Source organism: Pedobacter chitinilyticus, assembly GCF_003313385.1.
Taxonomy (GTDB): Bacteria; Bacteroidota; Bacteroidia; order Sphingobacteriales; family Sphingobacteriaceae; genus Pedobacter; species Pedobacter chitinilyticus.
This window is the reverse complement of sequence record NZ_QMHN01000003.1, coordinates 230,685-461,370: the sequence shown is the minus strand read 5'-3', so window position 1 is coordinate 461,370 and position 230,686 is coordinate 230,685. Positions and strand designations below refer to the sequence as shown.

Annotated in this window: 213 protein-coding genes and 1 riboswitch (2 of these 214 only partly in view); of the genes, 94 read left to right on the top strand and 119 right to left on the bottom strand. The window is 38.8% G+C overall.

The window, feature by feature from the left end:
- Positions 1 to 417, top strand: the 3' portion of a protein-coding gene (locus tag DUT70_RS12255; RefSeq protein WP_113647620.1) for a DUF2911 domain-containing protein. Its footprint begins 153 nt before the window's first position; the window shows 417 of its 570 coding nt (coding positions 154–570); the start codon falls outside the window, past its left edge; it ends in the stop codon at positions 415 to 417.
- 31 nt (positions 418 to 448) lie between these two features.
- Here DUT70_RS12255 and DUT70_RS12250 read toward each other — a convergent pair whose 3' ends face one another.
- From DUT70_RS12250 to DUT70_RS12235, 4 genes are all read right to left on the bottom strand, one after another.
- Entirely contained in the window at positions 449 to 949 is a 501-nt protein-coding gene (locus DUT70_RS12250; protein WP_113647619.1) for an anti-sigma factor family protein, read from the bottom strand.
- Entirely contained in the window at positions 946 to 1,527 is a 582-nt protein-coding gene (locus DUT70_RS12245; protein ID WP_113647745.1) for an RNA polymerase sigma factor, read from the bottom strand. The genes DUT70_RS12250 and DUT70_RS12245 overlap by 4 nt, the downstream gene beginning before the upstream one ends.
- A gap of 154 nt (positions 1,528 to 1,681) precedes the next feature.
- Complete coding sequence (locus DUT70_RS12240) at positions 1,682 to 2,008, bottom strand: DMT family transporter (RefSeq protein ID WP_113647618.1); 327 nt, start codon at positions 2,006 to 2,008, stop codon at positions 1,682 to 1,684.
- Positions 2,009 to 2,232: 224 nt separating this feature from the next.
- Positions 2,233 to 2,820, bottom strand: a complete 588-nt coding sequence (locus DUT70_RS12235; RefSeq protein WP_205529790.1) for a Crp/Fnr family transcriptional regulator — start codon at positions 2,818 to 2,820, stop codon at positions 2,233 to 2,235.
- A gap of 105 nt (positions 2,821 to 2,925) precedes the next feature.
- On the opposite strand from DUT70_RS12235, the gene DUT70_RS12230 reads away from it, so the two are divergent.
- Complete coding sequence (locus tag DUT70_RS12230; RefSeq protein WP_113647617.1) at positions 2,926 to 3,285, top strand: DUF6249 domain-containing protein; 360 nt, start codon at positions 2,926 to 2,928, stop codon at positions 3,283 to 3,285.
- Between the two features lie 84 nt (positions 3,286 to 3,369).
- On the opposite strand, the gene DUT70_RS12225 is transcribed toward DUT70_RS12230, so the two are convergent.
- The 4 genes from DUT70_RS12225 to DUT70_RS12210 all read right to left on the bottom strand — a co-directional run bounded on the left by DUT70_RS12225 (position 3,370) and on the right by DUT70_RS12210 (position 6,696).
- A complete protein-coding gene (locus tag DUT70_RS12225) occupies positions 3,370 to 4,419 on the bottom strand; it encodes a DNA topoisomerase IB (protein ID WP_113647616.1) in 1,050 nt (349 codons plus the stop codon).
- Positions 4,420 to 4,466: 47 nt separating this feature from the next.
- On the bottom strand, positions 4,467 to 4,895 hold the full coding sequence (locus DUT70_RS12220) for a hotdog fold thioesterase (protein WP_113647615.1): 429 nt from the start codon (positions 4,893 to 4,895) through the stop codon (positions 4,467 to 4,469).
- 108 nt (positions 4,896 to 5,003) lie between these two features.
- Complete coding sequence (locus DUT70_RS12215) at positions 5,004 to 5,507, bottom strand: DinB family protein (RefSeq protein WP_113647614.1); 504 nt, start codon at positions 5,505 to 5,507, stop codon at positions 5,004 to 5,006.
- Positions 5,467 to 6,696 carry a sensor histidine kinase gene (locus DUT70_RS12210; RefSeq protein ID WP_113647613.1) on the bottom strand — a complete coding sequence of 410 codons (1,230 nt, stop codon included), beginning with the start codon at positions 6,694 to 6,696 and terminating at the stop codon, positions 5,467 to 5,469. Before DUT70_RS12210 ends, DUT70_RS12215 begins: the two co-directional genes overlap by 41 nt.
- Before the next feature lie 310 nt (positions 6,697 to 7,006).
- Here DUT70_RS12210 and gltX point away from each other — a divergent pair, with 310 nt between their 5' ends.
- The gene (gene gltX, locus DUT70_RS12205; RefSeq protein WP_113647612.1) at positions 7,007 to 8,515 is read left to right on the top strand and encodes a glutamate--tRNA ligase; all 1,509 of its coding nucleotides are present in this window, start codon (positions 7,007 to 7,009) and stop codon (positions 8,513 to 8,515) included.
- Between the two features lie 62 nt (positions 8,516 to 8,577).
- Here gltX and DUT70_RS12200 read toward each other — a convergent pair whose 3' ends face one another.
- Entirely contained in the window at positions 8,578 to 9,192 is a 615-nt protein-coding gene (locus tag DUT70_RS12200) for a hypothetical protein (RefSeq protein WP_128353356.1), read from the bottom strand.
- A gap of 119 nt (positions 9,193 to 9,311) precedes the next feature.
- On the opposite strand from DUT70_RS12200, the gene DUT70_RS12195 reads away from it, so the two are divergent.
- From DUT70_RS12195 to DUT70_RS12150, 10 genes are all read left to right on the top strand, one after another.
- Positions 9,312 to 10,805 (top strand): sensor histidine kinase, encoded by a 1,494-nt coding sequence (locus DUT70_RS12195; protein ID WP_113647610.1) that lies wholly within the window; start codon positions 9,312 to 9,314, stop codon positions 10,803 to 10,805.
- A complete protein-coding gene (locus DUT70_RS12190) occupies positions 10,793 to 11,491 on the top strand; it encodes a response regulator transcription factor (protein ID WP_113647609.1) in 699 nt (232 codons plus the stop codon). The genes DUT70_RS12195 and DUT70_RS12190 overlap by 13 nt, the downstream gene beginning before the upstream one ends.
- A gap of 55 nt (positions 11,492 to 11,546) precedes the next feature.
- Positions 11,547 to 12,392 (top strand): KPN_02809 family neutral zinc metallopeptidase, encoded by an 846-nt coding sequence (ypfJ, locus tag DUT70_RS12185; protein WP_113647608.1) that lies wholly within the window; start codon positions 11,547 to 11,549, stop codon positions 12,390 to 12,392.
- Between the two features lie 71 nt (positions 12,393 to 12,463).
- Positions 12,464 to 13,588 (top strand): ATP-binding response regulator, encoded by a 1,125-nt coding sequence (locus DUT70_RS12180; protein ID WP_113647607.1) that lies wholly within the window; start codon positions 12,464 to 12,466, stop codon positions 13,586 to 13,588.
- A gap of 16 nt (positions 13,589 to 13,604) precedes the next feature.
- Positions 13,605 to 17,195, top strand: coding sequence for a response regulator (locus tag DUT70_RS12175; RefSeq protein WP_113647606.1), 3,591 nt, complete (start codon positions 13,605 to 13,607; stop codon positions 17,193 to 17,195).
- 9 nt (positions 17,196 to 17,204) lie between these two features.
- Positions 17,205 to 17,579 carry a response regulator gene (locus DUT70_RS12170; RefSeq protein WP_113647605.1) on the top strand — a complete coding sequence of 125 codons (375 nt, stop codon included), beginning with the start codon at positions 17,205 to 17,207 and terminating at the stop codon, positions 17,577 to 17,579.
- Positions 17,579 to 18,406, top strand: coding sequence for a CheR family methyltransferase (locus tag DUT70_RS12165; RefSeq protein WP_113647604.1), 828 nt, complete (start codon positions 17,579 to 17,581; stop codon positions 18,404 to 18,406). Before DUT70_RS12170 ends, DUT70_RS12165 begins: the two co-directional genes overlap by 1 nt.
- Positions 18,403 to 18,975 carry a chemotaxis protein CheB gene (locus DUT70_RS12160; RefSeq protein ID WP_113647603.1) on the top strand — a complete coding sequence of 191 codons (573 nt, stop codon included), beginning with the start codon at positions 18,403 to 18,405 and terminating at the stop codon, positions 18,973 to 18,975. Before DUT70_RS12165 ends, DUT70_RS12160 begins: the two co-directional genes overlap by 4 nt.
- A gap of 5 nt (positions 18,976 to 18,980) precedes the next feature.
- The gene (locus tag DUT70_RS12155) at positions 18,981 to 19,343 is read left to right on the top strand and encodes a response regulator (protein ID WP_113647602.1); all 363 of its coding nucleotides are present in this window, start codon (positions 18,981 to 18,983) and stop codon (positions 19,341 to 19,343) included.
- Between the two features lie 112 nt (positions 19,344 to 19,455).
- Entirely contained in the window at positions 19,456 to 22,134 is a 2,679-nt protein-coding gene (locus tag DUT70_RS12150; RefSeq protein ID WP_113647601.1) for a T9SS type A sorting domain-containing protein, read from the top strand.
- Positions 22,135 to 22,219: 85 nt separating this feature from the next.
- Here DUT70_RS12150 and DUT70_RS12145 read toward each other — a convergent pair whose 3' ends face one another.
- Together DUT70_RS12145 and DUT70_RS12140 are read right to left on the bottom strand one after the other, a co-directional pair.
- Positions 22,220 to 24,661 carry a TonB-dependent receptor domain-containing protein gene (locus DUT70_RS12145; RefSeq protein ID WP_113647600.1) on the bottom strand — a complete coding sequence of 814 codons (2,442 nt, stop codon included), beginning with the start codon at positions 24,659 to 24,661 and terminating at the stop codon, positions 22,220 to 22,222.
- A 253-nt stretch (positions 24,662 to 24,914) separates the two neighbouring features.
- Complete coding sequence (locus DUT70_RS12140; protein ID WP_113647599.1) at positions 24,915 to 26,591, bottom strand: dipeptidyl-peptidase 3 family protein; 1,677 nt, start codon at positions 26,589 to 26,591, stop codon at positions 24,915 to 24,917.
- A gap of 128 nt (positions 26,592 to 26,719) precedes the next feature.
- Between DUT70_RS12140 and DUT70_RS12135 the strand changes: the two genes are divergently transcribed.
- Positions 26,720 to 27,544 (top strand): N-acetylmuramoyl-L-alanine amidase, encoded by an 825-nt coding sequence (locus DUT70_RS12135; protein ID WP_113647598.1) that lies wholly within the window; start codon positions 26,720 to 26,722, stop codon positions 27,542 to 27,544.
- 174 nt (positions 27,545 to 27,718) lie between these two features.
- Here the strand turns inward: DUT70_RS12135 and DUT70_RS12130 are convergent, their stop codons facing one another.
- The 12 genes from DUT70_RS12130 to DUT70_RS12075 form a co-directional block, all read right to left on the bottom strand.
- Complete coding sequence (locus tag DUT70_RS12130; RefSeq protein ID WP_113647597.1) at positions 27,719 to 28,105, bottom strand: HU family DNA-binding protein; 387 nt, start codon at positions 28,103 to 28,105, stop codon at positions 27,719 to 27,721.
- A gap of 57 nt (positions 28,106 to 28,162) precedes the next feature.
- Entirely contained in the window at positions 28,163 to 28,654 is a 492-nt protein-coding gene (locus DUT70_RS12125) for a hypothetical protein (RefSeq protein WP_113647596.1), read from the bottom strand.
- A 79-nt stretch (positions 28,655 to 28,733) separates the two neighbouring features.
- The gene (locus DUT70_RS12120; protein WP_113647595.1) at positions 28,734 to 30,116 is read right to left on the bottom strand and encodes a hypothetical protein; all 1,383 of its coding nucleotides are present in this window, start codon (positions 30,114 to 30,116) and stop codon (positions 28,734 to 28,736) included.
- 240 nt (positions 30,117 to 30,356) lie between these two features.
- Positions 30,357 to 30,605, bottom strand: a complete 249-nt coding sequence (locus DUT70_RS12115; RefSeq protein WP_113647594.1) for a DUF6952 family protein — start codon at positions 30,603 to 30,605, stop codon at positions 30,357 to 30,359.
- A 2-nt stretch (positions 30,606 to 30,607) separates the two neighbouring features.
- A complete protein-coding gene (locus DUT70_RS12110) occupies positions 30,608 to 30,916 on the bottom strand; it encodes a thioredoxin family protein (protein WP_113647593.1) in 309 nt (102 codons plus the stop codon).
- A gap of 180 nt (positions 30,917 to 31,096) precedes the next feature.
- Entirely contained in the window at positions 31,097 to 31,729 is a 633-nt protein-coding gene (locus DUT70_RS12105; RefSeq protein WP_113647592.1) for a peroxiredoxin, read from the bottom strand.
- A gap of 193 nt (positions 31,730 to 31,922) precedes the next feature.
- Complete coding sequence (locus DUT70_RS12100) at positions 31,923 to 33,476, bottom strand: T9SS type A sorting domain-containing protein (protein WP_113647591.1); 1,554 nt, start codon at positions 33,474 to 33,476, stop codon at positions 31,923 to 31,925.
- Positions 33,477 to 33,700: 224 nt separating this feature from the next.
- A complete protein-coding gene (locus DUT70_RS12095; RefSeq protein WP_113647590.1) occupies positions 33,701 to 34,597 on the bottom strand; it encodes a DUF4886 domain-containing protein in 897 nt (298 codons plus the stop codon).
- 296 nt (positions 34,598 to 34,893) lie between these two features.
- On the bottom strand, positions 34,894 to 37,320 hold the full coding sequence (locus DUT70_RS12090) for a S9 family peptidase (RefSeq protein WP_240432096.1): 2,427 nt from the start codon (positions 37,318 to 37,320) through the stop codon (positions 34,894 to 34,896).
- A gap of 12 nt (positions 37,321 to 37,332) precedes the next feature.
- Positions 37,333 to 39,060 carry a M14 family metallopeptidase gene (locus DUT70_RS12085; protein ID WP_113647589.1) on the bottom strand — a complete coding sequence of 576 codons (1,728 nt, stop codon included), beginning with the start codon at positions 39,058 to 39,060 and terminating at the stop codon, positions 37,333 to 37,335.
- 19 nt (positions 39,061 to 39,079) lie between these two features.
- Positions 39,080 to 40,726 carry a M14 family metallopeptidase gene (locus DUT70_RS12080; RefSeq protein WP_113647588.1) on the bottom strand — a complete coding sequence of 549 codons (1,647 nt, stop codon included), beginning with the start codon at positions 40,724 to 40,726 and terminating at the stop codon, positions 39,080 to 39,082.
- Positions 40,727 to 40,819: 93 nt separating this feature from the next.
- Positions 40,820 to 42,019, bottom strand: a complete 1,200-nt coding sequence (locus DUT70_RS12075; RefSeq protein ID WP_113647587.1) for an FAD-dependent oxidoreductase — start codon at positions 42,017 to 42,019, stop codon at positions 40,820 to 40,822.
- A 104-nt stretch (positions 42,020 to 42,123) separates the two neighbouring features.
- On the opposite strand from DUT70_RS12075, the gene DUT70_RS12070 reads away from it, so the two are divergent.
- Positions 42,124 to 43,521, top strand: coding sequence for an aldehyde dehydrogenase family protein (locus DUT70_RS12070; RefSeq protein WP_113647586.1), 1,398 nt, complete (start codon positions 42,124 to 42,126; stop codon positions 43,519 to 43,521).
- A gap of 19 nt (positions 43,522 to 43,540) precedes the next feature.
- Positions 43,541 to 44,008, top strand: coding sequence for a DUF6265 family protein (locus DUT70_RS12065; RefSeq protein ID WP_113647585.1), 468 nt, complete (start codon positions 43,541 to 43,543; stop codon positions 44,006 to 44,008).
- On the opposite strand, the gene ygiD is transcribed toward DUT70_RS12065, so the two are convergent.
- The 3 genes from ygiD to DUT70_RS12050 form a co-directional block, all read right to left on the bottom strand.
- Entirely contained in the window at positions 44,009 to 44,833 is an 825-nt protein-coding gene (gene ygiD / locus DUT70_RS12060) for a 4,5-DOPA-extradiol-dioxygenase (RefSeq protein ID WP_113647742.1), read from the bottom strand. It lies immediately after the preceding gene.
- 75 nt (positions 44,834 to 44,908) lie between these two features.
- Complete coding sequence (locus DUT70_RS12055; protein WP_113647584.1) at positions 44,909 to 45,481, bottom strand: YceI family protein; 573 nt, start codon at positions 45,479 to 45,481, stop codon at positions 44,909 to 44,911.
- Positions 45,482 to 45,559: 78 nt separating this feature from the next.
- On the bottom strand, positions 45,560 to 46,117 hold the full coding sequence (locus DUT70_RS12050) for a helix-turn-helix domain-containing protein (protein ID WP_113647583.1): 558 nt from the start codon (positions 46,115 to 46,117) through the stop codon (positions 45,560 to 45,562).
- A 111-nt stretch (positions 46,118 to 46,228) separates the two neighbouring features.
- On the opposite strand from DUT70_RS12050, the gene DUT70_RS12045 reads away from it, so the two are divergent.
- The 4 genes from DUT70_RS12045 (at position 46,229) to DUT70_RS12030 (ending at position 50,018) form a co-directional block, all read left to right on the top strand.
- Complete coding sequence (locus DUT70_RS12045; protein ID WP_113647582.1) at positions 46,229 to 46,930, top strand: peptidylprolyl isomerase; 702 nt, start codon at positions 46,229 to 46,231, stop codon at positions 46,928 to 46,930.
- 1 nt (position 46,931) lies between these two features.
- Positions 46,932 to 47,699, top strand: coding sequence for an exodeoxyribonuclease III (locus DUT70_RS12040; protein ID WP_113647581.1), 768 nt, complete (start codon positions 46,932 to 46,934; stop codon positions 47,697 to 47,699).
- 71 nt (positions 47,700 to 47,770) lie between these two features.
- Positions 47,771 to 49,009: an imidazolonepropionase gene (gene hutI, locus DUT70_RS12035; RefSeq protein ID WP_113647580.1), complete on the top strand. Its 1,239-nt coding sequence runs from the start codon at positions 47,771 to 47,773 to the stop codon at positions 49,007 to 49,009.
- Positions 49,002 to 50,018 carry a formimidoylglutamase gene (locus tag DUT70_RS12030; protein ID WP_113647579.1) on the top strand — a complete coding sequence of 339 codons (1,017 nt, stop codon included), beginning with the start codon at positions 49,002 to 49,004 and terminating at the stop codon, positions 50,016 to 50,018. Before hutI ends, DUT70_RS12030 begins: the two co-directional genes overlap by 8 nt.
- Here DUT70_RS12030 and DUT70_RS21185 read toward each other — a convergent pair.
- The 9 genes from DUT70_RS21185 to DUT70_RS11990 form a co-directional block, all read right to left on the bottom strand.
- Positions 49,975 to 50,136 carry a hypothetical protein gene (locus DUT70_RS21185; RefSeq protein WP_162926619.1) on the bottom strand — a complete coding sequence of 54 codons (162 nt, stop codon included), beginning with the start codon at positions 50,134 to 50,136 and terminating at the stop codon, positions 49,975 to 49,977. The two genes, DUT70_RS12030 and DUT70_RS21185, sit on opposite strands and share 44 nt — an antisense overlap.
- 15 nt (positions 50,137 to 50,151) lie before the next feature.
- On the bottom strand, positions 50,152 to 50,718 hold the full coding sequence (locus DUT70_RS12025) for a 5-formyltetrahydrofolate cyclo-ligase (protein WP_113647578.1): 567 nt from the start codon (positions 50,716 to 50,718) through the stop codon (positions 50,152 to 50,154).
- Positions 50,719 to 50,877: 159 nt separating this feature from the next.
- A complete protein-coding gene (gene efp / locus DUT70_RS12020; protein WP_113647577.1) occupies positions 50,878 to 51,438 on the bottom strand; it encodes an elongation factor P in 561 nt (186 codons plus the stop codon).
- A 126-nt stretch (positions 51,439 to 51,564) separates the two neighbouring features.
- Entirely contained in the window at positions 51,565 to 52,125 is a 561-nt protein-coding gene (efp, locus tag DUT70_RS12015; RefSeq protein ID WP_113647576.1) for an elongation factor P, read from the bottom strand.
- Between the two features lie 154 nt (positions 52,126 to 52,279).
- Positions 52,280 to 52,897 (bottom strand): ABC transporter ATP-binding protein, encoded by a 618-nt coding sequence (locus DUT70_RS12010; protein WP_113647575.1) that lies wholly within the window; start codon positions 52,895 to 52,897, stop codon positions 52,280 to 52,282.
- 6 nt (positions 52,898 to 52,903) lie between these two features.
- Entirely contained in the window at positions 52,904 to 53,689 is a 786-nt protein-coding gene (gene lpxA / locus DUT70_RS12005) for an acyl-ACP--UDP-N-acetylglucosamine O-acyltransferase (RefSeq protein ID WP_113647574.1), read from the bottom strand.
- A complete protein-coding gene (locus DUT70_RS12000) occupies positions 53,686 to 55,098 on the bottom strand; it encodes a bifunctional UDP-3-O-[3-hydroxymyristoyl] N-acetylglucosamine deacetylase/3-hydroxyacyl-ACP dehydratase (RefSeq protein WP_113647573.1) in 1,413 nt (470 codons plus the stop codon). Before DUT70_RS12000 ends, lpxA begins: the two co-directional genes overlap by 4 nt.
- A complete protein-coding gene (lpxD, locus tag DUT70_RS11995; protein ID WP_113647572.1) occupies positions 55,098 to 56,171 on the bottom strand; it encodes a UDP-3-O-(3-hydroxymyristoyl)glucosamine N-acyltransferase in 1,074 nt (357 codons plus the stop codon). The genes DUT70_RS12000 and lpxD overlap by 1 nt, the downstream gene beginning before the upstream one ends.
- Positions 56,172 to 56,273: 102 nt before the next feature.
- Positions 56,274 to 57,497 (bottom strand): HD domain-containing protein, encoded by a 1,224-nt coding sequence (locus DUT70_RS11990; RefSeq protein ID WP_113647571.1) that lies wholly within the window; start codon positions 57,495 to 57,497, stop codon positions 56,274 to 56,276.
- A gap of 165 nt (positions 57,498 to 57,662) precedes the next feature.
- On the opposite strand from DUT70_RS11990, the gene porX reads away from it, so the two are divergent.
- Both porX and tsaE read left to right on the top strand, forming a co-directional pair.
- Positions 57,663 to 59,216 (top strand): T9SS response regulator signal transducer PorX, encoded by a 1,554-nt coding sequence (gene porX / locus DUT70_RS11985; RefSeq protein ID WP_113647570.1) that lies wholly within the window; start codon positions 57,663 to 57,665, stop codon positions 59,214 to 59,216.
- Positions 59,217 to 59,639, top strand: a complete 423-nt coding sequence (gene tsaE / locus DUT70_RS11980; RefSeq protein ID WP_113647569.1) for a tRNA (adenosine(37)-N6)-threonylcarbamoyltransferase complex ATPase subunit type 1 TsaE — start codon at positions 59,217 to 59,219, stop codon at positions 59,637 to 59,639.
- 2 nt (positions 59,640 to 59,641) lie between these two features.
- Here the strand turns inward: tsaE and DUT70_RS11975 are convergent, their stop codons facing one another.
- Entirely contained in the window at positions 59,642 to 61,507 is a 1,866-nt protein-coding gene (locus tag DUT70_RS11975) for a hypothetical protein (protein WP_113647568.1), read from the bottom strand.
- Positions 61,508 to 61,678: 171 nt separating this feature from the next.
- Here DUT70_RS11975 and DUT70_RS11970 point away from each other — a divergent pair, with 171 nt between their 5' ends.
- Both DUT70_RS11970 and DUT70_RS11965 read left to right on the top strand, forming a co-directional pair.
- Positions 61,679 to 62,905 carry an alanine dehydrogenase gene (locus DUT70_RS11970; protein ID WP_113647567.1) on the top strand — a complete coding sequence of 409 codons (1,227 nt, stop codon included), beginning with the start codon at positions 61,679 to 61,681 and terminating at the stop codon, positions 62,903 to 62,905.
- A 3-nt stretch (positions 62,906 to 62,908) separates the two neighbouring features.
- Positions 62,909 to 63,595: a M15 family metallopeptidase gene (locus tag DUT70_RS11965; RefSeq protein WP_113647566.1), complete on the top strand. Its 687-nt coding sequence runs from the start codon at positions 62,909 to 62,911 to the stop codon at positions 63,593 to 63,595.
- Here the strand turns inward: DUT70_RS11965 and DUT70_RS11960 are convergent, their stop codons facing one another.
- The 4 genes from DUT70_RS11960 to DUT70_RS11945 all read right to left on the bottom strand — a co-directional run bounded on the left by DUT70_RS11960 (position 63,596) and on the right by DUT70_RS11945 (position 67,732).
- Entirely contained in the window at positions 63,596 to 64,117 is a 522-nt protein-coding gene (locus DUT70_RS11960; RefSeq protein WP_113647565.1) for a phosphoglycerate mutase family protein, read from the bottom strand.
- 35 nt (positions 64,118 to 64,152) lie between these two features.
- Entirely contained in the window at positions 64,153 to 65,208 is a 1,056-nt protein-coding gene (locus tag DUT70_RS11955) for an aminotransferase class I/II-fold pyridoxal phosphate-dependent enzyme (protein ID WP_113647564.1), read from the bottom strand.
- Between the two features lies 1 nt (position 65,209).
- Positions 65,210 to 66,229 carry a glycosyl hydrolase family 18 protein gene (locus DUT70_RS11950; protein ID WP_113647563.1) on the bottom strand — a complete coding sequence of 340 codons (1,020 nt, stop codon included), beginning with the start codon at positions 66,227 to 66,229 and terminating at the stop codon, positions 65,210 to 65,212.
- 174 nt (positions 66,230 to 66,403) lie between these two features.
- Entirely contained in the window at positions 66,404 to 67,732 is a 1,329-nt protein-coding gene (locus tag DUT70_RS11945) for a D-alanyl-D-alanine carboxypeptidase/D-alanyl-D-alanine-endopeptidase (protein WP_113647562.1), read from the bottom strand.
- A gap of 108 nt (positions 67,733 to 67,840) precedes the next feature.
- Here DUT70_RS11945 and DUT70_RS11940 point away from each other — a divergent pair, with 108 nt between their 5' ends.
- From DUT70_RS11940 to DUT70_RS11925, 4 genes are all read left to right on the top strand, one after another.
- Positions 67,841 to 69,181 carry an aspartyl protease family protein gene (locus tag DUT70_RS11940; protein ID WP_113647561.1) on the top strand — a complete coding sequence of 447 codons (1,341 nt, stop codon included), beginning with the start codon at positions 67,841 to 67,843 and terminating at the stop codon, positions 69,179 to 69,181.
- 10 nt (positions 69,182 to 69,191) lie between these two features.
- Complete coding sequence (locus tag DUT70_RS11935; protein WP_113647560.1) at positions 69,192 to 70,058, top strand: phosphodiester glycosidase family protein; 867 nt, start codon at positions 69,192 to 69,194, stop codon at positions 70,056 to 70,058.
- A gap of 33 nt (positions 70,059 to 70,091) precedes the next feature.
- Positions 70,092 to 71,033, top strand: coding sequence for a hypothetical protein (locus DUT70_RS11930; RefSeq protein ID WP_113647559.1), 942 nt, complete (start codon positions 70,092 to 70,094; stop codon positions 71,031 to 71,033).
- An 88-nt stretch (positions 71,034 to 71,121) separates the two neighbouring features.
- A complete protein-coding gene (locus DUT70_RS11925) occupies positions 71,122 to 71,313 on the top strand; it encodes a cold-shock protein (RefSeq protein WP_113647558.1) in 192 nt (63 codons plus the stop codon).
- Between the two features lie 73 nt (positions 71,314 to 71,386).
- Here DUT70_RS11925 and DUT70_RS11920 read toward each other — a convergent pair whose 3' ends face one another.
- A complete protein-coding gene (locus DUT70_RS11920) occupies positions 71,387 to 72,172 on the bottom strand; it encodes a glycerophosphodiester phosphodiesterase (protein WP_113647557.1) in 786 nt (261 codons plus the stop codon).
- Between the two features lie 201 nt (positions 72,173 to 72,373).
- Between DUT70_RS11920 and DUT70_RS11915 the strand changes: the two genes are divergently transcribed.
- The 3 genes from DUT70_RS11915 (at position 72,374) to DUT70_RS11905 (ending at position 77,789) form a co-directional block, all read left to right on the top strand.
- On the top strand, positions 72,374 to 75,688 hold the full coding sequence (locus DUT70_RS11915) for a DUF4175 family protein (protein WP_113647556.1): 3,315 nt from the start codon (positions 72,374 to 72,376) through the stop codon (positions 75,686 to 75,688).
- Between the two features lie 66 nt (positions 75,689 to 75,754).
- Positions 75,755 to 76,174, top strand: coding sequence for an rRNA maturation RNase YbeY (gene ybeY / locus DUT70_RS11910; protein WP_113647555.1), 420 nt, complete (start codon positions 75,755 to 75,757; stop codon positions 76,172 to 76,174).
- A gap of 172 nt (positions 76,175 to 76,346) precedes the next feature.
- The gene (locus tag DUT70_RS11905; RefSeq protein WP_113647554.1) at positions 76,347 to 77,789 is read left to right on the top strand and encodes a serine hydrolase domain-containing protein; all 1,443 of its coding nucleotides are present in this window, start codon (positions 76,347 to 76,349) and stop codon (positions 77,787 to 77,789) included.
- Positions 77,790 to 77,891: 102 nt separating this feature from the next.
- Here DUT70_RS11905 and DUT70_RS11900 read toward each other — a convergent pair whose 3' ends face one another.
- Both DUT70_RS11900 and DUT70_RS11895 read right to left on the bottom strand, forming a co-directional pair.
- Positions 77,892 to 78,512, bottom strand: coding sequence for a PepSY-associated TM helix domain-containing protein (locus DUT70_RS11900; RefSeq protein WP_113647553.1), 621 nt, complete (start codon positions 78,510 to 78,512; stop codon positions 77,892 to 77,894).
- Between the two features lie 7 nt (positions 78,513 to 78,519).
- A complete protein-coding gene (locus DUT70_RS11895; protein ID WP_113647552.1) occupies positions 78,520 to 80,037 on the bottom strand; it encodes a DUF2271 domain-containing protein in 1,518 nt (505 codons plus the stop codon).
- A gap of 270 nt (positions 80,038 to 80,307) precedes the next feature.
- On the opposite strand from DUT70_RS11895, the gene DUT70_RS11890 reads away from it, so the two are divergent.
- The 5 genes from DUT70_RS11890 (at position 80,308) to DUT70_RS11870 (ending at position 87,630) form a co-directional block, all read left to right on the top strand.
- Positions 80,308 to 80,940: a GIN domain-containing protein gene (locus DUT70_RS11890; protein ID WP_113647551.1), complete on the top strand. Its 633-nt coding sequence runs from the start codon at positions 80,308 to 80,310 to the stop codon at positions 80,938 to 80,940.
- Positions 80,941 to 81,110: 170 nt separating this feature from the next.
- Positions 81,111 to 81,797, top strand: coding sequence for an MCP four helix bundle domain-containing protein (locus DUT70_RS11885; RefSeq protein ID WP_128353355.1), 687 nt, complete (start codon positions 81,111 to 81,113; stop codon positions 81,795 to 81,797).
- 194 nt (positions 81,798 to 81,991) lie between these two features.
- Positions 81,992 to 83,848, top strand: a complete 1,857-nt coding sequence (locus tag DUT70_RS11880) for an ABC-F family ATP-binding cassette domain-containing protein (RefSeq protein WP_113647549.1) — start codon at positions 81,992 to 81,994, stop codon at positions 83,846 to 83,848.
- A gap of 82 nt (positions 83,849 to 83,930) precedes the next feature.
- Positions 83,931 to 85,793, top strand: coding sequence for a tRNA uridine-5-carboxymethylaminomethyl(34) synthesis enzyme MnmG (gene mnmG, locus DUT70_RS11875; protein WP_113647548.1), 1,863 nt, complete (start codon positions 83,931 to 83,933; stop codon positions 85,791 to 85,793).
- A gap of 121 nt (positions 85,794 to 85,914) precedes the next feature.
- On the top strand, positions 85,915 to 87,630 hold the full coding sequence (locus tag DUT70_RS11870) for an Ig-like domain-containing domain (protein WP_113647547.1): 1,716 nt from the start codon (positions 85,915 to 85,917) through the stop codon (positions 87,628 to 87,630).
- On the opposite strand, the gene DUT70_RS11865 is transcribed toward DUT70_RS11870, so the two are convergent.
- Entirely contained in the window at positions 87,627 to 88,139 is a 513-nt protein-coding gene (locus DUT70_RS11865) for a gamma carbonic anhydrase family protein (RefSeq protein WP_113647546.1), read from the bottom strand. The genes DUT70_RS11870 and DUT70_RS11865 overlap by 4 nt on opposite strands.
- 78 nt (positions 88,140 to 88,217) lie before the next feature.
- On the bottom strand, positions 88,218 to 89,804 hold the full coding sequence (nadB, locus tag DUT70_RS11860) for an L-aspartate oxidase (protein ID WP_113647545.1): 1,587 nt from the start codon (positions 89,802 to 89,804) through the stop codon (positions 88,218 to 88,220).
- A 467-nt stretch (positions 89,805 to 90,271) separates the two neighbouring features.
- Between nadB and nadA the strand changes: the two genes are divergently transcribed.
- The 4 genes from nadA (at position 90,272) to DUT70_RS11840 (ending at position 95,181) form a co-directional block, all read left to right on the top strand.
- Positions 90,272 to 91,264, top strand: a complete 993-nt coding sequence (gene nadA / locus DUT70_RS11855) for a quinolinate synthase NadA (RefSeq protein WP_113647544.1) — start codon at positions 90,272 to 90,274, stop codon at positions 91,262 to 91,264.
- A 2-nt stretch (positions 91,265 to 91,266) separates the two neighbouring features.
- The gene (locus DUT70_RS11850) at positions 91,267 to 92,832 is read left to right on the top strand and encodes a S41 family peptidase (RefSeq protein ID WP_113647543.1); all 1,566 of its coding nucleotides are present in this window, start codon (positions 91,267 to 91,269) and stop codon (positions 92,830 to 92,832) included.
- Complete coding sequence (gene thiL, locus DUT70_RS11845; protein WP_113647542.1) at positions 92,819 to 93,859, top strand: thiamine-phosphate kinase; 1,041 nt, start codon at positions 92,819 to 92,821, stop codon at positions 93,857 to 93,859. Before DUT70_RS11850 ends, thiL begins: the two co-directional genes overlap by 14 nt.
- A 74-nt stretch (positions 93,860 to 93,933) precedes the next feature.
- Positions 93,934 to 95,181 (top strand): glycosyltransferase family protein, encoded by a 1,248-nt coding sequence (locus DUT70_RS11840; RefSeq protein WP_113647541.1) that lies wholly within the window; start codon positions 93,934 to 93,936, stop codon positions 95,179 to 95,181.
- Here the strand turns inward: DUT70_RS11840 and DUT70_RS11835 are convergent.
- Positions 95,176 to 96,459, bottom strand: a complete 1,284-nt coding sequence (locus DUT70_RS11835; RefSeq protein ID WP_113647540.1) for a DNA recombination protein RmuC — start codon at positions 96,457 to 96,459, stop codon at positions 95,176 to 95,178. The two genes, DUT70_RS11840 and DUT70_RS11835, sit on opposite strands and share 6 nt — an antisense overlap.
- A gap of 78 nt (positions 96,460 to 96,537) precedes the next feature.
- On the opposite strand from DUT70_RS11835, the gene purU reads away from it, so the two are divergent.
- Together purU and DUT70_RS11825 are read left to right on the top strand one after the other, a co-directional pair.
- Positions 96,538 to 97,377, top strand: coding sequence for a formyltetrahydrofolate deformylase (gene purU, locus DUT70_RS11830; protein ID WP_113647539.1), 840 nt, complete (start codon positions 96,538 to 96,540; stop codon positions 97,375 to 97,377).
- 17 nt (positions 97,378 to 97,394) lie between these two features.
- The gene (locus DUT70_RS11825) at positions 97,395 to 98,027 is read left to right on the top strand and encodes a hypothetical protein (protein WP_128353354.1); all 633 of its coding nucleotides are present in this window, start codon (positions 97,395 to 97,397) and stop codon (positions 98,025 to 98,027) included.
- Between the two features lie 83 nt (positions 98,028 to 98,110).
- Here DUT70_RS11825 and DUT70_RS11820 read toward each other — a convergent pair whose 3' ends face one another.
- The gene (locus tag DUT70_RS11820; RefSeq protein ID WP_113647537.1) at positions 98,111 to 99,250 is read right to left on the bottom strand and encodes an NAD(P)/FAD-dependent oxidoreductase; all 1,140 of its coding nucleotides are present in this window, start codon (positions 99,248 to 99,250) and stop codon (positions 98,111 to 98,113) included.
- Positions 99,251 to 99,336: 86 nt separating this feature from the next.
- Between DUT70_RS11820 and DUT70_RS11815 the strand changes: the two genes are divergently transcribed.
- Positions 99,337 to 100,032, top strand: coding sequence for a zinc metallopeptidase (locus DUT70_RS11815; protein WP_113647536.1), 696 nt, complete (start codon positions 99,337 to 99,339; stop codon positions 100,030 to 100,032).
- Positions 100,033 to 100,101: 69 nt separating this feature from the next.
- On the opposite strand, the gene DUT70_RS11810 is transcribed toward DUT70_RS11815, so the two are convergent.
- The 4 genes from DUT70_RS11810 to dusB form a co-directional block, all read right to left on the bottom strand.
- A complete protein-coding gene (locus DUT70_RS11810) occupies positions 100,102 to 100,533 on the bottom strand; it encodes a VOC family protein (RefSeq protein ID WP_240432094.1) in 432 nt (143 codons plus the stop codon).
- 87 nt (positions 100,534 to 100,620) lie between these two features.
- Positions 100,621 to 101,427 carry an AraC family transcriptional regulator gene (locus DUT70_RS11805; protein ID WP_113647535.1) on the bottom strand — a complete coding sequence of 269 codons (807 nt, stop codon included), beginning with the start codon at positions 101,425 to 101,427 and terminating at the stop codon, positions 100,621 to 100,623.
- Between the two features lie 51 nt (positions 101,428 to 101,478).
- Positions 101,479 to 101,865 (bottom strand): Co2+/Mg2+ efflux protein ApaG, encoded by a 387-nt coding sequence (gene apaG, locus DUT70_RS11800; protein ID WP_113647534.1) that lies wholly within the window; start codon positions 101,863 to 101,865, stop codon positions 101,479 to 101,481.
- Positions 101,866 to 101,899: 34 nt separating this feature from the next.
- Positions 101,900 to 102,907: a tRNA dihydrouridine synthase DusB gene (dusB, locus tag DUT70_RS11795; RefSeq protein WP_113647533.1), complete on the bottom strand. Its 1,008-nt coding sequence runs from the start codon at positions 102,905 to 102,907 to the stop codon at positions 101,900 to 101,902.
- A gap of 101 nt (positions 102,908 to 103,008) precedes the next feature.
- Between dusB and DUT70_RS11790 the strand changes: the two genes are divergently transcribed.
- Both DUT70_RS11790 and DUT70_RS11785 read left to right on the top strand, forming a co-directional pair.
- A complete protein-coding gene (locus DUT70_RS11790) occupies positions 103,009 to 103,905 on the top strand; it encodes a CPBP family intramembrane glutamic endopeptidase (protein ID WP_240432093.1) in 897 nt (298 codons plus the stop codon).
- Positions 103,906 to 103,911: 6 nt separating this feature from the next.
- Complete coding sequence (locus DUT70_RS11785) at positions 103,912 to 104,721, top strand: phosphatidate cytidylyltransferase (RefSeq protein ID WP_113647531.1); 810 nt, start codon at positions 103,912 to 103,914, stop codon at positions 104,719 to 104,721.
- On the opposite strand, the gene DUT70_RS11780 is transcribed toward DUT70_RS11785, so the two are convergent.
- From DUT70_RS11780 to metE, 3 genes are all read right to left on the bottom strand, one after another.
- The gene (locus tag DUT70_RS11780) at positions 104,718 to 104,969 is read right to left on the bottom strand and encodes a hypothetical protein (RefSeq protein ID WP_113647530.1); all 252 of its coding nucleotides are present in this window, start codon (positions 104,967 to 104,969) and stop codon (positions 104,718 to 104,720) included. The genes DUT70_RS11785 and DUT70_RS11780 overlap by 4 nt on opposite strands.
- 164 nt (positions 104,970 to 105,133) lie before the next feature.
- Positions 105,134 to 105,520 carry an acyl-CoA thioesterase gene (locus DUT70_RS11775; RefSeq protein ID WP_113647529.1) on the bottom strand — a complete coding sequence of 129 codons (387 nt, stop codon included), beginning with the start codon at positions 105,518 to 105,520 and terminating at the stop codon, positions 105,134 to 105,136.
- Positions 105,521 to 105,584: 64 nt separating this feature from the next.
- Positions 105,585 to 107,888, bottom strand: a complete 2,304-nt coding sequence (metE, locus tag DUT70_RS11770; protein WP_113647528.1) for a 5-methyltetrahydropteroyltriglutamate--homocysteine S-methyltransferase — start codon at positions 107,886 to 107,888, stop codon at positions 105,585 to 105,587.
- A gap of 154 nt (positions 107,889 to 108,042) precedes the next feature.
- A riboswitch (cobalamin riboswitch) is annotated at positions 108,043 to 108,246 on the bottom strand.
- A gap of 254 nt (positions 108,247 to 108,500) precedes the next feature.
- Between metE and DUT70_RS11765 the strand changes: the two genes are divergently transcribed.
- Both DUT70_RS11765 and DUT70_RS11760 read left to right on the top strand, forming a co-directional pair.
- Positions 108,501 to 111,185: a M14 family metallopeptidase gene (locus DUT70_RS11765; RefSeq protein ID WP_113647527.1), complete on the top strand. Its 2,685-nt coding sequence runs from the start codon at positions 108,501 to 108,503 to the stop codon at positions 111,183 to 111,185.
- 276 nt (positions 111,186 to 111,461) lie between these two features.
- On the top strand, positions 111,462 to 112,178 hold the full coding sequence (locus DUT70_RS11760) for a DsbA family oxidoreductase (protein ID WP_113647526.1): 717 nt from the start codon (positions 111,462 to 111,464) through the stop codon (positions 112,176 to 112,178).
- 175 nt (positions 112,179 to 112,353) lie between these two features.
- On the opposite strand, the gene DUT70_RS11755 is transcribed toward DUT70_RS11760, so the two are convergent.
- The 3 genes from DUT70_RS11755 to DUT70_RS11745 all read right to left on the bottom strand — a co-directional run bounded on the left by DUT70_RS11755 (position 112,354) and on the right by DUT70_RS11745 (position 115,662).
- Positions 112,354 to 114,558: a carboxy terminal-processing peptidase gene (locus DUT70_RS11755; RefSeq protein WP_240432092.1), complete on the bottom strand. Its 2,205-nt coding sequence runs from the start codon at positions 114,556 to 114,558 to the stop codon at positions 112,354 to 112,356.
- 130 nt (positions 114,559 to 114,688) lie between these two features.
- Positions 114,689 to 114,907 carry a response regulator transcription factor gene (locus tag DUT70_RS11750; RefSeq protein ID WP_113647524.1) on the bottom strand — a complete coding sequence of 73 codons (219 nt, stop codon included), beginning with the start codon at positions 114,905 to 114,907 and terminating at the stop codon, positions 114,689 to 114,691.
- A 68-nt stretch (positions 114,908 to 114,975) separates the two neighbouring features.
- On the bottom strand, positions 114,976 to 115,662 hold the full coding sequence (locus DUT70_RS11745; RefSeq protein ID WP_113647523.1) for a tetratricopeptide repeat protein: 687 nt from the start codon (positions 115,660 to 115,662) through the stop codon (positions 114,976 to 114,978).
- A 212-nt stretch (positions 115,663 to 115,874) separates the two neighbouring features.
- Here DUT70_RS11745 and DUT70_RS11740 point away from each other — a divergent pair, with 212 nt between their 5' ends.
- Entirely contained in the window at positions 115,875 to 116,198 is a 324-nt protein-coding gene (locus tag DUT70_RS11740) for a YbjQ family protein (protein ID WP_113647522.1), read from the top strand.
- 158 nt (positions 116,199 to 116,356) lie between these two features.
- Here the strand turns inward: DUT70_RS11740 and ffh are convergent, their stop codons facing one another.
- The 8 genes from ffh to ruvX form a co-directional block, all read right to left on the bottom strand.
- Complete coding sequence (gene ffh, locus DUT70_RS11735) at positions 116,357 to 117,691, bottom strand: signal recognition particle protein (RefSeq protein ID WP_113647521.1); 1,335 nt, start codon at positions 117,689 to 117,691, stop codon at positions 116,357 to 116,359.
- A gap of 308 nt (positions 117,692 to 117,999) precedes the next feature.
- Positions 118,000 to 118,992 (bottom strand): DUF3078 domain-containing protein, encoded by a 993-nt coding sequence (locus DUT70_RS11730; RefSeq protein WP_113647520.1) that lies wholly within the window; start codon positions 118,990 to 118,992, stop codon positions 118,000 to 118,002.
- Positions 118,993 to 119,064: 72 nt separating this feature from the next.
- Positions 119,065 to 119,391 (bottom strand): hypothetical protein, encoded by a 327-nt coding sequence (locus DUT70_RS11725; RefSeq protein WP_113647519.1) that lies wholly within the window; start codon positions 119,389 to 119,391, stop codon positions 119,065 to 119,067.
- Positions 119,391 to 120,140, bottom strand: a complete 750-nt coding sequence (locus DUT70_RS11720) for a hypothetical protein (protein ID WP_113647518.1) — start codon at positions 120,138 to 120,140, stop codon at positions 119,391 to 119,393. The genes DUT70_RS11725 and DUT70_RS11720 overlap by 1 nt, the downstream gene beginning before the upstream one ends.
- A 50-nt stretch (positions 120,141 to 120,190) precedes the next feature.
- Complete coding sequence (locus DUT70_RS11715) at positions 120,191 to 121,036, bottom strand: glucosaminidase domain-containing protein (RefSeq protein WP_113647517.1); 846 nt, start codon at positions 121,034 to 121,036, stop codon at positions 120,191 to 120,193.
- A 6-nt stretch (positions 121,037 to 121,042) separates the two neighbouring features.
- Positions 121,043 to 121,711: a glucosaminidase domain and LysM peptidoglycan-binding domain-containing protein gene (locus tag DUT70_RS11710; RefSeq protein WP_113647516.1), complete on the bottom strand. Its 669-nt coding sequence runs from the start codon at positions 121,709 to 121,711 to the stop codon at positions 121,043 to 121,045.
- 64 nt (positions 121,712 to 121,775) lie between these two features.
- Entirely contained in the window at positions 121,776 to 122,405 is a 630-nt protein-coding gene (locus DUT70_RS11705; protein ID WP_113647515.1) for an O-methyltransferase, read from the bottom strand.
- A gap of 5 nt (positions 122,406 to 122,410) precedes the next feature.
- Positions 122,411 to 122,827, bottom strand: a complete 417-nt coding sequence (ruvX, locus tag DUT70_RS11700; protein WP_113647514.1) for a Holliday junction resolvase RuvX — start codon at positions 122,825 to 122,827, stop codon at positions 122,411 to 122,413.
- A gap of 384 nt (positions 122,828 to 123,211) precedes the next feature.
- On the opposite strand from ruvX, the gene DUT70_RS11695 reads away from it, so the two are divergent.
- From DUT70_RS11695 to DUT70_RS11685, 3 genes are all read left to right on the top strand, one after another.
- Positions 123,212 to 123,763: an RNA polymerase sigma factor gene (locus DUT70_RS11695; protein WP_113647513.1), complete on the top strand. Its 552-nt coding sequence runs from the start codon at positions 123,212 to 123,214 to the stop codon at positions 123,761 to 123,763.
- Positions 123,760 to 124,293 carry a hypothetical protein gene (locus tag DUT70_RS11690; protein ID WP_113647512.1) on the top strand — a complete coding sequence of 178 codons (534 nt, stop codon included), beginning with the start codon at positions 123,760 to 123,762 and terminating at the stop codon, positions 124,291 to 124,293. Before DUT70_RS11695 ends, DUT70_RS11690 begins: the two co-directional genes overlap by 4 nt.
- A 75-nt stretch (positions 124,294 to 124,368) precedes the next feature.
- Positions 124,369 to 125,742 carry a hypothetical protein gene (locus DUT70_RS11685; protein ID WP_113647511.1) on the top strand — a complete coding sequence of 458 codons (1,374 nt, stop codon included), beginning with the start codon at positions 124,369 to 124,371 and terminating at the stop codon, positions 125,740 to 125,742.
- A 397-nt stretch (positions 125,743 to 126,139) separates the two neighbouring features.
- Here DUT70_RS11685 and DUT70_RS11680 read toward each other — a convergent pair whose 3' ends face one another.
- Genes DUT70_RS11680 through DUT70_RS11630 form a run of 11 tightly spaced genes read right to left on the bottom strand, consistent with a single transcriptional unit; the run spans position 126,140 to position 141,342 of the window.
- Positions 126,140 to 127,315 (bottom strand): AGE family epimerase/isomerase, encoded by a 1,176-nt coding sequence (locus tag DUT70_RS11680; protein WP_113647510.1) that lies wholly within the window; start codon positions 127,313 to 127,315, stop codon positions 126,140 to 126,142.
- A 1-nt stretch (position 127,316) separates the two neighbouring features.
- The gene (locus DUT70_RS11675) at positions 127,317 to 128,249 is read right to left on the bottom strand and encodes a DUF4434 domain-containing protein (protein ID WP_113647509.1); all 933 of its coding nucleotides are present in this window, start codon (positions 128,247 to 128,249) and stop codon (positions 127,317 to 127,319) included.
- Positions 128,250 to 128,304: 55 nt separating this feature from the next.
- Entirely contained in the window at positions 128,305 to 128,985 is a 681-nt protein-coding gene (locus DUT70_RS11670; RefSeq protein ID WP_240432091.1) for a GDSL-type esterase/lipase family protein, read from the bottom strand.
- A 2-nt stretch (positions 128,986 to 128,987) separates the two neighbouring features.
- Positions 128,988 to 129,665 (bottom strand): GDSL-type esterase/lipase family protein, encoded by a 678-nt coding sequence (locus DUT70_RS11665; protein ID WP_113647508.1) that lies wholly within the window; start codon positions 129,663 to 129,665, stop codon positions 128,988 to 128,990.
- 1 nt (position 129,666) lies between these two features.
- Complete coding sequence (locus tag DUT70_RS11660) at positions 129,667 to 130,977, bottom strand: MFS transporter (RefSeq protein ID WP_240432090.1); 1,311 nt, start codon at positions 130,975 to 130,977, stop codon at positions 129,667 to 129,669.
- A gap of 18 nt (positions 130,978 to 130,995) precedes the next feature.
- Complete coding sequence (locus DUT70_RS11655) at positions 130,996 to 132,381, bottom strand: DUF5009 domain-containing protein (RefSeq protein ID WP_113647506.1); 1,386 nt, start codon at positions 132,379 to 132,381, stop codon at positions 130,996 to 130,998.
- Positions 132,382 to 132,415: 34 nt separating this feature from the next.
- Entirely contained in the window at positions 132,416 to 133,327 is a 912-nt protein-coding gene (locus tag DUT70_RS11650) for a DUF5017 domain-containing protein (protein WP_113647505.1), read from the bottom strand.
- A 25-nt stretch (positions 133,328 to 133,352) separates the two neighbouring features.
- Complete coding sequence (locus DUT70_RS11645) at positions 133,353 to 135,167, bottom strand: RagB/SusD family nutrient uptake outer membrane protein (protein ID WP_240432089.1); 1,815 nt, start codon at positions 135,165 to 135,167, stop codon at positions 133,353 to 133,355.
- A 19-nt stretch (positions 135,168 to 135,186) separates the two neighbouring features.
- Complete coding sequence (locus DUT70_RS11640; RefSeq protein WP_113647503.1) at positions 135,187 to 138,366, bottom strand: SusC/RagA family TonB-linked outer membrane protein; 3,180 nt, start codon at positions 138,364 to 138,366, stop codon at positions 135,187 to 135,189.
- Between the two features lie 9 nt (positions 138,367 to 138,375).
- A complete protein-coding gene (locus tag DUT70_RS11635; RefSeq protein WP_113647502.1) occupies positions 138,376 to 140,259 on the bottom strand; it encodes an FAD-dependent oxidoreductase in 1,884 nt (627 codons plus the stop codon).
- 6 nt (positions 140,260 to 140,265) lie between these two features.
- Positions 140,266 to 141,342: a phosphodiester glycosidase family protein gene (locus DUT70_RS11630; protein ID WP_113647501.1), complete on the bottom strand. Its 1,077-nt coding sequence runs from the start codon at positions 141,340 to 141,342 to the stop codon at positions 140,266 to 140,268.
- A gap of 113 nt (positions 141,343 to 141,455) precedes the next feature.
- Between DUT70_RS11630 and DUT70_RS11625 the strand changes: the two genes are divergently transcribed.
- Entirely contained in the window at positions 141,456 to 142,670 is a 1,215-nt protein-coding gene (locus DUT70_RS11625) for an ROK family transcriptional regulator (RefSeq protein ID WP_113647500.1), read from the top strand.
- Here the strand turns inward: DUT70_RS11625 and DUT70_RS11620 are convergent.
- The 8 genes from DUT70_RS11620 to DUT70_RS11585 form a co-directional block, all read right to left on the bottom strand.
- The gene (locus DUT70_RS11620) at positions 142,667 to 144,517 is read right to left on the bottom strand and encodes a family 20 glycosylhydrolase (RefSeq protein ID WP_113647499.1); all 1,851 of its coding nucleotides are present in this window, start codon (positions 144,515 to 144,517) and stop codon (positions 142,667 to 142,669) included. The genes DUT70_RS11625 and DUT70_RS11620 overlap by 4 nt on opposite strands.
- Positions 144,518 to 144,521: 4 nt before the next feature.
- Positions 144,522 to 145,319: an alpha/beta hydrolase gene (locus tag DUT70_RS11615; protein ID WP_113647498.1), complete on the bottom strand. Its 798-nt coding sequence runs from the start codon at positions 145,317 to 145,319 to the stop codon at positions 144,522 to 144,524.
- 2 nt (positions 145,320 to 145,321) lie between these two features.
- Complete coding sequence (locus DUT70_RS11610; RefSeq protein WP_113647497.1) at positions 145,322 to 146,512, bottom strand: copper amine oxidase; 1,191 nt, start codon at positions 146,510 to 146,512, stop codon at positions 145,322 to 145,324.
- 177 nt (positions 146,513 to 146,689) lie between these two features.
- Positions 146,690 to 147,154, bottom strand: a complete 465-nt coding sequence (locus DUT70_RS11605) for a DUF4920 domain-containing protein (protein WP_113647496.1) — start codon at positions 147,152 to 147,154, stop codon at positions 146,690 to 146,692.
- Between the two features lie 148 nt (positions 147,155 to 147,302).
- Complete coding sequence (gene radA, locus DUT70_RS11600; RefSeq protein WP_113647495.1) at positions 147,303 to 148,679, bottom strand: DNA repair protein RadA; 1,377 nt, start codon at positions 148,677 to 148,679, stop codon at positions 147,303 to 147,305.
- A 138-nt stretch (positions 148,680 to 148,817) separates the two neighbouring features.
- The gene (locus DUT70_RS11595) at positions 148,818 to 150,365 is read right to left on the bottom strand and encodes an Rne/Rng family ribonuclease (protein ID WP_113647494.1); all 1,548 of its coding nucleotides are present in this window, start codon (positions 150,363 to 150,365) and stop codon (positions 148,818 to 148,820) included.
- Between the two features lie 239 nt (positions 150,366 to 150,604).
- The gene (locus tag DUT70_RS11590; protein ID WP_113647493.1) at positions 150,605 to 151,453 is read right to left on the bottom strand and encodes a tetratricopeptide repeat protein; all 849 of its coding nucleotides are present in this window, start codon (positions 151,451 to 151,453) and stop codon (positions 150,605 to 150,607) included.
- Positions 151,454 to 151,465: 12 nt separating this feature from the next.
- A complete protein-coding gene (locus tag DUT70_RS11585; RefSeq protein WP_113647492.1) occupies positions 151,466 to 151,768 on the bottom strand; it encodes an HU family DNA-binding protein in 303 nt (100 codons plus the stop codon).
- Between the two features lie 174 nt (positions 151,769 to 151,942).
- Here DUT70_RS11585 and mutY point away from each other — a divergent pair, with 174 nt between their 5' ends.
- Both mutY and DUT70_RS11575 read left to right on the top strand, forming a co-directional pair.
- Entirely contained in the window at positions 151,943 to 152,989 is a 1,047-nt protein-coding gene (mutY, locus tag DUT70_RS11580; RefSeq protein ID WP_113647491.1) for an A/G-specific adenine glycosylase, read from the top strand.
- Positions 152,990 to 153,001: 12 nt separating this feature from the next.
- On the top strand, positions 153,002 to 153,439 hold the full coding sequence (locus DUT70_RS11575) for a single-stranded DNA-binding protein (RefSeq protein ID WP_113647490.1): 438 nt from the start codon (positions 153,002 to 153,004) through the stop codon (positions 153,437 to 153,439).
- A 72-nt stretch (positions 153,440 to 153,511) separates the two neighbouring features.
- Here DUT70_RS11575 and glmS read toward each other — a convergent pair whose 3' ends face one another.
- The 3 genes from glmS to DUT70_RS11560 all read right to left on the bottom strand — a co-directional run bounded on the left by glmS (position 153,512) and on the right by DUT70_RS11560 (position 157,724).
- Positions 153,512 to 155,350: a glutamine--fructose-6-phosphate transaminase (isomerizing) gene (glmS, locus tag DUT70_RS11570; RefSeq protein WP_113647489.1), complete on the bottom strand. Its 1,839-nt coding sequence runs from the start codon at positions 155,348 to 155,350 to the stop codon at positions 153,512 to 153,514.
- Positions 155,351 to 155,432: 82 nt separating this feature from the next.
- Complete coding sequence (locus DUT70_RS11565; RefSeq protein ID WP_113647488.1) at positions 155,433 to 156,875, bottom strand: DUF4270 family protein; 1,443 nt, start codon at positions 156,873 to 156,875, stop codon at positions 155,433 to 155,435.
- A 24-nt stretch (positions 156,876 to 156,899) separates the two neighbouring features.
- Positions 156,900 to 157,724: a glycogen/starch synthase gene (locus tag DUT70_RS11560; RefSeq protein ID WP_113647739.1), complete on the bottom strand. Its 825-nt coding sequence runs from the start codon at positions 157,722 to 157,724 to the stop codon at positions 156,900 to 156,902.
- Positions 157,725 to 157,836: 112 nt separating this feature from the next.
- Between DUT70_RS11560 and panC the strand changes: the two genes are divergently transcribed.
- The gene (panC, locus tag DUT70_RS11555; RefSeq protein ID WP_240432088.1) at positions 157,837 to 158,721 is read left to right on the top strand and encodes a pantoate--beta-alanine ligase; all 885 of its coding nucleotides are present in this window, start codon (positions 157,837 to 157,839) and stop codon (positions 158,719 to 158,721) included.
- A gap of 72 nt (positions 158,722 to 158,793) precedes the next feature.
- Complete coding sequence (panD, locus tag DUT70_RS11550; RefSeq protein WP_113647487.1) at positions 158,794 to 159,144, top strand: aspartate 1-decarboxylase; 351 nt, start codon at positions 158,794 to 158,796, stop codon at positions 159,142 to 159,144.
- Between the two features lie 6 nt (positions 159,145 to 159,150).
- Here panD and DUT70_RS11545 read toward each other — a convergent pair whose 3' ends face one another.
- Positions 159,151 to 161,529: an outer membrane beta-barrel protein gene (locus DUT70_RS11545; RefSeq protein WP_113647486.1), complete on the bottom strand. Its 2,379-nt coding sequence runs from the start codon at positions 161,527 to 161,529 to the stop codon at positions 159,151 to 159,153.
- Positions 161,530 to 161,637: 108 nt separating this feature from the next.
- Positions 161,638 to 162,711, bottom strand: a complete 1,074-nt coding sequence (locus tag DUT70_RS11540) for a helix-turn-helix domain-containing protein (protein ID WP_113647485.1) — start codon at positions 162,709 to 162,711, stop codon at positions 161,638 to 161,640.
- A 180-nt stretch (positions 162,712 to 162,891) separates the two neighbouring features.
- On the opposite strand from DUT70_RS11540, the gene DUT70_RS11535 reads away from it, so the two are divergent.
- Positions 162,892 to 164,031, top strand: coding sequence for an acyl-CoA dehydrogenase (locus DUT70_RS11535; RefSeq protein ID WP_113647484.1), 1,140 nt, complete (start codon positions 162,892 to 162,894; stop codon positions 164,029 to 164,031).
- 106 nt (positions 164,032 to 164,137) lie between these two features.
- On the opposite strand, the gene DUT70_RS11530 is transcribed toward DUT70_RS11535, so the two are convergent.
- Positions 164,138 to 164,485: a phage holin family protein gene (locus tag DUT70_RS11530; RefSeq protein WP_113647737.1), complete on the bottom strand. Its 348-nt coding sequence runs from the start codon at positions 164,483 to 164,485 to the stop codon at positions 164,138 to 164,140.
- Between the two features lie 17 nt (positions 164,486 to 164,502).
- Between DUT70_RS11530 and DUT70_RS11525 the strand changes: the two genes are divergently transcribed.
- The 6 genes from DUT70_RS11525 (at position 164,503) to infB (ending at position 172,549) form a co-directional block, all read left to right on the top strand.
- Positions 164,503 to 164,922, top strand: coding sequence for a hypothetical protein (locus DUT70_RS11525; RefSeq protein WP_113647483.1), 420 nt, complete (start codon positions 164,503 to 164,505; stop codon positions 164,920 to 164,922).
- Positions 164,923 to 164,998: 76 nt separating this feature from the next.
- A complete protein-coding gene (locus tag DUT70_RS21330; protein ID WP_205529788.1) occupies positions 164,999 to 166,297 on the top strand; it encodes a hypothetical protein in 1,299 nt (432 codons plus the stop codon).
- A 62-nt stretch (positions 166,298 to 166,359) separates the two neighbouring features.
- Positions 166,360 to 167,622, top strand: coding sequence for an MFS transporter (locus tag DUT70_RS11515; RefSeq protein ID WP_113647482.1), 1,263 nt, complete (start codon positions 166,360 to 166,362; stop codon positions 167,620 to 167,622).
- A gap of 140 nt (positions 167,623 to 167,762) precedes the next feature.
- Entirely contained in the window at positions 167,763 to 168,227 is a 465-nt protein-coding gene (gene rimP / locus DUT70_RS11510) for a ribosome assembly cofactor RimP (protein ID WP_113647481.1), read from the top strand.
- A gap of 2 nt (positions 168,228 to 168,229) precedes the next feature.
- Complete coding sequence (nusA, locus tag DUT70_RS11505; protein WP_113647480.1) at positions 168,230 to 169,465, top strand: transcription termination factor NusA; 1,236 nt, start codon at positions 168,230 to 168,232, stop codon at positions 169,463 to 169,465.
- 69 nt (positions 169,466 to 169,534) lie between these two features.
- Positions 169,535 to 172,549 carry a translation initiation factor IF-2 gene (infB, locus tag DUT70_RS11500; protein ID WP_113647479.1) on the top strand — a complete coding sequence of 1,005 codons (3,015 nt, stop codon included), beginning with the start codon at positions 169,535 to 169,537 and terminating at the stop codon, positions 172,547 to 172,549.
- Between the two features lie 74 nt (positions 172,550 to 172,623).
- On the opposite strand, the gene DUT70_RS11495 is transcribed toward infB, so the two are convergent.
- Positions 172,624 to 172,857, bottom strand: a complete 234-nt coding sequence (locus tag DUT70_RS11495; protein ID WP_113647478.1) for a helix-turn-helix transcriptional regulator — start codon at positions 172,855 to 172,857, stop codon at positions 172,624 to 172,626.
- Between the two features lie 106 nt (positions 172,858 to 172,963).
- Here DUT70_RS11495 and DUT70_RS11490 point away from each other — a divergent pair, with 106 nt between their 5' ends.
- Entirely contained in the window at positions 172,964 to 174,460 is a 1,497-nt protein-coding gene (locus DUT70_RS11490) for an MAC/perforin domain-containing protein (protein ID WP_162926617.1), read from the top strand.
- Between the two features lie 178 nt (positions 174,461 to 174,638).
- Here the strand turns inward: DUT70_RS11490 and DUT70_RS11485 are convergent, their stop codons facing one another.
- A complete protein-coding gene (locus DUT70_RS11485) occupies positions 174,639 to 175,601 on the bottom strand; it encodes an SGNH/GDSL hydrolase family protein (RefSeq protein ID WP_113647476.1) in 963 nt (320 codons plus the stop codon).
- Between the two features lie 256 nt (positions 175,602 to 175,857).
- On the opposite strand from DUT70_RS11485, the gene DUT70_RS11480 reads away from it, so the two are divergent.
- The 3 genes from DUT70_RS11480 to DUT70_RS11470 all read left to right on the top strand — a co-directional run bounded on the left by DUT70_RS11480 (position 175,858) and on the right by DUT70_RS11470 (position 178,591).
- Entirely contained in the window at positions 175,858 to 176,931 is a 1,074-nt protein-coding gene (locus DUT70_RS11480) for an acyltransferase family protein (protein ID WP_162926616.1), read from the top strand.
- A 98-nt stretch (positions 176,932 to 177,029) separates the two neighbouring features.
- Complete coding sequence (locus tag DUT70_RS11475; protein WP_128353353.1) at positions 177,030 to 177,800, top strand: hypothetical protein; 771 nt, start codon at positions 177,030 to 177,032, stop codon at positions 177,798 to 177,800.
- Positions 177,801 to 177,829: 29 nt separating this feature from the next.
- On the top strand, positions 177,830 to 178,591 hold the full coding sequence (locus tag DUT70_RS11470; RefSeq protein ID WP_162926615.1) for a glycosyltransferase family 2 protein: 762 nt from the start codon (positions 177,830 to 177,832) through the stop codon (positions 178,589 to 178,591).
- Between the two features lie 20 nt (positions 178,592 to 178,611).
- On the opposite strand, the gene DUT70_RS11465 is transcribed toward DUT70_RS11470, so the two are convergent.
- Positions 178,612 to 179,616: a glycosyltransferase family 2 protein gene (locus DUT70_RS11465; protein WP_113647472.1), complete on the bottom strand. Its 1,005-nt coding sequence runs from the start codon at positions 179,614 to 179,616 to the stop codon at positions 178,612 to 178,614.
- 7 nt (positions 179,617 to 179,623) lie between these two features.
- The gene (locus DUT70_RS11460) at positions 179,624 to 180,796 is read right to left on the bottom strand and encodes a glycosyltransferase family 4 protein (protein ID WP_162926614.1); all 1,173 of its coding nucleotides are present in this window, start codon (positions 180,794 to 180,796) and stop codon (positions 179,624 to 179,626) included.
- Between the two features lie 141 nt (positions 180,797 to 180,937).
- On the opposite strand from DUT70_RS11460, the gene DUT70_RS11455 reads away from it, so the two are divergent.
- Positions 180,938 to 181,888, top strand: coding sequence for a glycosyltransferase family 2 protein (locus tag DUT70_RS11455; RefSeq protein WP_162926613.1), 951 nt, complete (start codon positions 180,938 to 180,940; stop codon positions 181,886 to 181,888).
- On the opposite strand, the gene DUT70_RS11450 is transcribed toward DUT70_RS11455, so the two are convergent.
- Together DUT70_RS11450 and DUT70_RS11445 are read right to left on the bottom strand one after the other, a co-directional pair.
- Positions 181,866 to 182,810 carry a glycosyltransferase family 2 protein gene (locus DUT70_RS11450; RefSeq protein WP_113647469.1) on the bottom strand — a complete coding sequence of 315 codons (945 nt, stop codon included), beginning with the start codon at positions 182,808 to 182,810 and terminating at the stop codon, positions 181,866 to 181,868. The genes DUT70_RS11455 and DUT70_RS11450 overlap by 23 nt on opposite strands.
- The gene (locus tag DUT70_RS11445; protein ID WP_113647468.1) at positions 182,800 to 184,638 is read right to left on the bottom strand and encodes an ABC transporter ATP-binding protein; all 1,839 of its coding nucleotides are present in this window, start codon (positions 184,636 to 184,638) and stop codon (positions 182,800 to 182,802) included. Before DUT70_RS11445 ends, DUT70_RS11450 begins: the two co-directional genes overlap by 11 nt.
- 52 nt (positions 184,639 to 184,690) lie before the next feature.
- On the opposite strand from DUT70_RS11445, the gene meaB reads away from it, so the two are divergent.
- From meaB to recG, 5 genes are all read left to right on the top strand, one after another.
- Positions 184,691 to 185,650: a methylmalonyl Co-A mutase-associated GTPase MeaB gene (gene meaB, locus DUT70_RS11440; protein WP_240432087.1), complete on the top strand. Its 960-nt coding sequence runs from the start codon at positions 184,691 to 184,693 to the stop codon at positions 185,648 to 185,650.
- A gap of 279 nt (positions 185,651 to 185,929) precedes the next feature.
- Complete coding sequence (locus tag DUT70_RS11435; RefSeq protein ID WP_113647466.1) at positions 185,930 to 187,261, top strand: OmpA family protein; 1,332 nt, start codon at positions 185,930 to 185,932, stop codon at positions 187,259 to 187,261.
- Positions 187,262 to 187,525: 264 nt separating this feature from the next.
- A complete protein-coding gene (locus DUT70_RS11430; RefSeq protein WP_113647465.1) occupies positions 187,526 to 187,906 on the top strand; it encodes a Rid family detoxifying hydrolase in 381 nt (126 codons plus the stop codon).
- 2 nt (positions 187,907 to 187,908) lie between these two features.
- Positions 187,909 to 188,817 (top strand): EamA family transporter, encoded by a 909-nt coding sequence (locus DUT70_RS11425; RefSeq protein ID WP_113647464.1) that lies wholly within the window; start codon positions 187,909 to 187,911, stop codon positions 188,815 to 188,817.
- A 3-nt stretch (positions 188,818 to 188,820) separates the two neighbouring features.
- Complete coding sequence (gene recG, locus DUT70_RS11420; protein WP_113647463.1) at positions 188,821 to 190,929, top strand: ATP-dependent DNA helicase RecG; 2,109 nt, start codon at positions 188,821 to 188,823, stop codon at positions 190,927 to 190,929.
- Positions 190,930 to 190,986: 57 nt separating this feature from the next.
- Here the strand turns inward: recG and DUT70_RS11415 are convergent, their stop codons facing one another.
- The 3 genes from DUT70_RS11415 to DUT70_RS11405 form a co-directional block, all read right to left on the bottom strand.
- Positions 190,987 to 192,189: a DUF763 domain-containing protein gene (locus tag DUT70_RS11415; protein WP_113647462.1), complete on the bottom strand. Its 1,203-nt coding sequence runs from the start codon at positions 192,187 to 192,189 to the stop codon at positions 190,987 to 190,989.
- Positions 192,190 to 192,304: 115 nt separating this feature from the next.
- A complete protein-coding gene (locus DUT70_RS11410) occupies positions 192,305 to 192,838 on the bottom strand; it encodes a GNAT family N-acetyltransferase (protein ID WP_113647461.1) in 534 nt (177 codons plus the stop codon).
- 11 nt (positions 192,839 to 192,849) lie between these two features.
- Entirely contained in the window at positions 192,850 to 194,085 is a 1,236-nt protein-coding gene (locus DUT70_RS11405; RefSeq protein WP_113647460.1) for a serine hydrolase domain-containing protein, read from the bottom strand.
- Positions 194,086 to 194,508: 423 nt separating this feature from the next.
- On the opposite strand from DUT70_RS11405, the gene fumC reads away from it, so the two are divergent.
- The 4 genes from fumC to DUT70_RS11385 all read left to right on the top strand — a co-directional run bounded on the left by fumC (position 194,509) and on the right by DUT70_RS11385 (position 197,863).
- The gene (fumC, locus tag DUT70_RS11400) at positions 194,509 to 195,906 is read left to right on the top strand and encodes a class II fumarate hydratase (RefSeq protein ID WP_113647459.1); all 1,398 of its coding nucleotides are present in this window, start codon (positions 194,509 to 194,511) and stop codon (positions 195,904 to 195,906) included.
- Between the two features lie 39 nt (positions 195,907 to 195,945).
- Positions 195,946 to 196,455: a fumarate hydratase gene (locus DUT70_RS11395; RefSeq protein ID WP_113647458.1), complete on the top strand. Its 510-nt coding sequence runs from the start codon at positions 195,946 to 195,948 to the stop codon at positions 196,453 to 196,455.
- 81 nt (positions 196,456 to 196,536) lie between these two features.
- A complete protein-coding gene (locus tag DUT70_RS11390; protein WP_113647457.1) occupies positions 196,537 to 197,328 on the top strand; it encodes a S1/P1 nuclease in 792 nt (263 codons plus the stop codon).
- Between the two features lie 97 nt (positions 197,329 to 197,425).
- The gene (locus DUT70_RS11385) at positions 197,426 to 197,863 is read left to right on the top strand and encodes a low molecular weight protein-tyrosine-phosphatase (protein WP_113647456.1); all 438 of its coding nucleotides are present in this window, start codon (positions 197,426 to 197,428) and stop codon (positions 197,861 to 197,863) included.
- Here the strand turns inward: DUT70_RS11385 and DUT70_RS11380 are convergent.
- Complete coding sequence (locus tag DUT70_RS11380; protein ID WP_113647455.1) at positions 197,852 to 198,526, bottom strand: hypothetical protein; 675 nt, start codon at positions 198,524 to 198,526, stop codon at positions 197,852 to 197,854. The two genes, DUT70_RS11385 and DUT70_RS11380, sit on opposite strands and share 12 nt — an antisense overlap.
- A 93-nt stretch (positions 198,527 to 198,619) precedes the next feature.
- On the opposite strand from DUT70_RS11380, the gene DUT70_RS11375 reads away from it, so the two are divergent.
- Positions 198,620 to 199,165, top strand: coding sequence for a DUF1543 domain-containing protein (locus DUT70_RS11375; protein ID WP_113647454.1), 546 nt, complete (start codon positions 198,620 to 198,622; stop codon positions 199,163 to 199,165).
- Positions 199,166 to 199,183: 18 nt separating this feature from the next.
- Here DUT70_RS11375 and DUT70_RS11370 read toward each other — a convergent pair whose 3' ends face one another.
- On the bottom strand, positions 199,184 to 199,477 hold the full coding sequence (locus DUT70_RS11370; RefSeq protein WP_113647453.1) for a hypothetical protein: 294 nt from the start codon (positions 199,475 to 199,477) through the stop codon (positions 199,184 to 199,186).
- Between the two features lie 352 nt (positions 199,478 to 199,829).
- On the opposite strand from DUT70_RS11370, the gene namA reads away from it, so the two are divergent.
- From namA to DUT70_RS11345, 4 genes are all read left to right on the top strand, one after another.
- The gene (gene namA, locus DUT70_RS11360; protein ID WP_113647451.1) at positions 199,830 to 200,891 is read left to right on the top strand and encodes an NADPH dehydrogenase NamA; all 1,062 of its coding nucleotides are present in this window, start codon (positions 199,830 to 199,832) and stop codon (positions 200,889 to 200,891) included.
- An 88-nt stretch (positions 200,892 to 200,979) separates the two neighbouring features.
- Entirely contained in the window at positions 200,980 to 201,804 is an 825-nt protein-coding gene (locus DUT70_RS11355) for an OmpA family protein (RefSeq protein WP_113647450.1), read from the top strand.
- Positions 201,805 to 202,004: 200 nt separating this feature from the next.
- Complete coding sequence (locus tag DUT70_RS11350; protein ID WP_113647449.1) at positions 202,005 to 202,310, top strand: YbaB/EbfC family nucleoid-associated protein; 306 nt, start codon at positions 202,005 to 202,007, stop codon at positions 202,308 to 202,310.
- Between the two features lie 10 nt (positions 202,311 to 202,320).
- On the top strand, positions 202,321 to 202,998 hold the full coding sequence (locus DUT70_RS11345; protein WP_113647448.1) for a metal-dependent hydrolase: 678 nt from the start codon (positions 202,321 to 202,323) through the stop codon (positions 202,996 to 202,998).
- A gap of 53 nt (positions 202,999 to 203,051) precedes the next feature.
- Here DUT70_RS11345 and DUT70_RS11340 read toward each other — a convergent pair whose 3' ends face one another.
- The 3 genes from DUT70_RS11340 to polA form a co-directional block, all read right to left on the bottom strand.
- Positions 203,052 to 203,387: a hypothetical protein gene (locus DUT70_RS11340; RefSeq protein ID WP_113647447.1), complete on the bottom strand. Its 336-nt coding sequence runs from the start codon at positions 203,385 to 203,387 to the stop codon at positions 203,052 to 203,054.
- A 49-nt stretch (positions 203,388 to 203,436) separates the two neighbouring features.
- Entirely contained in the window at positions 203,437 to 204,300 is an 864-nt protein-coding gene (locus DUT70_RS11335) for an energy transducer TonB (RefSeq protein ID WP_113647446.1), read from the bottom strand.
- Between the two features lie 80 nt (positions 204,301 to 204,380).
- Positions 204,381 to 207,188: a DNA polymerase I gene (gene polA, locus DUT70_RS11330; protein ID WP_113647445.1), complete on the bottom strand. Its 2,808-nt coding sequence runs from the start codon at positions 207,186 to 207,188 to the stop codon at positions 204,381 to 204,383.
- A 135-nt stretch (positions 207,189 to 207,323) separates the two neighbouring features.
- On the opposite strand from polA, the gene DUT70_RS11325 reads away from it, so the two are divergent.
- Both DUT70_RS11325 and DUT70_RS11320 read left to right on the top strand, forming a co-directional pair.
- Complete coding sequence (locus DUT70_RS11325; protein WP_113647444.1) at positions 207,324 to 208,091, top strand: hypothetical protein; 768 nt, start codon at positions 207,324 to 207,326, stop codon at positions 208,089 to 208,091.
- A 216-nt stretch (positions 208,092 to 208,307) separates the two neighbouring features.
- A complete protein-coding gene (locus tag DUT70_RS11320; RefSeq protein WP_113647443.1) occupies positions 208,308 to 208,988 on the top strand; it encodes a hypothetical protein in 681 nt (226 codons plus the stop codon).
- A 1-nt stretch (position 208,989) separates the two neighbouring features.
- On the opposite strand, the gene DUT70_RS11315 is transcribed toward DUT70_RS11320, so the two are convergent.
- The 4 genes from DUT70_RS11315 to trmB form a co-directional block, all read right to left on the bottom strand.
- Positions 208,990 to 209,271, bottom strand: coding sequence for a SelT/SelW/SelH family protein (locus DUT70_RS11315; protein ID WP_113647442.1), 282 nt, complete (start codon positions 209,269 to 209,271; stop codon positions 208,990 to 208,992).
- A 137-nt stretch (positions 209,272 to 209,408) separates the two neighbouring features.
- Positions 209,409 to 209,750, bottom strand: coding sequence for a carboxymuconolactone decarboxylase family protein (locus DUT70_RS11310; protein WP_113647441.1), 342 nt, complete (start codon positions 209,748 to 209,750; stop codon positions 209,409 to 209,411).
- A gap of 82 nt (positions 209,751 to 209,832) precedes the next feature.
- Positions 209,833 to 210,180: an MGMT family protein gene (locus DUT70_RS11305; protein WP_394342351.1), complete on the bottom strand. Its 348-nt coding sequence runs from the start codon at positions 210,178 to 210,180 to the stop codon at positions 209,833 to 209,835.
- Between the two features lie 88 nt (positions 210,181 to 210,268).
- The gene (trmB, locus tag DUT70_RS11300; protein ID WP_113647440.1) at positions 210,269 to 210,919 is read right to left on the bottom strand and encodes a tRNA (guanosine(46)-N7)-methyltransferase TrmB; all 651 of its coding nucleotides are present in this window, start codon (positions 210,917 to 210,919) and stop codon (positions 210,269 to 210,271) included.
- Between the two features lie 230 nt (positions 210,920 to 211,149).
- Here trmB and DUT70_RS11295 point away from each other — a divergent pair, with 230 nt between their 5' ends.
- Positions 211,150 to 213,468: a TonB-dependent receptor gene (locus DUT70_RS11295; protein WP_113647439.1), complete on the top strand. Its 2,319-nt coding sequence runs from the start codon at positions 211,150 to 211,152 to the stop codon at positions 213,466 to 213,468.
- A gap of 11 nt (positions 213,469 to 213,479) precedes the next feature.
- Complete coding sequence (locus DUT70_RS11290; protein ID WP_113647438.1) at positions 213,480 to 214,286, top strand: DUF4249 domain-containing protein; 807 nt, start codon at positions 213,480 to 213,482, stop codon at positions 214,284 to 214,286.
- A gap of 15 nt (positions 214,287 to 214,301) precedes the next feature.
- Here DUT70_RS11290 and DUT70_RS11285 read toward each other — a convergent pair whose 3' ends face one another.
- Positions 214,302 to 214,883 (bottom strand): hypothetical protein, encoded by a 582-nt coding sequence (locus tag DUT70_RS11285; protein ID WP_113647437.1) that lies wholly within the window; start codon positions 214,881 to 214,883, stop codon positions 214,302 to 214,304.
- Positions 214,874 to 215,152, bottom strand: a complete 279-nt coding sequence (locus DUT70_RS11280; protein WP_113647436.1) for a hypothetical protein — start codon at positions 215,150 to 215,152, stop codon at positions 214,874 to 214,876. Before DUT70_RS11280 ends, DUT70_RS11285 begins: the two co-directional genes overlap by 10 nt.
- Before the next feature lie 207 nt (positions 215,153 to 215,359).
- On the opposite strand from DUT70_RS11280, the gene DUT70_RS11275 reads away from it, so the two are divergent.
- Positions 215,360 to 216,292 (top strand): hydrogen peroxide-inducible genes activator, encoded by a 933-nt coding sequence (locus DUT70_RS11275; protein WP_113647435.1) that lies wholly within the window; start codon positions 215,360 to 215,362, stop codon positions 216,290 to 216,292.
- 10 nt (positions 216,293 to 216,302) lie between these two features.
- On the opposite strand, the gene DUT70_RS11270 is transcribed toward DUT70_RS11275, so the two are convergent.
- The gene (locus tag DUT70_RS11270) at positions 216,303 to 217,217 is read right to left on the bottom strand and encodes a hypothetical protein (protein ID WP_128353352.1); all 915 of its coding nucleotides are present in this window, start codon (positions 217,215 to 217,217) and stop codon (positions 216,303 to 216,305) included.
- Positions 217,218 to 217,402: 185 nt separating this feature from the next.
- Here DUT70_RS11270 and DUT70_RS11265 point away from each other — a divergent pair, with 185 nt between their 5' ends.
- From DUT70_RS11265 to DUT70_RS11245, 5 genes are all read left to right on the top strand, one after another.
- Positions 217,403 to 218,029, top strand: a complete 627-nt coding sequence (locus tag DUT70_RS11265; protein ID WP_113647433.1) for a response regulator transcription factor — start codon at positions 217,403 to 217,405, stop codon at positions 218,027 to 218,029.
- 78 nt (positions 218,030 to 218,107) lie between these two features.
- A complete protein-coding gene (locus DUT70_RS11260) occupies positions 218,108 to 218,464 on the top strand; it encodes a VOC family protein (RefSeq protein ID WP_113647432.1) in 357 nt (118 codons plus the stop codon).
- Positions 218,465 to 218,479: 15 nt separating this feature from the next.
- A complete protein-coding gene (locus tag DUT70_RS11255; protein ID WP_113647431.1) occupies positions 218,480 to 219,376 on the top strand; it encodes a helix-turn-helix domain-containing protein in 897 nt (298 codons plus the stop codon).
- A gap of 298 nt (positions 219,377 to 219,674) precedes the next feature.
- On the top strand, positions 219,675 to 222,860 hold the full coding sequence (locus tag DUT70_RS11250) for a SusC/RagA family TonB-linked outer membrane protein (protein ID WP_113647430.1): 3,186 nt from the start codon (positions 219,675 to 219,677) through the stop codon (positions 222,858 to 222,860).
- Between the two features lie 16 nt (positions 222,861 to 222,876).
- Positions 222,877 to 224,343 (top strand): RagB/SusD family nutrient uptake outer membrane protein, encoded by a 1,467-nt coding sequence (locus DUT70_RS11245; RefSeq protein ID WP_113647735.1) that lies wholly within the window; start codon positions 222,877 to 222,879, stop codon positions 224,341 to 224,343.
- Positions 224,344 to 224,402: 59 nt separating this feature from the next.
- Here the strand turns inward: DUT70_RS11245 and DUT70_RS11240 are convergent, their stop codons facing one another.
- From DUT70_RS11240 to DUT70_RS11215, 6 genes are all read right to left on the bottom strand, one after another.
- Positions 224,403 to 224,777 (bottom strand): DUF2784 domain-containing protein, encoded by a 375-nt coding sequence (locus DUT70_RS11240; RefSeq protein WP_113647429.1) that lies wholly within the window; start codon positions 224,775 to 224,777, stop codon positions 224,403 to 224,405.
- On the bottom strand, positions 224,774 to 225,223 hold the full coding sequence (locus tag DUT70_RS11235; protein ID WP_113647428.1) for a hypothetical protein: 450 nt from the start codon (positions 225,221 to 225,223) through the stop codon (positions 224,774 to 224,776). Before DUT70_RS11235 ends, DUT70_RS11240 begins: the two co-directional genes overlap by 4 nt.
- Before the next feature lie 67 nt (positions 225,224 to 225,290).
- Entirely contained in the window at positions 225,291 to 225,860 is a 570-nt protein-coding gene (locus DUT70_RS11230) for a hypothetical protein (protein ID WP_113647427.1), read from the bottom strand.
- A 268-nt stretch (positions 225,861 to 226,128) separates the two neighbouring features.
- Positions 226,129 to 226,743, bottom strand: coding sequence for a superoxide dismutase (locus DUT70_RS11225; protein WP_113647426.1), 615 nt, complete (start codon positions 226,741 to 226,743; stop codon positions 226,129 to 226,131).
- Between the two features lie 85 nt (positions 226,744 to 226,828).
- The gene (locus tag DUT70_RS11220; protein ID WP_113647425.1) at positions 226,829 to 227,302 is read right to left on the bottom strand and encodes a nucleoside deaminase; all 474 of its coding nucleotides are present in this window, start codon (positions 227,300 to 227,302) and stop codon (positions 226,829 to 226,831) included.
- A gap of 114 nt (positions 227,303 to 227,416) precedes the next feature.
- Entirely contained in the window at positions 227,417 to 227,752 is a 336-nt protein-coding gene (locus tag DUT70_RS11215) for a tRNA-binding protein (protein ID WP_113647424.1), read from the bottom strand.
- Between the two features lie 82 nt (positions 227,753 to 227,834).
- On the opposite strand from DUT70_RS11215, the gene DUT70_RS11210 reads away from it, so the two are divergent.
- Positions 227,835 to 229,022: a class I SAM-dependent rRNA methyltransferase gene (locus tag DUT70_RS11210; RefSeq protein WP_113647423.1), complete on the top strand. Its 1,188-nt coding sequence runs from the start codon at positions 227,835 to 227,837 to the stop codon at positions 229,020 to 229,022.
- Between the two features lie 65 nt (positions 229,023 to 229,087).
- Complete coding sequence (locus DUT70_RS11205) at positions 229,088 to 229,987, top strand: bestrophin family protein (RefSeq protein ID WP_113647422.1); 900 nt, start codon at positions 229,088 to 229,090, stop codon at positions 229,985 to 229,987.
- 164 nt (positions 229,988 to 230,151) lie between these two features.
- On the opposite strand, the gene DUT70_RS11200 is transcribed toward DUT70_RS11205, so the two are convergent.
- Together DUT70_RS11200 and DUT70_RS11195 are read right to left on the bottom strand one after the other, a co-directional pair.
- Positions 230,152 to 230,403 (bottom strand): DUF6814 family protein, encoded by a 252-nt coding sequence (locus tag DUT70_RS11200; RefSeq protein WP_113647421.1) that lies wholly within the window; start codon positions 230,401 to 230,403, stop codon positions 230,152 to 230,154.
- Between the two features lie 3 nt (positions 230,404 to 230,406).
- Positions 230,407 to 230,686 carry the 3' portion of an MFS transporter gene (locus tag DUT70_RS11195; protein WP_113647420.1) on the bottom strand. Its footprint extends 1,250 nt past the window's final position, so only the last 280 of its 1,530 coding nucleotides appear in the window; its start codon lies off the right edge, out of view — the gene reads right to left on this strand; it ends in the stop codon at positions 230,407 to 230,409.

Genomic DNA, 230,686 nt, shown 5'->3' with positions numbered 1-230,686 from the left:
ATAGAACCTGTAATGCGGGTGCTATATTCTCGTCCACAGAAAAAAGGGCGAGAGATTTTTGGCGTATTAGAGCAATTCGACAAAGTTTGGCGTTTAGGGGCTAATGAAAATACAGAGATTCAGTTTTTTAAAGCCGTAACCATTGCCGGCAAAAAAATTAAAGCTGGCAGGTATAGCCTTTTTGCAATTCCTAGTAAGGATAAATGGACCATTATCATCAATAAGCAAAATGATAAATGGGGTGCCTTTTCTTATGATGAACAAAAAGATGTGCTGAGAACGGACGTAGTGGTGAACAAAATCGAGAAAAGCGTTGAAGCATTCTCCATTACTTTTATTGATGCGCCAGAGGGTGCAAACTTGGTAATGGCTTGGGACAACACACAAGTTTTTTTACCTATAGGGTTTAAGAAATAAGTTATTTAATCAACAAATAAAAAAGGGAGAATTAAAGTTCTCCCTTTTTTTGTGCTTTTCTATTTCCTTTTCTAATGAAACTATCTAAATAAATCAGCAACAGTACAGCGTTGATAAAAAAGAAGCTTCTCAATACCGTTGGACTAACGAGCTGTTCAATTTCCCTGTCCAAGCCAAACGCTGGCAGTTTTACTTGGCCAAAATCTGCTGTTGCGAAAGCATAGCCTACAACACCCAATAGGATCATCGCAAAAAAACCACCAATAGCATAAATAATACGGTGATCTACTTTGGTTTTTAAAGCTACGGGCACCATTTCATGCTGCACCTGGTCCATCACCTTGCGTGTAAAAGCCATCGAAGGTTCATCTATTTCTACATGAGTGGCCAGCTGCTTGTTAATTTCCAACAGCTGCGTGTAAAGCAGTCGCAATTCCGCATCTGTTGCCAATTTTGCTTCTATCTCTACTTTTTCTTTATCGTTACAAAAGCCATCAATGTAGTTCCAAAGTTGTTCTTCTTGCTTTGTCATATCAACTCCTTTACTTCTTCTTTTAACAAAAACTGTAATTTTTCTTTTAATCTATGTCTCGCCCTATGCAATTTTACCTTAACAGTGTTTGGGTCCATTGCCAGCGCCTGCCCTATTTCTTCCAAACTTTGCTCGCCTTTATAAAACAAGGTAATAATTGCGGCATCATCTGGCAGCAACATTTCTATCGCTTCGTTCAAATATCTATATGTCGATTTCTTCTCTACAGCATCGGCATCAAAAGAACTATCCTTATTGGCCAATTCCAAAACATGTTCTTCATCATCAATGGAGCTCGAATTTAATTTCTTCTTCCGCAGATAAGTCATTGCCGTAGTATAGGTAATGGTGTACAGCCAAGTAGAGAATTTTGAGGTTTGCTTGAAAGTTCCGAGGGCCTTATAAGCTTTTATGAAACAATCTTGTGCAATTTCCTCCGCATCCTCCCTATTTTTGGCAAAGCGCAGTGCAAGGGTAAAAACAAAACGTTGATGACGCTTTACCAACAAGGCATAATTGCCCGTATCGCCAACCAAAATGGAGTTGATAAGGTCTAAATCTGTTTCTACTTGTTGCATAGTCAACCTTATGACGCGAGGTTTTCACATCAGGTTACAGCAAATTACATCTTTTTTGGCTAATTGTAGATTTGGTTATTGATTGAAATTGGTTAATCGGTTAACTGTTTGGGACACCGATTAACCAATTTGACGATTTAAACGATTAAACAAATTAATGTGAGACGGCTTTCAAACCAATAATGGAACCTACTAAGGTGATGATAAAGAAGATCCGCCAAAAGCTCGCAGGATCCTTAAAAAAGAAAATTCCCATTAATACCGTACCAACGGCACCAATACCCGTCCAAACGGCATAAGCAGTGCCAATAGGCAATGTTTGGGTAGCCTTAATGAGTAATAGCATACTAATGGTTAACGACACCAAGAAGCCAGCAAACCACCAAGCCGCTTCAGCACCGCTGGTTTCTTTCACCTTTCCTAAACAGGAAGCGAAGGCTACTTCAAATAAGCCTGCGACAATAAGATATATCCAATTCATGATTTTCTAATTTCCTACAAAAATCCATCGTTTAGCGTTCATTTTTTTTAACAAATGATAAAAAATCAAACAATAAACAGGTTTTTTCTACTGACAGCCCTTCGCCATGAGGGAGTTGAGGGAGGATTTTCATCACAATAAATAACGTCAATGACATTTAACCGCCACTAGAAATACTTAGAGATTCCTCCTATCGTTGGAATGACAAACATAAAAAGCAAAAACTACTTTATGGCGGCTCTGATTCTGCTCAGCGATACTTGTGTAATGCCCAAATATGAAGCAATGTAGCCCAACTGCACCCGTTTTAATATTGCTGGCGAATTGACCAGTAAATCCTGGTAACGCTCTGTTGCCGTTTTAAACTGTAAGTCCATGAAACGCTGCTCCGCCTTCAGCAATTCGTATTCGGCAAATTTCCTGCCCCAGTTGGCAATATGAATATGTTGACGGTATAGCTCTTGCAGGTCTTTACTCGAAATGCGATAAAGCACTGCATTTTCAAGCAGTTCTATGCTCTCGTAACCAGGTTGATCCTTAAAAAAGCTCAAATAAGAAAGCATGACATCGCCTTCTTGTCCAAACCAAATGGTGGTTTGTCCGCGCTGGTTTTCGCAAAATGCCCGAGCAAGGCCTCCTTCTATAAAGTAAACATGATGTCCAATTTTTCCAGCAGAGATAATGAGCTTACCCTTTGCCACTTCTATACGTTGCAAGCGCGACAAAAGTAGCTCCTTCTCCACCGCTGGCAGAGGTAAAATCGAGTCAATTTGATTGGAGATGGTATTCAACGTGGTTACTTTATACGCCAATTTAATTTTTTTTGCCGAGAGTGTAACCTATTTTTTTTTGCTGTTGTCATAAACCACAGAACACGGTTCGCAACAATTGAATGTTTAACAAAAAATGATAATACCATGATAGGAGAATTAGTACCGATAGTATTGTTTGCTGGTGCATTTGCATTGGTTTTTGGCATCAGATACTTTCTAAATAAAGAAAAGATGGCCATGATAGAAAGAGGATTTGATCCAGGGGCTCGAAAATCGACACCAAAACCCTTTTTAAGTTTAAAATTTGGCTTGCTGATGGTGGGCGTGGGTTTAGGGTTATTGGTAGCATTATTTACGGTTAGGGGAGTTTTTGGTTCCGAAATGACCAATGGTGAAGAAGGACAAGCCGTAGCCCTTTATTTTGGAAGTATCTTCATTTTTGGAGGATTAGGCTTGATTACGTCTTACGTGATTGAGAAAAAGTGGCTTGACCAACAACCATAAAGCTTTTATTAAATCATCCTCTTTGAAAGTGCTATGAATTAAACTTACGAAGTTTTGAAAACTTCGTAAGTTTTTTATTTGGGGCTATTTTTTCTTCCGTTTAACCGCTTTAAGAAATTGGATGAGTACTGTTTCATCATTTTTCAAAGCCTTTTTCTCGTCTTTTTCGTCTAAAGCAATTCGTTTCAGGTAACGCTGCAAATCTCCTGCCTCAAAGGCTTCTAATAAAATTGGATAAACATAAGCACTCTTACAAACCGCCCTTGTATTTCCAAGTTTAGCTGCTACACAATCCAAGGCGGTTACTACCAGTTTTTTAGCGGAAACTTCTGGATTTTGGTTGGTGCAAATGGCCAATTGCCGCATCGCTTCCAATGTTCCGCCCCATGTTCTAAAATCTTTTGCGGTAAAATCGTCTTCGGTTATTTCTCTGATGTATTGATTGATCATTCCAGAATCTACGGCCTTTCTTTGATCATCTTCCGTGTAAAACTGAAATAGATCTTGTCCTGGAATATCCTTACAACGCTTCACTAGCTTAATTAGTCGTTTATCTGTTAAACGTACTTCTTGCTTCACACCTTTCTTTCCTACAAAACACAAGAAAGTTCCGTTATTTTTTTGCTTAACATGCTTATCCTTCAAGGTACTTAAGCCATAGCTATTGTAGCTTCTTTCATAAGCCACTGTTCCTATTCTTATCAAAGTATCTTGCAATACAGCCACACAAATCGCTAGTACCTTTCTATCATCCAGATTTTTTCTTCGCAAATCTTTTTCTACCTGTTTACGCGCTTTCGGTAAAGCCTTTCCAAACTCTAAGAGCCTAAAATATTTTTGATCCGAACGTCTGTTTACCCAATCTGGGTGATAACGATATTGCTTCCTACCTGCTACGTCAGTGCCAATGGCTTGCAGATAGCCATTCTTTCTTGGCGAAATCCAAACCTCTGTCCACGCAGGAGGCAACACGAGCTTTTGAATACGTTCTAAAGTAATGCTATCGGTTATTTTATGGCCTTTATCATCTTCATAATTGAATTTTCCAGGCTTTCCCTTCCGATAGATCCCTCCTTTTTCGGGGCTTACAAAAACTAAATGGCTATCATTGATGACATCGACGGTGCTTACCATAATTACAATTTATGGCAACAACAAAAAGGGAGATGAAATAGTTTGAGTTAGGCTTGGGGCTTGGGCAAAATAGCGACGGTTAGACGGCTTACACAATTCATTTTTCCTTTATCCGTATATAGTTTTATTTCCCACAGATGGGTTTTCCCGCCGATATGTAGGGGCTTACAAACTCCTTTTACAAAACCAGAACTTACTGGTCTAATATGGTTGGCATTGACTTCCAAACCTACGGCAATCTGTTTATTGGGATCAATACACATATAAGAAGCAATACTTCCCAAGGTTTCAGCCAACACCACAGACGCACCTCCATGCAAAATGCCCGCAGGTTGATGGGTACGTTCATCAACAGGCATGGTAGCAACCAGATAATCTTCGCCAACTTCCGTAAACTCTATCCCCAACAATGCGCCTATATGATTTTTAGGACGACTATTCAACATTTCGGGTGTAAATTCTTTAAACCAAATCATGTGTTTAAGTTAAACGTCAAAAATAAACTCAAAAGTCAGTTGTACAAGTTAAGATTGTGATTTTATAATTTCCAGCATTACAACCTTTAAACCTTACAACAACATCCTTTACAAATATCTCTCTACAATCACCTTTTGATGGTGCATGACATGCCCAGCGAGAATAAAAACCAATGCTCTTACCGAAATCTCATTGCCATTGGCATTACCAAACCTGTTCAATTCCTCTTCGTTAAGAGATTTTAGTAAAAACAGGTTTGACTTCCTTAACGAAACAAATTCCTCGCATAAACTTTCTAGACTGCGATCTTTAAAGTGAGCGTTGATCACATATTGATCCTCATCAAAGCCAGGAATAGCTGCTTTCTCTCCCCTTGCAAAACAGGTTAAGCGGAAAACCATAATGCGCTCGGTATCTATAATATGGCCAAACATTTCTTTAATGGTCCATTTGCCTGGCGCATAAGCATAGTCGGCCTTATCGGCATTGCTTGTCACAAATTGTGCAAAGGCTTCGGCTTGTGTGCTTAGGATTTCCAGCACATCTCCATCAACAAGATTGATATATCCGCTATACCATTGGGGATAATCCTCGGTTTGTGGTCGGTTCATATGTAATACTACTTTTTAAAACAATTCTGAAGGTTGTTCCCTTTCCAAGCTCGGAGTCTTTCACAAAGATTTGTCCTTTGTGATAATTCTCCACAATTCTCTTAGTTAAGGTTAAACCCAAACCCCAACCTCTTTTTCTAGTGGTGTAACCTGGCTGAAATACGGTATCAAATTTAGAGCGGGGAATACCCTTTCCAGTATCTGTGACATCAATCAACACTTCTTCTTTTGCTAGGTTTTCGATGATGTTGATGGTAATTGTGCCATCATTATCTATGGCATTTACCGCATTTTTGAGTAGATTCTCTATCACCCAATCAAACAACGGCGCTGATAACATTGCCCTTACCTGGGTGTCTCCAGTAATTACAAAATTGATTTTATCTGAAGCACGAACCCTAAAATACTGTACAAAATTATTGATGATGATGTAAACGACATGGTCTTCCAATATGGGCATTGAGCCAATTTTAGAGAACCGATCCGCAATGATTTCTAACCGCTGAATATCATTTTCCATCTCAGCCACCAGCGGATCTTCTTCGGCATCGAACCGGGTTTTAATCAATTCTACCCAAGCCATTAGTGATGATATCGGTGTCCCTAATTGATGGGCCGTTTCTTTGGCCATCCCCACAAACTCCTGATCTCGCTCTGCTTTTCTTGCAGCACTAAAACCCACATAAGCGGTAATTAAGAAAAGTGCAATTACGCCCAATTGGATGTAAGGGAAATACCTTAACTGTGTCAAAATGTTCGAATCTTTATAGTAGGCAATAAGCTCCTCTTCATTAATACCCTTCATTTTGGCCGGCTTATGCTGCTCCTTCATTTTCTGTAGCTGCTTGGCAAAATATACGGTGTCGTAATGCTTCGATTTGTTATCGGGATATAAGGTTTTGGTGGTATCCAACCCATCCCACAAATAAATGGAACCATCTATTCTGGTGATGATTACATCCATTTTATTGTTCTTTTTAATGGTTTCAAAAACGTCGGTCAACTGTTCGTTGTCGTACATTTTCATTCTTTGCTCTGCTACTTTAATCCAAAGCAAAAACTGCGTTCCTTCTTCCCGCTCCATTTTTTGCACAAAAAAATTGGTGTAAGCTACGGATGCAAAACCAATCACGCCTGCAAATACCAATAAAAATAATTTCCAACGAAGCTTTTTCTGATACGGGTTCATTTCTTGAGCCAAAATACAATATCAGAACGGAAAAACCTCAAAACCATTATGCTTTTTCAAAAAGCTAACCATCCATCATTTTAAAAGCATAAGCGCTTCATCACTGCTGAAAACAGCACAAAAACAGATGAAAAACATATCTTTGTGGCGTCTTGAGTTTTGCCCAGATGGATACACATTCTGATTAGAACTTAAAAACGAAAGTAACACATGGCTTTTTTATAGGAAACATTAAGAAATTAAGAGAATTAAGATTGGATTTCCTTAACTATTCTTAATTCCCTAATGGTAAAGCCAACAAAATACAATGATGAACAAAGCAGTTAGAGTAAGATTTGCACCAAGCCCAACGGGAGGCTTACACTTAGGAGGCGTAAGAACCGCCCTTTTCAATTACCTATTCGCGAAGAAAAACAATGGAACCTTTATTTTAAGGATAGAAGATACCGACCAAACCCGATTTGTGGAAGGTGCGGAACAATATATTGTAGATTGTTTGGAGTGGTGTGGCATTGCTGCGGATGAAAGCCCACAAAAACCAGGGGCTTTTGGGCCTTATCGCCAAAGTGAACGCAAGCCCACTTACCGTCAATACGCAGAGCAATTGGTTGCCAGTGGTTATGCTTACTACGCTTTTGACACTGCTGAAGAACTTACCGCAAAAAGAGCGGAAGAGCCTAATTTCCTTTACGGACAAAAAACCCGCATGCAAATGCGCAACTCGCTAACCCTTACCCAAAATGAAGTAAGCGATCTGTTGTCGCAAAACACACCACATGTAATCCGCATTAAAATGCCTACCGATGAGCAGGTTACTTTTACGGATATGATTAGAGGTGTAGTGAGTTTCGACACCAATTTGGTAGACGATAAAGTACTTTTAAAAGCCGATGGAATGCCTACTTATCACTTAGCAGTAGTTGCTGATGATAAAGCGATGGAAATTTCACACGTGTTTAGGGGCGAAGAATGGTTGCCATCTGCACCAATCCATTTGTTGCTTTGGAGATATTTGGGGTGGGAAAACGAAATGCCTGTTTGGGCACATTTACCACTCATCCTTAAGCCTGATGGCAACGGAAAATTGAGCAAAAGAGATGGTGACAGACTGGGCTTCCCTGTTTACGCCATGAATTGGACAGACCCAAAAACTGGCGATTTAACCAAAGGCTTTAAAGAGCTTGGCTTTATGCCAGAGGCTTTTGTAAATCTTTTGGCTTTATTGGGCTGGAATGATGGCACCGACAAAGAAATATTTACGCTAGAAGAATTGAAAGCTGCCTTTTCTGTAGAAAGAATTAGCAAAGCTGGAGCGAAATTCGATTTTGAAAAAGCGAAATGGTTTAACCACGAATGGATCAAGCAGTCGCCAGTGAACAGTTTACAGCTAACAGTTAACAGTATACTTGCCGAAAAAGGCATTGAGGTAAAAAGCGAAGAAACGCTTGCCAAAGTCATTGAACTGGTAAAAGACAGATGTACATTGTTGCCTGATTTTGTAGCGCAAAGCGCTTATTTCTTTGCGGCGCCACGCGAATACGATGCCGCGGCAGTAAAACCTAAATGGAATGCCGACAAAGCTGTATTTTTTGAAGAATTTGCCAATACATTAAATATTGAGTTGAGCCCTTTGGATTTAGAAGCCAGTTTTAAAGCTTTGGCTGAAGCAAAAGGACTGAAACCAGGAGAAGTGATGCTGCCGTTACGCATTATACTAGTTGGCGGCAAATTTGGTCCAGGCGTGTTTGACATCGTTAAATTATTAGGCAAGGAAGAAACCTCTGCTAGGATCGCAAAGGGCATTGCTGCCTTTACATAAGTAAACAATAAGAAACACCCATATGACTCCTTAATCATATGGGTGTTTTTGCTTAAGATGGATTACTCTTCCAGAAAAGCCATTTCGTAAATAAGATAATGCTTGATGCCAAACTTTTTACCCCAATCTTCCACCTTCTCTCCACTTTGATCAACAGCACAGTACATTAGCCAACCATCTTTTTCATACGGCAGTATATAAGCAAAAACAGGAAAAGGCTTATTTAATTCAATTTTATAATGGTTGCCCAAAACCCGTAAACTGTAATTATCGGTTTTGAGCGATTGATATTTTTTATGCACCCCAATTCTAGGAAACCTAAAAAGTACCTGCAACTTCTCGTCTACCCTCCTTCCCAAAACGGAAAAAGATAAAGTATCCTCACTTGCATTGGTTAAATTCTTTAAGTCTTGTTTTTTGATTAAAGTATCAACCTTTTTAACCTTACCATTCCACATTTCCTTGCAATACAATACAATTTTCTTATCCTTCAATTGCGTTCCCGTCAATTTCACCTTGTAGTATTCCACACCTTGAAAATCTACAATTACTCTTGTTTCTTCGTTAGAAGGCCCATAATCTGCGGTCATTTTCACAGCATCTCCAGTTGGCTTTTGTGCCTTTGCCATATTCAACAAAGCAAGTGTGGTAGCTAGGCATAATAGTGTTTTTTTCATCGTTTTATTTTTACCAAAAATCCATAATTCCATCCTCAAACTGTGTTATCGTACCTGTTATAAAATGTTATAGAACGTTAACGGCTCCTTTTGAGAGAGACTTTTAGGTAACTTTGAGAATGTCCCAAAACACCCGCTATTTATTATCCGCATGTCTATTTGCCGTCGTAGCCTTTCTTTTTATTCAGTTCTATTGGATCAAAACCTATTACACTAGCACCCTAATTAATTTTGAAAGAGATGTCAACCTCGCTTTTGAAGACGGGGTAAAAAAGGAGTTTATGTTGCGATGTGATACCATTCAGCAAGCTATTGAAAACAATTTAATGGATTCAAGCAAGTTCATCATCAGTTCAAAATTTCATCCCACAGAAAAAGTGCAGGTATACACCATTAGATCCACCAAAGACCTTAACGATAACTTCGGTACCTCTTTTTCGAAGCAACAGCTCAACCAGCCCTTAACTAAAGGAGATGTATCACTTAAAAGAAAAATTGCAGCAGCTTTTGCCCAAAATATCAGACAAGAAGATTTAGAAAATCACTTCATTTACTACAGGACTCAAGATTTGGGTAGGTACATTGAAGAAAAAGCCAATCAGTATCAATTTGATACCGCCAGCTTGCGGAAAACGTTTAACTACTATTTAAATTTAAGAGGAATAAAGAGCGATTATACTTTTATCCTAAAGAACAAAGACAGTACCTTAAACAATCGCCCAAAGCTTTTTAGTAGATTTAAACAACCCATTGTCACAAAATCATTTCCCACCTACCTTCTTGAAAAAAATAGTTACGTTAGGGCAAGCTTTATTGCCCCTTTTAGCTACGTAATTTCAAAAACTTGGCTCCTAATTGCTTCTTCCATTGCATTAATGGTCATTGTTTGCTACCTCGTTTGGTTTTTAACAAAAACACTACTCTCGGCTCAAAAAGTAGCCCTTATTAAAGAAGATTTCATCAGCAACATTACGCATGAGTTTAAAACTCCAATAGCCACCGTAGCGGTAGCTGCAGAAGCCCTAGAAGATGCCGATACGATACAAAATTCGGAAAAAAGAAACAGGTATTTAAGCCACATCAAAAATGAAGCGCAACGCCTCAATCTTTTGGTAGACCAAGTGATGAGTTTATCTTTACAGAATCAAACAGCTTATGCACTTTATAAAGAAACGATTGTGGTTTCGGAAGTGATTAACCAGTTGATCAAGCTACATCAAATAAAAGCAGACAAATCACTTTTAGTGAACACCAACATACCAGAACAAATAACTGTTGAAGCTGATAAAAGTCAATTTTATCACGCTTTGAACAACATCATGGACAACGCGATAAAGTATTCAGATGACCAGGTGAACTTAGAAATAAACTCCTATGACAAAAACGGATTCATGATCATTGAAATCATAGACAAGGGAATTGGTATGGAAAAGTCGGAACTAAAGCTGATTTTTGATAAGTTTTACCGCATCAAAAACCAATACCATTCCATAAAAGGACACGGTTTAGGGCTAACTTTCGTGAAACAAATTATGGAACAACACCAAGGTTGGTATAAAATAGATAGCGAAATAAATAATGGGACAAAAGTAACGCTTGCATGGCCACAATAAAACATATCTTATTTGTTGAAGACGAACCTGCGTTAGCTGAAATTGTTAAGGAAAGTTTAATAATGAAAGGTTATAAGGTTTCTCATTGCAAAACAGGTCGAGAAACAATAAGTCTTCACGCCAATCAGGATTTTGACCTTGTGCTACTGGATGTGATGTTACCTGATGCCACAGGTTTTGAACTAGCCAAACAATTAAGACAAGCCAATTTACAAGTCCCTATCATTTTTTTGACTGCAAAAAATCAGCCGAGCGATGTGATCAATGGATTTGAAAGCGGCGCAAATGATTATATTAAAAAACCCTTTAGCTTGGAAGAACTTGCCATTAGAATCAAGGTCCTCCTTTCCACTGGCAGGCAACTAGAGGTGAATTCGCTATCATCCGCTACCAAAACAATTGCTATTGGAAAATATGAATTCATTTACCCTAAGGCAATCCTAAGTTTAAATGGACAAGTTCGAAAATTAACCAGTAGAGAAGCAGAAATATTGCAGTTGTTAATCCTCAACAAGGAGCATATTTTAACCAGAGATATTATCCTAAATCAGCTTTGGCAAAACAATGATTATTTCTCTGGCAGAAGTCTGGATGTTTTCATTACTAAATTAAGGAAATACCTAAAGGGTGATCCCTGCGTATGCATTGTAAATGTGCGAGGACAAGGCTATAAACTGATGTGCTAAACATTTTCTTGGCTTTATCAATCGAACTGTTTATCTTGTTTAAAATATTTTGGTTATGCAATGGTTTGGTAAAGGTAGCGACAATGTAGAAGACAGCCGAGGTAGCGGCGGCGGTAAATTTGCCCTAGGCGGCGGTGTTGGAATCATCGTCGTAATTTTAGGCTTACTATTCGGGAAAGACCTTACGGGCTTGGTTAATCAACTGCCCATAACTACCGAACAAACCGAAGTAAAAAGAGGCAGTTCTGCAAATGACGACCCACAAAAGAAATTTGTAGCTGGCGTACTTGAATCAACCGAGCAGGTTTGGACTGAACAGTTCAATGCCATGGGCCAGCAGTATCAATATACAACCTTAAGATTATTCGAGAATGGTGTACAAACTGCTTGCGGAGGTGCGAGTTCAGCCGTAGGCCCCTTCTATTGCCCAGCAGATCAAAAGGTATATATTGATCTTTCGTTTTACGATGATCTTAAAAACCGTTTTGGTGCTGCAGGCGATTTTGCCCAAGCTTATGTCATTGCGCACGAAGTTGGCCATCACGTACAAAACTTGTTGGGTACTTCAGAAAAAGTACAGCGCATGCGAAACAGATTGAGTGAAACCGAGTACAACAAACTATCGGTAATGTTGGAACTACAAGCTGATTTTTACGCGGGTTTATGGGCGCACCATGCTCAAAACCTCAAAGATTTCAGGCTTGAAGCTGGAGATATTGAAGAAGCCCTAACTGCGGCAAACGCAATTGGTGATGACAAGCTACAAAAACAGGCCACAGGCGAAGTAGTTCCCGATTCCTTTACCCACGGCACTTCCGCACAACGAATGTATTGGTTCAAAAAAGGTTTTGAAACGGGGGATATCCGACAAGGGGATACTTTCAAAGCAAATGATCTTTAATCTGAACAAGACTTTTACAACAGTTAGCTATAGTACAAAGTCATATCCGTCCTTTTTTATTACATTTGGGAATGATCTTACTTGTTGACGATACTCCAGAGAACCTGATCTCTTTGAAAAACGTTCTCGAAAAACATGGTTTTGAAGTAGATACCGCCAACTCAGGTGAAGAAGCACTTAAAAAAGTGCTTAAAAACTCCTATGTACTTATCATTTTGGATGTACAAATGCCAGAAATGGATGGCTTTGAAGTTGCAGAGGTGATTTCTGGTTACAGCAAAGCAAAAGAAACGGCTATCATTTTCCTTTCCGCAGCCAATACCGAATTCCGATTTATCGCAAAAGGTTACTCCTCTGGTGGTTTAGATTATATCACCAAACCTGTCGATATCAACATTCTGTTGCTAAAAATCAAAACCTTTTATCGCATTTACGAACAGAGCCGCAAACTGGGCGAGGTACAAAAAGCATTACTGGAAGAGATAGAATTTCGAAAAGCAGCTGAACTTAAAAAAGACGAGTTCATTAGCATTGCCAGCCACGAGCTTAAAACACCATTAACTAGTGTAAAAGGATATATACAGCTCCTGGAGCGAGGTTTGGCCAAAGGCGATATCGAACAGGTTAAAAGTCACCTATCCAAGGCACAAATACAACTTGAGAAATTAAACGGACTGATTGCCGATTTACTCGATATCTCGAAAATTGAAAGCGGCAAACTCAAGTTCAACAAGCAATATTTCGATATGGACACCTTATTGGAAAACATTATCGAAGTCATGCATCAATCTAATCCTGATTTTAAAATCATCAAAAACGGCAGTGTAAATGTCAAGGTTTTTGGTGATGAAATGCGTATTGAGCAAGTCGTCGTTAATTTTTTGACTAATGCCATTAAATATTCACCAGGAACCAACGAAGTACTCCTAAATATACGCTTACAAAACAATGAGCTGTATGTTGGTGTTAAAGATTTTGGCATTGGCATGCAACCAGAACAAGTGAAAAGAGTTTTCGAAAAGTTTTATCGTGTAGAAGAAACTTCCCATCGCTTTCAAGGCCTTGGCATTGGCCTGTATATTTCTTCCGAGATCATCAGCCGCCATGGTGGACATATCAATGTAAACTCTGTATATGGCGAAGGCTCTGAATTTTATTTCACCATTCCTATTGACCAATTAATGACCGACGTTTAACGTTAATTTATTGTAGATGAAACTATCCCTAAAAACTAACCTCCGTATCGGTTTAGGCATATCACTAATCTTGCTCATCATTAGCTCCACAGCTTCTTATATCAGCATCAAGAATTTAATTAAAAGTGCTGATTTGGTGGTTGAAAGTAACAACATTATCAACGATGTTGACAATATTGTTTCGGCCTTAAAAGATGCAGAAACTGGACAAAGGGGCTTTCTGCTTACTGGAAACCCTGTTTTTTTAGAGCCCTATAACAATAGTGAAAGAAGAACAGATTCGCTTTTTTCGAGAGTAATGGCAAGCACCAAAGATAATCCCTACGAACAGCAGAAATTAAAAGAGCTTCGAAACATTATCGAAAAAAGAATGGATATTTTAGTGAGCACCATTCAAACCAAGCGCAACAAAGGTATCGTGCTTGAGGCTGCTCTATTAGAAGGGAAAATCTATATGGATGGTGCTCGCAGGGTAATTAGAGAGATTAAGGCGGAAGAAAAAAATTCCCTGGCCATCAAAACCAAAGAGATGAATGCTTTGGCAGGGTTCTCTCCCTACCTGATTATCTTCGCGGCCATATTATCGGTGCTCAGTACCGTTTTCTTTTACCAGAAAGTAAGTTCAGAATTTAATGAGCGTGTATCCTTATTTCAGCAACTACAGCACATTAACGAAGATACTGCCAAACGCATTGACACCATCAAGAGCATTGCCCATCAAATTTCTACTGGGAATTATAAAGTAAGACTTCACGAAACCTCAAAAGATGGTTTAGGCAGTTTGTCTGGTTCTTTAAATAGCATGGCCGAAGCCCTGCAAACCTCTTTTGCTTTGTTAGAAGATAAAGATTGGATGCAGACTGGTGTTGCCATCCTAAACGATAAAATGGTGGGTGATAAAGAGGTGCATTTACTCTCTAAAGATATTTTAGAGGCTTTAGTAGAACATACCAAGAGCTTTGTGGGCGCATTTTACATCCTAGAAGAAGATCAAGAACTACACTTGGTTAATGGCTTTGCTTTAAATACCAAACTGCAACGAAAAAAAATAGCCATTGGCGAAGGCTTGGTTGGACAGGCGTTCCAATCTGAAAAACTCATCCTTCTAGAAAAAATCCCTGATAAAGAAGCAACCATTACCTATGCTACTGGCGAAACAAAGCCAACTACCGTGGTGGCATTCCCAATCATCAGAAATGGTTTGGCGATGGGCGTAATTGAACTGGCAACCATCAATACCTATCCGCAGCGCAAGTTGGATTTTATGCAGAATGTTTCTTCAAATATTGGTGTGGCCATTAATGCAGCGCAAAACAGGAAGAAACTACAGGATTTCTTAGAAGAAACCCAATCGCAGGCAGAAGAATTACAAGCACAACACGGAGAATTGGAAGCGCTAAACTCCGAGCTGGAGGCGCAAACCCAAAAAATACAAGCTTCGGAAGAAGAACTAAGGGTACAACAAGAAGAATTGCTTCAAAGCAACCAAGAGCTGGAAGAAAGAAGCAGCCTATTGGAAGAACGCAATCAATTGATTTTAGAAAGAAATCTGGAAATCAAACAGAAAGCAGAGCAACTAGAACAAAGTACCCGCTACAAATCCGAGTTTTTGGCCAATATGTCGCATGAGCTTCGTACCCCTTTAAATTCTATTTTGTTGCTATCTAAGCTAATGGCCGAAAGCGAACAACTAGAAAAAGAATACACCGAATATGCCTCAGTAATCCAAAGTTCTGGCCATGGCTTGTTAAGCTTAATTGATGAGATTTTAGACCTGTCGAAGATTGAGGCGGGCAAGATGGAACTGGAAATTAGCGAGGTAAGAACAGATGAAATTACAACAGATATTAGGTCGTTATTTATGCCGATAGCAAAAGATAAACATCTTGACCTAGTGATTGGCGTTTCTGGCGATGCACCTAATTCATTCACTACAGACCGCATGCGTTTATCGCAAATCTTGAAAAACCTGTTATCTAACGCCTTCAAATTTACTTCAAAAGGTAAGGTTAGCTTATCTATCGGCTATCATGCCAAAGAACAGGTCCTTACTTTTGCGGTTAGCGACACTGGAATTGGCATTCCTCAAAATAAACAAGGGCTTGTTTTTGAAGCTTTCCAGCAGGCAGACGGTTCTACCCGCCGCAAATTTGGCGGTACTGGTTTGGGCCTATCCATCAGCAAGCAACTGGCCAAGCTATTAGGCGGCACCATTAAATTGGAAAGCAAAGAAAATGAAGGGAGTACTTTTACGCTGATTATTCCAGCTAATTTTAACGAAAGAACTGGTGCGTTATTTACCGACTTGCAAGAAGAAGAAAAAGCAGCTGAAGAAAAAGTAGAACAACAACGCGAAGAAGAACGTTTTGTGGTTTCGAAAATACCAGAGGACGTAGAGGACGACAGGAACAGCTTACAGCCCGATGATAAAGTAATCCTGATTATTGAAGATGATACTTATTTTGCCAAAACGTTGTTGGATTTCACCAGAAAACGCAACTATAAAGGCTTAGTAGCAGTACGTGGCGATGTGGGTATAGAAATGGCGCAGAAGTATAAGCCATTGGCCATTTTACTGGATATTCAGCTTCCTATTAAAGATGGCTGGCAAGTGATGGATGAGTTAAAGGCAAATCCAACAACTAAACCTATTCCAGTACACATCATGTCTTCGCTTTCTGCAAAAAGGCAAAGTTTACAAAAAGGTGCCGTAGATTTCATCAACAAACCTTTTGCGCTGGAGCACATGAAACAGATTTTCGAGAAACTGGAACATGCACTGAGCAAAAACCCTAAAAAGGTGCTCATTGTCGAAGAAAATCAACAGCATGCCCAAGCATTAAGTCATTTCCTAAGCTCGGCCAGCCTGCAAACCATTGTGGCCTCAAACATCAGCGACAGCATTGAGGCGCTACACCAAAAAGAGGTTGATTGCGTGATTTTGGATATGGGCATCCCAGATAAGAATGCATACGAGACCCTGGAAACTATTAAGAAAAGTAACGGTCTGGAGAACTTGCCGATTATCATTTTTACTGGAAAAAATCTTTCTAAAGGAGAAGAAACCCGCATTAAGCAATATGCAGATTCCATTGTGGTAAAAACCGCCCATTCTTACCAACGAATTTTAGATGAAGCCGCGCTGTTTTTACACTTGGTAGAAGAAAAAGGCAATAAAAGCAAAGAAATAAAAGGAGAAACGCTGCAAAATGTAACCGATGTCCTTAAAGACAAAGTGGTGCTTATTGCCGATGATGATGTGAGGAACATTTTCTCTTTAACAAAAGCCTTGGAGCCACATAAAATGAAGGTATTGCCTGCCATTGATGGCAAGGAGGCTTTGGCCGCCATTAAGGCCAACCCCAAAATTGATGTGGTGTTAATGGATATGATGATGCCAGAATTGGACGGCTATGAAACCACTAAACAAATTAGGGCTATGCCTGCTTATAAAAACCTACCTATTTTAGCGGTAACGGCAAAAGCGATGATGGGCGATAGAGAAAAATGTATTGCCGCTGGCGCTTCGGATTACATCTCAAAACCTGTGGATATAGATCAATTAATTTCATTATTGAGAGTTTGGCTTTACGACAAATCTAATTAAGCTCTAAATATGCAAAGCACAGAAAAGAAAATTTTAATTATTGATGATGATAGCAGAAACATTTTTGCTTTAAAAGCTGTTTTAACTGCTAAAAAGTATGCTTGTATAGCGGCAAACAACGCTAAAGAAGGCTTGGACCTCATCAAAAAAGAGGGAGATGTTGGTGTAGTTCTTTTGGATATGATGATGCCAGACATGGACGGATACCAGGCGCTTGCAAAAATGCGGGAAGATCAACAACTAAAGGATGTACCAGCCATTGCGGTTACGGCACAAGCCATGTTGGGCGATAAAGAGAGATGCCTGGAAGCGGGGGCGGTAGGCTATATCTCAAAACCTGTTAACGTTGAAGAATTAATTAAACTCATAAACAAATACCTATAGTGTCTCAAGCAGGGGTTATATCGGACGAACAAGTAGAAATCCTCATCAATGATGTGCTAGAGCATCATGGTTATGATTTTACGGGTTATTCTAGGGCATCCCTCAAAAGACGTTTATCCAGATTATACAGTTTAGACAAACATTTAAGCTTTGCCGAGTTCAGGTATAAAACTTTGAACGATGATGTATATTTCAAGCATTTTGTAGAGGGGGTGACGGTAAACGTTACAGAAATGTTCCGCGACCCTTCATTTTATCGATTGCTAAGAAAACAAATATTACCCAACTTAAACACCTACCCTTTTATCAGAATTTGGTTGGCAGGTTGTTCTACAGGTGAAGAGGCTTATTCCATTGCCATTTTACTGAAAGAGCTTAATCTATTGCAAAAATCGTTGATTTACGCAACCGATATTAACCCAACGGTACTAGAAAAAGCTTCGAACGGCATGTTTCCGCTTAGCCAAATGAAAAGCTACTCTGAAAACTATATCGCTGCTGGCGGAATCAAAGATTTCTCCTCTTACTATTCTGCCAACTATAACTTGGCAAAATTTGATGAAGAGCTTAAACGAAAAATGATTTTTTCGACACATAACTTGGTTTCCGATAGATCCTTTAATGAGTTTCAGCTGATTTTATGCCGAAACGTGCTCATTTATTTCGACAGACCTTTACAGTTCCGTGTGTTACAGCTATTTGATCAAAGCTTGGAAAATTTAGGCTATTTGGCTTTAGGTACCAAAGAAACCATTGATTTCTCACCCATATCAGCTACTTATAAAAAAGTAGGAACGGAAAAAGTTTGGAGGAAGGTTGGCGCATGAGAAAAACAGCAGCATTGGTAATTGGCGGTTCGGCAGGCAGCTTAGATGTCCTGTTAAAAATATTACCCCAAATAAGTCCCAATATCGGCTTTTCTATCATTATTGTAGTTCATCGCAAGCAAGGCACAGATTCTTTGTTGAGCGACCTGCTATCCCACCGTACAGCACTAAAAGTAAAAGAAGCTGATGAAAAGGAGAAAATCAACAAGGGCTATATTTACATCGCCCCGTCAGATTACCACCTGCTTATTGAAAAAGACTTTACTTTCTCATTAGACTATTCGGAAAAAATCAACTATTCCCGCCCATCCATTGATGTTACTTTTCAGACTGCAGCGGATGCCTACGGGGATCAATTGGCTTGTTTATTACTTTCGGGCTCTAATGCCGATGGGGTAAATGGGCTGATATCTGCAAAGAAAAATGGAGGTATTACCCTTGCGCAAGATCCCGAATCGGCACAAGTTAAGTATATGCCCGAACAAGCAATTTTAAGAGCCAACGTTTCTGCGGTGCTAAAAATTGAAGAAATGGCTAATTATATCAATTCTTTATCTTTAAACCCATAAAAAAGATGAGCAAAAAGGTTTTCATTTTTGATGACAACAAAGATATTTTGGAACTCTGCACTCTTATCCTAGAAGGAGCAGGATACGAAACCAAAACCTCATCTACCTCTAACCACATCATTGAACAAGTGGCGGGCTACCAACCCGACGTGATTTTAATGGATAACTGGTTGCCAGATGTAGGCGGTATAGAAGCCACACAGGAACTTAAAAGACATCCTATGTACAAAGGCATCCCTGTGATTTATTTTTCGGCCAATAACGACATTAAAGCCTTGGCCGAAACGGCTGGTGCCGAAAGTTATTTGGCCAAACCTTTTGACATTGACCAGTTGGAACAAATAGTGGTTGCAATGATTGGAAAATAATAAAGCAGTAAAAGGTGTTGTTATTCAATTAATTTAAAATTTAACGAATACCCGCCATACCGCTATTGGCCAGATTTATTGTATTTACTACTTTTGCGTTCAAAAAAATATCATGCCAAAATTTCGCCTCAAAAAAGCACTCTCAAAAAGACTGCTTATTTTTTCTTCAATTTCTCTTTTTGTTTCCTATACATTCATCTCATATACCTCTTATGCACAAAATTGGCAGCCACTAGGACCCAATGATTTTGTTCAAGCAAGTTATGGAGAAGCCGCTAATACGAATATTGTAATTTCCAATGGAATACCTCACATTATTTTCCAAGACAGAAATCAAAACAATAAGGTGACGGCAAGAAAATTTAACGGCACTGAATGGGAAAATGTAGGAAATGTAGGTTTTAGTGCGGGAGAAGCTAATCAGATTGTTAGTGCCACCGACAATTTAGGAGTGATGTACGTAGCTTACCAAGATGCCGCTAATAACAACAAAATAACGGTACAAAAGTATAATGGCACAAATTGGGAAAATATAGGCAATGCGGGATTTTCAGATGGAGTTGCCTCTTATATATCCATTTATGTGCATGGAAGCACCCCCTATGTTGCATATTGCGACATTTACAACGGTAGTAAGGCCACCGTAAAAAAGTTTACTGGAACATCATGGGAAACCGTAGGCCTAGTTGGCTTTTCTACGGGAACGGCCTATTTCACCTCTATAGCGGTAAACAGTAATGGGGTACCCTATATTATTTACCAAGATGGTGCAAACAACAATAGCGCTACGGTACAAAAATTCAACAATACTACATGGGAAATTGTTGGCAACTTAGGGTTTTCTGCGGGCGAAACAAATTATTTAGACATCGCCATTCATCAAGATATTCCTTATGTAGCTTATCAAGATCTGGCTAACGGAAACCGATTGACAGCGCAAAAATTTAACGGCGCCAACTGGGAGCCAATTGGTAACCCTGGATTTTCTGGAGCAAATGTTATACAAATATCGATCGCTGTAGATCCAACTGGTATTCCATATATTGCTTATAGAGATGGTAGCAATAGTAACAAACCCACAATACAAAAATTTAATGGGACTACGTGGCAAGTTTTAGGACAGAGTGGCTTTTCAATTGGCTCCGTTAACTTTCTATCTTTTATCCTAAACAATGGTACGCCATATGCTGCTTATGATGATAATGGAGATAACAATAAGGCTTATGTTAAAAGGTTTAATGGCACTAATTGGGAAAAACTTGGCTTAAGTGGTCTTTCAGAGGGTATAGCAGACCATGTCGTTATCGAAAGTAACAGTGCTGGCCTTCCTTATGTATTTTACCAAGATATTGTAAACAGTGGAAAGGCAACGGTACAAAAGTATAATGGCACTAATTGGGAAAATGTAGGCCCTGCAGGGTTCTCTTTAGGGCCTGTGTTCTATAATAGTATTGGTTTTGATGGAAATCTACCCCAAGTAGCATATTGCAATGCAAATGATAATTACAAAGGCTTCGTCCAAAAATTCAATGGAACATCTTGGGAAACGATAGGTAATGCGCCATTCTCTGAAAGTTCGGCCCAATTTAGTGATATGGCAATTTACAATGGGATTACTTATGTAACCTACAGAGACGCAAATAGCTCCAACAAAATAACCGTTAAAAAATTCAACGGAACATCGTGGGAAGTTATTGGTACGCCAGGTTTTTCTGCAGATGCCGTAGCTTTTACATCAATTGCTGTTTACAATGGAACCCCCTATGTAGCTTATACAGATTTTGCCAATAATTTAAAGATTACTGTTCAAAAATTTAACGGCACAAACTGGGAGATCGTAGGTCCATCGCAATTTTCATCAGGAACAGCTATTTATATCGATATCGCGATTTACAATGGTACTCCATATGCTGCTTATCAAGACGTAGCTGCTGGCAATAAAATTACTGTACAGAAATTTAACGGCACTAATTGGGAAAATGTAGGCCCTGCAGGGTTTTCTTTAGGAGTGGCCAATTATATCAAGATGACATTTTACGATGGCAAACCATATGTGACTTATATCGATGCTGGTTATGGCAGCAGAGCAGTAGTGCAAAAATTCGATAACAATAACTGGGAAATGATAGGATCGGGTCCAGCTTCTGCAGCCATTGCCAGTTACAGCAGCATTACGACTACCAACACAGAACTAATTATCACCTACTTATCCAAAGGAGTTTTTGCTAAAAAAATTGCATTACCACCAAGCACACTTCCGCTCAACCTTATTTCATTTAAAGCGAATAAAGCTTCGGGGCAATCGGCCTTATTACAATGGCAAACGGGATCAGAACAGGATGTGAAAAATTTTGATATTTATCGCCGTACAGACGAAACAATCTTTATCAAAATAGGAACAGTAGCCGCAAATACGCAGTCTGTCAACAATAGCTATGCTTTCTATGATAAAGCACCATTAAACGGCAACAATTATTATCAATTGATGTTGGTGAACCAAGATGGAACAACTACAGTTTTGGGGACAGCGCATTTAGCTTTTGGTTTTGACAGCGATAATATCTCTGCGTTTCCTAACCCAACGCTACAGAATGTAACCGTTTCGTTTACTCCAAATAGATACAGCTCACTTAACATATTTGAACAAACAGGAAGAAAAACAGAGCAAAGACAAATTGGTCCAAATGCCTCCAGCATCACCGTAGATTTTTCCACTTATTCAAAAGGCATCTATTTCATAAGCTTAAGCGGGAATGGCGTTACGGAAACAAAAAAAATTGTTAAGCAATAGCATCCCTTAATCTTATACTGCTAAAAAATAAAAAGACTTACGAAGTCTTGAACCTTCGTAAGTCTTCCAAGAATCTAGTAAAGCACTAGTTCTTCATCCTACCTTGCTCCGACTCTGTTCCTGTAGATCTTCTGCGGGCAGGTTTAATCTCATTCTTTCCGAATCTATAGCTAAAGTTAAGCCTAAACAATTGCGTTTCGTTCTTTTGGTAAAGGTTATAGCTCAACCCAGGATAGGCACTGCTCAATCTGGTTCTGTTGGTATCAAAAACGTCTGAAACGGCAAACCTGATACTTCCTTTTTTGTTAAGGATGGCTTTGCTAATGCCTATATCTACAAATGCTTTTTGCTCTATGGCAAGCGTACCGTAAGTTAACGGTGATTCGTAATTGGCATTGATTTCAGCCGTTAACCCATCCATAATGATGAAGTTGTTCTGCATACGCACCTGATAAGAAGTTTGACCCGTTTTTAAGGCTTGCCCTTCTAAGTTGGGCGTTTCAAAGGCCAAATGGAAAACATTCAGATTGTTATTCATCGTCCACCACTTGCTTACTTTTATGGGAATAGAAAGATTTCCAGAAATCGTGGTGTTTTTGGCAATATTTGCATTGGTTTGATATAACGCCTTTTGTTTTTCATCTGGCAAAATCACTTCTGTAATCGCATCGTTTACCACGCTGTAGCCAAAGTTCAAGAAATACTTTTGCATGAAGGTATAATTTACCTCGTAATTGTTAGTATACTGTGGATTTAAGAAAGGATTACCCTTGTTGTAGGTATATTGATCCAAATAGTACATAAATGGATTTAAGGCGTCGTAACTCGGCCGATCAATCCTGCGTCCATAAGAAATGCCCACTTGGTGGTTTTTAGACAAAGTTTGTTGAATGTAAATGGTTGGAAAGAAATCCCAATAGCTACGTTTTACAACTTCGTTGGTCGTTAGCAAATTACCTTTCGAGTTGGTTTGCTCCATACGTAAACCTAACTGAACGCTGGTATTTTTAAACTGCTTATTCAAGTTAGTGTATACCGCATTTACATTTTCATCGTACACAAACCTATTGCTACGGCGCACATCATTTTGCCAAGTATTGCCAATCCACTCCTCTGCACGTAAATCGTTGTCGGTTTCTACCCAACTGCTTTTAGCGCCAGCTTCAAATTTCATGGTTTTACTGATGGGCAAAACATAATCTACCTTAACCGCTTTAATATCGATGATACTTGGGCTATTGTTTCTTAAACGACCAATTGGCTTCACCAAAGATCCATCTGGAAAACGATAGTCATTTACCAGCTCGGCATTGTCTTTTCCATGGTACCTAGAATAATCCGCATCAGCAGTAAGCTCTTGGCCAGTAGTGTCTAAAACTGATTTATAATTCAGGTTATAAGAGAAGTTACGATAGCTTGATATTTGCGTGTTATTGGCCGCCAAGGTGGAATCAATTTGTGTAAACGACTTTCCAATCAATGTACGGTTGGTCGATATATCTTCAGCGCTATTCAAGTAGCCATTTACCAAAACACCAATGGTATTGTTTTTATTAAGAAAGAAATCGGCACCTACTTTAAAGTTATTGTTTTCATAATCACGGGTATCGTCACCCTTTTGAGAAAAATAAGTATCGGCATTAGCGCCAGAACCTTTAGAAACACGGTCGATATTAATTGTATTGTCCCTAGCGCCCTTATTAAAGTTATAGCTACCAAAAACGTTCACGCCTTTGTTCCTATAGTTTAGATTTAGACCTGTGTTTCCCCGAAGATTTTTACCGTAAGCCATCCCTGCATTAAAACTGCCGTTGGCGCCACCACTTCTAGCTTTTTTGGTTTTGATATTGATGATTCCTGAATTTCCAGATGCATCATATTTTGAAGATGGATTGGTAATCAGTTCGATGGTTTCTATTTCGGAGCTTTGCATGTTTCTCAACAAGTTGGCTACATCTGCTTGGCTCATGTACGTCTGTTTGCCATCTAGCATGATCAAAACACCTTGTTTACCTTGCATTGAAATTCTGTCATTCTGATCGACCGTAACCCCTGGCGCTCTTTGTAGCACCTCTAATGCCGACGAACCTGCTGCAGCGGAGCTGGCTTCAACGTTCATCACCAATTTATCGGCCTTACGCTCCAAAAGAGGTTTTACAGCAGTAATGCTTACTGCATTTAAGGTTTTACTGGTGGCTACTAAAATAATTTCAGGTAAGTTGAGCGCTTGTTCTGCTACCGTAAAAGCTTTGCCTTTATGAATTTGGTAGCCCATCATGTTAATTTTGATGTAATAACTGCCAGAGGCGATGCTTGGAAAGCTAAATTTTCCCTCTGGAGTGGTCATGGCTGTTTTCACCAAAGATGAGTCTGAGGATTTAAACAAACCTACCGTGGCATAATCAATGGGTTTGCGCTGCTCGTCTAAAACCAAGCCGTTAACATCTACTTGTTTAGCCCTATTAGGCGAGGCATAAAGTGCCGTAGAAGCAAATAAAGTGAGGATTAAGAGGTATATAGCTTTCATTTGTGTGTTGTTTTATCTTCAAAATTTTGGGCAAAAAAATTCCTGTACGCATTTAGCGCATTTTTTTACCTTTTATAAGTTTTTCGCTTAGTTTTTCAAAAAGGGAAATCCCTTATTAAATAGTTTGTAGCATGTAGACGATAGAGTTTTGCAAAAGGTTACAAGAAATTTTCATTTTTTTAAGCAACCACACCAAAAGGCATAAAAAAAGAGGCCTAGTTTTGCAACTAGACCGCTTCTTTGGGTTTAAAATTTATTTCATTCCTAAAACATCTACTCCTTGTTCAAAAACCACATCTACAGGAATGCCTTTTTGAGCAAGCTTGTCCAAATCGGCCTGTAATTCAGTTTTTATGATCCCTCTTTCCTTCTGCGCTTTTTCTACGGCTAATTTATCGCCATTACCTTGCAAGGTTAAAATTACAGCACTCAATTCGTTCATTGCCGAAGCAAACTTGTCGTAGTTAACTTTATACGCCCCTTGTGCCGTTCTTTCAAATGCTCCTTTTTCTTGGAAAAAATTAAAGCATTGCATGTTTGCTTTACCGTGTGCGCTAGAAGCACCAAAGCGTACCGAGCGTAAAATACCAGCCATATAGGTGGTGTAGTAGTCTTTGATATCGCCCTGCAATTCTCCTTTTTTAAGCAATCCAGTAACCATGTAAAGCCCCAATACATCGGCTTTACCTTCTTCTAACCATGAATATTGCTCTTGCAAAGCATTGCGCACCATTCCTTTACCTGTAATGGTGTTTTTAATCCCCAAACCATGCGCTACTTCGTGGAACATCACATTGGCAAAAAAGGCATCAAACTTAATGTATTTTTGTTGTTCTTTATCGATAAGCACATTGGCGATAGGCACTAAAATCTTATCAAATTTCGCTTTCATCGCATTTTTTAACTGCGAACGGCGGGTCCCTTTTTCCTGTTGGATTTTTTCGTCGTTAGGCAAGTTTACCGCAATGGTTTTAGAACCTGAATTACAGTCGCCTGCATAATAAACCACATCGTAGGCATTCAGCTCCGAATCGGTTCCTGGAACTTCCTTTTTATATTTATCCGCTACGGGCAAACCTTTTTGAAGTTCAGGAAGCAAGGCCACATATTTGGCCAAGCGCTTGCTCCATTCTTTATCTTTTACCAATACATAGCTCTCGAAAGAAGCTCTGGCGTTAAACAATTTATCTTCGTAGTTCTCAATTGGGCCAATAATAATATCCAAGCCATTGGTTTTCATGTCCAACCAAGCATAATCACTTGCGGTGTAGTTATCACTCACCAAAGCATCGGCACGCAGGTTCAGGTATTTTTTAAGACCCGCATCGTCGGTAATTAAAGCGGCCTGTTTTAATAAACTACTGGCTTTTTGCAATTCATTGGCAAAATAGATGTGATATGGAATAGAAACCAGTTTGCCGCTTTCTCTCCTGATTACCGAATAAAGTCCTTGTTTATCCTTTACATCCGATTTTTCCAACTCCTCCTTGGTCATATCTAAAGGGTAAAAAGTTACGCCGAGTGGCTTTTCGCCAATACCTGCTACAAATGGCTTATCACCGTTTAACCTGTCCCAAGGACCATAGTTGATTTTTACAAACTCTTTTGTTTTCTCGTCTTTAATGGTGGCTAATAAGCTATCCCGCTGCGGATAGGCCTGTTTCCAAAACAGTTCGTCCATAATTTGTGCCGCTTCTATTAGCAAAGGTAAAACTTGTCTTTCGTTGGCGGTAAGCAAATTAAGGTCGGTGCTTAACCTTACTTTCTCATAAATTGGCAAGCGTTGGGCCACATATTCTTGCAGGGAATCCAACTCATTTTTTCCAGCATTTTCCTGGCCTGGGTTTTTGCTTGTACAAGCGGTTATAGAAGTCACTAAGACTGTTCCCAAGATCAGGCTTTTGGCTACACGCATCTTTATTTTTTGCATAAATAATATTCTTTCGGATGTTATTTGAAAGCCCTAAATTAGTAAAAAAGTTGAGGAAGAATATAAGTAGTTAAACACCTGAAGGTTTCCCAACCAACTCACCACACAACAAAACATAATTTATTTTAATGAACCGTTACCAATCTTCATTTCTTGCCACAGCAATTGGGCTGTTAATCGCAGGATGCAGCACCTACAAGTATAAGGCTACTGATAAGGTGTACAAAAACAACGCAAAGGCTTTTTCGGAAATGATTAAAGCTACCCCGCCCGAAAACCAAAAAATCGACTCGCTGTATAGCGAACAGTATTTTGTGGGCACCACCAATATGGGCATCAGAAAACCGAATTTTGTCATCATACACCATACGGCGCAAGATTCGTTGGAACAAACGCTTAGAACTTTTACGTTAACTCGAACAGGAACCAGTTCTCACTATGTGGTGAGCAGAGATGGTAAAGTGGTGCAAATGGTAAACGATTATTTGAGAGCGCAACATGCTGGGGCTGGCAAGTGGGGCAGCGTTACGGATATGAACTCTTGTTCTATTGGCATTGAAATGGACAACAATGGGACTACCGATGTGTGGACTGATGCACAGATCAATAGCCTATGTGCTTTATTGGGTACCTTGAAGAAAAAATACAGCATCCCTACCGCCAACTTTATTGGCCATGCGGATTTTGCCCCTGGACGAAAAAATGATCCTAAAAATTTCCCTTGGAAAACCTTGGCTCAAAAAGGTTACGGACTTTGGTATGATGAAGTGTTAGATAGCGTACCGCAAAATTTTGATCCCATAGTTGGCTTAAAAGTGATTGGCTATAACATTGCACGTCCAAATTATGCCATTGAAGCCTTTAAAATCCATTTTATTCAAACGGATATTACGCAAACGCTTACCGATTTTGATAAGCAGGTGCTTTATAATTTGTACAAAAAGAGTTTGTAAAGGATGACTTGATTAATCGAACCCCGATTTATAGTTAGACACTTTAACTGTATCTGGAATCACGATCTCTTGCATCGTTAAAAAACTGGAAGCTTCCATTTCTATATTTGGAAGCTTCCAATCGAACAAGTGGAAGCTTCCGGTTTAGCAATTGGAAGCTTCCAAATTTCAGGCCTACTCCGTCTTTTTAAAAGTGGCGGTTTTTAGCGCATCCCGAATACGTTGCCCAGGACGATATGTAACATAAGCTTCTTTGATAAAAGTGCTATTAAACTCCTCTTTTGTTGCTGCTCCTCCGCTACTAAGTCCTGGATAAAAGCTTCCTAGTTTGTCCATACGGATTACTTTCCCGTTTACTAGGTATTCTTGGATGACATTTTCCAAGGCAATAATTACGCCGCGGATGTCAGGCTCGGATAAGGCAGAGAATTTTTCAATTTGTTTAGATAAATCATCTATACTAATTTCTCCGTCCATAATAACCCTTGCGTACCACTTTTTAGTTCCTCCGCCTAAAACGCCAGGCTCAGCTTTTTCTGTCATCGTATATCTAATCGCCATTTTTTTGTGTTTGATTAATTGTTTCTTTACTTGCTAACACCACATTTTGTAGACAACCTAAATGTCACAATAGGTTTGGTAACCTACTTTAAGAATTAGGGCAAGAATGGTGACAACAATAGCCAAACCGATGGGGCCAAGGGCAAGTGACGACGATATTAGACCAAGGATAATTGGAATGATGATTTTAAGATGGTCGGCAAGAGCACTTTTGCCTGTAAAAAAATCCCTGATTTTTTCGTTAGTACAGATTTCCTTTTTGATACGCTGGAAAAATCCCTTCCCTTGCTCCTTGGCATCAATTTCTGCCATTGGTACCGCATTGCCCACAAAATCAATGGTTTTGATAAAATCAACTTTGTGCTTGCTTTTAATGCTGGTTATGGCCATAACCGCTTCTGGATAGTCATAAGGGGCTACTTCTAGCCCGCTGTTGTAAAGGGCATTGCCCAAAACTGCATACAAGCTGTCTTCACTTTTGGTGTCTGCAATTTTCTGAACTTCGTTTGCAAGTTCTTCATAGTCCTGATTTTCTAATGTTGCTAACATAGTTTTAGATTAAAGAGTTAATGTTTATTTAATTAGTTGTTACTTATTAACAGTGCCTTTTGCAGGGATTTGGCAAGAATTAAAAAGATATGGCTTTACTAAACCCTAATTGAAGTTGTGAAAAATCCTGTTTTCGGTTTCCGGGATCAACATAATTAAGGAACCTCAGGAAAACCTTGTCTTTGTTTTTACTGCCCGAAAAATAATAGACACTGGCTTTGAATGCCCACAAATGATCCCAGGAGCTAGTATCAATGCCATCAATTGGATTTAGCTTTTGCACTAAAAAACGCACACGAATATCGGTGCCAAAGTTTTTCATCCTTTTGCTTTTAATAGCCGCCTCAGCATATGGCGTATGTAAAATGGCGTCTATTTTTTTTCCATTAAACACTAAATTTGAAGTACTGTATTGGTATCCCGCTTTAAGCTCGAAAGAGTTCGCTGGTCGCCAATCAAACCTAAAGAAATTTAAATCCGTGCCTACAGCAAAAGTATATCTCCTAAACACTTCCATACGGTTAATTTCTCCAGGAGAGGATAAGGCAATTGTATCAAACTTACTGTCGATTTTGCTGAAGTGAAAGAATGGTTCGAAGGCATAAAGAAGGTACATAAACTTATTAAAAACATTACCCCTATGCAGGTAAAATTTAGTGTTTGCCTCTATTTGGACCAATCCATTAGCCTTATCTCCCAACACACCCAATAAATCAGAATAGGCCTGTATGTTCACAAAAGAGGAAAAATCATTGCTGGCACTTAACGGAAAGGTCTCGATGGATTTACGTGAATCTCTACGCATGGTAAACACCGTATCGTCGGGAAAGTAATTGAATCTGGTATCTGCATCAAATGACAATACATCTTTCAATAGTACAAAGCAGCCATCTTTGGGATTCCGTAATTTATCTGAAAAACGTTTTTCCATGGTGATAATGGGCACTGGTGCTTGGGTATTGTAAAAAATTTCGCCATCATTGGTATATATCTTTAACAGCTCTATTGTCCCCTCTTTAATGTCCACTTTTACACTATCTACTTCGGCAATCTTCAACCTTATTTTGTTTCCTTTTTGGGCATTATAACATTGTAAAGGTGTTTGAAATTCAAAGTCATATTCTCTTGTTTCATTTTTAAAACTGTCGCGCTTCACCAACGAATCTACGATGTGCCTAATGTCGGCCATCTCCTTTTGGTGTTTGATTGGGAAACAGGAGGGAAATACAACCACATAACGTTCTATCTTAAAGGTGCCTATTTTATGCCTGCCCTTCTCATCTTTCATCAACGCCTTCAATTTTTTAATTAATTCTGTGGTATCATTATCCACTGGTTTAACTTCGGGCTCCTTTTTTTTAACGGCATCAGGAGTTACTGATTTAACTTTGGGAATTTGCGCCCAAGTTAATTCCACTGCTAAGCCTAGTAGCAGTGTTAAAAAGATAAATTTTGTCTTCATAACATTTGGTTAAGTCTGTTATGGTCTTGAAGATCGAGTAGCGCTTAAAAAAAACTGCAACGGCATGAAATAGATTTTCAAAACCAATTGATAAAATCAAATATGCGTGATTTTCTATTCAAAAAAATCACCCCTTTAGGGTGATTTTTCATTTTTTTTTTGGACATAAAAAAACCTCGCAGGTTTTAAAAACCTGCGAGGTTTAACACCCTTATTAAGGTGTCCTTTTACGAAAAAAGTCTATCGATCAATAGACCCCATTACCTTTTGGGAGAATGCATTCAGCGCTTCTCTTTCGGCCATCCCGCCTTTTACGCTTTCATGCACTTCTAATGCGCCGCAAATATTGGTAATCATTTCTCCTGCGACATCCACTTCGGCTTCACTTACACCTCTGAATTCGCAAAATGCTTCTAACACTTCTAATGTTGCATTTAACTGCTCAGGCGTAGCGTTTTCAAAAAACTGTCTGATTACTGGAACTTTCATAATTACTTGATTTTAGCAAATAAATCCGTTAAAACTTCTGCTTTATTGGTTTGCACCTGATCAACCAAAGCTCCGTTTTGAAAAGCGGCAAAGGTTGGTAGGTTATCAACTTTCGCAAATTTTCTCGACTCTGGAAATTTCTCTGCATCAACGATTAAAAACGCCACATCCTCATTTTCTGATGCTAATTTTTTAAACTTTGGTTTCATGATACGGCAGTTACCACACCATGATGCTGCATATTGTACCATTACCTTCGGATTATCTGAAAGGTATTGGTTTAAACTATCTTCTGTTAATTCTAAAAACATGATATTAAATTTAATAGCTATGCAATCACATTACTTTTACAGTCTTGTGTTAGTTTAGAAATCGCATAGTTAATGGTTTGAAAAAAGGTAGAAATCATCGTCTTTGCAAGGAAGAACAACGAAGCAATCTTAAATTAACGTTGTAAGATTGCTTCGTGCCTCGCAATAACGATAAGTTTTTTAGTTAGCACTTAAGTACTCAGCAACGCCAGTTCTAGTCGCGTTCATGGCTGATTTTCCTTCTTCCCAGTTAGCTGGGCAAACTTCTCCATGTTTTTGTACGTGTGCATAAGCATCAATTAAACGCAAATATTCTTTTACGTTTCTGCCCAACGGCATATCGTTTACACTCTCGTGGAATACTTTACCAGTCTCGTCAATTAGGTAAGTAGCACGGTAAGATACGTTAGATCCAGAGAAAACTTCTTCTCCTTCTTCAGTGTACTCAACCTCTTGATCCAAGATACCTAAAGTACCTGCTAATTGTCTGTGGGTATCCGCAATTAATGGATAAGTAACACCTTCGATACCACCGTTGTCTTTTGCAGTGTTTAACCACGCAAAGTGTACTTCGTTAGTGTCGCAAGATGCACCAATTACTACGGTATTTCTTTGTTTAAAATCTTCTAAAGCTGCTTGGAAAGCGTGTAATTCAGTAGGGCAAACGAAAGTGAAGTCTTTTGGGTACCAGAACAACAATACTTTAGAGTTATTTTTTACTGCTTCTTCAAAAACGTTGATTTTCAAGTCGTCACCCATTTCAGACATGGCATCAACTGTAATACTAGGGAATTTTTTACCTACGTAACTCATAATTATTTCGTGTTTTTTAATTTTCGTGCTGCAAAGATAGCCTAAAAAGCTTGCCGGGCCAACGCTAAAACCATACTTAATTTTGATAGCTCCATAGATAAAAATGATACTTCTTTATTGAAAATTAGATCATAGCTATGACAAAAAAGGCCCCAACATACGTCGGAGCCTCAACTTATTTAACTAACCCTATTTACTGTTTAATGAGCTTAACGGTCTTTTGAAGCTCGTTGTTTTTTGAAATCCTTAGGTAATAGATAGAAGCGGGAAGGCTGCCCAGACTAAGTTCTTGCTCGGTAGCTTTCGCATTTTCACTTAAAACTTTCTTTCCGCTCACATCAAATAGTTCATATTTAATGGCTTTATAGTCAGTAGTGCCTGTATTAACGGTTACATATTTGGTGGTTGGGTTAGGAAAAGCCACCACGCTATTATCGTCGAAGCCAAGTTTTACGCTGACTACTTTATCAAACGGCTGTTCGCTTCCATCTAAATCAACCTGTTTCAGTTTATAATAATTTTCTCCTGCTTTAGCCGTACGGTCTATAAAGCTGTAGTTCAGCTCTTCTGATGAGTTACCATTTTGCGCTTTAGAGTTCACGAAACCAATGGGCGAGAAGTTGGCGTTATCGTTAGAACGCAATACTTCGAAGCCTTTGTTTTTCGATTCCGAGGCGGTTTGCCAAGTTAGGGTACTTTGTCGTTTTACTAGAGAGGCATTGAAAGAGGTAAGGGTTACAGGGAGTGTGGTGTTTGAGGTATAAGACGCCAAGCCATTAGCTAAAACGGTATGAAAAAAGGTGAATGTTTGATCTGCATTTTTCAAGACTGCTGCGTCAGCATACGCACTGCCATTTTGAGCCACAGGAGGGGTCATCAAAGTCGATTTGGTAACTAATGAAGGATTAGCAATGTCTGTAATGTTATAAACTTCAAATTCCATCCCAATTTGCTGCATGCTAGCATTTATTACTGCCCCATGTACAGTAATATATTTCTTAGTCCCATCCACAAAATATTCTGCATTAGCGAAGGCAGAATTTTGCTTGCTAATGGTAACCGTTCCTGCCAGCAAAGTTGTCCCTCCTGCCGCAGTAGCCACTTTTCTTACCCAAGTACCGCTAGGGCCCGCAATGATCAATTCGTTCTCGCTAATGGGAGATATACTGGATCTAGCCCAACCAGTAGTTATCGTAATTACCCTGTCCTGTGTAATTACTCCTCCTGTAACTCTATAAACATAAATTTTGTCACTTCCAGATCCACTGACATAAAGCCTAGTATTATCTCCCGTACCGTAGATTCCAAATGAATCCCCCATTCTGGCAGCCATCGAGAACTGAGTTCTTGTCGGAGCTTGATCATCTTCGTTAACCCACCTATAAATAGACAAGTTCCCTGCTGCCGTTATCAGATTTATCGCGTAGATCACGCCATCTGCATCTACCCGAATCTTGTTATACTTAAAGCCATCACTAGACCATGTGGCATCTGTTTTTAACTCCTTCGGAGTACCTCCAGAAATTTTAATGGTAGTTCCATCGGCAGGGGATAGTATACTTACTTTATTATTTCTATCAGGGAATAATAAATGTTGAGTTGAGGGATTGTACGCCACCGAAGCTCCTGTATTAGCAGTAATTTGACTTGACCCAGGAGCAAGAAGAGACCAGTCCGCAGTCAAACTCACTTGAGCTTTTGCAAAAAAAGTTCCAGCTGATAAGAATAGTAGTAAAAGTTTTCTCATACGTTTTGTTTAATGGTTTAAGATTAGTTTGGTTAGGGAAAGGAGCAAAACGGCGATTACGCTTCAAAACGCAACAATTTGCAGGTTTAGGCAAGCAAAAATGCAATTTATCTCTCTTTCAATAAGATAATGATACGAAAACTAAAATTAAAACGCAAGAAAACGCATTAAAAAATTAAAAGCCGCATAACTGTGCGGCTTTTAATTTTGAAAGAAAATACTTCTTATTTGATTTTGGATACCTTAAAAGGCTTCTTTACAGCTTCGTGTGCTGCCTGCTGACCTATTGCAGCTTGTTCTTCCGTGACCTTTTCGGGCCTGTAAGCATTACCTACTACGGTTTGTTTGAAAATAGCTTCATACCAAGTGCAAGAGGCAATGTATCGACCGATGTTAAGGTCAAGGTGATAGCCGTCTCTACATAAAACATCGCCCAGTTTGGTACGTGCATTTTGTATAGCAGTTCCCGAGGGCACCAAAATGTCAAAAGCGACTAACTTCATGGCTTTTTTTGAGGCGTCCATAATACTTTGATACATCTTCATCTGATCTTTACCATAACTTGCAAAACCGCTGTGTGTAGAGGTTTGCGCATAGGCCCAGGTTTGGTGCCAAACAAGTTTCACCTTGGGATTAGTGGCCTTACCCTTTACATAATCGAACAATAAGGGTAGCGGCTCCAAATAAGTTTCAAACAATCCTGATTTGGGGCTGGCTTGTTGCAAGCTGATATAATCCCATTGTTCATCAGCGATGGCTTTCGAGATGCTGGTTTTCGGGAAACGCTCCTTCTTTCCATCCAATCCTATTTTACGATATTCATAGGCATCTTTATCTTCTTGTACGTTTTTCCAATGCAAATCCAATGGCGCACCGCCAATGTATAAGTTTCCGATAATCACTTTGTAACCTCCAGCGTTGGCCAATCCATAAAAGTACTGCTCTAAAGCATCTTCAGAAAAACTATTGCCAATAGCAAGAATTTTAATCACCTTCTCTTTGTTAGGCTTTTCAGTAGCTTGTGCAGAAAGGGAAGCGTGAGCATTTTGGATACCAATTGATAAAAAGCAAATTGCTGCGAGAAAATAAACGAAACGTCTCCTAAAAAATCTAATGTCCATCTTTTAAACTTATTGGTTGTAGCTAACTTATATAGAAAATCTCTTATTGTCAATCATTTTCAGGCTCCAGGCACAAAAGGATTAAAATTTTATCTCCTTTGGATAATATAGTACCTAGTTTCCCCAATCATATTTTACCTGAGCCGATTTCTAACTCACTAGTAATTACTTTAAAACTGATGCTGAAATAAATTCAGCATGACGGAGCGATGATTTACCGTCACCCTGATCTGTAGCGAAGCGAAAAGCTACGCAGTAAATTTATTTCAGGGTCAGCCATACATTAAAGCACCCTTTTACTTCTTTAGCGTATTCTCAAACAACTTGAAGATACGTTTGTACTCATCCGTCCAGCTGCTAGGTTCAACAAAGCCATGATCTTCTACGGGATATACCGCTAACTCCCAATTGTCTTTTCCTAACTCAATAAAACGTTGGCTTAAGCGCACAATATCTTGGAAATGCACATTTACATCGACCATCCCGTGTAACATTACCAAATCGCCTTTAAGCTTGTCTGCAAAGTAAATTGGTGAGCTTTTCTTATATGCTTCTGGATCGTTAAATGGTTCGTTAAGGATATTTGCGGTATAACCATGGTTGTAGTGCGCCCAATCCGTTACTGATCTTAGTGCCGCTCCTGCTCTAAAGGTATCTGATGCATTAAACAAACCCATCAATGTAATAAAGCCACCATAAGATCCACCGTACAAACCAACATTTTTAGGGTTAACGCCATATTTTTCGACCAGCATCTTCACGCCATCTACCTGATCGGTCAAATCTTTTCCGCCCATATGGCGATAAATTCCTGTACGATGGTTACGGCCATAACCAGAACTTGCGGTGTAGTCGATATCAATCACGGTATAGCCGTTATCTGCCAAAAGATTATTGAACATATACTCTCGAAAGTATTGGCTCCACCAGTAGTGTACATTTTGTAGATAGCCTGCTCCATGTACAAAAACTACCGCTGGTTTATTTGGGTGCGGATTTTCAGCAGGATAAACTCTAGCGTATACATCGTCGCCATAGCGGTTTTTAAATGATACCAAGTCTGGTTGGCGCCATTCGTAACTTTCAAATTCTGCTGAAGTAGATTGGGTTACTTTCACTGCTTTTGCGCCAGGTTTATTGGCTTGGATGTAAAGCTCCCAAGGTTTATTCATGTAAGAATAGTTAATGGCCAACCATTTTTCGTCAGGAGACAACGTCACTTCGTTACCACCTTTCATGCTGGTAATTTGAACCAAGTCGCCGCCGTTTACACTGATTTTGTAAAAATGGGTAATGCCTGGATGTTCTTTATTTCCGCTGATGTAGAAAGTGCTTTTATCTTTAGAAAGTTGTACTTGCTGTACTTCCCATTTTCCAGAAGTCAGTTGTTTCTTTTCACCAGTGTTGATGTTGTAGGTGTATAAATGAGAGTAACCAGTCGCTTCGCTTTGGAAATAAAAACGTTGGTTGTCTATCCATCTTACATCTCTGTTAATTCCAGGACCACCTACCCAAGCTTCGTCTCGTTGACGGTCTATTAAACTCAACTTTCCTGTGGTAGGGTCGAGTTTCAAAATCCAGAAATCTTTATTGTCCTGTGCCCGGCCAGAAACTACCGCAAAAGAGCCACTTTCATTCCAGTTCACCACATTGAGGTTCACTTTTCGATCTTCGTTCTTCTTGGTTCTTTCTTCTAGCTGTTTTGGATAATCTTTCACATAATCGGGTAAATCTTTAATGCCAGGTATTTGTGCCGTGCTTACCGCGTAAACCGAATCTTTATCCAAATCTAAAACATAGGTAATACTGGTTGATAAGGTTTCACCTACTTTGGTTCTGCCATTAATGTCTTCGGTATAGCCAGAAGCAGTTACGTAGTTAGGCACAATGGTATTTTTGTTTCCTGTAGCCTGCTTGATCAAGCGGTAGCTTACAAATTTACCATCTGGGCTAACGGTTAAGCCCGCCATAAAATCTTCTTCCAAATAAATAGGCTTGATGGTTCTGGCTGGTGTCGAATTAGCGCCTGCGGCACCAAAACGTCTTCCGCCTCCTGCGCCTCTATTCCCACCTTCTGCGTTTCGCTTTTTAATGATATCGAATAATGCGGTTTGATCATTTTTTAACCAGGTATCTTGTTGCGAAGTTCCTGCTGAACGAACTGGACCTCTCCCCGATGGCATTCCAAATCCTTCTTGTTTTCCCTTGATGAAGTTAGTGAGCTGTTTTAATTCGCCAGTGGCCAAGTTTAGTTGATAAACATTTTCTGCACGTTGAAAAACCACATCGTTGTTGTACAAAAACTTGGCATTGCTCTCTCTTTCTAAGGTATTGGTCAGGCGGGTTTCCTTTTTGGCTTTAAGGTTCGAAAGGTAAAGATCACCCCCTTTCTCCAACAGACCTAGGGATTTGTCTTTATTGTAAGCATAGTTAATTTCCGCGTTTTTATCTGCTTCCCCGTTCTCTGCTTTATCAACTTTTACACTTGCTACATTTACCTTATAGGGTTGCGCCTTGTCTTTATTTTCGGGATTCCAGTTAAAGAAAATCGTTTTACTATCTGCCGACCAACGATAGGCATCGGGTGAAGTTCCCATCCATTTGGGGTCCCGCATAATTTTTTGAACGGTTAAGGGTGCTACTTGCTGGGCTTGTACTGGTTCGCCCAACATAGAAGCTGTTGTAACCGTTAAGAGCGTTGAGAATGCAATATATCTTTTCATTGTGCTATGTTTCTAGTTTGATTTGCTTGCCAAACCACCTTTTTTACTGTTTACGTTAACCGTGAATTTAGTTCCGCCTTTTACCAACCATCTTACGGTTACGTAGGAGTTGCCTGGAATATTTTCTACCCTGATATTGGTTGGGTCTAGCTTCTGCTCGGTGGTAATTCCTAAATCACGATTGTTCACCACCATTCCCGCAACCACGGTTCCGCCTGTTAACGAAACGATATCTGGAATTTCGATATTGTTTTTAATGTCCTGGCTAGAGTGGGTTGGAATCATCCTCAAATTGCTCACTACCGCGGTAACTTGTTTTAATCCCGATCCAATCTCTTTCACTTCAATTTCATCGATGCTTAATTTTGGCGTATTATAGGCATGAAAAACACTAAAAGCCATGTTTCGGTGCGCATCGCTTTCCAACAAAAAGCCAGGATGCAAACGAGTATAGGTTTTCTTAAATCCTCCTATCTCGATATCTCCGTATTGAGGATGCTTATAAGGCTTCCAGTCTACAAAAGCATCTTTCATCAACAAATCCTTATCAAAAGTGTAAAGTTGGTCTTGAGTATTGTCTGCGCCAGCTTTGTTATACATCGCGTAACCTGTCCAAAGTTCATTGGAGAAAGTGTAAATTCCTCGGCCTCCGTAAAACCAATCCAACTCGCCACCAAATACAGAATAAAGATCTTTATAAACTACCAGGTAACGGTAGCCAGGCAACAACTCCTCACCTTTTTTGCCAAGTGCATCATATACACGCACGTCTTGTGCATTGTAAGTGTCTACATCTTCTGCCGCTCCAGGACCACGTAAGATCATCCCGCCATTGTTGTGATAAGATTGTGCCGCGGCAATGTTAGGATGTTTCATCACGAAATCTACCACCGCACGGTTCTCTGGAATAGAGAAGGGGTATTTATATGCGCCACCTTGGATGTAGTTGGGTTGCCAGTTCCAGCCCCAATCGCGGTTAGGATCATAAGCACCTTCGCCATCTTCATTCACCAAACCATCACCATCGTTGTCAATGCCTTCGGAACCTAAAATTTCATATTCTCCTTTTTCATCGTAACCCACAACAATCATTCGTCGTGAATCGCTAGGATCTACTTTATAACGACCGTTTGGATTTTTACGGCGCATCATGGTAATGTGTCCATCGCCATCCAAATCGTCGAAACCATCTTCGTTATCTACACCATCCCTATCATTGTCAATTGGAATTAAACCTGTACGTGGTGAATGTGCTGTATTGGCTTTGTGGATAAAACTATCTCTTGCATCGGGATTAATGGTAGGCACGATGTAAAAGGTTTTATCAGCCAATAACGATTGTACCGTTTGGTTGTTGGCGGCATACATTTCTACCAAATACCATGCAGTATAAAGGGCAAATTCACTTCCCTGTATTTCGTTAGAGTGGATATTTCCATCAATGTACATGGCTGGTTTCTGATCGGCGTTACCCACTTTATGATCGCTAATGCTCATGATCCAAAGGTCTTTGCCTTGATACGACTTACCAATGGTTTCTAGCTTGATCAGGTTGGGGTGGGCAGCTGCTAACTTTTTACAGATTTCTGTAATGGCCGCATAATCGTGATACCTGTTCCAACTGATGGGCACTTTTGGGTTTGGCGGTGTACCTACTGCCGCTAATATATTTTCTGGTTTTTGAGCTTTTAAGGTTACGGCACACAAAATCACCGCAGCCATTAGCATGTATTTCTTCATCCTCATTTGTTCTGTTTGATTAAAGTGTAACCTCTATTGATTTACTTCCTGTAGTTGGGCAGCCTGCGTGAATGGTCACTTTGCCATTGCCTTTGATGAGCCAAGTCAATTCTTTAAACTCTTTGCCCTGCAAACTTTCGATAGTTTGGTTCTTACGTCCACTCACCACTTCTTGTCCGTTTTTGCCGTTTACTTTTACGGCAATTTTTTTAAGGAAGTAACTACGGTCGCCTATTTTGGTGTAGGTAGATAAATCGCCAGTATTCAGCAATTGTACCGTCACGCGAGTAAGACCGTCTGTAAGTTTTTCTGTTTTAAGGTTCACAAATTCAATTTGTGGGGCCATGGCGGCAAGCGACACCAAAAAGTCGGTATGTTTGGCCACAATGTTATCTACCAACTTATAGGGCGGGTTGTTAAGCACAAAAGGATCTACACCGCCCACTTCTACTGTTTGTCCACCAAAATCTGGATGTGAAACAGCTTTCCACGGAGTGTAAGTATCGGAGATTCCTTCTTTAGCAGCCCAACGTAAATAGGCTGCCACAGGATCATCATTGGTAAATTTCTTTTCTTTCTTCGCCGAATCTGGAGCAACTTTCGGCACCCACCAGCCTGGTGTGCTAAAGCTTAAGCGACCATAGTGAAAATAAGCCCACTGCGAAAAATCGCCAGGCTCTGCTTGCGTTTTGGGTGCTTCTTTGGTTTTGGTGATTTTATTGTATCGTTCAGAAACCAAAGCATTAGATTTTGCATCGGCCTCAAACCAACTAGTAATGATTCTTTTGCTCAAACCTGCAGGATTAAATACCACAGGCGATGAAAGATTATTCGTCGGTCCGAAGGCAACTACCGCATATACGTTAAAGGCATCGAAAAGAAAATCGAACAATGCCCTGTTCTCCTTTTCAGAAACGGCATACTCTCCCGCTCCTGGGACAAAGTTTTTGTAGTTAAAGCTAGCGTTTTTGTTAAAACTCACGCCTCCCTCTCCATCTTCATTGAACTGCCCGTCTTTATCGTTATCTATTCCTTCTTGCAAAAGGATATAGGCCCCATTTTCGCCTTTGCTTGCATCAGCCAAAACAAGTGAACGGGGATCGTCTGGGTTCAGCTTGTATTTTCCTGTGGCATCCTTCACACGCATCCAAGTAATTTTGCCATTGCCATCTAAATCATCGAAACCATCTTCGTTCAGCTTTCCGTCGCGGTCATCATCGGTTTTGGTCGCATTGCCGCTGCGCTCGTATTTCAATTTCGCAAAATATTGCTCAGTAGCATCGGGGCTCATGTTTGGAAAAACATAAAAGGTTTGCTTGTTCAATAGGTTTTTAACGCTATCGACGTTTGAACTTGCCAATAGTTTTTCGGCAAAGCCGATGGCCATCTCCACGCCTAGAAGATGTTTTCCATCCACACCACCCACCACTGCAATAGCAGGTTTTTGATCGGCATTTTGGCCGCCCAAAGTCAGCATCCAAATGTCTTTTCCACCAAGCGTTTGGGTGAGTGTTTTTGATTTAATTAAGTTAGGGTATTTGCTGGTCAACGTTTTGATGCGCTGTGCCAAGCTGGCGCTGTTGCTATAATTTTGCGGCGATTGCGCAAAAAGACTAAGCGTAACAGACCCAAAAAGGAGGTAGGTTAGGTAAAGCTTTTTCTTCATCTTGGTTTGTAGTTATGCATGCAAGTTATGCAAAAAAGTGCTGGGCTAGCACACACCAAAACAAGATGTTACAATTGTTACAGATGGCAAAAGCTACCTAATGATTTTTCCTGTTTTATCTACCGTTACGTTAAACGGAGGCATATAATCTTGTAACAATACAGCAAGTTCTCTTCTTGAAATTTGTCGTTCTGCCTCAAATTTTGAAGTAAAAGCATAAGTAGTTTTCCATTTTTTCTCTACTTCCTTAAGCGTACTTTCTGGCGCTTTATTCCCTACATAGCAAATCATATCCAAGGCTGCGCCTATGGTAATCACCTCATTTTTGTAATCATCGAACCAAATTTGAGCTTTGTAATAATGGTCTTTTACTACTTCTTTGATGTCTGCTGTGCGTATTAGTTTTTCGCCGTTGAACAACAACTTCCCGTTAGTCTCTTCGGCTTTGATCACACCAGAAATACCCACCATTTGTATCGCTTTCCAATTAGCGTCTTTGATGCCAATATCTACAAAAGGCATCAGGTTGCTATTATAGGCAATGAGTTCACCTTGTATTTTTTTAAGATTTGATTCGGAAGTTCTTTGATTAAAAAAACCAGCAAAGGCTGCCACAGCCCCAGCTGCTTGCCCCATCAACATGCTAGAAGGATCGCTCACATAAACCAAATTTTCCTGCGTAGGCATCAGTAGCTGATATAGTGAAAAGATGGTGTTGGTGCTGCCAGCAATTTGTTTTCCCACTGCAATGTTGGTTTTGTAGATGGGATTTTGATAGCTGAACTTTTCCCAAGTTCCTACCGCAGAGGCATCAATTTTTAACGCCGCATTTAGTTTTTGATCGGCCGCATTGACGAAAACTTCGGGTCTAATGGTTTTACCGTCCGACAGTTTAAAAACCCAGCCCTTACCTGATCGATCTGCTTTTACCCACTGCACATTTTTGATGACTGTCAGGTTTTTGATGCTATCCGTCCATTGCACCAGCACCTGATTGGCGGTTTGCTTATCAAACGTTACTTCACCAACACTATCGTTCAACTGTTTAAACTTCTTCACCTTATTTAAAAAAGTAGCCTGTACACCTGAATGCAAGTCTTTTCCGATCGGTTCAATATCAAAGCCTCCTGCCTGCAACAACAGTACCGTTTTCACATTGGATTGAGCCGCCTGTATGGCAGCAGCCACCGCCGCATTGCCATTTCCAACCACAAAAACGTCTGGTTTTACGGTTTGCGCTTTTACTTGAACAAAAAGGAAGAAAGTAGAAAATATAAACAGATACTTTTTCATTGTGTTATGCAATGTGGTATGACGATGCTAATTTGCTTATAATTATAAGAAGTTTTATTGGCGTTTAACTATATTTAACAATTAATCTTCCACTTTGTGAGGCTATGAACAGAATTGGCTGCGTTTTCAAAAATCAGCAGGCGCATCATTTTGCGCTAAGGCAAACTAACGCCGTAGCGCGAATTGAGCAGCTACGAAAGCTCAAAGTGGCCATCGAAGAAAATGAAGATGATATTTTTTTGGCACTGTACAAAGATCTTGGAAAGAACCAATTTGAAGCTGCTGTTACCGAGGTTTTTTTCATTTACGGGGAGATTGATTTTGCCATTAAAAACCTCGGCAGTTGGATGGTTCCCAAGCGGATAGGCAAAACATTGAGCAACCCCTTTGCAAAAAATCGTATCTACTACGAACCCAAAGGTGTTTGTTTGATTATCGCTCCTTGGAATTATCCTTTTCAATTGGTCATGTCCCCACTGATTTCTGCCCTTGCTGCGGGAAACTGTATCATGGTGAAACCTTCGGAGCTTAGTCCAGCCACCAGTAAAGTCATCAGCAAAATCATCCTCAATACTTTTGATGAAGAACACATTGCCTGCATTGAGGGCAACGCCGAGATTTCTAAACAACTTCTGGAGCTCCCTTTTGACCATATCTTTTTTACTGGAAGCACCGAAATTGGAAAGGTTGTAATGACAGCGGCCGCCAAAAACCTCACTTCGGTAACGCTTGAGCTGGGAGGGAAATCTCCAACGATTATTGATAAAGAGGTGAATTTATCAAAGGCGGCACAAAAAATTGCCTGGGGGAAATTGGTCAATGCTGGGCAAACCTGTATTGCTCCCGATTACATTTTAATCCAAAAGGATTTAGTTGATGAATTTATAGGTTTGTACAAGCAGTTTGCCAGCGAAATGTATTTCAAAGCAAAAGAAGAAATCGATACCAAAGTTTACGGTAAAATCATCAGCAAAAAGCATTTTGATAGATTGGAGCATTTGATTAGTGATGCAGTAGAAAGAGGAGCGAGAATTAATTGGGGCGGTAAATCAGACGAAAAAACATCTCGCATTGATCCTGTGGTATTAACGCAGCTTCCAAAAGATGCAAGAATTATGGAAGAAGAAATCTTTGGCCCTATTTTGCCCATCATTCCCTATAATGACTTAACGGAAGCCATTGACTATGTGAACCAAAAGGCAAAACCTTTGGCTTTATATATTTTTAGCAAAAGTGATAGGAACATTAAAAAAATCATTAAATCAACTAGTGCTGGTGGTACCTGCATCAACGATGTTTTGGTGCATATTGCCAATCCGAAATTGCCTTTCGGCGGTGTAAATCATAGTGGAGCGGGAAGCAGTCACGGTTTTTTTGGATTTAAAACCTTTTCTCACGAACGCACTGTGGTTACCCAACGATCGCTTGATTTTAATAATCTTGTTTATCCCCCTTATAACACCAAACAGTGGGTGCTCAAACTATTGAGAAAGATCATGTAAGCTTCAAACCAAACAGATCATGAAAAAACTATTCTTCCTCTTCATTCTTTTTACGGCGGCCATTTCGGCATCTGCGCAAAAAGCATCCTTAAAGTCTTTTGTTTTTATGATTGGAAAATGGGAAATGAAAACAAAAAATGGAAAAATTGTGGAGCGCTGGCAATTGCACAAAGATAGCCTTACGGGTCAATCGCATCGGTTTAAAGAGACAGGAGACAGTGTTTTAACGGAAACGATTGTGCTTAAAAAAATCAAAGGCGAGTGGACTTTTTGCGTAACGGGCTACGAGAAAAATAACGAGGGCACTACCCATTTCAAATTGATAAGCAATCAAAACAACACCTTCACTTTTGAGAACAAACAGCACGACTTTCCGCAGCAAATTGTTTATCAAAGTAAAGGAAAAACAGAACTACTCGCTTGGATTGAAGGAGATATAGGCGGGAAGCACAGAAAAATGGAATTTCCTTACAAAAGAGCGGAGTAACTAAGCCACCTTTACCGAAGTCATGGTAAGCGAACCTCCTACCGCTTTGTCGTTAAACAAAAATGCCTGCTCACCTGGTTGCTGTAAGCCCAAAGTGTACATTAAAGGCAAATAGTGCTCTGGCGTGGGCACTGCCAAACGTACATCACTGCCCATTTGCTCAAATTTAATAAGTGCCTGATGGTCATGATTGAGAATTGCCGATTTGAATTTTTCGCTGGCTTCCAAAGCCCAATCGTACCCGCCACCATTCATCATTTCCCAACTTAACATGCGCAGGTTATGTACCATGTTGCCGCTGCCCAAAATCAAAACGCCTTTTCCTCGCAAAGCAGATAATTCCTTTGCTAAATCATAATGATATTGTGCGCCCTTGCTAAAATCAATGCTCAGTTGTAACACAGGAATATCGGCGTTGGGATACATGTGCCTAATTACCGTCCAAGCACCATGGTCTAAGCCCCAATCATGGTCCAAAGCCACAGAAGTTGAGGCAATCAATCCAGCGGTTTCTTTTGCCAGTTCAGGATTGCCTGGTGCTGGATATTGTACATCAAATAAAGCCTGCGGGAACCCTCCAAAATCATGAATAGTTGGTGGAAAATCCATTGCGGTAATTTTGGTGCCCAATGTAAACCAATGTGCCGAAACCACCAAAACCGCTGCGGGCTGCGGAATAGATTTGGCCATAGTTGCCCATCCATTACTAAACTCGTTTACCTCAATGCCATTCATTGGCGAGCCGTGGCCCATAAAAAGCACTGGCATTAAATCGCTTTGCGACAGGTTAGAGGTAAATGTTTTGAATTGCTGGAGTGTGTTCATTTTTTGTGTTTTAGCCACAGATACACAGGTTTTTTATATAAAGACATCTGTGTATCTGTGGCGTTTTTTCAAAAGCTATTTCGCTTTTACAAACTGCAAATTCAACACGATATTTACATCTTTTGCAATACCCGAACCAGTTGGGTCGTACTTAATATTGTAATCTAACCTGTTAATCGTAGTGCTTGCTGAAAATCCAGCTTTGGTATTTCCTTGTTGGTCTTTTGCCGTACCTCCGTAGACTACTGAGAAAGTCACCTCTTTAGTCACATCACGGATGGTCAATTTACCAGTAAGCGCATAACCATTTCCTTTTGTTTTTTTAAAGGAAGTGCTTACGAAAGTCATTTTAGGGAATTTTTCTGCGTTAAAGAAATCGTCTGATTTCAAGTGATTGTCACGCATATCTACGCTAGTGTTAATGCTGGCAACATCGGCAGAGAAATTAATTTTTGCATCCGTCAAATCTTCTTTTGACGAGGTAAACTCACCATCAAATTTTTTGAAAGAACCGTCTACAAATGAAATTCCAGAATGTTTAACCGAGAAATTCACAAAGGAGTGCATTGGGTCAACTTTCCACTTGGTTTGGGCAAACGTCGCTACGCTTAAGCTCGTTGCTAATAAAAATAAGAATAATCGCTTCATGGCTATTGTCTTTTATTAATGAACACAAAGCTACAACAGCAAGTTACAGAAAAAGTTGATGTATGATAAGAAAGTAAGTTAGATCTGATCCAGTGTTTTTCGCTTCAAATCTTGCTTAAACTCCGACGGCGTGATCCCTGTTTCTTTTTTAAACTGCGCCGATAAATGTGCTACGCTGCTGTAATTTAACTGAAAGGCAATTTCGCTCAAGGTCAGTTCGCCATAACTCAAAAGCTCCTTAACCCTTTCTATTTTTTGCTGGATGTAATAATGCTCAATGGTATTCTTTTCCTCGGCAGAAAAAACACTGCTCAAACTAGCGTAATCTGTATTGAGTTTGCTGGCCAGAAAATCAGAAAGGTTTACTTTTAGTGATTCTTTGGTGTAATGTACCAAGTCTACTACCGCCCCTTTGATTTGCGTAACCAACATCTTTCGTTTATCCTCTATTAATTCAAATCCGAGGGTTTCCAAAGCCAGCTTTACGCGTTGATATTGTTCGTTACTGAGCTCCTTTTCATCCAATTCCACCTCTCCCAAGGCGATGGTTTTTGTTTGAAGGCTCAGCTTTTCGAAAACATCACTCACCGCCATATTACAGCGGTTGCATACCATATTTTTGATGTAAAGCTTCATTAATTACTAAAGTAGATAATAAATTCTATAGCCTAAAATTGGGAAGAATAATTCAACTTTACTTAGACAATGATTTGCTTTTTAAATAACTTAGCGCCAAACCAATTTCTGATGAAAAAACTACTTTTGTTTTGTTTAGTGTTGCTTTGTCACACCACATTTGCCGCAAAACCTAAATATCAATATGTTAAAATTAGCACTAGCAAAGGCGAGTGTATTGTAAGGCTTTATAATGAAACCCCATTACATCGCGATAACTTTTTGAAGCTCGCTAAAGAAGGCTACTACAATGGCACTATTTTTCACCGAGTGATTAAAGATTTTATGATTCAAGGCGGCGACCCCGATTCGAAAAATGCCACTCCCAAAGCCAGTCTTGGCAATGGCGGTCCCGAATACAAAATTCCAGCAGAATTTCGAGACAGCATCTTTCACAAAAAAGGTGTTTTGGCCGCGGCCAGAGATAACAATCCCGAAAAAGCATCTAGCGGTAGCCAGTTTTATTTAGTGCAGGGAAAAGTTTTTACCGACGAACAACTGAACACCGTTGAAAAGAACCGATTAAAACATCAAATTCCAGCTTACCAAAGGGAGATTTATAAAACATTAGGGGGTACGCCACATTTAGATAGAAATTACACCGCTTATGGCGAAGTGGTTAAAGGCATAGAAATGATCGATGCCATTGCAGGCGTAGAAACTGGAGAAGCTAATCGGCCTAAAGAGGATGTGAAAATGACCATTACCGTTCTTAAAAAGAGAGAAGCAAAAAAATTGGAGAAAGAATTAAAAAAAGCAGAGACTAAGAAATAAGATGAAAATAATATCATACAACGTTAATGGCATTCGTGCCGCGGCCACCAAAGGTCTTTTTACTTGGTTGCAAGCTACCGATGCAGATATGGTTTGCCTACAAGAAGTAAAAGCACTTAAGGAGCAAATTCCTGATATTTTGGCGCTTATTGAGCAGTTAGGTTATCATCATTACTGGTTTCCAGCCGAGAAAAAAGGATATAGCGGTGTAGCTATCCTTACTAAAGTGAAACCCAATCATGTAGAATATGGTTGCGGCGAACAGTGGATTGATGCTGAGGGCAGGGTTTTAAGAGCCGATTTTGATGGCTTTTCATTGATGAGCTTATACATGCCTTCGGGTTCAAGTGGCGACGAAAGACAAGCCAAAAAATATGAGTTCATGTCTTTCTTCAACAGCTATATCGATGAGCTTCGGAAGACGCATCCAAACTTGATTATTTCTGGAGACTACAATATTTGCCACAGGGCGATAGACATTCACAACCCGAAATCCAACGCCAATTCCTCTGGTTTCTTGCCCGAAGAAAGGGAATGGATGGAGCTTTTCATCAATAATGGTTTTATCGATTCTTTCCGTCATTTTAACCAAGATCCACACCATTACACTTGGTGGAGCTACCGCGCGGGTGCCAGAGGCAAGAACTTAGGTTGGCGTATTGATTATCATTTAACCACCAAAGTATTGGAAAACCGCTTGAAAAGTGTCCGTATTTTACCTGATGCACTGCATAGTGACCATTGCCCTATTTTACTTGAATTAGTGTAGAAATTTAACTGGTTAATCGTTGAAACTGTTTAATAATTAACCAATTTTACAATTCAAACAATTAACCAAATATGCTGATCACCAATATCAAAGCCCTTGTTGGCGTACACCCTAAGGAAACGTATTTTCTTCGTGGCAGCGAATTAAATCAGCTTCCTGTTTTAGAAAATGCTTGGCTGTTGTTAGAGAACGGTTTGATTAAGGATTTTGGTCCCATGGGAAGCCTTCCTTCGTCAAGCGCCAAACTTGAAACGTTAGATGCCAAAGGCCGTTTTGTGTTTCCTTCTTGGTGCGATAGTCATACGCATATTGTATTTGCCGCACCCCGCGAAGAAGAGTTTGCGCTAAAAATTGCTGGTAAAACCTACGAGGAAATTGCCGCAGCAGGAGGCGGTATTCTAAATTCGGCCAATAAGTTGCAAAACGCCACCGAGGATGAGCTTTTTGAGAGTGCCAGCATTCGGTTAAAGGATATGATTAAACAGGGCACTGGAGCTTTAGAAATTAAAAGCGGTTACGGGCTAACGGTAGAAAGCGAGCTGAAAATGCTTCGAGTAATTCAGCGCTTAAAGGCAGCCTTCCCTATTCCCATCAAAGCAAGTTTGTTGGCGGCACACGCCTATCCTGCCGAGTTTAAAGAAGACCATCAGGGCTATATCAATTTAATCATCAATGAATTGATACCACTGGTAGCTCAAGAAAAACTAGCCGATTATATCGACGCTTTTTGCGAAAAAGGCTTCTTCTCATTAGAAGAAACTGCGCTCATTTTAGAAGCCGCAGCAAAATATGGACTTAAGCCTAAAATCCACGCCAATCAACTTTCCGTTTCTGGCGCAGTACAATTGGGCATACAACATCAGGCTGTATCTGTTGACCATTTGGAAGAAACCGACGAAGAGGTACTGACATCATTGAGTGAAAGTAACACCATTGCCACGCTTTTGCCCTCTTGTTCATTTTATATCAATATTCCTTTTGCCAACGCCAAGGGATTGATTGAACACAACGCCATTGTCGCATTAGCAAGCGACTACAACCCAGGATCAACACCTTCCGGTAATATGAATTTTGTGGTTTCTTTAGGCTGTATCAAGCTAAAAATGACTCCTCAACAAGCCATCAACGCCGCTACCATTAATGGCGCTGCGGCAATGGAATTAAGCGAACAGGTGGGCAGTATCGCCATTGGCAAAAGGGCAAATCTAATGATTACCCGACCGATGACTTCATTGGCATATTTGCCTTATAGTTTTGGTCAAAGCCAAATAGAAACGGTAATTTTAAACGGGGAAATTTACCATGGCTAGTTTCAAAATCTTTTCGCAAAGCGATATGCTAAATCTGGTGAATATCCGCAAGGGAGAAATCAAGCTTGGCGAAAGAGTAGCATACTACGATCAACAGGAGACCATCTCGATAGATTCTTTGAAACAGTCTTCTGCTAAATTTGTGCTTTTAGGTATTCCAGAGGATATTGGCGTAAGGGCTAATTATGGAACTGGTGGCGCAGATACTGCATGGAAACCTACTTTGAAAGCATTTTTAAATCTGCAACAGAATCCTTTTCTAAAAGGTGAAGATATTTTGGTGTTAGGCGAATTTGAAATTTCAGAAAACCCTTCTACTGATGTTACCGAACTAAGAAATGCTGTAAAGGAAATTGATGATTTGGTTTTTCCTATTATTCAAACCATTGTGCTATCTGGAAAAATCCCCATTGTGATTGGTGGTGGACACAACAATTGCTATCCCATCATCAAAGGAGCTTCTTTAGCAAAGGGAGAAGCCATCGATGTACTCAATATTGATGCACATACTGATTTACGCGACCCCAGCGAAGGCAGACATAGCGGAAATGGATTCAGTACAGCTATTATGGCAGGCTTTTTAGAGCAGTATCGAATCTTCGGCCTGCATGAAAATTATATAAGCGAAGCGCAACTAAATTTTATTGCTGCAAACAAGCGTATTAAAGCTACATATTTCGACAATTTACTCTCGAATGGAGAAGATCTCCCTTCGGTCCTACAAATACTCTTAAAAGACGTAAAATTGCCTTTGGGCTTAGAGATTGATCTAGATAGCATCACTGGTATTCTTTCTAGTGCCGCTACGCCTACAGGTTTTTCCCTAAACGAAGTACGTCAACTGATATTAACCGCCCAAAAGGAATTTTGCTACTTACATCTCTGCGAAGGCGCGATGCAATTAATAGATGGCAGAAGGGAAGAAACCATAGGCAAAACCATCGCCTACTTGATCAGTGATTTTATTAAAGCTCTTCGTCCTCGTAACGTTGAGCAGCCTTCATCATAATTTCCATTTCCGCTAACTGCGATTTGGTCAAAGGCTCTTCTTGCTCCTGCATTTCAAAAATAGCAATCATCGTTTCTTCGTATTGCTTTTCAGTCGTTATTCTAAGATCCTTTTCCATAATTATCATTATTGACTAGTTTACAAAACTATAAATTTGTTTCGGAGTGATGCACAAATCTAATTTTATATCGTCTTTATGCACATCCGAAATATCTTCAGGCAAGATATCAAAAAGCGAAATGCCCACTTTTCTAGTATTAATTTCTGATAGGAATCGATCGTAAAATCCTTTACCATAACCCACACGATAACCGTGTTGATCAAAGGCCAGTAAGGGAACCAATACCATATCTATCCTGCCTTCGAAAATCTCTGTAGTCTGTGGCTCTGGAATATGATAATGATTTGCTTTTAAGTCTTCTTTTTGATAAGGATGGTGACTCATCGAATGGTCGCTAAAGTTTGACCTAGAGACTACAATGCTCATTTTAGAATGATTTTGCTGCAACCAGTCAATCAAAAGAAAAGTATCAGGTTCCCGCTTCTCCACAATAGGCAAAAAAACGTGGATGCTATTAATCCCAGAAAAATCGATGGTTTTAAATTGCGCCAAAAGCAGTTGGTTCAAGATCAGGAACTCGTCTTCCGACAACTCCCTTCTTTGCTGCAAGATTTCTTTTCTAATGGCAGATTTAAGCATAATTAAATGATCGAAATAAACAGTTTTTATTTACGCCTACTAAAAGCAGACGAATACGAAGTTATAAAAAATGGCCTTGGAAATATCCAAGGCCATCAATGCTTTGTCAAAAAAGTGGATAATATGAGTCCATAGATCAACCCATCCAAAATTCCCGACTTATTTTACACGTTCTACATACTCACCAGTACGCGTATCTATTTTAATTTTATCTCCTTGATTTACAAATAAAGGAACTTTAACTTCTACCCCATTTTCAAGCGTTGCTGCTTTTAAGGCATTTGTCGAAGTATCTCCTTTTACCGCAGGCTCTGAATAAGTAATTTCAAACTCAGCAAAGTTTGGTAATTGCGCCATAATCGGCTCTTCGCTTTCCATAGAAACCAAAACGCTCATTCCTTCTTTTAGGAACTTAATTGCACTGCCAAAAAGTGATTTTGAAACGTTAAACTGTTCAAAGCTCTCGTTATCCATTACCACTAAAAAGTCTCCATCTTCGTACAGGTATTGGTAATCGTTTGTTTCAACGCGACAAATCTCTACCGCTTCATCGGTATTCATACGTGCTTCAACGATTCTGCCAGTTTTAATGTTGCGAAATTTTCCAGTATAAAAGGCGCCCCCTTTACCAGGTGTGCGGTGATTCCACTCATCAACGGTTACCAGTTCTCCATTCACTCGAAGAATATTGCCGTTTTTTATTTCTGATGCTTTTGCCATAATAAGTACTCTTTGTTTTGAGATCGCAAAGTAAAGTAATTCTTCAAACTTTCCGTAAAAAAAGATGGCTTCGGGAACCACTCCGAAGCCACAATCAACCTAAACCTAAAACTAAACTATGAAAATTTATTTTACTCTTTCTATGTAATCCCCTGTTCTGGTATCAACCTTAACTTTGTCGCCTTGGTTAATAAACATGGGTACACGTATTTCAACTCCAGTTTCAACAGTCGCATATTTTTGTGCATTTGTTGAAGTATTGCCTTTTACTGCAGGCTCAGTGTAGGTAATTTCCAACTCTACGTTTTGAGGTAACTGAGCCATAATTGGTTCTTCACTTTCGAAAGCCACAATTACGTTCATTCCTTCTTTTAAGAACTTAATCCCGTCGCCAAATAAAAACTTAGGCACGTTATATTGTTCGTAGGTAGTGTTGTCCATGATCACCAAAAAAGTACCATCTTCGTACAAATATTGATAATCGTTGGTTTCTACACGACAAATTTCTACCTCCTCATCAACGCGAAAACGATATTCAACCAGTTTACCAGTTTTTACGTTACGCATTCTTGCTTGATAGAAAGCTCTCAAATTTCCTGGTGTACGGTGAATAAATTCTTCTACCTGTACTAAATCTCCGTTAAAACGAAGAATATTTCCATTCTTAATGTCAGATGCTTTTGCCATTTTCTTTTGAAACTTGCGCCTATATTTTGGCCCTCATTTCGTGCCGCAAAGGTATAGACTATTTTTTAATTAGACAATAGTGATTTTAAAATATTTTTTTCAAGTGCTTTTAACCCCTTTAAAGTCAGTTTTTAGCACTTTTATCATATTAATTTTACTTTTTATAATCTAAAATATTTAGCTGCTGCTTACAAAATTCGTACTCATAAGCCTGGTTGGAACCTACCAACACTAATCTATTCCCTGCATACTTCTCTATCAAACTTAAATACCAATCGGTGCCCTGAGCATCTAAATTGGAAGTAGGTTCATCAAGTGCCAAGATAGGTGTATCCGCACAAAAAGCCAAGGCCAACTTGGTTCTTTGCTTCATTCCAGAAGAAAAATATTTCAATGGTTTGTCTTGTGCCTTACTTAAAGCGAGTAAATCAAGTACCGCATCGGCATCAAGCCCTTGCTGATACTTTTTGAACTTAAAATGGAATTCTATCGTTTCCTGTAAGGTAAATTCTTCTACCAAATCCAAATAGGGAGCAGCTAAACTAATGTAGCTGAAAATGTGCTCGGGAAGAATCTCCTTGCCTTCTATATAGCTGATCTTACCTTCTGAAGGCGTTAAATTACCGAGAAGAACACTTAACAATGTAGACTTTCCAGAGCCGTTTGGCCCCAATATGGCGTATTGATTTCCCTGAGCAAAAGTGTAGCTGATCTCCTTAAAGATCCACTCCTTATTGAATCGCCTACCTAAATGCTCTAGGGTAATTTGCATACAGAATTAGCTTCCTGAGCCAAAGCCTCTCATCACTCCTCGGTTAGAGTTACGAATGAAATCTACAATCTCATCACGAATTTCAGTAGGCTGAAACTCTGCTTCAATCATATCTAATGCCTTGGTTACGTTATTGTTTTTCACAAAAAGGACACGGTAAATCTCCTGGATCTCGTTGATCTGCTCCGAAGAAAACCCTCTACGACGTAAACCGACAGAGTTAATTCCTACATAAGAAAGTGGCTCTCGAGCCGCTTTTACGTAGGGAGGAACGTCTTTACGTACTAATGAACCTCCAGTTACAAAGGCATGCGAACCTACTTTTACAAATTGGTGTATTGCCACCAGACCTGCTAAAACTACGTAATCTCCAATGGTAATATGTCCTGCTAGAGTGGTACTATTCGAAAATATACAGTTGTTTCCTATGTAGCAATCGTGTGCGATATGCGAATAAGCTTGGATTAAGCAATTACTCCCTACTACCGTGCGCCATTTATCTTTAGTACCCCTGTTAATGGTTACACACTCTCTAATGGTGGTGTTATCGCCTATTTCAGCAGTGGTGATTTCGCCTGCGAATTTTAAATCCTGCGGAATACCAGAGATCACAGAGCCAGGGAAAATACGGCAGTTTTTGCCAATCCGGGCACCGTCCATAATCACCACATTAGAGCCAATCCAAGTGCCTTCTCCAATTTCTACATCTTTGTGTATGACCGCAAAAGGCTCAACAACTACATTATCTGCAATTTTAGCTTGTGGGTGTATATATGCTAGGGGTTGTATCATTTTGTGGTTTCGCTGTCTTTTACTTTAACTATTTGTGCCATCATTTCTGCTTCAACGGCTATTCTGTCGCCAACCATTCCTACGCCTTTCATTTGGGCAATCCCTCTACGGATAGGTTCTACCAAATCGCATCTAAAAACGATGGTATCACCAGGTAGCACTTGCGCTCTGAAACGAACGTTATCAATTTTAAGGAAGTAGGTAAGGTAATTTTCTGGATCTGGCACGGTACTCAACACCAATATGCCTCCCGTTTGGGCCATCGCTTCAATTTGTAACACTCCTGGAAATACAGGAGCCCCAGGAAAATGTCCTTTGAAAAACTCCTCATTCATGGTTACGTTTTTAACACCTACCACGTGGGTTTTCGATAGTTCCATCACCTTGTCCACAAACAAGAACGGTTGTCTGTGTGGTAAAATCTTCATGACTTCTACCGTATCGAAAAGAGGCTTAGCGTTAACGTCATAAGCAGTCGTTTTCTTTTTACCTTTGTCTTTTTTGATCGCAGCTTTAATCTTTTTTGCAAAAGCTACATTGGCAGCATGCCCTGGTCTAGCGGCCATAATATGACCTTTTAAGTGCATCCCTACCAAAGCCAAATCTCCAATCATGTCCAATAGTTTATGACGGGCAGGCTCATTTTGGTAGCGTAGCTCCATGTTATTTAAAATACCCTGTGGCGCAACATCTATTTCTTCTCTATTGAAGATCTTAGCTAGGTGTCTTAACTCGTCTTGGGTAACTTCCTTGTCTACAATAACGATTGCATTGTTCAAATCGCCACCTTTGATCAGGTTATGCTGTAACTGATATTCTAACTCGTGTAAAAAACAGAAAGTACGACAAGAAGCGATTTCTTTTTTGAACTCGCCAATACTGGTAATTCCTGCGTGTTGGCTGCCCAATACTGGAGAGTTATAGTCGATCATACACGTAAAACGGTAATCGTCTAAGGGCATCGCTACAATTTCTACGCTTCTCTCTGGTTCGGTATAAGTAATGTTATGAGGAATGGTATAGTACTCTCTATCGGCGCTTTGCAAAGTGCTGCCAATCTGTTCCAATACCTCAATAAATTTGATGGAACTTCCATCCATAATTGGGGTTTCTGGACCGTCAACTTTGATCAGAACGTTATCTAGGTCCATACCCACCAAAGAGGCCATTACGTGCTCGACCGTACTAACGCTTGCTCCGTTTTGAGAAATGGTAGTTCCCCTAGCGGTGTCGGTTACGTTGTCACAATCTGCATCGATTATTGGTTCTCCGGGCAAATCCACCCGCTGAAATTTAAAGCCGTGATTTTCTGGTGCCGGGCAAAAAGTCAAGGTTACATTCGCTCCGGTGTGAAGTCCAACGCCTTTAACCGAGATTTCGCCTTTAATAGTTCTTTGCTTAACGTTCATTATTGTGTTTGTGTTGTTGTCAATTTCTCAATGATAGCTGTAAGATTCGCTATCTTAGCTTCTAATTCTCGTACTCTTTTGTCAACTTCTGGCAACTTCTTAAATATCACGGTTGAGCGCATCCACTCCTTTAAGGGTTGGGCCGGACTTCCATGCCATTGTTTATTTTCTTCGGTATCAAAATTTATTCCTGCCTGTGCGCCAACTTGGGTTCCTTTACCCAAAGTTAGGTGGCCAGCAATACCCACTTGACCGCCAATCACCGAATTTTCTCCCAGCTTGGTGCTGCCAGAAATTCCGCTTTGAGCCGCAACCACCGAGTGCGATCCCACATCTACGTTATGTGCAATCTGTATCAGGTTATCTAACTTAACGCCTTTGCGTACGTAGGTAGATCCCATGGTTGCTCTATCAATCGTGGTATTAGCTCCAATCTCCACATCATCTTCGATCACCACATTCCCAATTTGGGCTATTTTATTATAAGAGCCATCGACTTGAGGCGCAAAGCCAAAACCATCGCTACCAATCACTGCATTAGCATGGATAATTACCCTATTGCCTACTACTGTATGCTTATAGAGCTTTACCCCAGGAAAAATTACTCCTTCTGCGCCTACTTTGGTATCCGCACCAATGTAGGTTTGCGCATGTATCTTGGTGTTATCGCCAATCTCTACGTTTTCTTCTACACAACAAAATGGACCGATATACACATTTTGGCCAATTTTCGCTGTGGGATGAACATAAGATGAGTTGTGAATTCCAACTTCGTCTTTGCTCATGTTCAGCACTTCGTTGTATTTATCCAACAAAATAGAAAAAGCACTGTAAGGATCCTTCACTTTCACCAAGGTACTTTTTATAGGCTGTAAAGCCACAAAATCTTGGGAAACGATGACTACAGACGCTTCTGTTTTATAAAGATAATTTTCGTATTTGGGATTAGATAAGAAGCAAAGAGAGCCAGCAGCGCCATCTTCTATTTTAGAAAGCGTACTCACTTGAGCGTTTTCATCGCCTTCTATGGTTCCATTTAAAAATTCGCCTATCTGCTTGGCAGTAAATTGCATCCTACAAAGTTAAATGTTAAATTGATATGAACAAATTATCCGTATTGTGTCTTGATAAGACCAAATAACGAGATTTTTGGTTCATTATTTTGTTAAAAAAAGCTAAATATCTCTCACGTAGCACAGTATGTGCTTCTTAACCGTTTTATCTAATGATTCTAAATTAGATAAATCAGAGGCTTTTGCTATATCTAGCAAGGTGCCATTTTTCAATAAAATATTAATATTACTGCTCTCGGCATTATAGGCCCTATTGGTAATGGTGTCCGTAAATACAAAATATTTGAGATCATCTTCACCGATCTCCAATTTTTGAGCAATATTAGACCTTAATTGTTTTACACGTTGAGGATCTGGAGGATCATTGCTAATTTCTACCTTATAAAGTTTTCTAGCGCTCAGCATTCGGCACAACCTAGACAGGATGACATCATTGCTATCCGTCCAAACTTTAATGGAAGCATAAATATCTTGGTCATCCAGTTTGGCAAATTGCGCCAAATGAACCTCCTCTTGAAAAAAATTAGTTTCACTCACCTCTTTTTGAAGGAAATGTTGAAGTGCAGGCGTAGCAAAAAGAACTTCTCCTTTGGAGGTAAGTTGCTTTGCTCTTTCTAATATTTTCACCAAAAGTTGCTCCCCAGCAATAACGGTTTTATGAAGGTAAACCTGCCAATACATCAGCCTGCGGGCAATTAAAAATTTCTCTACCGAATAAATTCCCTTTTCTTCGATCACCAATTGATCATCAGCTATGTTGAACATTTTAATGATCCGATCGAAACTGATAACGCCTTCGCTTACGCCAGTATAAAAGCTATCGCGATTAAGATAATCCATCCTATCTAAATCAACTTGACCGGAAATGAGCTGACAGAAAAATTTTCGAGGGTAATGTCCTTTAAAGATGCTAATGGCCTTGCTAAGCCTTCCGCCAAATTCTTCATTGAGCTTGTTCATCATTAACAGGGAAATGTCTTCGTGCTTAATTCCCCTAGCCAAGGTGTGTTCCAAGGCATGTGAAAAAGGGCCGTGGCCAATATCGTGCAGTAAAATAGCAATCGTAGCCGCCTCTTCTTCTTCAGAACTAATTTCGTGACCTTTGTTTTTAAGCACTTCAATGGCTAAGCTCATGAGGTGCATTGCACCCAAAGCATGATGAAACCTGGTGTTCAATGCTCCAGGATAAACAATATGCGTCATGGCCAACTGCTTAATATACCTTAGGCGTTGGAAATAAGGATGCGAAATGAGGTCAAAAACTAGTTCCGAGGGAATGGTGATGAAACCGTAGACGGGGTCGTTAATGATTTTCTTTTTGTTCATTTTTTAATTTGTTGGAACGTTGAAAGGCGATAATGTTGGAACGTTGCCAACTGGAAACTAAAAACGACCAACTTTATTTATTGCGGTACAAAAATTGCTATTTTTATCGACAGTAGAAAAGCCAAGCGCTTTTTAATCTCTTAATTTACAAAAAAAGGAAATAACATGCAGGAAACGAAGATATTATGGGCAGACGACGAAATTAACCTGCTTAAGCCGCATATTTTGTTGCTGAACGAAAAAGGCTACGCTGTAAGCACTTTTACGAATGGCAATGATGCACTAGAAGCTTTTGCAAAAGAACATTTTGATTTAGTTTTCCTAGATGAGAACATGCCAGGCCTCACTGGGCTGGAAACACTTTCTGCCATTAAGAATATCCGTTCCGATGTCCCTGTGGTGTTAATTACCAAAAGCGAGGAAGAAAACTTGATGGAAGATGCCATCGGTTCGAAAATAGATGATTACTTGATTAAGCCCGTAAATCCGAAACAGGTGCTACTGACCATCAAAAAATTGATCGATAATAAAAGATTAGTCAGCGCAAAGACATCTTCCGCCTACCAACAAGATTTTAGACGCCTAGGGATGACGCTTAACGATAAGTTGAGCTACGATGAATGGGTAGAGGTGTACAAAAAACTAGTCTTTTGGGAACTGGAATTGGAGAAGCTAGATGATCCGCAGATGCATGAAATATTAACCATGCAAAAGGCAGAGGCTAATATGCAGTATTCAAAATTCGTGGAAAATCACTATCTAGACTGGATTAATGGCAGTGCTGATGCTCCCTTATTTTCGCACGAACTGCTGAAGAAAAAAGTGTTCCCACTGATCAACAATACAAACCCCGTGTTTTTCATTTTAATTGACAATTTGAGATATGACCAGTGGAAGATCATTAACCCATTAATTAGCGAATATTTCCGTTTAGAGGAAGAAGATACCTATTCGAGTATTTTACCTACCGCTACGCAATACGCTAGAAACGCCATTTTTTCAGGACTTACTCCTTTAGACATGGAAAAACGTTTCCCTACCCTATGGCAAAATGATGATGACGAGGGTGGGAAAAATCTACACGAAGAGGCTTTCTTGGAAGACCAGATTAAGCGTTCCTTAAGAAAGGATTGCAAATTCAGCTACCACAAGATTCTTACTTTTGACCAAGGAAAAGACTTAGTGGACCAAGTGAACAATTTGATGCACAATGAATTTAATGCCATTGTTTTCAACTTTGTGGACATGCTGTCTCACGCTCGTACCGACATGCAAATGATTAGAGAACTTGCAAACGATGATGCGGCCTATCGATCATTGACTTTATCGTGGTTTGAGCACTCGCCTTTGTTAGATTTGATCAAGAAAATTTCCCAAAAACGTGTGAAGCTAATCATTACCACCGACCACGGCACTATTCGTGTAAAAACACCGAGCAAAGTAATTGGCGACAGAAGTACCAATACGAACTTACGCTACAAACAAGGTAAAAATTTGAATTACAATCCTAAGGAAGTATTTTTGATTAAGAATCCACATGAAGCGAAATTGCCTAAGGTAAATATTAGTTCTAACTATATTTTTGCCAAAGAAGACCAGTATTTTGTTTACCAGAACAATTACAATCAGTTTGTAAATTATTATAATGAGACGTTTCAGCACGGAGGCATTTCTATGGAAGAAATGATTATCCCTATTGTAACTTATAGTGCCAAATAAATGCAGTTAACCATTAATACGCTTGAGGAATTACCCAAAGTAGCTCAAGCACTTCTTAGCTACGCCAATGATCAGAGATTTTTCATTTTTGAAGGAGAAATGGCTGCGGGAAAAACCACTTTTATCAAAACATTTTGTGAAGCTTTGGGCGTTACCGATGTGGTGAGCAGTCCAACTTTTTCTATCGTGAACGAATACGAAAGCAGCCATGGCACTGTTTACCATTTCGATTTCTACAGGCTTAAAAACCCGCAAGAAGCTTACGACATTGGTTACGAAGAGTATTTTTACAGCGGTAGTTATTGTTTGGTTGAATGGCCGTCGAAAGTAGAAGAGCTACTTCCTGGAGCGTATATTAAAGTTCAAATAACCGTTACCGACAAGGGGCAACGGTTATTTGAATTTTCAAAAGTGGAAGAATAGAATTAAACATTCGTTTTCAATACATCCTTAAGGCCACTGGTGGCTTTTTCTTTAACCTTTGCTTTTTGTTTGTCCTTTGTTTTGGGCCCAGCAACTCCTTGCTCGCTAATACTTTTTGATTGCGGCTCATTTTTGCGCCCGCCTGTGTAGGTTCTTACTTCTTTGGTGCTGGCACTTGAAGCTCCCGTTTTATTGCTTTTCAACACCTCAACCCTTCTTCTCGCAGCACTACGTTTTACTCCCTTTTCGTTGATGCTTTTTCCTACTTGAGGCATAGCCTTTCCTACAACCAATTTATAATTTCCTTTTTCTGATACTTCAAAATCAAACTTTCCATTTCCATCTACGGATAAATTCAAGTAATTCCCCCCTGGGTTTTTGCCTCCTTTTACGACTATTCCTCCTATCGGCTGGCCTGGTTTAGCCATCGCTTTTACATTACTTTTAACTCCTTTTTCGTTAATGCTTTTTCCTTGTGGCTCTTCTGGAACACTGATTTGAAACGTATAGCTCCCTATTTCAAGGTTATCTAAAAGAATTTCGCCATTGTTATTCGAAATCAAATTCATGCTTCCTCCTGGGTTTTTACCGCCCTTTACAATTACTCCTTTAATAGGCTGGCCTGGTTTAGCCATCGCTTCTGCATTACGTTTCAGTCCTTTTTCGCTGATGCTTTTTCCATTCGGATCAACAGCCAAATCTACTTTTTTAGAGATGGTCATGTCTTTCATCGTCACCTTTTCAGATTGATTTACTATGGAATTCCCCGCGGCCTGAAGCCCTCCTGCAACTTTCTCACCAAATGTTTTCCCTTGGGTCTGTCTTGCCGTAGTGCCATTACCTTGCATAGATTTTTGCTCGGCCATTGGATTTACGCCTTTTGTTCCTTTGTCCTCATAAACAGGATTGACCGTTTCATTGGCTTGTGCTTTGGCGCCAAAAGAAGTATTTGGCGTTTGGCGAGTACTGGTAGGTGTCATCGATAGACGGTTTGCTGTGGTTACCGAATCTTGTTCGGTTGTGGTGTTTCCTAAGCTTGGCATCACTCTGGCGGCATAAGAAGATGAAGTCGCACCAGAACCTCCTTTGCTCCCTTTGGTTTTTCCTATGGATAGTGCCAAGCCAAAATTCACCTCCATAAAATTGTACCTGCTGGTGTTTACTTTGTTCTCCCAAGTGCTGTTGGCTAATTGACTGACTTCATACATTTTCTTCTCATTGAATCCGCCTTGTGGTACACGTTGTGAAGTGATATGGCTCATTTCGGGCCCTAACCACATGGCTGGACTAACAAATAGTGAAAGATTCGAATTAAGCGCATAACCTATCTTTAATTGAGGCTTAAAGGCAAGGCCACTGCTGCTTTTCGCTTCAGACTTCACCAATGCCAACTGTTGGTTTTGGCCATTAATGGTTGCATTTCCTGTTTGTACAAAACCGTTTTGCTTAACCCTTAAATAGCCCGAATTGATGGATGGAGAAAAGTTGATTTTTCCAAAGGAAACACTTGCCTGAACCCCCAACATTCCTGAAAAACTGGAGGAGGCCGCTCCTTTTTGGGAAGTAACCGACAAGTTTCCGTTATAAATTTGATATTGTCCTGCCACTAAAGTATTGTCTGGAGAGGGATTTTTTAATGAGGCATAGTTACCCAAAACATTTAGTCCTAAAGCAAAATTGCTCCCTTTGCTGTGAAGAGGCACAAAGGCATCTGCCTGCAGATTTAAACCATTGCCCATTCCCATCTCTTTATTTTCGCTGCTGGCGTTAGCTAGTCCCGCTCCCAATGATAGCTTTAATTTGTTTTCTTGCGCAAATCCGATTTGTACTGAAATCAATATGATGCTAATTGTAAAAGTTGTTTTCATATCCTTATAAATATTTAGTTTACTTATTAACATATCAGTTGATTACGAATTTGTTACCCCTCTTTTGGTTTAAATAGTATGCTTCATCTAAAGAATTGATTTTGTAAAGATGATTTCGACAAAATCTCTTAGTTTTTCGTATCTTCAATGCTTAAAACTATACCATCAATAATGGCTACAGGACTTCGCGATGAAATGGCTGCCATTGCTCAAAGGGGATTATTTCAAACCCAAGAAGCAATGCTTGAAACCGGAAAAAAAAGCAACAGTTTGTTTATTGGCATCCCAAAAGAAATATCCTATCAGGAATGTAGGATTGCTTTAACACCCTTATCGGTAGCCCTTTTGGTAAATAATGGGCACAAGGTTGTTTTAGAGGCTGGTGCTGGAGATGGCGCAAATTTTAGTGACAAGGATTACAGTGAACAAGGTGCCCAAATTTCATTCAACAAAAAAGATGTGTGGGCGGCAGATATTATTGTGAAAATTGCTCCACCAACCTTGGAAGAAATAAGCATGATGCACAAGGGGCAAACGCTAATTTCTGCTTTGCAAATTGGTACCTTAAAAGCAGAAGTGCTTAAAGGTTTGTTACAGAAAAAAATTAATGCTTTATGTTTTGAGAACATCCGTGATGAAGGAAATGTGCTTACGGTAGTTCGTGCCATGAGCGAAATTGTTGGGGCTACCTCTATTTTCATCGCAGCCGAGTACTTAAGTAGCGCCTTTGGCGGAAAAGGCTTAATGTTGGGCGGATTCACAGGTGTTCCCCCTACCGAAATTGTTATTTTAGGCGCGGGCACTGTTGGCGAATATGCTGCAAGAACGGCGCTGTCGTTGGGTGCTGAAGTGAAGGTTTTTGACAGTTCAATTTTTAAGTTGAGAAGGCTCCAAAATAATTTAGGCAGCAGGGTTTTTACCTCGGTAATGCAACCCATTGTACTGGGCAAGGCCATTACTACCTGCGATGTGGTGATTGGCGCCATACGCTCAGAACATGGCCGCAGCCCATGTGTGGTAATGGAAGAAACCGTGGCCAGAATGAAACCACACTCGGTGGTGGTCGATGTAAGTATAGATCAAGGCGGATGCTTTGAAACCTCGGAAGTAACCGACCACAAAGAACCAACTTTTGTAAAACACGATGTGATTCATTACTGTGTTCCAAATATTGCATCAAGGGTTCCTCGTACCGCCTCTTATGCCCTAACAAATATCTTTGCACCTATTTTGGTAGATATTGGTGATATGGGTGGGCTAATGAACATGGTTTGGAGCAAACCAGGCATTAGAGAAGGGCTATATTGTTACCAAGGCCACTTAACCAATAAAGATTTGGCCACGATGTATAACCTACCGTACAAAGATTTAGAACTACTTGTGCTTTCCAATCAATAGGCGATGAAAAAAAACCTGTTTCTCTTGCTGCTTTTTACGCTTAGCTTAAGCGCCTGTGCGCAAAATAATGCACAAAACAAGTATGGGCTTAAGGTCATCAACGATTTTAAAGCCTACCAAGCTGAAGTGGCAAAAAATCCGAATTTAGCATTGATTGAGATTAAAAAGGCCATCCCTTCTGTGGTGTTAGAAATCCGCTATGCGACCAAAAACAACTTTATGGGCCAAGTAATGTATAAACAGGCCAGGGCTTTTGCACGTAAGCCTGTGGTCGAAAAACTAAAGCTGATACAGGCCGAATTAAAGAAAAAAGGTTACGGACTTAAGATTTATGACGGCTACCGCCCATATGCTGTAACGGTATCGTTTTACGAAAAAGCTACCGATAAAAACTTTGTGGCAAATCCTGCCAAAGGTTCAAAACATAATAGAGGCTGTGCAGTTGATTTGAGTATTATTGACTTAAAGACGGGTAAAGATGTACCTATGCCGACCCCATATGATAGTTTCGAGGAAGCTGCTGCGCCTCACTACAGCAATTTGCCTGCGCATATCATCAAGAACCGTGACTTTTTAATCAATACCATGCAGGCACACGGCTTTAAGGTGATTTATAATGAATGGTGGCATTTTGATTTTATTGGGTGGCAGGATTACGACCTGATGGATATTCCCTTTGAAAAACTGTAGTTATTCCACCTTGCTTTTGGATCCGTATTTGTCCGTTTTTACTTCCACCTTGTCTCCTTTAATGGTTAAAGAAAACAGGTAATCGTATTCTTCATCCACAATGGTAGGAACAGGACGTTTAGCGCCAAATGCTTCGATCAACTCCAAAATGGTATTAGAATGCCCTACAATCAGTATCTTCTTTCCAGCAGCATTGGTTTTTAACGACTTTACCAGCTGTGCACCTTTTGAAGGGTCGTAAGTTTGGATGCTGATTCCAGTAATATCTGCTAACGGAAAACCCGTAAGTTTGGTTCGTTTATAATCCGTAGAAAAAATACTGTCCAATCGTTGACTTTTAAGCTCTTTTTTCAAATCTTCTGCACGTTGGGCACCAGCATTAGACAGATCTGGATCTTTGTCTTTTGGATCTGAGGTATCTTTTTCAGCATGCCTAACAATCCAAACTTTTAGCGTTTTTTGAGCAAGGCTTATTTGTTGTAAGCCTAACACTAAAACCAATGCAAGTATCAATTTTTTCATCTTCAATTCTTTTAAAACCTAAAAACTTCCAGAACCTAAATCTTAAGGGCTGAAACCAATTTTGAAATATCAGCCTCGCTGTGCCAACTAGAAAGCACGATACGATTTAAAATCTTTCCATTTCTATCAGGATATGGGAAAGACGAAATTAGAATTTTTTCTTCCAATAATTGTTGTGCTACGCCTTCTTGTTTGCATAAAAATACAGGGAACCCATCTACATAGTGCCATGTAGTGCTCTCCTGCAATAATGAGGTCGTTTTTTTTACGTTATCCTGAAGTTTTTGATAGGCTTTGTGGTAAATATCATTGGCATTGATAAAAGCATATAGGCCTGCGGCGGCAGGGGGCGAAGCGCCATAAAACTCGTCGCTTTGCTTCAATTGTTGAATGGCCTGTTTAGACCCCAAAACAAGTCCCGCATCCAATCCAAGTGCCTTTGCCATGGAAGCCACAACAATCACTTCAATCTGTTCAAGCTTTGGAACGTTTGGCAAAGCGCCTATACCTGCATTTAGGATCCCAATACCATGCGAATCGTCAACAATTAAAACAATCTTCTTAGCAGGGCTGATCTCTTGTAAGAATCCAAAATCATAAATTTCGGGATAAAGATTATTCATCGAATTGCTTAACAAAACCCATTTTTCAGCTTCGCTGGAATTGATTTCTTCTACAATTTGTTTGCTCCAATCTTCAAACGCAAGGTTATTTTTCGGATCTCCTTTTAGCCAAAGTGCTGGGTGGCTATTAGGTGCATACCTTATGTTCCCATAAGTAGCGTAATGCTGCACCACAAGCTTTGCGGACAGGTATCCGCTAGAACTGATGAGTGCGGCTTCAGCGCCATATTTTTGCGCGATAAAAGCTTCGGCTTCATCGTATATCCCCAGCTGGACATTATTGCCCCTACTGGTTCCATTGTTGAGCCCATAGCGCTCTATACCCTCGATATACAAGCTAATGAAATCCTTATTTTGTGGAATGCCCAAATAAGCGGTTCCCCCAAAATATAGATACTCGTTGCCACTAACAGCTATTGTTGCGGATAATTTTTGATTTAAATGATTAAAATGCTCTTGGGTACTCATTTTAGTAAGCTCGCCCTAATTTATCATTTGCGGCTTTAATTAACGAATTATCGTTGTTGCTATCGTGCGAAAACTCCCAAAACATGATTCCGTTAGCCCTATCTTTTGCCAACTGTGTTTTTTGCTGAATAGTGGCAATGCCATTATAACCATATTGCACACCGCTCACGGTAGCCACATTTAAATTTACATTCGCTCCAGAAGCTTCAATATCTCTGTAACCAATAGAACTGCCTCCAGCACTTTTCCCATATAACGGCATTCCTACTACTGCCTTAACTTTCGGCAAGCCTCTGTTTCCCAGCCAATAATCTAAGCTGGCTACACTCATTTTATAAGAAGCATGATTTAATGGTTCGGCACTATCATAATTTGCACCATCATACTGCATGATATTTAAAAAATCAATGTATTGATAAGTACTTTGCAAAATAGCATCTCTGTTTGTAGACTGGTAAACCGCAGGTGTTACCGCTGCACTGAGGAATTTTCCAATTTTATGCAGTTCAGTAGAAAGTTCTTGCATCAGCGCATGAAATGCTTCGGACCCGCCATTGCTATTTCTTGGATATTCCCAATCCATATCTACGCCGTCAAGGTCATTGTTTTTAGCAAAAGCGACAATATTTTTTACAAAATTCCCTCTCGCCGTAGCCGATTTAGCAATGGTTAAATAGGTGTCTTCAGTAACTCCGGTACCAGGACCAATTGAAATCCCAAACTTTACTTTATTTGCTTTTGCCTTAGCTTTAACGGTCGCAAACCTACCTTGTTGTGCTAACGGCTGCAAAGAACCGTCTGCATTTGTGGTTGGATTTAAAAATGCATAAAAAAGATGCGTAATCATTTTGTACTTCTGGTCTGCAACCGTCGCAGGATCTCTATAACTTGGCATATAGGCCACAATTTTAAAGCTATTGTCTGGCACATAAGTATCATCTACAGGAGCAGGAGAATCATCTTTCTTACACGCAGCAAAAAATAGCGTTGCGCCCAATAAACAGAGTAATTGTTTTTTCATTGTTGGTTTGGTTTTGGTTGGTTGTTTTTAAAGGAGCGCTAAATTACAACGGCTTAAAAGCTAGCGTAATATTAAAAAATTTTCTTCAAAAACGCAACAACCCGCACCAAAGATCAATCAAACCCATCAAAAGCAAACAAAAGTCCAGTTTTTGCTGCAAAAAACGGCAATACATTAAAAATTATCGTGAACAAAAGTCATTATGCGAACCATTTCCTTTCTTACTTCGGCGGTAGGTTGCACGTAATTATTGTTCATAAAGGAATAATACAGCAGTTTTCCTTTTTTTGTGATGATATAACCACTTTGATTATGTACACCAGAAAGCGTACCTGTTTTTCCAAACACAAAAGGATTGTCGGTTTTGGCATATGCATTTCTTAATGTACCTGTTTTTCCACCCGCTGGCAACATACTAAATAGTCTTTCTTGGTTATTCACTTCTTTGTAAATCATATCCAAAAGCTTGATGACAGACCTTGGGGTAAACAAATTCCCTCTGGAGAGTCCAGAGCCATCTATCCATTTTGGTTTGTCGGGAAGCTCGGAAAGGTACTTTTCCTGTACAGCAGCAATTACTTTCGAAGCGTTCATTTCTAAACCCAATTGATCCGCGTAAGTAAGTAACAGTTGCTCCGCTACAAAATTGTCTGAAGGCAACATCAATTGTCTAAATACATCATCGCTTTTTGAGCTATAAATAGTCTTGGCATTGGCAGGTAGCGACTTATTAACCACTTGGATTTCCTTTTTTAAGGTATCTGCAAGCAGGGTTAACGTTACATTTGTTCCCGTTTTAAAAGGAATTTGTTGTTCGTAATTAGCCGTTGTTTTTACTGGCGGAAAATGAAATTTATTGACGAGAAATTCCCTTTGGGCATAAAAATTTTTAGCTTTATTACTGCTATCAGCGGTAAAACAGGAGTTAAAAATTTTTGGGAAAATATTCATTTCGCCTGCCTGCTTTGAAGTAACTAGCACCACATTGTCAAACAAAGGAAGTTCGGTAATTTCTGGCTGGTAATAGTCGTTGTAATCATCCCAGCTCCAACCATTCCCAAAAAAGTTTCCAGTGTATCTGCCTGCGGCAAAAAACAGTTTTTTGTCGGTGTTTTTTAAGAACTGAATAGCCTTTGTGCCCTTTACAAGAGTATGCAAAAGCGATGGATCACCCGTTCCCCAAAAAATCAAAGAATCCCCCCTCTCCACGTATCTTAAAGAAGGAATTGAATCGGGTGTGATTTTTAAGCCCGCGTAAAAAGTAAATAATTTAGTGTTAGAGGCAGGCGTAAAATATTTACCTGCATCTTTTTCCAAAATCATTTGCTTTGTACTAGGATCGTACAAAGCAAATCCCACCTGATACTTGCCAAGCATTGGAGAATTTCTAATCTCTTTCGATACCTTCCTAGAAATGATCTGATTGGGTTTACAGGCATATACAAGGGAAACAATGATAAACAGTCCGTTAAATATTACTTTTTTTAAGCTGATCTTATCCATGAGAAAAATTGCTATTCGTCTATTTGGTGTAGCGCAAACAGTAGGGTTGATTTTTACTTTTAAATATTCTAATTACACAAGTGTACACTAATTTATTAATTTAGTTTTATGAACTGCTGCAAACCAAAGATACATTTTCACTTTATTAGTGCTTTTTGGGTATTGCTATATTTATTTTCAACCCCAATAAGTGTTATTGGACAAGATTTCAAATTTCAAACTAACCGAAAACAACAAACAATTACCTTTAGTCTCGTTAAAAACCTAATTATTATTCCAATTTATATTAACGGAAAAGGTCCTTTTGATTTTATTTTGGATACTGGTGTAAATCCCATGATTGTTACCGATTCTACCTTAAAAGAAAGTTTAAAAGTGCCTTATGTTCGTAATATCAAAATTGGCGGCTACGGAAATTTTGATGGCATTGATGCCTTTTTGGGCGCCACTACCGTAAACGTTGGAGAGGCTGAAGGCGAAAATATTCCTACCGTTTTTCTAAAAAATGAAATACTTTCATTAAGCGGATATGTAGGTAGAAGGATTTACGGGTTAATAGGGTTTAATTTTTTTAACAGCTTTGTTGTTAAAATCAACTATGATGAAAAGTCTCTAAAATTCATTTCGCCAGGTAAGAAGATAAAACCCAGAGGAGAGAAAATCCCGTTAGAGCTAATTGATAATAAGCCTTATGTTTCTGTAAATATAGAGCAAGAAGGGTTAGGTTCCAAAACACTCAGAGCCTTGGTAGACTGTGGTGCTAGCCATGCTATTTCCCTTGAAGCTTTAATAAAAAATCCATTCCCACTACCAACATTCTCTATTCAAGCTAATCTGGGGAATGGATTAACAGGTCCGATAAATGGACGAATAGGAAGAATCGAATTGTTAAAATTAGGTAAATTCGTTTTCAAGGATGTTCTTGCCAATTATCCCAAATATCAAATAGACACGACGACTAATAGAGAAAGAAATGCCAATTTAGGCGCTGAATTACTTAGTCGGTTTAACGTTACTTATGATTATCGCAATTTATGTATGTATATCAAAAAAAATGCTCGTTTTAACTACCCGTTTGAACATGATATGGCTGGTATCGAGTTTTACTCCGATGGTTCTACATCTGGGATTTTAATTCCTCGATATGTCAAAAAAAATGCTCGTATTAACGTCCCTTTTGGTGCCGATATAACAGGTGTTGAGCTCACCGAAACTAGTTTAATATCCAGAACTTTAATCTCTCGAATTGAACCTGGATCTCCAGCAGACTTAGTCGGCCTAAAGGAAGGAGACCAAATCATTTCAATCAACTTTAAAGACATAGACGATTATCCCATAGACGAAATTAGCAATATCTTTAAAGCAAAGAGTGGATACAGTGTAATTCTTGAAATTTGGCGAGATAAGACTTTTTTAATCAAATTATTGAAACTTAAAAAACGCATATAAAATTCCAACGATGAAATCTCTTTTCCGTGTATTACTATTAACGCTCATTTCCTTTAATGTTTACGCCCAAGACCTAGATTCGCTCAGCTTTTCAAAAGCCAAATGGAAAAAAACTTCGGTTGCAAAAAAAACCAAGCTTTTTACCTATCAATTTGCAGATAGCAGTTTGTTTACAGCCAATCAATACGTCAGCTTTGTGGAAATTAAGAACCATAAAAAAGCCCCTGGGTTTTTCATTGGTTTCGACAAAAAAGAACTGATTAAAACCGCTGTTTTCGCTCAAAAATATCAAGCTAAAGCGGCAGTAAACGGTACATTCTTCGATATAAAAAATGGTGGTTCGGTTGATTTTATTAAAGTAAACGATACCATTATTAACCAAAACAGGGAAGAAAAGAATAACATTCGAGCACTACATCAAAGAGCGGCAGTAGTCATCAATAACCATTTGCTCAATATCAAAAAATGGGACGGTTCAGACACTTGGGAAAATACCTTGACCGATCAAAATGTAATGCTTAGCGGGCCACTTCTCATTCTTAATAACGAAAAAGAAAAATTGGATTCTGTTCCATTTAACAAATTGCGTCATCCACGTACCGCGATCGGAATCAAACCAGATGGCACGGTATTAATGCTTACGGTTGATGGAAGACAGCAAAACTCTGCTGGGATGAGTCTTTTTGAGCTCACCAAAATCATGAAATGGTTGGGCTGCAGCAGCGCCATTAACCTTGATGGTGGCGGTTCAACCACATTATGGGTAAGTGGTTATGGCGAAAATGGTGTGGTAAATTTTCCTTCTGATAATAAAAAATGGGACCACGAAGGCGAAAGAAAGGTTGCCAACGTTATTTTTATTAAAGCCAAACCATAACTTTGTGCCGCTACTTTATACCTTAATTGCAAAATGAGCTTTAAACGAACATTTTTTATTGCCACGTTAGTTTCCGTTACCCTATACGCCTGCAACAATCAATCAGAAAAGAAAACAAAAGCCAAAGATGATACTCCTACCGAAAGCCTCACTTTTAGAGATGTGGATGGCGTTCGTTTTTATGAAGTAAAACGAAGGTTTAGCAATGGCCTGTCTTTTAACAAAGATGGTTTTATGTTGGTTCCAACTTGGATTATAGAATACAAAGCTCCAGATACCATGTTGGCATACAGCCCTGAAAAAAGAGGCATGGAAGCTTTTTATTTGCAGTTTGACCATGGAAGGGTATATAATTTTGCAAGAGAATTTTTTAGAGTAAAAATGATCGCCAAAGATAGCCTTGTACTCCAACGGTTACAGGTTGATGCCAGGGTAATTACTAAAGGCGAAGTTTCTGATGTAAACTGTACCTATTACACTAAGGACTATATCGAAAAAGTGCTTAAAACCACCATTGGAGAACTACAAAGACCAACAAAATTAGATACCGCCTTTATTAAAAAACTATCCGCTGCTACTTACAAGTATCCTTCAAATCCTGATACTGCTTTTGCGGCCACTGAACCAGTGGTATTTGAACCCAACAGCAAGAATGTAAAGGTGGAGAAGCTCGCCTATGCAGATAGTGCACATGCCAAAAAATCTTATGCTTACATGTACCCCGAATATCGGATCGAAATCAACAAATCCTACAAAGCTTTTCGTTTCCGTTTTTCAGTAGTCGTTGATGTAAAAGGCAATTTATATGTGACCAGAATTGAGGGCGTTTTGCCTGAAGATATGCCTGCCAGGAAGAAGCTGATCCAAGGCATTGCCGATGTTTATCTGAAGAATTTGCTACAGATCAAACCAGGCACAACAATGGGCATTCCACACTCTAGTGAGGTAACTATCAACCTAGTGGGAAACCTGTAAACAGAAATTCTAACAAAAAATTAACCATAGATTTTGTGTTATCCCAAATTTAATCTGTACCTTGCCAACTTACTTAATTAAAATAATAATGCAAGAAGGAACAGTAAAATTCTTTAATGTAACCAAAGGTTTCGGTTTCATTATCCCTTCAAATGGAGATGCCGAGATTTTTGTACATTCAACAGGCCTAATCGACGAAATTCGTGAAAACGATAAAGTTCAATACGATGTTGAAAACGGTAGAAAAGGCTTAAATGCCGTTAATGTGAAAGTAATCTAATTATTATCATATTTACCAAAAAAAGGCCCCGCACTTGCGAGGCCTTTTTTATTTTTAAAGGAATTTATACTCCTTATTTCTTAACCTTGGTCAGTAACAATTCTGGTTCGTTAGTAGTGATATAATCAACTTTTTCTCCTAACAACCAATCCATATCTTTCTCAGCATTTACCGTCCAAACATTAATGATCAAACCTGCCACTTTCGCTTGTGCAATCCAATCTGTATTTTTCTTAAATACGCCTTGGTTATAATCTAAACCATAAAACCCTTGCTCTTTCAATTTTGCAGGTTCAATTTCACCAGCTAAGTAAGAAACCCTTGCGCCTGGTGCGTTAGCGATCAGATATTTACAGATATAATGACTAAAGCTAATGTATTCTATCCAAGGAGTAGCTTTAAGTTCATTCACCATCGCAATTACTTTTTTGGTTAACTCCTCTTCTTTTTCTTGTGTTTTTTGAGGCTTAATTTCCAAGATTAACTTGGTTTTTTTCTGCTTCATCCCCGCCTTTAAGTATTCTTCCAAGGTAGGGATACTTTCGCCGTTGCTTAACTTTTTATATTCTACCAATTCTTTATAGGTGCTCGTCGCAATATCTTTTCCCAAAAAATCGGCATTGTGGTTAACCACAGGCACGCCATCTGAAGTAAGCTGAACGTCAAACTCGCTTCCAAAACAACCTATACGAATAGCTTCATTTAAAGAAGCAATAGAGTTCTCGGGCAACTTTTGGGTTTTGAACGCTCCACGGTGAGCAATCACCAGGTTTTTGTTCCACGATTTAATTTGTTTCTGCGCAAAGGCTGTTCCAGTAATCATTAATGCTAAAATAGCCACAAAAAGTTTTTTGTTCATGTGTGTAAGTATTTTTTTGATTGAGGTTGAAAGCTGCAATATACAGCCTTTCATGTTGCATTTTGTTTTTATTGATTGTATTTTATTTCTAAATTACGGTTTATGTGTATATTTTTAAAACAAATTGAAAGTATTAGCTAAAATTTATCTGTTTTTTATTTAAGCGCACATTCTTTACCTTTATTGTCGTTTAAATAGATAATGGGCAATAACTACAGCTTACTTATATCAAAAATCAATGAGTTCACCCGAAAGTTTTACCTTAATAAACTTTTGCGGGGAAGTATATATGCCGCTGCACTTATTTTAAGCCTGTATCTCTGTCTTTTCGTTTGGATTTTTTATACCTATCCAAGCATCTCTACCAAAACGCTTCTGTTCTTCTCTTTTATTGCCGTTTCATTACTCGCAATAGCCCTATGGATTATTAAACCCGCACTCTCTTATTTCAAACTCAGTAAAACCATAGGACTAGAAGATGCTGCAAATTTAATTGGAAATCATTTCTTTAATGTTAAGGATAGATTACTGAATACTTTACAACTAAAAGAACTGGCCGACAGTTCGCCACAAAACAGTGCGCTCATTTTAGCAGGTATAGATCAAAAAATAAATGAGCTAAAACCCATCCCCTTTTCTACCGCCATTAATTTGGGCGACAATAAAAAACACATCAAATACATTGCACTTCCCTTGGCCATCATTTTACTGATTGGCATTTTGGCGCCTGCCATTTTAAGAGAAGGAACCAGTAGTTTTATCCGCTATAATCAGGAGGTATTGCCTCAAGCCCCATTCCAGTTTGTGGTAGAAAACAATCATTTAAATGTGACACAGGGTGATGATTTAACCATTAAGCTTAAACTAACGGGTGACGAATTTCCACAGGATATTTATTTGGAAGATGGAGTGAACAGCTATAAATTAGAAAAGCAGGATATCAGTCATTTTAGCCATACTTTCAAGAACATTCAAAAAGATAAGGCTATCCGTTTTTCTGGCGGCGGATTTAGTTCTGCCAGCCATACCGTTAGTGTAAAACCTCGCCCCTCTTTGCTCCATTTGAGTGCCACTTTAACTTATCCAGCTTATCTCCATAGAAAATCAGAAGAAGTGCCCAATGTGGGTGATTTATTGATCCCCGAAGGCACAAAAGTGAGTTGGAAACTAAAGACCGAAAACAGCGAGGAAATCAGTTTTATTCTTCAGCAAAAAGCACATCAGCTGTTGGTTGAAGATAATCAAGCGAGCTTTACTGCCACCATCAAAACAAACGGGAATTACCAAATTGTACCCAAAAATAAATACGTAAGCCTGCGAGATTCATTGAGCCATCAACTGACCGTTATTGTAGATCAATATCCAACCATTTCGGTAACCGAAACGCCAGATAGCTTAAGCAGCAAAGCCCTCTATTTTAACGGTGTGGTAAACGATGACTACGGTTTTTCATCGCTAAAATTCAAGTATCAAATCAAGGAGCAGAACAAAGTAGTAGCCCAAGGCTCAAAAACCCTTGCCCTTAAAAATAACCAGACCGAGAACACCTTTTTTCATTTTTGGAACCTAAATGAACTCAATGTTAAGCCAGGACAAAGCATCGAATATTTCTTTGAAATTGCTGATAATGATGGCGTAAACGGTGCAAAAGTTACCCGCTCTGAAATTAAGACCTACCAAGCCCCTACTCAGCAACAAATTGCTGAAAAATTAGCCGAAGGGAGTCAATCGCTAAAACAAAAAATGGAGCAGACCATTAAACTGGCGAACACCATCGAAAAAGAAAGTAAAAAATTGAGCGAAAGCCTACTGGAAAAAAAGCAGCTTAATTTTGAAGATAAAAAACAGATTGAGCAATTACTGGATAAACAAAAACAGTTAGACGAAGCGGTAAAGGACATCAAAGCTCAAAATGAAAAAAATAATTTTGACAAGCAGGAAAACAATGTACTTAATGAAGAGCTTAAAGAAAAACAGAAAAAAATAGATGATCTCTTCAAGAATGTTTTAGACGAAAAAACAAAGGAACTTTTGCAAAAGCTTCAGCAGCTGATGGACCGAAACAATAAGGATCAAACCCGCAACGAGCTTTCAAAAATGCAAATGGACAACAAATCGGTAAAAAATGAATTGGATCGTATTCTTGAGCTTTACAAACAATTGGAGTTTGAGCAGAATTTGCAAAACAAAATTGACCGCTTGAACGAAATGGCCAAGCAGCAAAAAGACTTGTCGGAACAAAGCAAAGACAAAAACGCTTCTTCTCAAGATATTAAAGAAAAACAAGACCAGCTCAACAAAGATTTTAAGGATCTGAAAAAAGAACTACAAGAGCTGGACAAAAAAAATCAGGCCTTAGAGCGTCCAAATGATTACAAAAACCCTGAAAAGGAAACTAATCAAATCGAGAAAAACCAACAGGAAAGTAAAGAGCAGCTTGACCAGAACAACAAGCAAAAAGCTTCTGAAAAACAACAACAGGCCGCCCAGCAAATGCAGCAATTAGCCCAACAAATGCAAGAGCAGCAGCAAGCTGGCGCCGAGCAGGAAGACAAGGTGAATGCACAAGAACTTCGCAAGTTGTTGGAAAACCTGCTAAGTACGTCATTCGAGCAAGAAAAGGTAATGGAGTCGTTCCGCAAAATGGGTGCTTCTGATCCTGCTTATGTGCAACAAGCACAAAAGCAAAACATGATACGGGACAATATGAAAACCATTGCCGACAGTCTTTTTTCGTTGAGCAAAAGGGTTCCGCAAATAGAAAGTACCGTGAATACGGAAGTTGAAAAAATCAACTTTAATATCGGCAAAGCCATCGATTTTTTGGGTGATAGAAGAACTGGAGAAGCCAACCGTTCGCAACAGTTCGCCATGACCTCGCTCAACAATTTAGCGCTAATGCTCAACGAAGCTTTGGAACAATTGCAAAATGCCATGAAAAACGCCAAAGGCGGAAAAGGCAAACAGAAGCAAGGCATGCAACAATTGCAGCAAATGCAGGAGCAGTTGAATAAAAACATGCAGCAGGCCAAGGATAAAATGGAACGTGAGGGCAATCAGGGTTCGGTACCAAAAGGACAAATGAGCCAAGAGTTTGCCAAAATGGCCCAACAACAGCAAATGATTAGGGAAGCCTTGGAAAAAATCAACAAGGAAGATAATAAAGATGGCAAAGGTGCCATGGGCAATTTGAACCAAGCGATACAGGAAATGAAGCAATCTGAATTGGATTTGGTGAATAAACGGATTACCCAAGAAACCCTTAGAAGACAAAAAAATTTAATGGTTAAAATGTTAGATGCCGAAAAAGCGCAGCGGGAACAGGATCAGGATTCGAAACGAGAAAGCAATGCAGCAAAACAATTCCCTCCATCCTATCAGCAAATGTTGGAGAAGTTCAACAAAAGTATGCAAAGCGAAAGTGAGCTGATTCAAAAGCTTCCACCTAACCTCAATTACTACTATAAAAACAAAGTAGCCGAATATTTCAGATTGCTAAATTCAACTAAAAAGTAGCTTCCTCGTCAGTACTTCGAAAACTATCCGTTTTGAATTTTTACTTTTGCCTTTTAACTTACCCGCATGTCAAAAATCAATTTCTTTACAGAAGAAACCAACTATAACCTCAAAGGAAAAACAGCCATCAGAAAATGGATCACCGAGACTATTACCAATGAAGGCTACGCTTTGAATGAATTGAACTTTATTTTTTGTTCCGACGAATATTTACTGCGTGTAAACCAAGATTTTCTTCAGCATGACTATTATACCGATGTCATCACTTTTGACAACTCAGAGGAGCTTAAAATGATTTTAGGAGATATTTTTATCAGCATAGACCGAGTAAAGGATAATGCAAAACAAAATAAAGTGTCTACTCATGATGAGTTGTGCCGCATTATCGTTCACGGCACGCTGCATTTGCTAGGCTATAGAGACAAAACCCAAAAAGCCAAGATAGAGATGACCGCTAAGGAAGATTTTTACCTAAATAAGCGCTAAACTATTATTCCCTTTTCCTCCTAAATTCTTGTTTTTGCAGGATTATCGCCACTTTGAAATTTTAAATTAGGTTTTTTGCAGTATTTTTTCTAAAATAGCTTGATTTACAAATTATTAATGCGCTTTCGTGCTGCAATTGTAAGCAACAACCTAAACCAAACCATTTAGAATTATGAAGATGATGACCTCTCTGAGAGAAAGGGCAAAATTTTGCCTGATGCTTACCTTGTTCATTGCGGTACTGGCCTCTTGTTCCAAAAAAAATGATCCAGTTCCTGAAAATCCAGGAAAACCAACCAATCCAACGGAGCTATCAACCGCTAAAGAAATCACCAATATCAGTATTCTAAAATCTAAAAATGCAAACATTTCAGGCGATGGTTATTTCTACAAAAGCACCACCAAAATTTACATCACAATTCCGCTAAATTCTAATTTGACCAATGTAAAAGTCAATTTTGCACTTTCCAATAAAGCGACCATCAAAGTCGATGGCGTAACCTTAGTTAATAATGCAGGAAATTTAGATTTGAGCAAAACCCTTACTGCGGTGGTTACTGCCGAAAACGGTGCTACTTCTACCTATACTATTTTGGCGCAAGTGGGCATTAAGGAAATTGATGCCATGATTTATCCATTCATTGAAAAATACAACATCCCTGCGGCTTCTTACGCCATTGGTAAAAATAGCATTGAAGACCTCGTTTATAAAAATGCTGCAGGTTTTGCCGACGTTGACGCAAAAGAACGAGCCCGATCAGACTATGAGTTCAGGTTGGCCTCCATGACCAAGCAACATACGTCTATTGCCATCATGACATTAATACAGCAAGGCAAAATAGGGCTGCACGACCTTGTTTTTGGCCCCACAGGGATCTTAAAAGCTTCCTTCCCTACCGTAGGCCCGAAATCAGCGAAAGTAACCGTAAAACACCTGCTAGAGCATACCGCTGGTTATAGTGGTGATCCGATGTTCACCAGTAGCGCAGGAACTACCTTAGATCAAAAAATCCAAACCATGCTTAATTCAGCACAGAATGAGCCTGGAACGGTTTATTACTACTACAATTTGGGTTATGGAGTACTTGGAAAAATCATTGAGGTGGTTTCTGGTAAGGAATATGGCGCTTATTTAAAGGAAATTTATGCCCCAGCGGGTATCGTAGTCAACCTTACTTCTTCTTCGCCTACAGCCAGACGAGCCAAAGAGGTTATTTGTTATCCTCAGGGAAGTTCTACTGCCTATGGCAATAATGTAGAAGTTTACAAAGCCGCTGGTGGCGTATCCATCAATACCGATAATCTTTTCAAGGTTTTGTATTCGGTTGATGGCGGCACTATTAAACCAGATATTATCAATGCTGCGACCAGAACGTTAATGTTTACCAAATCGCCTGTGGCAAATTATACTTTGGGCTGGCGTACTGGCCATTCATTATTTGAAGGTTTTTATCATGGCGGAAACTTGATAGGCACTGCGACTTTCTGGATTTATGGTACAGAATATAGTGCTGCAATTTTATTGAATTCTAGAAGTGGCGAGGATGGCTTTGACACTGATTTGATTGTGTTAACCAACAACGTGATGAAAAAAGCAAAGGAATTGAATTTGTAGGATCAGTTTTCTGCCCTCCCTGTCATTCTGAATGAAACGAAGAATCTATATTTTCTTTCAGACTTACGATGTTTTTGAAACTTCGTAAGTCTTTAAATTGCCCTAAGGCACAAAAATCAAATAAATCAGATAGCTTAAAACGATCCCTAAAATAGCGGTAACAATTCCCGAAATCCGTTTCTTTTTGATGAACAGCAACAAGATCAACCCTGTTAAAGAAACGATGATGAGGAAAATAGCGGAAACATCAATCACCCAACTCCATCCACTTCCTGAATCTCTGCCTTTGTGTAAATCATTCCAAACCGCAACTATTCCTTTTTTGATTTCGGTAACCTCATAATCTCCTTTTTCACGATCGATGAAGACATCTGCCGAATAAGCAGGGCCTTTAAAAGTGATGCTCACATCGTAGTCTTCTATCCTAAAATCGCTGACTGCACCCTTCAATTTGTATTTGCTTCGCAGAAACTCCACAATTTCCAGTTTGGCAATTTTATTGGTATCAGGCTGATTTACCCACTGCACATTCAACTTCCCTTTATGCTTTTCTTCAACCTGTTTTTCAGCTCCAAACCAGGTCGGATGATTAAGCGTTAAACCCGTAAAGGAAAAAAACAGCACAATGGCAAAGCTTACCATCGAAAGGTAGATATGCAACCAGCGAGATAATTTAGCGAAGTCTTTTTTAGCGCGTCCTGGTTTTGTCTTTTTTGTACTCAAATCTTAACTATTTCTTTTTACCAAACTCAAAATTTGCCGCAGAAACTTCTACGTTACCAGTGTTGGTTGCCTTAATTGGAGCTTTCTTCAAATCTAGCACCTGACGAATGATTTCATTAGTTCCGTGCTCTTTTGCCGTTTCAATAATCACCGTATATTTTCCCTGCGGCACATAATTTCCCTTATCATCTTTTCCATCCCACTTTATCGTATAGCTTCCTGGGTTTCGGGTAGCTCCAGTTACCGACGCATAATTATCTTTATCCGCTTTAAAACGTTCTCCATTAATACGGTACCAGTTTCTCAAATCAGGAATCCAGTTGGTTTTTCTGTACCATAAAGCCAAATTCCTAACCGATTCGCGTTTTTCATTTTCTACCCAAATTGCCGCATAAGGTCGGTGACTATTGTCCTCAATAACGTTGAATTTAAAATTGATGGTCAATTCAAACTTAGGATCCCATAATTTCTGGTTCTCCGCATAAGCAGATTTCGTTACTTCTTTAATCTCCTTTACTTTGTTTGGCGCTACATATTCACTCCAATTTTGGCTCGTCACTACTTTGCCCTCTTTAGTTACAATCAGATATGCAGCATCTGATTTCTCTGCCAATGCTTTGCTTTCTTTTAATGTCAGAATATTAAATGCAGTGGCTAAGGCGCCAGCATCAACTGCATTTTCTGCAATTACGGTAGCGCTAATGATTTCGGCTACTGGCTTCGCTGTCCTTGGATCAATAATGTGTGAATACCAGTTTTTACCAATCTGCTCTCCCCTACGATAATTTCCACTTGTGGCTACCGCTTTATTTTTCACCAAAAGCTTGGCAAGTGGCGCATCGTTTTCTGCATTTTCCAAAGGATTGGTGACGTGAATTAAATCTGTATCGCTGCCCTTTGTTACCAAATCACCACCAATATTCACCACCACATTTTCAACATTTCCTGTCGCTAGTGCAGCATCACAAGCTTTGTTAATGATATAACTTTTAGCAAAAGAATTCATCACCAAAGGAACCTGATCTAACCTCGTTGCCGTTAAGTCAGCTGCATTTAGTAGGTAATGTTTGTTCTGCATTTTTGAAATCATCTCTCTAAGTGATGCTTTTGAAGGATTATTTTGCTTCAAAGCCGCTTCATGCCAAAGCTTACTTGCGATGGCCACCGAAGGATCCAAAGCACCGTGAGTTTGCTGTTTCCATTGTTCAAATAAATTTAACATTTCAAAAAGCTCCTTTGAAACTTTTACGGGTTTGTTCAGCTCACTTTTCATCCATCTGCTAAACTCACTGTTGTTATTGTAGCCGCTGAAAATATCCGAAAGTCTATTGATTTCCTTCAAAGCCGCCTGTTCCGCCTTAGTTACTTCTATTTCTGAAGTACTTAAGATTTTAAATTCCAAAGAAGTCCCCAAAACATTTTCATGGTTAGAAACATATAATTGAGACTTTAACGGCTTTTCTTCTCCGTTAGGCTGATGGCCAATGAGGGCTAAAGCAGTAAAAATGGTGGCTAATATTTTCACGATGATAAATTTTATTTAAAACCGAAGCCAAAGTTAGCGGGTTGCGATGATATTCATGGCAGATTTGTCATTTTTCTCGGTCTTGAGCTAAATTTTTAATTTTTGACATCTCCCGTTGGTCGAAAAATTACACCCGTTGGTCGAAACTTTACTTGTGATGGTATAAAACAGCGAGTTAGCGTGCAACCTTTTTAGGGTTTGGAGGTCTTATAGATGTAACCAGTTTACAAAAACAAAGAAAATTAAATAACGATATAAAAAACACACAATATGAAAACCGCTATCAAAAATCTATTCGCAGCCATCTTAACAGTAGCTATCAGTGCAAGTGCTCCAGCTTTTGTAAATGCTAAAGAAGCAAAAAAAGTAACTGTATTAAGTACCGTAAAAAACTTCAACAAGCTAAATGTTTCTGGTAATGTAGAAGTTATTTTGGTTCAAAGTGCTAACCCGAGCGTACAAGTTTACGACAACTATTATGCGAAGAATGCATTGGTACAAGAGAAAGATGGTGAATTGAGAATTAGCTCTTTCGACAAAGAAACTTTAACAGTGGTTGTTTACGCCAGTCAATTGAATGAAATTACCGCTAGCGATAAAGCTGTAGTAAAAACAAGCGGCAAATTCAGTGCTTTAAGCTTAGAGGTTAATTTAAAAGATCAAGCCAAAGCAACTTTAAACACCAACACCGTTGATTTATTTGCTAAAGTAAACGACAAAGCTAGCTTAAACTTAAGCGGATCAACCACAGATTACAATGCAGTAATTGGTAGCCTGGCTTCTTTAAGCTCTGAAAAATTCACCGCAGAAAATAGCAGCATTCAATCTAAAAATACTGCAGTAGCTCAAAAACAATCAGTAACCGGCACCTTGCCTACTGAAGACATTTTGACCTTGTTTTAAAATTCATATACACACATATAAATTTAGTTTAGTTTTAGTTAATCAAGCGGGTGGATGCCCGCTTTTCTTTTTTTACACCTTTTCGAAAATCTATTGAGCCTCCAAAAAAGAAAGAGGATAAAGCTCTAGAAAAATGGCTATATTGGGAGTTATTTTTATTTCAACCAAATATGAAAATAGCGTATTCCCTAAAGCAAAAAACCAAAATAGCCTTCTTACTTTTCCTAATTATGGCTTGTACAATTCTGATCCGAGTACTGGAAGACAGAAGTATTAAGAACATGGAAAAGGCTTTTTCATCGCTTTACAACGACAGGTTAGTTCCTGCCACAGATATTTTCTACATCTCCGAAAAGCTATATGCCAAGCGCTTTCTATTGGAAACTTTTGTTTATAGTGATAAAAATAAGCTCAGCCCCCAGCAATTAAACAACAAATTAAAACGTTACGACAAGGAAATTGACACGCTTTTAGCGAAGTATGAAAAGACCTTTTTAGTGAAGAACGAAAAAAATCATTTAACTGAACTAAAAGTTAAACTGCTTGAAAATAAAGTTCTGGAAAAAAACATTTTATTGAATGCTGGAACATTAGACAAGAGCGCTCTCAGAAGTTTATATGACAGCAGTGCCGAACAATCTTTTACAGCCATTTCCAGCTTGCTTTCACAACTCACCAAAATACAAACTGTAGTAGGTGAACAGCTCAAAGAAGAATCTCAGAAAATTGTAATGGGAACCAATCTATATTCTACCCTTCAATTAATTCTAGCTATCATTATCGGTGTACTAATTGTCTCCATTATTTTTGCTTCTAATGTGATGAATATTAGGAACGATAAGTTTAATCTGAATTAAATTACACATCATCACAAACGCTCTTTCAGATCATATTTCCTGTCAATAGAGAGGTGTTTTCACTTGTACCTGCATTTAGGTCCATAACCTTTCGCATTATTTTACCCTTGTCCAACTAATCTGCTAACCATTAAGCAGTTTATAATCCGTACTTTTGCTACAATTTTTGATTATATAATTCGTTTCAAATCACCTTGAGTACACTAATTGCAGCAGAAGGGCTTGGCCATGCCTATCACGATGAATGGCTATTTAAAAATTTAACGTTAGGAATTAACGTAGGCCAGCGTGTGGCCCTTGTTGGCGTCAATGGCGCTGGCAAAAGTACACTGATGAAATTACTAGCAGAACGCTTTGCTCCTTTGGAAGGAAAGATCGTAAAGAACAAGTCCGTACGGATTGGTTTTCTTGATCAAGAACCTTCTTTTCCAGAAAACGCAAGTATTAGCGACTTTATTTTCTCTTCAGAAAACAAGCAACAGCAGTTGATCAGAGAATATGAAGAATTAGTTGAGCAAGAACATCCTGACGAAAAGAAGCTCAATAGATTATATGAAGAATTAAGCGAACATAACGCTTGGGAATACGAACACCAGATCAAAACTATTTTAAGCAGAATGGGCATCAACCATCTACAACAAAAAATAGATACTTTATCTGGTGGTCAGCGTAAAAGACTAGCCCTAGCTAAACTTCTAATTGAAGATCCAGATATTTATGTTTTAGATGAGCCAACGAACCATTTAGACATTGACACCATTGAATGGTTAGAGAAAATATTAACGTCTGGAAACAAAACTCTACTGTTAGTTACCCACGATAGGTATTTCTTGGACAACATTTGCAATACGATTGTTGAGTTAGAACGAGGTAAAACATACACCTACAACGGCAACTACGCTTACTTCCTAGAAAAGAAAGCTGAAAGAGAAGCTCAGGATGATGCCACCTTTCAAAAAAACAAAAACCTATTAAAAAAGGAACTCGAATGGATGCGCAGAATGCCGCAAGCAAGGGGTACAAAATCTCAAGCGAGACAAAATGCATTTTATGATCTTGAAGAAAAAACCAAACAAAGAAGCGATAATCAAAAGGTAACTCTAAATGTAAAGATGGCAAGGCAAGGAAACAAAATCCTTGAATTGGAAAACATCAAACAAAGCTTCGACGATAAAAAAATCATCAATGACTTTACCTATGTTTTTAAAAGAGGTGACAGAATTGGATTAGCAGGAAAAAACGGTACAGGTAAATCTACTTTATTAAACATCATTACAGGAAGCTTAAGTCCAAATCAGGGAAAAGTAGACTTGGGAGAAACCACTAAATTTGGATATTACAAGCAAGGTGGTTTAAACTTTAACGAGAAAGATAGAGTAATAGATATAGTAAAAGCTGATGCAGAATATATCAAAATGGCAGATGGACAAACCATCTCAGCCTCTGCCCTACTTACATTATTTTTATTCCCTCCAAAAAAGCAACATGGATTGGTTGAAAAATTAAGTGGTGGAGAAAGAAAGCGTTTGCACTTGATGAAGGTTTTGATGCAGAATCCAAACTTCTTAATTTTAGATGAACCAACCAATGATTTAGATATTGACACTTTAAATGTACTGGAGGAATTCTTAGAAAACTTCCCTGGTATTTTGGTTCTGGTATCACACGATAGATACTTACTTGACAAGATGAGTGATCAGCTTTTCATTATGGAAGGAAATGGAAACGTTAAAATATTTAACGGAAACTATTCAGAACATAGAAACGCTGTGGAACAAGAAAAGGAAGCCGCTGTAAAAAAAGAGAAAAAAGAAGAAAATAAACCAGCTTCAAGTACTACAAAGTTAAGTTTCAAAGAACAGCAAGAGTTTAAAAACTTAGAAAGTTCTTTAGCAGAAAACGAAGAAAAGGTTAAAAATCTAACGGCAAAACTTAATCAAGTTGAACCTTCAGACTATAATCAGATCCAAGAGATATCCTCAGAGATAGAAAAAATAAACGAAACCATCGAGAAAGAAATGGAGAGATGGATGGAACTTTCAGAAAAATAATCAAATTTTGTTCTTGTTCCACGTGGAACAAGAACAAAAAAAGAATAAAAATAAATGTTTCACGTGAAACATCACAAAAGATATGTTTAAAGAATACGACGTAATTGTTGTTGGAGCTGGTCATGCTGGTTGTGAAGCTGCTGCTGCTGCTGCAAATTTGGGATCATCGGTATTATTGATAACGATGAATATGGAAACTATCGCTCAAATGAGTTGCAACCCTGCAATGGGTGGTGTAGCCAAAGGGCAAATAGTTAGAGAAATAGATGCGATGGGTGGCTACTCAGGTATTATTGCAGATAAAACTACCATTCAATTTAGGATGCTTAATAAGTCCAAAGGTCCTGCAATGTGGAGTCCTCGTACTCAAAATGATAGAAAAAGATTTGCAGAAGAATGGAGATTAGCACTAGAACGCACCCCAAATATTGATTTTTGGCAGGAAATGGTAAGCTCGCTTCTCGTTAAAAACAACACAGTAGTTGGTGTAAAAACAAATTTAGGGGTAGAAATAAAAGCAAAATCAGTAGTGCTTACCAATGGTACCTTCTTAAATGGAGTGATCCATATTGGTGAGAAAAAAATGGGCGGTGGCAGAACTGGCGAAAAATCAGCTACTGGATTAACCGAGCAATTGGTAGAGTTAGGATTCGAAGCTGGTCGTATGAAAACAGGTACTCCTCCTAGAATTGATGGTCGGTCGCTCAATTATTCTCTGATGGAAGAGCAGTGGGGAGACGAAGATAGAGGTAGATTTTCCTACACAAATGTATCGCTACCTACTGAGCAACGCTGTTGTTGGATTACTTATACCAATGATAAAGTTCATGAAACTTTAAAGGAAGGTTTCGAAAAATCCCCAATGTTTACTGGCAGAATCAAAGGTTTAGGCCCACGATATTGTCCATCCATTGAAGACAAAATAAATCGTTTTGCGGAAAGAGAACGTCACCAAATATTTGTAGAACCCGAAGGCTGGAACACCTGTGAGATTTACGTGAATGGTTTCTCTACTTCTTTACCAGAAGACGTGCAATATAAAGCCCTCACGCAGATCCCTGGATTTGAAAATGCAAAGATGTTTAGGCCTGGATATGCCATAGAATACGACTACTTCCCTCCTACCCAACTATCATTGACCCTTGAAACCAAATTAATCAGCAATTTGTTCTTTGCTGGTCAAATTAATGGTACCACTGGGTATGAAGAAGCTGCTAGTCAAGGGTTTATAGCAGGAATTAATGCCCATCAGAAGGTTAATGATAAGCACGAACTGATCATGAAACGCTCTGAATCGTATATTGGTGTTTTGATCGATGATTTAGTGACTAAAGGTACAGAAGAACCATATCGCATGTTTACTTCTAGAGCCGAGCACCGTTTATTATTGAGGCAAGATAACGCTGATATTCGCCTCACTCCTATTGCACATGAATTGGGTTTAGTTGGAGATGATCGCTTGGCCATCGTTAACCAGAAAGTAAAAGATTCTGATGAAATTGTAGCCTTTACTAAAAAGCAAGGAATAGAAATGGCAGAGGCAAATGCGTTGTTAGAAAAATTAGGAACTTCTGCCCTTACTCAAAATGTAAAGTTATTTAGTGTATTGAGCAGACCTCAAGTAAACATTAGTGATTTAAGAAAAGTAAGCGAACCATTTGAGCAATTACTAAATCAATTTGACAAAGAAACTGTAGAGCAAGCAGAAATCAAAATCAAATATGAAAGCTACTTTGAAAAAGAACAAGAGATTGTATCCAAGATGCAGAAGATGGAAGACAAAGCAATTAATCCAGATTTTGATTACAACACTTTAGTATCTTTATCAAAAGAAGCTAGAGAAAAATTATTGAAGATAAAACCACGAACTTTAGGGCAAGCTTCCCGAATTTCTGGCGTTTCACCCTCAGATATTTCAGTTTTGATGGTTCATATTGCTAAATAATTGTTTTACAGTTAATTAGCTAATTAAAAATATCACTTAAAATAAAGCGTTATAAAAGCATAACTCAAAATTTTAATATTACGGTTCCAAAAAAGGTAAAAATAGATTAAAACGCTTATAAATGGCAAAAAACAAAAAAGATCCTTTTTACAGCATTTTTTCAGCACTTATCGTACTCGCTACTTTAATTTATGGATGCGCTGCTATGCAAACTCCTCAAGGTGGGCCAAAAGATACTACTCCGCCAAAAGTGCTTAAAATGACTCCAGAAAATTTGACGACAAATTTTACTGCAAAAAAAATCGTCATCGAATTTGATGAGTATGTTAAACTGAATAATGAATTTAAAGAATTTTCAATTTCTCCAGAATTAGAAAGGGCACCAGAATTAAAAGCCAAATTGAAAAAGTTAGAAATAACTTTACCAGACACTTTAGAAAAAAATACTACTTATACTTTAAACTTTGGAAAGTCTATTGTTGATCTTAACGAAAGTAACGAGCTTAAGAATTTTAGCTATGCATTTGCTACTGGTCCAACTTTAGATTCTCTAAGCATTAGTGGTAATGTAACCAATGCGCTTACCTTGGAACCAGAAATTGAAACTACTGTTTTTATTCTACCCCTATCTAGAGACAGTCTGTTTGGAAAAAAACGGGCAACCATTTTTACTTTAACAGATAGCAGTGGGAATTTTAAGCTTAACAATTTAAAAAAGGACACTTATAAAATTTATGCTTTAAAAGAAAAAGGTGGTGACAGGATTTATCAACAGATAAGTGATGAAATAGGATTTATCAAAGAACCATTTTTATTAGATAAAAATATAGATAGCTTAAATTTAAGTGTTTTTAAAGAATTAGCGCCAGATTTCCGTCTTCTTGATAGAAAATTAAATGCAGATGGAAGTATTTTCATGAATTTTAACCAAAAATTAAAAAATCCTGACTTAACGGTCATATTTCCTAACAATATTGATCAAGGAAAACTGTTACAATTCAATAAAACAAAGGATAGCGTAACCTTGTGGTTAAATGATTTATCTTTTGACTCTGCCAAAGTAGTTATTAAAGACAACGGAAAAATACTAGATACCGCCAAGTTTACAAGATCAAAAAGGGATACTTACAATCGTGTAGTTAACATCTCTGATAACTTAGATGGCGGTTCTTTAAATCCATTTAAAGACTTGACAATTGCTTTTAATTTTCCTTTGAAAAATCTAGACGAAAGTAAAATATTGTTACTAGAAGATAGCATTCCACGAAAATTTACTTTGGAAAAAGACAGTACCAATATGTTAAAATACCATATCAAATATAAGTGGCGAGCTAAAGAAGAGTATATATTATTATTGCGAGAGAATGCAGCTACTGCTATTTTTGATGCTAAAAATAAAGAAATTAAAAAATCATTTACCCTGGGCGATGCCAATGATTATGGTACTTTAACCTTAACTGTAGAACCAACTGATACCACAAAAAACTATATTCTAGAAATTGTAAACAAAGACAAGAATATCGTTTCAAGTTTTCCAATCTCTAAAAAAACTTCTGTTAAACTCAACAAGTATAAGCAGGGTGTATATTATGGTAGGATTGTTTATGATGAAAATAAAAATGGCATTTGGGATACAGGTAATATCAAAGCTGGGATACAGCCAGAAGCCATTTGGTTTGAACCTAAAGAACTGTCTATCAGAGCAAATTGGGATAGAGTTGAAATTATAAAAATTCCATCAGTTGCTCCACTCCCAACGCCAAAACCTAAAGAGAAAAAAGAAGTAAAACCAGCCGTTATACCTTCTGCTCAAAGGCTACGGCCAGGAGGAAACTAAGACTTAAACCAGTCTGAGTACATGATATAATTATCAGGTAACTTATTCAATAAAGCCCTTTGCTCTTCAGTAATGGGCTTTATTTTTTTTGCAGGAGTTCCCGCATAAATGTATCCGCTTTCGCAAATCGTATTTTCCAATACCACGGATCCAGCTGCAATAATACAATACTCATCTATAATAGCGTGGTCCATTACAATGGCTCCCATCCCAATCAATACGTTATCTTTTACGGTACAACCATGCACAATGGCATTATGTCCAACATTCACTCTATTTCCAATGAAAGTAGCTGCTTTTAAGTAAGTTGCATGAATCACTGCACCATCTTGGATATTGCTTTCGCTCCCTATGGTAATGCTGTTAACATCTCCCCTAACTACTGCATTAAACCAAATTGAACAGTTTTTTCCAACTTTAACATCTCCCACAATAGTAGCGTTTGGTGCTATAAAACAATCACTTCCAAATTGTGGACTAACTCCTTTTACTGGCAATATTATAGGCATCTTATTTTTTATTTTGTCATTCAGATCGTAGCGAAGGATCTCTTTTAGATTCCTCCTATCGTCGGAATGATAGTAAACTTAAATAATAGTATCAACTAATTCTTTTGCATGGTTCGGGTAATCCGTGGTATAATGCAATCCTCTACTCTCCTTTCTAGCAATGGCAGATTTTATTACCATATAAGCCACCTGGATCACATTACGTAGTTCACAAAGTTTTACCGAAACCTTATTGTTCTTATAAAATTCTTCTGTTTCTTCAAACAATAGATAAAGTCTTCTCAAAGCCCTATCCAATCTGAAATCAGAACGTACAATTCCTACGTAATCACTCATAATTTTTTGAGTTTCTCTTAAATTGTGAGTAACTAAAATATCCTCATTAGATTGTATCACACCTTTATCGTTCCATTCTGGAATATCATCAGGAATAATATTCTGCTGATAATTTTCTATCGCTGATAAAAATATACGATGTGCAAAAACTGTTGCTTCTAATAATGAATTGGAAGCCAAACGATTAGCACCATGTAATCCGGTTGATGAAACTTCTCCACAAGCATACAAATGATTTATAGATGATTTTCCATCTTCATCAACCATCACTCCTCCACACATATAATGACAAGCTGGTGTTACGGGAATAAAATCCTTAGTCATATCAATACCAATGGACAAACACTTAGCATAAATGTTAGGAAAATGTTTAAGAATATCAGCTTTGCTCCTCATCGTGATGTCTAAATAAACAAAGTCATCACCCGATTTTTTCATCTCATTATCAATGGCACGGGCAACAATATCACGGGAAGCCAATGAGCCTCTTTCGTCATATTCGTACATAAATTCTTCACCAGTTCTTCTACGTAATACGCCACCAAATCCTCTTACTGCCTCAGAAATTAAAAAAGAAGGATATTCACCAGGATGGTATAAAGCTGTTGGGTGAAATTGAATAAATTCCATATTCCTAACTTTTCCCTTGGCTCTGTAAACCATTGCCATACCGTCGCCAGTGGCAATTACCGGATTTGTAGTATTGGCATAAATATGTCCTGCACCACCACTAGCCATTACGGTCACATTTGCCAATATCTTTTCCACATTGTTACTCTCTGTGTTAAAGGCATATATGCCGTAGCAATTGATATCTGTACTACTCTTATCCACATGCTTTCCCAAATGGTGTTGCGTAATTAGCTCTAAACAGAAGTAGTGCGTTAATATCTCGATGTTCTCATTCTGATGAATTTGCTTCAACAAAACACTTTCAATTTCATAACCAGTAATATCCTTATAATGAAGCACTCTGTGTTCAGAATGTCCTCCTTCTTTGGCTAAATCAAATACTCCTGCTGGATTTTTATCGAAATTAATTCCGTAATCAATGATCTCTTGTATACGCTCTGGTCCTTCTTTCACCACGATTTCCACAATGCTTTCATCACATAATCCATCACCGGCTATTAACGTATCTTGTATATGCTTTTCAAAGGAATCTGATTTATCAACTACTACCGCTACACCGCCTTGGGCATACTTTGTATTCGACTCATCTTCGTTTGATTTGGTCACTATCAACACTTTACCAAATTTGGCGGCTTTAAGTGCAAAACTTAAGCCTGCAATTCCAGATCCTATGACTAAAAAATCGACCTTTCTCATTAATTTTAACTTATAATAACAAGTATGTGGATAACGTTGACAAGCTTGTGAATTGCGTGTATAAATTATCCTAACAAATAAATTTGAATGTTTAAAGCTAAGGTAAAAAGCCAAATTCGGAGCAATCTTTTAAATAATTTTCAGCACGTTTACTCAGGTTATCAACTTTTAACAACACTACTAACAATACACATTTCTATATTGATAATTTAATGAAGTAAAAACTATAACATTGAAAATCAATGGAAGTTTAAAATAAAAAATCATAAAAATTGTTGGTAACTATGGGAAAACTCATCTTACAACATTTTTCTTCCTAATTTTTTCCCCGGTTTCAACATGCTAATAAAGAATAAGATTCTATTTAAATAAATTAATTATATTCTATTGAAGTGTGGATAGCGTTGTGAGAGCGTTCGAAGCTGTGTATCTTTACAGAAAATTAATTGGAGCTAAAAAGCATATCAATGGAAATTTTAGAAGAACTTAATAGAAAAGGTTACGTAGAAGAAAAAATAGATCCAACGCTGGATTTATTTGCTGAAATAGAGAAGCTAAAAAAAGAAAAGAATGCCATCATTTTAGCACACTACTACCAAGATCCTGATATACAAGATATTGCAGATTACATAGGTGATAGTTTAGGATTGTCTCAGGAAGCTGCAAAAACAGAAGCTGATGTGATTGTATTTGCTGGCGTGCATTTTATGGCCGAAACAGCGAAGATTTTATCACCAGAAAAGAAGGTTTTATTGCCAGATTTAAAGGCTGGATGTTCTTTGGCGGATAGCTGTCCACCACATTTGTTTAAAAAATTCAAGGAAAAATATCCCGATCATTTGGTAATTACCTACGTGAATTGTACTGCAGAGCTAAAAGCTTTAAGTGATATTGTTTGTACCTCAACAAATGCGGTACAAATTGTGGAAAGCTTGCCAAAAGATCAGAAAATTATTTTTGGTCCTGATAAAAATTTAGGTGCTTGGGTAGCCAAAAAAACTGGTAGAGACCTGGTTTTGTGGAATGGAGCGTGTATGGTGCACGAAATTTTCTCTAGGGAAAAAATTACCAAATTGAAAGAGCGTCATCCAAATGCGAAGTTCATTGCGCATCCAGAGTGTGAAGAATCAGTGTTGAAAATGGCTGATTATATTGGATCTACCACTGGATTGTTGAAATATACGATCAATAGCGATGCGAAAGAGTTTATTGTAGCTACTGAAAGCGGTATTATCCACCAAATGGAGAAAGCTAATCCAGATAAAAGTTTTATTCCAGCCCCTCCTACCAATTCATGTGCTTGTAACGACTGTCCTTACATGAAAAGAAATACTTTAGAAAAACTTTATTTGTGTATGAAAAATGGTTTGCCAGAAGTTACTGTGCCTGAACATATTATCGTAGAAGCCAAGAAACCTATTGAAAGAATGCTGGAGATTTCGGCAAAATTAGGTTTGTAAACATGTTAAAAAGACGCTTTTTTGGACATTTATTGTTGATAAGCACTGTTTTTATTGGTGCTTGTTCATCTTTAAAGGATTTTAATTATACCATTACAGAAAAAAAGCACAGCGTAGAAGCATTAAAAAAAGATGTGGATCTTTCTTACCAAATTCTTAAGGAAGGACATCCAGGTTTATACTGGTATATTTCAAAAAAGCAGCTTGATGGTAAGTTTGATAGTTTAAAAAAGACCATTAATGAGCCACTTACTACCGCACAATTTTATCAGAAACTTTCGCCAGTAATTGCTGCCATTAGGTGTGGACATACAAGTTTAAGATATCCTTCTGTTGTTCAAAAAGATAAAAAAGAACGAGAAGCCATTAAAAATAAAATTTATCCGCTCCAACAGTTTACTTATGCGGTAGTTGATGAGAAATTAATTATTATCAACAATAAGAGTAAAGATAAGACGATTAAAACAGGTACTGAAATTTTAGAGATAGATGGATTAGCTCCAAAAGAGATTTTCAACATTATTTCCACAGGTTTTAGTTATGACGGTTATAACGCGCTATCGAGAAATAAACGTATTGAACGTAGTTTTCCACAACTTTATAAGATCTATTTTGCTGAACAGGATAGTATAGCGGTTAAATTGAAAAAAGACACTACCGTTATCAATACCTACATTTCGTTTTACGATAAGAAGAAAGAAGAAGCTTTAAAGAAAAAGGCCGATACTGTTAAAAAAATAGCAAAAACACCAGTAAAAAAAGCACCTAATTACATCAAACATAGAGGAAATAAGGTGAATGATGAGTATCAGCTTGATTTCAAGTTTTTAGATAAGGAAAAAGAAGTGGCGTACATGAAAATAAAAAGTTTTTCGGTACCTACCGCTAATTTTCCACTGTTTTATAAACAATGTTTTGATAGTATTAATGTAGCTAAAACAAAGAATTTAGTCATCGATATTAGAAACAATCCTGGTGGCACTTTGAGTGCTAGTTTAGCCTTGTTTGCTTATTTAACCGATAAAGAATTTGTGTATTTGGATAAGCCTATCAACAATGGTCGTTTTAATGCCAATAAGTATGGGACAGGTTTTCAAAAACTTACTTATTATCTCACTGGTTTTAACGATGATAATAATTTATATGAAGATGATGAAGGTCATTTCTTTTCTTTTATGAAAGGATATAGTCCGCAAAAAGCGAGAAAAGATAATTATAAAGGCAAGGTTTATGTGTTGATTAACGAGTTTAGTTTTTCTGCATCATCATTACTAAGTGCTAATTTAAAGGCAATTAACAGGGCAACATTTGTAGGTACAGAAACTGGTGGCGGGGCAAATCAATGTACCGCTGGTAGGATACCAGTAGTTACCCTGAAAAACAGTAAATTAGGTTTGAGGTTTGGTTTAAACAGGATGGCGCCAGTTTATCAACAAAAAGAAGTGGGTAGAGGTGTTTTTCCAGATGTGGCCATACAATCGACCTTACAAGATAGAATAAGCAACTATGACAGAGAGTTGCAATGGATTTTAACAGATATTAAAGGAAAAGATAATGTTCGAAAATAAAGAGCGTACTTCATTAGAAGAGTTGGGAGAATTTGGTCTAATCAAACACTTAACAGATAATTTTAAGTTAGCGCATGAAAGTTCTGTGAAAGGTATTGGAGATGATGCTGCTGTACTTGATTTTAAGGACAAACAAGCTTTAATTTCCACAGATCTTTTATTGGAAGGTGTTCATTTTGACTTATCTTACGTCCCTTTAATTCACTTAGGCTACAAGGCGGTTCAGGTAAATTTGAGTGATATTTATGCCATGAACGGTGTAGCCACTCAAATTACCGTTTCACTAGGGGTTTCTAGTAAATTTCCTTTGGAAGCAGTAGAAGAAATTTATAAAGGCATTGAACTGGCCTGCAACAAGTTTAACATCGATTTAATTGGCGGAGATACATCAACAAGTAGACAGGGGTTAGTGATTAGTGTGACCAGTATTGGCTATGCTGCTAAGGAAGATATTACTTACAGAAATGGTGCTCAAGAAGGTGATTTACTTTGTGTTTCGGGAGATTTAGGTGGAGCTTATGTAGGTCTGCAAATTTTGGAACGTGAGAAACAGATTTTTCTGGAAAACCCACAAATACAACCTGACTTAGAAGGAAAAGATTATATCATAGAACGCCAGTTGAAACCTGAAGGACGTAGAGATGTAGTGGATTTATTGGCTCAATTGAAGATAAAACCTACCGCTATGATTGATGTTTCGGACGGTTTGGCTTCTGAAATTCTGCATATTACTAATCAAAGTGATAAGGGATGTACCATTTACGAAGATAAATTGCCTATTGATCCAGTAACCTATGAAACCGCTAGAGAACTAGGTTTAGACCCTACGGTTTGTGCATTGAATGGTGGCGAAGACTATGAGCTACTTTTTACCATAAAACAGACTGATTACGAGAAACTTAAGAATGACGTAGATATCAGCATTATTGGACATATTACCGATAAAAATTCAGGTGTAAAAATGATTTCAAAATCCGATGTCGTTCATGAATTAAAGGCACAAGGTTGGAATGCATTTAAAAACTAAGTTGCGATTAATCAATTTTATTTGATAAAATCATTTCATATTCAATATATTGCCTGTCCAAACAACAATGACTATTGAAGAGAATATTTGTATTTTCTTATCATGGTAGGGAAACCTATCAAACTGGATTTAACAGGTTATTAAGTATTTCTGAAGCGCTCTCTCAAGCTTATGAAGTACACTTTGTTTATGGTAATAAAAATAGAGTTGAAAGACCCATAAAAATCAAAGGCAGCCTCGTCGAGATCCCGTTAAGTTATACCCCAGGTTTTTTTCATAATCTGTATAAAAATCTATTGGAAAATGGAAGGAGACGTTTTGCAAAATTATTGCTGATTACCTACTATTTTTTCACTGGAAAGGAGATTTTTGATTTAGGTAGCGAGTTTAACAAATACAAAAAGAAAACTAATATCAATATTACCCCAAATGACGTTGTTTTTGTCTCATTTCCATCCATTGCTATTCATAATCTAGGAAGCTCATTAAAACAAGAATTTGGTTGTAAGCTAATTTTAGATTATCGAGATCCTGGTGTCTTTGGCTATCCTTCCATTGAGGACAGTAAACTCCTATCTTTTCTTCGGAAATTCTTTCTGAAGAGAAGAGAATTGAGAAATCTGAAAAATGCAGATTTAATCGTAACTATTTCAGAGTCTATTCGAAATCTATTTCCTGAAAAATATAAAAATCAGGTACAGGTAATTAGAAATGGATATGATTTTAGAAAGATCGATTTTAAACAAATTAAAGATCATCCTTATACTTTTAAACTGGTTTATTTGGGTTCTGTTTATAATGATCAATTACAAGATACTACGTTTTTTAAAGCGATAAGAAAATTTATAGATCAATTCACTATCCAACCGCAATATTTTCAAATCAGATTTGTAGGAACAGACGAGTCGATCAAACTTAAAGATTTGATTAGAAGTTATCACTTGGAGCCTTACACTTCTATCAGTGCAAAAATGCCTATAGAAGAGGTGTATACGGAATTGTATAGCGCTGCTATGTTTTTACATTTAAAATATGGTGGTAGGAGAGAAATTATTACCACCAAACAATATGAGTATTTAGCTTTTCAAAAACCTATTTTGTTACCTGTAAATGATCACGGAGATCTAGAAGAAAGTATTAAAAATAATAATGCTGGTTTTGTATGCAATACTGAAGAGGAGATTGTCAACTTGCTAAAGGATTGCTTAGATAAGCATTTTGATAACCAACCTTTGCGTATTCATCGCACAGAAGAAGAAATCTATGAGTTTAGCAGGCAATTTCAGGAAGAAAAGTTAATGAAACTAATAGAAGGCTTATAGCTCTTCCTGATCCAGAAATTTCGTATCAATATGTTTGTTAGATTTTGTTTTTGCTCCTAATTTTTTGATTTTTTCTACTTTTCCAATCAAATTACCACTACCATATTGTAGTTTCTTGAAAGCATCGTCATGCGCTTTTTGCGTTTGTTCAATATGCTTTCCTATTTTTTCCATATCATTTAAAAAGCCAACAAACTTATCGTAAAGCGCTCCAGCTTCTTCTGCGATTTCAAAAACATTTTTATTTTGCCTATCTACCTTCCAAATACTGGCAATGGTGCGTAAAGTAGCCAACAACGTGGTTGGACTTACCAAAACCACCTTCCTGTTCCAAGCATAATTGAAAATTTCGGTATCTGCCTGTACGGTAACGCTAAATGAAGCTTCTATGGGTAAAAATAGGAGTACAAAATCGGGTGAATTGATAGCATATAAATGTTGGTAGTTTTTAGCAGATAAACCATCGATATGGTTTTTGATGGAAAGTAGGTGCTGTTTAAGATAGATCAGCTTTTCTTCTTCATCTTCTGCACTCACCATTCTTTCATAAGCAACCAACGAAATTTTAGCGTCTACAATCAAGTTTTTTTCATCGGGCAGGTTAATGATCACATCTGGCTGTAAACGGGCGCCTTCGGCGCTATTTAAGCTTTTCTGAATGCTATATTCCCTATCTTTAACAAGTCCCGAAGTTTCCAGCACACGTTCTAATACAATTTCACCCCAAGTTCCCTGCTTTTTATTGTCACCTTTTAAGGCCTTGGTCAGGTTATTTGCATCCGTTTGGATTTGCTTACTTTGATCCATTAGCTGGAAAATGACACCCTTTAACTGGCTTCTTTCAGCGGCTTCTGTTTGATAAACCTTTTCAACTTTTTCTTCAAACGATTTGATATTTGCTTTCAGTGGATTGAGGATTTGATCTAAATTGCTTTGATTTTGAGCAGTAAATTTTGCCGATTTTTCATCCAATAATTTGTTGGCAATATTAGAAAATTCCAAGGTAAACTTTTGTTGCAGCTCTTCCAGATTTTGCTGTTGTTTCTGTGATATTTCACGCTGTGCTTTCAAATTTTCTTCTGCACGGGTAGCACGATTGTTTTCGTTAATGTAGTTTGCTCGAACTTGTGTCAGCTCTTGTTGTAGTTTTTGGTTTTCTTCTTTTAAAAAATTAATCGAAAAAAGATCTTGCTCAGAAGCCTTACTAGGTTTTCTGCTAATTAACACCACTAAGAAAATTAAAACAATAACTAATAGTGCAACGATAGCAATTTCCATATCAAATAATTTTATACAAAATAACGAAATTAACGTTGAGGCCTATATTTGGTTTTACTTAAATCCTATATTTAGTTCATGAATAAGCTTTTAGTTTTAATACAATGTAGGGATGAAGTAGGTTTGGTAGCTAACATTACCAGCATTTTAGCAAGCCATCAACTAAATATTATCGCTATGCGTGAGTTTGTAGATGAGGAAGAACAGCGTTTTTTTGCTAGAATTTCATGCAGCAGTGCGCTAGAAAATACAGAAGACTTGAGGTTAGAATTAGAAAAGACACTTCCTAAAAACTCAATTGTAGAAGTTGTTCCTAAAGTTGATAAGAACATTGCCGTGTTGGTGACCAAAGAGTTTCACTGTTTATCGGACATTCTCATCAGAAATTATTTTAAAACTTTAGGGGCGGAGGTAAAATGTGTGATTGGTAATTATAGGAACCTGCAAGAACTTTGCGAAAAGTTGGATGTTCCCTTTCATTATATTTCTCATGAAAATATTTCAAAGGAAGAATTTGAATATTCCATTACTCAACAATTGGATAAATATGAGCTAGATTACATTGTGCTGGCGAAATTTATGCGAATCATTTCTCCTAGTTTTGTGGCCAAATACAAACATCAAATTATTAATATACACCACTCATTTTTGCCTGCTTTTATAGGTGCTAGTCCATATCATCAAGCATTTAATAGAGGGGTTAAAATTATAGGAGCAACTGCTCATTTTGTGACCGATGATTTGGATGAAGGGCCAATTATCAATCAACAGACGATTCACGTTAACCATACTTACGGTGCTAAACAAATGGCTATTGCAGGAAGAGAAATTGAAAAATCGGTGTTGAGTAAAGCTTTGGAATTGGTATTTGACGATCGTGTTTTCGTGGTTGGAAACAAAACGGTGGTTTTTGAATAATGGCTATTTAATAATTTATGAGACTAATCTGTTTATATATTAGCTTATTTATACCATTAATGTTAATGGGGCAAAAAAATAAGACTAAAAAAATTTCAGTAGAGAAAGCCCCAACATCTACTTATTATAAATTTGGAAAAATCAAGCACATGAGCTTTACGAAAAGGCTACAGGAATATCCTTTTAATAAGGCAGCTCAAATCAAATTAGTATCGTTTAATTATGAAGGAGGACAAATTGAAGACACGGTTTATTATAATCCGATGATGCCAAAGCTTCATTATGCCATTTGTAGGTTTCCCTTTGCTGAAATAAAAACAATAAATTATATCCAAGTAGATCGCTTGTCGGACATTATTTATAACTATGGATATATTATTAGGCCAGAAATTGTAAATCTTACTAAATGTTATATTCCAAGAAATGGAGTCCTTTTTTTGAATGAGGACGGGAAAGTATTCGAATTTATAGAAATATGTTTTGCGTGTAAGAAATTAGCTTACAGTTATCATGATAAGGCTAATGCTGAAGATTTCGAAAGACCAGCATTTAAAGTTCTAAGAGATTTTTTCATAAAAAATGGTTTGGAATATGGGCTAACAAAATTATTCGAAGGCCAAACCATGGGAAATTGGGATGATGAGAATTAGTTGTCCCACCCGCAAACCTCGTAGGTTTACTTGTCATCATGTTTATTAAACCTACGAGGTTTATCCAATAAACAAAGCTATTTTTATAAACCCTTCAATACCAACTCGGCAGCTTCTTGTCCCGTTTGGCTACCAATGGCAATGCCCATTCCATTACAACGTACTGCGCAAAATACATTTGGCCTTACTTCTTTGATAATAGGAGAGAGCGACGGGCCAAAAGCCATAATACCACTCCATTTTTGTTCTATTTCAAAGGTTGTTTCTGGCAAAATTACTTCTTTCAATAAACGTAAAAGGGTATTTTGTACTAAAGGAGTTTCACCAAATTGATGCGTTTCCTCTGTAAAAAAGTCTAGGTTTCTACCTCCGCCAAGTAACACCCTATTACCTACATTTCTAAAATAGTAATAACCTTTGTCGTAATGGAAGGTACCCTTCCATTTCAAATTTTCGATAGGTTTGGTAATCATTACCTGTCCACGACCAGGTTTAAGGGAAAGCTGTGGAAAAAATTGGTTGGCAAAAGCATTGGTACAGCATAAGAGCTTTTTTGTACTGAAATTACCTTGAGAGGAAAAAACCACCTGTTCATTTTCTTTTGCTTCAAAAGCAGTCACCTCACAAGTGTTTAAGATGGAAACACCTAGTGAAGAAGCAATTTCAAGAAGTGCTTTGATCATTTTTCCAGGATCAAGTTGTCCTTCTAATTTATTTGAGATGAGATAATTGATCTTTCCAAAACCGAAAGATTCCAGTTTTTCTGCAGAGGTATTAAATACACCAGTTTCCTGGGTAATGTCCTTTATAAGGTGATTATAATGGCTAATTTTCGATACACATTCCGCTGTTAATGACCCATTTTCCTTTTTAAAAAGCTCAAACCCACCATTTATTTGCAGTTCCAGCCTAGCATCACCAACAAGCGAGCGTAATTTTTGAAGGCCAAGCCAACGTTTTTTTATAAGTGCATGTAAGCCATCTGTACCACAAATTTTTTCCTGCTCAATGAGTTCAGAAATACTTCCAAAACAGGCAAAACCTGCATTTTTAGTACTGGCCCCTGAAGGTAAAAAACCTCTTTCCAGCACGGTAACGCTAATATTTGGCTGTTGTTTTTTGATGGCGATTGCTGCAGTTAAACCTACAATGCCGCTGCCTACAATGATGACATCAGATCGATAAAAATTTACTTTTTCCCAATACGATAGGTGAGCTGCCATCCTAAAAAATGTAAAAAAATTAAATATTTATAAAGATGGGAACACTTTTTGATTTAGCGAAACTGAATAACACAAACATTTGAAAAATGGAAACGTATTTAATTTTATTTATTCCGATCCTTCTGCTTAGTATGTTTGTACAGTGGCGTTTCAGGAACAAATTCTCGAAATACGCAGAAATGCAGCTTAATTCAGGCTTTTCGGGAAAAGAGGTAGCAGAGAAGATGCTACACGACAACGGAATCTACAATGTGAAAGTGCTAAGTTCAGAAGGACAGCTTACGGATCATTATAATCCAGCGGATATGACCGTAAATTTAAGTACAGATGTATATTATGGTAGGAGTGTTGCGGCAGCGGCCGTGGCCGCACATGAATGTGGACATGCCATACAACATGCTAAAAGCTACAACTGGTTACAGTTTCGATCTAATATGGTACCTATCGTAAGTATTTCGTCAAACCTTTTGCAATGGGTACTTTTAATAGGGGTATTGTTAATTGCTTTTAACGGACCTTCTATTGTATTGGGCATTGGAGTGGTTGGTTTGGCCATCATTACCTTGTTTAGTATAGTTACCCTACCTGTTGAATTTGATGCCAGTAACAGAGCATTACTTTGGTTAAAGAACAATCAAGGGGTAATGAAAACCTCAGAAGAAAATGTGCAAGCGAAAGATGCACTTTGGTGGGCCGCAATGACCTATGTGGTTGCAGCTTTAGGCGCTTTGGCCAATCTACTTTATTATGCTTCGATGTTGTTTGGCAGAAGCAGAGATTAACTCTAAAAAATAAAAAAGGCAATCGAGAGATTGCCTTTTTTATTTGGCGAACAGACAGGATGGTTTCTTTTATTGCGGAGAGTATTTCACAATATCGATTCCAACACCATTGGGATCTTGAATGGCAAAATGTCTATCGCCCCAAGGCTCGTCCCTCAGCTCAATTTTAATGGCAACACTCTTGGCCTTTAACTGTTGATATAAGGTATCCACGTCTTCTACTTCAATGGTAAGGTACATGCCCTGTCCTTTGAATGGTTGATGGAATAACAGCTGTTGAGTAGGATGATTTGGTAAAAGAAAACTAATTTCTGCGCTTTTATTTGGCGTATGTAACAATAAATAAAATTCGTTTTCAAAGGTAATTCCAAATCCTAAAACTTCCGTGTAGAATTTCTTGGTTTCTGCTAATTTTTCGGTGATTACACCTGCATTTAATTTCATCGCAATCTTGTTTTTAGAAGTTTGACCATAGGAGCCTTTGGCAAAAAATAAGCCCATCAGCGCCATTGTTATGTATTTTGTTATCGACATCATCAACACAAAATTGGCCAAACCTCAGGTGCTAAAATTGTAAAAATCGGACAATTATCTACCAAATGCCTTACTTGGAGTAACCCCGTAAAAATGCTTAAAATCTTTAATAAAATGAGATTGGTCAAAAAAACCAGAATCAAAAAATAATTTATTCTGTTGTAAACTTTGAGTCGATGGCTTTGCTCTCAAAATATTTTGAAAACGGACCACCTTGCTAAAGGTTTTCATGGAATCGCCAATGTAAAAATTAAAAAGCCTCCGGAGTTGTCTGTGACTAAGTCCAGTATCAATTTCAGTCATATCAACCACACCATAGTTTTTCATAATTAAGGCAATGGCATTGTAAAAACGAGCATCATTTTGAAAGTTAGCCGTAGATAGGAGGTCTAAAAAGAATTCATTTAATAAGGAAATGACCTTGTTCATATCCAGATTGGCACCTAAGTGGCTTTGTATAAAAGCAGCAACCTGCGGCACAACTTCTTTTAGTTCTACGGCCTTATTGCTGATACTTGAAGCATCAACATTAAACAGTTGCGGGAACATAGAAGGAAGAAACCGAACACCTACATAATCAAATTCTTCGGCCAAATCAAATTCCGTGTACTTTTTACAAAAACCCATTACAAAGTTTTCCTGAGGTTGATTAAGCTCAAAAAAAATATCGATACAGCCATCGGCCACTATGCGATAAGTGAAAGGTTGATTAAGCTTTTGATTGGTTTTTAACTGCCAATAGCAATAAATATAGGGTTGTAACTGTTGGTGAGGTAAAAATTCCTGATAGCTTACCGTTCCATAAGATTTTACAGCAGGTTGAACGGGAATATATAATTGCCTGATGAAAGAAACATCCATAAGTGATGATTGGCCATTTTAAAATGGAATGCGCTTAGGATTGATTTGAAATTAATTGAGTCTGAAGGGAACCACCAATTCAAACTCAGGAATCTCTACTAAAAACTCCGAGTCGTCTAAGGTGCGGCGCATTAAATATCTGCCACGCATGCTTCCAATATCTGTTTTTAGGTTGCAACCCGAAACATAAGAATAGCTATCGCCAGGCATAATCATAGGTTGCATTCCTACTACACCTTCGCCCTCAACTTCTCTCACCGTGCCATTAGAATCAAAAATGAACCATTGACGGCGCATTAATTGTATTTCAAAATCGGTAAGATTTTCAATGCTGATACGATATGCGAACATGAAATGGCCATTTTCAGGATTAGAATGTTCATCCTGATAAATGGTGTCAACCGAAATTTTTATGCCTTCAGTAATTGCTGTAACCATAACCGTAAATTTAACGAATAAATGTACTCAATAATCACGCCATTTCGGTAACAGGTGCTATATTGGAGTATTTGTCAGTAATTTCATCTAACAACGCATAGATGGTTTCAATGTTTTCCTCTTTAACCAATTGCGTGCGATAAGGTTTAAAATCTGGCAGTCCTTTAAAGTAGTTGCTGTAATGACGTCGCATTTCGAACACGCCCACCTTAGGACCTTTCCACTCTATGGATTTGGTAAAATGAGTTCTGCAAGCTGCTACACGTTCTTCTAAAGTTGGCCCCTCCAAGTGCTCTCCAGTAGCAAAAAAGTGTTTAATTTCCCGGAAAATCCAAGGATAGCCAATTGCCGCTCTGCCAATCATCATTCCGTCTACACCATATTCCAACCGCCAATTGGCCGCTTTTTCGGGGCTATCAATATCGCCATTTCCAAAAATTGGGATTTTGATGCGCGGGTTACGCTTAATTTCTCTAATTAAAGTCCAATCAGCTTCACCTTTGTATAATTGTGCCCTGGTACGGCCATGAATGGTTAAAGCTTGTATGCCAATATCTTGCAAACGTTCGGCAACTTCTTCCACATTTTTGGTGTTATCATCCCAGCCTAAACGGGTTTTTACTGTTACTGGCAAATGCGTGGCTTTTACTACGGCCTCGGTCATCTTCACCATTTTATCAATATCCTGCAAGAGTGCCGAACCTGCACCTCTACAAGCAACGTTTTTAACAGGGCAACCATAGTTGATGTCCATTAAATCTGGGCCTGCCAAGGTGGCAATTTCTGTAGCTTCACGCATGCTTTCGATATCGCTTCCAAAAATCTGGATGCCTATCGGACGCTCGTACTCAAAAATATCCAGCTTTTGCCTGCTTTTTGCCGCAGATCGAATTAATCCCTCAGAGGAAATAAATTCCGTATACATCATATCTGCTCCACCTTGTTTGCACACATAACGGAAAGGAGGATCGCTCACATCTTCCATCGGTGCCAATAACAAAGGGAATTCTCCCAAATCAATATTTCCTATCTTTACAGACATTTTTCTATCTTCAAGCTAATTAAACTGTTGCAAAGTTACGCATAATTCATAAAATGTATCAAAACCCCTTACACAAGTCCGAAAACAGCCCTTTTCTACAAATGCTGTATCTTTTATTATTTGCCCTTGGCGGATTGATTGTTTTTGCTGTAATAGGTATCGCCATTGTTTTTTTTATAGATGGTTTTGAGGGCATTAAGGGAACTGCGGCAAATGACTATCGATATATTTCTTCATTCAAGATTTTGCTAGTAGCGCAGCAGATAGGATTATTTCTAGCTCCTGCGGTTTTATTGTCCATAGTAGAAGGAAAAAGGTTGCCAAAGTTTTACGGTATGAAAGCACCTAAGGTAAATCTTTTGCTATTGGTGGCTGTATTATCCATCTGTTGGATGCCTTTGATGGGCTTTGCGAATGAACTGAACCAAAAAATGGTATTCCCCGAGTTTTTGAAAGGAGTAGAGCTTTGGATGAGGGAAATGGAAGATTCGGCAGCAAAAGCAACAGAAGCGATGTTGAAGGCTACGGGAATTTCAGGCTTATTTATTAACATTTTGGTCATTGCTGTTACCCCAGCCATTTGCGAAGAATTTATTTTTAGGGGAGCGGTGCAACGAACCATCTTCCGCATTAAATCCAATCCGCATGTGGCCATTTGGTTATCAGCCGCTATTTTTAGTGCTATCCACTTTCAGTTTTACGGATTTTTACCGCGATTGCTTTTAGGTGCAGCTTTTGGTTATGTTTATTTTTGGACAGGCAGCATTTGGTATGCGGTATTTGCTCACTTTTTAAATAATGCTTATGCCGTTTCGGTGGCCTATTATTTACAGGCCAATAACCAATCGTATACCAATGCAGAGGATATGCAAATGCCTTGGTATGGATACTTGATAAGTGCTATTTTAACCTTAGCTTTGTTCAAATTTTTGAAAAATATGACTGATAGGACAAAAGAACGGGAATTAAATAGCTCCGACTTTAGCCTTAAACCTTAGTTTTAAATGAAGACCAGAGCCATTACCGCTTTCTTTTTTACCATTGTGATGTTGGGTTCCATTTTGTTGGGTGCCTATACTTTTTCGGGGTTTTACTTGCTATTGAGCTTGGTAGCGTTATTGGAATTCTATAAAATGATAAAAATAGGAGGGATTCGCCCACACCGTAATATTGGGGTGGTGGTAGCAGCGCTTATTTACATCACTACTGCAGCGTATCATTTTTTCCAATTTGAGCTTAAATATCTCTTGTTGATGATTCCTTTGGTTTTTTCGGTATTCATTGCAGAGCTATATAAGAAAAACAAAATCCCATTTGCCAATATTTCCTACACCTTTGTGGGTTTTGTATATGTCACCATTCCTTTCTGTTTCTTCTACTCCCTGGGATTTTTAATGAATTTTGAGGAGTACAGTTTTCATTTTCCATTGGCCTTTTTATTAATGCTTTGGGCAAATGATACAGGTGCTTACCTATTTGGAATGAAATTAGGGAAGCGCAAGTTGTTTGAAAGACATTCTCCTAAAAAATCATGGGAAGGCTTTTTTGGTGGTGTTTTTACCAGCTTGGTAGTTGCTATTATTCTATCCTTTCAGTTTACTGAAGTTGAACCAATTGTTTGGGCAGGAATGGCCGCTATTATTTCATGTTTTGGTACCTTGGGCGATTTGGTAGAATCAATGTTAAAGCGCAGCCTCGAGGTGAAGGATTCAGGAAGCTTTTTACCAGGGCATGGTGGCTTTCTTGACCGTTTCGATGGTTTATTGATTGCTGCGCCTATTGTGTATGTATACCTTTATTTGCTAATTCACTAAGCGGTTTCTCTCTTTTTTAACTCATTGTTAACTTGTTTCAATTGGCTTGAAAAGATGATTAGCAAAGGTGCAAATCCCAATGGAGTAACCGTTAATGCACTAAAACCTTTTTTCATAGAAACAATAATGCCGCAGATGAGCATAATTAACATTGAGAAGCTCATGAAAACGGTCGCTATCTTCAACGTTTTTGCTTTTTTGTTTAATTCTTCGGTTGATAATTCTGTAAGTGGCTGCTGTGGTTTCATCTATTGAGGATTACGTTTGTACGGCGAAGATAATAATTGCTTTTAACAAATATAGCTAATGGTTTAAGCGAAGAAAATATTCTTTACGTTCTTCGCATGTCTTTTGTTTTCTTCGAGTTTAAAATTTACCACAAAGGTTGGATGAAGTTTTCGCAAAGTATTACTTACTTAATTACTGGCGTAGGTTTTTTATTCTCATCCAAAGCCACAAAGGTAAAATCGCCGTGAATGGCCAGCTCCCTGCCTTCGGCATACATTTGCTCGATGTAAATCTCTACCCCAACTCTTAAACTGGTATTGCCCACATGGGTTACTTTACCTACAAGTTCTACAAATGTTCCAGCAGGAATAGGTTGCTTAAAGTCAATTCTGTCGCTGCTTACCGTTACCATTCTTTGTCTGCTAAATCTGGTGGCCGTAATAAAGGCTACTTCATCCATCATGTGCATGGCAGTACCGCCAAATAAAGTGTCGTAATGGTTAGTGGTGCTTGGAAAAACAGCTTTGAAAATACTAGTTTGAGAGCGCTGTATCCTTTCTTCTAATGTCATGGTCAAAGATAAATTTAAAAGACTTACGAAGCTTCAAAACTTCGCAAGTCTATGGTAAAAATTGTTAGTTGTTTCTCATGGTTTTGGCGGCTTCCACCATTTCAATCAGTGCTTTTTTGGTTTCGTCCCAACCACGGGTTTTAAGCCCGCAATCGGGGTTTACCCACAGCTGCTCTTTTGGAATTACCAAAGCCGCCTTTTTCAGTAGCTCCACCATTTCGTCCTTATTTGGTACCCTTGGCGAGTGAATATCGTAAACGCCTGGGCCAATTTCATTTGGATATTTGAAATCAGCAAAAGCATTAAGGAGTTCCATTTGCGAACGAGAAGTTTCAATGGTAATGACATCGGCATCCATTGCGGCAATGCTGTCAATAATGTCATTAAATTCCGAGTAACACATGTGGGTGTGAATTTGCGTTTCGTCCTGTACGCCACTTGCCGAAATACGGAATGCTTTAACCGCCCAATCCAAATAATTTTGCCATTCAGCTTTGCGCAAAGGTAAACCTTCCCTAATGGCAGGTTCATCAATCTGAATAATTTTAATACCTGCTTGCTCTAAATCTACCACTTCATCTCTAATGGCTAGGGCAATTTGCGTACAAGTGGCGGCGCGTGGCTGATCGTTACGCACAAAAGACCATTGCAAAATGGTTACTGGACCGGTAAGCATTCCCTTCATGTATTTTGAAGTTAGGGATTGCGCATAATTGGTCCATTTAAGAGTCATGGCTTCTGGTCGGTAAACATCTCCGTAGATGATAGGAGGCTTTACACAACGCGAACCATAGCTTTGAACCCACCCGTTTTGAGAAAAGGTAAAACCACTTAGCTGCTCGCCGAAATATTCCACCATATCATTTCGTTCAAACTCACCGTGGACCAAAACATCTAGCCCAATTTCTTCTTGCCAACGCACCGCTTTTTCGGTTTCAATGGCAATCAATTGATCGTATTGCGCTTGGTTTAAACTTCCTTTTTTGAGCTTTGCTCTCCAGCTTCTTACTTCGGTAGTTTGTGGAAACGAACCAATCGTAGTGGTGGCAAAAGAAGGAAGATTTAAAGCCTCCTGTTGTAAAATCCGCCTTTTGGCAAAAGCATTTGAACGTTGGTCATGGCTTTCGGTAATGTTAGCCACATCATTTTTCACTTTCTCATTGTGGATAAGCGGTGAGGTTTTTCGACTTTGCTGGGCTTTTACATTTTGTGCCAGCTTATCTTTTGCTAAAGTCGCTTCCTCATTGTTGGTTAACTGTTTTAGGGTAGTTAGTTCGGCTACTTTTTGTTTGGCAAAGGCCATCCACTGCTTAATTTCAGCGGTTAATACGGCCTCATTTTTTTCATTGTCCAAATCGCAAGGACTGTGAAGCAGAGAGCAAGAAGTGGCAATCCAAACTCTTTCTTTTCCAAGAGCGGCTGTTGCCTGATTAATGATGGCGATGGAATTTTCAAAATCGTTCTTCCAAATATTTCTGCCATCAACCAAGCCTAATGAAAGTGTTTTTTCTTGAGGCAATTTATGAATTAGTTCCTCTAATTGCTGCGGAGCTCTTACCAAATCAACATGCAAGGTATTTACAGGTAAGTCACAAGCCAGTTCTAAATTATCTTCCAGTGCACCGAAATAAGTGGCAAGGATGAGGTTGAGTTCTGGAAAGACTTTCCTGAGTTGTTGATAGGCTGTTTGGTAGGCTTGTTTCTCTTTTTCCGATAAATCTAATACCAAAAAAGGTTCATCTAGTTGAATGTGCGTCGCTCCCAAAGCTTTCAATCTGGTTAAAAGCTCGATATAAACAGGAAGTAGGTTTTTAAGTAAATCGATTTTATCAAAACCAGCCTCTTTTTCTTTACCTAAAAGCAGATAACTTACGGGGCCAATCAATACAGGCTTGGTGATAATGCCCAGCTGTTTGGCTTCGTAAAATTCATCAATTACCTTAGTAGAAAACAGATTGAAAGTTTGGTTTTTATAGAATTCAGGGACAATGTAATGGTAATTGGTATCAAACCATTTGGTCATTTCCATCGCAATAATATCCAATCCATTTCGCTGATAGCCTCTAGCCATCGCAAAATAAAGATCTAGCTCTGCATGGTCTGGCTGAATGGCTACGGCATTGTAGCGTTGCGGGATAGCACCAAACATTAAGGAGTGATCCAGTACCTGATCGTAATAAGAAAAATCATTACTGGGGATTAAATCTACGCCAAGATTTTTTTGGAGTTCCCAGTTTTGCTGGCGGATGTTTTTGCCAACCTGAAGTACGTTTTTGTACCCCGATGTACCTGCCCAATAGCTTTCGCAGGCCTTTTTCAATTCTCTTTGGCTACCAATTCGCGGATAGCCCAACACTTGAGTTTGCATTTTAAAAAGGGTTTAAATGAAAATATTTAAAGCCCAACTCTAAATAATGTCTTTGGAAGAAATAAAGGAAGCATAGAAAAGCAAGGCCAATGAAACTCAAGTCGTTTCTGGCACCACTCATCATACCTGACCCTTTGTCCTATTCCGCGAAGACATTGTCAATTCAATAAAGGCAGGTCTCCTGACTTATCCCCAGCACTACCGCCTTCCCATTCCAACCTTGGTTGGCACAGTGGCATTGTGATAGCGCTGTTCTTTTTTGCAAAAGAGGACTTACAGTTGCGCGACAGCTCGTGATTTGCACACGATTCCCTATTAATCCCGATATTACTCGGGAACCGTTATCGGTTTGATTTGAGATAAAGTTAAGAACTTGTTGCAGCGAAGTTATGCAATAGCGACGAGGAAATGAAACTTGTGAGGGATATTATGTTAGCCACAGATGTACAGATTTATAATATTGTCTTTATACAATTTGTTAAATAATCGGATTAAAAAAATATCTGTGTATCTGTGGTGCTCCACAAATTAATCGTGTAACAAATTTAAAGAGGTCCTACAAGGAGTTTTTATCTGTCCTATATTTGATTTAACCATCAAACAAAAAGCAGTATGATAAAAAGATACTTGATTAAGGGCGCTTGGATGTTCTTTTTGGTAACCAGTCTTAATGCGGTTGCCCAAGAGGTTCCTAGTCCGAAATCGCATTTTGGATTTTCCATAGGCGATAATTACCAATTGGCCAACTATACCCAAACCGAAGCTTATTTTAAGAAATTGGCCGCTAGCTCAAAAAGAGTGAGGTTGGTAGATATTGGCAAAACAGAAGAAGGTAAAAGTCAGTATATGCTGATCATTACTTCGCCAGAAAACCAACAAAACTTAGCGAAATATAAGTCGATTTCTCAAAAATTGGCCCGTGCCGAGGCGTTGACTGAGCAAGAAGCGAAAGATTTGGCACAGCAAGGCAAGGCCGTAGTTTGGATTGATGGAGGATTGCATGCCAACGAAACGGTTGGTGCTCATCAGTTGATACAAACCGCCTATAATTTGGCAAGCAGAACTGATGCAGAAACCACAAGGATTTTGGATGATGTGATTGTATTGATGACCCATGCCAATCCTGATGGACAGGAACTACAAAGTAATTGGTACATGCGTGAAAAAACACCAGAGAAAAGATCTTTGGCTGGCTTGCCTGTATTGTATCAAAAATATGCTGGACACGATAACAACCGCGATTTCTTTATGCTTAACCTAAAGGAAACACAAAATATGGGTCGACAGTTGTTCGTAGAGTGGAACCCCCAAATTATGTACAACCACCACCAATCTGGCCCAGCTGGAACGGTAGTGGCAGGGCCTCCATTCCGTGATCCTCATAACTATGTTTTCGATCCTATAATCTTGACCAGTTTAGATGCTGTTGGTGCGGCGATGCACAACCGTTTAAATGTGGAAGATAAGCCTGGTTACACCCAAAGAAATGGTTCTGTATTTTCTACTTGGTATAATGGAGGATTGAGAACAACCACTTATTTTCATAATATGATTGGATTGCTTACCGAAATTGTGGGTAGTCCAACGCCAATGGAAATCCCTTTGGTACCCTCTCGATTATTGCCTAACAGTGATTCGCCAAATCCAGTACTGCCTCAAAAATGGTTCTTCAAAAATGCCATTGATTATTCGGTTTCTATGAACTATGCAGTATTGAACTATGCACAGCGTTACCACGATGAGTTGTTGTTCAACATGTATAAAATGGGTAAAAACTCTATCGAAAGAGGAAGTAAGGACACTTGGTCTTTCTCTCCGAAGAAAATAGAGGCGATAAATGCAGCAGCAAAGAAAGACAAATCAGATAACGCAGGCGGTAGAAGAAGCATGGATCCAAAATTTTTGGATGAAGTGATGAAAGACCCAGCAAACCGAGATGCTAGAGGATACATCATTCCTGCCAATCAGCCAGATTTTACCACAGCCATCAGATTTTTAAATGCATTAATCAGAACAGGTGTAGTGGTGCAAAAAGCAAATGCAGCTTTTACTGTAGAAGGAAAACAATATCCTGCAGGTTCCTATATCGTAAAAACCGATCAGGCATTTAGGCCGCATATTTTAGATATGTTTGAGCCACAAGATCACCCTAATGACTTCAAATATGAAGGTGGTCCACCAGTGGCGCCTTATGACGCTGCAGGTTGGACCTTGGCCTACTTAATGAACGTGAAGTTTGACCGAGTGTTAAATGCATTTGACGGACCGTTCCAAAAAATGCCTCTTGGAGAATTGTTAAAGGAAACGCCTCAAACTTTACCGAGTGCTAGCGGCTTTGCCTTAAGTGCACAAGCTAACGAAAGCTATTTGGCTGTAAACGAACTGTTGAAGGCAAAAGTAGAAGTATTGCGTAACCCTGTTGATGGTTCTTTTTATGTTCCAGCAAGCGCTGCGGCAAAAGCGGCGTTAAATAAAGCAGAGCACAACTTTGGAATGAAAGTTACAGCAGCAGCAAGTAAACCAAAAGGAGCGGTAAAGGTTAAGCCTTCTCGAATTGCTTTGTGGGATACTTATGGTGGTTCTATGCCTTCAGGATGGATGCGCTACATTATGGAGCAGTACCACTACGACATTACAGTCGTTTATCCACCAGATATTGATGCAGGCAAACTTAAGGATAACTATGATGTGTTGATTATGGTTGGGGGTTCTGTGCCAGCTTTGGCTAATGAAGGTGGAGGAAGAGGATTTAATCCACCAACAGTAGATAACATTCCAGATGAATTTAAGGGAAGAGTAGGTAGAATGACTGCCGAAAAATCGGTTCCTCAATTGAAAGCCTTTTTAGAAAACGGTGGAAACATTGTAACCATTGGCTCGGCCACCAACTTAGCAAACCACTTAGGGCTTCCAGTTAAAAATGCCTTGCTTACGGCAGACGGTAAACGCTTGCCAAATGACAAATACTATGTGCCAGGAAGTGTACTAAGTGTTAAAACAGATGCTAAATTAGCTGCTAACTGGGGCTTAGATGAAAATACAGATGTTTATTTTGATAACAGCCCAGTGTTTAAAATCACTGAAAATGATGGCAAAATTAAACCGCTAGCGTGGTTTGCCACAGATAAGCCTTTGCGTAGTGGTTGGGCCTGGGGACAAGCCAATTTGAAAGATGGCGTTGCCGCCTTTGAAGCAGACTACGGCAAAGGAAAACTATTTGCCTTTGGACCAGAAATTACCTTTAGGGCCCAAACCCATGGAACATTTAAATGGCTGTTTAACCAGTTGTATAAATAAAAGAAGCTATAAATTAAATTATAGTGTTTGATTTCACGGGCAGCTCATTATTGGGCTGCCCATTTTTGTTTCCATACAACAGGAACTTTTCTCGTCATTGCGAAGCACGAAGCAATCTCAAAACCTGCAGTATGAAAAAGCATTAATAGCTTTAAGATTGCTTCCCCCAAGAATCTGGACCCCCCCGCAAGCTCGCAAAGACGAAGTGTTATTTTACCTTCCTTAGACCAAGGCTTTTAGCGAAGTACCTACCTTTGTTTTTTAAAAATTTAATTGATGAAAATAGAAATATGGTCAGATGTGATGTGTCCCTTTTGCTACATTGGCAAAAGACACTTGGAAAAGGCCTTGGCAGAACTCCCTTTTGGTAAAGCAATAGCGATTGACTGGAAAAGCTATCAACTTAATCCAGAATATAAAAATGTAGATGGAGAAAATCTTTATCAATATTTGTCCACAAACAAAGGAATAAGCATTGAACAAGCGCAACAAATGACCCAGCAGGTGGTATCAATGGCTACCGATGCCGGACTAGATATTGATTTCGAACGAAGCATCCCTGCAAACTCTTTCAATGCGCACCGATTAATTCATTTTGCTGCAAGTAAGGGCAAGCAAGATTTGGCAGAAGAACACCTTTTTAAAGCGCATTTCACTGACGGAAAAGATATTGATAATCTTGAAGTGCTATTAGAAATTGCCACTGGTTTAGGTTTGGATCAATCGGAAGCCAAAGAAGTATTGGACGGCAATGCATTTGAAGAAGAAGTGCGATACGATGTTTACGAAAGTCAACAATTAGGCGTTAGAGGCGTTCCTTTCTTTGTGATGGACAGAAAGTATGCGCTTTCAGGAGCGCAGCCAGTAGAAGCTTTTAAACAAGCCCTTACGCAGAGCTATAACGAGTGGCAAGCTACGCAGCAAACCTCTCCATTAAAAAACTTAAACGAAACCACAGGAAACGCCTGTGACGAAAATGGTTGTGAGATTTAGGTAAGATTTTACACCGTCATTTCGAACGGATTATAACGAAGAGAGAAATCTAGCGTCTTGGGTTTTTACCTTAAGGTTTTTTATATTTCTCCTTATTCTTCGTCGAAATGACGGAAAATACTACATAAAAAAAGCGAGAAGAATTCTTCTCGCTTTTTTTATTGCCAAGGTTAGATTACTTGTTCAGTATCGCCTTATTATTGTTTTTGCTCAACTTCGAATTTTCATTAAGCTTCATGAAATCTACCATAATGTTCATGCTTTCATCTTCAATAAAGTCAGAAGCCTCTTCCTTAGGAGTTTTTTCTCCTTTTTTCAATGGCGCTAAACCTTTTTCGGCCCTTACCTGATTTAATCTTGCTAACGATTTAGCTTCTAGCGCATCTCTTTCCGCTTTTAGTTTAGCCTCGTTAAGTGTAATAGAGGTTTCGTTCTCTCTCTTCTTACCTTCGGCAATATCCTCTTTCAACATTTTATAGTCTAAAGATTTAGACATACGTTTTTCGTGTAGCTTAAGCAAAGCTGTTTTTGCCGCATTTAAATCATACACGGTAGTGTAAGTAGATGGGTTAACCATGTCAAAAGGCAGCGCAGAAGGTTCTGTATCCTCGCCAATTTTATCTAAAGGATAAATAGAAGGGAAATTGATATCAGGAATAACCCCTTTATGTTGTGTGCTGTTACCGCTTACACGATAAAACTTAGCCATGGTAAGGTTAATTTGTCCAAGTTGAGGAACACCATTCTTGTCAACGATGGTTACCGTTGGCGAATTTTCTTTCACGGTAACTGTTTTTTTCTCACCCTCGTTCTTTTTAAACAAAGCCGCTAACTTTTGCAACATCGAAGAATTCATCAACGAGTTTAAGTCAATAGACGATTGTACAGTACCTTTACCATAAGACTGGGTTCCCATAATAATTCCACGACCATAATCTTGTATCGCACCAGCAAAAATTTCCGATGCCGAAGCACTTAAGCGGTCAATCATTACACCCATAGGACCATCCCAAACAATGTTATTGTCCTCATCCTTGTAAACTTTTACACTATTTCTGTAGTCTTTAACCTGCACCACAGGACCTTTTCCAATAAATAAGCCCGAAAGTTCGATCGCTTCGTTTAATGAACCACCACCATTTGCTCTTAAATCAACCACAATGGCATCTACTTTATCCATGTTTTTCAAGGTGTCAATCAACAACCTAACATCTCTGGTGGTACTTTTATAGTTCGGATCGCCAGCATTAGCCGCTTTAAAATCTGCATAAAAAGCAGGGATTTTAATCACGCCAATTTTATAAGGCTTGCCGTCACTCTCCACCGTTTTAACCACTTTTTTAGCTGATTGGTCTGCCAAGATGATCTTCTCCCTTACCAAAGTAATGATTTGTGGTTTCGAAGAAAGCTCTTGACCTACTGGAATAACTTTTAAACGAACGGTAGTGCCTTTTGGACCTTTAATTTTTGATACCGCATTGTCAATTCTCCAACCAATGATATCTTCAAACTCTCCATCAGCACCTTGAGCAACCGCAATAATTTTATCTCCAGCATTCAGTTTTTTGCTTTTAAAAGCAGGGCCACCAGGCATAATCGAAGCAATTTTGGTCACTTCATTTTCAGATTGAAGTACGGCACCAATACCTTCTAACGAGCGAGACATTTCTTGGTTGAAAGCCTCTGCATTACGTGGATTGAAATAATTAGTGTGCGGATCAACAGCCTCGGTAAATGCGTCCATTAAGATCTGGAAAACATCCTGATTGTTAAATTTCGCTGCTTGTGATTTAAGGTTAGTATAACGCTTAGTCAAAGTTTCTACGTTCTTGGCATCATCAGTACCCGCAATTTTTAGGTTTACCAACTCATATTTCACACGTTTTTTCCAGATGTCGTTAAGTTCGGCAGTACTTTTTGCCCATGGCATTTTTTCTCTGTCGTACACATAAGTATCGTTCTGATTAAAGTCGTACTTGTTCTTGATTTGTGAAATCGAGTAATTTACACGCTCGTTATATCTTTTCAAATAAACATTGAAAATGTAAAAAGGAGTACTCAAATCTCCAATCCTAAAATCATCATCCAAATTATATCTGTTGGTTTCAAACTCCTTGATATCGCTTTCCAAAAAGTAATATCTAGATGGGTCCAATGCCTTGATATATCGATCAAAAACAATCGATGAAATAGAGTCGTTTAATTTGGGCTTTTTATAATTGTAGTTCTCCAGCAGGCCCACCACTTCTTTAGTTACCAAACTTTGTTGCTCGTCTGGTTTTATGTTCGGAATACCATCCACCGGTTTTTGCGCCTTTGGAGAGGCGGTGCAGGCTAGAACTGCAGCGGTAAAGGTAATAGCAAATATTTTTCTCAGCATTTCTTTAACTGTTTTAAAGTCCATTCGTTATAAAATCATTATCCAATATGATACCAATTTCTTAAATAAACAAAAAAGATGCAGTTTTAGTCTGTATCTTTTTTGTAAAGTTTGTTAAAAAGAGTTAAACCTAGGGTACCAGGTCGTTCTTTAAAGCCAAAACTACCAGACCCACAATGCTTTTTACCTTAGTTTTTTTAAAGATGTTTTTACGATGGGTTTCTACCGTTCTTTTACTAATGTCCAAATGTGTGGCGATATCTTGGTTATTATATTCTTGGGTGATGAGCTGGATAATTTCCAACTCACGATTGCTTAATATCGAAGCAATGTTGCTTTTGGGTTTCATGGAGAGCAATTATTTGAGAGCGCATTAAACACAAAGTCTTGGGAAAGGATCTTTGTGATAGACGAAGGTTATCCTTTTTTACTGACCGTTTTTTCAGCAATAAGGGCCCTGTTGTTTTTAATGATTTGGTTATACTGTATCGTGTTGGCATTCTTTGAAAGCAGTTCCGCAGTATTAAGGTCTTTCGAAGCCAATAAATAATCTTTCTTCTTGATTTTCACAGAAGCAATGCCTAATACAGATTCAATAAAAGCGTTTTTATCCTGAAGCTGTTGCGCCAAAATTCCGTGTTGGGTATAAAACCAAAGTGCTTGAGGCAATTTGTTGGCCGCCAAATAAATTTTTCCCAATTGTTGGTAGGCAGACATCTGACCCGCCTTGCTGCCCGTTTTGGCATAGTTCCTAAGCACTTGTTTCAATACTACATGCTCAGCTTCTGCAAAATTAGCTTGAGAAAGGTAAACATTGCTCAAACGAATAAGCGTAGTGCCGTATAGGTTATATTTTTTGTCTTGCTTGTATTCGTTAGCCGCCTTGTTGAACATAAAAGCAGCACTGTCAAAATCTCCAAAACGTTCGTAACGCTCACCTTCTTCATAAAGATTTTCGGCAACACTACGATTGCTGTTGCCTAATACGGCCAGATTAACTGAAAATTGCGAGTGGGTTTGTTCCAAGCCTGGAGCTGCAGTATTTTGTGCTTTCACAGCAAATACTACAGAACAGAAGAGCGCAAGCAGGCAGAATTTTTTCATTTTATTCGATTTTCATTGTAGGCAAAGTCGAAACGTTTGGTTGTATCGTTAGCTAACTTCACGTACAAAGATAATTTTTTTTAAACAAAAAAGGTAAATTGCTGTTTTTCTTCTTTTTGTAACCCTTTGAAAACGAAGGGGAATTTGAGAAGAATTAAAAATCGATGTAACATAATTAGCCAGCAGCCGTCGAATATAAAAAACTTAAAGCGATGTTAATAACCACCACAAATAACGTAGAAGGCAAGAAAGTTGTTAAATACATTGGCCTTGTTACTGGAGAAACCATTATTGGCGCAAACTTCTTTAAAGACATATTTGCAGGATTGAGAGATATTGTAGGCGGTCGTGCAGGCTCTTACGAGCAGGTATTACGCGAAGCGAAAAATACCGCAGTAAACGAAATGCAGCAATATGCGGCGGCTATGGGCGCAAATGCCATTATTGGTGTTGATTTAGATTATGAGACCGTTGGAAGCGGCGGTAGCATGTTAATGGTAACTGCAAGCGGAACCGCTGTTGTTTTAGAGGATTAGCAGTCTTTTGCATGCTGTCATTCTGAGCATAGCGAAGAATCTCTTGGAAGCAAATAGATTCCTCCTAACGTCGGAATGACAAGGAGGAAATAAATAAAGCCCCGATATCGCAAAGACATCGGGGCTTTTATTTTTTATTTTTGACTTTTAACTTATATCTATCTCTGAGGCATTTTTGGCATGTTGCGCATCATTTTAGCGGCAGCCGCAGGGTTCGAGAATTGTTTCATTACTTTTCTCATGTCCTCAAATTGCTTCAACAACTTCGTCACATCCTCTAATTTATTACCCGATCCTTTTGCAATACGCAATTTGCGGCTTTGTTGTATCGAGTCCGGGTTTTCTCTTTCAAAAGGAGTCATCGATTGGATAATTGACTCCACGCCTTTAAACGCATCATCATCAATATCAACGTTTTTCATCATCTTGCCAACCCCAGGAATCATGCCCATCAAATCTTTCATGTTACCCATTTTTTTGATTTGTTGGATCTGTCCGTAAAAGTCGTTGAAATCGAATTTATTCTTGCGGATTTTCTTTTGTAATTCAGCAGCCTGTTTCTCATCAAACTGTTGTTGAGCACGCTCCACAAGGGAAACAACGTCACCCATACCCAAAATACGCGAAGCCATCCTGTCTGGATAGAAAACATCCAAAGCCTCCATCTTCTCACCCGTACCAATAAACTTAATTGGCTTATCAACAACAGATTTAATAGAAAGGGCAGCACCACCACGCGTATCACCATCTAATTTGGTTAAAACAACACCCGTAAAATCAAGACGATCGTTAAACACTTTTGCTGTATTTACCGCATCCTGACCAGTCATCGAGTCAACCACAAATAAAATCTCGTGAGGTTTAGTTTGTGCCTTAACTTCCGAAATCTCGTTCATCAGGGCCTCGTCAATAGACAAACGACCCGCCGTATCCACAATAATTACATTGTTGTTGTTCCTCTTACCTTCGGCAATACCTTCAAGCGCAATAGCAACTGGATCTTTAGACTCTTTATTGGCATATACCGGCACACCAACCTGCTCACCCAACACCTGTAATTGATCAACAGCCGCAGGACGGTAAACGTCGCCAGCAACCATTAAAGGCTTTTTGCCCTTACTTTTAAGGTGTAAGGCTAGTTTTCCAGTAAAAGTAGTTTTACCCGCACCGTTTAAACCAGCGATTAATATAATGGTTGGGTTGTTTTTTAAATCAAGTTCCGTAGCCTCACCGCCCATTAAAGCAGCAAGCTCATCGTTCATAATTTTGGTAAGCAACTGACCTGGCGAAATGCTGGTTAATACATTGTTACCCAAAGCCTTTTCCTTCACCTGATCGGTAAAAGTTTTGGCTGTTTTATAATTTACGTCCGCATCTAACAAAGCCTTTCTGATTTCCTTCATGGTCTCAGCCACGTTGATTTCAGTAATGCTTCCCTGTCCTTTCAGGACTTTGAACGCCCTGTCTAACTTATCCTGTAAATTTTCAAACATTGTTGAATGCTTTTATATTAAAAATTTGTAAAACGCAAAGGTATTAATAATTTACGATTGTAGATTTACGAATTGCGATTTAATAGTAATATAGCCAACACTTTGCTACTTGTTTTTTTAGAAAAGCAATTAAAGTGATCATCGGTTTCCGTGGCCCCGCTTTACACTTTAGCCCTCGTTCCTCGGGGCTGCCGTTCCAATCGGGTTTAGATGGCAAGTATAGACTTACGAAGTTTTTAAAACTTCGTAAGTCTCAAGCGCCGCCCGTGAAAAACCTACGAGGTTTGAAAATAAAAGCTAGTGGAAGATTACCTAGGGAAAGTAAAACTTAGCCCTAAAGCTAGGGCCTGACTTTTCTGTACTTTCAAGTCCATGTCCCTATCGTACAAAATCACACCAGTTAACGAAACGTTCATAAAGCGGTTGATTCTAGAAGTGGTCGACATATCCAAACGATGGTCAATATGGCCGAAATTATCATAAGGAATAAACATGTTGTACTTTCCTTTTAAAACTACATTTTTGACCACCTCTTTTTCAAAATTACTCACAATTTGAAAAGCGAGCTCATTTTTAATCCTGCTTCCAATGGGAACACCAAAGTTTTTAGGGTTGGTTTTATAAATGTTGGTGTCTAGTACAAAAGTTTGGCGGGCTGTACCCGTACCAATACGAGTAGAGAAAACAGCGCTAGGCTTATATTCAAAACCCAGTGATTCGGTAAAATAACCAGGTGACATAAATTTGGAAAGTAGTTTCGCTACTTCATTTCCCTGCGCATCTTTTGAATACGAGAAACCCTTATCAAATTGCGATTCGAAACTTAAAGAAGCAAAGAAATACCAGTTTTTAGACAATTGTACAGCAGCCTTGTTATCCCAATAAATACGGTCGTTCGTTTTCTTTTGCAGTTGGTCTTTGTTTTTAACCTTTCCGTATTGCAAAATAACCTCCGTGGTATAGCTATAACTCTCTTTGCTATACTCGGCTTTGTAGTTCACCAATCCACCAAGCGCAATAGAGTTTACCCCACCACCTTTCCAGTTATCGCTAAATGAAGCTTGATTGGCGTTAATGCTCACCGTTCCTTTGGTTTTCCAATAATTGATTTTTGCTTTTACCGTTGCAGGACTTAAGTCTACAGGTTGGAAAGTAATAACACCCGTTCTTGAAGGTAAGGGGCTTCGCTTTAGTCTAATTTCCAAATCTTTTACGGGAATGGGAACAGTGTCTATTTCTTGAGCAGAAACAGAACAATAAAGAGCCAATACAGTAGAAATGGTAAATACTAAACGCTTCATTCTTCACAAAGAAACGTAAAATTTTATAAAAAGTTTATAGCTATAAAGCGTTTATGCGATGAAAATGATTAATTAGGCACGGAGATATTTTATCCACGAGAACACGCTCCTGGTGCTTAAATAAGTAAAATTCTGTTGTTGCGCATAAGCTTCTTTTTCGAACACGATATTCAAATAGGCGGTCTGATGTTTTCTGTATTTCAGTAAGTTATACAAGTAGTGAAGGAGATAGAGAAGATAGAAAGGAACAACGAGCAATTCCAATTGTTGCCGATGATGAATTTTTTCGTGGTTAACTAAAACCGCCTCGTTTTTGTAGGAAACTTTTTGGACTAAAATAAATGGATAAATGGCCATGGCCGCTACTCGGAGCTTAGGGACAACGATAAACCAAGACATTACAACTTGTCAATACTTAGCTCGGGTAACTTTGGCAAACGGAACATAGATGGGTTGCGTTTGTAAGAGGCATAGCTGTTTTTCACAAACTGTATAAAAGCATATTCAGAAGCACTAAGCACAAATTGATAAGTTGGCCTATACTGCGTCATAAAATCTTGCACATTCTCTTCCTTAATATCAATAAGGTTGCGTACGTAGTTAGGGTTGTAGCGGTAATCAATCACCTGCTCCTTATAGTCTTTTTCAAGGATTTGCTGTAAATGGCGGGCGTTTTTACCTTCTCGGCTCAATAAATTATAAATAGCATCTATGCCCAGTCCAACGCCTCTTTGGCCTAAGTTAAGCAGGTCTTTACTGCTGCCCTTATCCAGTTTGTACTTAAACTCATCCAGTTTTGATTTGTACAGTTCTTGGGGTGTTTTGGCTTTGCCGTAAATACTTACCTCTTTTAACCTGATTCCCATGGAGCGCAACTGAAAAACAATTGCACTTTGTCCGCGATAAACGACGGTATCCATGGCATGACCACTAAGCGCTGCAAATAAAGTATCGCCAACTTTAACAGGAGCCACAAATTCCCCTTTGGTATTGTTGTAAAAACCTTCGTCTAAAGATGAGTTATAGATATAAACTTTGGCCAGCCTTAATTTGGTGTCTTTATCAACCACAAAGCCTTGCACTGCTTTTTGCTGTGCAAAAGCAGACACCACGCTAAGTAAAAATATGCAGACCAGTAGAAATCTCATTGTACAAGCAAAGCTACAATTTTAACAAATTGCTGCTATTTATCTTAACATTATTTAACCACCACTAGTTTTTGACCCACCTTGATATTATTGTCCGAAAGTTGGTTGAGGGCCTTTAAATCGTCAACAGAAATTTTGTAAAGCTGGCTTATTCGGTAAAGCGTTTCTCCAGCCTGTACCACATGGTATTTTCCATTTTCCAATGATGCAGGAGGATCTTTTGGGGCCACGTTTACAGGCGTGTATAGTTTTTTCTCATTAGGAATATTGGCATTGATTTCTTTGAAAACCTTGTCTTCCCTAGCCAATTTTTCACGCTCGCTTTCCGGTACATCATATTGGTTTAGATTGTATTTTTCGATTAGGTTAATGAGTAGGTCTGGGTATTTTGGATTGGTGGCATAGCCTGCATTTTTTAGTCCAATGGCCCAATTGCGATAATCGTTTTTATCTAGCTCAAAAAGTGCCGCATAGCGCTTACGCTTTAAAAACTCCGAATGGTCTTTGTATGATTCCCGCGGGTCTTTATATACCCGGAAACAATCGTCTCTTTGATCATCATCCTTATAATAAGCTTTCCCCTTCCAGTCAGAAGTACATTTGATGCCGAAATGGTTATTGGCATATTTAGCAAGATCGCTGGCACCACTGCCCGATTCCAAGATACCCTGTGCCAAGGTAATACTTGCAGGGATGCCATATTTGTTCATCTCTTCAATAGCAATTCCTTTAAAAGCATCGATATAAGAAATGGTGGTATAGGAAATAGGATTGGGATTATCCTTTTTGGCATTTTTCTCTATTTGCTTGTTATTGCGGCTATATTGCCTGCTTTTACAAGCACTTCCAAATGCAAGGGCCAACATTAAGATAAGCAGCGATCTGTTTTTACTCATTTTTCACTAAAGTTTCAGTTTCTGTCCAGGTTTAAGGGCGTTTGATTTAAGGCCATTTTTATTTTTGATGGCTTTAACCGTTGTTTTATTTCGTTTGGCAATAATACCTAAATTATCGCCTTGTTTAACGGTGTAAGTACGTCCAGATTTCTTTTTTGAACGATAAACTGGTTTTGGATCAACAGGTTCTACATAATCCTCTGGCCGATTATCGTATTGAAAGAGCTCGTATTTTTTAATGAGTGCAATGACCTGTGTGGCCCAAGTTCGGCTACGAGCGTAGCCTCCTCGCTGTATTCCTCTGGCCCAAGCTTTAAAATCATATTGATCATATTTGTCGAAAAGTGCATTAAAATGGCTGCGGCTTTTCAAAAAGGCAATAAAATGATTGTAAGAAGAATCTACCGTTGGAAAATCTTTATAAGATGATCGAATTTCGGTACTGGAGTTTTTGCCCTTAATGCCAAAGTGGTTATTCAGGTACCGGGCAATTTTGCTTTTGCCAGCGGCTGATTCGTGGATGGCCACCCCCAATATAATGCTGGCTGGAATGTGGTGTTCTTCCATCAGATCTTTCGCCACGTCGGCATATTCTTCAATATACTCTTCGGTGGTTTGGGCAAAGGCAAATATTGTTTTTGTGCATAGGAAGAGCAGAAATAGAATTTTTTTCATCGTTACATTGTTTTATTGTAAATATTAGCTTGCGCTAAATTTCAACTGACAATTGCCAACTGATTTATTTTTTTCTGATGACAAACAAGCCATCTCTCACGGGTAAAATCAGCTTTTCTACCCGTTGGTCTTCATTTATTTTATCGTTAAAAGAACTGATGTTCTTGGTATCTTTATCTTGTGCATTGTTCACAATTTTGCCACTCCAAAGCACATTGTCCACAACAATTAAACCGCCGCTTCTTACGCGATCAAAAACCAAGTCATAGTAGGTGCCATTGTTTTTTTTGTCGGCGTCAATAAAAACCAAATCAAAGGTTTCGTTAAGTTGGGCCACACTTTGTTGTGCATCACCAAGGATATATTCTATTTTAGAATTTAAAGGAGATTTGGCGAAATTTTCCCTCACCATGTCTTCTAATTCTTCATTAATATCCAAGGTATAAATGATGCCATCTTGGGTTAAGCCTTCGGCCAAACATAAAGTGGCATATCCAGTAAAGGTGCCTATCTCTAAAATCCTTTTAGGAGAAATCATTTTACTAAGCATGCTCAATACGCGACCTTGATAGTGACCACTAAGCATGCGGGGCATTAATACTTTAAGGTTGGTTTCCCTATCAATATGCTGTAACAATTGGTCTTCGGGCTCGCAGTATTTGAGCAAAAGCTGTTGTAGTTCTTCGCTGATCATTGTGCTTATAAACGGTTTTGTTCCATATAATATTGCAGAATTATGGTTGCCGAAATGGTATCGACTCTTTCCTTGTCTCTTCTGTCGCTCTTTTTTAAACCACTTTGCATAATGGTGGCATGTGCCATTTTAGAGGTAAAGCGTTCATCGACGAAGTGTTGCGGAACGCCAGGAAAGTTCTTTTTTAAAATGGTTGAAAAACCTTTTACATGCTGAGCATTATCGGAAGGGGAGCCATCCATTTGCTTGGGATCGCCAAGTACGAAAGCTTCCACCTGTTCTGTCAATAGATATTTTTTAATAAAATCTACAATGTCTTTAGGGTGGATGGTGTCGAGACCAGTTGCAATAATCTGCAAGGGATCGGTAACGGCAATGCCGATACGCTTGGTGCCATAATCAAAAGCCATGATGCGTGCCATGGTGCCAAAGATAGGATTATTTTAATTTACCCTTTTTTTGTCGATGATGGCTTTGCGTTCTTCGCGTAACATGATAAATCCTTTGTGTTAAAGATTTAACCGCAAAGAAAAAGAAGAGAAACGCTAAGACTGGATAGTTAACACTGGAGCTAATACCACTGTTTTTGGTGAAATAAACCCGATAGCAATGGAAAGCCCACAGCCTAGCGAGCGAGAGCGTTAGCGATGCGAGCTAGGCGAGGACTTGGAATGTATAGCGGGGCTCATTTAAATAGTACGATTTTCTTGCTTTTCTAATTAAAAACAGGAAACAAAAAAATATTTTTGTAGCATGATGCAACGTTTTGAATTTCACGTTGTCTTTTGATCAGAACGCTTTAGAATTTGGAAACTGTTTACATAGACAAGCACGCTGATTTAGTCGCCGAATGCCGAACAGGCAGCAGGAAAGCACAATTTGAAATATACAAGTTGTATGCTGCGGCTATGTACAACGTGGCCCTTAGGATTGTTAATGACGATGCTGAGGCGGAAGATGTGCTACAAGAGGCTTTTTTGGATGCCTTTAATCGCATCGCCGACTTTAGACAAGAAACAACTTTTGGTCTATGGTTAAAACAAATCGTGATCAATCGGTCTATCAACTATCTGCGCAAACGTAAACTAGAAACAGTGAGCGTAGATGAAGTGGAAGTAGCCGATGAACAGGAGACAGATTTTGAAGAAACACAATTAAAGGTAGAAGCTATAAGAAGTGCAATGGCCGAATTACCTGATGGTTATAGAGTGGTGTTGAGCTTATACTTGTTTGAAGGCTATGACCACGAAGAGATTGCACATATTTTGAAAATAACAGAAAATACGTCTCGCACCCAATACATGCGGGCAAAAAGAAAGTTGAATAGTTTATTAGTAACGAAAGGAGTAGCAAGATGAACAATAAATTAGAGGGGTTTGTAAGAGATAACAAAAAACAATTTGAGGTAAAAGGCCCTTCAGATGAACTTTGGGGTAAAATTGCCGCAGAGTTGGACAAAAAACAACCTAAGAAAAAAACATTTGGTCTTTACCAATGGATGAGCATTGCAGCAATGCTAGTGCTTACGGTAGGCATGTATTTTGGCTACCAATATAAAAAATCAACTACCGAGATTTTAGTAGCAGATATTAACCCAGGACTAGGTAAAAAAGAAGTAAGATTTACTAGCCTAATTGAAGAAAAGAGGGATAGTTTACAGGTTTTAGCGAATACGGATCCAGAACTTTACAAACAGTTTATTGCCGATATAGGCAAGTTGGATAAAGATTATCAGGAATTGAAAAATCAACTGCAAACAAGCCCAAACAAAGCCTTAGTTGGCAAGGCCATGATGAAAAATCTGGAAATACAATTGCAGATGATCAGCCAACAGTTATACATTATCAATCAAGTCAATCAATATAAAAAAGAGGAGAAAACGATTTAATACTTTATTTCTTTCGACGTCGGTTATAATGTATTTAAAACAGTTTTGCTCTGCCAAAAACAAGTTTTAAAGAAAATGAAAAATATCATATTTAGTATCTCGGCCTTGGTTTGGTCGGTACTACAAGCAAATGCGCAGGTGGCCGTGCCGCCTACGCCCCCAACTCCTGCTGCTCCAGCAGCGGAGTATAGTCAAAGTTCCTCAACATCTGTTTCTAGATCTTCGGTGACCAGTCGCCATAAGACCACAAAAGATGGAAAGGTAACGGAAACAACCGAAAGTTGGAATAATTACCAACAAGGGCAGTATGATGACCCGCAAAGAACTAAATCTTTTTCAAAGAGCTATGGCATTGGTCGTGGCGATAAGGTAAACGTTGCTAACATTTATGGAAGCCTTATTATAAAGACCTGGGACAAAAACGAGGTGAAAGTTGATGCCGACATTAGGGCCTTTGCAAACTCTGAAGACGAAGCGCAAAAGCTTATCGACAACGTGTCTATCACTTCTTCTAAAAATGGTGATGAGGCGGTTTTTAAAACCCAAATGGAAGACAGGAACGGCAGTTGGGGCAATGGTAGCAGAAATGGCAAGAGGTGGCGCAGGGAAGTAAAAATCTTTATGACGGTTTACTTGCCTTCAAACATTGCGCTTAGTGCTTCACAACAGTATGGTAACTTGGAAATGCCAGACTTTTCTGGTCCAACAGCACTTAAAGTACAATATGGAAAGCTGATTACTGGCGATTTAAGCAATGTGAACAACTTTATCTCGGCCCAATACACCAGCGTAGATTTGAAAGATGTGAACAAGGCCACCATTAAGCAGCAATATGGTAGTGGTTTAACCATTGCATCTATCGGAGATATCAACCTTAATGCTCAATATGCTACCGTTCGTATTGGCGATATCAAGAGAAATGCAAACATCAGACAACAATACGGCAGCGGCCTTTCTATTGAATCAGTGGGTAATTTAGATTTAGATGCACAATATGCTTCAGTGAAAATAGGTACGGTTAGGGGTGAAGCAGGGATCAGAGTTCAGTATGGTAGCGGCCTATCTATTGAGCAGGTTGGTAATTTGAGTCTTACTTCGCAATATACTGCGGTAAGGGTAGGCAGATTAACAGGTATTTTTACAGCGAAGTCTCAGTATGGCGGTAGAATGAACATTGAAAAGATAGAAGCGAGCAGTAAAACAATTAATCTTGATACGGAGTACGTCACTGTAACGCTAGGTTTTGCGCCAAACTTTGGTGGCAGCTTAAATGTAGATACTCAGCATGCTAGCTTTAAAGCAGGAGAAAATGTTAATGCCAAAAGGGTAGGTGCAGATGATGATGATCGTGGTTATAGTTCAACAAAGGAATACACAGGAACTATTGGAAGAGGAGGTTCTTCCAACGTTAAAGCCACAGTAAGATATAATTCATTGACAATAAGATAAGAGGTAACACAAAATGAAAAAAGGGGCTAATTAGTTCCTTTTTTTATGCGTTGAGGGTTGAATCTTTTTTTGAAGCGCAAAACCACTGCACATCACTACCAGTAGTCCCGCCATCCATTACAAGTCCTCGGTTTCGTTCCTCAACCTGCGGGCTTTTCATTGCTGTCGGGGCTAATTTCTAAAGGAAGCATTCCAATTCTCACCGACATTCATAAGCACGATTCTCCCTCTTTTAGGGAGAGATACCTGAAAGGCAGGGAGGGTTTAATGGAGCGCTAGACTTACGAAGTTTTAAAAACTTCGTAAGTCTTCAATGCCAAGGATCGTTCATAAAAAACCTCGTAGTTTTCTAAAACTTACGAGGTTTGGAACATTTAAGAGACGTCTTTTTTATCAATTAGATTTTAGCAGGCTCAGCCACTTGCTCTAAAGTATTGTAAACTTGGTAAAGCGCCCTAGGAATATGGAAACAGCCTTTCCATTTACCTCCTTTTGCTGGTATCGAAACTTCGCCTCTGCGGTTAAGGTAGCCATACCATTCGCCACCATTTTCAGCATCCCTAAAGTTTTTCCAAGTGTAGTCGTGCAATTTTTCGAACCATACGGCACATTTTTCGTTCTGTGTAATGGCATAACCTTTAGCCATGGTTACCAAAGCCTCTACGTGTACCCACCAAAGTTTTTGATCCCACTCCAATTGCTGTACTGGATGGCCTTTAATGTCTTTAAAGTACAAAATACCTTCGTATTGATTATCCCAACCAAACTCTAGCGCTGTAAAAGCAATTTCAAGCGCTTTGTTAACCAGTTCAGTATCGTTTTTTCTAACGGCCAAATCCATGATAAACCACATCGCTTCAATAATGTGCCCAGGATTTACCACTCTGCCTTCAAACGAGTCAGAGAAGCTGCCGTCATGGTGAACATTTTCTAAGATCAATCCTGATTGTGGTTGATAAAATACCGACATCACTTCGTGTAATACCTCGTCAATTAAACTATCAATGGTTGATTTATCTAATAGGTGTTCTAATTCAAGAGAAAGGTTGCAAAGAATCATGGGCAGCGAGAAGTTTTTCAAATCTCTGGTACCAGGAAAACCTTTAGTGTATTTTCCTTTTGGGTTATTTCTTCTTTCTAAAATACGGTTGAAGGTACTTAGCGCAATGTCAGCGTCTTCATTGCTGTTGTTGATTTTACACAAGGCGCCAAAGCCCAAAGCGGCAAAGCAATCAGAAAAAATATTGTAAGGTTGTACGAGTGGTTTGCCTCTTTTGGTGAAAGAAAAATACCAATCCCCATTTTCATCTCTCCCGTGTTTTCTCATAAACGAAGCGCCCAGTTCAGAAATGTCTTTCCATTCCTGTTTAGCTTCCACTTTGTCAAACAGCATGGCGTAAGTCCAAATTTGACGGCCTTGCAACCAAGCAAACTTATCGGTATCGTAAATATTCCCCTTGGCATCTAAACAGGTAAAATATCCCCCTGCATCTTTGTCTAAAGAGTTTTTGCTCCAAAAAGGAACAATCTCGTTTAGCAACTCGTTCTTGTATATATCTATGTACTTGTTCATGTTATAAGTTCTTTGCGTATTCTTGGTATCTGTTATAAAGATGATGTGCTTGGATGTAGGCCGACTGTGGGCTCATGAAATGAGAAAATTCGAAGGTGATGGCTTTATCGTAGCCAGCTTTGCGAGCGGCTTCCAATTTTAGACGCAACTTTTCAAACTTGATGGGTAAAAACTTGATGGGCATATCACGATCAAAACTTTCGGCGTTGGTCCAGCACTGAAGCCCAAATTGATCGGCCATTTTTTTATTCACCTCAAAGAAATCTTGCAGTTCATGGTAATCAACGTGCCCATCTTGGAAAGCTACGGCATCAATAGAGCCTTTTAGTCCCGAGAATATTTCCGACCACTCGTCTTCGTGTTCTTTTAGCGAAACCGCATTTTCCTTGGTTAAAGTTGCTTCGGCAGCCATTACTGCTTTTTTGCCGTCAATCCAAGGTGAAATGAAAGTTGGTAAGCCATTGCTAACCCCTTTGCACTGTAGGCCCAAGGTATTGAAAGCATCGGTTGCTCCTTTGGTACGACGACTGATTTCCATGCTCAAATACCAGCCACCAAAGCTTTTGTAGTGACCATATTTGGTCCAAACTTCGTCAATCACATATCTATTGGCATCAATTTCATGCTGTAGGTTGCCTGTATCCCAATAATGTCCACTATCGTATAAGCCGAAATAAAACTTCATGTCATGCTCATCTGCCAGTTGCAGATAAAGTTCAACCAAGTCTATTGGCGGTTCATAACAACCGAATTTATTTTGGAGGTATACCGATGGATAAGTGATAAACCTTCTGTATCCGCTTCTAATGAGGATGACTGTGTCAATTCCCATCGCTTTCATGTGGGCAAAATCCTTGGCCCATTCTTCTCGTCCCCAGTTTTGATGTGGGATATCGTGAGAAATCTCATCAATAAAAGTTCCCGTTATTTTCATTTATGCTACTCTTCGTTTTTTATTGCTAATGCTGTTTAAAAGCCAAACAGGTGGCTTATAAATATTTCTTATCCTTTAAAAAATTTACCCAGTCGATGTATGCACTTGCTTTTAGGTGCACGCCGTCCATGGTAAATTCTTTCTTTAATACACCGTTTTCATCTTGAAATAAAGGGCAGATATCGATATAGGTTACGCCTTCTTCTTGTGCCATGGCTTTTATTTTTTGATTGAGTGCTGGTACCAAAACGTTGCGACCTTTAGTGTAAGCTTCCTTGGTCATTTCTTCGTTAATGGGCAAAGCACTTTCAATATAAATCTTCGTTTTTGGCGATTGTTGCTTGATTTTTCTGATGATGCGACGGTAGTTGTTGACGCTCACCTCATGCGGTAATTTCCTGAACTGATCGTTAATCCCGTCCATTAAATAAATGGCTTTTGGTTTTGCATTAACAATTTCATCCATTCTGGCCAAGATGCCAAAGGAGTTATCGCCGCCAATGCCTCTGTTAATCACTGGGTATTTGCTGTCGGCAAGTAGTTCCTGCCATTCGGCTCTTTCGGTAATGCTGTTTCCCAAAAAGATAATGGCGTTTTTTGGAATGGGTGTTTTACTGAAATATTCCATGCGCTGCTGGTAATACCAGTTGGCATAGCTGCTATCTATTTTTACGGTTTGCGCTTGGCTAATATTAAAAAGGGCGAGGCCCATGATGATTAGGCTTATTTGTTTCATGATTAGATTACCTTTAGTCTTTTTAATTCATTGGCCCACAACACATAAGATGTTTGACGTAAATGCAAGCCATCAATGCTTAATTCTTTTTTAAGGCTTCCTTTTTCATCAGACAATGCTGGGTGTAGGTTAATGTAGTTCACTCCCATTTCCTTACAAAGGGCCTCCAGTTTTTGATTTAAATCGTTGATTTTACTGTTTTTTACTTGTGCATAAATTTCAGGCAACATGGCTTCGTTAACCGGCAAAACGCTTTGCATGTAAAGAATGGTTTTTGGCGATTGTGTTTTTACCATCATGATCATTCGCTTAAAGTTGTTAAGGATGACCCCGTTTGGTGTACCACGTTTCATGTCGTTTACACCGCTTAACAAGAATACTTTTGCAGGCTTCGATTCGAGTACTTCATCTAAACGGCCCAATATACCGTAGGTCACATCGCCGCTAATACCACGGTTAATGATGTTCTTTTTTTGAAGGAGCTCCTGCCATTTTCCACCTTCGGTAATGCTGTTCCCCACAAAAGCAATTTCGCCTTTGCGGTTGGGCATTTTTCTAAAAAAATCTAATCGTTGCGTATAGTGGCTGTTTAAATAGCCACTATCTACCGCAACGGTTTCTTGCGCATTTACAAAATGAGCAGCAACGACTAAGCAAAATGTATAAATCAATTTTTTCATGTTATTCTTTGATCAGGTCTCCTCCGTTATTGTTGTCGGGTTGTTCTTCGGATTTCTTTAATGGGACAATCCAAGTAGCGATAAAAGCTGGAATGGTGGCAATAAGCACCCAAACGAAAAAGTGTTTATAGCCCAAATAATCGCTGATGTAACCACTGATCATGCTGGCCAATGTGTAACCGAAATAGGTAATGGCACTGCCGAAAGCATAATGTGCCATTTGGTATTTACCAGGAGCAATTTGCTGCATAATGAAAAGGATAATGCCGATAAAGCCGAAGCCATAACCAAAATGCTCGATAGCCACAGCGCTCCCTATGATGAATAGGTTAGAGGTTTGTGTGAATGCTAAATAAGCATAAGTGATAAATGGCAGGTTAAAAAAGGCGCATAGCATTAATAATGTTTTTCGGGTTAAGCCTTTGTTTGACACAAAATATCCCGCCGCTAAGGAGCCCAAAACAAAAGCGATAGTACCATAAATTCCCGTAAGCATTCCTAGGGTAGCTTCGCTAAGTTCTAAGCCGCCAACAGCTTTGGTTGCTTTAAAGAATAATGGCATTATTTTAATAGCCTGCCCCTCGGCAAATCGGTATAAAACGATAAATAAAATACCGAACCAAATGTGTTTCTTCCTGAAAAAGCTGGTGATGACATCGCTTAAGGTTTGCCAAACTTGTGCAGTAGTTTGTACCTGAACTTGCGTTTGTGTTTGAGGCAAAAATTTCTTGTTATACAGGCCGAGCAAAAACATAACTACGGCATAAACCAGTAAAATAACTGCCCATGCTTTGGTGTTGCCATAAAGAGGAATCAGTACGCCTACCAAAAACACCATGCCTCCGTTGGAGAACAATTTGGCGAAGTTGTAAAAGGTACCTTGCCAGCCTACGTATTGCGCCTGTTGTTTATTGCTTAGTGATTGTAGATATAAACCATCGGCAGCAATGTCTTGAGTGGCGCCTAAAAAAGCGATCAGTAAAAAAACTACCACCGAAGCCGCAAAGAAATTGCTGAGAAACAGTAAGCCTGCAGCAACGGCAAATAATAAACCACAAAGAATTTGGGAGCCGTAGATGTAAAACTTTTTGGTTTTGTACAGCTCCATAAAAGGTCCCCATAGCGGTTTAAAACTCCAGGGCAAAATAATGATGCCTGTATAGACCGTAATTTGCGTATCGGAAAAACCCATGTTTTTGTACAGGAGCGATAGTAAAGTGCCGCCCAGGACCAAGTTGGGTAATCCCATGGCAAACCATGTGCTGGGTATCCAAGAGACAGGATTGAGGTTTTTAGTTTGTTTTTGATCCACTGTGTGTGTATAGTTTGTTTAGGTTTTCCAGAAAAATTTAATGCGGGTAAATAATACCGTAATTAATGCTACAATACCCGTGAAGATGAGGCCTCGAGCAGTACCAACAAAAGGGCCGGTATTCATGGCATCTAAATAGTTGGATAACGTAGTTAATTTAAGTAATGGGATTAACAGGAGGTTGCCTGCAGTATACGCTATCATTGGGTTTTTACCATTGTTGGCCAAAAAGTTGGTCAGGCCTTTTAAATAACCCAGTTTTTCAACCAAGCTAAAGGCCAATAAGGTAAGGAATGATAAACCCGAGCAAACAAAGTAGTAACTGTAGGTAGAAAAATCTTTTTTGATCCCGCCTTCGTAAGCTTCAAAAAATAAGCCCAATAATAAAAGATAAACACCTGCAGAGATCATGTTGTTAATTAAAGGACTTTGCTTTACCTGTTTTGCCAATAACAATAGGCAGGCACAGCCAATGAGGTTGAGCAACAAATTCAATTCCAACGATCTTGTAAATAGTCCCCATAAATTTACGAAAACCAAAATACAGGCAATCACCGCAACAAGAAGTAGTGATTTTTTTGAAGCGGTTTCTGCTTTCTCGTTTTTAGATTCTTTAATGAACCATTCTCCAGCAAAGGTGCCTGGAATGATGATAAACAGATATTTGAGGTAGTAGAATTTGTACAACCAATTGGCGGGTGTACTTTCAAAAATCAATTGGTTAATGCTGTTATCTTCTTTTGAGGCTAAAAATACAGCCATTACAAAAGGAAGAATGGCAATGCGCCAAATGGGTTGTTTACGGGTAAAATACCAAATCAATCCACCAAAGAAAGCCATGTTGGCCAATACAATAATAATGATGTCGCTTTTGGCTAAACTAAAATCGCCGTAGGCAAAGGAATAAAATGCTAAAAATGAAACCGCCAAAAGAATACCTGCTATCTTTAAAGCCAAGGCAAATTTGTGCTTCACAAAAGCCGACCAATTTCCATAAATAAGAAATAGACAAGCGAATGCCGCAATGGAAATGAGTTGGGTAATACTGCTTGGGTTTTTCTCCATCACCCAAGCTCGTGCATGAAAGGTGAAAATGGCAAAAAAGGCCAATAGCACCAGTCTGGTAAAAAGCTGGGTAAATATTTTATGGAAAGGCAGTTCCTCTGCTTTTTTATGCAAAGCTAACGGAATGGCGGCACCCATAGAAAACAAGAAGAAAGGAAATACCAAATCAACCCAAGTGATACCAGGTAGGTTTGGGTTGAATACGTGTGTTGGTGGAGGGGTTTGCGCATGGAACATCCAAGCGGGCATCAATTCTCCAAAAGCAATGCTACTAGAGAGCACCATACAAAGTATGGCAAGCCCTCTAAAAGCATCGAGACTGTTTAAGCGTTTGTTCATCTTTTAAAGATATGCATGGTGTAGCTTCAAACGGTTATTTAATGGTAACGGTCAATTCTTTCACCACTTCTTTAACGTTGCCGTTTAATCCGTTTTTGGCAATAAAAGTTACGGTGTATACGCCTGCCTTGCTGAACTTATATTTGTAGTTCTTCATTCTATCCGTGTAAGCTTTTATGTTCACACTAACATCAGGGCTAACCTTATTTGGAAACAAGGCTTTAGACACCGCCCAATCTTCCGATTCAGTAAGGGTACTGTTTGGTGCGAAGTATAAAAATGGCGTGGTAGATTGGATGGTCCATTTGTTAGCAGTGTTTTTTACATCAATAGCAAGCCACGAAGCAGAGGTAACGGTGGCAATGGTTGATGTTCCGCTTGCGGTTTTGTTGGTAAGGTTAAACGCAGGAACTCTCCAGGTTCTTCCTCCAAGAGCAGCAGTAGTACTTGCTTGTCCTACCCATTTGAATGCGAAAAAAATCGGCTTTCCAGAAATGGGCAAATCAGAAAGGTCTACGTCGGCCGAAGTAACAGCCGTTCCAACAGCACCAGCTGCCGCCGTTGAAAGCGTAAAACGATTGGTAATGTCTTTCCACGTTGCTTTACTAATTCCGTCTACGGAGTAGATGTTGTCAAAATCAGTAGAGTATAATAGGCTTAAGTTATTGGCCTGCGTACCATACAAAACTTGGGTTTGGATGTTCAAGTGCATTTTTCCTTGATCTGATTCCAAACGGTTTCTGTAACGATATTCTTTTCCAGCTTCACCAGAGTAAAAGCCAATAACATCTGCATAACCCGACATTTGAAATTCTACCGAATCGGCTAAGTTGTATTCTGCCTTGCTGGTCACCACATTAAAGGTTGGTGCATCAGGCGTATCTTTTTTACAAGCATATACAGCCGGAATTAAAAGCAAGCCAAGGATATATTTTAATTTATTCATGACAATATTTTTTAGTTAATTATTATTACCAGCCTTTATTTGGAATAATTAATTTGTTTAAGCTAAGCTCGTTCGCTGGAATGGCGAACAATACATCTTTCTCTGAAACGTTTTGCGCTGATTTTGCTGCATAAGTGTAAGCCGCAGGTGCAGTCGTTGCAATTTCATTAGCGAGGGCTCTCATGGTTTCATAGAAAACACCCCAACGGATCAGGTCAAATCTTCTTAAACCCTCATAACCCAGTTCCCACGATCTTTCGTTTCTTACTGCAGTACGGAAATCTTCTTTCGTTGCTGTAGTCGTAAGGCTTAAATCGTGATTTGCCGTTTGTGTGTTGGTTAAGGTCGCTGTAGCTGCTGCTCCACTAGCAACGGTTGCTCCTGTAGCATATCCTCCAGTGAAGGTGATGGTTGGTGCACTTGTATAGCCTGTTCCCATGTCTGTTACATATACTGCTGTTACTTTTCCAGAGGCTACGGTAGCGGTTGCTTTAGCGCCAGTTCCTCCGCCTCCGCTAATGGTTACGGTTGGCGCTACGGTATAGTTGGCACCACCAGCAGTTACTGCGACAGATTTTACCATCTCTGCATTCGTTAATGTTTTGCCAAAAGCACGACGACGCACTTCATTAATGGCATCAAAAGCCTTGGTCGTTGGACCATTTAGTTCATTTTCTGCTTCGGCCAACATCAACAATACATCAGAATATCTTAATAATGGGAAGTTAATGCTCGTTGTTCCGTTAAATTTAGGTGTTGCGGTTTCATACTCACGTCTCCATTTAGCATCGTAACGGTTATAGATTTGTGTTGGGCCATAACCTACGCGAGAGTTGTCAGCGGCGTAGTAATAAGGGCTAATGTTCCAATCACGACGTAAATCACCATCAGTAAAGCTATTGTAATACTTTTCGGTGGTATGTTTTGCACCGTAGCTATAGCCAAGAGAGGCGTTTGCGCCAATACCATTGATTGAACCTAGTGCACCTTCTTCTTCCTGTGTGCCATTTTTCTTGTTAAACTCTACTTCCCAAAGCACTTCTTTGGTGTCGTATTTGTCTTGGCACATGTTAATGAAAACTTGTGAATAGCTTGGATTTAAGCTGTGGCCGGCAGTTTTTACTTTCTCTGCCCATTTCACTACCTCGCTGTAACGAGTAGCATCCAACAATGGAGCACCAGCCATTTTAAGATTTACACGAGCTAACATGCCCCAAACCACAGATTTGGTTACACGGCTACTGTAAGTGTAATTAGATATTGGATTGACCATATCAGCTGCGGTCTCCATATCTTTTACAATTTGCTCGTAAATAGTTTTGGCAGGAGTGTTGGCAAAATTTACGTCATCAGGTGTTTTAGTTGACGCAAGACGCAAAGGCACATTTCCCCAATTGGTGGTTAAAACAAAATAATAGTAGGCTCTTAAAAATAAAGCTTCCCCTTTGGCTGCGTTTTTCTTAGTTGCATCCATTTTTGCTTTATCAATATTTTCTAAAAGCATGTTTGCTCTATTAATCCCGTTGTACAAAGTGGTCCAAGCGTCTGTTAGCTTGGTGTCTGAAGGATTATAGTTATACAGGCCAATATCCTGTGTCCAAGAAGATAGCGCAATAAATGCGTCATCAGCTACGTCCATTTCGAAGTAGAAAGATCTTCCGTAAGTGGCGTTTTTACCCAATACATCATATACACCAGTTAAGGCAGCATTGATGTCGGCTTCAGTATTATAGTAGTTGGCTGGAGCCAAAGAATCGGTAGGGGCAATGGCTAAGAACTTTTCGCAAGAACTTAGAGAGAGTACCGATACAAATAGTAGAATTAAAATACGTTTCATCATTTTTATCTATTAGGAATGATTAAAAAGTTGTGTTAACACCAAAAGTGATGGTTCTGGCTCTAGGATAAGCCGAGTAGTCGAAACCTGGAGTTAGCGCACTGTTTCTAACCGATACCTCTGGATCGTAACCAGAATACTTGGTCCAAGTGTACAAGTTTTGAGCAGCTACGTATACCCTGCCTGTTTTAAATACTTTTGATTTTTGTAACCATCCAGAAGGTAGCGTATAACCCAATGAAACAGTTTTTAATCTTAAGAAAGAACCATCCTCGATGATGCGTGTAGAGTAAGCTTTCAATGAAGAACCTCTTCCTGCTGCAACACCTGGGATGTCGGAAGTTGGGTTTTCTGGAGACCATCTGTCGGCGTAAGTGGCATATTGGTTGTAGCCATATTTGTAAGAGGATTCAAACATGATACGGTTGGCGTTGATGATATCATTACCATAAGACCATTGGAAGAAGATACCTAAATCAAATCCTTTGTAGCTAAAGTTGTTAGAAAAACCACCAATGTGAACTGGATTAGGATTTCCAATAACAGTTTTATCCGCTTCTGTAATTTGTCCATCTCCATCAAGGTCTATATATTTTACATCGCCTGGTTTAACATTGGCCCTTGCACCACCATTTGAAGGAACGTTATCTTTTAAGGTATAATTACCACCCAATAAATCGAAATCTTCGTATTTATAGGTTCCAGCATAAATTAAACCATAAAATTGAGCAATAGGTTCGTTGATTTTAGCAATATATCCTGGAATGTTTTTCCAGTCATCACCCCAGCCTTGTGCGGTAAGCATGTACAATTGGTTATCGGTTAAACCAAGGACTTTGTTACGGTTAAAGGCAATGTTGAATGAACTGGTCCAAGTAAAATCTTTAGTTTGAATTGGTGTGCCACCAATGGTAATCTCTAAACCTTGGTTCTGTACTTTTCCAATGTTTTTGAATACTCTATTGTAGCCAGTACTTGGTGACATTGGCGCATTAAGCAATAACCTTTTGGTAACCTTTCTATAAAGATCAACTTCTAACGTTAAACGTTGTTTGAGGAAGCCCAAATCTAAACCCATATCCGTTTGTTTGGTTACTTCCCATCTTAAGTCTTCATTACCTAATGACGAGTATACCAAACCTTTATTGTCTGCTCCGCCAAAGGTGTAGCTAGGGAAATTGTTTACCGTATAAGTGCCATCTGGGTTAGCAAAACTTAATGCCGGATGAGCCGCAAAATTGCCTACGCCATTATTTCCGGTAGTACCATAAGAAACACGTAGTTTGGCGCTTGAAATTGCCCTGATGTTTTTCATGAACTCTTCGTTGTTGATCTGCCAAGCGAAAGCTCCAGAATGGAAGAAGCCCCATCTGTTGCTGTTCAAGAAACGAGAAGAACCATCTGCCCTGAAAGTAGCGGTGAACAAGTAACGATCATACAATTTATAGTTAGCCCTACCAATAAAGCTGGACATCCTAGATTTTGAAGTTAATGAGGTAATGTTTAACGGATTCCCTTCATCTAAGCCACTTAATCCTAAACTTTCGTTAGGAAGTAATACAGCAGCAGCTCCAAAAGAAGTGTTGTTACTTTCTTCCAGCGTAAAACCACCCATTACATCAAGGTAATTGTTCTTGTTTAATCTTTTTGCATAGCTAAGCGTGCTGTAGCTTTGCCAAGTATTTGAGTTAAGGTACGTTTTGCTACCATTCACCAAATAATTTCCAGCAATACCACTTCTAGACATCGAACCATTGAAAACATCGTAAACTCTTGCGCCTTTATTTAAGCTGGCTACGGTTTTAAATTTCAGGTCTTTGGTAATTTGATACTCAATGTATCCATTGGCTGCTAAGTTATCACCAGAATTCTCTCTTAGCTCATTTCTTACCGTAAGAATTGGGTTAAAAGTAAAATTGCTAGCTTGCTCTACCTCTGGGTCATTTGCCAAATCCAATAAATTGGTGGCTGGGTTTACCGCTAAAGGCCTAAAAGCCCAAACGCTAAACAACAAGTTGATCTCGTTGCTAAAATTACCAGTAGAGGTGGGGCTACCATAATTCTTAACCCCCGAATAGGTAGCCGTCAACCCTACTTTTAGTCGATCTGAAACTTCCTGGTCCAATGCAAATTTGCCTTGTAAGCGATTGAAGCCAGAGTTTAATAAAATACCGTCTTGTCCAGTATAGGAAAGTGACGCACTGTATTTTGTCTTTTTATTTCCGCCCATTAAGTTTAAATAATGGTTTTGCATAGGGGCAACGCGGGTAACTTCATCTTCCCAATTAATGCCCTTCAAACCTCTATAGTTTTCTAGGGTCATGTTGTTAACGAAGTATAAGTTTTTAGTTCTTACTGGGTCAATCTCATTTTGAAGTTTTACAAACTCGTATGGAGAAAGTGTTTCTACCCTTTTTCTGTTTTCTTGAAGTCCGTAGTAGCCATTATAACTAATGGTTGGCGTACCTTCTTTACCTCTTTTAGTGGTAACCATTACTACGCCATTGGAACCTCTGGCACCATAAATGGCCGTTGATGAAGCATCTTTTAAAATGGTGATCGATTCAATATCATTTGGATCAATCGTATTCAAAGGGTTAACAGAAAGATTGTTTGGATCTTCGAAGATAATCCCGTCAATAACCACCAACGGATAGTTATTTTGCGTTACGGAGTTATTACCACGAATGGTAATGTTGATGGCCGAACCTGGTTGTCCTTCACTTGAAGTTACCTGTACACCAGCGACACGACCTGCCAAAGCTTCGTCAAATGATTTTACGGGCGCTTTTTGTAAGTCCGAAATATTAACCGTACCCACTGATCCTGTCAAATCTTTTTTGGAAGAAGTACCATAGCCAATCACCACTACATCGTTAAGCGTAGATACGCTTGATTTAAGGCTAATTTTAAGGTCTCCTCCTGTGGCAAGGGCCTCTTTAGTTTCGTAGCCCAAATAGCTAAATACTAAAGTGGTTGAGCCAGCAGGCAGGGTAATTTGGAATTTACCATCTTGGTTGGTGGTGGTGCTTATTTTGGTGCCTTTTACCAAAACACTTACCCCCGTAAGAATTTCTCCCTGATCATCATTTACTGTTCCGCTTACCTTTGTTTGGGCCATTACGGAACTAGTGAAAGTGAATAGCAGTATTGCTAATAGGGCGAGAAAGCCTTCTTTTCTTACTGAAAATCGTTTCTTCATGGTTAATTATTAATTTGTTAGGTTGTTAGTTGCTTGTTTTGTTTTTCCAGTGAAATCTATTTCCATGTTAAAAGGATTTAGAAACTGGTCTAGCACGTGGCTAACCATTCTTCTGGTTAATGTACTCTCGGCAGTTAGGCCATTAAAGTTTTGTTGTTTTAAATAGGCAAGGATTTGATCCGTTTTTACTTCTTTTTTGCTGATGGCTTTCACCACTTTTGTCAAGTAATCGGCAGTGCTTAAATTTCCCGAAGGATGTATTTCCTCAAAAGGCGGATAGAAAGCTTTTAGGCCGTTAACCAAATCCCACTCGCTTACTGGAAGCTCAGGATAAAACCACGTTTGGTTGGCCCATTTGTAAGAAAGTCCTGTCCCTTTTAAAATGCCTGTTGCCCCAATCTTTTGGATGACTTTGAAAGAAGGATCATTCGGTTTTACATCAATGAAAGGCATTAAATAAGCTTTGCTTTCTAACAAGGCATTTTGAACGGCTCTAATGTTTATGTTTGCAGGATCGGTGTTGCTAAGTACTGCTGTGGCAGCCAATGCTCCAGCGGCCTGACCAATACCTAGCACCACAGGTTGTAAGCGGCTAGCCCCAGCTACAATATTGGTTACGCTGATGCTTTTCTCAGCCACAATTAAGCCTTCTCCTGTTTTGGGAACCAAAGCGCCCAGAGGAATGTTGTATGAAGGAACTTTAATTTTCACAAAATCAATTTGTGGCGCATCTGGATTTTTAAGGTGGTGATGATCGATGGTATAATCGCCAACGGCAACACCCGTTCTATATAATGCTGTTTTTTGAGTGTAGGGCGAAGTCACATCATTTAAGGCTAAAGTTACCTGACCGTTTAAACGACGAGATTCCCTGTGATAAGCAATCATTGGCAAACGATCAGCAGTTGGAAACTCATCATCGGCAATGCCTAAATTTTTAAAACCTAATTTGGTTTGTAAATGATAGATGAAACGCAAGCTATGTAGTTTAGCTTTTTTCAAAGCCTCTTTGCGCTCTGCATCGTTCATTTCAATAATGTTTAAATAGATATCGTTACCGCATTTAGGCCAATTGATCATGTATTTGCCGTTGGGCAATTTGCCGTAGGTAATCATTTGGCTGCAATCAATTTTTGGGGTGTTGTCATGCGAAGCAGGATCTTGAACATCGCAGCAGCAATCAAACTCCTTTGGGTCGTAGCCTTCAGGTTTTTTGATGGTCTTATTGGCATTAGGTCCAAAATCTTTCAAAATCACCACGTAGGTTAAATCTTGGATAATGTTGTTGGCTTTCTCTGGAGCAAAACTTTCTCCTGTATCATAGCGACTGTCCATTCCAACACGATAAGGAATTTTCAATTTGGCCATTACGTCGCCCAGTTCTGTGGCGTCAATTACCACTTTTGCTTCTACAGTTTGTTTTTTGCCTTTATTGTTGATTTCGGCTAGCCAAAGTTTGCCGTTTTTGGAGATGTTGCTTAAACTGCTTTTATACCAAATGCTTAAATTTTCGTTTTGGGCCATCTTTTTTAGCGTGATATTGCCAAAAGAAGGCTCGAAAAGGGTGTTGCTTACCCATCCTGTTTCTACTTCCTTAGGACCACCGTAATAATCATAAAGGTGTTGTCTAAACTCGCCCCACAAGCCCGATGGCATATTATGGTTACCATCAATAGCCGAAACGCCAGCCGAAGTGAGCATGCCTCCTAGCCATTCGGTTTCCTCCACCACTAATACTTTCACCCCCATGCGGGCCGATTGGATGGCAGCCGTTGTGCCGCTGGCACCGCCTCCAATAATTAACACATCTGTTTGATGGTTTACTTGTGCAAAAGCCGAATAACAGCTTAGCAAAAGACCGAAAACAAAGAATTTGGTAAATTTTATATTCATACTTGGTTATTTGCTTTTAAGGATGAGTGCCGTAACTACTGGTCTTTCGCCTGCTGCGTCAGAGGGTTTTACGGTATGTACGCCGTTAACGTAAAGTGCTGTTGAGCCACCACCATCTAAATTAACGGCGCCAACACAACCCATTTCTTTCATGGCTTGAGCGACCTCTGCGAGGGTTAGTCCTGCTGCTCCACTCGTATTATTTCCTTCTGCCGCAAGCAGAATGACTTTGTTATTGGCGGTGTAGCCTATGGCAGATCTGGCTCTGGACGAATTGTTGTCGATCACAATGAGTTCTTCTTCGTCGGTAATGTTAATGTTTCCGTTTTTGATGAGCATTGGAGAACCACCAATGGCACTATTTACATTCCAAATACTTCCGCCAGCTGGGAAGTTTGCATTAGGTACACTTTGGGGTGCGGTGTTAAGCAGATTTGGAGATGGCGTTGGATAGCTGTAAACTGTACCGTTTCCTGCACCTACATGATAAACCCAGACCACTTCTGCTGTATTATTGGCGGTTAAACCAAAAGCGGCACGAGTAGGATAATAGGTTGCATTGACACTGTTATAAGGTCTGGTCAACGATTTAATGTTGATGGCGCTTACGACACCATTAAATATACTTAGGCTGTAAGAAGTATTAGTGCCAAAAAAGCCGCCATTGATACATGCAAATTTTTTCCCAATCTCCTCTTGGTAAAAATCACTCACCTTTTTGTTGGTGGCAGAAACGATAGGCTTTAATTCAATCAGTTTTGGATCAAAAACCACGGCATATAATAAAGTGGTTTTGCTGTTAATAGCTTTTTTGTTAAGATAGACCTGAATACCCGTAGGGAAGTCCTTCATTAAATGTACTGCCTTTTTCCAATCCGCAGGCAAAACAGTTAATGCTGTAGAGTCTACAGGAACTATCTCCTGTTTTGGGTGATAATCTCCAGAATTAGATTTACTGCACGCACATATCGAAGCAGTTAATGCCAATGCGGTTGCAATTGAGGTTAGTCTGTTCATGTAGGCCTTTGCTGGTTGAAGGGTTAAATATAAATACTTTTTTAAAAAAATTAATAAGTGTAACATTATTTTTTTAATTTTTTAATTTCAAGATGATGAGAATTCTAATAAAAACAGTCTATTTGTTAGGTTTAGTGAGATATTATTCTAATTTTGATTTTTAAAATTTATTAATAAAAATGACTTTCTTTAACGAACTCAGTGATGAGAACATTTCAGGTGTTGCCTATAAAAATGTAACCATCAAGAAGGCAATAGTGGCGTATTTCAGTAAAAATGGCAATTCTACCATTGCTGATTTGTGTGGAGAGCTTGGTTTGAGTACTCCCAAAATCAACAATGTTTTGAACGATTTAATTGCTGAAGGATTAGTGAAGGATTTTGGAAAACTACAATCGCGAGGAGGTAGAAAACCAAATATCTATGGCCTAGTGATGGAATCTGGTTACTTTTTGGGAGTGGATGTTAAAAAGTCACATATTAACATCGGGCTAACCGATTTGCAAAAGAATTTGGTGCACATTAAGGAGAACATCCCTTATAGTTTAAACAATAGCGAAGAATCTTTAAATCAACTGTGTGAGCTTATTAATAATTTTGTAAAAGAAGCGCCTGTAAAAAGAGAAAAAATATTAGGTGCTGGCCTCAATTTATCGGGTAGGATTAACTATTCTACAGGCTACAGTTATAGTTTTTTCCATTTCAATGAAGAGCCATTAAGCAAGGTCATCGAAAGAAATATTGGCCTTAGGATCTTTTTAGAAAACGACTCGAGGGCGATGGCTTTTGGAGAGTTTTCTGCGGGAGCGGTACATGAAGAAGAGAATGTGCTTTTCCTAAACATGGATTATGGGATGGGTATCGGGATCATGATCAATAGTCAGCTTTATTACGGTAAATCAGGTTTTGCGGGCGAGTTTGGACACATCCCTTTCTTTAACAATGAAATTCTTTGTAGCTGCGGTAAAAAAGGTTGTTTAGAAACCGAAGTTTCTGGATGGGCCTTGGTAAGGAAATTTAAAGAAAAGCTGGCGGAAGGTTCTACTTCTGTTTTATCGGGAATGCCAGTAGACGAAATCAAATTAAACGATATTATTGATGCAGCCATTAACGATGATGTATTGGCTATTGAGTTGGTAGCTGAAGTAGGTGAAAAGCTAGGTAAAGGTATTGCCGTGTTGATTAACATTTTCAATCCTGAAATGGTGATTTTGGGCGGAAGCTTGGCCGCCACAGGAGAATACATTCGTTTGCCAATTAAAAGTGCATTGAATAAGTACTCCCTTAGCTTGGTGAATAACGATACGCAGTTGAAAATGTCTAAATTGGGAGAAAAAGCAGGGGTTATCGGTGCTTGTTTGCTAGTGAGAAACCGCCTGCTTGGGCTAGTTTAAAGCTTTGCCCTTTTCTTCAATTCTGAAATTGGTAGACGTACAATTCTACTTTTTTGTACCGCATCCTTGTAGCTGACTACTCTAATGTTTTTTGCCCCTTTTGGAATGGCAAGTGCCTGTCCATTATATTTTGGGTAAAATTGATCCGGATCTGTATCATCAAAGGAATAATAAACGGCTAATCCAGGAATTTCTGTGTCAATATTTAGGAGTACTTCATCGTTTTGCCCTTTTTTGGCACTAATGATTGCATCATAAAAATAGCTGCTATAATTGGTGCTGTCTACGGTCAACAATGGTAAATGTGCTTCAATTCGATTAAAGAAATCGGGCCAGCTTAATTTTGGTGCCGTTGACCATAAGTTTTCGGATAAGGTGAATCCTCTAGGCCAAGTCATAAACTGTAACTTACGCTCATTTGGAACTTGTTCGGTCCATAAACTTCCTTGCCCACCCAATACATTTTTAACATTAATGCCTGCAGGCAGGGGATTAAATTTATAACTATTGCTAAGTCTATTTACCGTAAAAGGAGCATTTTCTAAATATGGATCGCCTTGATAGAAATCCAAATAGGTTAAGAATGCAGGCGTTAAAATTACTTTTTTTCCTTCTTTGGAAGATTTAACCGCCCCTTTCTCATCTTTCCAGCTCATTTGTACAATGTTGCTGTCTAATCCCTTTTCTAAAGTTTCATACCAGCCAATGGGAATTTTTCCCTTTGCGATCACCATTTTGGCGACTCTATTCACGAAATAGCTTTGCAATTCATCGACATTTTTTAGGCCTTCTTTGGTAATACGGTTTTGGCAAACAGGGCAGTTGCTCCAATAGTTTCTAGTTACTTCGTCGCCACCAATATGAATGTATTTAGAAGGGAAAATTTCTGCTATTTCGGTAATAATCTGATCAATTTTGGTGTAGGTAGAATCGTTACCTACACATACTACGTTAGTTCTTTTGGCATTCCAAGGGTCGCCAGCAAGTACTTGTTGTGGTGTCTTGGTGCAGGAGATTTCGGGATAGGAAGCTACAAAAGCCAAGCTATGGCCAGGCAGATCTATTTCTGGGACGATGTCTACAAAGCGCTGTTTAGCATAGACCACCAAATCTTTAATGTCTTCTTGAGAATAATAGCCACCATAGGTCGCTTTTTCCTCTGGTGCTGGGGCGGGCATTCCGCTCCAATAACCTGTTCTGGGAACTCGCCAAGCACCTACACTTGTTAACTTGGGTAATTGCTTAATTTCCAATCGCCACCCTTGGTTATCGGTAAGGTGAAGGTGAAGTACATTAAACTTGTATTTCGCCATTTGGTCGATATATCTCTTTAATACTTCCTTGCTGAAAAAATGCCTGCTCACATCAATCATTAAACCTCTCCAGCCAAACTTGGGTTCATCTTTAATGCTTAACTCGGTCAAAGAAATTGCTTTCCCTTCTTCTAGTTTTAATCGGAGCATTTGCATGAAGGTTTGCCATCCATAAAACCAGCCAGCAGGTTCTGAGGCACTAATCACCACATTTTTTTTGCTGACATCAAGTTGGTAAGCGTCTTTCGGGAAGTCTTTTTTGATCACAAACGAAATGCTGTTTTTGCTTAGTGGAGCAACAATGGTTTTGATGTTGGTGTTTAAAACGGCAGCAAGTTGCTCACGAAAATGATTGACCAAAGTCTGATGTGCTTTGTCCTTGGGTAGCGCAATAGTGGTTTGTCCGCTGATTTTTAAGGAAGAATTGCCCAATGTTAATTGTGAGGGTTGTGGAATCAAAGGAATACCACTTTGTTGAGCATTAGCGTTATAAACTAAAAAGCTAAATAATAACGCTGTAAATAGATTTTTCATCTGGTTAGTTTTTGAGATGTTCGGCAAAGAACTCAAAATGTTTAAGGATGGTTTTGCTCCAATAGCCGCCAGTATGGCCTCCAGGTTGAGCAATGTAAGTGGCTTTTATTTTAAGCTCATCGCATTTTTGCCTAAACTGCTTACTGGTGATGTAAAGATAATCTTCAGTACCAGTATCAAAAATAAGGGCCTTGTTTTGCCCTTGTAATGCTGCTAATTTATTGACGGGCGAATACTCGTCGTAAAGTACATTATTATCACCATAAGTGCCTAAAAGATAAGCGATGGTTGTTTTTCTGAAAGCAGAATAACGAAGGTTTAACACGCCTGAAGTACTGCCTGCTCCAGCAAACAGATGTGGATATTTGATCATCATCCACATGGCACCAAAGCCCCCCATACTGGCTCCTGTGATAAAAACTCGTTGCGCATCTACTGGATATTTTTTGTTGATGGTTGGCATCAGTTCCTCCAAAAAGAAACTTTCATATTGGGTGCTATCGGGATTTGGGGAGTTGAGATACCAGCTTTTTTTCAAACCATCGGGACATACAATAATGAAGTTATATTGATCTGCCAACGCTTGAAGATTCGCCAATTTGCTCCAGCTCTTGTAATTAGCACTGTGCCCATGCAGCAAATATACCAAAGCTGTTTTGCCCGACATTTGTTTAGGCTTATACACCAAAACAGAATCCGTTTGCTTAAGGTTTTTTGGAGAGGAAATGGTTAGAATTTCTTGGGCATATAATGTAGATACGCCCAAGAAAAATGGGATGAAGATGAGTTGTACTAATCTCATCGTTATGGATTTAAGTCAACAGGAACCAAAATTAATGGGGTTGGTAGGCAAGATGCTCCTGGAGGCGAATAAGTTAATTTTATGGTTTGCTCTTCGCCTTTGCCAGAAGGTTTAAACACTTGGATCAATACGGCTTCTGGAGCAGATTTAGTCACTAATTCATCTTTCGGCAATTGGATAATACCCTCTTTAAATTTGCCTTCGCTTACTTTCATGGCAGCAGCCATTCCGCTGCACCATTTGTTGTCTGCAGAGCGAGAATTCCAGGTAATCAAAGCAAGGCCTTTACCGTCGGTACTTTTCCACTTTAATTCGATGTCATACATCACGCCGTAGTTTCCAGCAAGCTTCGCTTGTTGTCCAGTGGTTCCTTCACGACCAATAATCCAAGGATCGTTTACGCCATCAGCAACCACTAAAGCAGATGTGCCATTTTTAGTGTCGATTATAGTGGTGTTATTCACGTGATAATTGCTTACGCCATATAAACCTCTTCCCGCGCCACTTTTGGTTTTAGGAGGTAAAACATTGGTAATGCGTTTTAAAGCCTCTTTGCCACTGGTTTTAAGGTCGGCTTGCAATACAGTAATTTCCGCAGGCTGATCGATTACAAATTCATAAAAACCATGAACGAGCTCATCGTATTTGACTACATATTGTTCTAGCTTATCATCAATGGGAACTGCATCGCCAGGTTTTACAATACGCACCTCTTCACTAGGTTGTGCCGCGAAGAAAGAAGCTAATCCCTCTTTACCCAATTTAAAATAATTGGTGCTTGGTTTTTGGGTCACATATTTCAACATTTTAATGCGCATAGGAGCCTTACCTGTATTTTTGATCATGGCAATGATTTTCCTATCTATTTTTTGAGGTTCTACTACGCCGTTTACGTTGTACAAATAGAAACGAACTGAACCAGGGACTACACTTTCTTTTAATGCGATAGCTTCAGGTACACGGATGTATTCAGGGTCGTCAGAGATGATGTATTGTGGTCCTGGAGTTGGGAACTTTTGAAAAGGAATTTGAGCGGTTTTCTCGGTTAGGAACCCATCCAGCTTAACAATAGCGCCTTGGCTAGCCTTTAGCAAAGCTTGGTTTTGCTCCTTGCTAAGCTGTTGGGCATAGGTTTTTACGCCAAATATAGAAAGGGCAGCAAGCAGAAAGGTTGTTTTGTTCAGTTTCATCATTTAATTAGGTTTCATTTGTTAATAGAGTGAAGATAGCGCAAAAAATCAATAATTAAAAAAAATTAATAATTAAATCTTTATTTGTTAAAAATATTACAAATTGGGTGGGGCAAAAAATAAGCCCCGCACAGGCGGGGCTTTTCAATCAATCAATATTAAAAAGGAGAACCTTTCTAATTACTTTAAAATTACTGCGCCTTTCGCTTCGAAAACGATTTCTTTTTTAGGCTGGGTAATTTTTGCTATTTCTTCAGGAGATTTTTTAGCATCTTCAGCATAGTGCTTTAAATCTTCTACGGAGGTTTCTTTTCTTTGAGCGAAGCCGTCAATCACTACTTTAGTACCAGCAGGCATGTCTTTTGGCATAAAAAAACCGTAGTCTTTAAATTTAACGAACATGGTTTCGTTGTCCGAAATTTTAACGGTCATAAAGCAACCCTTTTTCTTGCAAACAGTTACCACTTCTCCTTCTACTTTCATGTCTGCTTTAGCTGCTGTGCCTAACTTGGCATTTACATCTGTAGCAGCAATGATATTGCCTTTTTTAACCCCTTCACCAAATGATTGGCCTTCTACGTTATCTTGCGCAAAACCAACACTTGCTAAAGCACAAAAAACTAAGCTTAAAATTAATTTTTTCATCACTATTTTGTTTTAATATGTAGTTAAGATTGAGGAGCAAAGATATTTAAATCTTTCTAAATAACTATCCATGATCAAACTTAGATTTTCTGTTGCTCTAAAAACGCCAAAAAGATATTTGTAGTACAAATGGATAATTTTTTTTCAGTTAGCCGAATAAAGCAGAGAAAACCTCCTCAATTTTGGAAACGGTAATTAACTCAATCTTAAACTTATCCTTATTAAAGCCTTTTTGGTTGTAACTTGAAATAAAGATTTTTTCAAAGCCTAATTTCTCCGCCTCTGAGATGCGCTGTTCAATTCTATTAACCGCTCTTATTTCTCCAGAAAGCCCTACTTCGGCCGCAAAACATATCTTTGATGAGATAGCAATATCTTCATGAGAAGAAATAATGGCAGCAATGATAGAAAGGTCTATCGCTGGATCCTCAACTTTAATGCCTCCTGCAATATTTAAGAAGACGTCTTTGGCACTTAATCGAAATCCACATCTTTTTTCTAGCACTGCCAAAAGCATATTCATGCGCTTGGTGTCAAACCCTGTAGCAGAACGTTGCGGAGTACCATAGGCAGAAGTACTTACTAACGCTTGTGTTTCAATCACCATTGGTCTGGCCCCTTCAATAGTAGCACCAATCGTGATACCAGTCAGTTCTTCGTCACGTTGTGAAAGCAATACTTCCGAAGGATTGGAAACTTCTCTTAAGCCATTTCCATGCATGGCGTAGATCCCTAATTCGGCAGCGGCTCCAAAACGGTTTTTAATAGAGCGTAGAATGCGATAAATATGGTGCCTGTCGCCTTCAAACTGTAAAACGGTGTCTACCATATGTTCCAATATCTTTGGCCCCGCAATGGCCCCGTCTTTAGTGATATGTCCAATCAGAAAAACAGGAGTGGCGGTCTCTTTCGCAAATCTCAATAGTTCTGCGGTACATTCTCTTACTTGGGAAACACTGCCTGGGGTTGATTCGATATGAGCCGAATGCAGGGTCTGTATCGAGTCGACCACTAAAATCTCAGGCTGTAGTTGCTCCAGTTGTTTGAAAATATTTTGGGTTGATGTTTCCGTAAGAATGAAGCAATTGGCTTTTGGTGTTTTGGTAATGCGCTCCGCACGCATTTTGATCTGTTGTTCGCTCTCTTCTCCTGATACGTACAAAACACGTTTTTGGTTAATATTTAAGGCCAATTGGAGCATCAGTGTTGACTTGCCAATACCAGGTTCGCCGCCAATTAACGTCACAGAACCAGGAACCAAACCACCGCCTAAAACTCGGTCGAGTTCTGCATCGCCAGTAAGCATCCTCTCTTCGGTAGCACTGGTAATGTCTTCCAGCTTGCTGGGCTTGGCCACTCTTTGTTGCCCAGTAGAGGATTTCCATATGGCTGACCCAGCAGAAGGTTTTTCAACCACTTCTTCTACAAAGGTATTCCACTGTTGACATGAGGGGCATTTACCTAGCCACTTGGCCGATTCGTAGCCACAGCTCTGACAGAAATATGCTGATTTGATTTTAGCCAATTGATGTTAGTTTTTAGATTGACGAACTACAACTTGTTATCGTTTTATATTTTACGAATTTAGACTTAATCGTTTGGAAATACTAGGCGAGTTTTAAACAAAAAAGTCCCGATTTTCATCGAGACTTTTAATATTTTGTTAAAGTTTGATTTCTTCATCTTTAGAAGACAAGAAGTGGAACTCCGTGAGGTGATAAGAAGATATCGCCTTCACTTTCACCCATTGTCCAAATTTGAAGAACCATTTCCATTGTAAGGAAACCAACCCTTTTTTAATAAACGCAGCAATGTAAGGGTGTACATTTAGCGTAATATTTTTTTCGTTTTGCTCACGTAGGATGTAAGTCAAGTTGCTTTCAATGTCGTCCATCAACACAATACTTGCCTTTATTTCCCCAGTGCCATCACAGGTTGGACATTTTTCAACCGTTACGATGTTCATCTCTGGTCTTACCCTTTGACGAGTAATTTGTACCAAACCAAATTTGCTAGGAGGTAAAATGGTATGTTTTGCTCTGTCCTGAAGCATTAACTCCCTCAGGTGGTCAAACAACACTTTTCTATTAGCTGGCTTGTGCATGTCAATAAAATCAATGACCACAATGCCACCCATATCTCTTAGCCTTAATTGGCGGGCAATTTCTTTAGCGGCTTCTTTATTCACCTGAAGCGCATTTTCTTCTTGGTTTTCTTTGCTAGCGGTTCTATTGCCACTATTTACGTCTATTACGTGCAAAGCTTCAGTATGTTCTACCACTAGGTAGGCACCTCCTGCCAAGTTTACAGTTTTTCCAAAACCGTTCTTAATTTGTTTTTCAACCCCAAAATGGTCAAAAATAGGCTCTTTATGCCTGTATTGCTTTACAATGCGTTCCATTTCTGGAGAAATTTCGTGCACGTAAGAGCGAATGTCTTCGAATAATGCTTGGTCGTTTACATAAACGTTGGCGAAATCGGTACTTAAAATATCGCGGATAAGCGTTGATGTCCTATCCATTTCACCCCAAACACGCTTAGATGGCTCCGTTTCGGGCAGCTTCTTCATGAAGCTCTCCCATTTGGAAATAGAGTCCAGTAAGTCTTTTTGTAATTCCGTAACGCCCTTTCCTTCAGAAACTGTTCTAATGATTACTCCAAAATTTTTGGGCTTTATACTTTCAATGATCTTTTTTAGGCGACCACGTTCAGTATTGCTTTTTATTTTTTTTGAAATGGAGATCACATTCGAAAAAGGAACCAGTACTGTATATCTTCCAGCAATGGAAAGATCCGAACTTAATCTGGGTCCTTTTGTAGAAATGGGTTCTTTGGCGATCTGTACTGGTACCAGTAAATTTTTGCTAACAACTTCCGAGATTTTCCCGGCCTTATTGATGTCGGCCTCTAATTTAAAGTTATCCAATAAAGTGCCCGGTGTGCCGTTACGTCTAATCTTTGTTAGCTTTATCAGAGATTGTACCTGAGGACCTAAATCAAAGTAATGCAAAAATGCATCTTTCTCGTAACCAACATCTACAAACGCAGCATTTAGGCCGGGCATAATCTTTTTAATGCGGCCTAAATAAATATCGCCTACAGCGTAGTTGTTGTTAACGTGTTCTTTGTGAAGCTCAACAAGTTGCTTGTCTTCTATTAAAGCTATGGTTACTCCCGTAGGAGTAGAATCTATTATTAATTCCTTTACCAAAGCTACAGATTTTAAGGCTTTAAAGCCTTATTAACACATGGACCAAAAAACATAGAATCCAAAAGTAAATACTTTTGAGCATTTACCTTTGGCCAAAACACTTAAGAAAAATTATTTTTTCTTGTGTCTGTTTTTTCTTAAACGTTTTTTGCGTTTGTGGGTAGCCATTTTATGTCTTTTTCTTTTTTTACCGCTTGGCATAATTTTGAAGTTTTAAATGTTTTTATTAATTCTATAATTTATTTTTTCAACTCAGCTACCTTCTTATCTATGAAACCAGATAATGTAGGGTTGGCTGCGAGTTTTTTGCTTTGTAGATAGGCGTCAATAGCCTCTTGGTTTTTCCCAAGGTTTTCATAGGCAGTAGCCAAATAGAAATACGCATCAGGAGTAGCCTTAATGTTTTTGATCAAATCCTCAAAGCGGGTAATGGCCTTGTCAAACTGACCAGATTTAATGGCGAACAAACCTAAGTTCATGTTTGCCTTAAAGTTTTTTGGATCTTTTTTAACCACGTCTAACAACATGGCAATACCTTCCATAGGAGCACCCATGCCGTTTACTACGGTGATACCCATTCCAGTTTTCGCATCTAAGTCTGTCGAGTCAATAGCAACAGCTTTGGTAAATGCTTGATTTGCTTTTTGGAGCATGGCAGGCTTCACTAAACTATCTTGTGTATTGTCAAAAGCTTTTAGGAAACGATCACCAGCTTTAACCCAATTTTGTAATGAAGATTGTTCTTTGGCAACTTCTTCTAAATAAAGCGCACTAGGAATAGCTTGTTCCAAATCATCCCATTTTTGAGCTAAAACCTTTGCTTGGTTTGCTTTTTCTTCGCCCTGTGCTTTTTGGAATGCACTTTCTAAAGAAGTGAATTCCTTTGCGGCAGCATTGCTGATTAAGTTTTTAGCTGTCGCCGAAGCTTCTGCCAAACTAACGCCTGGGGTTGCTGCTTCCTGTGGCATTCCCACGGTAGCATCATCCTTCGGTTTTACCAGTCCTTTAATATCTTGGCTAAATAAAAAGCCCACAAGCAATACAATACCTGCAATAATTACAATCTGTGTGGTGCGTGGGCTTTTCATAAAAGTCAAATATTAAGCTTCTGCTTTAAGTTTTTTAGTGCTGTTTTTCACTTTGTCAACAAATACTTTTGCTGGCTTAAAGCTAGGAACAAAATGTTCTGGAATAATGATCGCGGTGTTTTTAGAGATATTTCTAGCAGTTTTTTGAGCTCTTTTCTTTACTACAAAACTGCCAAAACCTCTTACGTAAACATTTTCGCCGTTAATCATATTGTTTTTGATTACTTTGAAAAATGCCTCCACTGTCTCTTGAACGTCAACTTTCTCAATCCCTGTCTTTGTTGATATTTCAGCAATAATATCTGCCTTAGTCATATTTCTAAAATTAATTAATTATTGTGTGTGTTTTTTAATTACATCTGATTTGGGGTTGCAAAAGTATTGCTTTTTAACGAGATAGGAAAATAAAAGATGATTTATTTCTGTCTATAACCATCATGGCATTGCAAGTTTTACAGTTTTAACTGCTTTTATTGTACTTTTGTTACAATGTCTTTTCAGTCCGAAATTGTTAAATGGTACTTTGTAAATAAGCGTGATCTGCCTTGGAGAGAGACCACGGATCCTTATGTAATTTGGCTTTCAGAAATTATCCTTCAACAGACTAGGGTAGAACAGGGCCTCCCTTATTTTCTGAAATTTTTGGAGAATTTTCCTGATGTTAAGGCTTTTGCGAATGCTTCCGAAGAACGTGTGCTAAAGCTTTGGCAGGGTTTGGGGTATTATTCAAGGGGACGTAATATGCTGTATACGGCTAAATATGTAGTGGATCATTTCGAAGGAAATTTTCCTACAGCTTATCAGGATTTGTTAAAGCTAAAAGGGATAGGTGGCTATACTGCTGCAGCTATTTCTTCTTTTTCGAGCAACGAAAAGCAAGCCGTGGTAGATGGCAACGTTTACCGTGTGTTAGCTCGTTACTTTGGAATTGAAGAGGCCATCAACTCACCAAAAGGGCAAAAACAATTTGCTCAGTTGGCACAAGAGCTCATCCAAGATCAAGAGCCTGCCATATATAACCAAGCCATTATGGAGTTTGGAGCATTGCATTGCAAGCCAAAATCACCCCTTTGCAACCAATGTCCAGTACAGCCAGGCTGTTATGCCTATCAACATCAAAAGGTAGAGCAATTACCCTTGAAGCTCAAAAAAGTTAAAATAAGAAAACGGTGGTTTAATTATTTTGTTGGTATAAATGATGATGAAATACTCGCCAAGCAAAGACAGCCTGGTGATGTTTGGCAACAACTATATGATTTTCCTCTGATAGAATCGGAACAGGAGGTAACGATTGACGATGTGGCGCTGTTGGCTAAAGTGCACGAACTGTTTGGAAAAAACGTAGAGCTTACGGTTTTAGAAAGTAAAAAACATGTTTTAACGCACCAAACAATATATGTTCAATTTTTTGCAATAGATAATTATATTGTTAACTTTAATCAACACACCGAAATTAAATCGGTTAAATTAACGACATTTAAACAATTACCTCATCCCAAAATTATTGGGGATTTTATTGAAAAACATATAGACTAATCAAATATATTTATGTCAGGTATTAACAAAGTAATCTTAGTGGGGCACTTGGGAAAGGACCCCGAAGTTAGACATTTGGAAGGCGGTGTTACCGTTGCAAGTTTCCCCTTAGCTACTTCAGAGACATTTAACAAGGACGGTAAACGAGTTGAACAAACTGAATGGCACAATATTGTGTTGTGGAGAGGCTTGGCTGAAGTAGCTTCAAAGTATCTTCAAAAAGGAAAGCTGGTTTACATAGAAGGTAAACTGAGGACACGTTCGTTCGAAGACAAGGAAAAAGTGAAAAAATACGTTACAGAAGTGGTGGCTGAAAACTTTACCATGTTAGGCAGAAAAAGCGATTTTGAACCAAATGCTCCAACAAATGGCAACAGCAGCAATATTAATAATAAAATAGAAGACGATTTTTCAACTTCCATTGACGAAACAGGAGATTTGCCTTTTTAAGTAAATGATAATACAATAACTAACCAAAAATAAAAAAGACAAAAAAAGCCCCGCACTTGCGGGGCTTTTCTTTTATTCAACTGTTACGGATTTAGCTAGGTTTCTAGGCTGGTCAACGTTACAGCCTCTCATTACTGCAATGTGATAAGAAAGCAACTGCAGCGGAATGGTGGCCAATAATGGCAAGAAGGCTTCACTGGCATCGGGAATTTCAATGCAGTAGTCGGCCATTTTTTTCACTTCTGTATCGCCTTCGGTAACAATGGCAATTACTTTTCCTTTTCTGGCTTTTACTTCCTGAATATTGCTAATCACTTTTTCGTAAGAAGAATTTTTGGTGGCGATAAATACCACAGGCATCTCTTCGTCTATTAAAGCAATTGGTCCGTGTTTCATTTCTGCGGCAGGATAACCTTCGGCATGGATGTAGGAAATTTCTTTCAGTTTTAAAGCTCCCTCTAAAGCTACAGGAAAACCGCTTCCCCTACCTAAAAACAGACAGTTTCTGGCATCCTTAATTTTGGAAGAGATTTCTTGAATCAAATCGTTGGAAAGCAAAGCGGTTTGTATTTTCTCGGGAATACAATCTAGTTCAGTAAGCAATTCTCTTAATTTTGAGCTGGTTAACGTGCCTTTTTGCTGTGCCATATAAAAGGCCATTAACGTAAGCACGGTTACCTGCGCCGTAAAGGCTTTGGTAGAGGCTACGCCAATTTCAGGGCCTGCGTGGGTATATACCCCAGCATGTGTGATACGAGGAATGGAGGCGCCAACGACATTACATATTCCAAAAATGGTCGCTCCTTTTTCTTTTGCCATTTCTATGGCTGCCATGGTGTCGGCGGTTTCGCCTGACTGTGAAATGGCAATCACTACATCCTTTTCGGTAATAATCGGATTTCTATATCTGAATTCCGAAGCATACTCCACTTCTACTGGGATACGTGCATATTCCTCAATTAAATACTCGCCTACCAAGCCTGCGTGCCACGAGGTACCGCAAGCTACGATAATAATGCGATCAATGTTTTTCAGCTTATCCGCAAATTCCTTGATTCCGCCTAGTTGTACTTGTCCTTCTTCTGGATAAATACGGCCTCTCATACAATCGCGAATAGACCTTGGTTGTTCGTAGATCTCCTTTAGCATGAAATGTTCGTAGCCGCCTTTTTCCAGCATTTCTAGCTTTAATTCCAGCTCTTGTATATATGGTGTTTGTACAACATTGTCCAGGCGTTTGATCTCTAGCTCATCACGCTTTAAAAAAGCAATTTCATTATCATTTAAATAGATCACATTTTTGGTGTACTCTACAATTGGCGTTGCATCCGAAGCAATGAAGTACTCACCTTGGCCAACACCAATCACCATTGGACTGCCTTTTCTTGCGGCAATTAGCTGGTTTGGATTTTCTTCGTCCATAATGACGATGGCATAAGCTCCAGTGACCTCGTTTAGTGCTAAACGGACAGCCTCGGTCAAGTCAATATTGTTGTTTTGATAGATGTCTTCGATCAGGTGAATCAACACTTCTGTATCGGTGTCGCTACTAAAAGAGTGACCTCTTGAAATAAGTTCTTCTTTCAGGGTCGAATAGTTTTCTATGATGCCATTATGGATGATGCTGAGGTTTCCTTTTTGAGAAGTGTGAGGATGCGAATTTCTATCAGAAGGGGCTCCATGAGTCGCCCAGCGGGTATGACCCATGCCTATTGTACCAGAAAGATTTTTATCAGCAGCAAAATCTTCGAGCTCTTTTACCTTTCCTGCTTTCTTATATATGTTCAAGTTTTCATGGTCTATCAAGGCAATTCCTGCGCTGTCATATCCTCTATATTCTAGTCTTTTTAGACCTTTTAAAACGATTGGCCAAGCTTCTCTAAAGCCAATATAGCCTACAATTCCACACATGTTTTTTTGGGGGTTAAAAATATAAATCCCCCTAAAGTATTTCTTTAGAGGGATTTTATCAAACGTTTGCGTAATTTTTTCGCTAGTTCGCTTTTGTATAGTAAATGTTGAGTTTAATCAGGTTCGCACCAGCTGCGGGACTCTTCTGGAAGCTGCCGATTATTGCCCGTGAAGCTGCACCAAATGAAGGCATATATTCAAAAGTGGCAGTAGGGGTAACGGCCAGATAAGTGCCATAGTCTTCCGTTTTACCATCTAATAAATCTTGCATGTAAGCAGTAACTATAAATACATATCTCTTTTTGGTTGAGTCAAAATATCCCCCAAATACAGATGGATTTGCTCTTGGGTCTCCCGCTGTAGTCACACCGTCGCCAGCATCATTATCAGGTAAGTTTTTTCGTTGCCCTGCAATGTCTGTTCTGTATAGGGCAATCCTTGGTGCGGCTCTAAAAGGAGCAATATCGGTTCCGCTGCTTAAATCAACAATTAGCTCGGCCTTGTTTACAATCATTTTGCCGCCAACCTCAGTTTTCATTTTTTGGAGATAAGGGAAAGAAATCTTAGTTCTTAGGCCTCCTAGTGGTTTCAAGTAGGTCGTAGGAAATTGTTGTTTTGGATTTGTAACAAGGGCATCAAGTTGGGTTTGTACTTGCGTTGAATAGGTGTGCGATACGCTAGCACCCAAAGGAGATGTGCTTGTAGATATTGGAAAGTTTACAGAAACCGTATCCGTTAAAGTGGTTGTAGTTGCATTCTGTTTTCTGTAATACAACATTACACCTGAACCAGCTGTGCTTGCAAAATTAAAGAACATTACGCCGCCATTGCCCATAGTGCTTTGTGCAGAAGGTTTAATTTGAACGTATAAGCCTTTAAACGCATCTTGGAAATAGGAATTGTATTTTAAAGAAGTTGCGGGTAGATTTACAATATTGCTGGTGATAAAGCTGTTACTTAATTTTACACGAAGTTGCGGCGTATTCGTCTTAATGGTGTCTTTAGCTCCAGTAAGCACATCGGTAACCTTAATTGGCGTGGTTGGAAAAACCTTGCCAGTATAATTGGCCACTACAGTGCTATTAAATGGATAAGTTCTGTTGCTTAAGAATGTGTTCTCTTTGGCCAGGTTGTTATTAAGCTGATGCACATCAACGTTATAGGTAGCAGTACTATCTCCGTAGAATTCTCCAGCATAATTTAACACTAATACTGCAGAGTCTAATACTGCGTTTGTGCCAAAACTATAAGCATCGCTAGGAACATTTATAGATAAGGCTAGGCTAGAAGCAGTTGATCCTAAAGCTGGATCATTAAGAAAGCCAAAAGGGTATCTAGTAAGTGCACTGGTGTTGCCAGCATCGTCTTTCACCGTTCTGGAGCTAATGGTTGCAGTATCAATCAAGTTACCCTGTATCACATTGGAAGGATCTACTTCCAAGCCAATGGTAGAAGTACGTTCGCACGAGGCGAAAAGAAAAAGACTTATCAACAAGGTCAATAAGTCTAATTTTATAAATTTCATATTTATTATCAAATAAAGCCTTTGTTACGCTAAAGAAACCAATTCATCACTGGCAACTTCTTCATAAAAAGAGTAGAAGCTGTCATAATTTTCGGTTAAATTAAAAGCTAAAGTTGGTTTATTAGAATCTTTAACAAATTTTAACACCGCTTCATCTATCTTCTCATCGGCTAATACTACTGCGTCAGAGTGAGTTATAGCGCCAATATGCAAGCTGTTACAATCGCTTTCTTCAAAAGCTTTTGTATCGTCTGCAGTCATGTGATTCATGATCGCCTTCTTGTGGAAGTCTGCATTTAATTTTTCGCTAAAGCAGTTTTCGTAAACCGAATAAACAACCTTTGAATTTTTAAAGGTAGGGTCGTTTTTGTAAGTGGTTTTGATGTATGCAGGAACTAAAGCGGTCATCCAGCCATGGCAGTGTACCACGTCAGGCGACCAGCCCAATTTTTTAACGGTTTCCAATGCTCCTTTACAGAAAAAGATGGTTCTTTCATCATTGTCTGCATAGAACTTGTTCTCTTTGTCCCTAAACACGTACTTCCTTTGGAAATAATCTTCGTTGTCCAAGAAATACACTTGCATACGAGCCGCTGGTATCGACGCCACTTTAATGATCAAAGGGTTGTCGTTATCATCAATAATGATGTTCATCCCTGATAATCGGATCACCTCGTGCAACCTATTTCTTCTTTCATTAATGTTGCCAAATTTGGGCATCAAGATGCGGATTTCAAATCCTTTTTCCTGCATAGCCTGCGGTAATTGGCGAGTAATTTCAGAAATTTTGGTGAGTTCGAGGAAAGGCGACATCTCGTGGGTAATAATCAGTAGCTTCGTTTTTGCCATCTCCATATATTATTAAATTACTGTTAATTTAAAGATTATCAAGGGGCAAAGGTACGGAAAATATTAATATTTATCAATATCTTGCTATTCCCGCTTTGTAAGTTTTACAGAAATGCTCAATTTAGCAGCCTCAAAACAAAACACCATATTGAAAGTAATAGCAACCTTAGCTGAACTTCAGAGCTCGCTAACACCTTTGAAAACAAGTGGCTTGAAAATAGCATTGGTGCCTACCATGGGCGCTTTGCACCAAGGTCATCTTTCACTTATTGCCGAAGCGCAAAAATTAGCAGATATAGTCGTTTGCAGTATTTTTGTGAACCCAACGCAGTTTACGGATCCTAAAGATTTGGAGAAATACCCACGTCCCTTAGCTCACGATATTAAGATGCTTACTGAAGCAGGCTGTAATTTTGTGTTCATGCCTTCGGTAAAGGAAATGTACCCCAGCTATCCAACACCAGAGCAATGGAAAATAGATTTAGGAGAAGCTGAGTTTGTGTTGGAAGGCGAATTTAGAAAAGGGCATTACCAAGGGGTTACCCAAATTGTTTTTAAACTTTTTGATGCGGTAAAACCTGATGTGGCGATGTTTGGTCAAAAGGATTTTCAGCAGGTACTGATGATCAAGAATATGGTGAAGGAGCTTGGTTTGGACGTACAAATTGCCGTTTGTCCAATTATAAGGGAAGTTGATGGGTTGGCCATGAGCTCTAGAAATATACATTTGAGCCAAAGTGATCGAGAGCATGCGCTAGTGCTAAGTAGAGCGTTGTTTTATATAGATGCAAATTATGATCGTTTAGAACTTGACCAACTTTTAGAAGAGGCTGAGGCGATGATCAATACGGTACCGGGCGTAGAATTGGATTATTTGACTATTGCCAATGGAGATACCCTTTTGCCTGTTGAACAAAAAACCAAACAAGACACGGTGGTTTTAGTTGCCGCAAAGGTTGGCCAAACGAGGTTGATTGACAATGTCATCATTAATTAGTGAGACTTTTTGTGACTTTAAACTGAAAACTGCTTCATGCAAACTCTAAAACTTAATTCCTAACTTTGCCAAATGATTATCGAGATTCTGAAATCGAAAATACACCGTGTTAAGGTAACCCAAGCAGAGCTTAACTATGTAGGTAGCATCACCATTGATGAAGATTTGATGGACGCAGCAAACATTATCGCCAATGAAAAGGTTCAAATTGTGAATAACAATAATGGTGAGCGTTTTGAAACCTATGTCATCAAAGGAGAAAGGGGAACGGGTACCATTTGCTTAAACGGTGCTGCCGCAAGAAGAGTACAGGTGGGTGATATCCTTATCATTATATCTTATGGTTCGTTGCCTATGGAGGAAGCGAAAAAGTACCAGCCGATTTTGGTTTTTCCTGACGATAACAACCGTTTGTTGAAATAAGAGCCATTAATTGGCTCTGTTTTCTTCATCACTGCGCTTATTCTCCTTGGATTTGTAGGTAGAGCTGCCAAAGTTGTAGGTAATGCCCAACACCAGTCTCTGCGCTGCAAAATAATGGTAGAAATCGTTATTGATAATGCTTTTCTCCCTAAAGATCAGTCTCCTCTTCAGGTTGTCAAAAGCATCGTAAAGCGTAAGCCTGGTATTGAGCTTGTTTTTAAACCATGCTTTTTGCATCCCAAAATCTATTCCATATACTGGTGACATAATGTACAAACCATTGCCACTTTTCGATTCGTAGCTGTAACTTACATCGAATAGCAAGCTTTTAAGGGTAAGTATCTGACTGCCGTTGATGGTATAATTATGTATGGGTATGCGATAAGTTTTTCCAAAATAAGGCGTAAGCTCTTTGTTGTAAAATAAGCCTAAGTTATGCGTCATGCGCCACCACTTGTTAACCGTAATTGGTGAGCTGACCTGAATGTTTGCAAAATTTCGATAAGGGAGGTTTCTGCCCAAAAAAATCAACTCGTCTGTTGCTGGGTTATATTCTGGATAACGAGACATGACATCTGTTTCTCGCCCTGCGTTTAATGAAATGTTAAGGCTCTTTCTGCTGTAGGTTAATGCAAACAGGCTGGTGGTAGACGGTTGCAAGTAAGGGTTTCCTATCCAATAATGCCTAGGGCTGTAGTAAAAACGAAAAGGGTTGAGTGCGGCAAAAGTTGGTCTTGTGATACGCCTACTATAATTAAAACTAAGTTGCTCGGTGTTGCTCAAAGTGTAATTTAAATTGATGCTGGGTAGCCACTTCAAGTAATCCCTTTCAGTAAGTTGTCCAGTAGTGATTGAATTGGCCACGCTGCGGGTGTGCTCAGTCCTTAATCCAATACTATAGCTAAACTTTTTCCATTGGCCTAAATAAGAAAAATATGCAGCGCTAATATATTCCTGATAACGAAATTGATTGCTGCGCTTTAGGTCTATACTGAAAATATCATTGCCTAGAGTATCATAACGGAGATTGTTATGGGTTGAAGTGTAAGCAAATTTAGCCCCCATTTCTAGCTTTTGTGCGCCAATGTTTTGGGTATAATCAGCTTGCGCATTTCTAATCAGGATATTGTTTTTTGAATCTGTTTTCCAATAGCTCAATAAATCTTGCGCAAGCAAATCACGATTTTGGATGTCTTCTGTTTGTAGATTGTTAATTTGCGACAAAGAGGCGATGATATGCAGCTCGCTGTTTTTAAAGCGGGCATCGTAATTAAGTCCTCCAGTGTAATGATGTTGTTTTGGGCGTGCGTCATTGTCACTTTTAACGAGGGCAATGGTATTTTGTTGACGGTTGTCTTGAGTGATGAGATGGTTTGCACTAACAGCATTGCGCTTAACTTGAAGCGTACGTACAAAAACTTCTAGGCTTTGCGTTGGTTTTATTTCATAGGCTAAGTGTGCCTGTACATTAAAATTCTGGTTTGCTGTAGCCGTACGGGTATCGGTGGTCATGGCGTTACTATTGGCTAAAAACTGCAAGGCGTGATATCTGTAATAAGTGCTTCCTGCGGTATGGCCAAGCGTAAGCTGATAGCTTAATCGTTCTGTTTTGTATCCCAAGGAAAGGTTGTGTTCAAGTAGACTGTAGTTGTTGCGTTGGAGCCTAGCGTTATAACTGCCCTTGAGCCCTAAAGATTGATTACGCTTTAACTTTACATCAATAATGCCTTGGTATTCTCCATCGTATTTGGAAGACGGCTGATTAATGATTTCAATCGATTCAACCATTTCTGGAGATAATCCGCTTAAATAGGTTAGTATTTCTTCGCTACTCATGTTGGCGGGTTTGCCGTCTACGAATAAAGTTGGTGTAGCTCTGCTGGCCAATTGCATGCTTCCATCCTGGCCCACTTGTAGGCCTGGCAGTTTTCTAAAAACATCGAGTAAATTGGCCGACGATTTAAAGAAAGCATTATTGGCTATGCCAATTTTTAGTTGTCCGTTTTTGGTGCTAAAAGAGGGCAGGCCTCCAGTAATGGTTACTTCTTTTAGTAAACTTGGATCTTCTGTAAGAATGATATCCCCTAAGTTGATCGCTTTGCTAAGCTGATGGTTGACAATGATACTTCTTTCTGTTTTCTGATAACCCATTAACGTCGCCAGTAGCGTGTATTTTCCATTTTTAATTTCCCTAAACTCAAAATTTCCTAAGGTGTCGCTACCAGTGTATTTAGCTGGAGTAGTTTTATCTTCATTGATTAAGGAGAGGTTGGCTAATATTAGGCCTTTCTTCGTGTTCCCATCAATTAATCGACCACTAATAGTTTGTGCTTTTGCAGTAAGTAATATTCCTAAAAATAGGCTTAACCCTAAAATAAATTTCATTACGCGTGTATTTGGATTTTTGTTGAAGTCCAAAACTATGCGAGGATGAAAGGAAAGAGGTTTTGATTCTCAGATTTAGGAGTTCGGAATTATAAATCTATACCTATATCAGGATACGACAATAACCGATAATTGCTCTTTGTAGAGAGTGGGGGTAGTATTTTTATGTTTTTTAAAAGTGCTGTAAAAAGTAGACTTGGAGTTAAAGCCGACTTCATACCCAATGGCCTCTAGCTTAACGTGCTGCTGTTTGGCAATCATTTGGCAAGCTTCGTTCACTCGGTATTCGTTAATATAAGCTGCAAAACTTTTGCCAAGGTTGTCGTTTAGTAACTGGGAAAGCTGATGTCCCGAAATACCCATTTTACTGGCTAAGTCGTTCAGTTTAAGATCGGGGTTTTTGTAAAGGGCCCCTTCCGAAATTATCCGATCTAGTTTTGTGGTAAGGGCCACCGCCTGCTGCTCGTTAATTTTTTTATTGGCATAGCGCACAGCTTCCGTCTTCCCTGAAAGCAGATTTTCCCCTCTTCTTTTACTCATAAATAACAAAGTGTTGAGATAAAGGGCAAGAGAGAAAAATAAAGCTCCACTAATACAATATCCGTTAAAGAAAGAAAAAATTGGAAGTTTAAAAGCCAACGGGACAATTAAGTTAGCGATAAAAACAGAGAGCAATAGTTTTTCCGTAGTGGGTAATTGTTCTCTTTTTAACACTTTAATGAATGTTGGTTTAAGTAGCCAAGCAGAAAGAATGTTATAGATTGTAAATTGTGCTGCGACAATAGTCCACACATAGTCGTTCCATAAACCAGGATAACTATCGTATGGCGCAATCAGGCTTACGGCAATAATGGCCCCAGTCCAAAAGGCGTAAGTGCATTTGGCAATGGTTAAGTTCTTTTGTGACAGTCCCGATGCCGATTTAATGAAGTAGAAAAGCGAAGGGCCTACCCAAGAACTGAATAAAATGCCTATTTGAATATAAATGCCTGGTAAATCTGGATAGAAGTAAAAAATAAAGGACTTGCTGATTTTTAAGCATAGCGATAACAGAAATAAACCCAAGAAAGCTGATGTTGCAGAAAGAGGTTTTTTAAAGGCCAGCAAATAGATGCTAATGATAAAGCCATTGAAAACACCTAAGGCGCCAAAGAAAAATAAAATTTGCTGACCGAAGTTCATTTAACAAAAATAGCATTCTTGTGTAAACTCCATAAGACTTGGGCATATCGATTTAAAGAATGTCAATAGTTAAGTCACCTAAACATCTTTATCTCCAAAATGTGGCATGAAATAAATGTTATGTTTGCATAGTATTATTTGAAAAATACTATCTTTGAAATCTAACCAATTTACCTTTTTATGCATTTTGAATTAAGCGAAGAGCAGCAAATGATTAGGCAAGCAGCCAGAGATTTTGCCCAAAATGAATTAAAGCCCGGTGTAATAGACCGAGATGAACATCAAAAATTTCCAGCTGAACAAGTTAAAAAGCTTGGGGAGTTGGGTTTTTTGGGAATGATGGTTGATCCAAAGTACAATGGTGGAGGAATGGATAGCGTTTCTTACGCCCTAGTAATGGAAGAGCTTTCGAAAGTAGATGCCTCCGCTTCCGTAGTCGTTTCTGTAAACAACTCACTGGTTTGTTACGGACTAGAAAAATATGGCACTGAAGCACAAAAGGAAAAATATTTGAAGCCACTAGCGGCAGGTACGCAAATTGGTGCCTTCTGCCTTTCTGAACCAGAAGCAGGATCAGATGCGACTTCGCAACAAACTACAGCCGAAGATAAAGGCGACTATTATCTTTTAAACGGGACCAAAAACTGGATTACCAATGGAAGTACTGCCAGTACTTATTTGGTGATTGCGCAAACCCACAAAGAATTAAAACACAAGGGCATCAACGCATTTATCGTTGAAAAAGGAACCCCTGGTTTTACTATCGGACCTAAAGAAAACAAATTGGGTATTCGTGGATCTGATACCCACTCATTAATGTTCAATGATGTAAAAGTGCCTAAAGAAAACCGTATTGGCGAAGATGGCTTTGGCTTTAAGTTTGCCATGAAAACCTTAGAAGGTGGGCGTATTGGTATTGCCGCACAGGCTTTAGGTATTGCTGCAGGGGCCTATGAGCTTGCTTTGGCTTACTCTAAAGAACGTAAAGCCTTTGGTAAGCCTATTGCTGATCATCAAGCCATTGCATTTAAACTTGCCGATATGGCGACACAAATCGAGGCCGCTAGATTGTTAGTGCACAAAGCTGCTTGGCTGAAAGATCAGGGCTTATCTTACACATTGGAAGGTTCTATGGCTAAATTATTTGCCAGTAAAGTAGCGATGGATGTTACGGTAGAAGCCGTACAAATTCATGGCGGTTACGGTTTTGTGAAAGAATATCACGTCGAACGATTGATGAGAGATGCTAAAATCACCCAGATTTACGAGGGTACTTCAGAAATTCAGAGAGTAGTCATCAGCAGAAGCGTATTGGGTTAAAGCATTATTGCCTTCCAATAAAGCGCTGCTTTATTTCTTATTCGACTCTTTTTCGGTATTTGCAATGCATCGCATTTGCTGAACAAGAGTCGGATATTTTTTATGCCTATGATTCTGCAGTGCCAAAAGCAGCATCCAAAATCATCTTGATAACGGTAACGGCAATGGCAAGAATTGCTGCGGATAAAAATCCTGAAGTATTAAAGCCAGTCATCCAACTATCCACCAATAAAATCATCAGTACTGATATAATGAATGATACCAGTCCCAAGGTTAAAAAATTGAGGACAAAAGTAAATACTCGCAGTATCAGCCCTATGGTTGCATTGGCTGCAGCAATTAAAAGAGCGGCAATAATGGCACTTCCATAACCATCTACACTAACGCCGGGTACCAAATAAGCCCCGATCAATACGGCAAGACCCATCAATAGTACTTCTAAAATTAGCTTAATCATAGTAACTTCGTAAAATGTTTAGCAAAATAACACTAATTATTGCATGTTGTTTAATTTTTAGCTCCTGTTTTTTCAAGGGAGATAAAAGTTTAGATATTCGCTTTTCTAGCGATAGCACCAAAATTGAGTTGAATGGTATAGAAGAGGCCAATCTTTTTCAGCTCCGTAAGCACCTAACTGATACCGTATTTGCAGAAACCCTGCTGAGCGTAGAGGCGGTAGATCAAGAGAACCAAGGAGCGGACAGTTTGATAAAAGGAAATTTAGAAGTGGTGGGCAATACGCTTGTCTTCACGCCTCATCAGCCATTTATAAAAGGAACTACTTATGTGGTGCAAACGGTACTGAATTCGAGCTTTGGAAAAACAAAGGATATTCTTAAATCTGATTTGGGGCACAATCCTAAACTTCAGGAGAAAAGCTTGGAGCGGTAGCTAGCGTTTCTCTAAAAGAGATCAGATTTGTATTTCAATCTTTAACGTAACTTTTAACCATTTAAATAACGAAATAATGAAAAAACAATTAGTATCTATGAAAGGCAACCAAAATTTTCGAGACTATAAAATCAAGTTTTTATTGATGATTTCTTGTGTAATAGGATTCATTAACGTAAATGCGCAAACACTGCAAGAAGTTACCGATAATGGTGCTTCTACAAATAGACCTATAACGGCGAAATCATACCTAGCTGTGGGCGGTTCATTTTCTGGGTCGACATTGCCTTCGCATATAGCCTCTCTTTCTGGCTTTCAAATTTTGGGAGATATTGCAAACGTGAGTCAAAATGGAATAACTTACTCCAGTGGTGGGGGTGGTGGTGCCGCAATAGGCTTCTTTAGAGGAGGAAGCTATGAAACTGGCATTGATTTCTACACGAACTATACTTCTGGCTCAGGAAATTTAACACACGCTTTAAGGATTGATAGCCATGGAAATTTAGGTTTAGGGACCGCGACACCAACAGAAAAGCTTGATGTAAATGGCAATGTAATATGGAATGGATATAAAGCGGGTAATATACGGGCATTAAATATAGGATATAGTGGAGGTAATTATGGAGGTATTGGCTATAATGTAGATTTTACGACCGTAACGGGTATATTCAATAGGCCGTCCAATGATCAAAGTAGCTATTTGGAATTTACCTATGGTGGGTTCAAATTTTATGGAAATGCTCGTTCTATTGGTGCTTATGGTGTAAATTTGGGAGGTGGAACAGACAATTTAAACCTTTTTGCAACGATTACAAATCAGGGGAATTTTGGTATAGGAGTTACCGCTCCAGAAGCAAAATTGCATACTAGCGGGGATAGAGTTATGTTTACTCGGTCTGGAGGCGAACATAATTTGTTGTTCGGTGACGAAAGTGCTAGATATTTTTCTCTATATACACCTGAGGGAGCTGCTCGAGCTACTCTTAAAAATTATACCAATAATATAGATATCATTACCTTCCTACAGGATGGTAACGTTGGTATTGGAACCGATGCCCCTCAAGAAAAACTATCTGTAAATGGAAGAGTCAGAGCTAAGGAAATTAAAGTGGAAACAGCCAATTGGCCAGATTATGTTTTTGCAGACGATTATCAACAACAGACTTTGCCAGAACTGGAACAGTTTATCAAAAAGAACAAACACTTACCAGAGGTGCCATCGGCTAAAGAGGCAGAAAAAAATGGTGTGGCTTTGGGGGAGATGAACAAAATCTTGTTAAAAAAGATCGAAGAATTGACTTTGCATTTAATTGAAAAGGACAAGACCCTTACTGAATTAACTAAGAGAGTTGAACGTTTGGAGAAAAAGAATTGAAGGAATAGATAAAAAATCAAAATGCTAAATGATCACTATCTTTAGCGGCTAAACTCCTCCTGATGTCCGAGCAAAAAACCAGCACATTTACCAGTTATCAGAAATTAGTAATCTTATTACTAGCGTTAACGCAATTTTCTGTTATTCTTGATTTTATGGTGATGTCGCCTTTAGGGGATATTCTGATGAAGTCCTTGAGCCTTAGCCCTAAGGAGTTTGCGGTAGTGGTTTCGGCTTATGCATTAAGTGCTGGGATCTCGGGACTGTTAACCGCGGGTTTTGCCGATAAATTTGGTCGTAAAAAACTGCTATTGTTTTTTTATGCAGGCTTTATATTGGGTACTGTTTTTTGTGGTTTATCCCATACTTATGTGGAATTAGTAGCGGCTCGCATCATTACGGGTATTTTCGGTGGCGTAATCAGTTCTATAGGCATGGCCATCATCACCGATTTGTTTAGTCTGCAACAACGCGGCAGGGTAATGGGTTTTGTGCAAATGGCCTTTGGTGCAAGTCAAGTATTGGGCGTTCCCATTGGACTTTATTTAGCCAACCTTTGGGGTTGGGAAGCGCCCTTTTGGCTCGTGGTGGGGATAGCGGTTGTTACTGCAATTTTCATTGCCATCAAACTGCGGCCAGTAACCGAGCATCTTTTCCTTAAAAAAGAAAAAACAGCCATTGCCCATTTGTGGCATACCATTAAACAAAAGAAACATCGTATCGGCTTTACCTCTACGGCGCTACTTTCTATTGGCGGCTTTATGATGATGCCTTTTGGTAGCGCCTTTGCCGTCAATAATCTTGGTATCACCGAAAACCAATTGCCTATGCTGTTCATGGTTTCAGGACTAAGCTCCTTAATTATCCTCCCAATGATTGGAAAACTGAGTGATAAAATAAGCAAGTTGAAGATCTTTACCGTGGCTTCGTTATGGATGATGGCGATGTGCGTGGTTTATACCAATCTTTCAATCACTCCATTTTTAGTGGTGATTTTAATTAATGTGTTAATGATGATGGGTGTAATGAGCCGGATGATTCCTTCACAGGCACTTACTTCAGCAATTCCTGAACCACAGGATAGAGGGGCTTTTATGAGTATCAATACCTCGTTGCAGCAAATAGCTGGTGGCGTAGCCTCCATTGCAGCAGGACTTATCGTGACTTCAAAAGGTAAAGGGCAGCCCTTAGAGCATTATGACATGGTGGCCTATGTCATTGTTGTGATCAGCTTGATCAGTATTTGGTTAATGGGAAGGGTAAATAAAATTGTACAGGCTAAGGCGACGAAATTGCCAACTAGTGCTCCAGTGATGGAACACTAATTCTCTTGATTTTGGTTTCTAAGGTATTCACGCTAAGAAGTATTGATTTTTTAAATTAAATTATTTTTGTATCTTTGCAAAGCAAAACAAGAAAAGAGGGGACGAGTGTCCCCTCTTTTTATTTAGCAAAAAATAATACAATGCAAGTAGAAAAGAGAGTTAGTGAACTGGTAGAAGAAAAAATTGCGGATAGACCAGATTTGTTTTTGGTAGATGTGAAAATGCTCCCAAACAATAAATTAATTATCCATGTTGACGGCGACCAAGGCATTAGTATACAAGATTGTGTGGCCATCAGCAGGCATGTAGGGTTCCATTTAGAAGAGGAAAATGCAATTGAAACGGCCTACAATTTAGAGGTTTCTTCTCCTGGTGTAGGTGAGCCATTAAGATTGCTTAGACAATATGCTAAAAATATTGGACGTGAGTTGGGTCTTAAGCTTGCCAGTGGCGACAAAAAAGAAGGTAAATTGGTGGAGGTAAACGAAAATGCGATTACCATTGAGGAGCAAATAAAAGAAAAAGGAAAAAAAGTGCAATTGGTAAGTAGCCAAATTGCATTAAACGATATAACAGAAACAAAGGTTTTAATTTCATTTAAGTAAAAATGAACAATATTAATTTAATCGATTCTTTTCAAGAGTTTAAAGACTTTAAGAATATCGACCGCCCTACAGTAATTAGCGTATTGGAAGAGGTGTTTCGCAGCATGTTGCGTAAAAAATACGGAACAGATGAAAACTGCGATGTGATTGTGAACCCAGACAACGGAGATTTGGAGATTTGGAGAACCAGAAAAGTAATGGAAGATGGTTTTTCGGAAGACGATGATTTAGAGATTGAGCTTGCAGAAGTACATCAGTACGATGCTGATTTGGAAGTTGGCGACGACTACATCGAGCAGATTACTTTAGAAAGCTTCGGCCGTAGAGCTATTTTAGCGGCTCGTCAAACGCTAGTTTCTAAGGTGTTAGAGCTTGAGAAAGACGAAATCTTCAAGAAATATAAAGATAGAGTTGGTGAAATTGTAACAGGTGAAGTTTACCAAGTTTGGAAAAAAGAAACTTTGGTGCTAGATGACGAAGGTAACGAGTTATTGATGCCTAAAACAGAGCAAATTCCTGCTGACTACTTTAAGAAGGGAGATTCTGTGAAAGCGGTAATCTCAAAGGTAGACATGGTGAATGCCACTCCTAAAATTATTATCTCTAGGGTAGCGCCAGAGTTCTTGCAACGTTTGTTCGAACAAGAGGTTCCAGAGATTTTTGACGGGCTAATCACCATTAAGAAAATTGTTCGTGAACCAGGAGAGCGTGCTAAGGTTGCGGTAGAATCATACGACGACAGAATTGATCCAGTAGGAGCGTGTGTGGGTATGAAAGGTTCTCGTATCCATGGTATTGTAAGAGAGTTGAAAAACGAAAATATCGACGTGATCAACTTTACCAACAACGTTTCACTATACATCCAACGTGCATTAAGCCCAGCAAAAATCACTTCTATTAAATTAGATGACGAGACAAAACATGCTTCAGTATACTTAAAACCAGATCAAGTATCACTGGCAATTGGACGTGGTGGCCACAACATTAAGCTTGCGGGCAAATTAACGGGTTACGAAATCGACGTATATCGTGAAGCTGATGAGGAAGATGAGGATGTGGATATCGAAGAATTCTCAGACGAAATAGATAGCTGGATCATCGACGAGTTGAAAGCCATAGGTCTTGATACTGCAAAAAGCGTATTATCACTATCTTTAGATGAACTGGTAAAACGTACAGATCTGGAAGAAGAAACCATCAAAGAAGTAGTTGCTATTCTGAAATCAGAATTTGAATAAACATCAGATACTTGAATTAATAAGAATAAACGTTACTTTTGTATAATTAGTAAAAAAACAGGATAATAAATGTCAGACGACAAAACAATAATGTTATTAAAAGCAGCAAAAGAGCTTAACATAGGACTTGCTACCGCGGTAGAATTCCTTGGTAAGAAGGGCTATGCTGTGGATAATAAGCCCAATACTAAGCTTTCTGGAGAGATGTACAATGTCTTGCTGAGAGAGTTTCAGGGAGATAAAATAGTTAAAGAGGAGGCTAACCAAATAGTTATTGGCAAAATACGTCGTGATGAACCTGAAGTAACAACAGAGAAAGCCCCTGAAACTACAAAAAGAAGTCAGGACTTCGAAAGTGAAGGTGTTTTGATTAAAAACCTTCATCAATATGCTCCACCTGTAGAGAAGCCAGCGGCGGAAAAACCTGCTGCAGAAAAAGCTGTTGAACCTGAAAAGGAAGCAGAAAAACCTGTGGAGAGTAAGCCTGCTGAAAACACGGATGATTCTTCATTGCCAGGTGTGAAAGTTATCGGTAAGATTGATCTTAACAATCTGAACCCTAAAAATCGTCAACCTAAAAAAGAAGAAGCCCCTGCGCCAGCTCCTAAAGAGGAAAAACCAGCAGCGCCTGTAGTACCAAAGGTGGAAGAAAAACCTGTTGCGCCAGTGAAAGCCGAGCAGCCTGTAGCAGCGAAGCCTGAACCAGTTAAACCTGTAGAGGAAAAAACTGTAGCGCCTGCTCCTACGCCAACCCCTGCTCCTGCAGCTGCACCAGCAAAGCCTGAAGCACCAAAAGATGAGGTCATCAAAGCAAGGTCGGTAAAATTATCAGGTCCAAATATTATTGGTAAAATTGATTTGCCAGTTACTCCTGATAGAAGAAGCCAACCAGTTGCCTCTTCTAGCGATAGCGAAGCCGCTAGACGCAAGCGTAAACGCAAGAAAACACCAGGAGCTCCTGGTACTGGAGGACATCAGCAAGGTCAAGCAGGTACAGGCACACCTGGAAATAACCCTCAAGGAGGCGGTCAAAGGCCACCTTATCAAGGAGGTAACAATCGTCCAGGCGGTGGTCAAGGAGGCGGTTACCAAGGTAATAGAAACAATAACCGTCCAGGTTATCAAGGAAATAGAAATACTGCAGCTGGTAATACTCCAAAAGAGGAGCCAACTGAGAAAGAAATACAAGATCAAATTAAGGCAACACTTGCCCGTTTAAGCGGAGCAGGTAAGTCTGGTAAATTTGCCCAAAGAGCTAAGCTTCGTCGTCAAAAAAGAGATGATGTCGCACTATCTGCGGAAGAAGCTGCTTTAGAGGAAGAATTGCAATCGAAGGTGTTGAAAGTAACGGAATTCGTTACGGCCAACGAATTGGCAAACATGATAGATGTACCAGTAACCAAAATTATTGGAACCTGTATGAGCTTAGGAATGTTTGTGTCAATTAACCAACGTTTAGATGCAGAAACATTAACCATTGTTGCTGATGAGTTCGGTTACGAAGTTCAGTTCGTAAAGCCAGACGAAGAAGAAGATATCAACATTGAGGAGGAAGATGCAGAAGCAGATTTAGTTCCTAGAGTTCCAGTGGTAACCATTATGGGACACGTGGATCACGGTAAAACTTCATTGCTGGATTATATCCGTAAAGCGAATGTGGTAGCAGGGGAAGCTGGGGGAATTACACAACACATTGGTGCTTATAAAGTAACCACTAGCACAGGAAAAGAAATCACTTTCTTAGATACACCAGGTCACGAAGCCTTTACGGCCATGCGTGCTCGTGGAGCTAAGGTAGCCGATATTGCGATTATTGTAGTTGCTGCGGATGATGCGGTGATGCCTCAAACCAAAGAAGCAATTAACCACGCACAAGCTGCGGGAGTACCTTTGGTATTTGCCTTCACCAAAATTGATAAGCCAGGAGCCAACTCTGATAAAATACGTGAACAGTTATCTGTCATGAACATTTTGGTTGAAGATTGGGGTGGTAAATATCAGTCACAAGAAATTTCTGGTAAGAGCGGCTTAAATGTAGATTTATTATTAGATAAAGTATTGTTAGAAGCTGAGTTGTTAGAACTTAAAGCAAATCCTAATAAACGTGCTACAGGAACTGTGATTGAAGCTACGCTTGACAAAGGACGTGGTATTGTAACTACGGTTTTGGTACAAGGAGGTACTTTAAAAGTTGGAGATCCAATTTTAGCAGGAAGTTATAGCGGTAGAGTAAAAGCATTAACCAACGAACGTGGTGCTAAAGTAAACGAAGCTGGACCATCAGTACCAGTACAGGTACTGGGAATGTCTGGAGCGCCTACTGCAGGTGATAGATTTAATGCTTTAGAAAGTGAGTCCGAAGCGAGAGAGATTGCCAACAAGCGTTTGCAGTTGATGCGTGAACAAGGCTTACGTACACAAAAACACATTACCCTTGCGGAGATTGGTCGTCGTTTAGCGATTGGAAACTTTAAAGAGCTTAACCTGATCATCAAAGGTGACGTGGATGGTTCTATCGAGGCTTTGGCAGATTCATTATTGAAGCTTTCTACCGAAGAGATCCAAATCAATATCATCAGCAAAGGTGTTGGACAGATTTCAGAATCTGACGTATTGTTAGCTTCTGCTTCTGACGCGATCATCATCGGTTTCCAAGTTCGTCCTTCAGCAGGAGCGCGTAAATTGGCAGAGCAAGAACAAATCGATATTCGTTTGTATTCGATCATCTACGATGCGATCAACGAGATCAAAACAGCAATGGAAGGTATGTTGGCTCCAGAGTTTGAAGAGAAAATTGTGGCTAACGTGGAGATCAGAGAGACCTTTAAAATCTCTAAAGTGGGTACCATTGCAGGATGTATGGTGTTGGATGGTAAAATTACCAGAAATAGCAAAATTCGCATTGTACGTGATGGCGTCGTGATCTACACAGGTGAGCTAGCTTCATTGAAACGCTTTAAAGATGATGTGAAAGAGGTTTCTAAAGGCTACGAATGTGGTTTGAATATCCAAAACTTTAACAACATTGAAGTAGGGGATATTGTAGAAGCTTACGAACAAGTAGAAGTAAAACGTAAATTGTAATATTTACTGAATTATAAATGTATAAAGGGGAACGATATTCGTCCCCTTTTTTGTTGATAGAGCGGTTAAGATAGTTAATAATAGGTATAAGATTCCGTAATGATCATATGTAAAGGAATCTTATACAATTCTGCAATCTTTTTTAATTGAGAAATGTTAAAATTAACATCATTGTTTTCCCATTTTTGATATGCCTGTCTACTGATGTTGAGACAATTTGAAACATGCTCTTGCGAGAGTGAATTCTTATTTCTGTATTTCCTCAACATTGCCCCGATGTCAATATTTAAAGAGAATTGGTATTTCATGGTGTAAATGTTTATACAAGAATCATAAATTCTTAAGGAAAAAATGACAAGTTGCGGTTGTCAAGTTTTTTGAGGGCCAATGAGCATCTTTGTGAAAAATTTAAATATGAAAAAACTTTACTACCTAACAATGATTTTAATAGGGTTATTTTTGATTTCATGTTCAAAGAGTGAACTTCAAAATAATCCTAAAGAAGAACCTGCTCCTTTAATAAAGAAACCTGGAGGAGGTGCTGGCGTAATGATCGCTGGCGACGGCAAGTATGATTTACTTGGCTACGGTTATGACATGACTGGCGACGCTTTTGCTCTAGAGAACGCTTCTGATGCACCTATTATTGATATGAAGAGATTTGAAACAGATTTTGCTCATAGAGTCAATACTCCAACAACTACTGAGGGCAAACAAGACTATTATTATGGGGCAACAGCATATGAGTATGTTAAAGATATAAATAGAAAGAAGGATTTTAGCGCAAGTGTTTCTCTGGGGCCCAAAGTTCCCGCAAAAGATGGTGAACATTTGTTTACAGGTAACGCAGGTTATAAGGATAGTAGTAATAATAATTATTCTTTTAACAGCAGGTATTCATTTGCGCATTTTGAAGCGACCTACAGAATAAAAAAAATTCAATTCAACGGAGATGTTGATATTAATTTATTAAAGAACTATTTAACCCCAGAGTTTTTAAATAATATCGTAACCTATAGCGCTGATGCTTTGGTAGAGAGGTATGGTACACATGTGCTAACAGGAATTAGCTTAGGAGGTCGATTAAGATTTGATTTTAGTGCAGCACTGGTGAATCAAGCAACAACGGAAGGTAAAAATAGAACTGTAACTGGAGGCCTGGGCTTTTTTACAAAGTTGTTAGGAATAAACTTATCTACTACCTTGACTACACAAGAAATGACCAAATCCTTTAATGAAAGTAGGGAAAGAAGGTTATCGTTAAGTTTTAGTGGAGGCACTAATTCAGGTAGAAGCGTTTCTTTTGATTCAAATGGAAATTCATCTGAAACCGTTAATATTTCGAGCTGGGAACAAAGTGTAAATGCAAATAATTGTGCTTTAATTGGCGTTGAAAATGCGGTTCCACTTCAGGAGTTCATTACGGATCCGATTAAAAAAGAACAAGTGAGGATTGCAATTGAAAATTATATTAAAGCTAGACAAATAAAGTTAGAATATTCCAAAGTGTTACTATATAATTTTTACTCTAAACAGTTAGGCCATATTTTTACAATCGATAGTAATTTCGGAACAACAAATTCTGGCTGGATTCGAATATTTAATGATCCTATTTACGTTTATGACAGCCAAAAACCGGGCTCTGTTCCTGTTTATATTATGCAGCATAGAACTAGATCTGTATATTGTGTAACAGCAAATAACACTATCGATCTCGATGTATGGAAAGAGGCTAACTATCCTGTTTTTTATGCTTATACTGCTAAGGATCCAAATGTTTATCCTATTTATCAGTTTTATCACCCAAAAACACCGAGCTATGGTTATTTTTATGATCTAACATATAGACCGCTATTGAATGGGTGGGTTGAGAATGGTATAAAGTTTTATGCATTTAATAGCCCACTTTAGAATAAAAGTTAGGTTTTAAAAGAATGGATATTACGCCAACTAAGAAACTTATAGATGACCTGAGTTTTAATAATAGGTTGGAGTAAAATTTAAAAGGCAATTTTATTATAAGAATAAAAGGGAGCAAAAACCGCTTCCTTTTATTTCGATATTTTTAGTTAAATCTTTTCTAATAAAACTATCTAACAATTAATTTCTTTGTTGCAGTATAAAGCCCAGAAGAGGAAGTAATCTTACAAATGTACACGCCTGCAGGAAATTGGCTCAAATTCAGCTTTACTACATGCTTTCCTGTATTCAGATATTCGTTTATAGGAGTGGCCATTAACTTTCCTTGTATGGAGTAAATCTTAAGTTCTATCTTATCAGACTCAGGCATTACAATATCTATAGAAGTATATCCATTTATGGCAGGATTTGGATAGTTTTGGGATACGGTAAATTGTAAAAATCTTTCAGCAATTATTTTGTTTATCGTGTCAAATATCACATAGCTAATTAAACGATAGCCCCTTGCATTTGGGTGCACGTCGTCTTGATAAAGAGAAAAATCACGCCTAAATACACGATTAACATCGGCCAGATAGACCACTTTTTCCTGAACGATCCTCTTATAGAGTGTATTGATTTGAGTAATGACGGTGTTGACACGTCTTGATCTCGGATTATTCCTGTCGTCAAAAAATTGAAGAGTACAAACTATGGGGATTAATCTCTGGCTTAAAGAGATATTGATAATTTGTCTCATATTGGCTTCTGTTTCAGCTATAGATTGTCTGCCTGCTTCTATTCTTACAGCGTCATTTACACCAACCATTATCACTATAAAGCCTGTTTTTCCAGAAATAGCAGCATTTAATCTTGGCAGACTCTGTCCCGTCGTTTCACCGCCAACCCCATATTTCTCAATCCGTATAGCTTTGTTAGTATAGCACTTAATGAAGTTTTGTGTAAGGTACGATTGAAACTCTAGACCTTTTACACCTTCCACTGTACTAGCTCCAAAAGTGATGACATTGATGCTATCTTTGGAATAATATTGCGCAGATTCCGGACAGCTTACCCCCATGGATTGCGCTTCCGCATCAAAACTTATCCCTATAAGAAAGATATAGAAGAGAGCGGGTATTAATAACTTCATTTATGTAATGATGAAAATTGTAGCACTACAAATATATGTAATATTTTAGACAGGGGGGGCAGTTAGCTTATATGTTTATGAACTCTATTTAGAATCTATTAGATGGTTTGTTTTAAGTGCAGATTAATGAAGTGCGGCAAGCAGAAAGAGTTAAAAAAGGTGTTATTGTAACTTTTACATAGTTAAAGTTTGTTAAAGACGGGTTAAAATAGCGGCGAAATACTTTTTTTGTCCAGATTTGTAAAAGATGCAAGAAATGAATACAGTAAAGGAAAAGAAAAACTTTGATTTTGTAGACACTATCAGATGTATTTCCATGATAGGTATTGTTTTCGAACATTCGTCTGCGGTTGCTACGGGAATCTATAGTGAACCTTTTGATAAATTTATAGAAGTGGGCTTAATCCAATCTTTCAAGTTCAGTACTATAGCGTTTTTCCTGATTGGAGGTTTTTTAATCAACCATAAATTCCAAGAATATAGTGCCATTCAGTACTTAAAAAATCGTGTCAAAAATACTATTAGGCCTTGGTTATTTTGGATGACGACGTTTATGCTATTCACTATCGTGGATCGGTTTGTTGCTCATTTCAGAGGAAGTGATGTGGGCTTATTAACCACCAATTTCCCTAAGTATTTCTTACAACTTTTGAACCACACGCTCTTTTTCACTGCTTACTGGTTTATCTTGAATTTTTTAATATGTATTGCTATACTATTAATATTTAAGAGGCTCTTATATAAAGTTTGGTTTGGTGGAATTTTAGCATGTATCTCTTTAGTTTATAGCATTAATTTGTATTATGGATGGTTCATCACCCTACATTCCGCAGCCTTGTTTGGGTTTATTTTTTACTTATGGCTAGGTGTTTATCTAAATAAATACTATGATAACGTGATCAATTTCTTAAATAAAACTCCTTGGTATTTATTGCTGCTTTTCGGAATAATGTCTTTTGGACTTTCAGTGGCCGAATCGTTTAAATTGTTAAGTCTTGGTTCTGGAGATGCTTATAATACTTTGCGGATTTCGAATATCTTATATTCTTTTATCGTTTTTGCTATTTTGTTAAAACTTGGCAATATATCTTTTCTCCAAAATAAGCTTCAGCCGAGAAAAACAACCTTTGGTATTTATTTGCTACATTATTTAATCATCAGTAGATTTTTGCCTTTGATATTTCAGCCGCTTAAGTTAGATTATGAGCACTTTTCTGTGTGGGTAAATAGCGGGATTCTTTTCATCAGATTTTTAATCACTTATTCGTCAAGTTTCTTAATCACTTTTTTAATTTTAAAAACAAGATTAAGGTGGATGGTAGGACAATAAACTAAAAATTAATATCCTACTCTCACAATAGTCCATAAATTTGATTTATTTTCGTGGGAGATACTGACAATTATCCAATCTATCCAAATTAGAAATAAATGCAGAAAGCTAGTCACGTGAATACATTGCCCTTAGTTTTGCTTACGGGATGTATAAATCCCGAAGGGATGATATTTACAAAGCTGCAGAACCCTGAAAGGAGAAGGCTCCAATATATTGATGCGATAAATTTTTATTTGAATAATACGGAAAATGTTGTCGTTTTCGTCGAAAACTCTGGAGTAGATTTATCGGATGAGTTTAAGGGCTCCTTACATAAGGACAGACTGGAAGTTATTACTTTTTTCGGAAATAGTTTTGATAGGCGTTTGGGAAAAGGATATGGGGAAATGTTAATTCTTAAACACGCTTTTGAGAATTCGACGTTTATTAAAAAAAGTGTTTCCATTTTTAAGATAACAGGTAGATACAAACTTCTAAATTTTAAATCTATATTGAGGTCCTATCAAGAACATCATTGTAATATTATGGTGGACCTACCTCGTCAATTAAAATATTCGGATTCGAGAGTGTTTATTGCCGATAAAATATTTTTTACTAAATTTTTATTTCCAACCGCAGGTATGATTGACGATAGTGCGGGATATTATTTCGAGCATGCCTTAAGTAGGGCTGTATTGCTTTCTATTATAGAAGAAAAATATAAATATTTACCTTTTAAGTACTATCCCAGATTAAAAGGAGAATCTGGGACTGATGGTTTAAACTACGATTATTCCTTTTCTTATTGGGTGCCTCAAAATATAAAGCAAATTATTCAATTTAAGTTATTCTCAAGAGAATGGGATGTTAAATATATTATAAAATAATACGATTAAAACATTATAAATCTTTAACATTGAAAATTTCTATTATAACAATTAACTACAACAATGCTGCAGGGTTGGAAAAGACAGTCAATTCTGTAATAGATCAAACTTATGAGTTTATTGAATATATTATTATTGATGGGGGATCAGATGATGGAAGTACCGATGTGCTTGCGAAATATCAAAATAAAATAGCTTATTCAATTAGTGAGAGAGATAATGGAATTTATCATGCAATGAATAAAGGTATTCACAAATCCAGTGGAGATTATCTGTTGTTTTTGAATAGCGGGGATATTTTATTTAAATCGAATTCAATTGAAGATGCTGTTAAACAAGGGTTTGATTGCGACTTGGTTTCTGGTAATATGCTTTGCGATAATGATGGTATAAAAAGAGATTGGATACCAGATGACAAGCTTGATTTTGCACTGTTCTATCATAATACTATTCCTCACCCATCAACTTTTATCAAAAGAACACTATTTGATTTAGTAGGGCTTTACGATGAAGCTTTAAGTATTGTTTCTGATTGGAAATTCTTTTTCTTGGCATATTGTAAGTTTAATTGTAGCTACAAACATATCGATGTTTTCATTGCTGAGTTTATGGAAGATGGTATAAGTTCAAACCCTTTATATCGCCCTAAAATGAAAAAAGAGCAGGAAGATGTGATTTCTGAAAACTTTGCGGCATTTGTGCCTTACTATGAAGAGCTATTGGATGCAAGAAAGAAACTGAGGAAATTGAGGTATACGATTAAAATCAAGAAATTTTTTGGCATTCGTTAATCATTCTTTGATATTTAAACTCAAGAGAAAAGCGTTTTTCTAAAGACTTTACTTAATTGCCCAAAAGTAACGAAAGACCATTTAAAAAAAGGACTTTTGAAATATAAATAGATTATATTCTTCTCCTTTTTTACTTTTAAAATTTTAAACCAAGTATCAAATAGAAACCTGTTAAAAATGGATATAGGGTAATATTTATTCAGATGGTTGCTCTTTCTTAAAGCCTTTAAGAAGAGCTCAAATTCGCTTATAGCTGAAGCTTCGAAATCATACTTTAAGATACTATGATGCGTCTTAATAAAGGCTTTATCGGTTGAAATCTTTAAGCTCGAATGGATGTGTTCAATAATACGACGTTCAGCATTATTTAGCTTCTCTGTTTGTACTTTTGAAATGTTATTGCCATGTTCTCGATAAAAAACAAAGGTGTCGCTTATGTTTGCTACCCTATATTTTAGCCCAATTCTAAAGGAAAGGTCATAATCTTCAGCAGGAGCCATATCTCTGTAACCTCCCATTTCTCTCATTACCGAAGTCTTTATCATTAGTGTAGAGTTGATAAAAACATTGTGAAGTACGAGCCAATGAGATAAGCTATCTCCTGAATGCACCTTATAAGGGCGTATTTCTTTGCTACTCCCGTCAATTAATACGGCTTGCCCGCCACAAATTGCAACGTCGGCGTTGGCATTCATATAATCAACTTGTATTTTTAAGCGGTTTGGCATCGCAATATCGTCACTATCTAATATCGCAAAGTATTCTCCTCGCGCTTCCTTTACACCATGATTTCGTGTATAAGTAAGTCCTCTATTTCCATCATTATGTAGTAGCCGAATTCTGGGGTCCTTAAATTGCGCAATTACATCAAGTGTTTTATCTGTAGACCCGTCATTGATAATCAGTAGTTCAAAGTCTCTATAACTTTGGGTAAGCACACTTTCAATAGCCTCTTTTATATATTTTTCACCATTGTAAACAGCCATGAAAACGGTGACAATAGGATTTTTACCTGTGTTATCCATGTTTGATTTATTCTGATTTTCCTAAAATGACACTTCTGTAAACTTCTTCAAAATCGGAAGTTTCGACTAGCTCCTTGACTGTTTCGAAAGCATTTTGGCTGTATTTCTTTAACTGTGCGCTGTCATTACAAAATCGTTTGATTTCATCTGCGAACAACTGGGCCAATAGTTCGCTATCATCTCGGTTTTCAATCAATACACCGTTCGCTTTTTCATTAGAAACGTAATAAGAAAGATCACCTACGTTGGTTGAGATAGGCACTACTCCAAAATTCATGGCTTCAAAAATAACAAGACCCCAGCCCTCTCTTTGAGAAGTTAACAAAAGGATGTGCGCATTTTTGTAGTATTCGTTAACAATATTTTTGTCGTTAACTATACCCACCATTTCTACATTTGATGGGGCTTTTATTTTCTTTGGATCATAATCGCCAATCATTTTAAATACCACTGGAAGATTTTCCTGCTGGCATTTTTCTGCAGCTTTGATTAAGATCTCGCTCCTTTTTTCAGGACTATTTCTAGCTACAAAAACAACTTGAAGTTGATTGTCATAATCTTTCTTCGGCAAGAAATTATCAAAAGGGATTCTATTGCGGATAAAAACTAGCCTATCGACATAATTTAAAGGAATGTTATTGTCTTTATAAAGATCTTCAAATTGCTGTATCAAGCCTTTAGATCCTACAATTCTTTTGTTTATTCTAGGAACGTAAGGAAGTGTTTTCAATTCTAATCCTTTCCCGTTATCTGTAAAATTATGCGTGATATCTATGATTTTAACATGCGTAGCCAGCAGCGGAATTAGCTCATACATAAATTCACTGCTCCAGCCCACAATGGTTACCTCTTTTTGGGAATTGATGGCTTTGGCCACTTTCTTTAACATATAACCCTTTAGTCCTTTTTTTTGGCTCCAACGATTTAAGTTGATGGTGTGTGCCGCTGCCTCATATTCTTTCCTAAATCCTTCGGTAACAGAAGTGCCTGTAACGAAACAAATAGGATGCTCCTCTTTAAAAAGATTTAGCATGTCCACGAAAACCCTTTCTCCTCCTCCAAATGACCAGGAATAGGAAAAAAAATAGAGCTTATTCTTTTTAGAAAGCGCAGCATGTATCGTAGGATATTTCAATATTGATTTTATATTTTCCAATATCCTTTTAATTCTCTTATTCATAATTTCTTTACTGAGGTAAAAATAGTGATTTTTGCTTACCGTTAGGCCTTTGCTGTTTGTTAGCCTTTTTAACCAAATTTGATACATTTGTGATTAATGGCTATCGGGCCTATTCAGCGAAAATTATTCTATTCACACACTATGGTTGCTAAGGCGTTGGTCTCTATCATTATCCCAAGCTATAATTATGCAAATTTTATTATAGAAACCTTAACTTCAATTAGGGGTCAAAAGTATGAGCATTGGGAAGCGATAGTGGTGGATGATGGTTCAACGGATAATACTGAGGCTTTGGTTTTAGAGCTGGCGAAAGTAGATGCTAGGATCATCTACGTTTATCAGGAAAACAAAGGGCTGTCGGCCGCTAGAAATACAGGAATTAAGAAGGCCTCGGGAGATTATATCCAGTTTTTGGATGCAGATGATTTAATTTCTGAAGATAAAATCCAGTTGCAATTGGACCATTTTGCCGCTGACAAAAATTTGGGGATATCGTATTGCAATACTTACTACTTTACCAATAATAATATTCAGGAAAGATATAGGAGTTTGGACCTTACTCAACAAGAATGGATTATCCGGTTAAACGACAGGCCTACAACTGAGCAGCTTTGGGAATTGGTGAATAGGAATATTATGCCTGTAAATTCACCTCTCGTTAAAAGAGAAGTGGTAAAAAAAGTAGGCGATTTTAATACGGAGCTGACGAGCCTTGAGGACTGGGAATACTGGTTTAAAAGTGCGATGTATTTTAAGTTTGGGTATTTGGATAACGAAAGAGCTTATGGTATGGTTCGAGTACACCACACAAGCATGAGTAAAGATCTGAAAAAGATGTATTTGAATGAAATTGTGGTTCGGTCTTTATTTCAAATTTATATCGATGATGCAATGTCGGATTCGGAAGAGGGACGAAAACTGAAGAAGGAAAACATGAGGCTGTTAAAACGGCCCAATAGTTACTTCATCGCCGAAGAAGGTTTTTTCAATGTTAAGCATGCTTTCCAAATGATTAAAAAAAATGGATTGAAGCAGTTTATGAGTGCCTATATGAAGGCGATCAATGATTTTAGGAAGAAGAATCGTGCTTGAATTTTCCTCCAAAAAAATGCTTGAAAATAAAATTCAGATTACTTAAACCCCCTTTTTTAGGGATAAAAAATAACAGCTTGTAATTTGAAATCATGAATGCTGCCAAAGACCAGCAGAAATATGAATTAACCCATTTTTGGTAGGCTTCATAAAGTTTTTCTACGCTGTCTTTCTGCTTGAGGTAAGGGTATTTGCTGAAGTGAGAGAGTTCGTTCAGAATCTTCATCATCTTCTGATATCCTGATGTGGATGGCTTTCGATTTTCCTTGTTGATTTTTAAGATATTGGTGTCAGTGTTTGCGTGTTGCCTATACTTAACTAGTGTTTTATTTAGATAAGTGACGCCACCGTTGTTTGCCGCTGTAAAAGCGAGCCACCTATCGTGAAAGACCTCTTGAGGAAAAGGAAGGCAGTAAGGAATAAGCTTTCTGTTAAAAAGACAGGCATGTCCCGATACGCAATTGAAAAAGAGAAAAGGTACACTGCTTTCCCCTTGATACATGTTCAGGATGTCAGATTTCTTTTTGTCAAGAGAAAGGCCTTTGTCGTCTACAAACTCCGAATCGTGATAGATCAAAGTGCAGTCTTCAATACCAGCTAATTGCAGTTCAATTTTGCTGGAGTCCCAAATGTCGTCTTGGTCACAAAGTGCAATATAATCACCATTACATAAAGAAATAGCCTTCTCAAAATTCTTGATATATCCTAAGTTTTGATCGTTTTGATATACCTTGAAGTTTGGATGCTTTTCTTCGTACTGCTTTAAAATGGCAAGTGTATGATCTTTGGAGCAGTCATCAACCACTACGATTTCAATATTGCGATAGCTTTGCCCAAGCAATGAATCAAGTTGCTCAATGAGAAACTTTTCTCCGTTGTAGGTGCATACCGCAATCGAAACCAAAGGCTGTTTATTGTTCATTAAAAGTCTGCATTTCAATTAAACGATGGTAAAGCCCTTTTTTTGCTAGTAGTTCATTGTGATTACCTTGTTCAACAATTTGTCCTTTGTCGATCACCACAATTTGATTAGCGTGCTGAATAGTGCTCAATCGGTGAGCGATCACCACAGAAGTACGGTTTTGCATTAAATTGTTTAAGGCCTCTTGCACCAGTTTTTCCGATTCGGTATCCAATGCAGAGGTCGCCTCATCCAACAACATAATTGGCGGGTTGGCTAAAACAGCTCGAGCAATACAAACCCTTTGTCTTTGTCCTCCAGATAATTTATTGCCACGATCACCCACATTAGTCTCGTAGCCATTTTCAGTATTAAGGATAAAATCGTGGGCATTGGCAATTTTTGCAGCAGCAACTACTTCTTCTTCCGTTGCATCTGGTTTCCCAAAGGCGATATTGTTAAAAATCGAATCGTTGAAAAGGAAAGAATCTTGGTTGACAATCCCCATTTTAGCCCTGATACTTTCAACCGTTAGGTCCTCGTAATCATTTCCGTCGATGAGGATCTTTCCCTCCTTAGGCGCATAAAAACGAGGAATTAAATCCATTAAGGTACTTTTTCCGCCACCTGAAGGGCCCACCAAAGCAATGGTTTTTCCTTTTTCTATTTTTAGATTAATTTCTTTTAAGATTTGTTTTTCTCCATAAGCAAAGCTTACGTTTTTAAGCTCTAATACTTGGCTAAAACTTTCTAAATCTTTTGCGTCAGCTTTATTTTCCAACTCAGGTTTTGTATCTATTAATCCAAGCACTCTCTCTCCAGCAGCAATGCCTGAATGGATGCCACTAAATGAATCTGTTAAAGCCTTGGCGGGACGCATTACTTGTGAGAAAATAGCAATATATGCAATGAAGTCTGAGGGAGCCAATGCGTCTTGCTGATTGTGCAAAATTAATGTTCCGCCGTACCATACAATGGTAGCAACCATTAGCACTCCTAAAAACTCTGATACGGGCGATCCAAGCTGCTGTCTGCGCACCATTTTTCGAGTAAGGTTCGAATAGAAAATATTCTCCTGATTAAATTTGTCTTTAATTCTTTCCGAAGCGTTAAATGCTTTAATGATTTTAATGCCGCCCAAAGCTTCATCTAAAAAACCAATCATTTTGGCAAATGATTCATGAGCTTCTTTGGCCTGTTGTTTTAGCCTTTTAACAATCTTGCTAATGATAAAGCCTGATACAGGAATAACCAATAAAGAAAATAAAGTAAGTTTTACAGAAATGAGTAACAACATGACAATGTACACAATCAGTGTTACCGGTTCTTTAAAAACCACTTGTAAAGTATTGGTCACGGTGAACTGTACTACTTGTACATCAGAAGCTACCTTAGAAATGATATCGCCTTTTCTTTCGTTGCTAAAATAGCCAACATGTAAGTTCATGACATTGTTAAAAACCTTTCTTCTAAAGTTCAACAGGGTATGTACCCTTAAGTCTTCCATTACACGTTGAGAAAAATACCTGAAGAGGTTGGAAAGTAAAACCGAGCAAACAATAACGATACAAACATAAGCCAGTGTTTTTTCGGCACCTACGGTACTGATAGAGTTGTTTACGAATTCCCTAAACTTCCCCAAGATATCAAAAGATGAAGCTTCGTGTTTTACGGAAGCTGGAGTGCTTAGTGCTGAATTATTTGCTTTTAATAAAATCTCGAAAAGAGGAGATAAGAGAGCAAGGTTTAAAGTGCCAAATAAAATCGCTAACATGGTTGCCACTACATACGGAATAGCAAACTTTTCAATAGGCTTGGCAAAGGATAATAACCTAAAATATATTTTCATCTAAAATCTATAAAAGAAAACAAAGTTACGGTTTTTAAAAAATCTTCTGTCATTGCAGTATATTTACCACTTTAGCCAAAGTTTTGATTTATTCTGTTTCTTTGTTAATATGGATGCTGCACAGGTTTATTTAAATCAATTGATTAGTAAAATAGCTGAAGGTGATTTTCTGGCACTAGCTCGATCGCTTACTTTGGTGGAGAATAGTATTGCTCCAGCGTCAGACCTACTAAAGGCACTTTCAATTAACAGAGACGTGCCCGTCGTAGGTGTCACAGGACCTCCAGGAGCGGGGAAAAGCACTTTGGTGAATGCAATTACCGAAGAACTTTGCCGGTTAAATAAACGCATTGCGATTCTTGCGGTGGATCCATCCTCTCCTTTTAATTATGGATCTCTTTTGGGTGATAGAATTCGGATGTCCAAACACTTTAACCAGCCAAACGTATACATTCGTTCTGTGGCCACTAGAGGTTCATTAGGTGGTATTTCTGCAAAAACGATTGAAATGGTTGATGTGTTGAGATCTAGTAATTTTGATCTGATCATTATTGAAACAGTGGGCGTAGGACAGTCCGAAATAGAAATCGCAGGTTTGGCAGATAAAACGGTCTTAGTACTGGTACCAGAGGCGGGAGATGAAATTCAGCATATCAAATCAGGGTTGATGGAGGTTGCCCAAGCCTTTGTAGTGAACAAAGCTGATAGAGATGGAGCAGATGTTTTCGCCAACAATCTGCAGAAAATGGTAAGGGAGCAACATCAGCAAATCCCTGTTTTTAAAACGGTGGCTGATAAAAATGTTGGGATTGCTACCTTATGCGAATGGATTTTAAATGAAGAAAAAGCAGACGGCTCCAAAATAGAATACTTTTTAGCCGACCAAGCGTTTAGGCTAATACAAAGTAAGCGCATGAAAGATGTTGATAGAGCTCAAATTCATGCATTAATTAAAGAAGAACTAGCTCACAAACGCTTTAATATGTATCAGTTTGTAGAGCGACTGGTGTAGCAATCGACACCGATTGTATATAATTTAGGACTGATTGTACACTAATGAGTGGTATGATGAATAAGCGGATAAGGCTGTTCTGCTTATAGTTAAAAGTTGTTAAATTTATTTCAACAACTTGTAAATCAGTATAAAGTTTGTATTTTTCATGATGTTTTTGTTTAGATTGCGTATTTGGAACGGAGTTTGTGTAGGGTTTTGAGATTATAAAAATTTGTTTAATTTTGTATTGCAAAAAATTATACAATAAATATTTTGTTTAACCTTAAAAAGAAAATTATGAATTATTCTACTTTAAAAAAGGGCGTAGCAGCTTCTTTAGTAGCATTAGTAGGAGTTTCTTCTCTTGCTAGCGCACAAGATGCTCCTGCAACCTCCTCTTCTGCCAAGGTATTTGGTGGTAGAGCGCAGTACAGAACGTGGTCTTTAGGTGTTAACGCAGGTGTATTAGCTCCTGTTGTTTTAACTGGTGGATCAAATGACTTTACTAACTGGGATGTTAACTTAGGTTACGGAATTTCATTGCGTAAACAATTAGGTCATGCTTTTGGCTTAGAAGGTAACATCTTCCGTGGTAAACTTTCTGGTACTAACAAAGACGCTGCTGGCGGTGCTGTTGGTGGTGTTAGAGAGTTTGAAACTGACATTCAGTATTCAGCTGACTTAAGAGGTGTTGTTAACGTAGCAACTGTTGACTTCTTACGTCGTGAGAACTCAGTTAACTTTTTCGTAACTGCTGGTTATGGTGTTATTGCTTATAACCCTAAAGTAAACGGTGTTGACAGAAAAGGTCAATTTGGTTCTGACAATGATAAAGACTTCATTAAAGAAGCTTATATCCCTGTAGGAGCTGGTATCAAGTTTAAAGTTTCTGATCGCGTATCTTTCAACTTAGCTTATACTATGAACTTTGTTGATGGTGATAACTTAGATGGAGTTTATGCTAAATCTATCTCTAAAGATAAATTCTCTTACGGTTCAGCTGGTTTAGAATTCTCATTAGGTTCTAAATCTAAACCAAACTTGGATTGGGTTAACCCTTTAGCTTTGATGTATGATGAATTGAAAGATCCTTCATTACGTCAAGAAGTTGAGGCTTTGAAAAACCGTGTTGCTAACGTAGAGAAATCTGTTGAAGATTTGAAAAAAGATAGCGATGGTGACGGTGTAGCTGATATGTTCGATAAAGAACCTAATTCAGCTCCAGGTGCAGTTGTTGATGGTTCTGGTCGTACAATTAAATTCCCTGAGCCAACTCAAACTACTACTCCTGTTTCTGGTGTAACTGGTTTCGAAACTATCCAATTTGAGTTCAACAGCTCAGTGTTGAAAACTGAATCTTATCCAACTTTAGATAAATTATCTTCTATCTTGCGTGAAAACGGTGGTAAAGTGACTGTAGCTGGTCACGCTTCTAGCGAAGGTACTGCTGCATACAACATGAAGTTATCTAAAGACAGAGCTAACTCTGTTAAAACTTACTTAGTAAACTCAGGCGTTAACGCTAGCAACGTTGTTGTTAAAGGTTACGGAGAGACTAAACCAATTGCTTCTAACGATACAGAAGAAGGTCGTATCCAAAACCGTCGTGTTGAGTCTTCAAGAAACTAATATTTCTTAAGTAATAACATTACAAAAGGGCCTCGAAATTTTCGAGGCCCTTTTTTTATACCTAGATTTGTATATGTCAGAAACTAAAAGCACAAGTAAAAATGTAAAGATTATGCGTGTAATCAATTACATCGCTATAACAGTATTTGTACTAGGTATTTTATACAAGCTAATCGACATTTATATTTTAAAATAATAAGATTGCTTTAGTTCCAACAAAATACAGTAAAGGTCAAATTGCTATACAATTACTCATTAATAAACATGAAAAAAATAATCTATACCTCTAACGCACCTGAGCCTATTGGTCCATATAGCCAAGCAATTGTCGCAAATGGTTTTCTATTCGCTTCAGGGCAAATTGCAATTAACCCCGAAAACAATGAGCTGAATAATCCTTCATTGGAAGAAGAAACGCATCAGGTAATGCGTAACATTAAAGCGCTGTTGATCGAAGCGGAATACGAATTTGAACATATCATCAAAACAACTATTTTCCTTTCTGATATGTCCTTATTTGCCCAAGTGAATGAGATTTATGGTTCTTACTTTAAAAGCGATTTTCCTGCTAGAGAAACGGTGGCTGTAAAAGGTTTGCCTAAAGGGTTGAATGTTGAAATTTCTATCACTGCATATAAAGGATAACATTGACCCCAAATAAATCAAAGTATCTTTGTTCGGGAGTCTTGGCGGCTGTGATTTGGGGTTTCTTTGCTATTCCACTAAGAAACCTTAAGTCTTATCCTTCGGAACAGATTTTATATTATCGCATATTTACCTCTTTAGCGGTCATATGGGTAGCTATTTTCTTGTTTAGGAGGAAAGAGTTTTACAAAGACCTTAGTTATTTTAAATCGCGTAGCGCTAAGGAGAAGAAGATCATCTTGATTCAAATTATTGGTGCCACAGTGCTTTTGGTGCTTAACTGGTATACCTTTATTTATGCTATAAACAATGTCAGTATCAAATCAGGGGCCTTTGCCTACATGGTTTGTCCATTAATTACTGCTTTTGGTGGTTTTATTATTCTGAAAGAACATTTATATCGAATTCAGATTATTGCACTTTTACTAGCAACCGCTAGTATTCTAATGTTGGCTACTGGTTCATTAATAGAAGTCGTTTGGTCGGTGATTATTGCCGCACTGTATGCTTTCTATTTGATTATTCAGCGTAAAATGCAAGGATTAGATAAACTAAACGTATTAGCCTTTCAAATTACCATTGCGGTGATATTGATGCTACCATTTTTTATCTATCAACATACTGGCTTGCCTACTGAAATGAGCTTTTGGTTGAATGTTTTGCTAATCGCCGTTTTGTTTACCGTTGTACCGCTTTTCTTGAGTCTTTTTGCGCTGATAGGCATTCCCTCGTCAACCCTAGGTATTATCATTTATATCAATCCAATTATCGCATTTACGGTAGCTATTGTTTATTTCAATGAGAAAATAGACGCTCATCAGCTGACGGCATATTTATTATTGCTATTTGCCGTTTTCCTATTTAATTGGAACATGATTAAAGATATGCTTACCTTTAAACGAAAAAACTAGGCTTTGTTCTTCTCAAATTTAGAAACCCCTTTAGCGTACCTAAAAGGCGTTGGGCCTAAACGCGCTGAGTTGCTTCAAAAGGAACTGGGCTTTTTTACCTATGAACACCTTTTACACCACTATCCTTTCAGGTATATCGATAGAACTCGCTTTTATAAAATTAGGGAGCTTAACCCAGATATGCCCTTGGTGCAAGTGATAGGAAAAGTGGTAAGTAAGGAGACGATTGGAGAAAAACAGAAGAAGCGGATTGTCATTAAATTTGAAGACGAAACGGGAAGAATGGAGTTGGTGTGGTTCCAAAGTTTAAAATGGGTTGAAGAGAATATTTATAGAGGTAACACCTACATCGCGTTTGGGAAACCTAATTTCTTTAATGGTAGTTTTAGCATTTCTCATCCAGATTTAGAAAATTATCCTCGTCAGCAGACTGGAGTGGCGGGAAACATTACTTTGCAACCTATCTACAGTTCGACCGAAAAACTTAAAAAAGCTTTTTTAGACAGCAAAGGAATTCAGAAGCTCATTTACCAACTGCTAGAACTTCATGTTAACGAAGTAAGGGAAACGCTACCTAAATACATCTTAGAAAAATATAAACTGATTAGTAAAAAAGAAGCGCTCATCAGCATTCATTTTCCATCCAATACGAATATGCTGCAACAGGCGGAGCGGAGATTGAAGTTTGAAGAGCTTTTCTTTATTCAGCTGCAATTGCTACATAACAAGCATTTAAGGAGCTTAAAATTTAAAGGGGCGCTGTTTGATAATGTCGGCGAGCGAATCAATAAATTTTATAATGAAGTTATTCCTTTTGACCTCACCAATGCACAAAAGCGGGTAATTAAGGAAATTAGAATAGACACGCAGCGAGGTACGCAAATGAATCGCTTGGTTCAGGGCGATGTGGGAAGCGGAAAAACAGTGGTGGCATTAATGAGCATGTTATTGGCAAATGACAATGGCTACCAAGCTTGTATGATGGCTCCCACTGAAATTTTAGCACGCCAGCATTACGAGTCGCTTGTGGGAATGCTTAATGGTGAATTGGCCAATGTGGCAATCCTAACAGGGACTACCACCAAAAAGCAAAGGGCTATTTTACATGCGCAGTTGGAAAATGGCGAAATAGACATTTTGGTAGGCACCCATGCCCTGATTGAAGATAAGGTAAAGTTTAAAAACCTAGGCTTGGTGGTCATTGATGAGCAACATCGTTTTGGGGTAGAGCAGCGAGCTAAGCTTTGGCGAAAGAACAGTATCCCCCCTCATATTTTGGTGATGACGGCGACACCAATTCCAAGAACTTTGGCCATGACTTTATATGGAGATCTGGACGTTTCGGTGATTGACGAATTGCCGGCTGGAAGAAAGCCAATTGAAACTAAACATTTATTGGAGAGCCAACGGATGCGCATGTTTGGTTTTATGAAGCAGGAAATAGCCAAAGGTCGACAGGTGTATGTGGTATATCCATTAATTAAGGAAAGTGAGAAACTAGACCTTTTGCATCTCGAAGCTGGAATTGAACAGCTCAGTTACCAATTCCCTTTGCCGCAATATCAAATCAGCATTGTACATGGTAAATTAAATAACGTGGACAAGCAGTTTGAGATGCAACGGTTTATTGATGGAAAGACACAAATTATGGTAGCGACTACCGTAATTGAAGTGGGGGTAAATGTGCCCAATGCTTCGGTAATGGTCATAGAAAATGCAGAGCGATTTGGTCTTTCGCAACTGCACCAGTTAAGGGGGCGTGTTGGTCGTGGTGCCGAGCAATCTTTCTGTATCTTGATGTCGGGGAATAAGCTAAATCCAACTTCTAAGAAGCGGTTAGAAACCATGGTGCGCACCAATAATGGGTTTGAGATTTCGGAAATAGATTTAGAGTTGCGTGGTCCTGGGGATATTACAGGGACCCAACAGAGCGGAACGGTTGAGCTAAAAGTAGCCGACTTGGTAAAAGACCAAGTGATTCTTAAAGAAGCCCGAAACACCGTGATAGAAATTTTTGACCTAGATCCAAACTTAGAAAATCCAGATAATAGTTTGCTCAGGAGCTTCTTGGCAAAGAAAAATACTGGAATTAGCTTCGATAAGATTTCGTAATGTAGGACCTAGTCAGACTTACGAAGTTTTTAAAACTTCGTAGGTCTGGAAGTCGTCTCACTCAAACAAACTCAACTGATTGCTTGGCTTTTTTGCTTTGCCGAAAACAGTCCTGCCACCGTACTTCCAAGAGTCGGCTCTTTCCTTTGCAATCACCGCGTCTAAATTTCCATTGGGAATAAAATCTCTTTCCACTCGGGCAGCAATTTGAGAAAGTGATTTAATGGCTTCTGCTTTATCACTGTTTCCAATTTTAGATTTTTTGATGGCGTCGTTTAAGGTCTTAATCGTTTCGTCATACACATCAACTGGAACTGGAAACGGGTGCCCGTCTTTGCCTCCATTGGCAAACGAAAACCTGGCAGGGTCTTTAAAGCGAGAGGGTGCTCCATAAATCACTTCGCTCACTAACGCTAGCGATTGTAGTGTTCGAGGTCCCAAGCCTTCCAAAAGTAGCAATTCATCAAAATTAGAAATGTTGTTGTTTTGAGCCAACCAAAGAATAGAACCCAATCGTTTTAAATCAACGTCTTTAGCTTGTACATCGTGATGTTTGGGCATTACCAATTTGCTGATTTCTGCTAGCATTTTTTTGGGAGGTTCCGCCATCATTTCCAACATTGACGCTTTAAGTGGCTGCGCTTTCTTATCGGTAAGGTTTAATATTTTTCCTTGGTTTTCGCCATAAATAAAAGTGTGTGGAGCTTCGGTAAAAGATTGCACATTGGCCGAATGCCAGTGATAGCGTCTTGCGGTAGAGGTCGCATCACTCATGCCCTGTTGCACCACGGTCCAATTTCCTTCGGTACTTACTATAAAATTATGCTGATAAAGTTGGAAGCCATCCTGAATAGCGGTGTTGTCTACCTTTGCAGAAAGTTTACTGCTGCGCACCAAATGCTCGCTATCCAGTCCATTAAGCTGTGCAAATTTTGCAAGCTCTGTAGGCGTTTCTCTAGAAAATTTCCCCTTGCCACCACAAACGTATAAACCAAAGGTAGCAGCATTTGGATTGATGGCTTTTTTTAATGCGCCCATTACCGAAGTTGTGATGCCCGATGAATGCCAATCCATGCCCATCACAGCACCAAGACTTTGAAACCAAAAAGGACTGCTCATTCGGCTCAAGAAATCATCTTTACCCTTATTTGCTAAGATTTGCTCGGTAATGGCCAAGCCCAATTTGGCCATACGTTCTGCCAACCAAGGCGGAACGGCTCCGTAATGTAAAGGTAAATCGGCAACACCTGCTCTTTTCATTTGCTAACAAATTTAGCAAAAACTAATGATTTGTATGGCAAAGATTTTCGAAGAACATTAAATCAACCTAAATTTACATAGGTTATGTATCAATAAGCGTTATTGGTAGCGCATATCAATCGCTTTTTAGCTTTGAATAAATATCAATGCTTAAGGGTTTTCCGTCTTTTATTTCGCAATCTCTCATTGTACCCTCATGTTTGAAATGTAGTTTTTCAACGGCTTTTTTGCAGCTTGCGTTATCGCTCTCTACAAAGCCTTCAATTCTATTTAAACCAAGGGTATTGAAACCGTAGTTGCAGATGGCAGGAAATGCTTCTTGCATTAATCCTTCACCCCAAAACTCAGGAAGCAGCCAAAATCCTATTTCGGCTTTTCTGTGTTGTTTACTAACATTGTTGAATCCGCCAGCACCGTAAAAAGTTTGTCCTTCTGGGGAGCAAATGGCCCACCAAATTCCAGTTTCGGTTTGCTCCAACTCCCTATACCAAATCATTTGTTCTTCGGTAGCTTCCAACGAGCTAAAGCTAATACCGTAATACTTGATAACATCTGGATGCGAAAGACCTTTATAGATATGCTGTATATCTTCTGATGTTATTGATCGCAGTAGAAGTCTGTCCGTTTGTATCGTTTTTGAAGCGCTCATTTGGTTAAAGTTTAATCCTCGTCGCTACCTGGCGCTGATCCAGAGCCAGTGTAAGCTCCCTTACGGATGATTGGCATTTTTAGATATTTGTAAAGCTCATCTAAGTGCATTAAGCTTCCGTTGGTAAGGTTGCCCAAAAAGATCACCACAATGTCCTTGTCTAAATCTCGCACGTAAATGTGGCGGAAACCATGCCACCAGCCTGTGTGATAAACTACTTTGTCCATTCCCTTGCCGTCAAACATGCGCCAACCATAGCCGTAGTTGAAGTGACCGTTTACAGGTTTGTTACGACCTACATAAGCAGAGTCTAAAGAAACATTTTTAAGTAAGCGTTCGTTACGCAGATATTTATCGTAAAGCACTAAATCATGAAGCGTGCTGTAAATTCCTTTATCGCCAACAGGTCCGTCTAAGAAATTTTGTACTACAGAGTATCTAAAGCTGTTACGGTCGTGACCAACTACATCAACAGGAATTTTATCGTATTCGGCTTTGGAGTAAACATGCGTATTTTTCATTCCCGCAGGCTTGAAAATATGCTCCATCATATATTGCGAATAACGCATTCCGCTTACTTTCTCGATAATGGCACCTAATACCATGTAGTTAGAATTGTTGTAATGGAAAACCTTGTCGGGTTTGGTGTAGGGATTTGGTTTTTTATCGGCAATTACCTGCATCACGTCTTGGTTGGTAATCCCTTTTTTCATATCCTTTTTTTCCTTGCGCCAAATGTCGTCGATGAAATAAACATAGTTCATCATTCCGCTGCGGTGTGGAAGCAAAAGCCTCACCGTAATTCCATCGTAAGGAAAATTAGGAAAGAACTTTTTCACGTTGTCGTCTAAGCTTAATTTACCTGCTTCCACCAATTGCATAATTGCCGTACCTGTAAAGGTTTTGGTGATGGATGCCAATTCAAATTCCGAATTGATCTTTAAGCTATCGCGATGAAGGTAATCGGCCCAACCCTTAGCCCCTTCGTAAATGATTTTACCTTTTTTGGCTACCAATACGTTTCCGTTGAAGGAGTATTTTTTGTGGAGGTTGTTTACAAAGTCGGCAATCCACTTATCTTCTTTCTTTTTATCGTAAACTAATAACAGGCTATCTGCTTTATCATCCTCGGGTTTCCTAATTTTCTTGTCTTCAGCAACTTTCTTTTCTTTTTCTTCCTTGCTGGTGCAAGCGTTGAGTGTAAATATAGATAAGCTTATGGCAGTTAGTAGTATTCTAAATCTCATTGGTGTGTGGCAACGTGGTTATAAAAGCTGGAAAATTAAGCATTCTTAAAAACTTAACGGTAAAAGAGTTTTAAACATTGTTTTTACTTAGAGATTTTAAGCCACGGATGCACAAATGTTTCTTTCTGTCTTTAAAAATGTATGCCAGATTTAGGATTTACAAAGTTGATGTAGTGTAGGTTGTTAAATAAACGCGATGGTAGCGGAAATACTTTTTGTTGCATGGGGCCCAGAAACCTCGTAGGTTTTCAAAACCTACGAGGTTTAGCAGTGACGACCACAAAAAGATTGTAGCGCACAGCGGGGCTGCAACTCCCGAAAAGTTAGTTCCAATTTTTTTCTAATACTCGTGTAACGTTTCTAAATAAATTTCCTTTAAGGTTCAAAAAGGTTAAATTTGGGCAAAAATAATTTTGTATTACCATGAGTTTTAGAATAGAACACGATACCATGGGCGAGGTACAAGTACCTGCCGACAAATACTGGGGCGCACAAACTGAACGCTCTAGAAACAATTTCAAAATTGGACCTGAGGCTTCGATGCCTAAGGAAATCATCCATGCTTTTGGCTATTTGAAAAAAGCAGCGGCTTTGGCTAATAATGAATTGGGTGTGCTTTCTACGGAAAAAACTGAACTGATTGCTAAAGCTTGCGATGAGGTAATTGCAGGTAAATTAGATGACCAGTTTCCATTGGTAATTTGGCAAACAGGCTCGGGTACGCAAAGTAACATGAACGGTAACGAGGTGATTGCTAACCGCGGTCACGTGATTGGTGGCGGTAATTTGTTAGATGAGCCAAAATCGTTACACCCGAATGATGATGTGAATAAATCGCAATCGTCTAACGATACTTACCCAACAGCGATGCACATTGCGGCTTACAAACAAGCGGTTGAGGTAACGGTTCCAGGCATTGAGAAATTACGCGATACTTTGGCAGCAAAAGCTGAAGGTTGGGGCGATATCGTAAAAACAGGCCGTACGCACTTTATGGATGCTACACCTTTGACTTTAAAGCAAGAGTTTTCTGGCTATGTGCAACAATTGAACAATGGTTTAAGGGCGATTAAAAATGCCTTGGAAATGATTGCTGAGTTGGCACTTGGTGGTACTGCGGTAGGTACGGGCTTAAATACGCCTAAAGGTTATGATGTGTTGGTGGCTAAAAAAATTGCTGATTTAACGGGCTTGCCTTTTGTAACGGCTCCTAATAAATTTGAAGCTTTGGCAGCTCACGATGCGATGGTGGAACTTTCGGGTGCTTACAAACGTGTAGCGGTTTCGTTGATGAAAATTGCAAACGATATTCGTATGTTAAGCTCGGGTCCACGTTGTGGTATTGGCGAAATTGTTATTCCAGATAACGAGCCTGGATCGTCGATCATGCCAGGTAAGGTTAATCCTACACAACCAGAAGCTTTAACTATGGTTTGTGCACAGGTAATGGGGAATGATGTTGCGGTGAGCGTTGGTGCTAGTAACGGACATTTTGAGCTGAACGTTTTTAAACCCGTAATTGCAGCAAACGTATTGCAGAGCGGTCGTTTAATTGGCGATGCTTGCGTTTCATTTAACGATAAATGTGCAGAAGGTATTGAACCCAATCGTCCAGTAATTAAGCAACACATGGAAAATTCATTGATGTTGGTTACGGCTTTGAATCCTCATATTGGTTACGAAAACGCAGCTAAAATTGCTAAAAAAGCACATAAAGAAAATAAAACATTAAGAGAAGCGGCTATTGAGCTTGGTTTGTTAACTGATGAGCAGTTTACTGCTTGGGTGAAACCAGAGGATATGGTTGGTAGCTTAAAATAAAGTGTAAAGGTTGAAAGTTAAAAGTTTAATGTTGATGCAATGATGAATAAAAAAGGCCTTTACTTTTTACTTTTTACTTTCAACTTTTTACTTCTTATGCTCTCCTGTTCTCGCCTTCCTAATGTGCAGGGTAAAGGAGAGACTTTCCTTCAGGGCGTTTGGAACCAAGATAGCATTGGGAATAAGGAACAAATGCAATCGTACACTCAACACAAGTTTAGGTTTACTTGTGATTCGTTTTATGTAGACTTGGTGACCTACTCCAAAGTAAATTACTACGAAGAGGATTGCTTTAATAATGGCGAGTGGAAGGAGTATGCGAAAGGAACTTATCAGGTACGTAATGATACGTTAATGTTGATTGGCGACTTTACCAAGGCCAATTATAAGCAAAAGGTTTCGGGATGTTACCGCCACGGGAGGTATTTGATTAACTTTAAGGTTAAGTCGTGGAATGCCGAGCAATTGCAATTAGAAAACCTGAGCGACCAAACAGAAGTAAAACTTAATTTTAAAGAAAAAATAACCTGCGTCCAAAAGGCGCTTTAAGCTTTTTGTCATTCTGAGCATAGCGAAGAATCTCCTGTTAACCGCAAATAGCTTATGGGACGACAATAATTCAATATCAAAATGAAAAATTTAAAAAGATTAATCTTAGCATTTGCCTTTATTTATACTCCTATTGCGGCTAACGCTTGGGGTGTTTTAGGTCACCGTATTGTGGGTGAGGTGGCTGATAGCTATTTGAGTGCTAATGCCCGTAAGGCCATTAAGCAAATTTTAGGTAATGAAACCTTGGCTATGAGTGCTAACTGGGCTGATTTTATTAAATCGGACACCAGCTACAGGTATTTGAACAACTGGCATTATGTAAACTTGCCAGAAGGTTTGGATAAATCGGGAATGAGCAATTATTTAGATAGCTTTAAGGATGCAAACATCTACAGCAAAACTAACGAGATGATTGCCTTGTTGAAGAACCCTAAAACTCCTGCAGACAAGAAAGTATTTGCGATGCGTTTATTGGTTCACTTAATGGGTGATATGCACCAGCCGATGCATACCGCTAGAAAAGAGGATTTAGGAGGCAACAGAGTCTCTGTAATGTGGTTTGGTCAAAAATCTAACTTACACCGGGTTTGGGATGAGCAGTTGATTGATTTCCAACAATTGAGCTATACGGAATATACCAAAGCTATTAACTTTGCTACACCGCAACAGCTAAGCGAGTGGAATAAAGCTACGTTGAAAGATTGCATTTTCGAATCGTACCAAGTGTGCAATAAGATTTACGCAACAGGCATTAAGAATGATGACAAATTGAGCTATAACTATAACTTCGATTGGATTGAAACCGTAAACCAACAGTTGTTAAAAGGTGGTGTTCGTTTGGCAAACATTTTAAACGAAATTTATAAGTAGTTTGGTTAATTGTTCGGATTGATAAATTGTTTAATTGCTGAAAGTTCGATGAGGGATATTTGCTCCTTAATCTTTTTTCTTTAACTCTCTCTCAAAAATGAAAATACTAATGGTTTGTTTAGGCAATATCTGTCGTTCGCCTTTGGCACACGGCATATTGCAACACTTGGCTGATCAGGAAAACTTAGGCTGGCAGGTGCATAGTGCTGGTACAGGAGGTTGGCATGTAGGCAATCCACCCGACCGACGGAGCGTATTGGCTGCACGAAGCTTAGGCTACGATATTTCTGCACAAAGGGCCAGGCATTTTAATAAAGCCTTTTTTGAGGAGTACGATCATATTTTGGTAATGGACAGAAACAACCTAAGGGATGTATTAGATATGGCCAAAACAGAAGAACACCGACAAAAGGTAAGGTTGTTTTTACCAGATGCCGAAGTGACTGACCCTTATTACGACAACGATTTGTTTGTGCCCGTAAGCTTGGAAGTAGAGCAGCGCTGCAAAGAAATATTAAAGGAGCTACGTGGTTAGCTCCTTTTTATTTTGGGTTAAATAAATGTAGTTGAACATACAAAAAGTAGCGATAGCACCAAAGCTATGCCACAGAAAATGTGTCCCAAAACTTAACCACTCCCATTTATCGGCAATGCGGAAAGTAAGCGCTAAAGCAAAAGATAGCAAGGCGTAGCCTACCCATTTGCCAGCTTTCCATTGGGTATAAATAAGATATTTTAACACGGGTAGTAACACCAGTAGTGCCATTAGCGCATAGTTGATGTTTACAAAAAGATGTACATTATCTGCGCTTAACAAATTCCTGATGGAAAACTGCAAGCCCACATAACCCAACACCATTAATACCGCGTAATACCATTTAGTGCTTTGAGCCAGAAAGTAAACGCCTGCCGAAACGCACAACAGCATAATAGGCATCCAATCCATCATGATAAAAACACTCCATTGTCGTAACGCATGGTACACTGTGCCGCCAATACCACCAATGTATAACAGCACCAAGCAATAGGTAAGGAAGGGATTCGATTTAAATTTCCCTTTCATTTTAAAGGTCCAGTATAGGGCAATTGCCAAAAAGAAACCAGAGGTAATGGCGTTAAGCGGCTCGGGAAAAAGCTGTGCCATATTGGTTTCGGTATAAAGCATGCCGCCATCGGGCGGAAGTTGGTTAACAAGCATGTGGTCTTTTTTCTGAATAACGTGAAGATAATTGTTTTTGTTTTAGCTTAACTTTATGCTTTTATTAAGGCAAGCACCTACAAAACAAATTTCATGACCACACCAAAACTTTTTATGCTTTTATTGGGCTGTAAACCCCAAGGCAGACATACCGAGCAGCACGATATCTTTTTCGCGATAGCAACTGAACTTAAAGAATTGGTGCCTGTTATAAAACAGTTTTGGCCTGAAGCAAATGGAAAAATTCATTTAGATGCTTACCGTATAGTGAACCATGTAGACGGTTACCAAGTGGACGTGGTAGAGAAAGCGGTGCAGAGCGTAGCAAATCAAAAACTGTTTTTTTTGAATTTAGGAGGATATCAAAGCAACGTATTCGAAGAAATACACTATAAAATGCTAATGGTAGCAAAAGATAAGGCAACGGCCACCGCTAATGCTAAAAGTAGCCCCTTTTTTAAGCAATATTTTAGCCCCCATATTGATGATAAATACGGCGTAGATGTGGATGATGTTTTTGATATCGAGGAAGTACTACCTTTAGCAATGAAACAGCAGTATGCGATCCAGTTTACTAAAGCAGAAGATTTGCCGATAGATGAAGTGGTGTTGGGATATATGCCTGTTGATAAACTCTGATACGGTTTTGATCGGCAACTATTCTACTGCTGTTAAAGCTATGGTTTTATAACATTGAGGCGATGGCGTGCGGGCTCGCTTCCGAGGATTTCTATACAGCACCGCAAGTTTTCCGATCTGCAAAAGAACTTTTCTGGCCAGCAAAGAAACTTTTCCGACCTGCAAAGAAGTTTTTCTGGTCTGCGAAATAGTTTTTCCGACCTGCAAAACAATTTTTCTGGCCAGCAAAGAAATTTTTCCGACCTGCAAAGAAGTTTTTCTGGTCTGCGAAATAGTTTTTCCGATCTGCAAAAGAACTTTTCTGGCCAGCAAAGAAACTTTTCCGACCTACAAAGAAGTTTTTCTAGTCAGCAAAATAATTTTTCCAGTCTGCAAAGAAGGTGATTAGGACGTGTTTTTCCTTCTTTTGCGGGTATCATCTTCATAAAATGCCCTTCTTTAATAAAAAAGCGGGTCAATGCATCCACATTGCCCGCCAAACTATTAAGGAATTTAAGAAGTGCTTGTTTATAAACCAAACATAAGCGGTTATCCACGAACGTTGCTAAGGGTATCGACAAAAGCCCCTTGTCTATCGCCGAAATTTTGTCACCCAAGCCTCACAACTTTTTCAAGGCTTAGCAATTGGAGCTAATCTTGTTAAATTGCATCTAAAAGCAAGTGTATGTCAATCTTATTTTCTTCCATAAAAATCAAAAACCTAACGCTCAAAAACCGTATCGTGGTTTCTCCAATGTGTCAATACTCCTCTGTAGATGGCTTTGCCAACAACTGGCATTTAGTGCATCTGGGCAGTAGAGCGGTTGGTGGTGCAGGATTAATCATTACTGAAGCCACAGCGGTTTCTGCCGAAGGCCGAATCTCTATTGTTGATTTGGGCATCTGGAAAGATGAGCATCAGGAAAAATTAAAAGAAATTGTAGATTTTGTACATGCTAATGGTGCAGCGATTGGTGTGCAATTGGCGCATGCTGGTCGTAAGGCAAGTTTTGATGTGCCTTGGGAAAGTCCTACACAGGTTAGTAAAGAAAATGGTGGCTGGGATACGGTGGCACCAAGTGCCATCCAATTTAATCCAAAGGATAAAATGCCCATTGCACTAGATTTGAAAGGCATTGAAAAGGTGAAATCTGATTTCAAGGCTGCAACGTTGCGCGCATTGCAAGTAGGTTTTGATGTGGTGGAGATCCATGCGGCCCATGGTTATTTATTGCACCAATTTCTATCGCCCCTAAGTAACCAACGTACAGACGATTATGGCGGAAGCTTTGAAAATAGAATTCGCCTATTGCTGGAAGTAGTAACGGCTGTTCAGGAAGTTTGGCCAGCAGAAATGCCTTTGTTTGTACGTATATCTGCTACCGACTGGGTTTCTGGAGGCTGGAATGAAGACGATTCAGTACAATTGGCTAAAATATTAAAGGAACGCGGCGTTGATGTGGTTGATACTTCTACGGGAGGTTTATCGAGAGATCAGCAAATCCCCGTTGAACTTGGCTATCAGGTGCGTTTTGCCGAAGCGATTAAGAAAGAAACTGGCATCGTTACTGGAGCCGTGGGCCTCATTACCAGCTCAGCGCAAAGCGAAGCCATTTTAAAAGAAGGCAAAGCAGATTTGATTTTTATGGCTAGAGAACTACTCAGAGATCCATACTTTCCTTTGCGAGGCGCAAAAGAATTAGGGGATGATGTGCAATGGCCTTCGCAATACCAAAGGGCTAAATAAGAGTAGATTAGTGGCGTTGAACATCGAAAAGGTTATTTTGTAAAGAACGAAGTTTTTCTATCTTTATATGGCCAAATGTTAAACGTCTATGCAAAACAAAGGATTCATATTGATCCTATTTTTACTCTTTATTCTGACAGGTAACGCCTTTACACAGAAAACAAAGACCACTAGCTTTTTCTTTAAAACGGATTTAAGCGTTTTAGATGATAAACAAGCCGAGAGTTTTTCCCAGTTTATCAGCGAGATTGACGTTAGGGATATTCTTTCCATCGCTATTTTGGGCTATTGTGATGATAGAGGCCGAGTTGGCTATAATGATACGCTGTCCATTAAAAGGGCTAATCATTTAAAGGAGCTACTTTTAGTTAAAGGGATTGCTACAGAAAAGATTAGGCTTTTAACAGGGCACGGAAAAGTCGACCTTTCGCGGCGCAGTAATGTTTTACAGCAGCGTACTTATAACAGGCGGGTAGATGTGGTCATCAGTTACGCCAAACGTAATTTGGTAGTAGATAATTCTATCTTGTCGGATACCTTAAAAGTTGGAGATAAAATTGTGCTAGAGAACATTCTTTTCGAAAACAGTAGATCTGTGCTTTTGGAGGAATCTATTCCCGTACTGGAAAAAATCACCAAAACCATTAAAGAGAAACCACAATATAGCATTGCCATCCTCGGACATATTTGCTGTAACCCGCCAAATAGAGATGTAAAGGATTTCGAAACTGGCGAGTACAACCTATCACAGGCAAGGGCAAAAATCATCTACGATTACTTGATTTATAAAGGCGTTGACCCTAAACGACTTGCCTACAAAGGAATGATGGCCAACTATCCTTTAGGTAAGGGTGAGAAGTACGACAGGAGGGTTGAGTTACAGATTACGGGTATTAATAGGGTGAGTAATTGAGATTTGGTCAAAATATTAAATAAACCACCTAAGACACCTTAGTTCATCTAAGCTCTTGCAAAAAAACTAAAATGCTCTTAGGTGCCTAAGGTGGTTAAAATCCATCGTTCAAAAAGATAAAAAATTAAAACCTTATCACAAGCGTTACAGTTTAACTTATAGGTTTTTTGCTAATTTTAAACTTCAAAAAATAAAAGCACATGTTTGATAAATTAATGGCCGCACAAGGCAAGGCCGAGGAAATAAAGAAGAGATTAGATGGTATTTCGGTATTTGGAGAAGTAGAGGGTGGTGCGATTAAGGTGACCGCTACGGCTAACAAAGCAATTACTGGCATTAGCATTAGCGACGAATTTTACGAGCAGGCGGATAAAGAAGAGTTGGAAGAGCTTTTACAAGCTGCGGTAAACAAAGCTTTGGCACAAGCAGATCAGGTAAGTGCTGCAGAGATGCAAGCGGCTACGAAAGAAATGTTAGGTGGTTTTGGAGGTCTATTCGGACAATAATCAATAAATTATGAAGTACACATATTACGGACAATCTTGCTTCTTGCTAGAAACCTCGTCGGCAAAACTACTGTTTGACCCTTTCATTAGTGGTAATCCACTGGCGAAGCATATTAAGGTAGAAGAAATTGCTGCCGATTATATTTTGGTTAGTCATGGTCATGGCGACCACGTGGCTGATTTGGTGGATATTGCCAAAAGAACCAATGCCAAAGTAATTTGTATGCCCGAAATTGCGGGCTGGTTGCAAAAGCAGGGCGTAACTAACATCCACGACATGAACATTGGTAAATTCAAGTTTGATTTTGGAACCGTACGCATGGTATCGGCTACACATTCAAGCAGCCTGCCAGATGGTTCTTATGGTGGAAATCCTGCTGGCTTTGTGTTGGATGTAGATGGAATGCAGATTTATTTTGCTGGCGATACAGGCTTAACACTGGATATGAAGTTGCTAGCAGAACTGTACCAATTAGAGTATGCTATTTTGCCAATTGGTGGTAATTACACCATGGACCCAGATGATGCGGTAATTGCTGCCGAGTACGTGAATTGCGATAAAGTAATTGGCGTACACTACGATTCGTTCCCTGTAATTAGTATCGATAAGAATTTTGCAGTGGAAAGTTTTAAGAGAGCTCAGAAAACATTGTTGTTGCCAGCTATTGGAGAAACCTTGGCGTTATAGAGGATATATTTAGACTTACGAAGTTGTTGAAGCTTCGTAAGTCTTAACTAATGCTAGTTTTTCTTTTTAGCGGCTTCTTTGTTGGCTTTGTACCTCATGTCGGCGGTGCCGTCTTTTTTCTTAGGTCCTGCCGTAACCACTTTGGCCTCTTTGTTTTCTTTGTAGCGCATGTCTGGTGTGCCGTCGGCTTTTAATTTGGCACCAGTGGTTGCTGCTTTTTTCTCCGCTTTTTTAGCCTCGGTCTTAGCGGTTGTAGTCGCTTTCTTCGCTTCGGTTTTAACGGTAGTGGCCGCTTTTTTAGGTGCTTGTTTAACGGTTGTAGCAGTTTGTGCAAACGAGGTGCTCAAGCCAAATAAGGCCACAGCAACTAAGGTGAAGATTTTTTTCATGGTTTACTATTTGATTTTGTGGTTTAATAACGATCTAATTTACAGATTATTATTTTCTCAAAGAAAACTTAATCGGCACATTATATCTGGTCTCTACCACTTCGCCAAACATCTTTCCGGCGGTCCAATCAGGCGCCATTTCTAAAACTCTTATCGCTTCAGTTGCCAACTCATTATTAGGTGCTGATAAAACCTCCACATTTTCGATATCCCCATTCTTTTTAACTGTAAAGCTAAGCTTAACTGTCCCTTGTATTCTTTGCTTCAGAGATTGTGCAGGATATTTTATTTCAGCAGATAAGTATTTGTAAAACTCCTTCAGTCCTCCTTCGTAGCTAGGAGGTGCAAATAGATCTTCATATTTTGTCGTGTTTCCTTCTTTATCGTAATATTTACCTTCTATTTTTTTACCAGTGTCGTCGTACATTTCCGTTCCAGCGGGTTTGCCATCTTTGTAAGTGAACATCCAATTTCCAGTCTTTTTATCATTAATGTAATTCCCCTCTTCTTTATTTCCATTCCAATATTTTACATACTTGCCGTCTAGTTTGCCATGAACATAATTTTCTAACTTGCTAATCTGTTCAGTACTGTTGTAAGTGGTCCACTCTCCATGCTTGTGGCCTTTATCGTAATCGCCCTTTTCCCTAAGCTTTCCTTTTGAATAGCTGGTAAATGGTCCTTTTCTAACGGTTAAATCTTTATCTTCAAAACTGATGACTTCTTGCATCACGTCTTTTCTATCATAAAAAGTAACCTGATAAAATTGGCCAACATGTTTTACCACAGGTCTCCATTTTGAGCGGATGGGATCTTTGGTGTACATCGGGCTGTTGTAAATCAGGGTGGTGTCCTGCTGAGCAAAGCCAATTTTGGCGATGGCTAAAAAAAGGATAAGCGTTAGTAATTTCATATTTCGGTTTTTTTGTTTTTTCGTTGGTTGTTTTTTTTGGTTTTGGTTTGGGCTCTGTCGTACCTCGTAATGACGATTGACTAATGTGCCTCCAGCCAGTTCAATCCTTCGCCAATTTCAATTTCAATAGGCACTTCAGTTTTAATGGCGGTTTTCATTCTATGGGTAATGATCTCTTTCACTTGTTCCTGTTCGCCTTTAATCACATCAAACACCAACTCATCATGTACCTGCATGGTCATTTTTGATTGTAGGTTTTGTGCCGTCATATCTTTATGGATATTGATCATGGCAATTTTAATCATGTCTGCTGCAGAGCCTTGTATGGGCGCATTAATGGCATTTCGCTCTGCGTAGCCTCTAACGGTCATGTTGGCCGAGTTAATATCCCTTAAATACCTACGACGCCCCATGATGGTTTCTACGTAGCCATTTTCACGAGCAAAGTTCATCGTGTCGTTCATGTAGTTTTTAATGCCTGGATATTGGATGAAATACTGATCGATAATTTCTGCTGCTTCCTTACGTGGAATGTTCAGGTTTTGCGATAAGCCAAAAGCCGATTGTCCGTAAATGATGCCGAAGTTCACCGCTTTAGCGTTTCTACGTTGGGTAGAAGTTACGTCAGCCACCTCAATGCCATATACTTTTGCAGCCGTAGCCGTATGGATATCGATGCCATTTAAAAAAGCATCCAACATGTTCTGTTCTTTACTGATTTCAGCAATAATCCTCAATTCAATTTGAGAGTAATCCGCAGAAAGTAAAATATGGTTTTCGTCTCTAGGAATAAAGGCTTTACGCACTTCTCTTCCCCTGTCAGTTTTAATAGGAATATTCTGTAGGTTTGGATTATTGGAACTCAAACGTCCCGTTGCCGCTACCGCTTGATTGTAGCTGGTGTGAACCCGCCCAGTACGAGGGTTAACCAATAAAGGCAAAGCATCCACATAAGTTGATTTGAGTTTTTGCATTTGGCGGAAATCCAAGATGTCTTGTACGATATCACTTTTGCTAGCTAAAGCCGTTAATACGTCTTCCCCTGTTTGGTACTGTCCCGTTTTGGTTTTCTTGGCTTTTGGGTCAAGTTTTAAATGATCAAAAAGCACTTCGCCCAATTGTTTAGGAGAAGCAAGGTTAAACTTAAGTCCCGCTTTATCGTACACGTTCAGTTCGGCCTTTGCTATTTCTTCCTGTAGCTGCGCTGAATAAGTGGCTAAAGTATCGATGTCGATTCTAACGCCTTCTTTTTCCATGTCAGCCAGTACAAAAATCAATGGGTTTTCTATTTCCGAAGCTAATTTTTGTGCATTTCTTTCTTGTAGCATTGGCCCAAACACATTGGCCAATTGCAAAGTTACGTCGGCATCTTCAGCAGCGTAATCTACCACCTTTTCCACTGGAACGTCTTTCATGTTCAACTGGCCTTTTCCCTTGGCTCCAATTAAAGAGGTAATGGAAATAGGGGTATAGCCCAAATAGTTTTCAGACAGTACGTCCATGTTATGTCTGGTGTCTGGATCGATAAGGTAATGCGCCAGCATGGTGTCGAACAATTCGCCTTTAAGTTCAAAGCCATACCATTTCAAAACCAACAAATCATACTTAATGTTCTGGCCTATTTTGGTGATGTGCTCGTTTTCAAAAACAGGTCTAAAATCTTCTAAAATAGCTAGCGTCTCTTCTTTGTTTTGTGGCGTAGGAATATAGTAGCCTTTTCCTGCCTCTATCGAAAAAGATAAACCTACCAAATCTACCAAGTTGGCATCTATACCTGTAGTCTCTGTATCAAAAGAAATCCTTTTTTGTTGTAGTAACAGGTTAACCAGTTCTTTTCTTTTCTCCACAGTATCTATCAATTGGTAATCATGTGGTGTGTTTTCAATATTTTTGGCATCAATAGGCGTGTCAAATAAAGAAGGTTGGTTCTCTATTTCCTTTGTAGGAGGCACGGCTACCGCATTGCCAAATAAATCTTGTTGTACAGTGTTTTTACCCTCGTTTACGGTAAAGCTTTCGCCAAATACACGCTTGCCAATGGTTCTAAACTCCAGCTCGGCAAAAAGAGGTTCTAACAATTCCTTGCTAGGTTCTTCAAGCAGTAGTTGCTGCTCGTTAAATTCTATGGGAACATTTAAAATAATGGTGGCTAGTTTTTTGGAGATTAATCCCTGCTCCACATGCGTTTCGATATTCTCTTTCTGTTTTCCCTTCAACTCGTGGCTATGGGCAAAAATGTTTTCCATGCTACCATATTGCTTGATTAATGCTTTGGCTGTTTTTTCACCAATGCCTGGGATTCCTGGAATATTATCTACGGCATCTCCCCATAAACCTAGAATGTCAATCACTTGGTCAACCCTTTCAATTTCCCATTTGGCTAAGATTTCCTTTACCCCTAAAATTTCCATTTCATTACCCATACGAGCAGGCTTATAAATGAAGATATTATCCGATACCAATTGCGCGAAATCCTTGTCAGGAGTCATGCAATATACCTGAAAGCCTTGTTTTTCGCCCTCCTTGGCCAAGGTGCCTATAATGTCATCGGCTTCATAGCCATCTTTGGTAATCACAGGAATATTAAAGCCTTCTATCAATCTAAAAATATACGGAATGGCTTTTGAAAGGTCCTCTGGCATGGCTTCACGATGTGCCTTGTAAGCCTCAAATTCAGTATGTCTCTCAGTTGGCGCTTCTGTGTCAAAAACAACCGCAATATGGCTAGGTCTTTCCTTTTTGAGCACCTCTAAAAGCGTATTGGTAAAGCCCATTACGGCCGAGGTATTGATGCCTGTAGAGGTAAATCGTGGGTTTTTACTAAGGGCAAAATGTGCACGGTAAATAAGTGCCATTCCATCTAAAAGGAAAAGTTTTTTGTTGCTCATTTTTTGTATATTGAGTTGATAGAAATCTTAACCTTGTAAAGTTATAGAATAAGAGCATAGCTGAAGTATATAATTTATTTTTTAAGCACTTATGCATTTTCGACGATTTGATCATCAATAGATTAAAACGATTTTATGAAACATTTTTTACTTTTGCTCAGCTTATTACTCTTCGCCAACTTTTCCCAAGCACAATACCGTAAAGTGCTCGCTGTTTTACAATTTGACAACCTCATTAACGAAGTCAAGCCCAAGTATGGAACTTTGGAACAGCCTTTGGAAAGCGGTGCTTTTATTAATTTGATGAACCCGCAACTAAGAAATGTAGCTTTTGTTCGCCTGTTCAATTCTTATCGTTGGCCAAATGGGCAAAAGATAGATTTTTCGAAAAGAGGCAGTACTAAAGGAGGCGGTAACGGGATTGTAGATCGATATGTTTTGATCAATCCCGAAAGTAGTGATACGGTTTTTTTATATGTAGATCCTTACAAAACATCCAATGAATATTATGTGCCCAAGGGGATGATTGCACTAACACCAGCACTACTTAAAGAAGAAATAGAACCTATTTTAAAGCAAATAGAAGAAATTAACCAAGCAGAGGAAGGTTCGAAACTTATTTTACATGCAGGAGAAGTGATGCGTTATATTTCTGCAAACTTTGACCAGAACAAATTGGTAGATCCTGATAAGGTGAAGCCTTTGTTGGAAGATAAGGAGGCAGATAAAATGCTGGCTGGTTATTTAATGAGAAGCTACATTTTTAGCAAGTATTATGCTTTGGCTAAAGACATTGAACACGAATCGGATTATGCTTTTGAACAAATGAAGGCCAATTTTAAAAAGTATATCAAAATAAATCCAGAAACAAATACGGGAAAACTGGGGGAGTATTTGAAGTAGGAGGGCTGCGTTTTTTTGCGACTAAGTTTACCTCAAGGAATTTTTAAGTTTTCGCAAAGTGACGCAAAGACTAAATTCATTATTGAACATCCTCGATCTTTGCGTTCTTCGCGATTCCTTTATTTTTTCTTTGCGGTTAAATTTAACTCCGAGACTGCGATTGTTAATAAATGTTATCGTGATAACAACACTCCATTATTTTGCGTTAATTTGAATATGAAAGTTTTAAAGCTTATTGTGACCCTTTGTTTGATGGTATTAGGTGCCGAGGCACAAGATGCCGTACTTATTAGCGAAGGTAATTTTGTAAGGGGCGAAATCAAGGGAACTAACTTTGAATCTGTTTTTATACAGATAGAAGAGCAAGGGGTTAAAGAATACAAAGCCAAGGATATTAAATCCTTTTTGTGGAATGGGGATACTTATGAAAGCAAACCCATTATCATCGGTAAAAAAGCAACCATTAAATTTTTTAAGCTGATAGAAGGTGGTAAGGTTAATCTGTATGCTTATGGAAGTACGTCTGGAGTAGAAGAGCCAACCACACAGCCAAGAGTAAAGGCTCGCCCTTCTGTAGGATTAGGCATGGGCACTGGAGGTATTGGTGGCGGACTGGGCGGAGGCATCAGCATTAATTTGGGCGGACGTAGATCTGGGCCAGAGCAACCTGCAGGTGCGGCACCAAAAGCTAAAGTTTTTTATTTTATTGAGAAACCAGGAACGGGTCCGATACAAGAGATTGCTGCTGACGGATCGAAAACGGCTGCGACTAAAGCCTTGTTGCTTCAAAAACTTACGGGAGATGAGGGCCTAACGGAAAGCATTAAAGCCACCGAGGTTTTTGATGAAAAAATGTTGATTGCTTTGGTGAAATCTTATAACGAATCAGTGAAGTAAGCTAAGCCTTATCCGAATGCCCCAAAGATTTTTCAGGGCAAGCAATATCTCTAACCAGTTGCTTCAGCTCTTTAATCTCTGGAAATCGTCCTTTGGTTTTGCGATCAAAAATCAAATCGTTGTTAACAGAAATGAGAAAAGTGCCATTGGCTTCACTAGGTTTTAGGGTTACGCCGCTGAGTTCTTCAGCAAACGTAGTGAGGAGCTCCTGCGCAAAATAAGCTGAACGCAACATCCAACCACATTTTGGACAATATTCTATGGTAACAACTGGCTTTTTCATAAATAATATTTATAAATATGGGAGCTGAAATAAATCTAAAACCTTTGCGTCACTTCGCGAAAACTTCAATAACCTTTGCGGTAAAACTTAATCGCAAAGAAAAATAAGATGTTCCCAATGAACGCAAAGAATGAAAATTATTGCTGCAAATCATCCCAAAACTCCACCGCTCTACGATAGTGTGGAATAACAATGGAACCACCAACCAAATTGGCAATCATGAAAATTTCGTTCATTTCGTCGTTAGTCACTCCTTCGTTGTAGCATTTTTCCAAATGGTATTTAATGCAGTCATCACACCTTAACACCATAGAAGCCACCAAGCCTAGCATTTCCTTTGTCTTTACATTCAAAGCGCCCTCGGCATAAGAGGTAGTGTCCAACGCAAAGAAACGTTTGATATTGGTATTGGCCGTTTCCATTACCCTATCGTTCATTTTGGTACGATAGTTATTAAATTCTTCTACTAATTTTCCCATTTTTTATAATGTTGAATGATTGAGTTTTGAATGATTAAATATGTAATAATATCATCAAACTTCTAACCGCTGAATTTCGGACTTACAACTCCTGCAAAGGATCCCAAAACAGCTGCTTGAAATTTTTAATCTTGTCGTTAACTACAGTGATGCCTTCTTCTTCTAAGAATTCCTGCATCAATGTTGGCGGCGAGAAATGAAATCTTCCCGTTAACAATCCGCTGCTGTTTACTACCCTGTGTGCTGGAATTTTAGGAGTTGCTGAACCTGCATAGACCATGGCATGTCCTACCATTCTTGATGATTTAGCTGCACCTAAAGCTTTGGCAATGGCACCATAAGAAGTAACTCTTCCCTTCGGAATTAATCTTACTACTTCGTAAACTTGTTCATAAAAATTGGCATCCATTGCTTCTCCTCCTGTCGTCATCCTGAATTTATTTTGCTTTGTGGCTTTCCGCTTCGCTACAGCTCAAGATCTTATTTGTATGCCGAAACTGGTTCGGTATGACAAATGTCTAATTAAAAGAAAACTGAATATAATTGATGTTTTTGTCTTTTTTTAAATAGATGTTTTCGTAATGCGTTTTGATAGAAAGTACCTCATCTACCAAATCAGATTGATACAAGTGATCAGTGTCTTTATGGGTAATCAATTCCAGTTCTGCTACCTTTTCTTTGGTGTAACCATACAAGCCATCATTGTCTGTTTTAAGGTTAATTTTACCTCCATCGCGAAGCAATACTTTGTACTTTGATAAGAAAAATGGAGAAGTTAATCGCTTACGTTCTCTACTGATTTGAGGCTGCGGATCCGCAAAAGTGATCCAAATTTCATCAATTTCCTTTTCGCCAAAGTAGTCTAGTAAATCCTCGATTTGTATGCGCAGAAAAGCTAAGTTGCTAATCCCTTCCTCTACTCCAGTTTTGGCGCCACGCCAAATTCTATTCCCCTTTAAATCTACTCCGATAAAGTTTTTTTCAGGAAATAACTTAGCAAGGTTAACGGCGTATTCGCCTTTGCCACAGGCCAATTCCACTACAACGGGCTGGTCGTTTTTAAAATGATCTTTGGCCCATTTACCTTTTAAAACTTTTCCTGCTTCTAACTGATATACGTTCGGAAAGGTGTTGATTTCAGCAAACTTTCTTAATTTATCTTTTCCCACTTTTAAAAATTAATGCACAAAAGTAAGATTTAATTGTCTATTTCGTTCTCAATGCGAAGTAACTATTACGGAAGATGAGCGTCTTAATATGAAATTTAACGTTTTATTAAGATTTACGTGCCGACAAACTATTTAACTTGCGAAAAAAATTAATGATTGCATAGGGGTATGTGCAGTTCTTGCTGTCATATCATTAAAACCATTAATTAACAACAAATCCCAACACATAAATGACATCGAAAATTTTTAAACTACTCGTCCCTCTCCTCTTTATCTCCTTCCTATCCTTTGCTCAACAAACTTTTAAAATTTCCGGTCGTGTAAAATCTTCCGATGGAGCCATAGAGGCAGCTACCATCCAAATAGTAGAAGAAAAACGTAACATCATGACTGATAGCCTTGGCTATTATGAGGTAGAACTTAAAGCAGGAAGTTACACTTTCTTGATCAGTGCTGTGGGAATGAATTCGCTCCGTAAATCATTAAAGGTGAATAAAAACCATACTGTTGATTTTGCTTTAGAAGACAGTGCCAATAATCTCGACGAAATTGTGATCTCTACGACAAGAGACGACCGAAGTCTGGCCAGCCCGCAAATGGGTGCTGAACGGTTGACCATGAAAGCCATCAAAAATATTCCGCTTATTTTTGGCGAGCGTGACGTAATGAAAGCCATCCAATTACTGCCAGGCATCAAATCGGCAGGTGAAGGTGGTGCCGGTATTTATGTACGTGGTGGTTCGGCAGACCAAAACTTGGTGTTGATGGACGATGTGCCTGTTTACAACGCCGCACACTTATTGGGCTTTTTCTCTACCTTCAATCCTGATGCAGTAGAAGACATCACCGTTTACAAAACAGGGATGCCTTCACAATATGGTGGACGTTTATCTTCTGTATTAGATATAAAAATGCGACAAGGTGATGCCGAGAAGTTTTCCGCTTCGGGAGGTATTGGCTTAATCTCCTCTAAGCTTACCTTAGAAGGGCCGATCAAAAAAGAGAAATCTTCTTTCTTGGTTTCTGCCAGAAGGACTTATGTAGATGCCTTATTGAAGCTGTCGCCCGATAGTACCATTAATCAAAACACCATGTATTTCTATGACGTAAATGGTAGGGCTGATTTTCAATTGGGAGAAAATGACAAGTTGACTTTCAGTGGTTATTTAGGTAGCGACAAATTGGGGATCGCTAAAACCTTTGGACTAAGCTGGGGAAATGCGATTGCCAGTGCACAATGGAAACACCTTTATTCCTCAAAACTCAATTCAACTACCACGGCCTCTTATACTCGTTATCAAAATAAAATCGAAATCAACACAGGAATCGATAATGTTCAAATCTATTCGCAATTGAATGACTGGGCTTTGAAGCATAACTTCTTTTGGCAGGCCTCTGATAAGAACTTGGTGAAATTCGGGTTTAACTCCATTTATCACAAAGTAACGCCAGGAGAAATTAGTTCTGAAGGCCCATCGAGTTACAATCCTGTAAACTATCAGCAAAGATTTTCATTGGAAAACGCCGTGTTTGCCTCAAGCGATTGGCAAGCAACCGAAAAACTTAACATTGGTTTTGGTGTTCGTTTAACAGGTTTCAGTGTTTTGGGAGGTGGGGATTTCTTGACCGTTGATCCTAATGGAAATGTAACAAATTCAACTTACTATAAAAAAGGCGAAGTGGTGAAAACCTACCTGAATTTAGAACCTCGTTTATCATTAAGCTACCTATTGAATGCACAAAGTTCGGTGAAAGCATCGTATGTTAGAAATGCGCAGAACATGCACATGATTTCTAACTCTACCTCGAGTAGGCCAAGCGACAAATGGTTGCCAAGTTCGTTGATGGTAAAACCAGAAGTTTCAGACCAATTTGCCGTAGGATACTACAGAAATTTATTTGACAATGCTTTTGAATTGAACGTAGAAAGCTATTACAAAACGATGGACAATCAAATTGACTATCGTGACGGTGCCGAGACTTTCAACTCCGATAATATCGAGACACAATTGTTGTATGGTATTGGCAGGGCTTATGGTTTAGAGGTATTGTTCAAAAAGAAAAAGGGTGATTTTACAGGTTGGTTAAGCTATACACTTTCTAAAACCGAAAGACAGATTGACGGCATTAACGGAGGTAAATGGTACAATGCCCGTCAGGATCGTACACATGAAGTCGCCTTGGTAGGTTCATATCAATTAAATAAAAGATGGAGTTTGTCGGCCTCGTGGATTTATTATACTGGCGATGCCATTACCTTCCCCACTGGAAAATACAACATGGATGGTCAAGTGTTCTTTTATTACACCGATAGAAATACTTATCGCATGCCTTCTTATCACCGTTTAGATTTGGGCGCCAACCTTCAATTGAAAAAGAGAAAGAACTTTAGTTCAGAGTTGTCTTTCAGTTTGTACAACGCTTATGGCAGAAAGAATGCCTACATGATTAATTTCCGCGAAGCAGAAAATGATCCGTCAAGAACAGAAGTGGTACGTACCACCTTGTTCCAATTCTTGCCTTCCGTTTCTTATAATTTCAAATTTTAAACTCTCCTGAAATGAATAACTTAAGATATATCTTTTCCCTAGTTGCCATAGTTGTTTGTCTTTCTTCATGCGAAGATGTCATTGAACTTAATTTAGATACTGCTTCTGAAAAATATGTGATCGAAGCCAATTTGACCGATCAGGCCAATGGCGCAAAAGTGCTCATCAGCAAAACCAAAAGTTTTAAAAGTACCAACGATTTTGCAGGTGTTTCTGGTGCGGTAGTAGAAATTGAAGACCAACAAGGGAACATTACCCGAATGACCGAAAGCACCAATAAAGGTGTTTATACCCATGCTACTTTAAAAGGAACCCCAACGCAAGCCTATAAGTTAAAAATAACGGTGGGTACCGAAGTGTTCACTTCCTCTTGTGTAATGCCTTCGGTGGTACCTTTGGAAGACGTTTATCAATACGAATTGAGTTTATTTGATGGCCCTAGGCTATTCACACACGTGAAATATACCGACCCAATTGGGGTAAAAAATTTCTATCGTTTTATCGAATATAGAAACAACGTTTACACCAAGTCCATTATGGCTTCGAATGATGAATTTACTGATGGCAAACAGGTGAACCAAACCATCTTCCCTTATGAGTTTACCGATGAAACCAAACTTAAAAAGGGAGATAAAATCAAATTAGAATTCTTAACCATCGACGAACCTGTTTACAAATACTGGTTCAGTGTAGATAACGGAGCCCAGGGTGGCGGCGATAGTGCGGCACCTGTTAACCCAGTCACCAACATTAAAGGAGGCGCTATAGGTTATTTTAGCGCACACACTATACAAAGCAAAGAATACACCGTTAAGTAAGTCTTTTCAATAAAGTTACTTCGCACCATTCCAAATGTCCATGGGGATTGCATCTTCGCATGGGCATTTGGTTTTATTAATGGCAATCAACTTAATAGAGGAAGCGACCTTCGCGGCATATTCCTTGAATCCTTCCTCATTCATACTACTGCGGGCCATTGCTGCGGCGGCACAAAACGACCATAACTGAGCATCTTTTTGATCACTCAACATCTTGGCTTTATATTTCTCTGCAAGCGCAAAATAAGTGTTGAACTGATCGTTAGAAGCCGTCGCATCTCTGCCGCTTAACGTAAGCGTATAACGGCTGTTATTTGCCCCAGGCTTAAAGGTTTGTATCGTTGTTGGACTCGTTACTTCTATCCGATAATCAATTTTATTGGTGGGATGAATAAACTGAAATACATTCCCTTCAAGTTTGTGATATACCGAGGTGCGGTTGGGCTCAATTAGCGTGAGCTCTTTATCGGTAAAGTTTATCGTAACCGTATAATAGCCATCCTGCGTGGTATATTGCCCCGAGGTGAGCTTAATTTGTGCGCTCACATTACTCCCAATCAAGCAAAGTAATGCAATGGTTAAACATCTTAAGGACATTGCGCTTTTCTTTTGTTTGCTTCTGGAAAATTATCAGCATCATTACAACCATAAGTACGGGCGTAATATTCCCAATTAGCTTTACAAGTGGAGGATAAACGATTTGGGATTTGGATCGTATATTTTTTCCCCGTTGGACAAGTGTAACTATAGGTATAAGTAGAGTTGTCTACTTTTTTTTCCTCTTCGGGCTCTTCATCAAGTAGCTCGCAACCAAAAGCAAAAAAGCAACTGGCCAGCAATAGAAATAATTTTTTACTTAGTTTCATGTTTATAAGATTTATTGATATCTCAAAGCTAGGGCTAGTAGCTGTGCGCTCAAATACTCAAAAATTGGTATTTTTATATGGAGGTGTGAATGATGTTTAGCCGTTTTTAGCTAGATGTTTTGACAAAATATTGGCTTTTTTGCCGTGTTTTTAAGTGAATATTTACTAAGTTTATAGTGAAATAAAAATGATATCAATTTTAACTATATGACACTTGTTCAGCTTGAATATATCGTGGCCGTTGATACTTACCGTAGTTTTGTGAGTGCTGCGGAGAAATGTTTTGTGACCCAGCCAACCTTAAGTATGCAAATACAGAAGCTTGAGGAATTTCTAAATGTCAAACTTTTTGACCGAAGCAAGCAGCCTGTAACACCTACAGAAATAGGTTCGCAAATTATTGAGCAAGCAAGAATTGTGCTTCAAGAAAATAGTAAGATCAAAGAAATCATTAATAACCAACAGCAGGATATTACTGGGGAGTTGAAAATTGGGATTATACCGACCATTGCTCCATATCTCTTGCCTGAGGTGATTGCGGCAATGTTGCAAAAATATCCCGAATTAAAATTGATGATTTGGGAATACACCACCGAAGACATTATCCACCACCTAAAAACAGGGGTAATTGATTGTGGCATTTTGGCCACTCCTTTGGTAGATACCAATATTGTGGAGCAACCCCTATATTATGAAACCTTTGTAGGTTATGTTAGCAAGAACAGTAAGTTGTTTAAGAAAAAAGCCATTGACGCGGGAGATTTTGAAGAAGAAAACATTTGGTTGTTAAACGAAGGCCATTGTATGCGATCACAAGTTTTAAATATTTGCCGATCCACAAAGAACAATAAACTGCAGGCGCTTACCTATAACACAGGAAGTGTAGAGACATTGATCAGAATGGTAGATGTTAATGATGGAACCACCTTGTTGCCTGAACTTTCGTTACATGATTTAAATAGCAAGCAACTTAATAAGGTCCGTTACTTCAGATCTCCAGAACCAGTACGTGAAATCAGTTTGGTAACCCACAAGAGCTTTGTGAAAAAGAAAATGCTGGATGCATTGAAAGAAGAAATATTGGCACTTATTCCTAAAGGGATGAAAAATAGAAAGAAAAAAGATGTTGTAGGCATTTAGTTCGCCTACGTTATACATCTGAGTAAGCAGTATCTTTCAGCTTGTTGGGTTTAAGGTAAATAAATTCACGTTTGGCATCAATAATAATGTTAAAACGTTTCAGTACATCACCCCCTAAGATGCTCATTTTTTGGCGGCCAATTGCACCATCGAAAAAACCAACTGGAATATTTTTAAGATCGAAATCGCCTAAGGTGAAATTCGAAAGAATTGCTTTCTTGATTTTCAAGATATTGCCGTAAGAATCTTTTAATTGTTTCTCGCTCGTTATAGTAAGCTGTTTAGATAATCTATTGGCATTTGAGAATTGATCATCAAATAATATTGAGCCCGCATAACCAGAATGTATTAAAAACATATTACTAATATTGGTATTGCCTACCTGACATTGGGCCGTTACAAACATCATATCATCGTTATAGTCGATACTTAACCTTTGATATTTCTTGATGTTTTTTGGGAGTTCGTCTCGGATAAATATTTTGCTTTCTTCAAAGTCTATATCAACGATTTTGTCTTTGAATAAATCCAGTCCAAACTTGCCATCTGTGCTTGGGCCAGAGTTTTTGTTTTCCCAAATAGGAATGTTTTTCCAAGTCAATTCGCCAATCTGTAAGTCATTGCTTTTACTGTGCCTGGAAGTATTGCCTGCACCGCCCCAACTACTTACACTATCGGTTCTGTCGAAAGTTACACTTTTTATTCTCCCTATTGCCTCTTCTGTAAGTGTTACCGATGAAGCTGCTAAATGGAACATTAGCTCCACAGTGTCTTTTTGATTTAAAATACCTTTAATAGATAGGTTGTTGTGAGCGGTCAGTTTAAAGGGTATAAGGTATTGCTTAAGTGCGCTTGGGCGCTGGGCCATTAGTTGGCAAGTAGCCAAAAATAGAAGAATAAATAGGCTGTATTTTTTCAAGAACATTTGATTTCTGCTAAATATAAAGCTAATATAAAATAAAAAACTAGCGGGTAAGATAAATATCACCCTAAAGGGGTTAGTTTTTAGATAAAAAATGCCATTAATGATGGTTAAATCAAGGCTTAGAGGGTGAAAGTTTATAAAATAAACTTGAGAAGTACTACATTTAGGTTATCTAACCTTAATTTATGAAAGACATTTTACGCATTGTTATCATCGATGATGATGAAATCTGGCGAAAAGGATGTGAGCTATCATTGTCGGAAATAGCTGGTTTTGAAATCGTTGAGAGTTGTGACGTTTCAACCTTAGATTTAAATGTTTTGGCATCCCATCAATTTCAGTTAATGCTTGTAGGGATCAATCAGCTAAGCTTTAATCACATCAAATTTTTAACTGAAATTAAAAGCAAAATTCCCAAAGTTCCCATCATTGTTTTAACCATTTTTTCAAAGCCAGAGTTAATTTTTGAAATTTTTAAAACTGGTATTTTGGGTTACATTACTAAGGGCTTAAGTGTTCATAAGTTGTTGAATGCTATGAAGATAGTTGCCGATGGTAGCGGTTTTTTTTGTGATGATGTCACTAAAATGATCATCAATTTCTTTCAGAAAAATGTAGGCTCTCCATTAACAAAAAGAGAAACAGAAATCTTACAATGCATTGCCGAAGGTAAGGCCAAAACACAAATAGCCTTTGAACTTTTCATCGATCAAAACACGGTAAGAACCCATGTTAAAAATATTTATAGTAAACTGAGTGTTACCTCGAAATTCGAAGCGATCAGGGTAGCTAAAACGATGCGGCTTATATAAATCTGAAATATCACCCCTTTCGGGTGATATTGCTGATCATTTCCCTATCTAACTTTAAGTCATTACCTATTTAAGACCATGAAAAAACCGACGATAAAACATTATCATGTCAGGGTTAGCAATTTAATAAATGCTACTGCTTTTTTTAGAGAGCGACTCAACCTACCTGTAAAACTAAAATCACTGAGGCATTTTGAAGGTGCCATCGTTTTTTACAGTCCAACGATACAGATCTTTATTTCGGAGAGGATTTATCCAAAACAAACCACTGAAATACATCTTGATACAGAAGATTGTCTGGAACATTACTATCGTTTTAAGGCCAATAATGTGGTGTTCAAAAATGAACCACACTATTTACCGCATGGGCTATCTGTTGAATTTACAGATGTAGACGGTAATAATTATTACCTGCTCGAATCACGTAGTTATTAATTTAAGTTTTTTGCTATGCGTTATTTCAAAGAACTGAGCAACCGTAATAGGATTGTAAGTGAACAGACTTGTAATGCTGTGGTTAACTTACAGGATACTTCCTGTTACGTCATTAAGTTTGTAATATCAGGCAGTGAGAAGTGTATTGTGAACAGTAGGGCAATGAGCATTTTTCCTGACAGTTTTACGGTAATTAATGCAGGAACGGATTATTGCAGTTTAATCGACTCGATAAGTCCTGTACATACCCTTACTCTTTATCTAGATACAAAATTTGTAGCGGATTTCAACCGATGTTTTTCTTTAGATCACGAGGACCTGCTTGCTCATACCGAATCTAAGGACAAGCCTCAATTTGTGGAAACATTATATCCCCTAGTTGGAAACCTAAACTACAATATCGCACATTTGAAAAAGCAGATAAGTAATGGAATTGAGGATGAAATGCTAATTAACGAGTATTTACATCATTGTTTGATTGGCTATTACCAGATTTATACTCAAGAGATTGACAATAAATATCAGCGCTTGAGCTTTCTTAAGACTAAAACAAAGAAGGAGATTTTTAGGCGGCTTTTACTAGCTAAGGAATACCTTCACAGCAATTCCGATAAAGAGGTTAAATTGGAAGATTTAGCTAAATATTGTTGTCTTTCCACCAATCATTTGTTGCGTACTTTTAAGGAAGCCTTTGGGAAAAGTCCGTGGCAATATCTAATTCAGCTTCGCTTAGATCGGGCAAAGTCGTTCTTAAGAACAACGGATTATCCTTTAAGCGAAATCATTTGTTTGGTCGGCTTCGAAAGCCTTAGTTCGTTTGTAAGGCTTTTTAAAACAAGTGTAGGAATCACACCATTTAAATATAAAAGATTAAACGCTATCAAAAACAACTTTTTTGAGTTAAGGCATTAGTTATCAAATTGTAGCGAAATAAAAAAAGGTGATATTCGCATATTTTTTTTAAATAAGTGAACTTACCTTTGAAGTAGGTAACGGACAGATTTTGTAGAAGTTTAGCCGTTTAGTTAATAATTAATTTGGAAAAGCAAACGCCAGGATTGGGTTTGCTTTTCATTTTTTCGCCTTTTTCAAAAAAGGTGATATTCGCACATTTTTTAGAATCTGCATGGCCTTACTTTGTATGGTAAGGGCCTTCCTAAAATGCAGGGCTAATTAAAAAACACTATTAACTAACTAAATCAGTATTCTTATGAAACAAAAATTACTATTATTGGTAATTGCTGTTTTATCTTATTTTGTCGTACAGGCTCAAGATAGGGTAATAACAGGCACAGTAACTTCTAAAGAAGATGGGCAACCGATCCCTGGGGTAAGCGTAAAAGTGCCCGGAACTAAAATTGGGACAGTTACCGCCGCTAATGGCAGGTTCACGTTGTCTATCCCTTCTAATGCACGTTCTTTAGAGGTAAGCTATATCGGCTTTGCCACCCAAACGGTAGAAATAAGCTCTGGAAACGTAATTGACGTGGTATTGTCGGAAGATACCAAGGCTTTGGGTGAAGTGGTGGTGACGGGCTACGCAATAACTAAAAAGAAGGAATTCACAGGTTCGGCTTCTGTAGTTAAAGGTGATGATCTGAAAGATAAGCCCATCCAAAGCTTTGCTCAAGGTTTAACGGGCCAAGCCGCAGGTGTTAGTATCGTGCAGCCAAATGGTTTATTGAACAATCCTCCCGTAATACGAGTAAGAGGAGTAAGTTCTATTTCATTAAACTCATTTCCGTTAGTTGTTGTTGATGGCATACCTTTTCCAACGGCAGATATTTCTGCTAATTCATCTGCCAACAATCCGCTAGGAGATATTAATCCTTCTGATATTGAATCGATAGATATCTTGAAAGATGCTGCTTCTACTGCAATTTACGGATCTAGAGCTGCAGCAGGTGTTTTAGTAATTACTACAAAAAAGGGTAAGACAGGTGATGCAAAAGTGACCTATGACGGTTGGTTCGGTGTAAATAACGCAGTAAGACTGCCTGAACTTTTGAATGCGCAACAATACATTGATTCAAAAAACATTGCGGTAAAAAATGCATTGGCATTAAATGCGAATGCTGTAACAGCAAGTCAAAGGGATGCGAACAATAATAGCTTCTTTCCTAGCTATAATGCAGATGGGTCTTTAGTAGACACCAAATGGTATGATGAAGTGTATAGAACAGCCTATTCACAAAACCACAATGTTACAATAAGTGGAGGGACTACTAAAACTACTTATTATCTTTCAGGAGGCCTTTCCGACCAAGACGGTTTTTTAAGGGCAAACTCCTTTCGTAGATACTCTGCTCGTGCCAACTTAACCCATAAGGTAACAACTTGGTTAAGTTTAAGTGCAAATATTAACTATAATAATAGCATCAATAATTCGCCCAATAGCGGCTCAACGCCAGGTGCGGCATTTAACTCTTCGGGTTTGGGTCGTATCGCTATTGCTGCTGCGCCAAATGTTTCTGTATACAATACATCGGGAACTTATAACTTGGCAGGACAGTACATTGGAAACAATGCAAACTTGATCGCTGCAACTTGGGCGCACCCGGGAGTAGTTATTGATAAGGATAAAAATAGTTCTGAAAACAATCGTTTTTTAACGAATCTTAGTGCTACAGCCAATATCGTTGATGGCTTGAGTTTTAAAACAAATTTTTCGTGGGATCGTAGTAACAGTGAAAATATCCAATTTTTGAATCCTCTTTCTGGTGATGGTTTTAGTTTTAACGGTTATGCCTATAATCATAATCAACGAAGAAATAACTGGAACTGGATTAACACGTTGCAGTATAATAAAACTTTCGGAGGAGACCATAATTTAACGTTGTTGCTAGGGTCAGATGTCCAGAGTACGAGAACAACAAACTGGGGCGCTGTTCGCCAAGGCTTGGGTGATCCTACTTTCTTTAACCAATTTCAAGGCACCTATGTGACAAATGTTCCTCCAGCCAATGGAAACAATATTTCTGAAATTGCCTTTGAAGCCTATTTAGCTAGTATCAACTATAACTATAAGGGAAGATATTTTGTAAGTGGTAATTTTAGACGAGATGGAAACTCTGGTTTAGCATTTGCAAATAGATGGGGCAGTTTCGGAGGGGCATCTATTGGATGGGCCATTTCTCAAGAAGATTTCTTTAAAAATTCATCTTTAGGTTCTATTATTAATAACTTCCGTTTGCGTGCTAGTTATGGTAAAACAGGTAATGGTAATGTTGGTTCTTATAATGAATTCACTACATATTCTTCTGCTCTCTATGGTGTTTCGCCATTTGCATGGGTATATAATCAAGCTGGAAATCAAAACCTAAGATGGGAAACAAGCAAACAAACCGATATAGGTTTAACCCTAGGCTTTTTGAATGATAGGATTACTCTTGAAGCGGATTATTTTAATAAAAACATTGATAATCTAATTTTAGCGGTACCTCAGGCGCCTTCAAAAGGAATTCCTTTTAATACAAGTACCGATGTTTCGGGAACGATCTTGACCAATGTTGGTTCGATGTATAATAGAGGTTTCGAATTTGCTTTATCAGGAAATCTCATCAAAACACAAAAGTTCACTTGGACGGCAAATTTAAATTTTACGACACTTAACAATAAAGTAACTGAATTAGATCCTAATGTGCAGCAAATCATTACTGCTACAGGTAGTTTAGAAAATACAAGTATCACAACGGTAGGTTATCCTATTGCAAGTATTTATGCAGTTAAAACTAACGGGGTAAATCCAGCTAATGGTAGACGAATATTTGTTAATGCGGCTGGGAGAGAGGTTCAATATCTGCATCAAGGAGGTGTTAATGCTTGGACTTATTTAGACGGCACACCAGCGGCAGCACCGTCTGGAGATGCTCAAATTGTTGGTAGTACGCTTCCAAAATGGTACGGTGGATTTAATAATACTTTGACCTACGGCAATTTTGACTTAAATGTAATGTTCACGTTTTCTGGAGGGAATAAGATTTACAATGGTAGTAGAGCGGGACTTCTGGACCAGCGCTTTTGGAATAATTCTACAGAAATTTTGAACGCTTGGACTACACCTGGTCAAATTACTGATATTCCAAGAAGAGTATATGGAGATAACGTATCTAACGGATCTTCGTTTGCGATAGATGCTAATGTAGAAAAAGCTGATTTCCTCAGGTTACAGTCAGCAACTCTAGGATATAAAATTCCGAGGTCTATTTTTGGACGCACAGGCATTAATTCCTTAAGGGTTTACGCATCTGTTAATAATGCTTTTATCATCACCAAATATACAGGTGTTGACCCTGAAATATCTACAAATGGTAACTCTAACTTATCAAGTGGTGTAGAGCGAAATAGTATTCCTCAAGGTAGGCAATTTACTTTTGGACTTAGTTTAGGATTATAATTAAATGATAATGAACATGAAAAATTTTCAAATAAATACATATACAAAGAAGATTATTTTTGTCTTTGCATTGGTTTTGCCAATGCTAGGATTCGTGTCTTCCTGTAAAAAGGATTTTCTTTTAAAGAAACCAGAACTAAATTTATTAGATCAGGATGCTTTTGCTAATCCAACGAGAATCTTGGCACAAGTCAATGGTCTTTATACTTCTGTTAAATCAGGAAATTTTCTTGGTGGTAGATATCAAATATATAATGATATTAGGGGTGAAGATTTTGTGAATAGGCTAAGTAATGGTGTAACAGGGTATACCGTTTACCAAGCCACAAATAACAACTCGGATAACAATGTTACCAATTTATGGACTTACGGCTACTTAACGATTAATAGAGTCAATCTATTTTTACAAGGTTTGTCTCAAAATCCAGGAATATTATCTGCTGCTATACAATCCAATTATGAAGGTGAAGCCAAATTTGTTAGAGCTTTGAGTTATTTCTCATTAATTCAAATTTTTGCTAAGCCCTATGTATCGGATAATGGTGTGTCGCGAGGACTGCCGTTGAGGTTACAGGCAGAACAATCGTTAGAAAATAACGATTTAAAAAGCAGCACTGTTGCGGCTGTATACACACAAATCTTAAAGGATTTGAATGATGCAGAAGTTGCATTGCCAGCAACTTATAGCACGCCTTTGCTGAGAACTACAAGAGCCCATAAAAATACAGCTATTGCATTAAAAATAAGAGTATATATGGCAATGGGTAAGTATCCCGAAGCCTTAATAGAGGGAAACAAATTAGTGCCGCAAACGGCACCTTTTCAAAATGCAACAAATGTGGCTCATGCATTACAACCTAACATTGCAAATGTATTTGCTGCACCCTATACCACAAGTGAGTCCATATTTTCCCTCCCATTTGCTGACACAAATGCCCCAGGAACACAAAACCAGCTAGGATATTACTTCAATGCCGGAAATTTGGAGTATTATTTTAGAGCTGCAGCAGGGATATATGGCGATGCTGCTTGGCCAGTAACCGACACAAGAAAGTCAGCACTAACAGCAGTATTCACTGGAATAGGGCCCTACTCTACTAAGTTCTCTGGTAACAGTCCGTATGTTGATTTCGTGCCAATTATTCGTTACGCGGAAGTTTTATTAAATGTTGCAGAATGCGAAGCTTCTGTAAGTGGAGGTAATATGGTTAGGGCTAGAGCCATTTTGGATGCGGTTAGGCAGCGATCTGATGCCACATATAATTTCGGTGTTTTAACGCCCATTACCTTATTGGCTGCAATTCTTAAAGAAAGAAGAATTGAGCTAATAACTGAAGGATTTAATTATAATGATTTCGCAAGGAGAAATATGGCTCTTCCTTCTTTTGGCGCAGGCTCTTCTATTCCTGTTACGGATGCACGTTATACTTTCCCAATTCCTTTATTAGAATTAAATACTAATAAACTGGTAAATAATTTTTAAAAAATATTTTTATTGAAAGAGGTTATCGAAAATATAGCCTCTTTCATTTTGATATCTTTCTATTTAAGAAAGGTTTTTTGGAGAAAATTAACCTTCACAGAATAAACAATAGCAATTAAAAAACTGCCTGAAGTAATAAGGTCAACGGTGCCATCAGGGATGTTTCTTCCAGTGAGCTGATCCAAATGGTATTTAACAAATGAATTGGGCAAATTGGTTTCGCCTAACTTGGTTTTAACCTGCCATTGCCAATCGGTAATGGGACAGTAGCCCAAGCCATACCAAATTCCTAAAATAAGCCAGCAAGCTAGCGTAATACCAATAACGTATAGGTGTAGCTTTCTGGTTTTTGGCCAAATCCAAGCAAATAGGTTAAGGCCAATAATAACGAGATGTAAAACAGTTAAAAGGTAGTCGAGTATTAGTGGGCTCACGGGGTTCCGCTTCCAGATTTAAGACCTTCAATGCCTACCACTTTTTCTTCTTCTTCACCTTTTTTCTTTTTCTTCTTTTTCTTGGTCGGGTCTACGCCGTTCAAACGATCTTCAATAACCTTGTCAAATTCTGCAATTTGCTCTGGTTTTAAAACAGCTTTTATGTTTTTGTTAGTTTCGTTATTTAAACGGTATAATTTCGATATTTCCTCGTCGTTAAAGCCTGTAGCTTGTTGTTTCTTGCCTAATGCAATTTGTTCTTTTGCTAAATTATAAGCATAGTTATAAATCACACTTTTTTGCGTAGAGCTTAGCTTTAGGCGAGTTTCTAATTCGTCTACATTCTTTTTAGCTAACTCTTCTGGAGTTGGCATTTTGGGTTGTTGCGCCATTGCAGCAACGGCCACTGTGGTGAAAAGAAGAAGAGCGGATAAAAACTTTTTCATGGTGCTTAACTATAGTTTAACGCTGCAATTTAGGAATTTTTTAACAAAACATCATCGATTAAGGTACTTAGCTTTGGGCTGTAGGAGGAAATGTAATTGGAAGTTTAGAATCTTTAGTTTCCGCCCTAAATAAAAAGAAAATAGATGTTCCTTGGAGAATGGTTTGAGTGAGGTTAGCCATGCCAATAATCGGATTAGCCAAATAAAATGTAATCATCAAAGGAAGACCTACAAGTCCAATTAATAGAAATGCCAGTAAAACATATTTTAACCATGTTGTACCTGTTCTCGCTAAAAGACCAAAGCCAGCTATAATTAATAGAGAAAATAGGCCAGTGAAAATAGAGAAATCTGGCATGGTAGCAGCTAAAAATATAAAATTAATACCTCCCAAAGCAGCAGATGCTAAAATTAGATTCGATGCTAGAATATAATCGCTATTGACTTGCTTTTTTTCTTTTGGAGCAAGCGCACTTTGTATATAGGTATTTTGTTCTTCCGAGAATTCATATCCTCTGTCTTTTAGAATTTCGGCTGCATATTCAATAGCATCGGGTACGTAACCTTTATTTGGTAGTAGGTATTTTTCTAGTTCTTCGTTAGATTTTTGAAGGAGCAGGTTTTTGTTTACTCTCATGGTTCGGTCAAGTTAGATAAGAGCAAAATAAACAAATTGGATTATGTTGCAATGAACTTTGTAAAATAAACCCGATTGAAGTGGTTATCCTTTTTGTTTTTATTGTCATCCTGAACGCTAGTGAAGAATCTGTTTGATTGAGCTGCTTAGAAGTAGATTCCTCGTATCTCGGAATGACAGCATTGTTGAAACAAAAAGATAAGAACGAAAAGCGGGACTATCGTATCCGAAGTCCCGCTTTGGTTGCTTTTCTAAAAAAGAAATTGAATTATTTACCTAATGCTTTTTTATAGCGCTCAGCTACTGCATCCCAGTTTACCACGTTCCATATTGCCGCTAAATAATCAGGGCGTTTGTTTTGGTATTTTAAGTAGTAAGCGTGCTCCCAAACATCGATACCGAAAATAGGTGTACCTTTTTGTTCAGCGATGTCCATTAAAGGATTGTCTTGGTTAGCAGTAGAAGATACGAATAATTTACCGTCGGCACCTACTGAAAGCCAAGCCCAGCCAGAGCCAAAACGGGTTGCGCCGGCATCTTGCAATTTTGTTTTTAGGTCAGCAAAAGAACCGAAAGTATCGTTAATTGCTTTCGCTAAATCGCCTGTTGGCTCACCACCTTTGTTCGGTCCTAAAACAGTCCAAAATAGTGAGTGGTTATAATGACCGCCACCATTGTTGCGTACTGCAGCAGGATATTTAGAAATGTTTTTGATGATGTCATCCAAGTTGGCGTTTGCTTCTGGTTTGCCCTCCAAAGCTTTGTTTAAATTGGTAACGTAAGCTTGGTGGTGCTTGCCATGGTGAATTTCCATGGTTGCTTTGTCGATATGTGGTTCTAAAGCGTCGGTTGCGTATGCTAACGCAGGTAATTCAAAAGCCATAATATTTATTTTTTAAGGTTATTTAAATGTTATCTCTACAAATATAGCAGAGAAAGGTTAAGTTTTATTCAATTGTTTGTCAAGATTACTTGCGCTTATTGATAAAAAAGGCCGACATGAGGCTACCGCATTCTTCGGCCAAAATACCTCCTGTTAACAACGTTTTTGGATGCAAAAGGTTTTGGTTAATCTTGGTGAAGCCACGCTTTTCTTCTTTGGCGCCGTAAACAATCCTACTCACTTGTGTCCAGTAGCTAGCCCCTGCGCACATTACACATGGTTCAATGGTGACGTATAAGGTGCAGTCTTTTAAATATTTGCCGCCCAGGGTTTGTGCTGCGGCGGTAAAGGCCTGCATTTCGGCATGTGCAGTTACGTCATTAAGTTGCTCGGTAAGGTTGTAGCCCCTGCCAATTACTTTACCTTTGCAGACCACAACGGCTCCAATGGGAATCTCTTGCGCATCGTAAGCTCTTTTAGCCTCGTTGAGGGCTAAGCGCATGAAGTGTTCGTCTTCTTGCTGCGGGTTGGCGTTTTCTTCGAAGTTATAGAAGGACATTGGTTAATTGTTTAACTGTTGGAATTGTTTTTTCTTTGAACAAAGAGCAAGGAGCAAAGAATAAAGATATTGGTTGCTATTTTTGTCTTTTATCTTTGTTCTTTCATCCTTAATCTAGATTAGCTTACTACCATTTGGTACTTTATGGGCTACGCTGCTCAATACAATGTCCCCGTTTTCATCGGCAAAGCCTGTCACCAAAAATTCGCTCATAAACTTGCCAATCTGTTTTTTTGGAAAATTGATGACGCCAATAATTTGGCGACCAATTAAATCTGATAGGGTATAATGTTTGGTGATTTGTGCACTGCTCATTTTAATGCCAAATTCGCCAAAATCAACCTTCACTTTATAGGCGGGCTTGCGTGCTTCGGGATATTCAAAGGCTTCTATAATGGTGCCTACCCTTAGCTCAACTTTTTCAAAATCATTCCAGCTAATTTCTTCCATAATCCAAAAATAAGGTTTTGGTTGATTAGATAACTGAAAACTGCTTTCTAATCACTGAAAACTTTTTCCATATCTTTGCAAAATGGTAGAAATCAAGCTAAAAAAAGGAAAAGAAAAAGCCGTGTATCAACGACATCCTTGGGTGTTTTCTGGCGCTTTGGATAAGGTAAAGGGAAAGCCTGAAAATGGTGATGTGGTGAAAGTATTGGATGCACAAGGTGAATTTTTAGCCTATGGTTACTATAACGACCAGTCTCGTGTAGCTGTCAGATTGCTGGAATGGGATGAAAATGTGAGCATTGATGAGGCTTGGTACGAACAAAAAGTGAATACGGCTATTGATGGTAGAGCTCATTTGTTGGCCAATGAGGCAACTACCGCTTGTCGTTTGATTTTTAGCGAAGCTGATTTTTTACCTGGACTAATTGTAGACCGTTATGCAGATTTTCTTTCGGTGCAGATATTAAGTTCGGGCATTGAAAAAGCGAAAGACACCATTATTAAAGTATTGGTAAAACGTTTACAGCCTAAAGGAATTTTTGATAGGAGCGATGCTACGGCTCGTACCCACGAGGGAATTACGGCTGAGAATGGCTTGCTTTGGGGCGAAAATCCTGCCGAGTTTATTGAAGTAAAAGAGAATGGAATTAAATACCATATCAATATTGCAGAAGGGCAGAAATCTGGCTTTTATTGCGACCAACGTGATAACCGAAGCATTTTGGCCTCGTACAGCAAGGGTAAAACCGTGTTGGATTGTTTTAGCTATAGTGGTGGTTTTAGCTTGAATGCTTTTGCGCAAGGCGCTGCCGAAGTGACCAGCGTGGATAGCTCGGCTTTAGCTATTGAAACGTTAAAACAGAATATGGTGTTGAACCAATTCGACGCGGCTAAACATGTTGCGATTCAAAGTGATGTGAACAAACAATTGCGCCAATTTAACGACGAAGGCAAAAAGTTTGACGTGGTGGTGTTAGATCCTCCAAAATACGCCCCTTCACGTTCGGCATTGGATAGGGCGGCAAGGGCCTACAAAGATTTGAACCGTAGAGGTTTGATGTTGTTGGAAAGTGGCGGTTTGTTGGCTACCTTTTCTTGCTCTGGTGCGGTGGATATTGAAACTTTTAAACAAATTATTGCTTGGGCCGCTTTGGATGCAGGCAAGGAGGTACAGATCATTAAGCAATTTTGCCAACCCGAAGACCATCCTGTAAGGTTGTCTTTTCCAGAAGGAGAGTATTTAAAAGGATTATTGCTTCGAGTGGTTTAATATTTAAAAAATATCTAACTATTTTTCTAATTTGTTGTTAAGAAACCAACAAACAGAAAAACCCTATGCTTCTTGTCAACAACATTCGGCTAAGTAGAATTATCATTAACACTTGGTACGTGGATATTATCATGATTGCTTCCTGTATGGGAGCCTATTTTATCCGTGAATATCTCATTGCCTACCATTTTTCTATTCCAACCATTATCCCTACAGTGTTGGGTACGGCAATTGCTTTTTTCATTGGTTTTAACAATAATCAGGCTTATGATAGATGGTGGGAAGCCAGAAAAGTTTGGGGCGGTTTAGTAAACGATTCGCGTTCATTTGCGCGTAGCTTGCTTAGTTATGTACCGCAAAGCGATGAAAATAATGTGCTTGTACAGAGGATGGTACATAGGCACATTGCTTTTTTATATGCCTTAAAAGCTAAGTTGCGTGGAACGGTAGATTTAATTTACGTGAAGTATTTGGATGAGGAGGAACGTACGCAAGTGGAAAAACAGGCTAATATCCATAACGCCATTTTACATAAGCAGTCTGAAGATTTAGAAAAGCTTTACAGTTGCGGGAAAATAGATGGCTTTAAGTTTATGCAAATCAATGAGCTGTTGGTAAAATTCAGTGACCAAATGGGGATGAGCGAACGGATTAAAAATACTGTTTTCCCTACCACGTACAGTTATTTAACCAAGGTTTTTATCTGGCTTTTTGTGGTGACATTTACGTTGGTGATTAGTCAAGAAATGGGCGTTTGGTCTATTTTTATGGGCTGGATGATTGGTTTTGTATTCGTTTCTACTCAAATTAATGGGATGAACTTGGTTGATCCGTTTGAAAATAATGTAGCGGGTATTCCTTTGAATCAAATTACCAGAACAATAGAAATTAATTTGCTGGAAATGATGGGGGAGGAAGATACGCCACCTCCAATTTTGCCGATTAATGATGAGTATGTGCTTTAACTTCTTTGGGGTCTTTGCGTATCTTATCCTTTCTTAGCGGTTTAATTTTTACCGCAAAGGTTTTATGAAGTTTGGCAAACGAGGCAAAGTTTGGTTCTACTACATTCACAAAAAAAGCCCAACGAAAATTAATCCGCTGGGCTTTCAAATAGTGTTGGTCGGTTTTAAAGTTCTTCTGAATTGGTGGGTAGCTCGTCAAACTCACCTGCTAGTGCATATTTTCCAAAAATCACCAACCCTGCAGCAATTGGAATATAAATGAGCAGGATAATGCCCCATTGAAGGGCGGTGTTGGTTTGGTCAATTCCTGCGGGCGCCATGCTGATTTTGTCCCAAGCTTGCCAAAACATAAATATCGTTGAAAGTGGACCTAAAAGGATCCAAACAATGCCTAAAGTTCTTTTTAATGCTTTCATGGTCTAGTCGTTTACGTTTTCGTCTCTTTTGTTAGATAAATAAATGGTGCCTATGACAAAACAAAGTGCAGCTATGCCAATAGGATACCATAGGCCTGATAGTGGTGTAGAACCTTTAAAACTGGCAATTAATGTCGCTACAAAAGGTACTAAGCCTCCGAATACGCCATTTCCAATGTGATAAGGTAACGACATAGAAGTATAACGGATCTTGGTTGGGAAAAGTTCTACTAAAAACGCTGCAATTGGTCCATATACCATGGTTACCAATAATACTTGGAAG

What these genes read in the sequence shown, in the direction of transcription:
- DUT70_RS12250 (WP_113647619.1), bottom strand. Translation starts at nt 949, where the DNA reads ATGACAAAGCAAGAAGAACAACTTTGGAACTACATTGATGGCTTTTGT.
- DUT70_RS12245 (WP_113647745.1), bottom strand. Translation starts at nt 1,527, where the DNA reads ATGCAACAAGTAGAAACAGATTTAGACCTTATCAACTCCATTTTGGTT.
- DUT70_RS12240 (WP_113647618.1), bottom strand. Translation starts at nt 2,008, where the DNA reads ATGAATTGGATATATCTTATTGTCGCAGGCTTATTTGAAGTAGCCTTC.
- DUT70_RS12230 (WP_113647617.1), top strand. Translation starts at nt 2,926, where the DNA reads ATGATAGGAGAATTAGTACCGATAGTATTGTTTGCTGGTGCATTTGCA.
- DUT70_RS12225 (WP_113647616.1), bottom strand. Translation starts at nt 4,419, where the DNA reads ATGGTAAGCACCGTCGATGTCATCAATGATAGCCATTTAGTTTTTGTA.
- DUT70_RS12220 (WP_113647615.1), bottom strand. Translation starts at nt 4,895, where the DNA reads ATGATTTGGTTTAAAGAATTTACACCCGAAATGTTGAATAGTCGTCCT.
- DUT70_RS12215 (WP_113647614.1), bottom strand. Translation starts at nt 5,507, where the DNA reads ATGAACCGACCACAAACCGAGGATTATCCCCAATGGTATAGCGGATAT.
- DUT70_RS12210 (WP_113647613.1), bottom strand. Translation starts at nt 6,696, where the DNA reads ATGAACCCGTATCAGAAAAAGCTTCGTTGGAAATTATTTTTATTGGTA.
- gltX (WP_113647612.1), top strand. Translation starts at nt 7,007, where the DNA reads ATGAACAAAGCAGTTAGAGTAAGATTTGCACCAAGCCCAACGGGAGGC.
- DUT70_RS12200 (WP_128353356.1), bottom strand. Translation starts at nt 9,192, where the DNA reads ATGAAAAAAACACTATTATGCCTAGCTACCACACTTGCTTTGTTGAAT.
- DUT70_RS12195 (WP_113647610.1), top strand. Translation starts at nt 9,312, where the DNA reads ATGTCCCAAAACACCCGCTATTTATTATCCGCATGTCTATTTGCCGTC.
- DUT70_RS12190 (WP_113647609.1), top strand. Translation starts at nt 10,793, where the DNA reads ATGGCCACAATAAAACATATCTTATTTGTTGAAGACGAACCTGCGTTA.
- ypfJ (WP_113647608.1), top strand. Translation starts at nt 11,547, where the DNA reads ATGCAATGGTTTGGTAAAGGTAGCGACAATGTAGAAGACAGCCGAGGT.
- DUT70_RS12180 (WP_113647607.1), top strand. Translation starts at nt 12,464, where the DNA reads ATGATCTTACTTGTTGACGATACTCCAGAGAACCTGATCTCTTTGAAA.
- DUT70_RS12175 (WP_113647606.1), top strand. Translation starts at nt 13,605, where the DNA reads ATGAAACTATCCCTAAAAACTAACCTCCGTATCGGTTTAGGCATATCA.
- DUT70_RS12170 (WP_113647605.1), top strand. Translation starts at nt 17,205, where the DNA reads ATGCAAAGCACAGAAAAGAAAATTTTAATTATTGATGATGATAGCAGA.
- DUT70_RS12160 (WP_113647603.1), top strand. Translation starts at nt 18,403, where the DNA reads ATGAGAAAAACAGCAGCATTGGTAATTGGCGGTTCGGCAGGCAGCTTA.
- DUT70_RS12155 (WP_113647602.1), top strand. Translation starts at nt 18,981, where the DNA reads ATGAGCAAAAAGGTTTTCATTTTTGATGACAACAAAGATATTTTGGAA.
- DUT70_RS12150 (WP_113647601.1), top strand. Translation starts at nt 19,456, where the DNA reads ATGCCAAAATTTCGCCTCAAAAAAGCACTCTCAAAAAGACTGCTTATT.
- DUT70_RS12145 (WP_113647600.1), bottom strand. Translation starts at nt 24,661, where the DNA reads ATGAAAGCTATATACCTCTTAATCCTCACTTTATTTGCTTCTACGGCA.
- DUT70_RS12140 (WP_113647599.1), bottom strand. Translation starts at nt 26,591, where the DNA reads ATGCAAAAAATAAAGATGCGTGTAGCCAAAAGCCTGATCTTGGGAACA.
- DUT70_RS12135 (WP_113647598.1), top strand. Translation starts at nt 26,720, where the DNA reads ATGAACCGTTACCAATCTTCATTTCTTGCCACAGCAATTGGGCTGTTA.
- DUT70_RS12130 (WP_113647597.1), bottom strand. Translation starts at nt 28,105, where the DNA reads ATGGCGATTAGATATACGATGACAGAAAAAGCTGAGCCTGGCGTTTTA.
- DUT70_RS12125 (WP_113647596.1), bottom strand. Translation starts at nt 28,654, where the DNA reads ATGTTAGCAACATTAGAAAATCAGGACTATGAAGAACTTGCAAACGAA.
- DUT70_RS12120 (WP_113647595.1), bottom strand. Translation starts at nt 30,116, where the DNA reads ATGAAGACAAAATTTATCTTTTTAACACTGCTACTAGGCTTAGCAGTG.
- DUT70_RS12115 (WP_113647594.1), bottom strand. Translation starts at nt 30,605, where the DNA reads ATGAAAGTTCCAGTAATCAGACAGTTTTTTGAAAACGCTACGCCTGAG.
- DUT70_RS12110 (WP_113647593.1), bottom strand. Translation starts at nt 30,916, where the DNA reads ATGTTTTTAGAATTAACAGAAGATAGTTTAAACCAATACCTTTCAGAT.
- DUT70_RS12105 (WP_113647592.1), bottom strand. Translation starts at nt 31,729, where the DNA reads ATGAGTTACGTAGGTAAAAAATTCCCTAGTATTACAGTTGATGCCATG.
- DUT70_RS12100 (WP_113647591.1), bottom strand. Translation starts at nt 33,476, where the DNA reads ATGAGAAAACTTTTACTACTATTCTTATCAGCTGGAACTTTTTTTGCA.
- DUT70_RS12095 (WP_113647590.1), bottom strand. Translation starts at nt 34,597, where the DNA reads ATGGACATTAGATTTTTTAGGAGACGTTTCGTTTATTTTCTCGCAGCA.
- DUT70_RS12090 (WP_240432096.1), bottom strand. Translation starts at nt 37,320, where the DNA reads ATGAAAAGATATATTGCATTCTCAACGCTCTTAACGGTTACAACAGCT.
- DUT70_RS12085 (WP_113647589.1), bottom strand. Translation starts at nt 39,060, where the DNA reads ATGAAGAAATACATGCTAATGGCTGCGGTGATTTTGTGTGCCGTAACC.
- DUT70_RS12080 (WP_113647588.1), bottom strand. Translation starts at nt 40,726, where the DNA reads ATGAAGAAAAAGCTTTACCTAACCTACCTCCTTTTTGGGTCTGTTACG.
- DUT70_RS12075 (WP_113647587.1), bottom strand. Translation starts at nt 42,019, where the DNA reads ATGAAAAAGTATCTGTTTATATTTTCTACTTTCTTCCTTTTTGTTCAA.
- DUT70_RS12070 (WP_113647586.1), top strand. Translation starts at nt 42,124, where the DNA reads ATGAACAGAATTGGCTGCGTTTTCAAAAATCAGCAGGCGCATCATTTT.
- DUT70_RS12065 (WP_113647585.1), top strand. Translation starts at nt 43,541, where the DNA reads ATGAAAAAACTATTCTTCCTCTTCATTCTTTTTACGGCGGCCATTTCG.
- ygiD (WP_113647742.1), bottom strand. Translation starts at nt 44,833, where the DNA reads ATGAACACACTCCAGCAATTCAAAACATTTACCTCTAACCTGTCGCAA.
- DUT70_RS12055 (WP_113647584.1), bottom strand. Translation starts at nt 45,481, where the DNA reads ATGAAGCGATTATTCTTATTTTTATTAGCAACGAGCTTAAGCGTAGCG.
- DUT70_RS12050 (WP_113647583.1), bottom strand. Translation starts at nt 46,117, where the DNA reads ATGAAGCTTTACATCAAAAATATGGTATGCAACCGCTGTAATATGGCG.
- DUT70_RS12045 (WP_113647582.1), top strand. Translation starts at nt 46,229, where the DNA reads ATGAAAAAACTACTTTTGTTTTGTTTAGTGTTGCTTTGTCACACCACA.
- DUT70_RS12040 (WP_113647581.1), top strand. Translation starts at nt 46,932, where the DNA reads ATGAAAATAATATCATACAACGTTAATGGCATTCGTGCCGCGGCCACC.
- hutI (WP_113647580.1), top strand. Translation starts at nt 47,771, where the DNA reads ATGCTGATCACCAATATCAAAGCCCTTGTTGGCGTACACCCTAAGGAA.
- DUT70_RS12030 (WP_113647579.1), top strand. Translation starts at nt 49,002, where the DNA reads ATGGCTAGTTTCAAAATCTTTTCGCAAAGCGATATGCTAAATCTGGTG.
- DUT70_RS21185 (WP_162926619.1), bottom strand. Translation starts at nt 50,136, where the DNA reads ATGGAAAAGGATCTTAGAATAACGACTGAAAAGCAATACGAAGAAACG.
- DUT70_RS12025 (WP_113647578.1), bottom strand. Translation starts at nt 50,718, where the DNA reads ATGCTTAAATCTGCCATTAGAAAAGAAATCTTGCAGCAAAGAAGGGAG.
- efp (WP_113647577.1), bottom strand. Translation starts at nt 51,438, where the DNA reads ATGGCAAAAGCATCAGAAATAAAAAACGGCAATATTCTTCGAGTGAAT.
- efp (WP_113647576.1), bottom strand. Translation starts at nt 52,125, where the DNA reads ATGGCAAAAGCATCTGACATTAAGAATGGAAATATTCTTCGTTTTAAC.
- DUT70_RS12010 (WP_113647575.1), bottom strand. Translation starts at nt 52,897, where the DNA reads ATGCAAATTACCCTAGAGCATTTAGGTAGGCGATTCAATAAGGAGTGG.
- lpxA (WP_113647574.1), bottom strand. Translation starts at nt 53,689, where the DNA reads ATGATACAACCCCTAGCATATATACACCCACAAGCTAAAATTGCAGAT.
- DUT70_RS12000 (WP_113647573.1), bottom strand. Translation starts at nt 55,098, where the DNA reads ATGAACGTTAAGCAAAGAACTATTAAAGGCGAAATCTCGGTTAAAGGC.
- lpxD (WP_113647572.1), bottom strand. Translation starts at nt 56,171, where the DNA reads ATGCAATTTACTGCCAAGCAGATAGGCGAATTTTTAAATGGAACCATA.
- DUT70_RS11990 (WP_113647571.1), bottom strand. Translation starts at nt 57,497, where the DNA reads ATGAACAAAAAGAAAATCATTAACGACCCCGTCTACGGTTTCATCACC.
- porX (WP_113647570.1), top strand. Translation starts at nt 57,663, where the DNA reads ATGCAGGAAACGAAGATATTATGGGCAGACGACGAAATTAACCTGCTT.
- tsaE (WP_113647569.1), top strand. Translation starts at nt 59,217, where the DNA reads ATGCAGTTAACCATTAATACGCTTGAGGAATTACCCAAAGTAGCTCAA.
- DUT70_RS11975 (WP_113647568.1), bottom strand. Translation starts at nt 61,507, where the DNA reads ATGAAAACAACTTTTACAATTAGCATCATATTGATTTCAGTACAAATC.
- DUT70_RS11970 (WP_113647567.1), top strand. Translation starts at nt 61,679, where the DNA reads ATGGCTACAGGACTTCGCGATGAAATGGCTGCCATTGCTCAAAGGGGA.
- DUT70_RS11965 (WP_113647566.1), top strand. Translation starts at nt 62,909, where the DNA reads ATGAAAAAAAACCTGTTTCTCTTGCTGCTTTTTACGCTTAGCTTAAGC.
- DUT70_RS11960 (WP_113647565.1), bottom strand. Translation starts at nt 64,117, where the DNA reads ATGAAAAAATTGATACTTGCATTGGTTTTAGTGTTAGGCTTACAACAA.
- DUT70_RS11955 (WP_113647564.1), bottom strand. Translation starts at nt 65,208, where the DNA reads ATGAGTACCCAAGAGCATTTTAATCATTTAAATCAAAAATTATCCGCA.
- DUT70_RS11950 (WP_113647563.1), bottom strand. Translation starts at nt 66,229, where the DNA reads ATGAAAAAACAATTACTCTGTTTATTGGGCGCAACGCTATTTTTTGCT.
- DUT70_RS11945 (WP_113647562.1), bottom strand. Translation starts at nt 67,732, where the DNA reads ATGGATAAGATCAGCTTAAAAAAAGTAATATTTAACGGACTGTTTATC.
- DUT70_RS11940 (WP_113647561.1), top strand. Translation starts at nt 67,841, where the DNA reads ATGAACTGCTGCAAACCAAAGATACATTTTCACTTTATTAGTGCTTTT.
- DUT70_RS11935 (WP_113647560.1), top strand. Translation starts at nt 69,192, where the DNA reads ATGAAATCTCTTTTCCGTGTATTACTATTAACGCTCATTTCCTTTAAT.
- DUT70_RS11930 (WP_113647559.1), top strand. Translation starts at nt 70,092, where the DNA reads ATGAGCTTTAAACGAACATTTTTTATTGCCACGTTAGTTTCCGTTACC.
- DUT70_RS11925 (WP_113647558.1), top strand. Translation starts at nt 71,122, where the DNA reads ATGCAAGAAGGAACAGTAAAATTCTTTAATGTAACCAAAGGTTTCGGT.
- DUT70_RS11920 (WP_113647557.1), bottom strand. Translation starts at nt 72,172, where the DNA reads ATGAACAAAAAACTTTTTGTGGCTATTTTAGCATTAATGATTACTGGA.
- DUT70_RS11915 (WP_113647556.1), top strand. Translation starts at nt 72,374, where the DNA reads ATGGGCAATAACTACAGCTTACTTATATCAAAAATCAATGAGTTCACC.
- ybeY (WP_113647555.1), top strand. Translation starts at nt 75,755, where the DNA reads ATGTCAAAAATCAATTTCTTTACAGAAGAAACCAACTATAACCTCAAA.
- DUT70_RS11905 (WP_113647554.1), top strand. Translation starts at nt 76,347, where the DNA reads ATGAAGATGATGACCTCTCTGAGAGAAAGGGCAAAATTTTGCCTGATG.
- DUT70_RS11890 (WP_113647551.1), top strand. Translation starts at nt 80,308, where the DNA reads ATGAAAACCGCTATCAAAAATCTATTCGCAGCCATCTTAACAGTAGCT.
- DUT70_RS11885 (WP_128353355.1), top strand. Translation starts at nt 81,111, where the DNA reads ATGAAAATAGCGTATTCCCTAAAGCAAAAAACCAAAATAGCCTTCTTA.
- mnmG (WP_113647548.1), top strand. Translation starts at nt 83,931, where the DNA reads ATGTTTAAAGAATACGACGTAATTGTTGTTGGAGCTGGTCATGCTGGT.
- DUT70_RS11870 (WP_113647547.1), top strand. Translation starts at nt 85,915, where the DNA reads ATGGCAAAAAACAAAAAAGATCCTTTTTACAGCATTTTTTCAGCACTT.
- DUT70_RS11865 (WP_113647546.1), bottom strand. Translation starts at nt 88,139, where the DNA reads ATGCCTATAATATTGCCAGTAAAAGGAGTTAGTCCACAATTTGGAAGT.
- nadB (WP_113647545.1), bottom strand. Translation starts at nt 89,804, where the DNA reads ATGAGAAAGGTCGATTTTTTAGTCATAGGATCTGGAATTGCAGGCTTA.
- nadA (WP_113647544.1), top strand. Translation starts at nt 90,272, where the DNA reads ATGGAAATTTTAGAAGAACTTAATAGAAAAGGTTACGTAGAAGAAAAA.
- DUT70_RS11850 (WP_113647543.1), top strand. Translation starts at nt 91,267, where the DNA reads ATGTTAAAAAGACGCTTTTTTGGACATTTATTGTTGATAAGCACTGTT.
- thiL (WP_113647542.1), top strand. Translation starts at nt 92,819, where the DNA reads ATGTTCGAAAATAAAGAGCGTACTTCATTAGAAGAGTTGGGAGAATTT.
- DUT70_RS11835 (WP_113647540.1), bottom strand. Translation starts at nt 96,459, where the DNA reads ATGGAAATTGCTATCGTTGCACTATTAGTTATTGTTTTAATTTTCTTA.
- purU (WP_113647539.1), top strand. Translation starts at nt 96,538, where the DNA reads ATGAATAAGCTTTTAGTTTTAATACAATGTAGGGATGAAGTAGGTTTG.
- DUT70_RS11825 (WP_128353354.1), top strand. Translation starts at nt 97,395, where the DNA reads ATGAGACTAATCTGTTTATATATTAGCTTATTTATACCATTAATGTTA.
- DUT70_RS11820 (WP_113647537.1), bottom strand. Translation starts at nt 99,250, where the DNA reads ATGGCAGCTCACCTATCGTATTGGGAAAAAGTAAATTTTTATCGATCT.
- DUT70_RS11815 (WP_113647536.1), top strand. Translation starts at nt 99,337, where the DNA reads ATGGAAACGTATTTAATTTTATTTATTCCGATCCTTCTGCTTAGTATG.
- DUT70_RS11810 (WP_240432094.1), bottom strand. Translation starts at nt 100,533, where the DNA reads ATGGGCTTATTTTTTGCCAAAGGCTCCTATGGTCAAACTTCTAAAAAC.
- DUT70_RS11805 (WP_113647535.1), bottom strand. Translation starts at nt 101,427, where the DNA reads ATGGATGTTTCTTTCATCAGGCAATTATATATTCCCGTTCAACCTGCT.
- apaG (WP_113647534.1), bottom strand. Translation starts at nt 101,865, where the DNA reads ATGGTTACAGCAATTACTGAAGGCATAAAAATTTCGGTTGACACCATT.
- dusB (WP_113647533.1), bottom strand. Translation starts at nt 102,907, where the DNA reads ATGTCTGTAAAGATAGGAAATATTGATTTGGGAGAATTCCCTTTGTTA.
- DUT70_RS11790 (WP_240432093.1), top strand. Translation starts at nt 103,009, where the DNA reads ATGCTGTATCTTTTATTATTTGCCCTTGGCGGATTGATTGTTTTTGCT.
- DUT70_RS11785 (WP_113647531.1), top strand. Translation starts at nt 103,912, where the DNA reads ATGAAGACCAGAGCCATTACCGCTTTCTTTTTTACCATTGTGATGTTG.
- DUT70_RS11780 (WP_113647530.1), bottom strand. Translation starts at nt 104,969, where the DNA reads ATGAAACCACAGCAGCCACTTACAGAATTATCAACCGAAGAATTAAAC.
- DUT70_RS11775 (WP_113647529.1), bottom strand. Translation starts at nt 105,520, where the DNA reads ATGACATTAGAAGAAAGGATACAGCGCTCTCAAACTAGTATTTTCAAA.
- metE (WP_113647528.1), bottom strand. Translation starts at nt 107,888, where the DNA reads ATGCAAACTCAAGTGTTGGGCTATCCGCGAATTGGTAGCCAAAGAGAA.
- DUT70_RS11765 (WP_113647527.1), top strand. Translation starts at nt 108,501, where the DNA reads ATGATAAAAAGATACTTGATTAAGGGCGCTTGGATGTTCTTTTTGGTA.
- DUT70_RS11760 (WP_113647526.1), top strand. Translation starts at nt 111,462, where the DNA reads ATGAAAATAGAAATATGGTCAGATGTGATGTGTCCCTTTTGCTACATT.
- DUT70_RS11755 (WP_240432092.1), bottom strand. Translation starts at nt 114,558, where the DNA reads ATGCTGAGAAAAATATTTGCTATTACCTTTACCGCTGCAGTTCTAGCC.
- DUT70_RS11750 (WP_113647524.1), bottom strand. Translation starts at nt 114,907, where the DNA reads ATGAAACCCAAAAGCAACATTGCTTCGATATTAAGCAATCGTGAGTTG.
- DUT70_RS11745 (WP_113647523.1), bottom strand. Translation starts at nt 115,662, where the DNA reads ATGAAAAAATTCTGCCTGCTTGCGCTCTTCTGTTCTGTAGTATTTGCT.
- DUT70_RS11740 (WP_113647522.1), top strand. Translation starts at nt 115,875, where the DNA reads ATGTTAATAACCACCACAAATAACGTAGAAGGCAAGAAAGTTGTTAAA.
- ffh (WP_113647521.1), bottom strand. Translation starts at nt 117,691, where the DNA reads ATGTTTGAAAATTTACAGGATAAGTTAGACAGGGCGTTCAAAGTCCTG.
- DUT70_RS11730 (WP_113647520.1), bottom strand. Translation starts at nt 118,992, where the DNA reads ATGAAGCGTTTAGTATTTACCATTTCTACTGTATTGGCTCTTTATTGT.
- DUT70_RS11725 (WP_113647519.1), bottom strand. Translation starts at nt 119,391, where the DNA reads ATGTCTTGGTTTATCGTTGTCCCTAAGCTCCGAGTAGCGGCCATGGCC.
- DUT70_RS11720 (WP_113647518.1), bottom strand. Translation starts at nt 120,140, where the DNA reads ATGAGATTTCTACTGGTCTGCATATTTTTACTTAGCGTGGTGTCTGCT.
- DUT70_RS11715 (WP_113647517.1), bottom strand. Translation starts at nt 121,036, where the DNA reads ATGAGTAAAAACAGATCGCTGCTTATCTTAATGTTGGCCCTTGCATTT.
- DUT70_RS11710 (WP_113647516.1), bottom strand. Translation starts at nt 121,711, where the DNA reads ATGAAAAAAATTCTATTTCTGCTCTTCCTATGCACAAAAACAATATTT.
- DUT70_RS11705 (WP_113647515.1), bottom strand. Translation starts at nt 122,405, where the DNA reads ATGATCAGCGAAGAACTACAACAGCTTTTGCTCAAATACTGCGAGCCC.
- ruvX (WP_113647514.1), bottom strand. Translation starts at nt 122,827, where the DNA reads ATGGCACGCATCATGGCTTTTGATTATGGCACCAAGCGTATCGGCATT.
- DUT70_RS11690 (WP_113647512.1), top strand. Translation starts at nt 123,760, where the DNA reads ATGAACAATAAATTAGAGGGGTTTGTAAGAGATAACAAAAAACAATTT.
- DUT70_RS11685 (WP_113647511.1), top strand. Translation starts at nt 124,369, where the DNA reads ATGAAAAATATCATATTTAGTATCTCGGCCTTGGTTTGGTCGGTACTA.
- DUT70_RS11680 (WP_113647510.1), bottom strand. Translation starts at nt 127,315, where the DNA reads ATGAACAAGTACATAGATATATACAAGAACGAGTTGCTAAACGAGATT.
- DUT70_RS11675 (WP_113647509.1), bottom strand. Translation starts at nt 128,249, where the DNA reads ATGAAAATAACGGGAACTTTTATTGATGAGATTTCTCACGATATCCCA.
- DUT70_RS11670 (WP_240432091.1), bottom strand. Translation starts at nt 128,985, where the DNA reads ATGAAACAAATAAGCCTAATCATCATGGGCCTCGCCCTTTTTAATATT.
- DUT70_RS11665 (WP_113647508.1), bottom strand. Translation starts at nt 129,665, where the DNA reads ATGAAAAAATTGATTTATACATTTTGCTTAGTCGTTGCTGCTCATTTT.
- DUT70_RS11655 (WP_113647506.1), bottom strand. Translation starts at nt 132,381, where the DNA reads ATGAACAAACGCTTAAACAGTCTCGATGCTTTTAGAGGGCTTGCCATA.
- DUT70_RS11650 (WP_113647505.1), bottom strand. Translation starts at nt 133,327, where the DNA reads ATGAATAAATTAAAATATATCCTTGGCTTGCTTTTAATTCCGGCTGTA.
- DUT70_RS11645 (WP_240432089.1), bottom strand. Translation starts at nt 135,167, where the DNA reads ATGATGAAACGTATTTTAATTCTACTATTTGTATCGGTACTCTCTCTA.
- DUT70_RS11640 (WP_113647503.1), bottom strand. Translation starts at nt 138,366, where the DNA reads ATGAAGAAACGATTTTCAGTAAGAAAAGAAGGCTTTCTCGCCCTATTA.
- DUT70_RS11635 (WP_113647502.1), bottom strand. Translation starts at nt 140,259, where the DNA reads ATGAATATAAAATTTACCAAATTCTTTGTTTTCGGTCTTTTGCTAAGC.
- DUT70_RS11630 (WP_113647501.1), bottom strand. Translation starts at nt 141,342, where the DNA reads ATGTTACACTTATTAATTTTTTTAAAAAAGTATTTATATTTAACCCTT.
- DUT70_RS11625 (WP_113647500.1), top strand. Translation starts at nt 141,456, where the DNA reads ATGACTTTCTTTAACGAACTCAGTGATGAGAACATTTCAGGTGTTGCC.
- DUT70_RS11620 (WP_113647499.1), bottom strand. Translation starts at nt 144,517, where the DNA reads ATGAAAAATCTATTTACAGCGTTATTATTTAGCTTTTTAGTTTATAAC.
- DUT70_RS11615 (WP_113647498.1), bottom strand. Translation starts at nt 145,319, where the DNA reads ATGAGATTAGTACAACTCATCTTCATCCCATTTTTCTTGGGCGTATCT.
- DUT70_RS11610 (WP_113647497.1), bottom strand. Translation starts at nt 146,512, where the DNA reads ATGATGAAACTGAACAAAACAACCTTTCTGCTTGCTGCCCTTTCTATA.
- DUT70_RS11605 (WP_113647496.1), bottom strand. Translation starts at nt 147,154, where the DNA reads ATGAAAAAATTAATTTTAAGCTTAGTTTTTTGTGCTTTAGCAAGTGTT.
- DUT70_RS11590 (WP_113647493.1), bottom strand. Translation starts at nt 151,453, where the DNA reads ATGAAAAGCCCACGCACCACACAGATTGTAATTATTGCAGGTATTGTA.
- DUT70_RS11585 (WP_113647492.1), bottom strand. Translation starts at nt 151,768, where the DNA reads ATGACTAAGGCAGATATTATTGCTGAAATATCAACAAAGACAGGGATT.
- mutY (WP_113647491.1), top strand. Translation starts at nt 151,943, where the DNA reads ATGTCTTTTCAGTCCGAAATTGTTAAATGGTACTTTGTAAATAAGCGT.
- DUT70_RS11575 (WP_113647490.1), top strand. Translation starts at nt 153,002, where the DNA reads ATGTCAGGTATTAACAAAGTAATCTTAGTGGGGCACTTGGGAAAGGAC.
- glmS (WP_113647489.1), bottom strand. Translation starts at nt 155,350, where the DNA reads ATGTGTGGAATTGTAGGCTATATTGGCTTTAGAGAAGCTTGGCCAATC.
- DUT70_RS11565 (WP_113647488.1), bottom strand. Translation starts at nt 156,875, where the DNA reads ATGAAATTTATAAAATTAGACTTATTGACCTTGTTGATAAGTCTTTTT.
- DUT70_RS11560 (WP_113647739.1), bottom strand. Translation starts at nt 157,724, where the DNA reads ATGGCAAAAACGAAGCTACTGATTATTACCCACGAGATGTCGCCTTTC.
- panC (WP_240432088.1), top strand. Translation starts at nt 157,837, where the DNA reads ATGCTCAATTTAGCAGCCTCAAAACAAAACACCATATTGAAAGTAATA.
- panD (WP_113647487.1), top strand. Translation starts at nt 158,794, where the DNA reads ATGATTATCGAGATTCTGAAATCGAAAATACACCGTGTTAAGGTAACC.
- DUT70_RS11545 (WP_113647486.1), bottom strand. Translation starts at nt 161,529, where the DNA reads ATGAAATTTATTTTAGGGTTAAGCCTATTTTTAGGAATATTACTTACT.
- DUT70_RS11540 (WP_113647485.1), bottom strand. Translation starts at nt 162,711, where the DNA reads ATGAACTTCGGTCAGCAAATTTTATTTTTCTTTGGCGCCTTAGGTGTT.
- DUT70_RS11535 (WP_113647484.1), top strand. Translation starts at nt 162,892, where the DNA reads ATGCATTTTGAATTAAGCGAAGAGCAGCAAATGATTAGGCAAGCAGCC.
- DUT70_RS11525 (WP_113647483.1), top strand. Translation starts at nt 164,503, where the DNA reads ATGTTTAGCAAAATAACACTAATTATTGCATGTTGTTTAATTTTTAGC.
- DUT70_RS21330 (WP_205529788.1), top strand. Translation starts at nt 164,999, where the DNA reads ATGAAAAAACAATTAGTATCTATGAAAGGCAACCAAAATTTTCGAGAC.
- DUT70_RS11515 (WP_113647482.1), top strand. Translation starts at nt 166,360, where the DNA reads ATGTCCGAGCAAAAAACCAGCACATTTACCAGTTATCAGAAATTAGTA.
- rimP (WP_113647481.1), top strand. Translation starts at nt 167,763, where the DNA reads ATGCAAGTAGAAAAGAGAGTTAGTGAACTGGTAGAAGAAAAAATTGCG.
- nusA (WP_113647480.1), top strand. Translation starts at nt 168,230, where the DNA reads ATGAACAATATTAATTTAATCGATTCTTTTCAAGAGTTTAAAGACTTT.
- infB (WP_113647479.1), top strand. Translation starts at nt 169,535, where the DNA reads ATGTCAGACGACAAAACAATAATGTTATTAAAAGCAGCAAAAGAGCTT.
- DUT70_RS11495 (WP_113647478.1), bottom strand. Translation starts at nt 172,857, where the DNA reads ATGAAATACCAATTCTCTTTAAATATTGACATCGGGGCAATGTTGAGG.
- DUT70_RS11490 (WP_162926617.1), top strand. Translation starts at nt 172,964, where the DNA reads ATGAAAAAACTTTACTACCTAACAATGATTTTAATAGGGTTATTTTTG.
- DUT70_RS11485 (WP_113647476.1), bottom strand. Translation starts at nt 175,601, where the DNA reads ATGAAGTTATTAATACCCGCTCTCTTCTATATCTTTCTTATAGGGATA.
- DUT70_RS11480 (WP_162926616.1), top strand. Translation starts at nt 175,858, where the DNA reads ATGAATACAGTAAAGGAAAAGAAAAACTTTGATTTTGTAGACACTATC.
- DUT70_RS11475 (WP_128353353.1), top strand. Translation starts at nt 177,030, where the DNA reads ATGCAGAAAGCTAGTCACGTGAATACATTGCCCTTAGTTTTGCTTACG.
- DUT70_RS11465 (WP_113647472.1), bottom strand. Translation starts at nt 179,616, where the DNA reads ATGGATAACACAGGTAAAAATCCTATTGTCACCGTTTTCATGGCTGTT.
- DUT70_RS11460 (WP_162926614.1), bottom strand. Translation starts at nt 180,796, where the DNA reads ATGAATAAGAGAATTAAAAGGATATTGGAAAATATAAAATCAATATTG.
- DUT70_RS11455 (WP_162926613.1), top strand. Translation starts at nt 180,938, where the DNA reads ATGGTTGCTAAGGCGTTGGTCTCTATCATTATCCCAAGCTATAATTAT.
- DUT70_RS11450 (WP_113647469.1), bottom strand. Translation starts at nt 182,810, where the DNA reads ATGAACAATAAACAGCCTTTGGTTTCGATTGCGGTATGCACCTACAAC.
- DUT70_RS11445 (WP_113647468.1), bottom strand. Translation starts at nt 184,638, where the DNA reads ATGAAAATATATTTTAGGTTATTATCCTTTGCCAAGCCTATTGAAAAG.
- DUT70_RS11435 (WP_113647466.1), top strand. Translation starts at nt 185,930, where the DNA reads ATGAATTATTCTACTTTAAAAAAGGGCGTAGCAGCTTCTTTAGTAGCA.
- DUT70_RS11430 (WP_113647465.1), top strand. Translation starts at nt 187,526, where the DNA reads ATGAAAAAAATAATCTATACCTCTAACGCACCTGAGCCTATTGGTCCA.
- DUT70_RS11415 (WP_113647462.1), bottom strand. Translation starts at nt 192,189, where the DNA reads ATGAAAAGAGCAGGTGTTGCCGATTTACCTTTACATTACGGAGCCGTT.
- DUT70_RS11410 (WP_113647461.1), bottom strand. Translation starts at nt 192,838, where the DNA reads ATGAGCGCTTCAAAAACGATACAAACGGACAGACTTCTACTGCGATCA.
- DUT70_RS11405 (WP_113647460.1), bottom strand. Translation starts at nt 194,085, where the DNA reads ATGAGATTTAGAATACTACTAACTGCCATAAGCTTATCTATATTTACA.
- fumC (WP_113647459.1), top strand. Translation starts at nt 194,509, where the DNA reads ATGAGTTTTAGAATAGAACACGATACCATGGGCGAGGTACAAGTACCT.
- DUT70_RS11395 (WP_113647458.1), top strand. Translation starts at nt 195,946, where the DNA reads ATGATGAATAAAAAAGGCCTTTACTTTTTACTTTTTACTTTCAACTTT.
- DUT70_RS11390 (WP_113647457.1), top strand. Translation starts at nt 196,537, where the DNA reads ATGAAAAATTTAAAAAGATTAATCTTAGCATTTGCCTTTATTTATACT.
- DUT70_RS11385 (WP_113647456.1), top strand. Translation starts at nt 197,426, where the DNA reads ATGAAAATACTAATGGTTTGTTTAGGCAATATCTGTCGTTCGCCTTTG.
- DUT70_RS11380 (WP_113647455.1), bottom strand. Translation starts at nt 198,526, where the DNA reads ATGCTTGTTAACCAACTTCCGCCCGATGGCGGCATGCTTTATACCGAA.
- DUT70_RS11375 (WP_113647454.1), top strand. Translation starts at nt 198,620, where the DNA reads ATGACCACACCAAAACTTTTTATGCTTTTATTGGGCTGTAAACCCCAA.
- namA (WP_113647451.1), top strand. Translation starts at nt 199,830, where the DNA reads ATGTCAATCTTATTTTCTTCCATAAAAATCAAAAACCTAACGCTCAAA.
- DUT70_RS11355 (WP_113647450.1), top strand. Translation starts at nt 200,980, where the DNA reads ATGCAAAACAAAGGATTCATATTGATCCTATTTTTACTCTTTATTCTG.
- DUT70_RS11350 (WP_113647449.1), top strand. Translation starts at nt 202,005, where the DNA reads ATGTTTGATAAATTAATGGCCGCACAAGGCAAGGCCGAGGAAATAAAG.
- DUT70_RS11345 (WP_113647448.1), top strand. Translation starts at nt 202,321, where the DNA reads ATGAAGTACACATATTACGGACAATCTTGCTTCTTGCTAGAAACCTCG.
- DUT70_RS11340 (WP_113647447.1), bottom strand. Translation starts at nt 203,387, where the DNA reads ATGAAAAAAATCTTCACCTTAGTTGCTGTGGCCTTATTTGGCTTGAGC.
- DUT70_RS11335 (WP_113647446.1), bottom strand. Translation starts at nt 204,300, where the DNA reads ATGAAATTACTAACGCTTATCCTTTTTTTAGCCATCGCCAAAATTGGC.
- polA (WP_113647445.1), bottom strand. Translation starts at nt 207,188, where the DNA reads ATGAGCAACAAAAAACTTTTCCTTTTAGATGGAATGGCACTTATTTAC.
- DUT70_RS11325 (WP_113647444.1), top strand. Translation starts at nt 207,324, where the DNA reads ATGAAACATTTTTTACTTTTGCTCAGCTTATTACTCTTCGCCAACTTT.
- DUT70_RS11320 (WP_113647443.1), top strand. Translation starts at nt 208,308, where the DNA reads ATGAAAGTTTTAAAGCTTATTGTGACCCTTTGTTTGATGGTATTAGGT.
- DUT70_RS11315 (WP_113647442.1), bottom strand. Translation starts at nt 209,271, where the DNA reads ATGAAAAAGCCAGTTGTTACCATAGAATATTGTCCAAAATGTGGTTGG.
- DUT70_RS11310 (WP_113647441.1), bottom strand. Translation starts at nt 209,750, where the DNA reads ATGGGAAAATTAGTAGAAGAATTTAATAACTATCGTACCAAAATGAAC.
- DUT70_RS11305 (WP_394342351.1), bottom strand. Translation starts at nt 210,180, where the DNA reads ATGACGACAGGAGGAGAAGCAATGGATGCCAATTTTTATGAACAAGTT.
- DUT70_RS11295 (WP_113647439.1), top strand. Translation starts at nt 211,150, where the DNA reads ATGACATCGAAAATTTTTAAACTACTCGTCCCTCTCCTCTTTATCTCC.
- DUT70_RS11290 (WP_113647438.1), top strand. Translation starts at nt 213,480, where the DNA reads ATGAATAACTTAAGATATATCTTTTCCCTAGTTGCCATAGTTGTTTGT.
- DUT70_RS11285 (WP_113647437.1), bottom strand. Translation starts at nt 214,883, where the DNA reads ATGTCCTTAAGATGTTTAACCATTGCATTACTTTGCTTGATTGGGAGT.
- DUT70_RS11280 (WP_113647436.1), bottom strand. Translation starts at nt 215,152, where the DNA reads ATGAAACTAAGTAAAAAATTATTTCTATTGCTGGCCAGTTGCTTTTTT.
- DUT70_RS11275 (WP_113647435.1), top strand. Translation starts at nt 215,360, where the DNA reads ATGACACTTGTTCAGCTTGAATATATCGTGGCCGTTGATACTTACCGT.
- DUT70_RS11270 (WP_128353352.1), bottom strand. Translation starts at nt 217,217, where the DNA reads ATGTTCTTGAAAAAATACAGCCTATTTATTCTTCTATTTTTGGCTACT.
- DUT70_RS11265 (WP_113647433.1), top strand. Translation starts at nt 217,403, where the DNA reads ATGAAAGACATTTTACGCATTGTTATCATCGATGATGATGAAATCTGG.
- DUT70_RS11260 (WP_113647432.1), top strand. Translation starts at nt 218,108, where the DNA reads ATGAAAAAACCGACGATAAAACATTATCATGTCAGGGTTAGCAATTTA.
- DUT70_RS11255 (WP_113647431.1), top strand. Translation starts at nt 218,480, where the DNA reads ATGCGTTATTTCAAAGAACTGAGCAACCGTAATAGGATTGTAAGTGAA.
- DUT70_RS11250 (WP_113647430.1), top strand. Translation starts at nt 219,675, where the DNA reads ATGAAACAAAAATTACTATTATTGGTAATTGCTGTTTTATCTTATTTT.
- DUT70_RS11245 (WP_113647735.1), top strand. Translation starts at nt 222,877, where the DNA reads ATGAAAAATTTTCAAATAAATACATATACAAAGAAGATTATTTTTGTC.
- DUT70_RS11235 (WP_113647428.1), bottom strand. Translation starts at nt 225,223, where the DNA reads ATGAAAAAGTTTTTATCCGCTCTTCTTCTTTTCACCACAGTGGCCGTT.
- DUT70_RS11230 (WP_113647427.1), bottom strand. Translation starts at nt 225,860, where the DNA reads ATGAGAGTAAACAAAAACCTGCTCCTTCAAAAATCTAACGAAGAACTA.
- DUT70_RS11225 (WP_113647426.1), bottom strand. Translation starts at nt 226,743, where the DNA reads ATGGCTTTTGAATTACCTGCGTTAGCATACGCAACCGACGCTTTAGAA.
- DUT70_RS11220 (WP_113647425.1), bottom strand. Translation starts at nt 227,302, where the DNA reads ATGTCCTTCTATAACTTCGAAGAAAACGCCAACCCGCAGCAAGAAGAC.
- DUT70_RS11215 (WP_113647424.1), bottom strand. Translation starts at nt 227,752, where the DNA reads ATGGAAGAAATTAGCTGGAATGATTTTGAAAAAGTTGAGCTAAGGGTA.
- DUT70_RS11210 (WP_113647423.1), top strand. Translation starts at nt 227,835, where the DNA reads ATGGTAGAAATCAAGCTAAAAAAAGGAAAAGAAAAAGCCGTGTATCAA.
- DUT70_RS11205 (WP_113647422.1), top strand. Translation starts at nt 229,088, where the DNA reads ATGCTTCTTGTCAACAACATTCGGCTAAGTAGAATTATCATTAACACT.
- DUT70_RS11200 (WP_113647421.1), bottom strand. Translation starts at nt 230,403, where the DNA reads ATGAAAGCATTAAAAAGAACTTTAGGCATTGTTTGGATCCTTTTAGGT.